The following is a 219,507-nucleotide window of genomic DNA, read 5'->3' on the forward strand; positions in this document are numbered from 1 at the left end:
ACCGCGACGCCTTCTTCATCGGGCTGGGCGACGCCGTGATGCCCACTGTGCTCGTCGCCAGCGCCGCCCACTTCTCGCCCGCGGCGCCGATCGACCTCGGGATCGACCTCGCAGTGAACCTCCCCGCGCTGACGGCGATGGTCGGGACCTTCCTCGGGCTGTTCGTCCTGCTCCGGATGGTGTTCGCGGGGCGCGCCCACGCGGGCCTGCCGCTGCTCAACGGCGGCGCCATCGGCGGCTACCTCGTTGGGTCGGTCGTCGCTGGCGTGCCGATCCTGACGGCGCTGGGGCTGTAACTGCCCCGGAAACCGGCTACCCTCCCGAACCCACGTACTCGTCGACGCCCTCGCGGACCATCACCGCCATCCCGGTCCGGAAGTCCTGCATCCCCCCCGCGGAGAGCTCCGCGCGGCCGACGCCCAGCAGTTCGCCGTCCTCGTGAACCACCAGCACCTCGTCGCCCGGCCGGATCTCCGGCCCGGAGCGGTCGACGAACTTCGCGAACGTGTTCTCGCCGTCGCGGACGAACGGCTCGGACTCGTCGCCGACGTAGACGCGGTAGGCGGGGGCGTCGAGGTGGTCGTGGAGGCGGCGCCCGCCCGCGAACCCGAGCGTGAACCGCCCGTCGGTGCCCATCGACGCCAGCCGGCCGTCGGGGGCGTGGATCTGGCTGGGGCGGCCGCCGGTGGAGTAGTCGATCTCGAGGTGGGCCTCCGCGGGGAACAGCGCGTCGCCGGCGCCGCGGCCGAACTGGTAGTCGGCCGTGGTCCGCAGGTCCGCACGCGAGGTCTTGGCCATACCTCCCGTAGCGCCCGCTCGGCGGAAAAGCGTCTCGAAGCCCGGGGGCGAGTCGGCTACACACAGCCACGGCGTGGGCTCCGCCGCCGCGAGCCGGAACTCGCGACAGGCCACTCGCCGTGGCTGGTCAGAGTAAGAACTCCTCCTCGCGCTCGGCCATGTCGTGGAACGCGTCGGCGGCGTCGATCAGCTCCTCGGCGGTCGAACTCTCGAAACAGAACACCTCGACGCGGACGCCCTCGTGGCGCAGGTGCGAGCAGAGCCGCGCGAAGTCGCCGTCGCCGGAGGCGAGCACAAGCGTGTCGACCTTCTCGGCCAGCGTCACCGCGTCGAGGACGATGCCCACGTCCCAGTCGGCCTTCTGGGAGCCGTCGCCGAAGGTCTTGATCTCCTTGATCTTGCGCTCGAAGCCGATGTCCTCCAGCGCCTCGAAGAAGGACTCCTCCTCGGGCGAGTCCGCGCGGATGACGTACGCCAGCGCCCGGACGAGTTCGCGGTCCATCACCGCCTTCTCCAGCAGCGCGGAGTAGTCGATGTTCCGGGAGTAGAGGCTCTGGGCCGTGTGGTAGAGGTTCTGCGCGTCGGCGAGCACCGCGACGCGCTGGCCCTCGTGGATCTCGGTCATTGGCCGTTCGTTTCCCGTCGTCGGTTAAAAAATGCCGTCTCCCCGCGGCGTCGACGGAGCAGAACCGTTATGGTCGTCGGACCCTCGGTCTCAGTCGTGACCCGAACGGCCGGACTCCGCGGCGCCGCTCCCCGCCGAGCCACGGCCGTCGTCTTCGCCCGCGGTAAACGCAGTAAACGCTGATTCTCCCGCTGCCGGCCGGTGTCGCGCCCGGTCGCCGGTGGACTCCAGACTGCATCGCGCAGCGACCGCCAACGCTCCGACCCACGACACACCGATGACGACACCGTTCAGCGGGGTCTACCCCGCCATGACCACTCCCTTCCGGGAGGACGAGAGTATCGCCCACGACCGACTCGCCGCCGACGCCCGGCGACTCGAAGCCGCCGGCGTCGACGGGCTCGTCCCCGTCGGCTCCACCGGCGAGTCCGCGACGCTGACCCACGACGAACACGCACAGGTCGTCGAGACGGTCGTCGACGCCGTCGACGACGTGCCGGTCATCGCCGGCGCGGGATCGAACGCGACCCACGAGGCCGTCAGCCTCGCCGAGGACGCCGAGGCCGCGGGCGCCGACGCCGTCCTGCTGATCTCGCCGTACTACAACAAGCCCGAGGCCGCGGGCTATCTGGAGCACTACCGTACGATCGCCGACGCCGTCGACCTGCCGGGGATCGTCTACAACGTGCCCTCGCGCACTGGCCGGAACGTCCCCGTCGACGTGGTCGCCGAACTCGCCGAGCACCAGAACATCCGGGGGTACAAGGCCGCCAGCGGCGATCTCGGCCGCGTCTCCGAGGTGATCGAGCGCACGAGCGACCAGCAGTTCTCCGTGCTCTCGGGCGACGACGGGCTCACGCTGCCCATCTGCTCGCTCGGCGGAACGGGAACGATCAGCGTCGTGGCCAACGTCGAACCCGAGCGCACGGGCGCGATGATCGGCGCCGTCGCCGAGGACGACATGGGCCGCGCCCGCGACCTGCACTACGAGCTCGCCCCGCTGATCCGCGAGCTGTTCGTCGAGACCAACCCCATCCCGGTGAAGGAGGCGATGGCGATCCGCGAGGACCACCCGCCGCACGTTCGCTCGCCGCTGACGCGCCTCTCCGCGGAGCGACGCGACGAACTCCGCGAGGCGCTCGACGACCTGGCCGACGAGCCCACGCCGGAGGTGACTGCCTGATGACGGGCGAGCCGACCCGGATCGTCGTCACCGGCGCCTCGGGGCGGATGGGCGAGGAACTGATCGACGCTGCCGGCGACCGCAGCGACGTGCTGATCGTCGCCGCCGTCTCCCGGACGCCCGGGTCCGTCACCGCCGAGGCGGCGGTCGGCACGCACCTCGACGCCACGCTCGCCGACGAGGACCACGTCGACGCCGTGGTCGACTTCACCGCGCCCGAGGCGACTGCCGAGTACGCCGCCATCGCCGCCGAGCACGGCGTCGCGTTCGTCACCGGGACGACCGGATTGGCGGGCCACGAGGCCGACCCCGTGACCGCACTCGACGCCGCCAGCGAGTCGGTTCCGGTTCTCCACGCCAGCAACTTCTCGCGGGGGATCGCCACACTCCGCGGGGCGATCCGCGAGGCCGCGGCCTCGCTCCCGGGCTACGACGTGGAGGTCACCGAGACCCACCACGACGGGAAGCGTGACGCCCCGAGCGGCACCGCGCTCACGCTCGCCGAGGATATCGAGGCCGAGCGCTCGGACCTGACCGAGCGCCAGCACGGCCGCGAGGGCGAGCAGCCCCGCGAACCTGAGGAGATCGGCGTCCACGCCCGCCGCGCCGGCGACGTGACCGGCGAGCACGAGGTGCTGTTCGCGGGCAACCGCGAGACGGTCTCGCTCTCCCACCGTGCGGGCGACCGCGGGGTGTTCGCCGAGGGCGCGCTGGACGCCGCCGTCGCCGTCGCCGACCGCGAGCCCGGCCGCTACGAGTTCGCCGACCTGCTCCGGGATTGATTGCCCCCCAACTCACTACCTATCACCAATGAGCCTCGAACCCGAGATTTCGGACCTGTGGAACCGCTACCAGGACGGACTTACCGCCGCCGACGCCGGCAGTAGTGAACTGGAGACACTCGACGCCTTCCTCGCCGCGCTGGAGGCCGGCGAGTACCGCGCCGCCGAACAGGTCGGCCCCGCGGAGTGGGAAGCCGTCGAGTGGGTCAAGCAGGGCGTCCTGCTCAACTTCGGCCTGCGCGAGACCCGGCCCCGCAGCTACGGTGGCGTCGACTACTACGACGTGCTCCCGCTGCGGTCGACCGACGACCTCGCGGAGCGCGGCACGCGGAACACGCCCGACGGCACCGTCCTCCGCCCGGGCTCCTACCTCGGGGAGGACGTGATCGCCATGTCGCCGAGTTTCGTCAACATCGGCGCCTACGTCGGCGACGGGGCGCTCGTGGACTCCAACGACGTGGTCGGCTCCTGTGCCCAGATCGGTGCGGGGGTCAAGCTCGGCGCGAACACGCTGATCGGCGGCGTGCTCGAACCGGTCGAGGAGGCGCCGGTGGTGATCGAGGACGGCGTCTCCCTCGGCGCCGGCTGCCGGGTCACCTCCGGCTTCGTCGTCGGCGAGAACGCCGTCGTCGCCGAGGACACGCTTTTGACGCCCCGGATCCCCGTCTACGACCTCGTGGATGACGAAGTCCACTACGGCCGGCTGCCGCCCGAGCGCCGGGCGTTCCAGCGCTACGTGGAGTCCTCAGTCTCCGAGGAGGAACTCATCCCGGGGAAGGCGTACAAGCCGGCCGTCGTCGCCACCGGTCTGGAACAGGAAACGCTCGAAGCGACCCAGCGCGAGGGCGCGCTCCGGGAATGAGCCACGAGGACCACAGCCCGACGGGCGTCGACGAGCGACCCGACGGCGGCCCCGCAGTCCGTCGACTCGCTGACTGGGACCGCGAGACCCTGGAAGAACTCGCCGCCGAGCACGGCACGCCGCTGTACGCGTTCGACCCCGCGCGAGTCCGGGAGAACTGCCGGCGCCTCCACGGCGCGTTCCCCGGGGCCGACATCCAGTACGCCGCGAAGGCCCACACCGCCCGCCGGACCCTCAAAGCCGTCCACGACGAGGGGCTGGGGATCGAGTCCGCCTCGGCGGGCGAAGTGCGGCGTGCGCTCGACGCCGGGATCCCGGGCGCGGACGTGACCTACACCGCGGTCAACCCGCCAGCCCAGGACCTGGACGCCGTCGTCGCGGCGTGGCGGAGCCACCCCGACCTGACGATCACCGCGGGAGCGGCGGACACGATCGACCGCCTCGCCGAGCGCGGGTTCGACGGCCGCCTGCGCCTGCGAGTGAACCCCGGCGTCGGCGCCGGCCATCACGAGAAGGTCGTGACCGGCGGCCACCCGAAGTTCGGCGTCGCGCTCGACCGCGCGCCCGACCTCGCCGCCCGGGCGGCCGAAGCGTTCGAGTTCGCCGGCATCCACGCCCACGCCGGGTCCGGGATCTCGGGCGAGGATCTCGCGGACCACCGCGAACTCGTCCGCCGGATGGGCGAGTTGGCGCGGGAGCTCGAAGCGGACGGCATCCCGGTCGAGACGGTCGACGTGGGCGGCGGATTCGGCGTCCCCTACCGCGAGGACGCACCGCCGCTCGATCTCGACGCCGTCGCCGAGGCGACCCGAGAGGCCCTGGGCGAGGTCGACGCGACGCTCGCGATCGAACCTGGACGCTACGTCGTCGCCGACGCCGGCGTCCTGCTGACGCGGGTGAACACCGTGAAGGAGGCCCTCGGGACGGTCGTCGCCGGCGTCGACGCCGGGATGACGACGCTGCTCCGGCCGGCGATGTACGACGCGTACCACGCGGTTCGGAACCTGGGGGGGGACACGAGCGGCCGCGAGCAGGTCGGCGTCACCGTCGCCGGCCCGGTCTGTGAGACCGCGGACCTGCTCTGTGAGAACCGCCCCCTCCCCCGTCCGGAGCGCGGGGACCTGCTCACGGTGGGGAACGCCGGCGCGTACGGCTACGAGATGGCGTCGACGTACAACTCCCGGCCCCGGCCCGCGGAAGTCACTGTCGACGGCGACCTCCTCCGCCGGCGCGAGACGCTCGCGGACGTGAGCCGGCTCGACGCGCCGGGGGAGTCAAGCCGCCGGAGCGACGAGAGGGAGCCATGAGCGTCCCGTTCGAGAAGTACGACGGCGCGGGCAACGACTTCGTGGTGGTGGACGCAGACGACGGCGCCGTCGAGGACCGCGCCGCGTTCGCCCGCGCTCACTGCGACCGGGAGACGGGCGTGGTCGACGGGGCGGGGGGGCGCCGCGGCGCCGACGGCGTCCTCTTCCTCTCACTCGATGGCGACACCGACCCAGCAACGGTGACGATGACCCTGGTCCAGCCGGACGGCTCCGTCGCCGAGATGTGCGGCAACGGCGCGCGCTGCGTGGCCGCGTGGGCGGCCGACCGATCGGGGGCGTCGACCGTCGCCATCGACACGCCAGCGGGCCGCCGGCGCGCGGTCGTCGAGGAGGAGGTCGCCGTGGAGATGGGGACGCCGACGTTCGATCCCGGGGCGGTCCCGCTCGCGGGCGACGACCCCGCGATCGACGCGACGCTCGACGAACTCGACGGAACGCCGGCGGCGGGGCTGTCGGTGACGGCGGTCAACACCGGCGTGCCCCACGCAGTCGTCTTCGTCGACGACGTGGAGGCGGTCGACATCGACGCCGTCGCGCCGCCGATCCGCCACGCCGACACGTTCCCCGAGGGCGCGAACGTCACGTTCGCGGCTCGGGAGGGGGACGGCTACCGCCAGCGCACCTTCGAGCGCGGCGTCGAGGGGGAGACCCGCGCCTGCGGCACCGGCGCCGTCGCCGTCGCCGCCGCCGCGGCGCGCCTCGGCCACCTGTCCGACGCCGGCGAGACGAACTGGGTCACCGTGACACCGCCGGGGGGCGAACTCGGTGTCGCGGTCCCCGACGACGGACCGGCGCGCCTGCGCGGCCCCGCCGAGAAGCGCTTCGAGGGGGAGCTTCCCGTTCCGGGGGGCGAACAGTGAGCTTCGACCCGATCGACTTTCTCGCGGACGCGGTGCGGGCGGACTCGACGACCGACGTGCGCGAGTCCCGCGATCTGTTGCTCGACGCGCTGCGGGACGACGAACACGACCCAGACGTCGACGCCGCCGGGAACGTCCGCGCGAGCCGCGGATCCGGGCGCCCGCACCTCGTCTTCAACACCCACCTCGACACCGTCTCGCCCCACGTTCCCTTCGAGCGCGACGGCGAGGTGATCCGCGGCCGGGGCGCCTGCGACGCGAAGGGCCCACTGGCCGCACTGCTCGCCGCGTTTCTCGAGGTAGAGATCGACGAGGGCACGCTTACGCTCGCGGTCACCCCGGACGAGGAGGCGCTCTCGACGGGCGCCCACGCGCTGATGACCGGCGAGGTGGCGCCCGGCGGTCCGGGCGAGGCGGGCGCGAGCGTCGATCCGCTCCCGGCAGTCCGCCCGGAGCCGGACGCGTTCGTCGTCGGCGAGCCGACCGGACTCGACGTCTGCACCGCCGCGCGCGGTCGGTTCGAGGGGACGATCGCGGTCGAGGGGACCGCCGCCCACGCCGCCAGCCCCGAGTCAGGCGTCAACGCCGTCTCGGCGGCGGGGCGACTGCTCGGCGCGCTGGCGGCGTTCGACGGCGTCGACGCTCACCCGCAGTTGGGCGAGGCGACGCTCGTCCCGACGGGGATCGACGGCGGGAAGTCGACGAACCAGGTACCCGCCGGCTGCGAGATCACCGTCGATCGTCGGAGCGTCCCGCCGGAGACCGCCGCGGGGTTCCGACGCGCGCTCGAAACCCACCTCGGGACGGCGGTCAGCGCCGACGCGTCGGTCTCGGTGTCGCTCACCGAGCGCGAGACGCCGTTCCTGGAGGCGTTCGCGACCGATCCCGAGGAGCCGGTCGTCGGCGAGCTCGCCGACGCCGCGGCGACCGCGAGCGAGGCGGCGGGACTGGGCGAGTGCGGGGCGGTTCGCCCGTTCGGCGCGGCTACCGAGGCCTCGTACTTCGCGCCGGTACCGACGGTCGTGTTCGGTCCCGGCCACCTCGCCGACGACGAAGGTGCGGTCGCCCACGCGGAACGGGAGTACGTCGAGATCCCGGCGGTGCGCGCGGCGGCGACCGCGGTTCGGACGGCGACCGAACGCCTGCTGGGTGTCGACGGGTCGTTGTCGGGCTGAGCGCCACACGCGGGTTTTTGGTCGCCGGCCGAGTTCGTCGCGACATGGCACCGTTCGTCGACGGCACGCGGCTGGGTCGCGTGCTCGCGCTGGTGGTCCTCTCGACGCTCGCGCTCACCGCGAGCTTCGTCGGGCTGGTCGGGCTGGCCGACGGCGCGGTCCGGCGGACGACCACCCGCCTGCCGATCTACGTGACCGCGACGGCGGCCGTCTTCCTCGGTGCGGTCGTGGTGTTCGAGGAGTCCCGCGGCGGGGTGCGTGCGCTCGTCGCCGCATTCGCCGCCGGCGTCGGCACGCTGTTCGTCGTCGGGTTCGGCGGGGAGGGGATCGTCTATGCGCTCGCCGAGCCCGGCGAAGTGTTCGACCTCCAGTTGCTCGGCTACCTGCTCTCCGCGGCGCTGATGGGGACCGGCGTCGGCTACTGGGCGTGGCGCAACTGGGCGTCGCTCCGGATCGGCGGGCTCGGGGACGCGCTGTGACGGATACCGGCTGAAACGCTCGAAATTGGCGGAATTTCTGGCCTATCTCCGGCGTGGAGGAATTACTGCGGGTCGCTTATGTGGATCCGGGATAGAGTGATGAGGTATGGGAGAGGATGGGACGGCACTCCGGAACGGGCGACCAGTGCTGGGGACACTGCTCGATCCCACCGGGGACACACAGGCACGGGAACTCTCCTTCGCACTGGCGCGGGAGGGGAACCGGCCCGTACGCCTCCTCTCGCCCGGGCGGACGCCCGACGCGCAGGGGTCGTCGACGGCGGCCCAAGCCGACGGGCCGCCGGTCCAGTTCGCCTGTACCGAGAACGCCGTCCGGACGGGCCGTTCGCCCGCCGCCGTCGTCGCGGAGGAGGCTGCCGAGGCGAGTGCCGCCGTGGTGACCGTCGAGCGCCCGGCGTCGGAGTCGCCCGGCCCGGGCCTCCGGCGGGAGACGACCGACCGCATCGTCGCGAACAGCCCGACCGATACCGTCGTCGCCAACGGCTGCGGGGAGTTGGACGATCTGGCGTCGATCCTCGTTCCGGTCGCGGGCGGCCCCCACACCGAACTCACGGTCCGGGTGGCGCGTGCGCTGGCCGAGCGCGAGAACGCGTGGGTCGAACTGTTCACCGTCGTGCCCGCGGACGCCGACGCCGACCGGCGCTCGGCAGCAGCAGGCCACCTCGCGGAGGCGCGGCAGTACCTCGGCGAGTTCGAGGAGTTCGACACCTGGCTCTACGAGGCGGACGATCCGGCCTCGGCGATCGCCGAACAGTCGGCGTACTACGACGCGATCGTGATGGGCGCGCCGACGAAGGGCCGCCTCAAGCGCGTGGTGTTCGGCTCGACGCCGGACAGCGTCGACGAGTGTGTCGACATCCCCGTGATCACGGCCACCTCGAAGTAGCTACCCGAGGAACAGGTCGACCATGTTCCCCGAACTCTGCCCCCGGTAGAGCTCCGAGTAGCCGCAGTTGGCGCAGGAGACCACGTCGAACTGCCGGTTCTGTACGTCGAACATCTTCGAGAGCCCGGTGCCGCTGGTGGCGATCTCGTCGATCTCGGTCTCGGTGTGGCCGCATTTCGGGCAGCCGTCCTCGCGATCCTGTCGTCCCAGGTCGTCGGTCGGAGGGCACATACGGCTGGCCGTATGGCCGAAGCGAGCAAAAAGCTACCCCCGTAACCACTTTTGGCTTCCCGCACCGTCTCGCCGCCATGCCCGCCGTTGGCGCGCTGTTCGCCCTCCTGGTCGTGCTCTCGATCGCGGGGACGATCGGCCTCTGGTACGCCATCGACGGCGAGACCGACGACACACGGATCATGAGCCGCGGCGACGCCGAGCGGGCGGCGCGGAAGGACACCGACGAGAACGGAGCCGATACGGGGGCGAACCGTGATAGGGGAGCAGACACGGCGTGGAGCGTCGACGACCGCGAGGGCGACGACGCCCGCTAGTCGAGTTCGTCGACGAGGTCGTCGGCGACGCCGGTGTAGCCGGCGGGCGTGAGCGCCCGCAGTTCCGTGCGCACGTCCTCCTCCACGTCGAGCTCGTCGAACAGCTCGCGGAAGTCAGCGAGCGTCACGCGCTGCCCCCGGGTCAGCTCCTTCACGCGCTCGTAGGCCTCGGTGTCGCCCTCGCGGCGGAGGATCGTCTGCACCGCCTCGCCGATGATCTCGGGCGTGGCCTCCAGTTCCTCACGCATCACCTGCTCGTTGGGGACGACTTTCCCCAGCCCGGTCGCCGTCTTGCGGTAGCCGATGAGGCAGTGGGCGAAGGCGGCGCCGACGTTGCGCTTGACCGTCGAGTCCGAGAGGTCCCGCTGAAGCCGCGAGGAGGTGACGTAGTCCCGGAGGAAGGTCAGGTCCGAGTTGGCCTTCGAGAGGTTCCCCTCGCTGTTCTCGAAGTCGATGGGATTGACCTTGTGGGGCATCGTCGACGACCCGGTCTCGCTCGACTCGCTCTCCTGGCCGAGGTAGCGGTCCGAGACGTAGCGCCACACGTCCCGATCGAGGTCGAGGAGGACGTTGTTCACGCCGGCGAGCGCGTCGAACAGCGCCGCGAGGTCGTCACAGGGGTTGATCTGGGTCGCGAGCGGGGTGTGCTCGAGGCCGAGGTCGTCGACGAACGCGGCCGAGAACGCCCGCCAGTCCACATCGGGGTAGGCGGCGACGTGGGCGGCGTAGGTGCCCGAGGCACCGGCGAGTTTCCCGGAGAGGGCCTCCACGGCCGCCCGCACCCGCGCCTCAGCGCGGCCGAGGCGGGCGGCGACGACGGCCATCTCCTTGCCGAACGTCGTCGGCGTCGCCGGCTGGCCGTGGGTGCGCGCGAGCATCGGCACGTCCCGGTACTCCCGGGCCATCCTGGTCAGCGCGTCACGGATCGCCTCGATGGCGGGCAGGAGGACCTCCTCGACGGCGCCCTTGGCGTTCAGGCGGTGCGCGAGGTTGTTCACGTCCTCGCTGGTGAGCCCGAAGTGGATCCAGGGGTGGAGGCGCTCGGGCGTCTCGGTCCGGAGGAAGTACTCGACGGCCTTCACGTCGTGGCGGGTGGCCGCGAACTCCTCGGTCCCCTCGGTCTCGATTCGTTTGACCAGCGCGGCGTCGTCGGCGTCGAACCCGTCGACGACCTCGCGGAGGTGGGCGCGCTCCTCGGGGGTGACTTCGCAGTCGACGGCCTCGGCGTCGGCGAGCGCGAGCAGGTACTCGACCTCGACGCGCAGGCGTGCCTCGATCAGCGCGGCCTCGCTGGCGTACGGCACCAAATCCGCGGTCTTGCCGGCGTACCGGCCGTCGAGCGGCGAGACGGCCGCGAGCGGCGACTCGCGGGGGAGATCGTTCATACCCGAGGCTCACCCGGGCAGTCACAAAACCCTGCCGGAGCCGCGGCGCCCGTGAGGCATCCACGTGTATACGTTCGTCGAGATATGCCCCGTTCTCCCCTCGATCTATCCTCGAACGTGCCTATCGGCCGGGTCCCGACCGCAACGCTCTTTGTCCGTTCGCCCGGGAACTCGACCATGAAGATCGCCGGTATCGCGGGCAACCGCGGCCGAAACCTTCTGCACATTGCGAACATTTCGCCCGGCGGCGCCGAGCTCTCGGTCGTCGTCGCGAACGGCGAGGACGCGCCGGTGCTCGACGACGCCGCGGAACGCGGGATCCCGAGCGTCGGTGTCGAGCGCGGGGACGACGAGTCACGCGAGTCCCACGAGGAACGGCTCCTCGACGCGCTCGGCGAGCACGAGTTCGACGTGGTCTGTCTGGACGGGTTCATGCGGGTCCTGAGTCCGGAATTTCTGGACAGCGTGGACACTGTGCTCAACGTCCACCCGTCGATCCTACCGGCGTTCCCCGGCGCCGACGCCCACGCGCAGGTCCTCGACGCGAACGTCCGGACGACGGGAGCGACGGTCCACATCGCCACCGAGGCCGTCGACGACGGGCCGATCGTCACCCAGGAGACCGTCCCGGTGTTCGAGGACGACGACGAGGCCTCGCTGAAGGAGCGCGTGCTCCACGAGGCGGAGTTCGAGGCCTACCCACGCGCAGTCCGGTGGTTCGCCGAGGGCGCCGTCGAGGTCGAACGTGACGACCAGGGGCGCCCGGTCGGCGTCGACCTCGCGACCGACGTTCGCGGCGACCTGCCCGCGCGCCGGACCGTCTCGAACCGCCGCGAGGACGACCTGCGCTACGGGGAGAACCCCCACCAGGACGCCGCGGTCTACGCCAGCGACGCGAGCGAGGAGCCCAGTGTGGTCCACGCGCCCCAGTTGAACGAGGGCGCGAAGGCGCTGTCGTACAACAACTACAACGACGCCGACGGCGCGCTGAACCTGATCAAGGAGTTCGAGGCGCCGGCGGCGGCGGTCATCAAGCACACCAACCCGGCCGGCTGTGCGACCGCCGACACGCTGGCGGACGCCTACCGCGACGCGCTCGCGACCGACGCCAAGTCCGCCTTCGGCGGCATCGTCGCGCTCAACCGCGAGTGCGACGCCGAGACCGCCGGGGAGATCGTCGACTCGTTCAAGGAGGTCGTCGTGGCGCCCGGCTACACCGACGACGCGCTGGACGTGCTCACCGGGAAGGACAACCTCCGCGTGCTCGACGTGGGCGACCGAACCGAGGACAACACGCTCGGCCCCGCGGACCGCACGGAGCGCTTCACGGAGAAGGCGCTCGTGGGCGGCCGGCTCGTGCAGGAGCGCGACCGCTCCACGATCACCCGCGAGGATCTGGAGGTCGCCACCGAGCGCGAACCCACCGAGGAACAGCTCGAGACGATGCTGTTCGCCTGGAAGGTGCTCAAACACGTCAAGTCCAACGGTATCCTGATCGCCGACGGCACTGAAACCGTCGGTGTCGGGATGGGGCAGGTCTCCCGCGTCGACGCCGTCGAACTGGCGGCGATGAAGGCCGAGAAGGACGCCGACGGGAAGTCCGCCGAGGGCGCCGTCGTCGCCTCGGACGCGTTCTTCCCGTTCCCGGACGCCGTCGAGGCGGCCGCCGACGCCGGCGTCGAGGCGGTGATCCAGCCCGGCGGCTCCGTGAACGACGACGACGTGATCGAGGCCGCCGACGAGCTGGGGCTGGCGATGGTGCTGACCGGGCAGCGCGCGTTCCGTCACGACTGAGGGGCTGCGACACCGTTTTCGACTGGTTTCCACGTTCGTGGATAGCTCTCGCCGGGTGACGGAGGATTTATGCCCTTCTGTGCAAGCCTTCCACCCGTTCCATGCGAGAACTACTCACGATGTGGCGCGACACGCGGATGGTAATGCTGGTGGCCGTCGTCGCGGCGGTGTACGCGGCGCTTCTGATACCGTTCAAGCTGTTCACCATCCTCCCGGGACTGACGAGCATTCGCCCGGCGAACGTCCTCCCCGTGTTCTTCGGGATCGCGTTCGGCCCGGCCGCCGCGTGGGGGTCGGCGATCGGGAACCTCATCGGCGACGTGTTCGGGGGGACGTTCGGTCCCGGCAGCGTCGGCGGGTTCGTCGGGAACTTCTTCTTCGGGCTGGTCGGCTACAAGCTCTGGGGGAACCTCGGCCCGCTCTCCAGCGGCGAGGAGCCGGACTTCCGCGACCAGCGGCTCCGACAGCTGATCGAGTACGTCGCCGTCGCCGTCGCCGCCGCCGCGGCGTGTGCGGCGATCATCGCCTGGGTCGTCGACGCGCTGGAGCTCGTCCCGTTCTCGGTGCTGGGGCCGATCATCCTCACGAACAACGCGGTGTCGGCCATCGTCCTCGGCCCGCCGCTGTTCTACCTCGCGTACCCGCGTGTCAAGGAGATGGGACTGCTCTACCCCGACGTGCTCCGGAACGAGGACCTCCCGGATAGAGCCAACTCGGCGGGCGCGTGGGCGATCCTCGTGGTCCCGCTCGTCTGGATCGGTATCGCGGTGTTCGTCCTCGGCGGCGCGCCCGGTTCCACCGCACAGATCGGGCTGGGTGCCGTCGGCTTCCTCGTCACCGCAGCCGCGGCGTACGTCGCGGGCGAGAACTTCTCGGCCGTCGTCCGGGACGCGTGAGAAGGGAAACGGCTTTCGGCGGCCGACACGCGTGTCCATCCGATGAGTGACAGCGAGGACGTCGCCGTCCGCCTCCGGGACGTGGTGTTCTCCTACGTCCGCAACGCGACGCTTCCCGAGCCAGAGGAGTTGACCGGGGAGGCCGACCCGGACGAGCGGGAAGGGCCGGTCCTCCGGGGTGTCGACGTGTCGGTGCCGGCCGACTCCTTCACCGTCGTGATGGGGGCCTCGGGGGGCGGCAAGTCGACGTTACTTCGCACGTTCAACGCCATCATCCCGGACTTCATCGACGGCTCGTTCCGGGGCGAGGTTGACGTGCTCGGCGTCGACGCGACCGAGACGCGGGTCAGCGAGATGGCCCGCGACGTGGGGATGGTGCTCCAGGACTACGAGTCACAGCTGTTCGGCACCAGCGTCGAGGCCGAGGTCGCCTTCGGCCCCGAGAACCTCGCGGTGCCAGCCGAGGAGATCGAGCCCCGCATCGAGCAGTCGCTCGACCTCGTGGGACTCGACGACCTCGAACCCCACCGGGAGCCGTCCGGCCTCTCGGGCGGCCAGAAACAGCGGTTGGTGTTCGCGGGCGTCGCGGCGACCCACCCGGAACTGCTCGTGCTCGACGAGCCGACGAGCGACCTCGACCCTAGGGGGACCCGCGACATCGTCGACGTGGTGAACACGCTCTCGGCCGGCGACGCGGCCGGCGGCGACTGGTCGGGGCCGGACACGATCGCGATGGTGACCCACAAGATCGAGGAAGCGCTGCTCGCGGACCACGCAGTGCTGCTGAAGGACGGCCGCCCGTTCCGCTCGGGGACGGTTCGGGAGGTGTTCACCGACACCGACGCGCTCACGGCCGCCCGGGTCGCCGTCCCACCGCTCGTCGAGGCGTTCGACGAACTCGGCTGGCCCGAGGACGACCTCCCGCTCCTGCCCGAGGAAGCCCGCGACCGGGTCGCGGCAGCCGACGCGGAGTACGAAGCGCCCGCCGAGCCGGGCGTCGCGCCGGGCGGCACCGGCGCGGAGCCGGGCGACCTGCTGTTCGAACTCTCCGACGTGACGTTCGCCTACGACACCGACCGCGGTCCGGTGACCGCCGTCGACGGCGTCGACCTGACGGTTCGCGAGGGCGAAGTGGTGGCGCTGGTCGGCCACAACGGCAGCGGCAAGACCACGCTGGCAAAACACTTCAACGGACTCCACGAGGCCGACGACGGGTCGGTCAGCTATCGGGGCCGACCCGTCCCCGAGTACGGGATGGGCGAGATCGGCCGCGAGGTCGGCTTCGTCTTCCAGAACCCCGACCACCAGATCTTCGCAGAGACCGTCAGGGAGGAGGTGGCATTCGGCCCGAAGAACTTCGGGCTGACGGGCGAGGAACTGGAGCGGCGGGTCGATCGCGCGCTCGAGACCGTCGAGCTCGACGGGCTCGACGACGCGGACCCGTTCGCGTTCTCGAAGGGGCAGCGCCAGCGCGTCGCCCTCGCGGGGATCCTGGCGACCGACCCCGAGGTCATCGTCTTCGACGAGCCGACGACGGGGCTGGACGCGACCCAGCAGCGACAGTTCATGGACCTCGTCGCGGAACTCAACCGCGAGGAGGGGGTGACCGTGGTGATGGTGACCCACGACATGGGCACCGTCGCACGCTACGCCCCGCGGACCGTCGTGATGCGGGACGGCGCCGTCGCCGACGACCTCCCGACCCGGGAGCTGTTCGGCGACGAGGCGACGCTCGCCGAGTACGACCTCGTGCCGCCGCATCCGGCGGCGTGTGCGAACGCCGTCCGGGGCGACGAGCCGACGGCGCTGACCGCCGAGGAGCTCGCGACGGCACTCGGCGGGACCGACGCGCTGGCTGACGCTGAGCCGGTCGGTGACGGGGCGTCGACCGCGACGGAGGGTGCGGACCGATGAGCAGTACCTCGCTCTACGTCGACGCCGACAGCTTCCTCCACCGGCTCGACCCGCGGGCGAAGCTGGCGCTCCTGGTGGCGATGGCCGTCCCGGCGTACACGTTCGGCCGGCCGGCGTTCATCGCGATCCCCTTCGTCGCGGCGCTGGTCGGGCTCTGGATCGGCCAGGGGCTGCGGAACCTCCGCCGGGTCTGGTTCATCATCGTCGCGCTGTTCGTCGTCGGCCTCGTCGTCTGGCCGGGGTTCGTCGAGCGCGGCGGCCCGGTCGTCGTCGACGTGGGCCCGCTGTACCTGACCGAGCGCCAGACGCTGTTCGCGCTCGGGCGCTCGCTGCGGATCACGTCGTTCATCCTCGGCGGGCTGGTGTACGTCTCGACCACGTCGAACGAGGAGATCGTCAGGGGGATGCGCGGGCTGGGACTGCCCTACGCGTTCTGTTTCGCGGTCGGCACCGCGCTCCGGCTGTTCCCGACGTTCCTCGACGCGGCGGGGACGGTCCGGCAGGCCCAGGAGGCCCGCGGGCTGGAGATCTCCTCGAGGAACCCGATCGAGCGGGCCCGCAGCTTCATCCCGCTGCTGATCCCGGTGTTCATGACCGCGTTCCGGAACATCGAGACGCAGTCGATGGCGCTCGAGGCCCGCGGGTTCGACACCCGGAGCGAACGAACGTTCTACCGCGACTCGGACTTCGCGTTCCGGGACTGGCTCGCGGTCGGGTTCACCGTCGCCGTCTCGGTCGCGTCGATCGCGCTGTCGACGATGGGTGTCGGGACGTTCTGAGAACGGCCCGAACAGGGCGCCCCCTCTCGCTCAGAACGCGCTGTCCTCGTGTCGCCAGTCCTCGGCGTACTGTTCCTGCGCCTCGGTGACGGCGTCGATGTCGATGTCGAGCGTGTCGAGCTTTCGCTCGGCAACGTCCCGGTCCAGTCGGTCCGGGATCGCGTACAGCCCCGGCCCGAGCCCGTGGTCGCGCGTCAGCAGGTCGTAGGCGGTCACGAACATCATCGCGTGGGTGGTGTCGATGATCTCCGCCGGGTGGCCCTCGCTGGCCGGCCCGGTGAGGTTCACGAGCCGCCCGTCGGCGAGCAGGTTGATGTGGCGACCGTCGGGGGTGGTGTACCGGGTGATCCCCTCCTTGGGTTCGGTGACCGATTCAGCGTACCCCTCGAGCGCGTCGAGGTCGATCTCCACGTCGAAGTGGCCGGCGTTGGCGAGTTGGGCGCCGTCCCCCATCCTTTCGAAGTGCTCCCGTCGGATCACGTCCCGGGTGCCCGTGCTGGTGATGAAGACGTCGCCGATCTCGGCGGCCTCGTCCATCGACATGACGCGGTGGCCGTCCATGTGCGCCTCAAGCGCCTTCCGCGGTTCGACCTCGGTGACGACGGTCTGGGCGCCCATGCCGCGGGCCTTGCGGGCGATGCCGCGGCCACAGTAGCCGTAGCCGGCGACGACGAGCCTCTGGCCCGTGATGACGGTGTTGGTCGTGATGGAGACGTTCACCAGCGCGGACTCGCCGGTGCCGTGGACGTTGTCGAAGTAGTGCTTCATCGGCGTGTCGTTGACGCCGTAGACGGGGAACTCGAGCACGCCCTCCTCGTCCATCGCCTCCGCGCGGGTGATCCCGGCGGTGGTCTGCTCGCCGCCGCCGAGGACGTTCTCGGCGACCTCGGGGTGGTCGGCGTGGCACTTCGAGATGAGCTCGCAGCCGTCGTCGAGCAGGAAATCCGGCTCCCGTTCGAGGAGTTCGTGCTGGGCCTCGTCGAACTCCTCGTCGGTCATCCCCTCCCAGACGTAGGCGGTGATGCCGGGCTGGTCGTCGAGGTACTCGACCACGTCGCCGTGGGTCGACTGGGGCTCGGAGGCGGTGAACAGCACCTCGGCGCCGGCCCGGTTGAGCGCCTCGACCAGACAGCCCGAGACGGCCTCCATGTGGGTCGCGAGGCCGATGGTGTAGCCGGCGAGCGGTTCCTCGTCCTCGTGTTCGTCGCCGAGGGACTGGAGTACGGGGGTGTACTCCCGCGCCCAGGCGAGCGGGTCGTCGGTGGTTGACACGGGTGGGTGATTCGGGCGCGGGGCGATAAAGCGACCGGAGGCGGTCAGCGTGGCTGGCGACCCGCGTCCGAAACGGCCAAACGCCCACCGGACACAACGTCGCCCATGCACTACCACGAGGCCGCGAACTTCCTGTTCGACCTCCGGCGGTTCGGCGTGGACCCCGGCGTCGAGGCGGTACAGGACTTGCTCGCGGCGGTCGATGTCGATCCGGGTTCCGGCGACGGCCCGGCCTACGTCCAAGTCGCCGGCACCAACGGGAAGGGCAGCACCGCGCGGATGGTCGAGTCGGCGCTGCGGGAGGCCGGCCGCTCGGTCGGGCTCTACACCTCGCCCCACCTCGAACACCTGACCGAGCGCGTCCGCGTCGACGGCCGGGAGCTGCCCCGCTCGGCGGTCGCGGCGTTCGTCGAGGAGGCGAAACCGTGGCTGGTCGACCGCGCCGTCGACGGCGCGCCGCTGACCTTCTTCGAGGTCGTCACCGGGCTGGGGATCTGGTGGTTCGAGCGCGCCGGCGTCGACGTGGCCGTCCTCGAGGTCGGCCTCGGCGGCGAACTCGACGCCACCTCCGCGGTCGATCCGATCGCGAGCGCGGTCACGAACGTCTCGCTGGAGCACACGAACGTCCTCGGCGACACGGTCGAGGAGATCGCGGAGACGAAGGCCCACGTCGCCCCCGAGGGCCGACCGCTCGTCACCGGGACCGAGGGCGCCGCGCTCTCGACGGTCCGGGAGGTTGCTGATCGCGTCGGCGCCAGCGGCGTGCTCACGGTCGGCGAGGACGACTGGCGCGGGGAGGGAGCCACGGCGGAGGACGAGCACCCGGACGTGACGGTGGCCTACGACGGCCGCGTCACCCACCAGCAGTCAGGGGTCAGCGTGGCCGGCGACGGCTGGGCGGTCGACGCGCGGCTCCCCCTGCTCGGCGAGCACCAGGCGATGAACGCCGGGATCGCCTGCATCCTCGCGCGGCAGGCCGGCGCGGAACTCGGCGTCGACGTGGGCCGCGGCGCGCTTGAGCGCGGGCTCGCGAAGGCGGACTGGCCCGGCCGGTTCGAGGTGATGGCGCGATCGCCGTTGACGGTGCTCGACGGCGCACACAACCCCGAGGCCTGCGAGACCGTGACCGAGACGCTCTCGACGTTCGACTACGACGACTGCCACCTCGTCGTCGCCGCGATGCACGACAAGGACACCGCCGGGATGGCGGCGGCGTTGCCCGACGGCGCGACGGTGACGACCTGCGAACCCGTCACCGACCGCGCGGAGGACTCAGAAGTGCTGGCGCGGACGTTCGAGACCGCCGGCTACGACGACGTGCGATCGACCGGCTCGGTCGCGAACGCGCTCTCGCTGGCCCGCGAGGACGCCGCCGACGGGGACGCGATCCTCGTGACCGGCTCGCTGTACGCCGTCGCCGAGGCGCGCGCGACGTGGACGCGACTCCAGGTTCCCAAGCAGGTGGACTCCATCGACGACGCCGAGACCGTGCTGCGGAACGCGCAGGTCTCCGAGCCCGGCATCTGGCGGATGCGCGGGAAGGCCGACCACCGCGTGCTCCACACCCGGGTCCAGCAGCGCCAGGCCGAGTACCTCAAACAGGAGATGCTCTCGCTGGACGGCGAGTGCTCGGCGTCGGCGCTGCGGTCCGGCGGCGAACTCCACGACGTGGTGCTCTCCGGGACGATGGCGCAGTTCAAGCGCCTCGCTGAGAAACTGCAGGGCCAGCCCTGGGGGCTCTCCGAACTGGGCGCGGAGATCCGCCGGCAGTTGGGGATCCAGCACAACGAGCCCCGGCGCGATCTACCGTGGCCCGAGGACGGGACGGCCGTCATGGGCGTGCTGAACGTCACGCCGGACTCGTTCCACGACGGCGGCGAGTACGAGCGGGTCGAGGACGCCGTCGCGCGCGCCGAGGCGATGGTCGACGCCGGCGCCGACCTGATCGACGTGGGCGGCGAGAGCACGCGGCCGGGCGCCGACCCAGTCGAGATCCAGGAGGAACTCGATCGCGTCCTCCCCGTCGTCGAGCGCCTCGCGGACCTCGAAGTGCCGGTCTCGGTCGATACACGCCGGCCCGAGGTGGCTCGAGCGGTCGTCGACGCCGGCGCCGGCGTGCTCAACGACGTGGCGGGGCTGCAGGACCCGGAGATGCGCCGCGTGGCCGCCGAGACGGGCGTCCCGGTCGTGCTGATGCACTCGATCGAGGCCCCCGTCGACCCCGAGACGGAGGTCCACTACGACGACGTGGTCGAGGAGACGATCCGGGAGCTCCGCGAGCGCCTGCTGGCCGCCGAGAAGGCCGGCGTCGACCGCGAGCAGGTGGTGATCGACCCCGGGATCGGCTTCGGGAAGACGGCGCGGGAGTCGTTCGAACTGCTCGACCGGCTGGGTGAGTTCGACGCGCTGGGCTGTCCGCTGCTGTTCGGGCACTCCCACAAGTCGATGTTCGAACTGACGGGCGAGGCGGCCGGCGACGCGCCGAACTCCACGGTCGCGGCCTCGGCGCTGGCAGCGGCGAACGGCGCCGACATCGTCCGCGTCCACGACGTGGCCGAGAACGTCGCCGCGGTGAACGTCGCCGACGCCGCCGACGATCCGGAGGGGTTCGAGCCGTGAGCGACGACGCGAGCGGCGACCGGGGTGCAGGGAGCGCGGGGAGTGACGCGGATTTCGGCCCGTACGAGGCGGTGTACGCCCATCCGGAGGGCGACGCCACGGTCGGCCGCCAGGTGAAGACCGCCGCGGAGTACGGCTTCGAGGGTGTGCTCGTCCGCACGGGCGGGGCGGAGTACGACCCCGGGACGCTGGCGGATCGCTACGGCGTCGACGTGGTCCGGGGCGTCGAGATCGACGCCGAGGACCCACAGGGCGCGAGCGGCGCCGTCGGGACCCACCGGAGCGAGTGCACGGTGGTGCTGGTCCGCGGCGGGACGGACGCGCTCAACCGCTTCGCGGTCGAGCAGGACCGCGTCGACGTGCTCGCACGTCCCTTCGACGGCGAGGGCGACGTGAACCACGTGCTCGTGAAGGCGGCGGTCGACCACGACGTGCGCATCGAGTTCGACCTCGGCGCCGTGCTGCGCGACGACGGCGGCACGCGGGTCCGCCGGCTCCGGAAGCTCCGGAAGCTCCGGGAACTGGTCGACTACTTCGACGCGCCGTACGTCGTGAGCGCGACGGCGGCGTCGCACCTCCGCCTGCGTGCGCCCCGCGACCTCGCGGCCGTGGGCGAACAGATCGGCTTCGGCGCCGACGCGGTCCGCGAGGGGCTTGCGGAGTGGGGTCGACTGGCCGCGCGCAACCGGGAGCGACTGTCCGAGTCGTTCATCTCCCCGGGGGTCCAACGTGGGAGGGACGACGAATGAAGCGATCCATCGACGAACACGCCGAGCGGTTCTCCGCGGTCGCCGCGGAGTACGACGAACAGCAGGACAGCGACGAGTACGCCGCCTGCGCGTCGATGGTGATCGACGCCGCCGACCCCGGCCCCGAGGAGACGGTACTCGACCTCGGAACCGGCACGGGCGCGATCGCCCTCGCACTCGCGTCCGACGCGGGGAGGGTGATCGGCCGGGACATCAGCGAGGGGATGCTCGCCGAGGCGCGCCGGAAGGCCGATGCGGCCGGCCACGAGAACGTGGCGTTCGGGGAGGGCCGGTTCCGCGAGCCGAACGTCGACGCCGCGGTCGACGTGGTGGTCTCGAACTTCGCGATGCACCACCTCGCGGACGACGAGAAGCGCGAGGCGATCGAGGTCATCGCCGACCTCGACCCGCGGCGGTTCGTGCTCGGCGACGTGATGCTCTCGGGCGAAATCCCCGAGGGCGAGGAGGCGTTCTCGCCCGAGGTCGACGACCCAGCGACGGTCGGCGTGCTGGTCGAGACGCTGACCGACGCGGGCTTCTCGGTGTCGTCGGCGACGCTCGTGAGCGACCAGTACGGGGTGCTCGTCGCCGACCGATGAAGCACCTCCCCAAACACCTCCAGCCGCGGTGGCGCTACCTCGCGGTGTCGATCGAGACGTGGCCCGACGCCGGGATCGGGCGCCGAGCGTTCCAGCGAGAGCTCTGGTACGCCGGCCAGAACCTGCTGGGCGACCCGGGCAGTGCCGACGCCGACCTGCGACTGATGCGGTTCGAGGTCGCGGGCGGGAGCGGCGGCGCGATCGTGCGAGTTCGCCGGGGTGAGGTCGACGCCGCGCGCGCGGCGATCGCCTGCGTCGACGAGGTGAACGGCCACCCCGTGGGGCTGCGAACCGCCGGCGTCTCGGGCAGCGTCGACGCCTGTTCGGAAAGCTATTTAGGCGATCCAGCCCCCAGTTCGACACAGAGAGAGGTCGCGTTCGACGGCGCCGATCGGCCGGCTCGACGCCGGGACGGCGCCGTCGACGTCGACGCCCAGACGGGGTGGGTCGGCGCGACCGTCCACGACACCGAGTAACCATGCAAGGACAACAACAGCAGGCCTACGACCGCGGTATCACCATCTTCTCGCCCGACGGGCGCCTCTACCAGGTCGAGTACGCTCGCGAGGCGGTCAAACGCGGTACGCCCAGCGTCGGCGTGCGAACCCCGGAGGGCGTCGTGCTCGCGGCGGACAAGCGCCGCCGTTCGAAGATGATCGAACCCGACTCGGTGGAGAAGCTCCACAAGGTCGACGACCACATCGGCATCGCCAGCGCCGGCCACGTCGCCGACGCGCGCAAGCTGATCGACGTGGCGCGGCGGGAGGCACAGACCAACCACCTGCGCTACGGCGAACCGATCGCCGTCGAGACGCTCGCGAAGACGGTGACCGACTTCATCCAGCAGTACACGCAGTACGGCGGCGCCCGCCCGTTCGGCGTCTCGCTGATCGTCGGCGGCGTCACCGAGGGCCGCCCGCGCCTGTTCGAGTGCGACCCGAGCGGCACGCCCTACGAGTGGCGCGCGCTCTCCGTCGGCGCCAACCGGGCCGACATCCGCGACCACCTCGAGGCCGAGTACGAGGAGGGGATGAACCTCGAGGACGGCGTCGACCTCGCGCTCTCGGCGCTCACGGTCCACGACGACGAGGAGATGGACCCCCACGGCGTCGACCTCGCGACGATCGACGTCGAGAGCGGGGAGTACGTCCACCTGCCGCCCGAGGAGGTCGAGACGCACCTGGCGAGACAGGACCTGCTCGCGACGGACGACGAGGAAGCCGACGGGGAGTAGTCCGACTCGATTCTCGATGCCGTACGAACTGCACGAGTCGCCGCCGACGGTCGACCGGTTTCTCGAACTCCGGGACGCCGCGGGGATGTCCGAGCGCTCCCGCGAGGCCGTCGAACGGGGGCTCCCGAACAGCGACTACGCCGTGACTGTCGTCGACGGCACGGGCGAGACGGTCGGAATGGCCCGGGTCGTGGGCGACGGCGGGTCGGTGTTCCACGTCTGCGACATGGTCGTGCACCCCGATCACCAGGGACAGGGGCTGGGAAGCCGGATGATGGACGCGCTGATGGACTGGATCGACGGGACCGCGCCGCCGAAGGCGTACGTGAACCTGCTGGCGGACGTGGACGGCTTCTACGAGCAGTGGGGGTTCGAACGGACGGCACCCGCCTCGAGGGGGATGTACTACCGCGTCGAGGAGTGAGTCGGTGCGGTCGTCGACGCCCCGTCGTGGGGCAGACACGATTACGGCGTTGGTTCCGTGGCCCCACGACGGAGCGTGCGGCAGGTTGCTCGCCGTGATTGGGTAGAACACGATCACGGCAACAAGCTCTCCGGCCGAGACGCGGGGGTCTCGGCTGGTCGCGAGCCGTGATCGGTCAGTACTCCTCGTAGGCGAGGTTCATCAACCACTGCGAGAAGGCGTCGGACTGGGCGTCGACCTCCTCCTCGCCGATGAAGGGAGTGAGCATGTCCCCGGCCATCAGCAGGGAGAAGTCGAGGTCGCGCGTCCGCGGTTTCAGCAGGTAGGTGTTGTGGCCGTTGTACACCGCTTCCTCGCGCTGGATCAGCTCCTGCTCGGCGAGTGACTCCGCGATCCGACTGCCCTTTCGCGAGGAGATGTCCAGCTCCTTCCAGAAGTCGCTCTGGTAGATGCCGCCGCTCTCGCGGATCAGCTCGAGGGCCTGCCGCTCGTCTTCGCTGAGGTCGTAGTCGGCCGCGCTCATGTTGTGCGACGGTTGACGGGCCGGAGGTTAAAGGCTACCGTCCCCGCGGCGCAACCGTTATCCGAACAAGCCACCTACCTCGTACCGACATGAGCTCCCAGAGCGAACTTACCGAGGAGGAAGTCCGCGAGCGGGTCGAGGAAGTTCTCGAAGAGAACGAAGTCGTCCTGTTCATGAAGGGCAACCGCCTGATGCCCCAGTGTGGCTACTCCCAGCGCGCGGTCCAGCTGATCTCGCAGTACCGCGCGGAGTTCGAGACCGTCGACGTGCTGCCGGCGCTCCCGCAGTACCGGTCCGTGCTCGAGGAGAAGTCCGACTGGGAGACGATCCCCCAGACGTACGTCGACGGCGAGTTCGTCGGCGGCAGCGACATCCTCGCGGAGCTCGACGAGCGCGACGAGCTCGCGGAGACGGTTCACGCCAGCGCCTGAACCACGGGCAACAACAGCTAAAAGGACAGACGGCCTAGAACCGGCGTACTCGTACGGTTATCGCCACTCGCCGCCCACCGAACTCCCACACCAATCCCATCCCACACCCACAAATGACTGGTCGCGTATTCCGACTCCATTCGACCCTCGAACTGCCACTCGAAGACCTCGAAGAGTTTCTGGAGGATCCGGATCTCCCGCCCGAACTCGACGACGTCGAACTCACCCGCCGGAACAACACCCTGATCCTGAAAGCCGTCGCGGAGGACGCCGACATCGGCAAGTACACCCCGACGGCTCAGCTCAAAGCGAGCGTCTCGGAGACCCGCGTCTACGAGGAGGAGCCGCCGAAGACCGCCCCGACCTGGGGCTCGGAGGAGGAAGAGGAGGAGATCCCCTCCGAACTCGTCGAGTTCGCCTGCTTCAAGGGCGACCGCGAGACGGTGCTCCAGAACAGCGCGCTGCGGTTCCCGATGTTCCTCGTGCTCCGCGAGCTGGCGCTGCTCTCAGAGAAGGGCACGCTGACCGCCGTTCTGGAGAAAGACGACGACCTGCAGGCGGTCCGCATCGTCGAAGGCGAGGAACGTCCCGCGAGCGTCGAAGTCGTCGAGAACCCCCGACAGGGCAACGGCGAGGACGGCGGCGTCAACTGGCGGGACAACGAGTTCATCTCGGAGTGACGCTGTAGAAGAACTCGACGTTTCGCTGGGGGACTGAGTTCACTCGCAGAATCGTCTCGGAAACGGCTGTGCAGTGCTTCTCCAGACTCCGTAGACCCGTCTCCACGGGCCGTAATCACCGAAACGAGAGCCCGCAACCACACTGCTGGTTCGCGTTCGGGTTGTCGATCCGGAATCCCGTCCCGTGGACCGACCGCGTGTGGTCGATCTCGGCGCCCTCGACGTACTCGACCGCCGCCGGATCGACGAACACGTTCACGCCGTCACGATCGCGGACGAGATCGTCCGTCTCCGGCGATCCGACCAGGTCGAACCGGTAGGAGAGGCCCGCGCACCCGCCGCGTTCGACAGCGACGCGGAGGCCGGCGGCGGTCGGGTCGAGCCCCTGTGAGCCAAGCAGCGACGCCAGCCGTTCGTCGGCGTCGGCCGTGAGCGAGAGCAATCGGTCCGCGGACTTGCGACCCATCGTTACTCGTGTCCCGAGGTGGCCGGCATAAACCTCGCGACTCCCCACGCGGCGCGCGGAGGAGCCCCTATCGGCGCCGCAAGCGGGAACCGAACCTTTCTCCCCCCGAGGACCCGACCCGCTCCCCATGTGCATCGCCCGCGACCCGCCCGGAACCGAACACGCCGTCGACCGCGTTCGCCACGGTGGACGCCGATGACCGACGAGGACAGTCCGGATGACCTCCCGGCGGGCGACGACCTCGACCACGCGCTGCCGGCAGCCGACCTGCAGTACCCGACCCTCGAGTTCGACGAGGGGTGCATCGACGACGACGGCTCGTTCGACCTCTCGGCGGAGGCCGACCGGGAGGCGATGAGCGAGGCGGCCGAGGGCGTCGCCGGTGCGCTGTCGAGCCACGACCTCGCGGTCGAGACCGAGGCGGGGTACACCGCGTTCGGCGTGGGCCCGAAGTCGGTCGAGGCGTCGTTCGACCCCGACGAGGGCGAACTGGCGGTGACGCTGCGCCTCTCGGCGAAGGCGATGGCCGTCGACGACGGCTCGGGGGAACGAGTCGGCTCCCGGGGCGACGCCGGATTCGTTCCGGAGTCGATGCTGACCGACGACGGCGACGACTACCGGTGCTACCGCTGGATCGACGATCCCGAGTCCCCCGAGTGATCGGCATCGGACCGGCGCGAGGCGGGTAACCGCCCGACTCGGTCGGTCGGCCCGCGAATCGAACACAAGACCTTTGATGATTCGTAATTACATCTAATTAGACGATGACCGAGTTCCCCGATTACCTGAACGTCGACTACACGGACGGCGAGGGCGAGTCCCCGGAGGACTACCCGAGCCTACAGCACAAGATCGAGAAGGCCATCGAGGTCACGCGGCAGGGACTCGAGGAGTACGAGAACCCCGCGATCATGTGGACCGGCGGGAAGGACTCCACCCTCACGCTCTACTTCGTGAAGGAGGTCGCCGAGAGGCACGACCTCGAGATGCCGCCGGCGGTGTTCCTGGATCACTACCAGCACTTCGACGAACTCATCGACTTCGTCGAGCGCTGGGCCGACGAGTGGGACCTCGACGTGATCTTCGCGCGCAACGAAGACGTGGGCGCGTACGTCGAGGAACACGACCTCACGCCGGGCGACGACATCGAGATCTCGGCGCTCAACGAACAGAACCGGCACCACATCCGGAACATCCTCGAGTACGAGGAGGACACGTTCCCGTTCCTGCTCGACACGTACGTCGGCAACCACCTGCTGAAGACGGTGCCGCTGAACAACGCCATCGAGGAGTACGACATCGACGGCATCGTCTCCGGCGTCCGCTGGGACGAGCAGGAGGCCCGCGCCGACGAGACGTTCTTCAGCCCGCGTCACGACCCCGACATCTATCCGCCCCACGACCGCATCCAGCCGATCCTGCAGTTCGACGAGCGTGCGGTCTGGGACGCGTTCTGGCACTACGTCGTGCCCGACACCGTCGAGGGGTTCCCGGAGGACGGCTACGTCCCCGACGACGCCGACGACCTGCCCAACGGCCTGACGCAGGACGACATCCCGGTCTCGCCGAAGTACTTCGCGGGCTTCCGCTCGCTCGGCTCGGAGGTCTCCACCGAGAAGAGCGAGGAGGAACCCGCGTGGCACCAGGACCTCGAGAACACCACCGAACGCGCCGGCCGCGCCCAGGACAAGGAGGACCTCATGGAGCGCCTCCGCGACCTGGGCTACATGTAACGCGCGGCGAACCGACCGCACGACCGCCGCGATCGCCGTCATAGCTGTTCGCCGTTTTACACATCAGTTTCATATAGGAATTTTAACGGTATATTTTTTACCACCTCAATTCAGGAACGGAACATGGAATCCAACAGTTCCAGCATGGCGGCGTACCTCGCGGAACACCCGAAGATGGTCGGCGTCCTGTTCACGATGCTGGTGGTGCTCTCGCAGGCCAGCGGTATCGTCGCGGCCGGCCAGGGGACTACTGTCGGTCCCTGAGCGTCGACAGATCGACCGAGTTCGTCCACCAGAGTTCGCCGTCGACGACGATGGGGATGCGGTGATCGCTCAGTCGCTCCACCAGCCGCTCGTAGGTGACGGTGAACGTCGCCATCTCGCCCACCGCGAGGTACTGCGTGCCGTTCTCCTCGATGTACGGGCGAGTCATCGAGCCGACGTTGTACGTCGCCGTCGGGTACTCGTGGTACGTGACGGTCACTCGCTCCGGCCCCCGCTCGTCGCAGGTGAGCAACAGCGGCGTCCCGGAGTCGGACTGTGAGATCGTGACGCGCCCGTCGCCGACGACCACGTAGTTCTGCCGCGAGATCCGGATACGGCGGATCACGTCCAGCGCCCCGTGGAAGTCGAAGCCGGCGTCGAGCAGGCGGGCCAGGTGCCGGCCGGTCGTGGTCGCTTTCGCGTTGCTCACGCTGGTGAGCGTCGCCACCCCGCCGAAGGCGCCGGCATCGACGAGCGCCTGGCCCTGCTCGTAGGAGCGACAGCCGTTGAGCAGGAACGCCTCCACGCCCGTCCCCGAGAGGGTCCCCAGGTCGAGGTAGCCGTCGGCGCACTGCACCCCCTCGTCCTCCACGTGACCGACGTAGTGGAGGAAGCTGGTCTCCGTTCGCAGCACCGACCGAAGTTCCCGCTTGGTCAGGTCGTTGTGGCGCCGCACCTCGAAGGTGAGCATGTCGAAGAAGCCGTACAGCTCCTCGTCGATCTCCTCGAGCATCGCCTCGTCGTTACAGACCAGCGTCACCGTCGTCGTGCTGTCGTCGGTCGGCTGGCGGCCGAGCCGTCGCCGGTAGGCGTCGACGGTCGGCTTCGAGGCGCCCATCGGGAACTGCTCGCCCACCCAGACGTGGCCGTACGTGTCCGTTTCGACCGGGGATCGAACCGACTCGGCTGTCGCGTGGGCGTTCTGTGTGGTCCGGCTCCCGCGGGGCGCCCCCCGCGCGTCGTCGGCCCGGAAGAACTCCTCGAGTTCGTCGGGTTCCGTCGTCGCCGTGGATCGCTCCGCGAGCGGCGTCGGCGACCGGACGATCGCGAGGTCGTCGGCGACGAACGGCAGGATCGCCGCGTTCCGGGCCGCCGGCTCCACGTCCGCGGTGAGGTGCCAGTCCAGCAGGTCCTCGGTGGCGTCCCGCGGCACCGACAGGTAGGCGGCGGTCCGGCGGTCGATCGGCATCTCGTACCACCGCTCGGGGTCGATCGCCGTTCTGTCGGCCAGCGCCGCCCGCTCCCGGAGCGACACCGGGTAGAGCCCTTCCGTCCGGGCGACACAGTCGAGGAGGAAGCAGTGTCTGAGCGTGTCGGCCGCTGCCTCACCCAACTCGCCACGCAGGGGGACCGTCTCGTCGCCGGCGACGAGTTCCGGCATCGCGGCGCCGGTCCGGACGGCGGCGCCGAGGTAGTACGACAGGGGTGCGACGCTGAACACGCTCGCGTAGTCGTCGGGGACCCGGATCTCGATGCCCGTGGCCGGCCGTTCGATGCCGTCGGCGTCGAACGCCTCGCCGAACTCGAGCATGGGCGGATGCCCGCGGAGCGTCGGGAACGAGCGCTCCGGCGACGTGGTCTTGAGCGCCGAGGCGAACAGCGAGACCCCGCGGGCCACGCCGGCGGGCGTCTTCGGCACCGTGACGGTGCCGGCGGGGCGTCGGTGGGGCGAGCGAGCGCCGACGAGGACCGTCGACGGGCCGTCGAAGCTGATCCGGGTGCCCGACCCGGCGGTGGCGACCGTCGCGAAGGGGTCGATCCGGAGGTAGAGCTTCATCGGCGTGTTCGTCGCCTCCACGAACGTCGTCGCCGTCACGGACTGTTCCGCGCCGGCCACCGCCCGGCGTCCGCTGCCGGCGGCGTCCCGGAGGTGGTAGTCGACCACCGTCGGCAGTGAGAGGCGGTCGGTCCGGATGTGGACCGCGGCGTCGATCGGGGCGGGGAACTGGTCGGTGGTCGCCGGCGCCGGCGAAACGCCGTCGGCGTTGACGACGTACTCGACCTCCTCGACCGTGTCGACGACCCGCAGGCCGCGCTCGGCGGTTTCGAACTCGATCACGGTTCACCGAGGGCGACCCAACTGGTGGTACCTCGCCCCGGGAGGTGCCAGCGTTGCTCGGGGTCCGTCGCGGCGGTCCGGAGCTCCAACCGGGCGTCGAACACGGAGTCGAGGTCGGCGACGGCGTCGGAGTCCGGCGCCCGCGGCAGGTGGTAGTGACCGACCCCGCGGACACGGCGGACCGCACCGGTCAGCCGAGCGGTGAGGGTCCGGACGGCTTCGACCCCGTGGGCCTCGAGCAGCGTCTCGAGCGAGTAGACGCCGGCCCGGAGCACGGCGGGCGACGGCGTCCCGTCGGGCTCCCACTCGCGGATCTGGGCGTCGATACGGCGGACGGTGTCGTCGGCGCGTCCCGGCTGGACGGGGCTATCGGCGACCGCGTCGCCGCGGAGATCTGGCTCGCCGATCAGCGCCACCTCGTCGTCCTCGGGCGCGTACTCGCCCGGGAGCCACGCGGCGTCGTCGACGCCGCTGTCGGTGAGTGCGAGCACTCGGTAGCGCTCCTCGTCGGGGTGGCCCAGCAGGCGACGCGTCGCTCGGCGGGAGACGGCTTCCGGCACGTCCCCGATGACGAGCACCTGCGCCCCGCGGCGCTTGAGCTCCTGGAGCGTCCTCCGGACGCTCCCGCCTCCGCGGCACGTCGCGACGGGCCGGCTCATGCTCGGAGGTGACTGCCCCCGCATGAAAAACGTCGTGATGGTCCGAGCTGGAACCGGTCCCGAACCGGAGACGGTATGGCCGCGGATCGACTGGTAACCGCCATGACCTGGGTGAGCCTCTTCTCGGGCGGGAAGGACTCCGCGTGGGCGCTCCATCGCGCCCGGCAGGAGGGACTGGACGTCGGCCGGCTGTTGACCGTCCACCCGGCGGGGGACTCGTACATGTACCACACGCCAGCGACCCACCTCGCGGGCCTCGCCGCCGAGAGCATCGGCCTCCCGCTCGTCGAGGTCGAACCCGAGGCGTTCGGCGCCGACGACGTCGTCGACGCCGGCGCGCAGGGCGACGCCGAACTCGAACCGCTGGAGGCTGCGCTCGAGCAGCTGGCCGACGAGCCGGGGTTCGATCTCACCGGCGTCACCGCCGGCGCCGTCGAGAGCGAGTTCCAGACCTCCCGGATCGAGGGACTCTGTGATCGCCTCGGCATCGACCTGTTCGCGCCGCTGTGGCAGCGCGACCCGGTGACGCTCGCCGAGGAGATGCTCGAGGCCGGCTTCGAGATCAAGATCGTGCAGGTCGCCGCCGCGGGCCTCGACGAGTCGTGGCTGGGGCGCACGCTCGACGCGGAGGCGTTGTCGGAGCTGCGTGCGCTCAACGAGGAGTACGGCGTCCACGTGCTGGGCGAGGGCGGGGAGTTCGAGACGTTCGTCGTCGACGGGCCCCACATGGCCCGCCGGATCGCGATGGAGCTGGGCACCGAGTGGGAAGGCACCCGCGGCCACGTCGTCGTCGAAGACGCACGGCTCGAGTGAGCGGAACTGGGTTGGGCTGACGGGACGTCGGTACCTGACGGGGATTTCGTCCGACGCGATCTCTCGCCACCGGTGGGTTTATATACACTTGCCCGGGAGGGACAAGCTGTCACGGGTTGAGGTAACACATGTCACAGCTACGAACCGAACCCGAGTACGCGGCCGTCGGGTATCGTTCCGCACACTACGGGGACCGCTCCCCGGCGTACGGCTCCGGGGGTGATCACGATGGTTGATCCCGGCGGGTTGGTAGTACCCCTGCAGAGTTCCGAGTTCGGGGCGATCTCGCTGTTGCCGCCGCTGCTGGCCATCTTCCTGGCGATGATCACTCGCCGGGCGATCCTCTCGTTGTTCCTCGGCGTCTGGTCCGGTGCGGTGATCTACACCGGGGGGCACGGGGTCGTCACGACGCTGACGTGGACAGCCCAGTCGATCGGCGAGAGCCTGTTCAACGCCAAGATCCTGATGATCGTGATGTTCCTCGGCGCGGGGGTCGCGATGATCTGGCGGTTGGGCGGGGCACTCGCCATCGCCAACGCCGCCACCTCCCGGCTCGACTCCCAGCGCAAGGTGGGGGTGGCGACGTGGGTCTTCGGAATGCTGTGGTTCTTCGGGGACTACTCCAACACCGCGATCGTCGGCACGACGATGCGGGACATGGCCGACGAGATGCGGATGTCCCGGGAGAAACTCTCCTACATCATCGACTCCACCGCCGCGCCGGTGGCGACGTTCGGCATCTCGAGTTGGGTGGTGTACCAGCTGAGTATGATCGACCAGGGGTACGAGTCCGCGGGGATCTCCGGGCAGGCGCCGGGCTCGTTCACGGTGTTCCTCCAGAGCATCCCGTTCAACATGTACTGCATCTTCGCGGTCGTGATGGTCGGGATCATCGTGCTGAGTCGGCGTGACTTCGGCGAGATGCTCGACGCCGAGCACCGCTCCTGGAAGGACGGGAAGGTGCTCCGCGACGATGCGACGCCGATGCAGAGCGCCGAGGAGAGCCTGGGCGACGTGGTGACCGACACGCCCAGCCTCCGGTTCTTCCTCATCCCGGTCGGCTCGCTGATCACGGTCGTCTTCGTCGGCGCCGCCTTCACCGGCGTCACCGGCGCGGGCGCAGGCGCTTCGTTCATCGAGATCGTCGACAACGCCGCGTTCGTCGACGCGCTGCTGTGGGGCTCGTTCACGATGGTCTCGATGGGGATCATCTCGGGCACCATCGCCGGCCTGATGGGTCTAGAGGAGGCGATGGAGACGGTGATCGACGGGTTCAGCATGATGCTGACGGCGGCGTCGATCCTGATCATGGCGTGGACCATCGGCGGCGTCACCACCACGCTCGAGACCGGGATCTACGTCACGAACGCCGCCCAGGCGTTCATCAGTCCCACGCTGCTGCCCGTGGTGATCCTGATCGCCTCCGCGATCATCGCGTTCTCCACCGGTACGTCGTGGGGGACGATGGCGATCGTGACGCCGATCGCGATCCCGCTGGCCTGGAACATCGGCGGCACGACGCCGGAGCTCCTGCCGGTCGCGGTCGGGACGGTGTTCAGCGGCGCCATCTTCGGCGACCACTGCTCGCCGATCTCGGACACGACGATCCTCTCGTCGACGTTCGCCGGCGCGGACCACATCGACCACGTGCGGACCCAGATCTACTACGCGATGACGGTGATCACCGTCGCGATCCTGATGCTGCTGGTCTGGGGCGTGACCCGGATCACGCCGCTGATCCTGCTGCCGATCGGCGTCGGCGTGCTGTACGCCGTCGTCTACGGGCTCTCGGAGTGGGACGCCGGAAGGAAGGGGGTCGATCCGAAGGCTGCGTCGACGGATCAGCGATCGACGCCGTCGGACGACTGACCCGCGGTGGCGGGCGGCCGCGGATCCGCGACGCCTCGATCGCGACGCCGTCGGCCCGACTTGGTTTTCGCTACTCCTCGCCCCGATACAGCGGCGAGTCCGTGTCGGTACAGCCGGGGCGCCCGCAGACGCCGGCCTCGTCGCCGGCGCGCTGGACGCCGGCGGCGAGTTCGGGGAGCTGCCACGTCGGCTCGTGGCCCGTCTCGGTGCGGTGGTCCTCGACGAACTCCCGAGCCGTCCCCAGCGAGTCGAACGTCTCGGACAGGTTACAGTCCGCGCAGGTGACCGTGACTCGTTTCTCGCTCATTACCGACCCTACCGGTGCCGGACACTTAGCCGTCGCGGACCCGGCTTCCCGCACCGACGGCGCAGGCGGCCGGCTGACGAACGTGTTCGACACAACGCGGAGGTCGACCGCGACGTGAGGGTCACGCATGCCGGCAACCAGCGTCGACGCCGAGCGAACGTACGACGACGAACAGTTCTCCGCGCGTGGGTTTTTCCAGACCGAGCGCTCCAAGACCGTCTGTGGCTACTTCGAGCCCGGGCAGTTCATCCCGGTCCACGCGCCCGACAGCGACGTGACCGTCGTCGTCCACTCGGGCCACGGCGTCGTCCGCGACGGCGGGCGGACCCACGAGGTCGGCCCCGGCTCCGTCGTGACGGTGCCCGCCGGCGAGAAGCGCGGGGTGAAAGCCGGCGAGGAGCGACTGGAGGCCGTGCTCGTGACGGCGCCGCCGCCGACCGACGCCGAGCACGAGCCGGTCCGGAGGGGACTCGAAAACGACGAGTTCGAGCCTTGAACTACCCTTCGTCGACCATCGCGAGCCGGCGGGTGTACCGCCGGACCAACGCGCCGTCCTCGTCCTGGAGCACGACGGTGAACCGCTTCTCCCCGGTGACGGTCTCCATCTCGCGCTCGTGGACGGTGAACTCGTAGGGCGGATCGTCGTCGACGAGCAGCCGGTCGTCGCCGCTCCGGACCTCGATGCTGTCGACACCGTCGGTCTCGCTCAGGTGGCAGTGGACCGCGGTCCCGTTCTCCGTCGTCGACTTCGTACAGAGCAGGTCCGGGCTCACGTCGGCGCCGCCGGACTCGAGCGCGCTCTGGAAGTCGACGACCATCGGTCCGGCCGGGAACGTCCCCAACACGACGACGGCGACCAGAAACAGGGCGAGCATGCCGTTGGGCAGTCGCTTCCCGAGGCGCTGACGGACGCCCGTCGCCCGCCGCCACCGGAACGCGAGCGGAAGCACCACGAGGTGGTGGATCGGCCCGTAGAGGATCAGCAGGAACCCGTACGCCATCGGGTACCGCAACAGCTCGAGCGAGGGGTTGTACGAGTACAGCAGGTTCGCGCCGGCCCAGAGGAAGAAGCCGAAGAACACCAGCCCGCCGGCTTTCAGTACCTGCCAGCTGGTCGAGTTGGCGTAGTAGACCGTCTTGAGCGAGCTCCAAGCGTTGCCGACGAGGTCGCGAACGCCGACCGACGGCTCCTGGGGGCTCGGCCCGTCCTCGCCGTCGACGGGAGCGTCACCCATCGTCACTCACCCTTCCCGGGCCGTTCGTACTCCCGGGCCATCCGGAGTCGGAACGCCGCCATCCCGGCGCTCAGCCGGTCGGTCACGGGGCGCCACTCCCCGCCGACCGACGACGGCACGCCGCGAAGCGACGGTCGTGCAGTCCACATCCCGACGAACAGGGCCGGCACCGCCGCCAGCGACAGGAGCTGACTCCACGGCGACAGTCCGGGGGCGACGCCGCCGACGCCCCAGGCCGCGAACAGGACGGCGAGGAACAGGTTCGAGGTGAAGAACGCGCGAACCGCCGCGCGTTCGGTGCCGGCTTCGAGGAACGGCCGGAACCCGACCACGAACAGCGCGCTCCCGAGGGCGGCGGTGACGGCGTACGGCGGGCCGGCGAACGGAACGACGGCGGCGACGGTCGCGACCGTCGACCAGACCGCGTAGCGGATCCCCCGCTGGACCCGGGCCGTCGAGACGACCACCGGGAGCGTCGGCACGTCGACCGACGCGAACTCGTCGCGGTACACGTACCCCAGCGCCCACGCGTGGGCGGGCGTCCACGCGAACACGACGAGGGCCATCAGGATCGGTTCGACCGTGAGCGGGCGGACGGCGGTCCAGCCCGCGAGCACGGGGAACGAGCCCGCGGAGCCCCCGAGGACGACCCCGAGCCAGTGGCGTCGCTTGAGCGCCACCGTGTAGAGACCGACGTAGGCGGCGAACCCGAGCAGCATGTACACGACCGCGCGCGCGGGCAGTAGGGCGAGGCCGACAGCGGTCCCGATCAGCAGTAGCGTCGCCGCGAACCCGGCGGCGACGCGGTGATCGAGCCGGCCGCTCGGGAGCGGCCTGTCGGCGGTTCGCTCCATGTGCCGGTCGAGGTGTCGGTCGTACCAGCAGTTCCACGCCGCCGCGCTGGCGGCGACGCAAGCGCCGGCGACGACGAACCCGGCCAGCGTCGCCACCGAGGCGCCGCCGGCTGCCAGCAGCGAGAACGCGCCGGTGACCGACAGCAGCGTCACGATGCGCGGTTTGACCAGCGACCAGAGGTGGGTAGGGAGTTCGGTATCCATGTGTCAGGGGCCGATCTGCCAGATCGTCGAGAGCAGGTACCAGTTCAGCGCCCAGAGCGTGACGAAGGCGCCGAGGAACACGAGACAGAGCGTGAACGTCCCGCGCATGCTGTAGGCGTGGGCGGCTTTCCCCTCGCCACCGTCGGCGGCCGTGCGTCGAACGTCGCCCACCGGGCCGCCCTCGAACGGTTCCCCGAACAGCAGCGAGGCGAGGGCGACGACGACGAACAGCGCGCCGCCGAGGATGGACAGGATCGCGGCGACGCCGAACACCACGAAGAACGGTTTGGCCGGCGAGAAGCTGAACGCCGTCCCGGGGATGTCCATCACCGAGGGGTGACGCCGGGGCACGCCGAACAGGATGCCCGTGTACATCATCATCAGGACGGTCAGCCCCATCGCGCCGCCGTAGAGGAACGGCTGGATCCTCGCGAGCGGGCCGAACGACCAGTCCCGGCCGAACACCAGCCTGAGGACGTAGTAGCCCAGCCCCATGAACGCGAGTGTCGTCCCGGTGGCGACGGTCGCGTGGAAGTGCCCGACCGTCGCGAGCGTGTTGTGCCAGGTCATGTTGAGCTGCATCTGGCCCATCATGACGCCGGTGATCCCGCCGAGGAAGCCGAAGAGGATGATGCTCAGGATCGTCGCGGAGAAGCCCGGATCGTCCCAGGGGCTGCTCCAGAGCCAGCCGAACAGGCCGCCGGCTTTCCCCTTCGCACGGCGACCGACCTCGAGGCCGGCCGGGATCGCGAAGGCGTGGATCATGCTCGCCACCACCGCCCCGTAGGCGGCGTAGGAGGTGTTCCACATCCGCCAGCCCGCGGAGACGACGGGGTCGGACATCAGGTGGTGGGCCGCCCCCATGTTGATGAAGAACAGGTAGAGCACGAACGCCGCCCGGGAGACCTTCTGGCTCGCGACGACGGCGCCGCCGACGACGTGGGTCAGGAAGTACCAGACGGTGATCATCGCCAGCAGGTTGATCTGCTGGCTCCCGTGGCCGATGATCCAGTACATCTGTCGGTAGAACGCCGGGTCGAGGCTCTCGAAGTAGCCCACGCGCCACAGCAGCGTCGGCACGTAGGTGATCAGCCCGCCCAGCAGCGCTTCGAGCGCGACGACGCTCGTGATGAACGCGCCGAAGGTGACCAGCGGGAGCGTCTCGCTCGGGTGCTCCTGCTGGTGGTTCCAGAGCGTCGCGAGGAACGGCACCGCGGCGACGATGGCGCCGAGGACGAACACGGTCGCGCCCAGGTAGAACTGCCAACTCGACGGCAGCGGGACGTACGACGTGAGCAGCGGCGCCTGGTTTGGGTACTCGGTCAGCAGGATGGCGGCGTTCACCAGCACCGCGCCCGCCGCCATGATCACCCACCCGACCTTCGCCACGCTGGGCAGCGAGAGTCGGCGGCCGAGCACGAACGGGCCGCCCACGTAGAGGATGGCGATCTCCATGAACACCATCCAGAAGATGAGCAGGTTCCAGGCGTGGACGCTCAGGTACGTGTAGAAGTCGCCCGCCGAGAGCAGGCCGACCAGCTCCCAGCGGGTCATCGCGACCGCCAGCGCGAAGACGCCCCCGATCGCGAGCGCGAGGATCGCGGTCAACCCGTACAGCTTCACCATGTCCTCGGCGGACTTGTGGATGGTGAGGCCGGTGACGTTACACTCGCGGAACCCGTCGTCGTCGTACTCGTAGGTGCTGAAGCCGAACATCTAGACCACCTCCACGACGCCCTTCATCCCCATGCCGAGATGGGGCTCGCAGTAGTACTTGTACACGCCGCCCGTCTCGAACGTGTGTTCGAAGCTGAACCCCTCGTTCTCGATCGACTCGTGGCCCGCCCAGTCGGCGCCGTCTGGCTGGGAGTCGACCAGCACGTTGTGGGTGTTCGACGCCCACTCGAACGTGACCGTCGTCCCCTGTGACACCGAGACGGCCGGCGGGTCGAAGGCGTACGGGCCGCCGTTGCCCTCGGCGCCGACGGTGACGGTGACCTGGTCGGAGCCGGTCTCGTCGACGGTCGTCCCGTCGTAGTTCCCGGTTGCGCCGCCGCTGGCGTCGCCGGTGAACCAGCCGCCGTAGTCGGCGTTCCCGCCGTCGCCACTTGATCCGTCGCCGCCCTCCGCCGGCGGCGAGACGGCGGACTCGTCGTAGTCCCGCACGAGGAACTTCCCGTGCATCGAGCGGTGGCCCTCGCCACAGAACTCGTTGCAGACCACGTGGTAGGTGCCCGGGTCGTCGAAGGACATCTCCAGCACCCACTCGTAGCCCGGCAGGATCTGCAGCGAGATCTGCTGGCTCAGGTTGTCCGCGTTGCGCACGGAGAACCCGTGTTGCACGTCGTAGGAGCCGAGGTGGAACCGGTAGGTCTCCCCCGGCTTGAGCACGGCCGGGAGTCCGTCCCAGCCCCACTGGAGCGCCCCGACGTACACGTCGTTCCCGGCGGGGACGAGCAGCTCCTCGCCGTCGACGGTCAGGGTGCCCGCCGACCGTTTGTACCCCTGGACCTTCTCCCGGAGGCGCTCGGTGGAGACCTGGTAGGTCTGGCCGGTCTGGTTCTGCTCGCCGAACTCGGTCCAGCCGAGCATCCAGCCGAACAGCGTCAGCGCCCACACGCCGCTGATGCCCAGCCAGATGGACTCACGGCGATTGATCTTCTCGCTCCACCAGTCGCCGTCGGGGGAGGTGAGTGGTGAGTCCATCGTGGATCACCCCAGCGGGACCGTCAGCACGTCAACGATTCCCCAGACGACGTACGCCAGCATCCAGAAGATGATGGCGGCGAGCGCGAGGAGCCAGACGCTGTCCAGCAACTGCTGTTGCCACGGTGGCGTCTCTCTGTCCGTCGACATACTCGATACAGGAAGGAACAGTACCCTGAACGTACTCCCGAACGTATTCGCCAGCGGCGTCGAGACTGCAGGGAGACTCGACTCGCGACTCGGACGGTCGTGGAGGAAAAGCGGTCGAAACGGCGTCCTACTCCTCCCGATCGGCGACCCGGGAGTGGGCGCCGACGAGCGCCCCCGAGAGGTCCAGCCCCTCGACGTGGCTCGACGTGTCGACGATCGACTCCCGGAGCGTGGAGTCGACCACCGTGGCGTCCTCGAAGACGATGCTCCGGTCGAGTTCGCTGTCCTCGACGGTCGCGCCGGACATCACGTGGACGTTCTCCCCCAGTTCGGCGTCGACGGTCGCGTCGTCGGCGATCAGGTTCTCGCCGTCGAGCTTCCACGCCACGGCTTCGAGGTAGCTCTCGGGCGTCCCGATGTCGAACCACGCGCCGTCGAAGGTGAAGGCGTGGACGGCTTCCCGGGACTGGAGCCACTGGATGAACCATCCGGGCTCGTCGGGGTTGTTCTCGCCGTCGAGGTAGGTGTCGAACTCCGGCAGCGTCTCCTGGGGGAACGCGTAGCAGGCGATCGAGACCAGCGTGCTCTTGGGCTCGTCGGGCTTCTCCTGGAAGTCGACGATGCGGTCGCCCTCCAGATCGACCAGCCCGTACGAGGAAGCGCGCTCCTTCGAGCCGACGTCGTAGGCCGCGATACAGGGCGTGCCTTTCCCCCGGAAGAAGTCGCCGAACTCCGCGAGGTCGAAGGAGATGAGGTTGTCGCCGGCGACGACGAGCAGGTCGTCGTCGATGCCCTCGCGGTCGATCAGCTGGGCCAGCGCGCCCACGACGCCGAACTTCTCGTCCTCGTCGACGGTCTCCTCGACGGAGACGACGGGTTTCTCGAACCCGCTGTCGTCGATGTACTCGTGGAAGTCGTCGGCGAAGCGCTCGTTGGTGGAGACGTACACCTCCTCGACCCGGTCGTCGGCCTCCAGATCCGCGAACACGTCGTCGATGACGGTCCCCTCGCCGACGGGGAGGAACATCTTCGGTCGATTGCGGGTGATCGGCCAGAGCCGCGTGGCGTACCCGCCCGCGAGGACGATTGCCTTCATGGCCCCTGGGTTAGCCGGGACCCGGTAAACCCTTTTTCCATCGACGTCGCACAACGGCGGGAAAGTGGTTTGTTCGAGCCGTTCGAACTGCCCGCATGGACGAGGCGACAACCCGCCAGCGAATCGTCGACGCCCTCCGGGAGGGGCCGGCGACGCCCCGCGATCTCTCGAAACGCCTCGGCGTGCCCACGAGCGTCGTCTACGATCACGCCCGCCACGTCGCGAAGTCGCTCGAGAACGACGACGAGCAACTGCTGGTCGCACCGCCGACGTGTACGGACTGTGGCTTCTCGCGGTTCGACGACCCGCTCGCGGCGCCGAGCCGGTGTCCGGAGTGCAAGTGCGAGCGGCTCACCGAACCGGAGTTGGTGGTCGAGTCGGCGTGAGCAGCCGTCGGCCGCCCCGCTTGCACCGGTCGACGGTAAGGCTTTCCCGCACTCACCCACAGCGGACGGTATGGTCACCCGGCTGGTGCTGGGCTGTGGCGCGGTCGGCTTCGACCTGCTCCAGCAGTTGCCCGACAGGGAGACGACGGTCGTCACCGACGACGAACCCCGCGCCGAGAGCCTCCGCGAGGCCAGCATCGCCGCCGTCGAGGGCGACCCGACCGACCCGCGGGCTCACGCGCCCGATGCCGACATCGTCCTCGTCGCCAGCGACGACCCCGAGCGAAACCTGACCGTCGCCGAGGCCGCCCGGGAGACGTTCCCCGACGCGATGCTGATCGCCTACGCCGGCGAGGGCGCACTCCCGGCGACCGTCGACGCCATCCGGGCGGTCGCCGACCGCGTCGTCGACCCCACGACGGAGCTCGCCGACCGCGTGCTCGACCGCACGGTCGGTTTCGAGAGCGACCGTGCGCGTGGCCTGCGTCGTGCGCTGCTCGACGCCGCGGAGCCGATCGCGGTCGTCACACACGACAACCCCGACCCCGACGCCATCGCGAGCGCCGTGGCACTCTGTCGGCTCGCCGACCGGATCGGCGTCGAGGCCGAGGCCTGCTACCACGGCGAGATCAGTCACCAGGAGAACCGCGCGCTCGTGAACCTGCTCGATCTGCCGCTGGTTCGGCTCGACCCCGGCGACATCGGGGAGTACGGCGGAATCGCGCTTGTCGACCACTCCCGCCCGGGCGTCAACGACAGCCTGCCCGAGGACACCGAGGTCGACATCGTCGTCGACCACCACCCGCCGCGAGGCCCCGTCGACGGTGCGTTCGTCGACCTGCGCAGCGGCGTCGGCGCCACGAGCACGCTGCTGACGGAGTACCTCGACCGGTTCGACGTGTCACTGGACACGGAGACCGCGACGGCGCTTCTGTACGGGATCCGGATCGACACCAAGGAGTTCACCCGCGAGGCGTCGAAGGCCGACTTCGCGGCCGCGGCGTCGCTGATCCCGGACGTGGACGCCGAGACGCTCTCGCGGATCGAATCGCCCAGCATCTCCCTCGAGACGGTGTCGGTGCTGGCGTCGGCCATCGAGAACCGGACCGTCCGGGACCACGCGCTGTCGACGTGTGTCGGGGAGATCCGGGACCGCGACGCGCTGGCACAGGCCGCCGAGCGCCTGCTGGACATGGAGGGCGTCCGGATCACGCTCGTCTACGGGTTCAAGGACGAGACGATCTACGTCTCCGGCCGTTCCCGCGGCTCCGACCTGGACCTGGGGGAGACGCTGCGGGACGCCTTCGGCGCCATCGGCGACGCCGGGGGGCACGCCGACATGGCCGGCGCGCAGATCCCGCTGGGGATCCTCGGCGCGGCCGGACCGGAGCGAACCGGTTCGCTGGCGGAGATCGTCCGGGAGGTCGTCGGCGAGCGCTTCTTCGACGCGCTCTCGGACGCCCCCGACGCCCCGGTGGCCGACGAGACGCTGGAGTACGACTACGCCCCCGAGGGCGCGGCGTCGATCGCGGTTCCCTCCGGGAACCACGACGCCGAAGCCGACGACGGTGCGAACGACGCAGGTACTGACGCGAACGGCAGCACGGAGGCCGACGCCGACACGGACGACCCGGTAGGTGGCGACGACACGGACGACGCCTGAGCCTGTCCCTTTTTCGTCGGGCGGCCCCAACCGGGGGTGATGAGTGCCAAAGCGCGGGTCAAGGAGTACATGACCCGGGACGTAGCGACGGTCGACGCCGACGACACGGTCGACGACGTGGCCCGACGGATCGCCGAGAGCGACCACAACGGGTTTCCGGTGACCGACGGCCGCGAGGTCGAGGGGTTCGTCTCCGCCCGGGACCTGCTGTTGGCCGACGAGGACGCGCCGATCTTCACCGTGATGGTCGAGGACATCGTGGTCGCCCACCCCGAGATGGACGTGATCGACGCCGCGCGGGTCATCCTCCGGTCGGGGATCCAGAAGCTCCCGGTCGTCGACGACGCGGGCAACCTCACGGGGATCATCTCCAACACCGACGTGGTTCGCAGCCAGATCGAGCGGGCCACCCCCGAGAAGGTGGGCGAACTGATGGAGACGCTCCAGCACATCCACGACGTCGACGTCCACGAGGAGCGCCGCCGGGTCCGCCTCGACGACCTCGTTCCCACGCAGGACCGGGTGTACGCCGACGAGCTCGAGGGCCGACGCTACGAGCTCGAACACGGGCTCGCCGAACCGCTGGTGATCATCGCCAACGCGACCGGCGAGAAGGAACTGCTCCTGCTGACCGACGGCCACCACCGCGCGCTCGCGGCGGACCGACTGGGGATCGAGGAGATGGACGCCTACGTCATCGTCGTCGCGGCCGAGGACCCCGTGACCCTGGGGATGGAGAACACCGCCCGGAACGAGGGGCTCTCCTCCATCGACGACGTGGCGGTCGTCGACTACGCGCGCCACCCGCTGATCGAGACCACCAAGCGCCTACAGTAAGTTCGTTCCACCGCCGCCAGCCTTATCTTCCCCGGCTATCTGCTGAGAACGAATGTCCACTCTCGGCCGCGACGTCGTCGAGCGAGTCAGCCAACCTGAGTACACGGGGTCGAACCGGTGTCTCCCCTGTACCGTAGTCAACGTCGCCGTCGCGCTGGCGCTCTCGGCCGTCGTCACCGTCCTCACGAGCCCGCTCGCGGGTACGGCCGCACTGGCGCTCGCGCTGGCGGCGATCTACCTGCGTGGCTACCTCGTCCCCGGAACGCCCGAACTCACGAAGCGGTACCTCCCGGACCGCGTGCGCCGCTGGTTCGGGAAGGCGCCCGACCTCCCGGAACCGGGGGAGACCGTCGACGTGGAGGCGTACCTGCTCGACGCCGGCGTGCTGGCGGACCCGCCGGAGGGGGACGACCTCGAACTCGTCGACTCGGTCGCCACCGAGTGGCACGAGCTGATCGAGTCGGTCCGCGGGGAGCCGGCGGCGGCCGCGGGCGACGTGCTCGACCTCGCCGACCCCGGCGTCGAGGTCCGCGACGGCGCGACGGTCGTGACCGACGGCGGGCTCGCGGTCGCCGACTGGCCCTCGCGGGCGGCGTTGCTCGCGGATCTCGCCGCGGTCGGGGTGCTGGCCGACCGCGACCCCGAGTGGGGAACCCGCGACCGCGAGGAGCAGGGCCGGATCCTCGCCGGCCTGCGCCTGTTCGTCGAACGCTGTCCGGACTGCGGCGCGACCCCGGAACTCGGCGAGGGGACCGTCGAGTCCTGCTGCCGCCGCGCGCAGGTGTACACCTACGCGTGTCCGGACTGTGACGCGCGCCTGATGGAGATCGAGCAGTAGTCGCCGGGAGCCGGCAGCTATTCCTCCCCGCCGCCGTACTCCCACGCATGACCGACTCCGAGACGTTCCGGCGTCGAGTCCGCGAGGCGAAACGGCGACTCCGCGAGCGCGGCGACGACGCGCTCGTGCTGTTCCCCAGTCGGAACCTCCAGTATCTCGCCGACTTCGCCGAGGAGCCGGGGGAACGCCACCTGCTGTTGTTCGTGCCCGCCGAGGGCGAGCCCGTCTTCTTCGCCCCGGAGCTGTACGGCGATCAGCTCCGGGAGGCGTCGTGGGTCGCCGACGTGCGCACGTGGGGCGACACCGAGGATCCAGTCCCGCGGATCGCCGACATCGCCGCCGAACTCGACCTCGGGACGGGGCGGGTGCTCGTCGACGACACGATGTGGGCGCTGTTCACGCAGGACCTCCGGACGGCGCTTCCCGAGGCGACGTTCGGACTCGCGAGGGAGGTGCTGAGCGACCTCCGGGTCCGGAAGGACGCGGCGGAACTCGACGCGATGGAGCGCGCGGCGGCCGTCGCTGACGAGACGGTTCGGGACCTGCGCGAACTGGGCGAGGACGCGATCGGCCTGACCGAGGCCGAACTCGCCGCCGAGATCGAGGACTCACTCGAACGGAACGGCGGCACGGGCGTCTCCTTCGACACGATCGTCGGCTCGGGCCCCGACGGCGCCAAACCGCACCACCACCACGGCGAGCGGGAGATCCGGCCGGGCGACCCGGTCGTGCTCGACTTCGGGACCCGCGTCGACGGCTACCCCTCCGACCAGACTCGGACGCTCGTCTTCGGTGGCGAGGCGAGCGAGCAGGTCCGCGAGGTCCACGACCTGGTTCGCGAGGCCCAACAGGCCGGCGTCGATGCGGTCGAACCCGGCGTCACCGCCGAATCCGTCGACGCCGCCGCCCGCGAGGTGATCGAGGCGGCTGGCTACGGCGAGCAGTTCATCCACCGGACGGGCCACGGTGTCGGCCTCGACGTGCACGAGGAGCCCTACATCGTCGGCGGGAACGAGCGGGAGCTCGAACCCGGGATGGTGTTCAGCGTCGAACCCGGGATCTACCACCCGGGGGAGTTCGGCGTCAGGATCGAGGATCTGGTGGTCGTCACCGAGGACGGCTGTGAGCGACTGAACGACACTGACCGCGGCTGGCGCTGCTGAGGCCGGTCAGATCAGGTCGTCCGGGTCGTGTTTGGCGGCCATGCGCTTCGCTTCGGCGGCGTACTGCTCGCGCTTTTCGTCGGTCTCGCCGAGGTTCCGCGGGTCGGCGTCGATGCCGGCGGTGGTGTCGCGGTGGTCGCCGAAGGAGGTGAGCGCCCGCTCCTTCCGGAGGTAGCGCTCGCCGTCGGGCGTCGCGTAGACGAGGATGACGATGTTCTGCTCGTCGTCGGAGTAGGTGCGTTCGACGAGCCAGACGCGGACGGTATCGTCGGTGGAGTCGGCCATGGTCGAAGGGAGGGCGTGCGCGGGGAAAACTGTGCAGGGCGGTCTCGGCGTGTGGGAACGCGAGCGACGGTCAGTCGTCGTCGATCGCCCGTCGCGGCACGATGGTCGGGCCCTCGGACCCGAAGCCCACCTCGGCCTCGACGCCGAACACCTCCGCGAGCAGGTCCGGCGTGATCACCTCGTCGGGCGGGCCCCACTCGTAGGGAGTCCCGTCCTCGAGCGCGATGAGGTTGTCCGCGAACCGGGCCGCCTGCCCGATGTCGTGGAGGACGACACAGACCGTGACGCCCCGCTCCCGGTTGAGCTCCCGGGCCGCGTCGAGCACCCGGAGCTGGTGGTGGAGGTCGAGATACGTCGTCGGCTCGTCGAGGAGGAGCGCGTCGGTCTCCTGGGCGAACACCATCGCGAGCCAGGCCAACTGCCGCTGGCCGCCCGAGAGGTCGCCGACGTTTCGGTCGGCGAGGTGGCCGATCCCGACGCGCCCGATCGCCCGGTCGATCGCCGCCTCGTCAGTCTCGCTCAGCCCCTCGAAGAAGCCGCGGTGTGGGTAGCGGCCGTAGGTGACCAGCTCCCGGACGGTCGTCGAGTCCGGGGCGGTGTTCTCCTGGGAGAGCAAGCCGAGCCGCGTGGCGAGCTCGCTCGTGCCGTACTCGTCGACGCGCCGGCCGTCGAACCGGACCGCCCCGCGGTCGGGGTTTAGTTCGGCGTCCATCGCCTTCAGCAGCGTCGACTTCCCGCTCCCGTTGGGGCCGACCAGCGCCGTCACCTCGCCCGCGGGGACGACCAGCTTGTCCGTCTCGACGACCGGATCGTCGTCGCCGTAGGACAGCGCCACGTCCTCGACGGTGAGGTCGGGCGGCTCGTCGCCGCCGTCGCTGGCCGTCGACGCCGCGGCGTTCGTCTCGTGATCCGATCCCGTGGCGCCGACGGCACCGATGCCGAACAGGCTCATAGTTCACCCAGCGCGCCCTGGCGGCGCATCAGGTAGAGGAAGTACGGCCCGCCGATGAGCCCGGTGAGGATCCCGACGGGAAGCTGTGCGGGCGAGAGCGCCAGCCGCGCGCCCACGTCGGCGAGCGCGACGAGCGCGGGCCCGGCGAAGGCGGAGCCGACGACCAGGCGCTTGTAGTCCGAGCCGACGAGCTGGCGGACCATGTGCGGGACGATGAGCCCGACGAAGCCGACGATGCCGGCGACGGCGATGGCGGTGCCCGCCGCCAGCACGGCGACGCCGGAGAGCGCGAAGCGGACGCGTTCGACGCTCATCCCCAGCGACCGCGCGGTGCGCTCGCCGAGCAGCAGCACGTTGAGTTGGCGCGCGCCGACCAGGGTCACCGGCACGGTCACCAGCGTCCACGGCAGGGCCATCCGGACCTGTTCCCAGTCGACGCCCGTGAGCGAGCCGGTCGTCCACGCGATGGCCGTCTGGACGACGCCGAGGTCGTCGGCGAAGAAGAACAGCGCCGTCTGGAGCGAGCCGAACACCGTGGAGACGATGACGCCCGCGAGGACCAGCCGAACCGGGGTGGTGCCGCCCTTCCAGGCGATGGCGTACACCAGCGCGAACGCGACCGCCCCGCCGCCGGCGGCGATCAACGGCAGCATGAACGCGAGTTCGGCGAAGACGATCAGCGTGAGCAGGATCGCCAGCCCGGCGCCTGAGGAGACGCCCAGGATGTACGGCGAGGCGAGCTCGTTCCGGGTCACCGCCTGGAAGACGGCGCCCGAGACCGCGAGGTTGGCGCCGACGAGGACGGCGACGACGACTCGCGGCATCCGGATCTGCCAGACGATCAGCGTCTCCTTCGGCAGATCGACCGGGGCTGTCGACAGCCCGAGCAGTCCTGCGGCTTCCGTGCCGAGCCCCTCGCCGAGGAACAGCCGCAGTAGCACCTGCGGGTTCGTCCACACGATCGGGTCGAAGACGGCCCCCCAGACCGCCGAGAGCGGCATCGTGAACGTGCCGAAGCTCACCTGGACGAGCCCCGCCGCGAGGACGACCGCCAGGCTCCCGACACAGACGGTCACCAGCGGCGTGTCGACCCACGACAGGGCGTCACGGAGTCCGAGCGACGCCTCCCCGGTCTCACTGGCCATCAGCGATCATTCGGTGATGATCGACGCCAGTTCGTCGCGGTCGAACAGTTCGCCGGCGAAGGTGTCCGGGAAGTAGCCGGTCGCGTACCGCTCGAGGAGGAACAGGTGGTGCAGCGGGCCGGGGTAGATCGGGCCGCCGCGGAACACCATGTCGTTCTGGACGGCGGTGAGCTCGCCCGCCACGTCGTCGTCCTTCATGAACGCCAGGACGGTGTCCTCGAACTCCTCGCGGCTCTTGTCCTCGTGGCCGCGCAGGAGGATCGAGTCCGGGTCGACCTCCATGATCGTCTCGTAGTCGATGGTGCCGCGGTCGGACTCCGAGAGCCCCTCGATACCCGTGCCGGAGAGGGCGTCGCCGATTCCGAGGTCACGGAACGCCTTCTTGTTGCTCCCCTTGTCGGTGAGCCGGTAGGGGTAGAACGATTCCGGCTCGTCGCCGCCCGCGAAGCAGAGGAGCGCGTTGGGGCGGTCGTCCGCCGCGGGGAGGTCGGTCTGGATCTCGGTGACGTACTCGTCGTGGAACGACCGCAGCGCCTCGAAGCGGTCGACCTCCCCGTGGACTTCGGCGACCTTCCGGAACGCGTCGTAGAGCGTGTAGTACCGGTAGTCGTGCCAGCCGTCCGTCCGCCGGAAGATCGCGTTCCCGAGGAAGGGCGCGACCTCCTCCTCGACCTCGGCGACGTCCTCCTCGCTCAGCTTGAACGCGCCGTTGTTGATCAGCCACTGGGGGTCGATCATGTGGAGGTCGCTGTCCAGTTCGTAGAACACCTCCCTGCTGATCCCGGCGTCGCCGACGAGGGGGGTCATCGACTCCTCGTCGACGCTCACGCCCTCGAGTTCGTCGTAGTGGTCGGTGTGGAACCGGGAGGGGAGCCCCATGCTGACGATGCTGTCGCCGTGACCGAGCGCGACCGCCATGTCGCCGTAGTCGGGGAAGTAGTGGGCGACCGTCTCCGGCGGCGAGTCGAGCGTCACCTCGCCGGTCGGCGCCATCGAGACCGTGTAGCTCGCGTCGCCGTCGGTGTCCGTCGCGTTCCCCGTCGGCGTCCCGTCGCCGCCGGTACAGCCCGCTAATCCGCCCGCCAGCGCCCCAGCAGTCAGTCCCAGGAATCGTCGTCGGTTTTGCGTCACATGTTTTGGGCAGCCTAAACAGACATAAGCGCTTCGAAATTTAGGTTAGCCGAAAACGTTGGCACCTGGGACCGTTCAACACGCTCACTCAGTCACGTCGACGACTTCGGCGTCGGCCACTTCACGGAGGCGCTCGGGCTCGATTTCCCACAGCGACGTGGGCGTCCCCGCGGCGGCGAAGACCGTCTCGTAGGTTAGCAGCGCGGGATCGAACAGCGTCCCCAGGTCGGTCTCGTGGCAGATCGGCGGGACGCCGCCGATGGCCCACCCCGTCGCCTCCCGAACCAGTTCGGGCGAGGCCATCGACACGTCGGCCTCGTCGATCCCCGCCCACGCAGCGAGCGCGGCCTCGCTCACGCGGTTCCCACCCGAAGTGAGACAGAGCACGGGATCGCCGCCCACGTCGAAGACGAGGCTGTTCACGATCTGGCCGATCTCGCAGCCGACCGCCTCGGCGGCGTCGGCGGCCGTCGGGGTTCCCTCCTCGGGGAACTCCACCGGGTCGATCGACAGTCCGTGACGCTCGGCCGCGAGGTCGGCGAACTCGGTAACGCGTGCGTGCATACCCGTGGCTGGATCCCGGGCGGTTTGGCTCTAACGGGGAGCGCGCCGACAGATTCATTACCGTGTGTATTGTTAACTCCTACCATGCCCCGATCGGCGGACAACACGACCGACCAGCGGCTGACCGCCCTCGAACACGCCTGTCGGGGCGTCGTCGGCGACCGACTGCGGAGCGTCAGCGTCGACGGCCCCGACCACAGCACTACGCTCTATCGCCGCAGCGACCTCTCGCCCGGCGCCGACGCGCCCGTCCACGAGGCCATGGCCGAGGGGGCGTCCTGCCAGTCGCCCGTGTTCGCGGACGGGGGACGGACCGTCTGCTCGTTCGAGAACGGCTACGTCACCCGGATCCGGGTCGGCGAGACCAGCGTCGTCGCCACCTCGGACGGGATCAAGATGGATCGCGATACGGAGCTCTCGGCGGCGGTTCGGGGTATCCTGCACGAGTAAAAGGAACGGTCGCCGGTCAGGCGAACAGCGCCGTCGCGGCCTGCTGTGCCGTCTCGATCACCGGCCCGAAGCCGGGAAGCAGCACGACCGTCCCGATCAGCGCGACCGCCAGCGCGGCGTACAGCGCCGTCGGCGCGCCGCTCAGGTCGTGGTCGCCCTCCTCGAACCACAGCGCCCGCACGACGCGGGAGTAGTAGAACAGGGAGAGCGAGCTGTTGATCACCGCGATCACGACCAGCCACCAGAGGCCGGCCTCGACGGCGCCCGCGAACAGGAACAGCTTCGAGAAGAAGCCGCCCAGCGGCGGGACGCCCGCCAGCGAGAACAGGAACGCCGTCATCGCCACCGCGGCGAAGGGCTTCTCGGCGCCCAGCCCGTTGTAGTCCTCGAACCGGCGGCCGACGCCCCAGTTCTCCGCCAGCGCCACGAACAGGAACGCGCCCGTGTTCATGAAGCCGTAGACGAACAGGTGGGCCATCGCGGCGCCCATCACGTCGCCGTTGGTGCTGGCCTCCGCGGAGAGCGCGGCGAGGCCGATCAGCACGTAGCCGGCGTGCCCGATCGAGGAGTACGCCAGCATGCGCTTGACCTCGTCCTGGGTGGCCGCGGCGAAGTTCCCCAGCACCATCGTCGCCACCGCGAGCACCTGGAACAGCAGCGCCCAGTCGATCCCGGCGCTCGCCGCGGGCCCGAGCGGGAAGCCGACCACGAACACGCGGAACGCGAGCGCGAAGCCGGCGGCCTTCGAGGCCGAGGAGAGGAACGCCGAGACGGGCGCGGGCGCGCCCTCGTACGCCTCGGGCGCCCAGAAGTGGAACGGCACCGCGGCGGCCTTGAACGCGACCCCGCCGGCGACCATCAGCACGCCGACGCCGGCGATGCCGACGCGGTCACCGAGCCCGGACTCGAACGCCGCCGCCACGTCGGGCAGCAGCAGCGAGCCCGTGGCGCCGTAGATCAGCGAGACGCCGAAGACGAAGATCGCCGAGGAGAGCGCGCCGATCAGGAAGTACTTCAGGCCGGCCTCGCTGCTCCCGCGATCGTTCTTCAGGAACGCGACCAGCGCGTAGGACGGCAGGCTGACCAGCTCCAGCGCGACGAAGGCGGTCGCCAGCGAGTTCGCACTCGCCATCAGCGACATCCCCGTCGCCGCCAGCAGCATCAGGCCGAACAGCTCGCCCTGGTTCTCCTTGCCCGCGAAGTAGTCGAACGACGCCAGCGACACAAGGATCGTCACCGCGGCGAACAGCGCGGTGAAGAACAGCGACATGCCGTCGACGACGACCGCGTCCGCGTACAGCGAGACGCCGTCGGTCGCCAGCCCGGTGCCGGCGGTGAGGAACCAGCCCGCGGCGGCCAGCGAGGCCAGCGAGCCGACGACGGAGATGCCCGTGAGGACGCTCCCGTCGGTCGAGTCGGGCCAGACGCTGTCGTAGGTCAACACCGCGAGCGCCGTGAGCCCCAGCAGGAAGGTCGGGGTGAGCGGCGGTGCCGTCACCATCAGGCACCACCTCCGACCAGCGGGGCGATCGCGTTCAGGATCATGTCGAGGAACAGGTCAGGGGCGACGCCGAGCGCGATGACTGCCAGCAGCAGCACCGCGAGCGGCGCCACGTCGTGGAACGGGGCGGGACCGACCTCGTAGTCGGCGTCGAGGTCGAACGGCCCGAACAGGGTCCGCTGCATCGCGAGCAGCAGGTAGCCCGCCACGATGACGATGCCGAACATCGCCGCCGCGGTGAACAGCGGCGCGCTCGGGATCACCGTCGAGTGGAACGAGCCGACGAAGATGAAGTACTCCCCGGCGAAGCCGGCCATCAGGGGCAGCCCCATGTAGCCGAACGCGCCGGCGACGAAGATGCCCACCGTGACGGGCATCCGGTCGGCCAGCCCGGACATGTCGCCCACCATCCGCGTGTGGGTCGTGTTGTAGATGACGCCGACGGCCATGAACATCAGCCCGGAGATCAGGCCGTGGGCGATCATCTGGAACGTCGCGCCCGCGACGCCGAACTCGGTGAAGGCGATCAGGCCCAGCAGCACGTAGCCCATCGACGACACCGACGAGTAGGCCACGATGCGCTTGAGGTCCTCCTGTGCCAGCGCGAGGATCGCGCCGTAGATCACCGAGAACGCGCCGAGTGCGGCGATCAGGATCGCGAGATCCGACGCGATATCGGGCAGCATCGTGAAGTTGAACCGCAGCATCGCGTACGTCCCCATCTTCAGCAGCACCCCCGCCAGCATCACCGACGCCGGCGTGGGCGCCTCGACGTGGGCGTCCGGCAGCCACGTGTGCAGCGGCGCGACGGGCACCTTCACCGCGAACCCGACGAACATCGCGAGGAACGCGACCAGTTTCAGCGTCCCGGGGGCGAGCCCCATGAACGAGCTCACGTTGCCGCCGGCGTCGAGCGCCATCGCGACCTCCGGCAGCGACAGCGTGTCGATGCTGTCACCGAGGCCGCCGAAGGTGAGCGCGACGAAGCCGACGAACATCAGCAGGCTCGCGACGTTCGTGTAGACGAAGAACTTGATCGCGGCGTACTTCCGGCGCGGGCCGCCCCACACGCCGATCAGGAAGTACATCGGCACCAGCGTCGCCTCCCAGAAGACGAACCAGACGAAGAAGTCCAGCGCGGTGAACATCCCCAGCAGGTTCGCCTCCATGAACAGCATCAGGCCGTAGAACTGCGACTGTCGGTCGTCGATCGGCGTCCACGCGCTCACGATCGCGAGCGTGGTGAGGAACGCCGTCAGCACCACCAGCGGCAGGCTGATGCCGTCGACGCCGGTGAACCACTGCACCTGATACCCCGACAGCGTCAGCAGGTCGAACTTCGTCTCGAAGGATAGCGTCCCGCCCGCGAGGGCGTTGCCGCTCCCGTCGAACTGTGCCCACATCCAGAGCGTCCCCACGAGGGGGACGAGGCTCAGCGCCGCGCCGACGCGGTTCGCGACCTCGTCCGGGACGAGGAGCGTGAGCAGCGCGGCGACGAACGTGAAGCCGATGAGCGTCTCGATGATCATCTCAGAACCACCCTCCGTAGATCGCAAAGCCGACGAGTAACACGGTCAGCCCGAGGGTGAGCATCGCGGCGTAGTGGGTCACGAGCCCGTCCTGGATCCGCTTGATCCGGGAACCGCCGAACAGGCTCACGCTGGAGACGCCGTTGACCACGCCGTCGACGACCGCCTGATCGAACACGTCGGCGGCCTTCGACAGCGGGAGCACGACGCCCTCGGCGAGCCAGACCTGGTACTCGTCCTGGTAGTAGTTGTTGTACAGCACGTCCTTGAGGACCCCCAGCTTGTCGGTGTAGGGGTCGGGGTCGGTACCGCCGTAGAGGACGTACGCCGCGCCGGCGCCGAAGAGTGCGAGCGCCAGCGAGAGCAGTCCCACGAGGTACGACGGCAGGGCCGCCGCCGTCATGCCGGCGCCGTAGTCGGCCACCAGCAGGTGGTGGTAGTTGTACCCGCTGGTGCCGAGCGCTTCGGCCCAGCCGGCACCCTCGGTCCCGTAGAGCCACTTGTGCAGGAAGTCGATCTCCGCGCCGGTCAGGTCCTTGACCGGGACCATGTTGACGAACCCGACGGTCGTCGCCAGGATCCCCAGGACCACGAGCGGGAGTTTGACGTTCCAACCCGGCTCGGTCGCCTCGCGAGCCGTCTCGGTGCGGGGCTCGCCGTGGAAGGTGAGCATCACCATCCGGAACGTGTAGAAGCCGGTGAACAGCACCGCGATCAGGCCCATGCCGTAGGCGACCAGCAGCGCGGTGCCGAGGCCGCTCGTCGTGCCGAGCCCGTGGACGAGCGCCTCGTAGAGCACCTCGTCCTTGGACCAGAAGCCGGCGAAGGGCACGATGCCCGCGAGCGCGAGCGAGCCCGCGAGGAACGTGTAGTAGGTCACGGGCATCCGGTCCTTCAGGCCGCCCATGTCCCACATGTCCTCGTTGTGGTGCATCGCGATGATGACCGAACCGGCGCCGAGGAACAGCAGCGCCTTGAAGAACGCGTGGGTGAGCAGGTGGAACGTGCCGGCGACGTAGCCGCCGGCGCCCAGCCCCAGCATGATGTAGCCGTACTGGGAGATGGTGGAGTACGCGAGCACCTGCTTGATCTCCCTCTTGACCAGCCCCATCGACGCCGCGAACAGGGCGGTGAACGCGCCGACGAGGGCGATGACCGCCATCGCGGTCGGCGAGAGCGCGTAGAACCCGTACATCCGGGCGACGAGGTAGACGCCGGCCGCCACCATCGTCGCCGCGTGGATCAGCGCCGAGACGGGGGTCGGACCCTCCATCGCGTCGGGCAGCCACGTGTGCAGCGGGAACTGGGCGGACTTGCCGATCACGCCGCCCAGCACCAGCAGGCCGACGACGGTGAACCACGCCGTCGGCTCGAGGCCGAGGAACGTGTTCACCGTCGCCTCGCCCTGGATCGCCTGTTCGGCCAGGTGCGGGAACGATTCCTCGCCCGCGAACGCCGCCGTCCCGAACGTCGCGAAGACGGCGACGACGCCGATCAGGAAGAAGTAGTCACCGAAGCGGGTGACCAGGAACGCCTTCTTCGCCGCGCTGGGCGGGCCGGACTGGCGGAACCAGAAGCCGATCAGCAGGTACGAGCAGAGCCCGACCAGCTCGAAGAACATGAACGCCATCAGGAGGTTGTCGGCGACGACGAACCCCAGCATCGAGGCGGTGAACAGGCCCAGCCCGGCGTAGTACCGGGGGAGGCCCGTCTCGCCCTCGTCGTTCATGTAGCCGAGCGAGAACACGTGGACCAGCAGCGCGACCAGCGAGACGATGAGCAGCATCATCGCCGACAGCGGGTCGAGCAGGAGCCCGAACGTGAGTTCGAGCGGCTGGCTCAGGCTGCCGGTGGCTTCCGCCCCCGCAGCCCACGTGTAGATCGTCTCGTTGTACGTCTCGCCGCCGCTGACGGTGAGGAACACCCATGCGGAGAGCAGCAGGGAGCCGGCGGTGGCCGCGATCCCCGGGAGGGCGCCGCCCTTGGGCAGCAGGTCCCGCCCGGAGAGGGCGACCCCGACCGCGAGACAGAACGAGAGGAACGGTAGCAGTACGATCGCCGGTGCGTAGTCGAATGCTCCTACCATCTTACCACCTCATCGACTGCGGGACAGTCACGTCGACGTCCTTGAAGTTGCGGTACAGTACGAGGATGATGCCGATGCCGACAGCGACTTCGGCGGCTGCCAGCCCCATCACGAACAGGCTCATCACCTGCCCGGTGAGGTTGCCCCACTGGAGGCTGAACGCGATGAAGTTGATGTTCGCCGCGTTGAGCATCAGCTCCACCGACATCAGGAACAGCAGCGCGTTCTCGCGGGTCAACAGCCCGAAGAGGCCGATGGAGAACACGGCCGCCGAGAGCACGAGGTAGTACTCGACGGGGACCATCAGTTCTCCACCTCCGTGTCGTCGGTCGTCGAGGAGCGTGGCTCCTCGCGCCCGCCGTCGGTGAGCGCCGTCGACAGCCCCGCGCTGTCACCCTGTCGGCGCGCCAGCGTCACGGCGGCGACGGTCGCGACCACCAGCACGAGGCCGATGATCTCGAACGACGCGAGGAACCCCTCGACGGAGACGGCCGCCGACGCCTGCAGGTCGATCAGCGCGTAGCCGATCCCCGCGACGAGCGAGGCGTCCTCGGGGAAGCCCGCCGACTCGCCGAAGTTCGCGGTCAGGAACACCGCTGCGAGGACGACGAACAGGACCGACGCCGCCAGTCCGTTGACGTAGTTCGTGTCCGTCTTGAGCTCTGGTCGACTGACCATCTAGCTGTACACCTCCGCTTTCTGCTTCTCGGTTCGCGTGAGCATGACGGCGAACGTGATGAGCACGAGCACGCCCCCGATGTAGACGAGGATCTGCATCGTCGCCGGGAACGTGGCCTGCAGCATCACGTAGTGCACCGCCAGGCTCGTCAGCGCGCCGCCGAGCAGGAGTGCGCTGTGCCAGGGGTCCTTCACGAGGACGACCCCGAGGGCACAGCCCACCGTCACGGCGGCGAACAGCGCGAACGTGATTGTCTCTGTGACCATTGTGTTACTGGTAGTCGACCTCGCCCGCGCCCTCGCCGACCCACGCGGATCGGTCGGGGTTCCGGGCTTCGAGGGGGTCGCTCCCCTTGTACCACGGGACGTTCTTCAGCTGTTCCTTGTTGTAGGCGAACTCGTCTTTCGTGTCCGCCGTGAACTCGAAGTTCTGGGTCAGGATGATGGCGTCGACGGGGCAGACCTCCTCACACAGTCGGCAGTAGATGCACTGCCCGACGTGGAGGTTGTACTCCTCCCCGTTGCGCTGCTCGTCCATCACGATCTGGATCGTGTCGTTCGGACAGACGTCCTCGCACTGTCGACACCAGATGCAGCGCTCCTGGCTGAACTTGTGGACCCCGCGGAACCGCGGGCTCACTTCGGGCGCGACCTCCGGGTACTTCACCGTGAAGGTGTTGCCGTCCAGTGCGTGCTTCATCGTCGTCGCCATTCCTTTCAGGATTCCGATCATGCTACCATCCCCACGATTACGGCCGTGAGCACCAGATTGAGGAAGGAGAGTTCGAGCATCCCCTTCCAGCCGATCTCGATCAGCTGGTCGATACGCAGCCGCGGTGCCGCCGAGCGCAGCCACTGCGTAAGCAGGAAGAACGCCCAGATCTTCACCACGAACCAGAGGAAGCCGATGCTCTCCGGGCCGGGGCCGGCCGCGCCGCCGAGGAACAGCACCGCGGTGATGGCGCCGCCGAGGAAGATGTGGAGGAACTCACCCAGGTACAGCAGCACGAAGTAGACCGAGGAGTACTCGGTCTGGAACCCGGCGACGATCTCCGTCGGCGCCTCCGGGATGTCGAAGGGGTTGCGCCCCACTTCGGCGACGTTCGCCGCCAGGAAGAGCACGAACGCGAACGGGTTGACGATCGCGAACCACGAGGGGATCGCGAGCCCGCCGACGCTGATCAGCGTCTCCTGCTGGGCGGCGACGATCTCGCTCATCCGGAGCGAGCCGGTGAAGAGCACCACCGAGACCCCAGTGACCACGAGCGGGATCTCGTAGGCGAGGTTCTGGGCGACCGCACGCAGCGCACCGAGCATCGAGTACTTGTTGTTCGACGCGTAGCCAGCCATCACCATGCCGAGGCTGGCGATGGAGGCGACTGCGAACACGTAGGCCAACCCTACTTCGGGGTCGGCCAGCTGGATGCCGCTCCCCATCGGGATGACCGCGAAGCCGAGCATCGCCGAGCCGGCAACGATCAGCGGCGCGATGTCCCACGCCGGGCGATCGGCGCCTTCGGGGACGATCAGTTCCTTCGAGAGCAATCGCAGCGCGTCGGCCGGGATCGTCCCGATACCGGCGGGGCCGATGCGGTCGGCCGCGATGCGGTCGGTGAACTTCGCGGTGATCTTCCGCTTGGCCCACGGGCCGGCGACGCCGGTCATCGCGAGCATCACGTTGCCGACGATGAAGGCCGCGAGCAGCGCGGCGACGAACTCGCCGGCGACACCGGATCCACTCAGTCCGAGCAGGTCCGCCAGCAGGTCGGGCAGCGGGCTCTCCGTTTGGAGGATCACCGGTCCACCTCCCCGAGCACGATGTCCAGGCTACCCAGCGCGGCGATCATGTCGGGGATGTACTCCCCGTTGCTCATCTCCGGCAGGGTCTGGAGGTTCGAGAAGCACGGGCTCCGGATCTTGAACCGGCCGGGCTTCTCGGTGCCGTCGGATCGGATGTAGACGCCGAGTTCGCCCTTCGCGCCCTCGACGGTGCGGTAGATCTCCTTGTCGTCCTCCGGGCGCAGCGTCCGCGGGACGTTGGCCTGGATGTTGCGCTCGTCCTCGGGCCAGTCCTCGAGCAGGTCGACACACTGCTCGATGATCTTCGCGGACTCCTCGACCTCTCGCAGGCGGACGAGCAGGCGGCTGAAGTTGTCACAGCCGTCCTCGACGGGGACCTCCCAGTCGAGCTCGTCGTAGTAGCCGTAGGGGTCGTCCCGGCGGATGTCGTAGTCGATGCCGGAGCCACGGGCGACCGGGCCGGTGGCGCCGTAGTTCTTGGCGACTTCCTCGGGCAGGATCCCCGTGCCGACCGTCCGCATCTGGAGGATCTCGTTGCCCGTGATGAGGTCGTGGTACTCCTCCAGCCGGTCGGGGAGCCCGTCGACGAACTCGCGGATGGACTCGAAGAACTCCTCGCGGGGCTCGGGCAGGTCCCAGACGACCCCGCCGAGTCGGAAGTAGTTGAACATCAGCCGCTGGCCGGTGAGGTCCTCGAGGATGTTCTGCACCTCCTCGCGGTCCCGGATGGCGTACATGAAGATCGCGGTGAAGTCGCCGTAGATGTCGAGCGCGAACGTCCCGACGGCGAGCATGTGGGCCGCGATCCGGCAGAGTTCCGCGCCCATGGTGCGGATGATCTGGGCGTACTCGGGCACCTCGATGTCCGCGAGGTCCTCCGCCGCGCGGGCGTAGGCCCACTCGTTGAGCAGCCCGGCCGAGATGTAGTCCCACCGGTCGGGGTAGGGCATGATCTGGTGGCGGTAGGTACCGTTCTGGGCCATCTGCTCCTCGTTGCGGTGGAGGTAGCCGATGTCCGGCTCCACGTCGACGACCTGCTCGCCGTCGAGCGTCGTCTCGAGGTGGAGCACGCCGTGAGTCGCCGGGTGGTGGGGACCGATGTTGACGAACATCGTGTCCGAGTCGGACTCGGCGCGCTGGTCCTCCTGCAGCGGGTTGGCGTTCTCACGCAGCGGCACCATCTGGGGCCGGTCCTGGTCGTAGTCCAGCCCCATCGGGTGGCCCTGCCACGTCTCGGGCAGGAGGATCCGGCGCAGGTCCGGGTGGTCGTCGTACTCGATGCCGACGAGGTCGTACGCCTCCCGTTCGTGCCAGTCGGCGGTCCGGAAGACCGGCTCCGCGGACTCGCTGACCGGGTTCTCCGAGTCGGTCGGGACGACGATGCTGACCTCGTCGGTCGGGTCGTCGAACTTCTTCAGGTGGTAGATCGACTCGAAGCGGTCCGGGTACTCCTCGGCAGTGACCAGCGAGAGGTGGTCGTAGCCGGCCTCCTCCTTGAGTCGGCCGAGGGTCTCCTGGACCGTGTCGGGCCGGATCACGAACGCCGGCGCGTTCATGTGGTCGTCGCGGTCGACGATCAGGTCGTCGAGCAGCGCCTCGAGTTCGGTCTCGCCGGACTCGATCTCCGGCGTCTCCGATTCTTCCTGCAGGCTCATGGCGAATCAGCCCAGTTGTAGCGCATCACGAGGTCCTCCTCGTCGATCTCGGACGCGAGTTCGTCGACGATCTCGTCGCGTTCGAGGTCGCCGAACTGTTCCAGCTCGTAGGGCTTGACCGTCACCGGCGACGACTCGCCGTTGGCGATCCGCTCCTGGAGCTTCGCGACGCCGTAGACCAGCGCCTCGGGGCGGGGCGGGCAGCCCGGGACGTGGATGTCGACCGGGATGACCTCCTCGGCGCCCTTGACCACGTTGTACCCCTCCTGGAACGGGCCGCCGGAGATGGTACAGGAGCCCATGCCGACGACGAACTTCGGCTCGGGCATCTGGTCGTAGACGCGCTTCATCCGCGGGGCGAACTTCGAGACGATCGTCCCCGGGACGATCATCACGTCGGCCTGCCGGGGCGAGGCCCGCGGGACGCCGGCGTGGAAGCGGTCGAGGTCGTGCTTGACCGCGTAGGTGTGCATCATCTCGATGCTGCAGCAGGCGATCCCGAACTGCAGCATGAACATCGACGAGCCCCGGACCCAGTTCATGAACTTGTCGAACTTCGTGAGGATGAACGGCGAGGAGCCGAACGCCTCGCGAAGTTTGGAGTTGAACCGGTCGCCCTGTCCGGTCATCCGCGCGTCGCGGGTCTCCGTCTGTACTAGTGAGTCGTCGGTTCGGAAGAGTTCTCGTTCGCTACTCATTGGTTTGCCTCCGTCTTCTCTTCGAGCGCACGCGGACTGGACACCCACTGCACGGCGCCCTGCCGCCACGCCCAGACGAGCCCGACGACCAGCACGCCGATGAACACGAGCATCGGCGCGAGCACCTCCGTCATGGAGGCGCCCCCTTCGAGGGCCGGTCGGTAGATGACCGTCCACGGAAAGATCAGGACGGTCTCGATGTCGAAGACGACGAACAGCAGCGCAACCATGTAGTACTGGATGTTGAACCGGATGCGCGTCGTCCCCGTCGGGATCTCGCCGCTCTCGTAGACGGCGCTTTTCCCCTGTTCGGGCACACTGGGACGCAGCAGCGACGACACCGCCATCATTGCGACGGGGATGCCGACGCTGACCACCGCCAGCGCGCCGATAGCTATCCATGGATTCATATCGGGTTCTCCGTAACGTTTCCGGGGTTCGACCCCACGGCTCTTAAGCGTTCATTTCCCCGCGCGGGCGAGCGTGCGGACCAGTACCGTGGAGCTCGGGGATCACTCCTCGCGTTCACGGAATCCACGGACCCCGAGATCGTGCAGGGAAGCCGACACGTCGCCGACGCCCTCGCGGCGCTCGTCGTGGAGGGCTTCGAGCCGATCGCGGACTTCGGGGTACTCTCGCGCCAGGATCTGGGCCGCAGAGAGCGCGGCGTTGTAGGACTTGCCGGCGTCGACGGCCGTGATCGGCGCGCCCGTGGGCATCCCGATGACGGAGTCGACGGACTTCTCCTGGACGGGGACGCCGATGACCGGCACCGGGAACGCGATGGAGGCAGTCATGTTCGGCAGGTCCGCCGACTTCCCGCCGGCGCCGGCGACGATCACGTCGAGGCCGCGCTCCGCGGCCGTCTCGGCGTAGGCGTACATGAGGTCCGGCGTCCGGTGGGCCGAGACGACGTAGGACTCGTAGCTGAACCGCCCCGCCGGCGGGTCGGCGTGGTCGGTCTGTTCGGCGAACCCCAGCGCGTCGAGCGCGTCGAACGCGCCCTGCATCGTGTCGAGGTCGGAGTCAGACCCCATGATGATCCCCACGTCGGGGGTTGCTTCGGCCGCCCGGTCGGCGGCGGCGTCCGATTCGAGTCGGTCGATCAGGTCGGTGACTGCGGGCATGATGTCGGTGGGAGTTACTCGGTGAAGGTCAGCGAGCCGCGGAGCGATTCGGCGGTTTCGAGCGCCGATCTGGCGTCGGCGGCGCCGGGGTCGGTGACGGTCAGGTGGCCCATCTTTCGGAGCGATCGGGCCTCCCGCTTCCCGTACCAGTGGAGGCTGGCGTCCGGCTCGGCCAGTACGGCGTCGACGCCCGAGAGCGTCGCCGGCTCCGGGGCGTCCACGTCGCCGAGGACGTTCGCCGAGGCCGTGGGCGCGACGCGCTCGACGGGGCCGAGCGGCCACCCCAGTACGGCCCGGACGTGCTGCTCGAACTGTGAGGTGGCGGCACCCTCGATCGTCCAGTGCCCGGAGTTGTGGGGTCGGGGCGCGATCTCGTTGACGAGGATCTCCCCGTCAACGTCGAACAGTTCGACGCCGAAGACGCCGCGGCCGTCGAGTTCGGCGAGTACCTGCTCCACAACGTCGCGGCCGCGCTCTCGCGTCTCGTCGTCGACGCGGGGCGGCGAGACCGTCCCGCGCAGGATCTCCTCGCGGTGGATGGTCTCGGTCACCGGGAACACGCGCGTCTCGTCGTCAGCCCCGCGGACGCCGATGGCGGCGAGTTCGCGGTCGAAGTCGAGCAGTTCCTCCGCGACCGCATCGCCGCCGACGGTTTCCAGCGTCCCCGCGGCGGCGTCGGCGTCGGTAACGGGCTCGTTCCCCCGGCCGTCGTAGCCGCCCTCGCGGGCTTTCAGCATCGTGCTGCCGAAGCGGTCGACCGCGGTCTCGGCCGCCGCGGGGGTGTCCGCGGGGGCGAACTCCGGAACCGGAATCCCCGCATCTGCGAGCATCTCCTTCTCCCGGAGCTTGTCGCCCGTGACCCCCAGCGTCTCCGGGTCGGGGTGGACGGGCGTCCCTGTCTCGGCCCGGACCTCAGCGAGCAGCTCCGGGTCGGCGGTCTCGATCTCGAACGTGAGCACGTCGGCGCGCTCGGCGAGTTCCCTGACCGCTTCGGGGTCGTCGAGGTCGCCCTCGATCTGGTCGGCGACCCGCGCGGCCGGGCAGTCGGGAGTCGCGTCCAGCACGACCACGTCGACGCCCAGCGGCGACGCGGCCTCCCCGAGCATCCGCCCGAGTTGGCCGCCGCCGACGACGCCGAGCGTGGGTCCGGGTAGCGTGACGCTCATGCGCGACGCTTCCGGACGAGCGTGGATAAGTATTGCTGGATCGAGTGCGAGATAGGCACGTTCGTGCTGGTCACGGCTCCGTCGAGCGGGCCAGCGCGTCCCGGTCGAGGAACACGACGACCTCCTCGCTCCAGAGTTTGAAGCGGTGTTCCCGGACGGCGTAGCCGTCGAGTTCGCCCTCGATCTCGTCCCGTGCGTCGTCGTGGGCGATCACGACCGGCGGCGGGTCGGCGAGCACCTCCTCGGGCGCCGACCCCGGGGCGCTGGAGGTCACGGTCGCGTCGGCGCGTTCGAGGTACCACGGGAGCGGGAGGCGTGAGTGCCACGAGGGGCCGCCCGGCGGCGGCTGATCGAGGCTGGACTCGTTCGCGACGTAGAACTGCGTCCCGCCGCCGGCGTCGGTGCCGTAGAACAGCACGTCGGTCCCCTCGTTCGCGTCGGCGACGGCCGCCACGTCGATCATCGTGTCCTGCAGGTCGTTCCCGGGCTGGGCCCACTGGAGCACCTGCCGGTCCTCCCGGTCCGCGCTGTTCCAGTAGTCGGCGTTCAAGCCGACGACGCCCACGGCGCCGGCGGTGAGCAGCAGCGCGGCGATCAGGACCGGGGCCGCGAAATCGAGCCCCAGTCGGGCGTTCTCGACCGTTCGCCGGAGCGCATCCGGGATCGACTCGTCCCCATTTGTCAGTTCCCGGTCGACGACGCCGACCAGCGCGGCGACGCCGACCGCGGCCGGCACGGTCAGCGGGAGGACGACGTGGGTCGCGGCCCACGGCGCCTGGATGTCGGTCGCGATCGGGTAGCCGACCACGCTTGCGGCGGCCCAGTAGAGCGTGAACGCGACGAGCGGCCGCCGGCCCGCGTCGCCGCCGACGCCGTAGCCGTCCGCGAGGGCGCCGATGGCCGCGAACCCGACGACGACCGGCGCGCCGAACGCCAGCGTCTCCAGCGTGTCGTGGAGGAAGGCGAGGTAGGAGCGCCCGCCGCCGCCGTCGCGGTCGAGCCAGGTGTCCACCAGCTCGGTCGCCGTGTCGACCAACGCGGCGTCGAGTACGGAAAGCAGGTTCCCGACCGAGGAGAGTGCGCCCCAGATCTCGGGTCGGGGGGCGTACATGAGCACGGTCACGGTGAGGAACGCCCCGAGTAGCGCCGCGAGTGCCCCGGCAGCCCGGACCGCGGCCGGGAGTCGCCCCGACCGCCGATCGAGCCAGCCCCTGAGTCCGGCGACGTCGCGTCGAACTCGCTGGCTGGCGCCGTCGCCGCCGGTCGCCGCGCGGACGAGTCGATGGTCGTAACAGACCGCCGCGGCGCCGCCGAAACAGGCGACGTAGAGGATCGCGTTCTCCTTGCTCGCGAAGGCCAACCCCAGGGCGGCGCTGCCGGCGATCGCGAAGCGGAGCCGACGGGTGTCGTACGCACGCACGAGCAGCGCGAACGCGACGAACGCGAACGCGCCCACGAGCATGTCCGAGCGCATGAACCGCGAGTAGTAGAGCAGCAGCGGCTGACCCGTCAGCAGCAGCCCGAGCGCGACGGTCTCGCGCTCGTCGAGGTGACGGCGGAACAGCCACGCGGCGAGGGGGAGCGTCGCGGTGACGACCGCGACGGGGGCCCGCGCCCAGAAGTCGGTTGCGGGGACGACGTGGAACAGCAGCGCGTCGACGTGCTGGATGAAGGGCCCGTGGATGATGGGTCGGTAGTGGAACTGCCCCGTCTCGTGGTAGCGCAGGATCCAGTAGCCGACCCGCCCCTCGTCCCAGTGGAAGACCCGGCCCCCGAGGGCGAACAAGCGGAGCAGCAGCGAGAGCATCGAGAGGCCGGCCAGCACACGGAGCGCCCGCGGGCCCGCCCGATCGGGCCGGTCCGCCCCCTGAGCCGCCGGTGACATGCGGGGGCGTTCCGAGTGGAGGTTTGAAGCTCTGTGGGTTTCAGTTCCGGCAGGCGGTTCAGTCACCGCCGACAGTGATCACGGGCACGTCCGCCGAGCGAACGACCTTCTCGGCGACGCTACCGAGCAGCACGCGATCGAGGCCGCTTCGCCCGGTCGCGCCCATGACGATCGCGTCCAGCCCCTCCTGCTCCACGCAGGCGAGAACCTCCTCGTCCGTGTCGCCGGTCTCGGTATGGGTCGTCACGTCGACGCCGCGGCGCTCGGCCGCCTCCGCGATCTCGTCGATGGCCGCCTGTGACGCGCTCTCGCCCTCGCCGACGGCGTCGCCGGCGCTCGCGAGCATCGAGTCCTCGGTGACCGTGATCACGTGGACGTCGGCGTCGAGTTCGGCCGCGAAGTCGAGCCCGTGTCTGGCGGCTCGGAGCGCGGTGTCGCTGCCGTCGGTGGGGAGCAGCATGCCGCCGTAGGGGAACTCGAACCCCTCCTCGTCGATCGGCGCGGTCAGGACCGGCATCGGTGCCAGCCTGACCACCTTTCCGGTGACGCTGCCGAGCAGGTATCGGGAGAGCCCCTCGCGACCGTGGGTCGGAATCGCGATCAGGTCGTGATCCTGTTTCTCGGCGTAGTCGACGATCGTCTCCGCGGGCGTCCCCTGTTCGACGCTTGTCGTGTACTCGACACCCAGCGAATCGAGCAGGCGGCTCGCTTCGTCGACCACCTTCTCCCCCTCGTCGACGAGGACGTCGATCACGTTGCCCTCGGAGACGGTGACGCTGTCGCGGTTCGTGTCGGCGACGAACAGGAGTTCGACGCGCGCGTCGTCCCAGTTGGCCAGTTCGGCGGCGTGATAGAGCAGGCTGCTCTCGGCTGCCGCCTCGTCGACCGGGAGAAGGATACTGTCGTACATGCCCCACTGTTGGGGCCGGGGGTAGGTAAGCGCTGTTGCGGTCGGTCAGCCGTGGCTCACGCCGTCACGGTCGTCGGCCTTCTTCCGTCGGATCGCCGCCTGGGCGTTGCTGGCGTCGTAGCCGAAGAAGACCTCGTCGGCGTAGCTCTCGGCGACTTCGGTCGCGTGGACGAGGTTGTCCACGTCAACGTCGACGGCGTAGAGTTCGATGGAGAACGGCGTGCCGGCCTCGGGGGTCTCGGGCGACCAGCCTAGCAGATCCTGGAAGCCCGAGGCGATGCTCTCCAGCCAGTACGTCGTGCTGTAGTGGGTGTCGTACAGCGGTACGACGAACTCGTCGACGTACGCCGAGAGCACCGAGAGGTCGAGGCCGGCGCGCTCGAACAGGTGCCCCGGGTACGGATCGGGGTAGAGAGTGAGGTACGTTTTCCCCGGGATGCGCTCGCTGGCCTCCGCGACGAACTCGGTGATCACGCTAGCGCGCCAGTCGAACCGATCGTCGTACTCGCTCTCGGCGAACAGTCGCTCACACCGGTCGCACCGGCAGTACTCGGCGCGTGGGAACCCCACGTCGTCGAGGCGCACGTCCTCGTTTGCGGCCGCGCAGTCGGAGATCGTCTCCAGCAACCCCTCGCGGTACCCCTCGTGGGTCGGGCACACGTACGCCCAGTCGAAGTAGGGCTGGTCGCGTGTCGCCCGGTTCCCCTCGTCGTCGACGGGCACCAGCTCCGGGCTGGACTCGCCGGCGGCGTTGTCGCCGAAGCAGGAGACCATGTTCACCGCGTTCGGCAGCGGCTCGGCGGCCCGGCCGGTCACGTCTTTCACCTCGTAGAACCCGCGGTCGAACGCCGGCCACTCGACCTCCTCCTCGTTGCGCGTGACGACCCCGTACATGGCCGGACGGAGTACGCCCCGGCGGGTAAGTTGTTCGCTCCCGACGGCGCTGCGGCTCGGGACCCTGTGAAGAAAGAACCGCGTTGGGTGGTTGCACACCTACGGCGTCGTCGCCGTTACCGCGCGACAGAGGCGCGATAGGGCGTGAGCCGCGAGTGGTTACACATCCACGGCGTCGTCACCGTTACCGCGCGACGGAGCGCGCGGTAGGGCGTGGGCCGTGAATGGGTTAGCTCTCCGATTCGACTTCCACTTCCACAGGCTCGGCCTCGCCGCCGACGAGGAAGTAGACGAGCGTGACGAACGCCAGCACCAGCAGCAGTTTTGCTTTCGTGGACATACGCGGTCGTTGGACCGACTGGCTCATAAAGCCGCCGAACCGACTGGCTCATAAAGCCGCCGACCCCGACTCAGAGCTTCCGCCGGACGTAGTCGTCGACGGGCAGCGCCTCGTCGGGATCGGTGGTGAAGAAGCCGTCCCAGACGCCGGTCTCGTCTTGGACCGCGAGCAGCGCGTAGGGGTCGGGCGCAGCCGGACCCGCAGCCTCGGGCGGGCGGTGGATCACGAACCACGAGTCGCGGTAGTCCGCCGAGTCGCCGGCGTGGACGCTGACGCCGAGTTCGGTCGCCCAGTCGGTGCCGCCGTCGTCGACGCCGTAGACGTGCGTTTCGACGTCGCTCGCACCCAGTTTTTCGTAGACGCGATGGGTCCCCTGCTCGTCGACGATCCGCGAGAGCCGCTGGAAGGAGGCGCGGTGCGTGCCGGCGTCCTGCTGCCACGCGGCGCGCTCGATGTGCCGGGAGACGGCGATCAGGAGGAGCTTCTCCTTGTGGGACTGGGGGTACCCACGGATCCGGAAGTTCACCCCCTCGAGTCCCTCGACGACGGCCGGGATGCTCGTCTCCTCGAGGGTGGTCGAACCCGTGACGAACGCGTCGGAGTTGGTGAACAGCAGCGACGACGACACCGCGTCGAGCGGCGACTCCGCGAGCACCTCGCCGGACTCGTCCAGCAGCAACACGGTGTCCTCGGTGACCCCTTCGACGTCGGCCTCGTCGACGGTCACCGGCTGCTCGGTGAACACCCCTGCGAGCATCGACCGGAGCTGTTCGGGTTGGCTTCGGTTCGCGAGCACCAGTCCCCGCTGGACCCCCTCGTGGTCCTCGACGAACCGTCTGAGCGACATTTCGTGGGGCGTTCTGCAGTCGACCACATATTCCCTTCGGCCTCGCAGTCACGACACCGGAACAACACCTTTGTCGGCGGTAGCCGAACCGCCCGGACATGGCCCTCCGGACGGACGAACTCGGTTCGGTGCTGTTCGGTCGCATCACGCTCGGCGTCTTCGTCGCCGCCGGCACACTGATCGCGCTTGCGGAGTGGAACGTGCTCCCCCGGGAAGCCCTCCTCGTCGGCGCGCCGGCGATCGCCGCCGCGCTCCTGCTCGACACGTTCCTGTACAACGAGTTCCTCGTCGCTGGCGGTCCCCCGTGGCTCTGGGTGGAGATCTACGCGTTCCTCTACGTCCAAGCCGTCGTCGTCGGCGCCGCGGCGTACACGCTCCGGCGCTACTGGGCCGAGGACGTAGTCGTCAAGGACTGAGTCTCGGCAAGATCCGGATCCTTGCGACCCTTTACCTCACTCCGGTCCTCCCGGGGCGTATGGACCAGACAACCGACGAGACCATCGAGGACCGGTTCGACGCGTATCTGGCGGACCTGACCGAACTGGTCGCGCAGCCGTCGATCAGCGCCACGGGGGAGGGGATCCGCGAGTGCGCGCGCCACGAGCGCGACCTCTGCTTGGAGTACGGCTTCGACGAGGCCGAGATCGTCGAGACCTCGGGCCACCCGTCCGTACTGGCCCGGGCCTACGTGGGCAACGACCCCGACAACGACGCCCCGACGGCACTGGTGTACGGGCACTACGACGTACAGCCCGTCGACCCCGAGCAGTGGACCAGCCCACCGTTCGAGCCGGAGATCCGCGTCGAGGACGGCGAGGAACTGCTGTACGGCCGCGGCACCGTCGACAACAAGGGCCAGCACTTCACCTACCCCTGCGCGGTCCGGACGCTCCGGGACACCACGGGCCTCCCCTGTAACGTCACCCTGATACTCGACGGCGAAGAGGAGAGCGGCAGTCCCAACCTCTTCGACGCCGTGGAAGCCCGTGAGGCCGACCTCGCGGCCGACGTGTCGATCAACTCCGACGGGCCCGTCGACGGCTCCGGGCGCCCGAGCGTGAGTTTCGGCAACCGGGGAATTCTCGTCGTCGGCCTCGACGTGAGCGGGCCCGAAAGTGACCTCCACTCCGGCCACTACGGCGGCGCGGTCCCAAGCCCAGCGTGGGAGCTGATCCGTCTCCTCGGCACGATGCGGGACGAACACGGCCGCATCGCCGTCGACGGGTTCTACGACGAGGTGGCGGGCGTTCCCGAACCGGACCGCGACCTGCTCGACGAGTTCGAGCCCGATCCCGACCAGCTCCAGGCTGACCTGGAGATCGGCGGCTTCCAGAACGGCCCCGGCGAGACCTTCCTCGAGAAGACGCTCTACTACCCGTCGCTCAACGTCAACGGGCTCGCCAGCGGCCACGGCGAGGCGGGGTTCAAAACCATCGTCCCGAGCGACGCCTCGGCGACGATCGACGTGCGCCTCGTGGTGGACCAGGATCCAGACCGCATCTTCGAGTTGTTCGAACAGCACGTCGAGGACCACGCCGACGACCGGTTGGGGACGACCGTCACCTACCACGCCAGCATGGACCCGATGCGGACGCCGATCGACACGCCGTACTTCGACCCCATCGTCGACGCGGTCACCGACGGCTGGGGCGAGGAACCGGTCGTGAAGCCGTCGACGGGCGGTTCGGCGCCGTACGCGCTGTTCACCGACTACCTCGGCCTCCCGCACGCGAGCATCCCGTACGGACAGAACGACAACAACCAGCACTCGCCCGACGAGCGGTTCGCCGTCGAGCACTTCCGGAAGGGGATCCGGACCAGCGCGCGCCTGCTGGACGCCGTCTCGACGGTCTGATCGGTCGCGCGATCAGTCTTCCCGCTCCAGCGCCGCCAGAATCGGTTCGAACTTCAACCCGACCTCCTCCCACTCGTCCGCCGGATCGCTGTCGGCGACGATGCCGTTGCCCGCGAACAGCGTCGCGCGGCGCCCGCCAGCGACGGCCGAGCGGATCCCGACCGCGAACTCGCCGTCGCCGTGGGCGTCGAACCAGCCGACGGGGGCGGCGTACCAGCCGCGCTCGAACGTCTCCGTCTCGCGGATGACGCGCTCGGCGGTCTCGGGCGGGAGGCCACCGACTGCGGGCGTCGGGTGGAGTGCGTCGACGAGGTCGAGCACGTGGGGATCGCCGTCGAGGTCGGCCTCGATGGGCGTGTGGAGGTGCTGGACCGTCGCGAGTTTCCGGACGCCCTGCTCGGCGACGGTCACCTCGCCCATCGGCGCGAGCCGCTCCTCGATCGCCTCGGCGACCAGCGCCTGCTCGTGCTGGAGCTTCTCGCTCTCGAGCAGCGAATCGGCCAGCGCGGCGTCCTCCTCGGGCGTGTCGCCGCGGGCGACCGTGCCGGCGAGCGCGTCCGTCCGCGCGTGATCGCCGTCGAGGTTGACCAGCCGTTCGGGCGGGACGCCGAAGAAGCCGGCCTCGTCTGTCGGCTGGATCAGGAAGCGGAAGCAGTCGGGGTAGGAGCGCCGCAGGCGTTCGAGCGCGTCAGAGATCGCGACCTCCGCCTCCAGCGTGACCGCGAGCGCGACCGCGAGCACGACCTTCCGGAGGTCGCCGGACTCGATTCGCTCGACCGCGGACTCGATCCCCGCGGCCCACGCCGCTTCGGTCGTGGTGCGACGGCTCGCGACGACGCCCGGTTGGTCGCCCACGGGGCGCATCGCCGGGAGCCGGGCGATCTCGTCGGCGACGGCCGCCAACTCGGCTTCGAGCGCGTCCGTGTCGCCGTCGACGCGGGTGACCGTGAGGCGGGTAGCGTCGTCGGTGCGGACCAACTGGATCCGCGGGAGCACGAACGTGGCCGGGGGGAACCCCTCCCACGGCGGCGCCGGCTCGTGGTCGTCGTGGAACGCCGCGCCGCCGAAGAACCGGGGTCTGGCTGGTCCGTCGGGCGTCGTCGCGCCCGCGAACGCCGTTTCGGCGGCGTCCCTGACCGTTTCGAACCGCTCGGCGCCGTCGCTCGTGAGTCGGACTGCCTCGCCGGCGCCGACCACTTCCAGCCCGTCCGGGGCGGCCCAGTGGACGCGTGGCGCGCCTCGCCCGGCGAGAAAGGCACGGAACGAGACGTCCGGCACCTCCCGGCTCCGGGAAACGAGCGTCGTCTCTGCCGGATCGACACCGGCCTGCCGCGATGACTCCATCTACTCCTCCTTTTCGGGGGTCGGCCCTAACTGTACCGCTCCTCGTTCCACGGGTTCGCGGAGTCGGAGTAGCCACGCTTCTCCCAGTAGCCGAGTTCGGACTCGGTGAGGAACTCGACGCCGCTCACCCACTTCGCGCCCTTGTAGGCGTACTTGTGTGGGGTAACGACCCGAAGCGGGCCGCCGTGTTCGGCGGGCAGGGGCTCGCCGTCGAACGCCCAGACGAACATGACCTCCCGGCGGTCACACTCCGCGAGCGTGAGGTCCGTCGTGTAACCGTCGTGGGCGTGGAACATGACGTGCTCGGCCTCGTCGTCGACGCCGACGGCCTCGGCGAGTTCCGGGAACGGGAGCCCCGTGAACTCGCAGTCGAACTTCGACCAGCCCGTGACGCAGTGGAAGTCCTGGATCTGGGTCTCGGGCGCCAGTTCACGGAACTCGTCGGCGCTGAACTCGCGTTCGTCGGCGACGGCGCCGGAGACGGTGAACGTCCAGTCGTCGTCGACGGCGGGCGTGTCGCCCTTCGAGAGGACGGGGAAGCTGTCGGTGCGTCGCTGCCCGGGCGGGAGGCGTTCGCCGCCGAACTCCTCGTACAGCGCCGTCACGTCCGTAGTCATACGGGATGGAAGTGGGTCGGCTCACCTATGGGTGTCGGATCCGGAACCGTCGAGGGAGTCCGAGCCGGGAATTCGTGCCGCCGAGGGATACGACGCGGGGAGACGCGGCAACGAGCTTAAATACCCGCTGCGATAAACTCCTCTGACAGATGCCGAAGGTCGATCTCACAGTCCCCGAGCACTTGGAAATGCAGATCGCACAGCTCGTCGAGCAGGGCGAGTTCGTGGACCGAAACGAGGCCGTCGAGGAACTCCTCTCCACCGGACTGAAAGCCTACAAGACCAGCGGCCCGATGGACGACGAGGAGCCCGAGTACGAGGACGAGGGCATGATGGGCCACGAGGACGAGTACGTCTTCTGAATCGGGTTTTCGTGCGGTTCGCCTGCTCCGTGAGTCGTGTCCGTCTCGCCCCTGATCGTGAGAGATTTCCCCAATAACGTTTAACCCCCGGAACCGCGTGGTTCGGGTATGCACAAGGACGAACTGCTCGAGCTCCACGAACAGATGGTGATCATCATGGAGAACTTCCGGGAGCGTGAGGACGTCGAACCCGGAACCTTCGACGAGTACGACGAACTCGACGTGGACCCCTCCCACGTCCACAAATCCAAGAGCGAACACAAACACGCCGTGTTCGTGCTGGGCAACGCGCTCGCGAGCGCGATGAGCGACGACGAGTTCTCCTCGGCCGGCCGGATCGGCAAGCGCATGCAGGAACTCGCTGAGGACGCCGAGAGCCGCCTGTAGATGGCTGAACCGGTCCGACTGACCCGTGCCCGCCGTGTCGCGGATCTCCTCGACGCCGCGTTCACGCTGCCCGTGGTCGGGAAAGTTGGGTTCGACGGGCTGATCGGGCTGCTGCCGGTGATCGGCGACTGGGCGATGGCGATCCCGTCGCTGTACGTCGTCTACCAGGGCTACCGGCTCGGCCTGCCGAAACGCACCGTCGCGTGGATGCTCCTGCTGCTCGTCGTCGAGGCCGTCGCCGGGAGCGTCCCGGTCGTCGGCGACGCCCTCGACATCGCGTGGAACGCCAACCAGCGCAACGTCGCCCGGATCGAGCGCCACGTGGGTGGGTAACCGACACGGCGGGGTTCCGCCGGAGCTTCCGTGCTCCGGTCACCAGTACTCCGCCGTGGTCGTGTCGTAACCCATACGCCGTGGTTCCGCCGGAGCCCCCGTGTTTCGGCTGCTGTTTCTCCGCCGACGCGAACCGACCCGTTTTTTGATGGAATCGGGCTCACCCGTCCCGCATGGCAGACGAGTCAGGCGAGATAAGCGACCAACTCCTCACGATCCTCGGCGTCGGCTCCGGCGTGATGCAGCTCGCGGTGTTCACCTGGGTCGGCGTGATGCTCTTCGACAACGCCGTCTACGGTGTCGCGGTGGGAGTGTTCTCCGGCGTCGGGGCGTTCCTCTTCGTCCCCTGGTTGCTGAGCTACTCAGCCGCTCAGGAGGCTGCGAGCCCCGAGCCGGCCGGCGAGCGCATCGCCCGCAGCACCGGGCCGGGGGTGTTCGGCTTGGGGCTGGAACTCGGCGCGATCACGATGCTCGCACTCGGGTTCGTGCAGGAGCCGCCCGCGCTGCTGTTGGGCGTCGCGAGCGCGCTCGTCGTCGGCGTCGGCGTCTACCTCCTCGGCTCGTTCGTACTGGAGGCGTAGCGCGGCGTCGACGCGACTGGCGTCCTCCTCAGAGCGTTCGGGACATCCGGTGGGCGGCCCCCATCGGGTTGACCGTCGAGAAGCCGGCGCGACTGTAGAACCGCTGGATCCCGCGCTTCCAGGACTCCACCGTGAGCCAGATGTACTCGACGCCCTGCTCCCGGGCGTGGCCCAGCCCGGCGGCCATGAGTTCGGTGCCGATCCCCGCGTGCTGGTACTCCTGGTGGACGAAGATCGCGAGTTCGTGGCGGTCGGTCCCGTCGGGAACGAAGCTGACGTGCCCCACGGGCTCGCCGTCGTGCAGCGCGACGACGTTCACTCCCTCGAGGAGTCCCTCGATCCACGTCCGGATCTCGTCGGCCTGAATCGGCGGCGTCCCCTGCGCCCGCTGTTCGGGGTCAAACGCGTCGTACATCTCGACAAGTCCCTCGACGTCCCCGTCGCGGAACGGACGGATCCGGATCTCCCGCTCCTCGCCGTCGACGACCGTCGACGGGGGGTCGGTCGGTCGGATCCGTGGGGGCCTGATCCGGGCCAGTAGCCCGCGAACGCCCCGGCGTGCCTTCTCGATCATTCGCGTTCCCTCGGTGTTCGGTCACACGTGACATGCCGAGCCACATAAACACCCGCCCGAGGTCGCGCGGCGGATCCGCTCCCCCGGAAGCTAAGCCCCGCCCGCGACAGGGGCGGGTATGGACGAGCGACTCGTCGCCGAGAAAGTCGAACAGGCCCGCGACGCCGTCGCCGACAGCGACGCCGACGCGTGGGTGATCTTCTGCCGGGAGACCGACGAGATCCACGAGCCGACCCTGCCGTACGTGCTGGGGTTCGACGTGGTCTGGCCGACCGCCGTCGTCGTCGGGGCGGAGGACTCGACGGTGATCCTGGGCCAGCACGACGCCCCGAGCGCCGAGGAACTGGGTGTTCACGAGGTCCGCCCGTACGACGAATCGATCCGGGAACAGCTCCGTGCGGCGCTGTCGCGGATCTCCGCCGACACGGTCGCCGTCAACTTCGATCGCGACGACAACGTCGCAGACGGGCTCACCCACGGGATGTACCTCCGACTCGACGATCTGTTGCCCGACCGGGAGTTCGTCGGCGCCGGCGACATCGTCGCCGACGTGCGCGGGCTCAAGTCCGAGACCGAACAGGAGCGCATCGACGCCGCCGCCGAGACGACGCTCGACCTCCTCCACGACGCCGCCGACGAGTGGACGCCCGACACCACCGAGGCCGAGGTCGCGGACTACCTCCACGGGCGAATGCGCGAGGCGGGCTACGAGGGCGCGTGGTCGTGGGAGTACTGCCCGACGGTCCACGCCGGCGGCGCCGCCGACGTTGGCCACACGCTCCCCGGCGACCGAACGGTCCCCGAGGGCGAACTCCTCCACGTCGACTTCGGCGTCGTGCAGGACGGGTACGCGGCCGACCTCCAGCGGCTCTGGGTCAACGGTGAACCGCCGGAGGGACTCGTCGAGGCGTTCGAGGACGTGCGCGCGGCCATCGAGGCGGGGTACGAGGAGCTCGAACCCGGCGCCGTCGGCCATCGCGTGGACGCTCGAGCGCGCGCGGAACTGGTCGCGCGGGACCGGGACCTGTTCGACCACGCGTTCGGCCACCAGGTCGGTCGCAGCGCCCACGACGGCGGCACGCTGCTCGGGCCGGAGTGGGAGCGCTACGGCGAGTCCGTGGAGGGCGAGGTCCGCCCCGGCGAGGTGTACACGATGGAACTCGGCCTCGACACCGAGTGGGGCTACGTCGGCCAGGAGGAGATGGTCCGGGTGACCGAGGACGGCACCGAGTACGTCGTCGACCCCCAGACGTCGCTCCGGCGACTCGACGAATAGTCCTGCCGGCGCATCCGCTGCACTCCGCCACGGCAGCCGAGCTTTCAAGTCCGGTGACGGCACTACTACGTCCATGTCCGTCTCGCCGGTCCTCCAGTTCGGGGGCGTGCCGTGGGCGCTCCTCCAACGCCTGTTCGTCGTCGGCGCACTGCTCGGCGGCGCCGCGCTCGCGCTCACTCTCGACGACGGTCGCCTCCTGACCCGCCTTCGCGAGCGGTTCGTCTTCGGCGTGCCGTGGGGGACCGTCGTCACCGTCCTGGGGATTCTCGGGGTGTACCTGTTCGTCCAAGGGGGCTACGGCCACTGGTACCGCCCTGTCGTGCTCCCGTTCCGCGCGTGGTCCTACTTCGAACCGCTGGGGATGCTCGTCGCCGGGTTCGCCCACGCCGGCCCGGGCCACCTCCTCGGGAACCTCTTCGGCGCGCTCACGCTCGCCCCCGTCGTCGAGTACGCGGTCGGGCACTACCCGCCGGAGCAACGCGACCCCGACGTGCCGGTGGCTGGCGTCGAACCGCCACCGGAGCCGTCGGCGTCCCGCGGTCGACTCGATGCGCTCCGTCGCAACCCGAAAGCGCGCGCGTTCCTCCTGTTCCCGCTCGCGGTCGCCGTCGTCGGCGTCGTACTCACGCTGTTCACCGTCGGCGCCGTGATCGGCTTCTCGGGGGTCGTGTTCGCGTTCGCCGGGTTCGCGCTGGCGCGCTACCCGCTCGCGGCGGTGCTGGCGCTGGTCGCGTCGGACCTGCTGAACCTCGTCTACAACGCGCTCCAGAACCCAACCGTCACTGCGTCGGGGCGCTCGCGGTTCGTCACGCCGTGGTGGGCCGACATCGCGATCCAGGGGCACGCGATCGGGCTGCTCGTCGGCGTCGTCCTGGCGGCCGTGCTGCTCCGTCGACGCGACGGGACGACGCCGTCGCCGACGCGGCTCTGGAGCGGTGGGGTGCTGCTCGCCGCCAGCCAGTCGCTTTGGGCGGTGTACTGGTACCGCGGCGGCACCGAGTACGTGCTCTACCGTGCGGCCGGCCTCGGCCTCGTCGCGCTGGCGGCGACCGTGATCGTCGTCGCCGTCGCCGGGCCGGACTGGTCGCCGTTCTCGCCTGGGAGCGGGGAAACGACGACTGACGGCGACGAATCCCGGCTCAGGGACCTCTCGGTGCGACAGCTCGGGCTCGTCGCCATCGTGATCACGGCCGCACTCTTCTCGGGCCCCGCGGTCGCGGTCAACCTCGTCTCGACCGAGGGCGATCTGCCGGGCGAGCCGGCGACCGTGCGGGGCTACGAGGTCACCTACGCCGAGGGCGTCGAGAACGAGATGGTGTCGGCGATCCCCGTCACCCTGTTCGGCGAGACGACCCAGGTCACCACTTCGGGGGTGATCGTCGCCAACCCCGACAGGAAGATCTGGCTCTCGGTCGTCCCCCGTGGGCGACTCGCGGCGAACGGCCGGGCGACGGTCGTCGTCGGCGGGATCGGGTGGCGGGACACCGTGACGGCAGTCCGGCGCGGGTGGACTGCCGTCGGCGGCGACACCGCCTACGCCGTCGCGCTCGACCACGACGCCCAGCGGCGGACGGTGTTCACCTCCGCCCCCGCGCAGGCCGAGCCACGGATCGCGCACCAGAACGTCTCCGTCGCCGCCGGGAACGACTCGTTCTACCTTCTCGTGAGCGAGGGGAACGAGACGGTCCGGCGGCCGCTCCCCGGCACGAACGAGTCGGTCACTGTGCGGAACGTGACGTTCTACGGGGAGGACGGCCGTGTCGTCGCCGTTCACAACGGAACCCGGGTGACGGTACTGCGCGAAGAGACGTACGACTGAGTCGGTCAGCGTCGACTCGGCCAGTCGCTATCTGTACGTCGCCGCAACGTCGTCGAGACGGTCGTGGCGTTCGACGGTGTGCGGCGCCGTCAGCGGCGAGACGCTGATCTGCCCGTCGACGACGGCACGTCGGTCCGTCCCGTTCTCGTCGGGGATGTCGCCGTTCTGCATCCGCTGCCAGACCCGGTCCTCGAGCCGGATCGTGTCCCCGTCGAAGTCGGCGGTCATGGCGTACAGCGGGGAGGGATCAGTGACGACCATCGGCGGCCGCTCCGGGGCGTCGTCGGGGGCGGGCGCGTTGACGTTGAGATAGTCGACCTGCTCGAACACGCCGGAATCCAGGGATTCCTCGACCAGGTACGCCGCGGCGTCGGCGGCGTCCGCGTAGGCCTCTTTGGGTGGAGCGATGTTCTCGAAATCCTCGTCGTCGGCGGTCGGGACGTACTGGGAGACGGCCATCGCGGGCACGTCGAAGAACGCCGCCTCGACGGCCGCCGAGACGGTCCCGGAGCGGCCCATCACGTAGGCGCCGAGGTTCGCGCCCTTGTTACAGCCCGCGACGACGATGTCCACGTCGGGACAGAGCGCTTCGATGCCGGCGATCACGCAGTCGACGGGCGTCCCTTCGACGGTGTAGCCGAGTTCGTACTCGTGGACCGTCGCCTCGAAGGAACGGGCGCGGCCGACCGCGCTCTGGTTCGAGTACGGCGCGACGGCGATGGGGTCCCCCACCTCGTCCAGGGCGTCGTAGAGCGCCCGGAACCCCGGGCTCTCGATCCCGTCGTCGTTGGTCACCAGAATGCGTGGCTCGCTCATGCTCGGCGATGGGACGGAATCGCGGTTAAGCGGTTCGACTCCGAGTCAGCGATCGCCGTCCAGTATCGGCCCGATGTCGGCGAGGGAGTCGACGACGAAATCAGGGGTGACCGGGGACCGCTCGATCCGTGACTCGCCGCGCACGCCCGACCGCACGAGCACGGTCGTCATCTCCCCGGCGCCCAGTGCGATATCGGTGTCGAGCCGGTCGCCGACGACCAGACAGTCCGCGGCCTCACAGTCCAGGCGATCCAGCGCCAACTCCCGCGTGATCCCGTGGGGCTTGCCGAGCACGGCCTCGGGTTCGCGCTCGACCGCGGCTGTGACGGACGCGATCATCGACCCCGATCCCGGCACGTCGCCGTCGGCGGCCGGGATGACGGCGTCGGGATCGGTCCCCACGACGGGGAGGTTTTCGCTCCGGATGGACCGGACGGCAGTTGTGAGCGTGTCGTAGTCGAACTCCCGATCGAGCGACACCACCGCCACGTCGGCGCCGCGCTCGGGGTTCCCGTGCCGACCCGCGACGACGACGTCGAACCCTGCACTCTCCAACTGTTCGCGCAGGCCGCGCTCGCCGACGAGATATACAGTGTCGCTGGGGTAGTGGCGACCGAGGTACGCGACCGTGCTCGCGCCGGCCGTGAGGATTTCGTCGGGGGCAGCGTCGACGCCAGCGCGCCGGAGTTTCTCGGCGTAGGCGGTCGGCGGTCGGGTCGGGTTGTTGGAGACGAACAGGCGCGGGATCGACCGCGTATCGAGCGCTGCCAACCCATCGGCGGCGCCGGGGAGTCGCTCCTCACCGCGCAACACCGTCCCGTCCACGTCGAGGATCGCCCCCTGGTACACCATATCACCCGGTACGCGGGCGAACACGAAAAACCGCCGGCTCGGTGTGACTACTCGACGGGTATCTCGACGACCGTTCGGTCGTCGTCGTCACCGCTCTTCTCGGGGAACAGATCGTCGACCGCCGCCTCCACGTTCCACGTGTTGGCCTTGAACACGGCGTCGAACACCGGGCCGACGACGGGGATCGATCCGCCGACGGCGTCGACGCTGATCCGGCCCAGCATACCCAGAAGCGTCGTAAAGGAGACGCCGAGCCGTGCCGACTCGATCACGATGTACAGCGAGATCCCCGCGCTGAGTGCGTCGCCGACCCCGGGGAGCATCGAGAGCAGCGGATCGACGCCGATCCGGTACTCGATCACCGGGATCTCGATCGACTCGTCGAGCACCATCGCGACGGTCCGCATCCGCTCGAGCGCCGCGCGGTCGACCGATTCTGGCACGTCTGCCGGGTCGATACCGTCGAACGCCGCCGCGACGTCGTCACCCATACGTCCACGTTGGGCGTTGACGGGGGTAAACGCTGTGGCGGGCCGGTGCCGCCGAGAGTTAAGCACTGTCGGCCCGAACGGTACGTATGAGCACGCTCGAGGTCGTCGACCGGTGGGATGGCGGCATCAGTTGGACGTTGGCGGACGAGGTCGACCGTATGCATCGGACCAGTCACGCGATCGAGACCGAAGCCGGCGTCTGGGTGATCGACCCCATCGACGCCCCGGGGCTCGACGACGAACTCGCGTCGCTGGGGGACGTGGTCGGGGTGACGCTGCTGCTGGACCGCCACAAGCGCGACGGCGCGGCGGTCGCCGAGCGCCACGACGTTCCCGTCTCCCTGCCCGAGACGCTCGCCGGCGTCGCCGACGAGCTCGAGTGCGAGACGACGGTGTACAGCCGGGCGCTCCCGGAGACGGATTTCCGGACGATTACCGTGGTCGACAACCGGTTCTGGCACGAGGTGGCGCTCTACGAACGCGAGCGCGATACGCTGATCGTCCCCGAGGCCGTCGGAACGGTCGAGTTCTTCAGGACCGACGGGGAGCGGCTCGGGGTCCACCCGGCGCTGCGGCTGTTCCCGCCGCGGAAAGCGCTCGGGACGCTCGGGCCCGACCGCGTGGTCGTCGGGCACGGGCCTGGCGTGTTCGACGACGCCGCCACCGCGCTCCGGGTCGCCCTGGCTCGGTCGCGCAAGAGCGCGCCGAAGTACTACGCCGGCCTGCTGCTGTCGCCGCTGCGGTAGGGGTTCCACACATTCGGGAATACCAAACTACAACTGCGCGACCCGCCCATCTCGGCCCGAGATGAGTCGGCTGCAGCTCACCCACATCCAGATCGACAACTACGGCCCGTGGACCGTCGAACCCGAACCCCGGCGCGAGATGGACCTTCAAACGCTCCAGTCCCGGCTGTTCGCGGACATCGCGCAGTTCGTCGGCTCCCGGGACGGCTACGCCTTCTTCACCCGGTTCGACAACATGGTCGCCGTCACCAACGGCCTCGACGGGGCGGATCACGAACTCCTCCAGGAGTCGATCGGGAACCGCTACCCGATCTCGGTCAGCCTCGGGACGGCCGTCGATTCCGTGCCGATCGAGGCCCTCGAAGGGGCGACTGAACGTGTTCAGGAGGCCGGCAGTGCCCAGGACCACGGTCGACGCGAGGTCCTCGCCGGCGAGTACCGCCCGCCGGAAGCCGACGACGTGGCGATCGCCCACTTCGACGTGAACGACGCGACCGGGAAGTACACAGACCGGCTGAACGAGTTCGACTCGTTCATCCGTATCGAGCAGGCCTACGCCAGCCTGATGCGACACATGCGCGAGGCCCACGGCGCGCTCTCCTTCTTCGTCGGCGGCGACAACGTCATCGCGGTCGTCCCGGGGATGAGCGAGGCCGAGTACGAGGCGGCCATCGACCACGTCAGCGAGGAGGCCGACGTGGAACTCAAGGTCGGCGTCGGCCACGGCCCCACGCCGCACGACGCCGGGATCGCCGCCAAGCACGCACTCGAAGACTGCCGGTACGACGGGACACGGGTCGAGTTCGCCGACGAGGCGCACTGAGACCGGGTTTGTCACTGCCGCCGGGACACGGCTCCCCGATTCCGTCCCGTCGCTGCTGTCACGCCGGCGTCGCTCCCTCGGGCGTTCGTCAAGGAGGTAGCCGACCAGCGTGAGCGAAAGCAGTAGCGCGGCGGGGGACCCCGCGAACGTTCGCTGACCGTCCTCAGGTCCCTCGCTCGCAAGGACGCGCACGATACCGGCGAGGCCGAGTACCACACCGACGACCCGCAACGGCCGTCACGGCTGTTCGCACTCCGGAGACGGCGCCGCTCTACGTGGCCGCCCTCCCGGTAACTCGGGACCGCATCCCCTTCCGCAACCGCTTTTTCCGTCGGGCCCCTCGTTCGGTCAATGACTGAGCCGGTACCCGTCGCAGTTCCCCGGAAGGGGCGGCCGCTGGAGGCGGTGCTGGAGCGGGTCGCCGCCGTCGCCGACACCGAGGACGCCGAGGCGACGGTCGATCAGGTGACCTCCGTGCTCCGCTACGAGAAGGCGATCACGAAGGGCGAACAGGCCGCCGAGAAGGGGAGCTACGAGCGACTCGCTGAGTACTCCGCGCCCGCCGACCCGACCGGGCCGGAGTTCACGCTCCTTCGGGACGACCGCGAGGGGAAACCACGGCGGATCGTCTTCGATAGCCTCACGGTCGCACTCGACGGGACGCCGGTGCATCTCGTGGGTCGCGAGGAGCCGTTCCGCGCGCTCCGAACTCACGAGTTCGCGCTCGGCTTCGACGCCGCCGACCTGGTGCTGGAGGAGGTCGTCTCGCTCGGCCCCGAGGGGGTGTCGAACCTCGCCGGCGTCAACGAGCGCATCGACCCGACGGAGTCCGACGTGCGCGTGGTCACCGGGCTCGGTGATACGGTCTATCACACCCTGCTCGGGACCCCAGAGATCGCCCCGTCCGGCACCGAACTCGACCGGGAGTTCCTCACCGAGTACGAGGGGCCGATGTGTATCTCGCCGCGCTACGAACGGCTGGTGGAGGCGGTCCTGGGGATGGACGCGCTCGAGGGGATCGAGTTCGTCTACCCCGAGAACGGGCAGGAGGAGGAGGCCGCCATCGCGGAGGCGGGCGTCGGCGTCTACCTCACCGTCACCGGGAACACCGCCCGCGATCACGGGCTCGTCCTGGGCGAGCAGCTGTTCCCAAGCGAGACCGTGTTGCTCGAGAACACCGCCGAGGTCGACGCCGGGATCGAGACCGTCCGGTCGATCATCACCGGCGGCCTCCGCGAGCAGACGGAGCTCTGGGCGTAGTTCCGCGGCCCCGCTTTCGGCCCGGAGTCGTCAGAGCTTACCCGACACGGCTCCACGCCCGGCTATGGATCTCGAAGCCACGTTCGGCCACAGCCAGCCCGTCATCGGGATGGTGCACCTCGACCCGTTACCGGGGGCGCCGAAGTTCGACGGCGACCGCGACGCCGTGATCGACCGAGCCCGCGCCGACGCCCGGGCGCTCGACGCCGGCGGCGTCGACGCCGTCATGGTGGAGAACTTCGGCGACGCGCCGTTCTACCCCGACGACGTCCCCAAACACGTCGTCGCCTCGATGACCCGCGCCGCGGGTGCGGTCGCCGACGAGGTGGACCTCCCGGTGGGCGTGAACGTGCTCCGGAACGACGCCGCCGCGGACCTGGCGGTCGCACAGGCCGTCGGCGCCGACTTCATGCGTGTCAACATTCACACCGGCGCCCGCGTGGCCGACCAGGGGATCATCGAGGGCAAGGCCTACGAGACGATGCGCGAACGCGACCGGCTCGGCGCCGACGTGGCGGTGCTCGCCGACCACGACGTGAAACACTCCGCACCGATCGCCGCGGAGGACTTCACCGCCGAGTCGTTCGCCGACAACGTCGAGCGCGGGCTGGCCGACGCCACGGTCGTCTCGGGGATGGGGACCGGCCACGCGGTCGACCGGGAGGAGCTCCGAGCGGCTGCCGACCGCCGGGAGGAGTTCGGGCTGGACGTGCCGCTGCTCGTCGGCAGCGGCGTCACCGCCGACACGGTCGGGGAGATCCTCTCGGTCGCCGACGGCGTCGTCGTCGGCACCGCGCTCAAGGCCGGCGACGCCTCCGGCGACCCCGTGAGCGAGGAGCGAACCCGGGAGCTGGTCGCGGCCGCCGACGAGGTCCGGGAGCCCTGACCGTCGCCGACGCGGTCGCTCACGGGGCTGGCGAACAGGCGACCGCCGCGATCACCCGAGGCGCGTGGTCGCACACCCGCTGACGCCCCGGGCCAGTTCTCAGCGCATCGACGGGCGTGGCCGCGCTCTCCCGCATAAACCCTCGGGTCAGTCGAGTAGATCGTCGAGCGTCTCGCGGATCCACGCCATCTCGTCGTCGTTCACCTGGTGACCCAGGTCGTCGTAGAGTCGCTCCGTCACGTCGGCGCCGCGCTCGCGGTAGGCAGCCGCCGACTCGTGGACCCGCGATTCGGGGATGTGCGGGTCGGTGTCGTCACAGCCGAAGAACGCGGGCGTCCCCTCGAGACTCGCGTCGGCGGCGTCGGGCCAGGTGGTACCGTCAGCGCCGATCAGGCCGCCGCTGAGTGCGGCCAGCCCGCCGTAGCGCTCGGGATTGCGGTAGACGTACTCGCTCGCGAGACAGGCCCCCTGCGAGAAGCCGCCGACGAGCACCTTCCCCAGCGGGATCCCGGCGTCGAGCGCGACGCCGACGGCGTCGTCGACGGCCCGGAGCGCCGAGTCGAGGTGGGACTGGTTCGCCTGGCGGTCGGCCATGAACGAGTTCGGATACCAGGTGTTGTGGTACGCCTCGGGGGCGACGTAGGCGACGCCGGAGCGCCCGAGTTCGTCCGCGAGGTCGAGCATGCTCCCCGGCCGCGCACCGCGACCGTGGAGCAACACGATCGCGGTTTCGGCCGCCCGCTTCGGCGCGCCGGCGGTCTCGATCGGCTGCCCGGCGTGGGGCCCGTCGCCGCCGACGGTGAGCCCGTCAGTCATCGGTTTCCCCCCGGTGCAGCAGGTCGATCCGTGTCGCTGTCTCCTGAATCATCGTCTCGGACTGGGTTGTCGAGTGGTGGTAGTTGTTCGCGCAGCATCGCCTCGTCCTCGCGGAGCCACGGCGGCAGGCGGAGGTCGCTACCGAGGTCTGCGATCGGTTCGTCGCGCGTGATGCCGGGCCCGTCGGTCGCCAGTTCGAACAGGACGCCGCCGGGGTCCCGGACGTAGACGGAGCGGAAGTAGTAGCGGTCCCTGGGCTGAGAGGGTCCGAGTCCGGCCTCGACCAGTCGATCGTGCCACGCGTCGAGCGCCGCCCGGTCCGGCACGCGGAGCGCGACGTGGTGGCCCGTACCCGCGCCCTCCTTCGCCCACGGCTCCTCGCGGGCGAAGAGGTCGACGCCGGTCCCGGGCGTCGGCGCTCGGGCGAGATCGGTGGTGTCGGCCTCGATCCCGTCGGTCTCGACGCCGTCGGCGCCCGCGACGTAGCGAACGCGCTCGGCCTCCTGGCCGACGAGGCCGAACCCGAACAGTTCCAGCACGCGCGCTGTGGCGTAGGGGTTGTTCGAGCGCAGCGTCGTCGAGTGCATCCCGCGGATCGCGTGCTCCGCCGGGACACGCTCGCCCCAGGGACTGACTGCGACGTTGTCGACGCCCAGCGTCCCGGCGTCGGCGCTCTCGACTAGGGCGAGGTCGAGGCCGTCGCGGTCAGTGAACCTGAGCGTCGGCTCGCCGAACCGCTCGCTCGCGTCGGCGTCGACGCCGTACTCGGCGAGTCGGTCGCGCCAGTACTCCCGGCTGCCGTCGGGGATCGCGAACGCGGTCCCGCTGGGCTGGCCTGCGCCGCGGCGCCCGCCCGGAGTGAGCGGGTAGGGAAAGGCCGTGAACGTCGTCCCGGGCGTCGCCTCGCGATCGCCGAAGTAGAGGTGGTGGACCGCCGGCTCGTCGTGGTTGACGGTCCGCTTGACGAGGCGCAGGCCGAGCACGTCCCGGTAGAACGTCACCGTCCCGTGTGGATCGCCGGAGACCACCGAGAGGTGGTGGATCCCGGGCGTGTCCGGGGCCTCCGCCGGGTCGCCGTCGGTATCGGCGTCGACGCCCGCCTCCGGGGCGAGGGTGTCGAGTTCGGGTTCCCGCTCGCTCACAGTCCCCCCGAGCCGGAGGCGGCCGTGCTCGGGATCTCGATCTCCTCGACGGGGATGCCGAGTTCCTCCAGCGCGGCGCGCATGTGCTCGTCCTTCACGTACTCGGCGCCGCTGTCGACGCGGTGGGCCTGTGCGTGGGCCAGCACTTCGCCCCGACGGTCGTCCGGGATCTCGAACTTGTCGGCCGCGAGTTCGATCGTGAGGCCGTTGTGGTCCCGGGTGTACAGCGAGTGGAAGGCGCCGCGGTCGAACTCGTTGTAGCCGTAGCCGTGGTCCTCGAGCCCCTGGGCGATCTCCGGCAGGCGTTCGCCGTCGACGCTGAAGGCCAGGTGGTGGACGCCGCCCATCCCGACGCGCTGGGGGCGGTTGTCCGAGTCCCGATCGTCGGTCACGAAGAACGTGATGATCCGGCCGTCGCCGGCGTCGAAGAAGAGGTGGGTCGCGTCGGGGTTGTCGAGGTTGGGCTGGCGCAGCACCAGCGGCATCCCGAGGATGTCGCGGTAGTACTCGACGGTGTCCTCCTCGTTACTCCCGATGAGGGTGATGTGGTCGACGCCGGAAGCCCCGACGGGGCTGTCGGGCGTCTCGGCGGTTACGGGGATGTCGCTCTCGTCCGCTTGGGTGGGTACGTCGGCCATAGTCGTCTCGTGGTACCGGATTGGCGGCCCACGGGTAAATCCGTTCCCGGACACCACCCTCACCCGGTGACGGCGGTGTTAGCGGCCGCTCAGATCCCGAGCCACTCGTCGCTCCGGACCTCGTACCCGGTGTTCCGGGTGATCTTCGCCCCCTGCCGGCGGACGTCGCGCGATTCCGGGAGTTTCCCCTTCTCCTCGATCTGCTCGATGATCCAGTCGGTGATCGCGCGAACCCCCTCGTCCTCGTCTAGGGTGTCGACCGCCTGGAGCGCCCGGATCGTCTTCTCGTAGGCGTCGCGCTGGCCCGACGAGAACTCCACGTTCGGAATCGTCTCGCTCGCCTCGACGATCCGCTTCATCGCCGACGCGACCGTCGGCCGCTGGATCCTGCTCCGGACCACTTCCGGGGCTTCGAACGTCTCGACCTCGGCCTCGGGAAGCAGTTCCTCGACGGCGTACGTCTTCTGGCCCGCCGTGACCCGGCGCTCGCCGACGGCGTCGACGATCTCGGCGCCCGTCGCGGGGAAGGAAACGGTCTCCAGTTCCGCCTCGAGCTCGTCGAGTTCGGCGTCTTCAATGGGTGGTTCGGCCTCGTCGTAGCGCTCCAGTTCGGCCTGGAGGGCGCGCTCGCGCTGGCGGCGGTCTGCGTCCTGTGCCTGCTTGTCTCGGCCTCGCTTGTCGTCTGCCATACCGTAATCTAATGGGCGAAGTGAGATAACCTTGTGGCCGGTTCGACGAACCTCGCGGGCTCAGTCCGCTCGCTCGGCGAGAAACGCGGAGACGGCCTCGCGGTCCGGCAGCCCCTCGCGAGCCCCCTCGGCGCGACAGTTGAGCGCCGCCGCGGCCGCCGCGAATCGCCCTGCTTCGTCGGCGTCGACGCCGCCGAGCAGCCAGCGCTCGGTCAGCGCCGCGGTGAACGCGTCGCCCGCCCCCGTCGTGTCGACCGCGTCCACGTCGAACGCCCGGATATCGGTCCGCTCGTCGGCCTCGAACAGCGTCGCGCCGTCGGTGCCGAACGTCACCGCGCCGCGACTGCAGCCACGGTCGCGGAGCGCGTCGACGGCCTCGTCGGCCGGGCGGTCGAGGTACGACTCGGCGGCGACTTCGGCGGTGACGAACAGGTCCGCCACCTCGACGGCGCGGTCGATCGTCGCCGGCTCCGTCCCGCGGTCCCGGAGCTCCTCGATCGGCCCCGACAGGTCGAACGCGAGCGCCGGCCCGTCCGGCTCGGCCGCGATCTCGACGATCTCGCCGGTCACCGAGTCTGGCACGTAGGCGGTCACGAACACGGCGTCGGCGGCTCGGACGGTAGGACGGGCCGAATCGTCGAGTCCGAGTCGGACCGTCGAGTCGCCCGCGGTGACGATCATCCGCTCGCCCTCGGGCCCGCGGAGGATCACGCAGTGAGTCGTCGTCCCGGGACCGCGCCGGATCAACGCCGTCGAGACGGGGCCGGCGTCGAGGTCGGCGAGGACGCGGTCGCCCAGGTCGTCGTCCCCCAGACGGGCGAGTAGGGCCGTGTCCCGGTCCAGATCGGCGAGCCCGGTCGCGACGTTGGCGCCGACGCCGCCGAAGCGCTCGGTCGCCTCGCGGGCGAACGCGCCGCCATCGGGAGCGGGGAGGTTCGTCACGTCGTAGAAGCGGTCGACCGTCGCCGCGCCGACGGCCACGAGGTCGGGGTTCGGGGCGGCGTCGGCTGCTGGAACGTCGTCGACGGCGTCGCTCATACCCGTGCTGTGTCGCGGCGGGGGATAAGTCCACGGCGGTCGAGGCGGGGTTTCGGCCGCGCGGATGAGCGAAGGCCTAAGTCCGTGTCGCTCGATCACGACGAGCGTGAACGACGACACGAACCGACGCGGAAGCGACCGTGGGCGACGGGGAGCGCGGCGATGACGGTCTCGCTGGACGACGTGCGCGAGGCTCGCGAGCGCATCAGGGGCGTCGAGCGGATACGCGAGACGCCGGTCAGACAGAGCGCCACACTCGGCGAGACGGTCGGCGCGGACGTGTGGCTCAAGCTCGAACACTTCCAGAAGACCGGCTCGTTCAAACCTCGCGGCGCGTACAACTGCATCAGCCGGATCGCCGACCGCGGCGACGCCGAGCGAGTCGTCGCCGCCAGCGCGGGCAACCACGCCCAGGGGGTCGCGTTCGCGGCCACCGAGTGCGGCCTCGACTCGCTGGTGTTCATGCCCGAAACGGCCCCGCAGACCAAGATCGACGCGACGCGTGGGTACGGCGCGACGGTCGAACTCCGGGGGGACACGTTCGCCGACGCGATGGCGGCGGCCCAGGAGCGCGCGGACGAGCCCGGGACCGCGTTCGTCCACGCCTACGACGACGCGGACGTGATCGCCGGGCAGGGGACGCTGGGGCTCGAACTGCTGGAACAGGTTCCCGACCCCGACACGGTGATCGTCCCGATCGGCGGCGGCGGCCTGATCTCCGGCGTCGCGACGGCGATGCGGGCCGCCGAGAGCGACGTGCGCGTCGTCGGCGTGCAGGCCGCAGCGGCGGCGACGGCCCCCCAGAGCCTGCAGAAGGGCGAACCCGTCGCGAACGAGGACCCCGACACGATCGCCGACGGGATCGCGACCGGGAGCCTCTCGGACCAGACCTTCGAGATCATCCGGGAGCGCGTCGACGAGGTGGTGACCGTCGACGACACCGAGATCGCGAACGCGACGCTGTGGCTGCTCGAGCGCACCAAGCAGATGGTCGAGGGCGCGGCGGCGGCCTCGGTCGCGCCGCTGCTTTCGGGTGACCTCGACGTGGGCGGGACGGTCGTCCCGCTGCTCTGTGGCGGCAACATCGACATCGCGACGCTGCAGGACGTGCTGACCCGCGCGCTGGTCGACCGGCGGCAGTTCGTCACGATCCGAATCAGGATCGACGACCGCCCCGGCGTGCTGGGGGAGCTCGCCTCCCTGATCGGCAACCACGACACCAACATCCGCGACGTGCGCCACGACCGCTCCGAACAGGGGCTCCCGGTGGGCGAGGCCGACATCGTCGCCCGGCTGACCACCCCCAGCGAAGCCGCCATCGAGCGGATCGTCGAGGACATCGAGGACGCGGGCTACACGGTGCGGGACGTGGGACCGCCGTAGCACCGAACCCGGCGAGTTCGACCGGTCACCCCTCGGCGTCGACGCGCTCCCACGCCGTCGACGACGAGAGCGCCGGCAGCGCCTCGCGGAACTCCGTCCGGATCGCGCCGTAGAACCGGCTCCGACCGACGGGGCTGCGCAGCCGGAGTACCAGCGTCTCCTCGGTGGCCTCGAACGCCGTCAGCGACCACCCGCCACCCGTTTGTCGCCACTCCCCGAGCGACCGCGCCCCATCGGCGATGCGACTGCCGAGTTTCCAGCTCTGGCGCGTGAGGTTCCGGAGGTCGAGCGGGACGGCGTCTGGCAGCGACGACGGTGAGGGGTCGTCGCGCGGTGCATGCGTCGCCATACCACGCCTCAGGTGGTGGAGCGCCAAAAGTCGCACCCTTCCGTCCGACAGGACTGGGACAACACTCCTCGAGGCGCCGACCGTCGTCGACGCCCGGTCACGAGCCGCGATCGGTCACAACACGACCACGGCAACAGGCTCGGCCCCGCCGGCACGGAGGCCGCCGCAGCTCGCGAGCCGTGATCGGTTACAACACGAACGGGCCGCGCTGCCGAATCGGATCCCCGTGGGGCGCGCCCGAGACCGCAACAAGTCGAAGCCCGTCGCCCTCGACCGTCACGCCGCCGGCGTCGGACGTGGGCAGCACGTCGCCCTTCTCGAACGCTTGGCTGTCGACCGTTCCCTCGCCCGCGACGCCGAAGAGGAACCCCGCCCAGCCGTCGGGGGCTGTCCACTCCCAGGCGCCGTCGACGCGCACGTCGTCGTACTCCATCGACGTGTGCGGGGAGAGGGACGAGCCCTCGCCGACGACGGTCGTGACGGTGGCGCCGTCGACGCTCTCGGTCGGGAGTTCCTCGGCGTCCACATCGGCGTAGTCCGGTTCGGCATCCTTCTTCTCGCTGGGGAGGTTCACCCAGAGCTGGAGGCCGTTGCAGGCGGCACCGTCCGCGGGCATCTCCGAGTGCTCGATGCCGGCGCCGGTGGTGATGTGCATCGCGTCGCCCGCGTGGGCGGTGTGGCTCACGCCCAGCGAGTCCTCGTGGTCCATGCCGCCCTCCAGCATGTAGGAGACGATCTCGAACCCGCGGTGGGGGTGGGTCGGGAACCCGTCGTCGGGCTCGATGTAGAACCGCTCGAACAGCACGAACGGGTCGAGGTTCCGCTGGAACCGGTCAGTGGGGAACGCGCGAGTCGAGTTCACGCCGGTTCCGTGCCGAACCGTCTGGCCGGGGATCGGCCCGTCGACGGCGTGGTCTGAAGACATAGTCCGATCCAGTCGGTCGGGACGGATAACCGCCACGGCGGCGGCACGACGGACCTTCCCGTCTGAATATGGTTCTCCGATAAACTCCCCCCAGCGTGGTTTAGAACCGGTCTTCCACCACTTTCGGACATATCGGACACTGAACTTGAATCCGTTTCAGCGAACGTTCATACCGCCCCGGCACGTAGGGGAGAGTGCATGAGCGATTACGAACTGCCGCCGCTTCCGTACGACTACGACGCGCTCGAACCCTCGATCAGCGAGCAGGTGCTGACGTGGCATCACGACACCCACCACCAGGGCTACGTCAACGGCTGGAACAGCGCCGAGGAGACGCTGGCCGAGAACCGCGAGAACGGCGAGTTCGGCTCGTCGCCGGGCGCGATCGGCGACGTGACCCACAACGGGTCGGGGCACATCCTCCACGACCTGTTCTGGCAGTCGATGAGCCCCGAGGGCGGCGACGAACCGTCCGGCGCCCTCCCAGACCGAATCGCCGAGGACTTCGGCTCCTACGACGCCTGGAAGGGCGAGTTCGAGGCCGCGGCCGGCGCCGCCGGCGGCTGGGCGCTGCTGGTGTACGACTCCTACAGCAACCAGCTCCGTAACGTGGTCGTCGACAAGCACGACCAGGGTGCACTCTGGGGCTCGCACCCCATCCTCGCGCTGGACGTGTGGGAGCACTCCTACTACTACGACTACGGTCCCGCCCGCGGGGACTTCGTCGACGCGTTCTTCGACGTGGTCGATTGGGGCGAGCCGTCGGCCCGCTACGAGCAGGCCGTCGAGCTGTTCGAGTAACCCAGCGACGGCAGCTCCCCAGCGCCGACGCCGGTCGGCGCGCCGGAGCGTGACGCCGTGGCTGTGTCGAAGCAGGTAGCGAGACCACGCCGCGGTCACTCCCTCTCCCCGCTGACGCCGCTCGTCGACGCCGGTCCCGACGGTTGGCACGCCGCCGGCGTCTCAGAACGAGAGGTGCGAGGTCGAACTCGGCCCCTCGTCGTCCTCCAGTCCCCCGTCGTGGAGGTAGGTGTACCCGTCGTCGACGAGGTACACCTCGCCGTCCCTGACTTCGATATCGACTGGTCGTAGCGACGAGCCCGCGGCCGGGCCGTTGCCACAGTCGCCTTCGCAGGCGTCGAACAGCGACCCGTGTTTGGGGCAGATGATCTCGCCGTCCCGGATCGCCGCCCCCCGGCCGGCGTCGAACCGCTGGTCCTCGTGGGGGCAGTTGTTGAGCCAGGCTTCGACGCCCGGGTCCGCCTCGCAGGGAACGAGGATCGCCTCCCGTTCGTTCGTGAACGGGTCCTCGACGCTGAACAGGTACGAGCCGTGCTCCGGGACCGCGTCGACGGCCGCGACGTGTGTCCCACGCATCAACGGCAGGTCGACGCGCCCTGCCAAAAGCATAGCGCCCGCCCCCTGAGCGACCGGTGGCGCTGTCGGGCAACGCTTTTAGCCGTGCCCACCCTGGGAATCACAGATGCAACGGGAGTCGGTGCTGCGCGTCGATCTCACGCGGGGGGTCGCCAGCCGCGAGACCGTTCCCGAGCGCTGGCGACGGCGCTACCTCGGGGGAAAGGGGCTCGGGGCACGCTACCTCTACGACGAGCTGTCGGCCGGCGCCGATCCGTTAGGGCCGGAGAACCGCCTCTGTTTCGCGCTCGGGCCGCTCTCGGGCTACCTCCCGGGCGAGACCCGCTACGCCGCGGTCACCAAGTCGCCGCTGACCGGCGGGTTCCTCGACTCCTACGCGGGCGGCCAGTTCCCGCTCGCGCTCGCCGGCGCGCTGCCGGACTGTCTGGCCGTGATCGTCCAGGGCGCCGCCGACGAACCGACGACGCTCGTCGTCGAGGACGGCGACGCCGAACTCGTCCCCGCCGAGAACTGGGGCGCGGACACCGTCGAAACCGCCGAGGCCTACCCCGACGCGAGCGTCGCCTGTATCGGGCCGGCGGGGGAGAACGAGGTGGCCTACGCCACCGTCGCCTCCGACGCCGGCGACCATCACGCCGGCCGCGGCGGCGTCGGCGCCGTGATGGGCGCCAAGCGACTGAAAGCCGTCGTGGCCCGCGGCGACCGGCCCGAGATTCCGCCCGCCATCCAGCAGTTGCGCGAGCGGACCGACGCCGAGTACGCCGACCACGCGACCGGTCGCTGGCAGGCCGCCAGCGGCACCCTCGAGTCGGTGGAGTTCGCCGACGAGGTGGGGGCGCTCGCGACCGAAGGCTGGCAGGCCGGCCGGTTCGAGGGGAGCGAGGGCGTCGGCATCGACGCGGCCCGCGAGGCCGCGGTCGAGCGCGAGCGCCCGGACGACCGCGTGCCCGGCGGCTTCCGCGTCGACACCGAGGAGGGGGAGATCGTCCCCCGCGGCGCGGCGCCGATCAGCCTCGGCGCCGGCCTCGGGATCGACGACTTCGACGCCGTCGCCGCGCTGGGCGCCGCCTGCGACCACCTCGGCGTCGACGTGATCGAGTCGGGCAGTGCCGTCTCGTGGACCGTGCTCGCGGCCGAGGCCGGCATCGTCGACGAGTCGGTCGAGTTCGGCGACGAGGCGGCCGCCCGCGACCTCGTGGAGCGCATCGCCGGCCGGGAGGACCCGCTGGCCGACGCGCTGGCAGACGGCGTGGCCGAGGCGGCCGCGTTCGTCGAACGCGAGGCCGGAGCTGACGACACCGCGGCGCCGGACGCCGACCTCTCCGGCGAGGAACTGGTGCCGACCGTGAAGGCGATGGCGCTGCCGGGGTACGACCCCCGCGGCGCAGAGGGGATGGCGCTGGCCTACGCGACCAGCGACCGCGGCGGCTGCCACCGGCGCGCTCGCCCCGTCGAGGAGGAAGTGTTCCACGAGCGGACCCGGGCGGAGACCGTTCGGGAGGTTGCGGAGGCCCAGACCGCCCGCTCGGTGCTCTGGAGCCTCGTCGCCGACGACTTCCTGGGCGACCTGCTGCGAGCGGATCTCGGCGCTGAGTGGCTCCAAGCGGTCGGTATCGACCACGACGCGGAGTCGCTTGCCCGGACGGGCGAGCGTATCTGGACGCTGATCCGCCTGTTCAACGCCCGCGAGGGGTTCGACCGCGCGGACGACGACCTGCCGGCCCGCCTCCGGCAGGCTCGCGCCGACGGCGCCGCCGTCGATCCGGAGGCGTTCCAGCGCACGCTCGAAGCGTACTACGAGTACCGGGGCTGGGGGCGTGACGGGCTCCCGACCCGTGAACTGGTCGGGGCGCTCGACCTCGACGGCGTCGTCGACGCGGCGACGCCGCTCTCGGCGGACGCCCCCGTCGCGTCGGCCGGCGACGCGACCCTATCCGACGACACCCAGACAGAATGACCGACAGGATCGATCTCGACGACGTCGAACAGCCCGACGAGGAGAACGAGGCCGACCAGCCCAACCCCGGTGACTGGCTCTGGCGCGGCGAAGGCTCGCCCGACGAGGAGCCCGACGCCCCCGAACGGAGCGTGGACATCGGCGCCGACGACTTCGGGGACGAGGACGTCGCGACGCCGCGGATCCCGCGGGAGAACGACGACCGACCGGTCGGCGTTCCCGTGGAGGGCGGCGGCGCCGGTGGGTCGGCAGCCGGGTCGGGCGGTAGCCCGACCGGCGGCGTCCCGCCGAGCGACGGCGAGGGGCGCGAGGACGCGACCACGAGCGAGGATCCCGCGAACACCGGCGACACGCCCAGCCGTGCGTGGGGCGAGGCTGCGCGGGAACAGGGTGCGTCAGCCGGGGCGAACGACCCCGGCGGCGCCCAGCCCGGGACGCCGTCGGACGGCGACGGCCCGACGCCGAGCGCGAGCCGGACCGCCGAGGGGCACTCCCGGGGCGAGGAGTGGGAGAACGCCCAGCCAGTCGAGCAGTCCGAGTCGACGCCGGGTGCGGCCTCCCACGGTTCGACGCCGACCCGGACCGCGGAGATGACGATGGCGTTCTCCTACCGGGCGATCCGGCGGTTCGAGAACGTCCACGCCGTCCTCGCCGACGCCGAGAACTGGACCGACTACCTCGGCATCGTCGGCGACGTGGACGCGACGGTGATCAACAAGTACCAGCGGGACAACGTGCTGGACCTCGACTTCTTCAACGGCTCCGGCACCGGGCCCGCCGAGCGACTCGCGGCCGTCGGGCCGAACTCGATGTTCCACGCCGAGCGCATGGTGCTCGTCGGCGTCGACGAGCGCGAGCAGGCGTGGGCCGAGGAGGCCGACTGGGAGTTCATGCCGCTTGAGACGGCGGCGGCGGAAGCCGACTGGGAGCTCGGCGAGAACTGATCGTCCGCCGACCCTGGGGTTTTTGACTCGACGGCTCAATGTGTGGCCCATGAGTCTGACAGACGCGTTCGAACGGTCCCGAATCCTGACGGTGGCGTTACTGGCCGCGATCGCGTGGTTGGTGTTCACCGCCGCCCGCGTCCTTGGCCAGTTCGACTTCTGGTCGCCCGAGCCGGTCGGCATGACTCCCGCCGCGGGCGTCGTCGGCCTGCTCGTGATGGCGGTGACGATCCTGTTCGCCGCCCTGGTGCTGAGCGCCTTCGAGAGCGACGAGCCCGCTCCCGAGGCGTGGCCGCCGGAGGACGTCGCCGAATAATGCAGTACGTCTGCACCGAGTGTGACTCCATGGCTCGGTTCGGCGCCGAGACCGGGCCCGTCGACACCGAGTGTCCGGTCTGTGAGCAGGTGACCCGCTGGGAGCCCGCTTTCGAGGCCGAGGCACAGGGGGTGTCGTTCTGATGGCGCTTTCGGTGCGTATCGGCGACCGGCTCGCCGACGCCGCCGCGGAGTGGGCCGACCAGCGCATGCTCGACGACGATGACGCGCTGGAACAGAAGCTCGAACAGGCGCTGCTGGAGGTCGAACACCTCGCCTCCGGGACGACGGAGATCGAGTTCGAACTCGACGGGCGGACGCTCCACTACGCGCCCAGCGACGAGCTCGAGGAACTGCTCGCCGAGCAGGCCGAGCGCGTCGACGCCGACCCGTCGGCGGTGCTCGAACTCCACCTCGAACTGTTCGCTCGCACGTTCCTCCCGGAAGACTCGGTCCAGCCGGGGGCCGGCCCGGGCGCGCCGGTCGACGACTGGTGAGGGAAAACGACTAAGCCCTGTCAGTCCAAGGCTTTCCCCATGGCTCACAAGGACAGTGGCTGGCGTCCGGAAGGTGCGATGGACGCGTTCGGCGACTACGAGGTCTGGGAGTACAACCTCGGCCCCCACGAGATCAACGAGGGCGAGGTCGACGGCGAGATCGACTTCGAGAAGTACGCCGACGAGGACGGCTTCGCCACGTCGGTCGACGACATCGACGACGAGTAACGCGCTCGCCCCTTCTTCCCGCAGTTAGTTGGATCGTGCCGCGCACAGTGGTCACGATCGACCACGGCGCCGAAACGACCCCGAAAAGCCGCTACAGCAGCTGCGCGACGATCTCGTCCTCGAAGGCCGCAGTTCCGGCGGCGACATGTGCGCCGGCGACGAACAGCGGCTCGTCCGTCTGGTCGACCAGGTGGTCCGTGAACTCCTCGAGCCACGTCAGCAGGTGCTCGTCGAGGAAGACGCGCTCGAAGCCGACCGTCTCGTCCTGACCGGCGCGCTGGCGCTCGATCAGGTTCCGCAGGAACGCGAACTCGACGGCGACGTGGTCGTTCTCCTCGCCGTACTCCTCCGGCGGGTTCCAGCCCGCGGCGCCGTAGCTCGCCTCCACGTCGGCCAGCCCCTCGCCGATGAACTCGGTGTCCTCCCGGTAGTACGTCTCGTGGGGGAGCACCTCCGGGCGCGGACCGACCATCAGGGCGGTGTACTCCCCGGCGAGTTCGTCGACGACCTCCGCCACGTCCCGGCCCTGGTTGGCGTCGACGAACTCCTCCAGCGCCGCGAAGCCGGCGTCGAGGTGCTCGTTCACCTCCTCGCCGGGCGTCTCGATCTCCCCCGCGAGGAGGCGCTCGACGAACGCCTCGTCGGGCGTGTCGTGGAACACTTCGATCACGAAGTCGACCAGTTCGATACGTGCGTCGTAAACGGCGTTATCGTCCATTGTTGGCCCCTTGGAAAACGACCTGCGCGCGGCACTCGTCGCAGTACTCGAAGATGCTGTGCTCGGTGTCGCCGGCGACGCCCTCGACGAGGTCGCCCACTTCGTCCCGAACCGACTCCATCGACCCGCGGCTGGTGAACGGCGTCCCACAGCGCACGCACTCGAGCATCTCGCCCTCGAAAACGGGCTCCCACTCCTCGCCGTCGCGGTTCTCCGGCAGCCGGGAGGGCTCCAGTCCGGGCTCGATCGTGATGGCGCCCTCCGGACAGCCGCTCTCACACACGCCGCAGTTCACGCAGTCGGCGTGGTTGAACTGGAGTTCGCCGTCGTTCGTGCGCTGGATGGCGTCGGTGGGACAGAGCGTCGAACACGTCGGCGTGAGGTTGCAGGCGTCCGAAACCTCCATCCGGCCGAACGTGTCCAGCCCGCGGATCACGTCGCGGTCCGGCTCGGTCTCCTCGATGATCCGGCGAACCGACTCCAGCGCCCAGTCGTGGGTGGTGAACGGCTCGCGGGGCGAGTCGGGCCGACCGGTGCCGGTCGCCTCGTGCTCGCCGGTCGGGACCGGGGACGACTCCAGCCCCTCGACGAACGCGTCGAGTTCGCCGGCGAAGGCGGCGGGATCGTCGCCCTCGGGTGCGAAGAAGGCGGTGCGCGCGCCGAGTTCGAGGTCGCCGGTCGCGACGTTCATCCGGTCGACCAGTTCGGCCTTCGGGTCCGGGCCGGAGTGGAGACACGCGTCGCCACAGCCGACGATGGCGACGCCGTCGGCGCCGGCCGCGAGCGCGTGGAGCACGTGAGCCTCGCCCACCGTGTCGGTGCAGTTCACGCGAACCGGGAGGATCGGCTGGTAGCCGGCGTCCTCGCCGCGGCCGGCGCGGCGCCCATAGCTCTCCAGGGCGTCGGCGGCCTGCTCCGAGCAGACGAACGCGACGACCGGCGACTCGATGCCGGCGTCGCCGCCGAAGAACTGGGAGACGCGGCCGCCCTCGTCGATGTCGAGCAGCGACTCGACCTCGCGCGCCAGTCGCTCGTTGGTCGGCTCGCGGAGTTCGACGGCGCCGGTCGGACAGGCGGAGGTGCAGGCGCCACAGTTCATGCAGGCCGTCTCGTCGAACGCCACCTCGTCGACCGCGGGCCGGGAAACTGCCTCGTGCGGGCACGCGTCCGTGCACCGCGTACAGCCCTCGACGCCCGAGTCGCCCGAGGCGCAGATGTCCATTTCGATGTCGAGGTGCTGGGGCTTGGTGATCCCGCCGAGCTGGCTCTCGACGGCGGCAGCGACGCCCCCGTCGAAGTGGGAGAAGTACCCGAGTTGGCCGCCGCGACTCTTCGTCGGGCCGCCGGGGTAGACCACCTGATCCGCCTCGAGCGTTCGCTCGACGCCCTCAGGCTCGATGGCGTCGACCGGGCAACACTCCAGATACTCGCCGTCGGGGGCGTCGGGCGCGATGTCGACGGGGTAGGAGGTGACGCCCTCGTCGGGCCCCTGCTCGACACACTTCATGCAGCCGATGCAGTCCTCGGTGACGCGGGCTTCGAGCGCCAGTTCGAACTCGCCGAAGGAACCTGAAACCTCACGCACGCGGCCGCGTTCGACGTCGACCTCGTCGAGGTCGTGTTCGGGATCGCCGAAGTCGCGGCCGTTCGCGATCAGCGTCACGTCGGCTCGCCCCGAGAGCGCCGACGCCGCGGCCGCGTCCCCGACGACGACGACGTGGTCGCCCGCCTCCTTCGAGACCGTCCGGGAGGGTGACTCCTCGCGCAGGCCGGCGACGGTCGCGTCGATGGTGCGGGCGGTCTTCTCCGTCGCCGCGGGTGTGTCGTGCACCCAGCCCGAGCCCTCGCGGTGGTCGACGAACGCCGTCGCGTCGGGGTGGAGCCCCTGGGCCTCGGCCATCTCACGGATCCGCCGCTGACAGCCGGCGTCGGGGGCGGTCGCCACCACGTGGTCCAGGTCGTACTCGTTGACGACGGCGGCGGCTTTCTCGAGGCCGTCGCCACAGAGGTGGCCCGCGCTCGCCACCACCTCCACGTCGTCGTCGCCGACGCCCTCCCTGACGCCCTCGGCGTCGATGGCATCGGGGGCGCCACAGTCGCAGACGAACGCGCCTACCTTCATCGTCCGAGCGGTTACCCACCGGCCGCATTAGGGCTTGCGACACGGGCAGTCTTTCTTTTGGTAGCCCGAAAATAGCTTGATAGTTCGTGATATACGTTTCGTGAGGTCCGATGCGGTGTCCGATGTTGGTGAATATCGTTTCACGGACGCCGGGGAAACAGGGGAAGAGGGGGCTGAAACCGCCGTACCTGCGTGCGATGGATTGAAGGTGGGTCCGTCCATGTATCCGCTAATTCGTACCAGCCAGTGACAGTTGGTACGACAGGATACAACAATGAGCTCAGAACCAGTCTCCCTCGACCTGGACCGCAGGTCGTTCCTGAAAGCCAGCGCGCTCGCGGGCGCGGTGGCGCTCGGGGGCGGCGGCGCGGGACAGGCGCTCGCACAAAGTGACGGGGAGGTCGACGGAACTGACGAAGAGGGCGAACTCACGAAGACGGTCTGTAACTTCTGTGCCGTCGGTTGTGGGTTCCGGGGCGAACGGCAGGGCAACGCCTTCGTCGGGCAGGAGCCTTGGCACGAGAACCCGATAAACAACGGATCGCTCTGCTCGAAGGGGGCCGCTATCTACGGCAGCGAGCACTCCGAACGGCGACTCAAGCATCCACTCATCAAGGAAGGTGACACCTCGTGGCGGAAGGCCGGCTGGGACGAGGCCCTCGAGAAGGTCGGAAACGAACTCAACCAGATCCGGGAGGAGCACGGTCCGGACTCCGTGATGTGGATGGGGTCGGCCCACTTCTCCAACGAGGAGTCCTACGCGTTCCGGAAGCTCTCGAGCATCTTTGGGACCAACAACGTGGACCACCAGGCTCGGATCTGTCACTCCACCACCGTCTCCGGCCTCGCGAACACGTGGGGCTACGGGGCGATGACGAACACGATCAACGACTACCGCAACTTCGACCTCAACCTCATCATCGGGCAGAACCCCGCCGAGGCCCACCCGATCGCGATGCAGCACATCCTCGAGGGCCAGCAGCGCGGCGGCGATATCGCCGTCGTCGACCCGCGGTTCACCAAGACCGCGGCCAAGGGCGACTACTACTACCGGATGCGGCCCGGGACCGACGTGGCCCTGATGATGGGCCTGATGAAGTACCTGCGCGACGAGCAGAACCTCGACCGGGAGATGCTCGAAGAGCGGGTCATGGGGTGGCCCGACGTGGAGGTCGAACTCGACCAGTACGACCTCGAGACCGTCGAGGACATCACGTGGGTCAGCCAGGAGCAGATCCGCGAACTCGGCGACCTGATCGCCGAGAACGCGCCGAAGGTCCAGATCGAGTGGGCGATGGGCGGGACCCAGCACAACAACGGGACCCAGAACATCCGCTCCTACGCGCTCACCTCGCTGTCCTCCGGGAGCGCCGCCCAGTCCGGCGGCGGCCTGCAGGTCATGCGTGGCCACGCGAACGTGCAGGGGGCAACCGACCTCGCAGTCGCGAGCCACATCCTGCCCGGTTACTACTCGGTCGGTTCGCCCGGTTCCTGGCAGTACTGGAGCGAGGTCTGGTCGAAGAGCCCCTTCACGAGCGGCGAGATCACCTTCGAGGAGCTCTACGACGAGTACGACCTGATGCCGGAGGACCGGTATCTGGAACAGTCCGACGGCGACGAGATCGACGACTCGTTCCCGAGCGAACGGTCGATGATGTTCCAGAAGGGGATGACCGTCGCGCGGTGGTTCGACGGCGGGCTTCCCCAGGAGGAGCGGCTCAACGAGACGCCGCTCTACCAGCCCGACGAGCTGAAGGCCGTCGTCATCTGGGGCCACTCGCTCAACTCCATCTCGGAGATGCAGAAGATGAAGGACGCGATGGACCGGATGGACCTCGTCGTCGTCGTCGACGTGTTCCCCTCGGTGGCGTCGGTGCTCTCGGACCAGGACAACGTCGTGATCCTCTCGGCGGCGTCCCAGTACGAGCACCACCGGTCGCTCACCAACTCCCACCGCTCGGTCCAGTGGTCCGAGCCGGTGCGGCCGCCGTCGCACAACACGAAGCCCGACCTCGAGATCATGCAGGAGCTCGCCGACCGCTTCGGCTTCGGCGACCACTTCGACTGGGGCTCGGGCTCCGGCCTCTACAACGGCAAGAGCACCTACGAGGAGGTGCTCCGGGAGGTCAACCTCGGCGTCCGGACGATCGGCTACCAGCAGGATCCCCAGCGCCTGCAGGAACAGCAGGAGTACGACTACGCGTTCTCCACGGACAACCTCCGGTGTGAGGAGGAGGGACTCCCCGTCTCCGGGGAGTTCTGGCAGCTCCCGTGGCCCTGCTGGGGCGAAGGTCACCCGGGAACGCCGATCATCTGGAACGACGACCTGGACCCGCGCAACGGCGGGCAGGACTTCCGCGCTCGGTGGGGCGTTCAGGCCCCGACACCCGAGGAGTGGGCGGACATGGACACGGACAAGGAGTACCCCATGCAGGAGACCTACGACCAGGGCGGCGAGGAGGCCCTGAACCTCCTGCGTGATCCGTACACGCCCGACTGGGAGTCCGACTTCGACAACGAAGTCCAGGGCGTCCCGCAGTACCCCGGCTTCGCGACGACGCTGCCGGAGGACTACAGCAACCCGGATCAGCTCTCGCTGCCCTACGCCTACGCGCTCGACCCCGACCAGTCCGTCTACGACACGGCGGTCGCGATGAACGAGCGCTACGGGGCCGACTTCGACGAGGACTTCTACGCCCAGTACGACTTCGCACAGCCGGACGCGCCGACCGGGCGTGGCCGGGCTCGTGCAGTCGTCTGGGGCTTCATGGACACCGTGCCGGTTCACCGCGAACCGGTTGAGAGTCCGCGCCCCGACCTGGTCGAGGAGTGGCCCGCCAACGGCCAGCAGACCAACTTCTACCGGCTCGACCAGAACAACGCGGCCGTCCAGGAGCGGGCGACCGCGGCGGCGAACGATCCCGGCGACGAGTCGGCGTTCAGCACGGTGATGACCACGGGCCGGCAGGTCGAGCACCAGGGCGGTGGGGCGGAGTCCCGCTCCAACGAGTACCTGGCCGACCTCCAGCCCCACATGTACGTGGAGATCCACCCGAACATGGCCGAGGAGATGGGGATCGACGGCGGCGACCTCGTCGTCGTCTCCACCACCGACCGCGGGTCGGTGCTGGTCAAGGCTCGCGTCACCCCGCGTCCCGGCCACGGCCCCGAGGAAGAGGAGATCTTCCTCCCGTTCCACTGGGGCGGTATCGCGAAGGGTGAGGACCTACTCGAGAAGTACCCCGACGGCAACGAGCCGTTCGCGATCGGGGACTCGGTGAACTTCATCACCTCCCGCGGCTACGACGTGGAGACCCAGATGCAGGAGACCAAGGCGGCGCAGGCGAAGGTCCGCCCGGCCACCCAGGAGCTCGTCGACGAGCTCAACATGGACGTGGACCTGGAGACGTTCACGTTCCCGCAGGACGAGGCCGGCTTCGGCCAGCAGAAGGACTTCGACACCCGCGACAACACGACGGTTCAGTAAAATGTCCACAAACGAATCAAAGACCGAGATGATGAGCCAGGGGGTGATGGGCACCGGCGACGACACGCGCATCTTCCCCGACGTGGCTGCGTGTATCGACTGTGGCGGCTGTGTAGTCGCCTGTAACCGAACGTGGGACATGCCCCGCGACGAACAGCGCATCAGCATCTCCACGATGCTGGAGGGCGAGGAAGGCGCCGAGGGACTCAACGCGAGCCCCTCCCAGGCGATCGGTCAGGGCGAGAATCCGGGCGAGACCAGCGTCCCGATGCAGTGTTACCACTGCGAGAACGCGCCCTGCGTGTCGGTCTGTCCGGTCGACGCCCTCGTCAAGAAGGACGACGGGTTCGTCGACGTGCGCGACGACGTCTGTATCGGCTGCCAGTACTGCCTGTCCGCCTGTCCGTTCGGCGCCCCGCAGTTCCCGGGCTCGAACGACGGCTCGGCGGAGATCTTCGGCACCGGCGGTACGATGGACAAGTGTACGATGTGTCAGGACCGACAGGAGGTCGGCAAGGGGCCGGCGTGTGCCGAGGAGTGCGCGACCGACGCCATCCTCGTGGGCACGACCGAGCAGATCGCTGACGAGCTCGACAAACGAGACTCCGGGACGTTCTTCAACGACGACGCGATGGAGATCGTCTTCGGTGCCGACGACGCGGAGGCGTTCGGCGTATGAGCAACTCTACCGCAGAGAACGGCGCCAGCAGCTACTCGGGGACCGTCGTCGCGGTCAACGCCGTGATCGCGGTGGCCGTCGCGCTTGGAGCTGTCTGGGTCGTCAACGGGTTCGACGTGTTCTACGAGCGACTGAACCGCGTCTCGCCGACTATCGAGGGCGGCGGGATCGGGACGGCGTTCGCACAGGGGAACGATATCGGGTGGCTCGTGTTCATAGTCGAGGCGATCCACGCGATCGACGTGCTGATGGGGCTGTTCATCCTCGTGATGGTGTTCGTCCACTGGGGCGCGTTCCGGCGCCTCGCCGGGCGGATGCGCCAGCCCGGAGAATCCCGCGCGATGCCGGACGGAGGCTCGCCGGCACAGGGAGCCGGCGCGGACGGCGGCGACACCGGCGCGGAGAACGGAGGTGACACCCGATGACGAACCTCGATCACGGGAAGTTCACGCGCATGACGACGGTGTTCCACTCGCTGCTCGCCATGGACGTGTTCTTCCTGTTCTTCACGGGGTACGCCATCATGTTCAACGACGAGCTCTGGTGGATGCTCACCCTCATGGGTGGCTCCGGCTCGGTCGCCGCGCTCCACCGCGTGTTCGGCGTCGGGCTGCTGGCGCTGATCACGTTCTGGGCGCTGATGATGGTGACCACGGACACCGGCCGCTCGAACTTCAGTGAGGTCATGCCCACGCCTGACGACGCGAAGGCGTTCGTGCAGGACATCCAGTTCGTGCTGGGCAACGCCGAGGAGCGCCACCCCAACGCCCGCCAGTTCGCGGGCGGCACCGCCGACGAGATCCCGCTGCTGAGCTACGTCGGCAAGGGCGTGATCTTCATCTTCGCGGTGGAGCTGGCGCTGCTGTCCATCTCGGGACTGCTCATCTGGAGCAAGACCGGGCTGATGCAGTACTTCGCCACCCAGACGGCGGCGATCGCGTTCGTCGTCTTCCACGGGCTGCTGGGCGTCATTATGCTGATGGGGGTCATGTTCCACATCTTCGAGCACGGCTTCCACCCGGCCTTCTTCCCGGTGGAAACGAAGGCGTTCATCCCGCGCTCGATGATCCCCGAGCACCACGAGGACGGCGACGAGGGGACCGGCATCGAGCGCCTCCAGCTCTCCTCGAGCTGGGCGAGTGCGTCCAACCTCGCCGGCGCGGCGACGGTGATCGGTATCGTCAGCGTACTGACCGCCAGCATCTACGACACCGGCTACCCGGTGTCGCTCGAACTGCTGGTCGGCGGCGGTCCGACGAACCTGCTGCTGACCGTCGGCGTCAACATCGGCATGCTCGTGCTGTTCTTCGGCATGGTGCTGTCGGTGTACGGGAACCTCGTCCGCATGCGCTGGGAACAGCAGATGGCGGAGGAGGAGGCCGACGGCGCCGAGGCCGAAGCCGCCGACTGAGGCGGTTTCTCCCCCTCTCGTTTTCACGGTCGCCAGCGGCGGCGCTGGCTCGTGAGCTCGCTCGGAGAAGGGACGGTCCGCGCTACGAGATCAGCTCCGCGCTCTCGGTGGAGAGCTCGACGGTCACGTCCTCGGTCGCGTGCTGCTGGATCTGGTCGATGTTCCGCGTGAGCACCTCGAGCACGTCCTCGGGCTCGGGGTAGACCAGCATGTTGCCGTCGTCGTCCTCCATCACCAGCTGGGTGTCGGAGAGTTGGATCTGGCCGTCCTCGATCGACGCGACGATCGCGGGGAGCGCCTCCGAGCCGCCGGGCTCACCTTCCTTCACTTTGGTGATGTAGAGGCTGTCCATCCCGATCAGGTCCTTGTACTCCCGGACCCGCTCGGCGGCGCTGACCATGTCTCGGGTCACCGCCGTCTTCTCGGGGTTCCCGTGTTCGCCCTCGTAGCAGTGTTTACAGACCCGCAGTTCCATCCGCATACACCGGCCTGGGGGATGGGGGCGGATATAGCTGTTCACCTCGGCCGATCGTTCGCGGTCCGGGGAATTATGGTGGATGGGCTGTAACGAGGAGTATGGCGAGTGAGTTAGTCAACATGGCCTACGCGTGGGCGGGCGTCGTCGTCGCCGTCGCCGGCGTGTTCGGCACGATGACGGTGACGGAGGGTCCCGAAGAGAACAACACGGCGTCTGGCGCGACGGCGATCGCCGTCGCAGTGTTCACCATCGCGCTGGTCGCGTCGCTGACGCTCTGAACCGGGGCGTCTTCTCTCGACTCCCTGTTCGGGAGCGGTTTCGCCGGCGTTAGGCCCACTCATACCCCGTGAACCGGCGCCTACTGCTGACAGTTCCACCGGCGGTCCGCGAGTCGATCAAGCCGATCGCGCACAGCCGCCTCGCCAGCGGTGACGACGGTCGTCTCTCGGTGTGCGCCGACGGTCGTGACCGTCGCCGTCACCGAAGTTCCCTCCTGTCGCTCCAGGAGCCACGCGTACGTCGCCGCCTGTAGCTCGTAGCGGTCCCGGAGGTCGGGCTCGGGCGGCCGTAGTCCGATCTTGAGTTCGTCGACGTGCCACTGGCCGTCCCGGTCGACGGAGACCACGTCGGCGCGACCGCCGACTTCGACGGCTAGCCCGGCCACGCGGACGACCGCGTCGAGTGGCTCCTCGACGTACCGCTGCCGGCTCGCCACCAATCGCTCGTACACCTCCGTCTCTGCCAACTGCGGGCAGAGTGTCCCTTCGACGTAGCGCCGTAACTGCTCGCGCTCGTCGGACGCGACCCCACGGGCGTGCTCGCGAACCGCGCGGTCCAGCGCAGCGGGCACTGGCCCCTCGCAGTTTCGGAGCGTCCCGGCGTCGACGCCCGCCGAGAGCGCGGCTGCGAACACGTCGTGGGCCACGTCGCCGACGACCTCCGGCCCCATCGTCTCGAAGGAGAGCGGCACGGTGACGCCGTCCTGTTCGGCGTGGAGCGCCTGCCCGCTCAGGTGGGCCAGCACGCCCGCCTCCGGCGCCGCCGAGAGCTCGTACACCGTGCTCGGGTTGACGAACCGCGGCGTCCAGCCCCGATCAGCGAGGGGATCGGGGCCGTCGACGGTCGCCGGCTCGCTCGCCGCCGCACCGGTCGGTTCGGGCGTCCCGCCCGCCGCGCGGTGAACGGCCACCGTCAACGGGTCGTGTTCGCCAGGGGTGGCGACGGTGTACTCGTCGGGTCGCTCGGCGTCGAACGCCAGCGCGTCCCGAAGCGTGTCGACCCAGCGGTCCCGCGGCGTCGGCGCCGAGCGCCGGCCGGGCAGCGGGAGCACGAGGTGGTCCCGCGCCCGCGAGAGCGCGACGTACAGCAGGCGCCAGCGCTCGGCGCGCGCGGCCGCGACCGGGCTGCGAAGCGGCGGTGCCCCGGCGAGGCGGGACGGGTCCGCCTCGACCCACTGCTCGCTCGCCCAGCGCAGTCCCGCGTCGCCGTCGCCCGGCGAGGCGTCGGGGTCGTACGGCCCGTCGGCGAGCACCGTCCCACCGAGATCGGGGTAGTCGTCGCCGAGGTCGATCTCCGGCGGCGCGAGCGCGACGTGGCGGCCGTGGGCGACGAACTGATCGAGATAGGCGCCGTAGCGACCGAGTCCGGTACCGAGATCCGCGACTGCGACCACGTCGTCCTCGTCGCCCTTCGCGCCGTGGATGGTGCGGAAGGTCACGTCGGCTTCGGCGGCGGTCGGGAGGCTCGGACCGCTCTTCGGGTTCCGCCGTGCGTGATCCAGCGCCGCCGCGAGTTCGGCCAGCGAGAACGTCCGGTCGCCCTCCCAGTCGGCGACGACGCCCACCAGTCGGTCGAGCACGGCCGCGTGGTCGGCCGCCGTCGCGCTCTGGTCCAGCGGGTCGGCCGCGAGCGAGAGCGTCTCGATCACGTCGCTCACCACGTCCGCGCCGGCGGCGGCGAGGTGGTCGGCGCGTCGGCGCGCGAGGTCGGCGAGTCCGTCGACGACCGCGGCGTTTCCGCCGCGCATCGACCCGGCGTCAGCGACCGCAGTGATCGACCAGTCCGCCCGCATAAGTTTGTCGACGAGCCCCGTGACCGGCAGGTCGTCGTCGTTGACTAGCCGCAGCGTCGCTTCCTGGGTCGTGGGGGCGCGGAGCCAGTCGACGACTGCACAGACCGCGCCGACGAGCGGGTGGTCGAACAACGCGCGGCTGGTGTCCCGGACCGAGAGTCCGGCGTCGGCGAAGGCGTCGACGTAGGCGTCCATGTGGGTGCGGCGGTGGAACAGCACCGTGACGCCCGGGTCCTCGCCGTCCTCGCGCTCGAAGCGGTCGGACGCCAGCCCCGTCGCGATGCAGTCGGCCAGCGCCTCGGCCTCACCGAGCCCCTCCTCGGGATCGACCCACGTCGGCGAGCCGGGGCGGCCGTGCTCGGGGAACGCGGCGACGTGGACGCTCGGCTCGGCCGTCGACCCGCGAACGGCCGAGAGGGGTTCGTACGGCCCGATCTCCCGCTCGTCGGCCGCGGCGTCGGCGGCCCCCCGGGTCGGATCGGTGAACACCGGCTCGAAGACGGTGTCGATCGCGGCTGCGATCGCCGGGCGAGGGCGGTACGTCCGGGTCGCGCTCCGGCGTTCGTGGGTCTCCCAGTCGATCCCGAAGTAGCGGCCGTCCGCCGCCGCGGCGTCGAACAGGCTCGGCTGTGCGTTGCGCCAGGCGTAGATGCACTGCTCGCGGTCGCCGACCAGCAGCACGCGAGTGTCGGCGTCGACCAGCGGCGCGAGCGCGTCGTGCTGGGCTCGCGAGACGTCCTGTGCCTCGTCGACGATCACCGTCGAGAGTCGACCGGTCCAGCGCTCCCGCAAGCGCTCGCGGAACGGGCTCTCGTACCCCCCGCTCTCGAAGAACGTCGCGATCCAGTGGGCGACGTCGACGTGGGCCAGCACACCGGACGCCCGGCAGGCCTCGTCGTAGGCGTCGAGGTAGGCCGGCAGCACCGTACAGAGCGCGTCGACGGCCTCGAACCAGCGGTCGTGGCAGTCGGCGTCCGCGTCGACGACCGTCCCCGCGTCGCCCGCCGGATCAGCGTCCAGTTCTCGTTCGACGGCCGCGCGTTCCTCGGCGCCGAAGAAGCGCTCGGTGTCACGCAGCACCGCCTCGAGCGACGCCGGCGGGCCGTCGGGGTAGGTGCCCGAGACCGCCGCTTCCAGTCGCTCGCGGAGGTCGGGGACCGAGAGCCGACGTTCGCGACAGGCGCTGCGAGCGGCCGCCAGCAGTCCGGCGGTGTCGGCGTCGTACCGCCCGCCGGGGTAGCCGTCGTCGAGCGTCGCGAGCGCCGCCGACAACGACGCGTCGCTCCGAACCGCGTCGAGCGCGTCGCCGTGGACCTGAGCGAGGGCGGCGCTGTCGCCGACTTCCGGTACCTCGTCGAACCCGACCTCGCCGGCCACCGCCTCGAAGACGGCGCCGAGCACGCTGTCGATGGTGCCGACGCGGTCGCTCCCGCGGAGCACGCTCCCCAGTTCGGACGCCGTCTCGTCGTCCAGTCCCACCGGTGCCTCCGGGTCCTCGGCGAACCCGCGGAGTGCCCGCTCCACGCCCGGGAGGATGCTCGCGGCGTCGTCCCGGGAGAACGAGGTGAGACAGAGCGTCTCCGTGGGGCTGTCGACGCCCGCCCGGGCCTTCCGTGCGAGGTCCTCCGCGGCGACGCTATCGGCGGTGACGGACTTGCCGGCCCCCGGACCGCAGTCGAGCACGAACAGCCCCGACTCGGCGGCGAAGAAGGCGTCGCGGATCTCGGCCTGGGCCCCTTCAAGTCGGCGGTAGCCGTCCCCATCCGGGCCGGCTCCGACCGACTCCTTATCGGTCATCGCGCAGCACCCCCGTCGGCGGCGAGGGCGTCCGGGAGCGTTCCCGTCGCAAGCAGCGACTGCGCCGCCGACTCGTCGACGCGCCGGGTCGGCACCTCCGCGAGTAGCGGCGAGCGCTCCCGCGTGGTCCCCTCACGGTCCCGGCGGTAGCGCGTGCAGGCCAGCGTCTCGGTCGCGGCGCCGAAGCCGCTGGCGAGGTGGTCCACCTCGCGGGCGGCGGTCCACCGGCCGGGGACCGCCAGCCGACAAGCGGCGGCGCTGTCGCCCGCGACGACTGCCTGCCGGAGCGCGTCCGGGAAGACGCTCTCCACGCGGCGCGGCCAGACGCCGTCGACCAACCCCACGGCGACGACGTGGGGCGCTTCGCGGAGCCACGCGTCCGTCGCGTCGATCACGTCGACGGCGGCGGCGTTCGCGTGCTCCCGGCGGCCGGGTCGGGTGGTGACCACGCGCTCGGCGAGGTCGGCGACGGCCAGCCACGACCGCGGCACGTCGCCCGCGTCCAGCCACTCCCGGTACTTCGCGCGGGTGTCGGTGAGGAGCTCCTCGATCCGCGAGAGCGCGCGCGCGTACCGCGAGGTGCGACCGAGATCGGCGGCGTCGGACGCGAACACGGTGGGCAGCGCGACCTCCCGGCCGGCCTCGACCAGCGGCTCGAACGTCCGGTGGAGTGCGGCGGGCTCGGGCGCCGCCGGCTGGTCGTCAGCCCAGTCGAGGAAGGTTCGGAGGGGGGCCGCCCCCGCCGGGGCGAGTTCGCCGTCCTCGACTGTATCAGCGAGTCGGTCGCGCCACCCGTCGAGACTGCGCGCGGGCAGGTCGCCCTCGGTTCCCGTCGACAGGGCGGCGCGCAGGTCGCCGACGGCGTCGGTGTCGAGTGGCCACGCCGTGGCGTCTTCGGCCGCGGCAGCTGGGGGAACCCAGTGGAACTCGACCGGGGCGAGCAGCTCGTCGAGCGTGAGCTCGTCTCGGCCGAGCACTGTACAGAGTGCCGCGAACTGCCGGTAGAGGATCGTTCGGTCGACCGGGAGCTGGGCCCAGACAGCGAGGTTCACGCCGTGCCGGTCCGCGGCGCGCCTGAGCGGTCGCTCGTACTCGCCGGCGTCGCGGGCGACGACCAGCACGTCGCTCGGCGACGCGCCGTTGCGGAGGCGGGCGGCGACGACGGCGGCCGCGAGCCGCGCTTCCGCCTCGGGGGTGTCGGCGACGAGTTCCGCGGCCGCGGGCATCGGCGGGACGGCTCGCCCGCCGTCGTCGGCGTCGAGTTCGATGTCGTCGCCGAGCCGGTTCGGCAGTCGCTCGACGATCGCCGGCCCGGTACCCGGGCGCAGCGAGAGCGTCACCCCGACGCCGCCCGTGGCCGCGGCGCCGAGCAGTTCCGAGAGCGGGGCGTCGACGACGCTCACGCCGGCGACGGCGAGGCGACGCGCTTCGGGGAACGCCTCGCGCCAGAGCCCAGGGTCCTCCCGGAGCGCGCCGGCGGCGGCCGGCAGCAGCGTCTCGCGGGAGTGGACCGCGCCGGCGCGGTCGATCAGCCCCCGCTCCAGCGCGCGGACGCCGGCGACGACGTCGTCGGTGTCCCGTCCCGCGACTGCGGGCAGGTCGTCGGCGACCGCCGCGAGCGCGTCAAGTCGCTGCTCGTCCCAGCCGGTCAGCTCGGCGACGCGGCTGTGCGCCGCCGCGATCGTCTCGGCACGCGCGGGGAGGTCGCTCCCGAACGCGGCACGGAGTCGCTCGTTCGCCGCCGTGTCGCGCCGGAGGAGTGCCTCCACGTGTTTGAGCCGGTCGATGCGGTCGATCGTCTCGCTCGGGCTCCCGGCGGCGTCGAGGAGTTGGGCCGCGATCGCGGTCGCGTCGGTGAGCCAGAGGCTGCTCCGCGGGCTGGCGCGCTCGGCCAGGCGTCGCTTCAGGTTCCGGCGGTGGAGTCGTTCGGGCGTGACGACGAACTCGGCGGGTTCGGGGGCTCGATCCGCCCGATCGAGCAGTTCGTCGGGGTCGCCGACGACCGCCCGAACTGAGCCCGGGGCGCTGGTCTCGGTCATGCGGGGGAGATAGCTCCGACGTGGCTCCCGACCGGTAAGAATCCGTGGGACAGGGGCGGAGCCGCCACGCACTCGCGACAATATTCACCGGAATCCTGCGGTGTATCGCTCGTCGGCGTGGGGCACGAGCATGGAGATCACGGTACTGAGCACCGGCGGCACCATCGCCAGCACCGGCAGCGACGACGGCAAGACGCCGACGAAGGCGGGCGAGGAGCTGATCGAGGCCGTCCCCGGCCTGGGGGACCTGGCGTCGTTCACGGTCGAACGGGTCGCGAGCGTCTCGGGGTTCGACGTGACGTGGGACCGCGCGGGCGGGCTCCGGCGGGCCGCCGAGCGCGCAGCCGACACGTCGGACGGGATCGTCGTCACCCACGGCACCGACACGATGGCGGAGTCGGCGTACCTGCTGGACCTGACGACCGAGCTCGACGTGCCGGTGGCGTTCACCGGCGCGCAGCGACCGTTCGACGAGGTCGGGACCGACGGTCCACCGAACCTGCTCGCGGCAGTCCGGACGGTCACCCACGAACGGGTCGATTCGGGGACGTACCTCGTGTTCGACGACGAGGTTCACGCCGCGCGCGACGTGGTGAAGTCCCACACCAGCGCGCTCTCGACGTTCCGCTCGCCCGCGCGCGGCCCGGTGGGCGAGTTCACGCCAGCGGGGCTCAGGCTGTTCCGGGAGCCCCGGAGCTACTCGGCGTCAGCACCGACGGTCGACGAGGTCACGGCCGAGATCCCCGTCCTCACGTCCGGGCTCGGCGTGAGCGGGGAGACGCTCCGCCGGGTCGTCGACCTCGACGACGGCCCGGCTGCCGACGGCGTCGTCGTCGCCGGGACGGGGCTGGGAAACACGACCGGCTCGCTCTGTGACGCGATCGCGGACGCCCGCGAAGCCGGGGTTCCGGTCGTGATCGCGTCCCGATGCCACGAGGGCGCGACGGCGCCGCTGTACGGCGGCGACGGCGGCGGCACCACGCTCGACGGGCTGGGGGTGCTGTGGGCGGGTGACCTCCCGGCGTGGAAGGCACGGATCAAACTCGCCGTCGCGCTGGCGGCCGGCGACGACGGCGTCGACGGGTCGTTCTTCGAGCGCGGCCTCCGGGAGCCGGGGCGCTGAGGACCGGAGCGGAGAAACGGTCCGTCAGTCGATGATCGGAATCAGGCCTCGGGCGCGGCGTCGATGGTCGGCACCTCGACCGAGTCGAGCACGTCCTCGATCACGCTCGCCTTCTCGATGCCGTCGACCTGTGCCTCGGGCGTGAGCACGAGTCGGTGCGCCAGGGCGGGCCCGGCGACGGCTTTCACGTCGTCGGGCGTGAGGAACTCTCGGGAGCGAAGCGTCGCGTGGGCGCGGCCGATCTCGAACAGTCGCTGGGTCCCGCGGGGGGAGACGCCGACCTCGACGCGTCGGTCCTGTCGGGTCGCCCGAGCGACGTCGGCGATGTACTCCAGGAGGTCCGGATCGGCGTGGACTGACTCGGGCACCTGCTGGAGCGTCTCGACCATCCCGTCCGCCAGGACGCGATCGACGGTGGGTACCTGTTCGGTGCGGCCCGCGCGGCGACGGAGCAGTTCGATCTCGCCGTCGCGCTCGGGGTAGCCCATCGAGTCCTTCACCGCGAAGCGGTCGACCTGCGCCTCCGGCAGCGGGAACGTCCCCTCGCTCTCGACGGGGTTCTGGGTCGCGATCACGATGAAGGGCTCCGGGAGCTCCCGGGTCTCACCCTCGACGGTGACCTGCCCCTCGGCCATGGCCTCGAGCAGCGCCGCCTGGGTCTTCGGCGGCGCGCGGTTGATCTCGTCCGCGAGGACCACGTTCGCGAACACGGGACCGGGCTGGAACTCGAAGTCGCCCTCGTTCTCGTGGAACACGTTCGTCCCGGTGATGTCCGCCGGCAGGAGGTCCGGCGTGAACTGGATGCGGGAGAAGGAGAGCCCCAGTGCCGTCGAGACGCTCTGGGCGGTCAGGGTCTTCCCCGTCCCGGGAACGTCCTCGAGCAGGACGTGGCCGCGGGCGAGAACCCCCACCAACACGGTTTCGAGGAACTCGCGGCGAACGATCACGGCTCCCTCGATGGCGTCGAGCACCGCCGCACAGCGCTCGCCCGCCTCCGAGGCGGAGGGCGTGTCAGTCGTCATTCACCCGTAGGTGACGCCGGGGGCTCAAAGTTCCTGCCCTCGACACCAACGTGAACAGTCCACACGACGGCGCGTTCACGAACCTGGGAGGGTCGACCGATCGAGAGCGTCCGGGATCGGTTCCGGCGGCGGTCAGTCCCCGCCCCTGCGGCCCTCGATGTCCGATGCGATGCTGTCGAGTTCTTGCATGATCTCGGTGTCCGACGGCATCCCCTCCCACGTCCGGCCGTAGGTCACGAGGTTCAGGCCGATCGCTGTCCCAACGACGAGGTCCGCGTCCGGCTGTCCCCACTCGGCGCCCATCACGTCGAAGTCCGTCGCGAACGCGCTGGTCATCACCCACGAGTTCCACGTGTCCCCGCAACCGTCGCCGAGCAACGCGACCGTGCGCCGGTCGGCGATCCACTCCGCAGCCCGATTCGGGGAGCGTTCCGTGTCCCCGGGAACCACGACGACGCCGGCGTCGGACGGCTCACTCCCCGTTGGTACCGCGTCCGGCGCCGAGAGATCGACGCCGTCGTCGAGATAGACGCGCTGCCGGTCGAGCGCGGCGAACGGCTGCTCCGTGGGGCTCTCACCGAGGCCGCTACAACCGGCCAGTGTTCCTGCCACCGATACCCCCGCGGCGAGCAGCGCCCGTCGACGGCCGGAGATCGACCAGTCTTCGCTGTCTCCGATTTCGAGTCGCATGACGGGCTCGTTGTACAGCCCTCGGTAAATCGTTCACTGAGGCACAGGTCCGCGTTTCACCCTCGGCGGCGGCATTTCATCAATCGAAATCCGGTTTACGGCCCTCGCGGAAGGCGTCGACACCCTCCTCGTGTGCGGCTGTGTCGTAGGCCATCGACTGGAGTTTGGCCTCCCGTCGGAGCCCGTCGCGCCACTGGGTCCCGAGGCTGTCGTGGATCGCCTCCTTCGCGAGGCCGACGTTCGCCGTCGGGCGGTTCCGGAGCGTCTCGAGCAGGTCGTCGACGCGCGAATCGAGCTCGTCGTCCGGCACGGTTTCGTTGACGAGCTCCATCGCCGCCGCCTCGTCGGCGTCGACGAGGTCGCCGGTGAACGCGAGCTCCTTCGTCTTCCGGAGGCCGATCAGGTGCGGGAGGATCGCCGTCGCGCCCATGTCGGGGATCAAACCGACGTTGACGAACGTCGCCCCGAATCGGGCCGACTCGGCGGCGTAGGCGAAATCGGAGACCGCAACCAGCGACAGGCCGGCGCCGACGGCGTCGCCGTTGACCTTCGCGACGATCGGAACCGGCGCCGACAGGGCGTTCTCGGCGACGCGCCCGAACGTGGCCCGAACGCGCTCGTACGCTTCCGCAGTCGTCCAGTCCCGTTCGGCCATCGCGTCGATGTCGCCGCCGGCGCAGAAGGCCGCCCCGGCGCCGGTGATCACGGCGGCGTCGTGGCTCTCGGGATCGAGATCCCCGAGCACGTCGGCGAGTTCGGCGGCGACGTCGGTGGTCATCGCGTTGCGAACGTCGGGGCGGTCGAACGTGATCCGGTAGATGGCTTCGTCGGAGACTCGCATGCCCGTACTCGAAGGGGCGAGGCCTTAGTTCCCGTCGACGCCGAACAACTGCGAGAACAGCGCGCCCTGACCCCGGTGGAGGCGCTCGAGGAACGCGGACTTGCTGATCCCGATCTCGTCGGCGACATCGGTGGCGGTGACCTGCCGGGGAACGGCGAAGTAGCCCATCCCGGCGGCGGTCCGGAGCGCCTCGCTCTGTGCCGGCGTGAGGTCCCACCGCTCGGCGACCGCGGCGTCGCCCTCGGGCCCGAGTGCGTACACCCGTTCCAGTTCGACGCCGACGGTTCCGCCGGCGGTCTCCATCACGGCTTGCAGGATCTCCTGCCCGACCACGGCGCCGGTGAGCAGGGCGTCGCCGCGCTGGTAGCGCAGCGACTCCACCATGAAGCCCGCGCTGACGAGTTCGTGAACGACGCTGCGCTGCAGGGAGAGACACCGGTAGCTGTACCGGCCGTCGACGACCGCCCGGTAGAGGTACCGGATTCGGTCGTCCTCGTCGAGCAGACGGGTCAGGTCGTCGCTGGCCGCCGAACTGAACCGAAGCAGTACGTTGCCGTCGTCGCGCAGCAGCGGCGGCGCCACGTCGAGGGTGGCGTCGGCGGCCCGGCTCGCGTCCGCGAGGGGGGACTCCTCGCCCCTGATGCGGAACTCCGCCATCAGGCACTCGTCGATCATCGGCGGTGAGAGGCGTCCTGATTATTTAAAACCCGTCTATGGGCTGCCGAACCGGTAAGGTCGGGCGTCGGCAACGATCGACCATGAACATCGAGGAGGTCAAAGCGCAGGCGGGCCCCCGCGAATTCAGCCCGCGGGACGATCTGCCCCGTGAGTACCGCGAGGCGGCGACGCGGATGCTCGAGTTCCATGCCAACAGCGAGATCATGGGCGCGTACCTGGAGCGCCCGTTCATCCGGAAGGCACCGAGCTTGGAGCGCAAGATGGCGTTCAGCGCCAAGACGCAGGACGAGATCGGCCACGGCCAGATGCTCTACCGGGCGGCCGAGTCGCTGGGCATCAAGACCCGCGACGAGATGCTCGACGACCTCGCCAACGGCGACGGCAAGTTCCTCAACTGCTTCCACTACCCGATGGAGAGTTACGTCGAGACGCCGATGATCGCCTTCTTCGTCGACGGCGCCGCGATGCGCCGGCAGGCGACGCTGAAGTCCTCGAGTTGGGAGCCGTACGCCCACGCGATGGACAAGATCTGCTTCGAGGAGGGGATGCACGTGAAACACGGCGAGTCCATCCTGCGGGAGCTGATGAGCGGCTCGAAGCGGGAACAGGAGATGACCCAGGAGGCGTTCGAGGAGTGGTGGCCGCGCATCCTCCAGTTCTTCGGCCCGACCGACGACCAGAGCACCCACCACGACTTCGCCAGCGAGGTCGGCCTGAAGACCAAGTCCAACGACGAACTCCGGAACGCGTTCCTCAACACGTACATGCCGAAGGCGGAGAGGTACGGGCTGGAGATCCCCGACGAGCCACGTATCCGAGACAACGGCGACGGCACCTACGAGGTCGTGGAGGACGACCTCGACTGGGAGGAGTTCTTCACGGTGTCGAAAAACGAGTACGAGGGCAGTAAACAGCAGATCAACGGCCGTGCGCGAGCCCAGGAAGCCGTCCAGTGGGTTCGGGACATGATGGACAGTCAGGCGACCACCGGCGACGGCCCCAACACGCCACAGGCGGCCGACTGACCATGATCTGGGAAGTGTTCCGACAGGAGGCGTCCGGCGAACCGCACGAGCACTGTGGCAACGTCCACGCACCCGACCGAGTGATGGCCAAGCAGTTCTCGGTGATCCAGCACGGCCGTCGCAAGCCGACCCAGTCGCTCTGGGTCGCCCCACAGGGGAAAGTCAGCGGCGTCTACGGCGACGAGGACGCGGGCCCCGTCGACGGCGAAGTGACGTGGGAGGTGTTCCGGCAGGACAGGGCGGGCGGCTACCACACCCACTGTGGCGACGTGACTGCCGGGAGCGTCGACGCCGCGAAGGCGACGGCTGACGAACAGTACGGCGCCGACGACCCACACAGCCTGTGGATCGTCCAGTCCAGCTACATCGGCGAAATCACCGCCGACGAGGTGGCGTTCGGCGGCACCACGAACAAGGCCTACCGGTTCGCCCAGACGTACAACGTCGATCCGGCGGCCGAGGAGGTGGCGGCCTCCGAGAGCGAGCAGGTGGCGGCCGAACAGCGAGGAGGGAAGAACTGATGGCGACGACACGAACAGACCTCGGGAGTCCGGAAGAACTGAGCGAACGGGAACAGCGCGCCGTCGAGGCCCAACTGTTCCGGCTCGCCGACGACGAGTACATCCAGGCCGAGCGGTACACGTTCTGGCAGGTCCGCGCCCCCACGCTGGAGTCGGACCTCGCCGTCGCGAACAACGCCCAGGACGAACTCGGTCACGCCCGCCTCTGGTACGACGCCATCCAGATGTTCGGCTACACCGAGGAGTCGCTCCTCTGGGAGAGCGAGCCGGACGACTTCCAGCACAGCACCCTCGTGGAGCTGCCGTTCTCGGAGGGCGACTGGGCCGACGCGATCGTCCGTGGCTACCTCTACGACGTGGCCGAGGACGTCCGCCTGGCCGCGCTCGAGGACTCCTCCTACGAGGTCATCCGCAACCGAACTAGCCGGATCCAGGGCGAGGAAGACTACCACGTCGAACTCGCCCGGAGCTGGCTGGAGCGGATGGCCACCGACGAGGAAGCGAGCGAGCGCGTGCAGGCCGCACTCGATCGGCTCTACCCTTACGCACTCACGCTGTTCGAGCCTGTCGGCGACGTCGAAGCGGACATCGAGGAGCTGGGCATCCGCACCGCCAGCCTCGACGAGATGCGCGGGGAGTGGGAGGAGCGAATCACGGCGTTCCTCACCGACCTCGGCTTCGAGGTGCCGACCGACGCCGAGCCGGCGACGCCGACGGGGCGGGATAACCAGCACACCGACCACTGGCACGACCTCCACGAGGAGATGGTGTCGGCGTACCGCAACCTCGGTCGCCACGAGGCGACCAAACTCATGGACGATGAGTAGCGAGCCCGACGGCCCCGAGGAGTACGACCGCCCCCGGGCGGACGCCGAGGCCGCGCCGTGTGGCTATACTGACTACGAGACCAAAGAGCGGACCGCGGAGGAGGTGCCCGCCACGGGCGAGGGTGCCGAGGGCCTCGAACGAGAGGTCTGGGCGGCGCTCTACGAGGTGGAGGACCCGGAGATGCCCGTCAGCGTCGTCGACCTCGGGCTGATCTACGGGCTCGAACTCGACGACGGGAAAGCGACGATCGACATGACCCTGACCTACAGCGGCTGTCCGGCCCGGGAGATCATCCTCGAGGAGGTCGAGGAAGCGGCCGCGGGCGTCGACGGCGTCGACGACGCCGAAGTCCGGCTCGTCTGGGCGCCGGACTGGTCGCTCGATCTCGTCACTGAACAGGGGAAGGAAGCCCTGCGGGAGTTCGGAATCAGCGTGGAACGATGACGGAACGGGACCCAAGCGTCACGACAAGCGGCGAGACGACTGGCGCGGAGTGTCCCTACTGCGGCTCGGAGAACACCGAGCGCGAGCACCCGCGGGGGCCCTCGCGGTGTCAGTCGATCCACTACTGCAACGACTGCCTCCAGCAGTTCAAGAAGTTCGAGTAAGTCGTGGACGGTGGAGTGGCGGGCTACGCTGCGTTCTCGTCCGCGCCCTTCCGCTTGATCAGGAACTTCATGTCGCCCTCGAGGACGACCGTACCTTCCTGGTTCTCCATCACGCAGTCGAGCACGACCAGCCCGGCGTCCTCGCGGCTGAGCTCCTTCTTCTCGGAGACCTCCATCTCCAACTGGAGCGTGTCGCCGATGGTGACGGGGTTCGGGAGGTCCATGTAGTTCATCCCGAGGAACGCGACGGCGGTGCGCTCGACGATGCCGGTCCGGTAGACGAAGCCGGTCGCCTGCACGAACGTCATCGGCCCGTGGGCGATGCGCTCGCCGAACTCCTGGTCCTCGGCGTACTCCTTGTTGGTGTGCAGTTCGGTCCAGTCGCCGCTGAGCGCGGAGTGCATCACGAAGTCGGACTCCGTCACGGTTCGGCCGACGCTGATGAACTCCTCGCCGACCTCGAAGTCCTCGAAGTGGTGGGGCTCGTAACTGTACGCCATACCCCGGCTTCGGCCAGTCGCGGTATATAGCTCCCGGACGGCGGCGCCCGTGGGGGATCGTCGCCGTGGGCGTCGACGCCCACACGACCAGCAGTCCGTTGGGCTCGCTCGCGGAACTGGCCGCCATGACCGAGGTTCCCGAGGAGACACGCGAGCAGGTGGCGTCGGACCCGTTCTGTGCGACGCTCGGCATCGAGGTCGTCGACCTCTCGCCCGGCCGTGCCCGCGCGGAACTGCGCGTGACCGAGGACCTGCTGAACTTCCACGGCACGCCCCACGGCGGCGCGATCTACTCGCTGGCCGACGCCGCCTTCGCCGCGGCGTCGAACTCGCGGGGGGAGACGGCGCTGGCGCTCGAGACGAACATCTCCTACCTCGACGCCGACGGCGTCGGCGAGACGCTGACCGCGACGGCCGAGGAGACCCACCTCGCCGGCAAAACCGCCGAGTACGAGGTCGACGTCGTCGACGGGAACGGGGACCGCGTCGCGACGTTCCGCGGGCGAGTGTACCGCCCCGAGTAGGCGAGGCGCCGATCGCGGTCGGCGGCGTCGGCGCTAGCTACGGTGGTCGTAGACGCGCTGGACCTTCCCGACCTCGGTGCGGGCGATCCCGCCGGGCTCGACGATCGAGAGCTCGTCGGGGGTGAAGCTGAGCACGTTCGCCAGCCGTTCGAGGATCTCCTCTCGCAGCTCGGCGTGGCCCCGGTCCGTACCTTCGGCGCGCTCGACGGTGAGCTCCATCACGTCGAGGTTCTCCTCGCGGTCGAGGTCGATCCGGTAGTGCGGGGCGACGCCGTCGACGTCCAGAACCGCGTGCTCGATCTCGCTGGGGTAGAGGTTCACCCCGCGAACGATCAGCAGGTCGTCGGCGCGTCCGGTGACGTTGTCCATCCGGACCATCGTCCGCCCGCACTCACACTCGTCGTAGGTCAGCGTCGTCAGGTCGCCCGTCCGGTAGCGCAGCACCGGCAGCGCCTCCTTGGTGAGCGTCGTGAGCACGAGTTCGCCCTCCTCGCCCTCCTCGACGGGTTCGCCCGTCCGCGGGTCGACGACCTCGGGGTAGAAGTGGTCCTCCCAGACGTGCAGGCCGTCCTGGGCCTCGTGGCACTCGTTGGAGACGCCGGGGCCGATGATCTCCGAGAGCCCGTAGATGTCGATCCCGGTGACGCCGAGTCGCTCCTCGATCTCCTCGCGCATCGGGTCCGTGCAGGGCTCGGCGCCGAAGATGACCGTCGAGATGGGGAGATCGCGGGGGTCGTGGCCCATCTCCTCGGCGGTCTCGGCGAGGTAGAGCGCGTAGGAGGGCGTGCAGGTGAACACGTCGCTCTCCAGGTCCGCCATCAGTTCGATCTGGCGCTGGGTCTGCCCGCCGCCGATCGGGATGACCGTCGCGCCCAGTTCCTCGACGCCGTAGTGGAGGCCGAGTCCGCCCGTAAAGAGACCGTACCCGTAGGCGTTCTGGACGGTGTCGCCGGCTTCGACGCCCGACGCCGCGAGCGATCGGGCGACGACCTCGCTCCACACGTCGACGTCGGCGTCGGTGTAGCCGACGATCTTGGGCTTCCCGGTCGTCCCCGAGGAGGCGTGGATCCGCGTCAGTTCGTCGTCGTCGACGGCGAACAACCCGTCGGGGTACTCGTCCCGGAAGTCCTCCTTGGTCGTCATCGGGAGCGCCGTCACGTCCTCGACGCCCCGGATGTCGGCGGGCGCGACGCCGGCCTCGTCGAGCTTCTCGCGGTAGAAGGGGACGTTCTCGTAGGCCCGTTCGACGGTTTCACGGAGGCGTTCGGCCTGGTGGTCCCGGATCTCCGATCGGTCGGCGGACTCTATGGGCTTGTGTACCATTCGGCACTCGATAGCGGGGCGACGAGCGTGAAAAATCATGAGGGTGCGGCAAGCCACGCGCTCGCCGTCACGGGAAGCCTTTTCGCGGAACCGCCGGAACGAACCACCATGCGGGACGCCTACATCATCGGCGCGGGGCAGACGAGTTTCGGCGCCATGCCCGGCGAGAGCTACCGGTCGCTGTTCACCGAGGCGGTTGACCACGCCCTCGAGAGCGTGCCGGCCGGCATCGACGCCGACGCCGTCGACGAGGCGGTCGTCGGGTCGCTCGGCGTCGGCGGGCGACAGATCGGGCTCTCCGGGCCCGCGGTCACCGAGCACGCCGGGCTCCACGGTGTCCCAAGCGCCCGAATCGAGAACGCGTGTGCCGCCTCGGGCTACGCCGTCAGGCAGGCGATCCAGGCGGTCAGAAGCGGGATGGCCGACGTGGCCCTCGCGGGCGGCGTCGAAGTGATGACGGACATGAGCGGCGACGCCGCGAAGTACTGGCTGGGCGTCTCCGGCGAGACCGAGTGGGAGCGCCTGACCGGCACCACCTTCGCCGGCGTCTACGCCCAGATGGCCAGCGCGTACTTCGACCGGTACGAGGCGACGCCGGAGCACCTCTCCCGGATCGCGGTCAAGAACCACGCGAACGGGGCCAAGAACCCGAACGCCCACCTCGGCTTCGAGTGCTCGCTTGAGGACGCAACGAGCGCGCCGGCGGTCGCCGATCCGCTGAACCTCTATCACTGCTGTCCGACCTCGGACGGCGCCGCTGCGGTCCTCGTGGCCGGCGAGGAGGTGGTCGGGGAGTACACCGACGAGCCGATCCGCGTCGCCGGCGTCGGCGCCGCCAGCGAGCGCGTGGGGCTGTTCCAGCGGGACACCTACACCGGGATCGACTCCTCGGCAGTGGCCGCCGCCGAGGCGTACGACAGCGCCGGGATCGATCCCGAGGACCTCGACTTCGCGGAGGTCCACGACTGCTTCGCCATCGCGGAGCTCCTGGCCTACGAGGATCTGGGGTTCTGCGAGCGCGGGGCGGCCCACGAACTCGTCGAGTCCGGCGCGACGGAACTGGACGGCGCCCTCCCGGTCAACGCCTCGGGCGGCCTGAAGTCGAAGGGCCACCCCATCGGCGCGACCGGCGCCGGCCAGATCGCGGAAGCGTACAAACAGCTCCGGGGTGAGGCGGGCGACCGCCAGATCCCGGACGCGGAGGTCGGACTCACCCACAACGTCGGCGGCAGCGGCGGCGCGGCGGTGGTTCACGTCCTCGAACGGGAGGTGGCGCGATGAGCGACGACCCAACCAGCGAGCCCGGAGTCGCCGCGATCGGCGCGTACACCCCGCGGCTCCGCGTCGACGCCGAGGCGTTCGAGGAGGCGTGGGGGCGCTTCGACGTCGCGGGCGTCGAGGAGAAGGCGGTCCCGGAGGCCGACGAGGACGCGCTCACGATGGGCGTCGCGGCGGCCGGGCGCGCCCTCGACGCCGCGGGCCGGGACGGCGACGAAATCGCCCACCTCGCGTTCGCGACCACGACGCCGCCGATGGCCGAGGAGGAGCTCACGCCCCGGCTCGCCAGCGTGCTCGGGGCGCCCGCGGACGCGGCGACGCGCACGCTCACGGGCAGCACCCGCGCCGGCGCGCAGGCGCTGGCTGGGGCGCTCGACGCCGGACCGTGGGGCAACTCCGACGCGGGGGACGCCGACGGCATCGGCCTCGTCGTCGCCGCCGACTGCCGGCGCGGCGCGCCCGACAGCGGGATCGAACACGCCGCGGGCGCCGGCGCGGCCGCCCTCGTGCTCGCCGCGGACGCCCCTGGAACGGTCGTCGACCGCGCCGCACACGTCGCGTCCTACCCCGGAACGCGGTTCCGGGGGGCCGGCGACGACGAGACGACCGGACTCGGCGTCACCCAGTACGACCGCGAGGCGTTCACCGCGGCGCTCGGCGGCGCCGCCGACGGCCTCGACGCGGACCCGTCGGGCGTCGACGCGGCGGCGGTCCAGTCGCCGGACGGCAAACTCCCGTACCGCGCCGCCGGCGCGCTCGGCGTCGACACCGAGACCATCGCGGCCGGGGAGACCGTCAGTCACCTGGGCGACACGGGCGCGGCGAGCACGTTCCTCGGCGCCGCGTCGGCGTTCGACGACGGTTCGGGCCAAGTGCTAATTGCCGCGTACGGGAGCGGCGCGGGCGCGAACCTGTTCGTGATCGACGGTTCGGTGCCGGTGAACGCCGCGTTCTCGGGGGCGACCGACGTCTCCTACGCCGAGTACCTCCGCCGGCGCGGTGAGATCACGAGCGGCGAGCCGGAGGGCGGCGGCGCCTACGTCAGCGTTCCCTCGTGGCAGCGCACCACCCCACAGCGCCACCGACTCGTCGCGGGTCGGTGTCCGAACTGCGGCGCGCTGAACTTCCCGCCCGGGGGCGCCTGTCGGGCCTGCGGGGGTCGCCCCGATTCCTACGAGCAGGTCGAACTCCCCGGAGAGGGAACCGTCGAGGCGGTGACCACCATCGCGCAGGGCGGCGCGCCGCCGGAGTTCGTCGAACAGCAGTCCCGGAGCGGGCCGTTCCTGAGCGCGATCGTCGCGCTCGACGGTCCCGAGGGTGGCAACGTGAGCGTCCCCTCGCAGGTCGTCGGCGACGCCGACGGCGTCGAAATCGGGACTCGCGTCGAGGCGACGACCCGTCGAATCTACACGCAGGAGGGCGTGATCCGGTACGGTTTCAAGATGCAGCCAGTCGACCGCCGGCGGTAGGCGGCCGATCGCGGGGGCGTGGTCGACTGCTGGGCTGTCGCCGACCGGCGGGCGCGCCGTCGGCGGCCCGACGGTCGCGTGACAGGCGGTTTTTTCTCCGCGGCGTCCCCTCGTTCCCGCATGCACGTAGCCGTACTCGGCGCGGGGACGATGGGCCACGGGATCGCCCAGGTGTCGGCCATGGCCGGCCACGACGTGGCGATCCGGGACGTCGAACGGGAGTTCGTCGACGACGGCCTCGCGGCCATCGAGGAGAACCTCCAGGGCGGCGTCGAGCGTGACAAGGTGACCGCCGAGGAGAAGGCGGCGACGCTCGACCGCATCGCCGGCACGACGTCGCTCGAGGAGGCCGTCGCCGACGCCGACATCGTCATCGAGGCCGTCCCCGAGCGGATGGAGCTCAAACGGGAGACGTTCGCGGACGTGGAGGAACACGTCGACGACGGGGCGATCGTCGCCTCGAACACCTCCTCGCTCCCGCTCACCGAGATCGCGAGCGCGCTGGACCGTCCGGACCGCGCGGTCGGTCTGCACTTCTTCAACCCCGTGCACATCATGGAGTTGGTTGAAATTGTGGTCGCCGAGCAGACGAGCGACGCGACGCTCGACGCCGCCCGGGAGTTCGTCGAAAGCATCGACCGGACGCCCGTGGAAGTGACGGACTCGCCGGGGTTCGCCTCCTCCCGGCTCGGCGTCGCGCTGGGCGTCGAAGCCATGCGCATGGTGCAGGAGGGCGTCGCCTCGCCCGAGGACATCGACGCCGCGATGGAACTGGGGTACAACCACCCGCAGGGTCCCATCGCGCTCGGCGACGTGGTCGGCCTGGACGTGCGGCTTGACATTCTCGAACACCTCCGCGAGGAACTGGGCGAGCGGTTCCGCCCGCCCCAGATCCTGAAGCGGAAGGTCCGGGCCGGGAAGCTCGGGAAGAAGACGGGCGAGGGGTTCTACGTCTGGGAGGACGGCGAGATCGTCGGCACCAGCGGCGATTGGGGTGAGGACCGGTGATCGAGGACGTCGCCGCCGACTGCGAGACCGTCGACGCCGAGGTCGGTGATCGGGGCGAGGACGTTGCGACGGTCACGCTCCGGCGGCCGGACGCGCGAAACGCCCTGAACGCGCAACTGCGCGAGGAGCTCACCGCGGTCATCGAGGCCATCCCCGAGAGCGACGTGCGCGTGGTCGTGCTCACCGGCGCCGAGGAGGCCGGCGCGTTCGCCGCCGGCGCTGACGTGACCGAGCTCCGCGAGCGCGACGCGCTGGAGCAGCGCGAGGCGAGCGAGCGCCCGCGGGTGTACGAGCACGTCGCCGACTGCCCGTTTCCGGTGATTGCCCGGATCAACGGCCACGCGCTCGGCGGCGGCTGCGAACTGATCCAGGCCTGCGACGTGCGCATCGCCCACGAGGACGCCAAGATCGGCCAGCCCGAGATCAACCTGGGGATCATGCCCGGCGGCGGCGGCACCCAGCGGTTGCCCCGACTCGTCGGCGAGGGGCAGGCGATGCGGCTGATCCTCTCGGGCGACCTCATCGACGCCGCGGAGGCACGGGAGATCGGACTCGTCGACGAGGTCCACGGCGACGACCTCGACGACGCGGTCGACGACCTCGCGGCGTCGATGGCGTCGAACGGCCCGGTCGCCCTGGAGTTCGCCAAGCAGTCGGTTCAAGCCGCGTCGCAGTTGGGGCTGGAGGACGGCCTCGACTACGAAGCCGAACTGTTCGCTCAACTGTTCGCGACCGCCGACAAGGACGAGGGGATCGACGCGTTCCTCGAGGACCGCGAGCCCGAGTGGCGCGGCGAGTAGCCCGGTACCGGCAGTATACTTTTGGCCGACTGGCAGAACGGCCCACCATGGACGTCGAGGCGTTCTTCGAGGAGATGCCGTTCGCCGACCTGCTCGGCATCGAACTGACCGAGATCGGCGAGGGCCACGCCGAGGGGCGGGTGGAACTGCGCGAGGAGCTCTCCTGGGACGAGGACCGGGCGGTCGCCCACGGCGGCGTCACGTTCTCGCTGGCGGACACCGTCGGCGGTGCCGCGCTCGTCTCGCTGGTCGAACAGCCGGTGCCGACGATCGACATGCGCGTCGACTTCCTCGAGGCCGGGACGGGCGATCTGACTGCCGAGGCCGAGGTGGTCCGACTGGGCGAGGACGTCGGCGTCGTCGAGGTGGGCGTGTTCACCGAGGACACCCACGTCGCCGACGCTCGCGGGGTGTACAAGACGGGGTAAGCAGCGCTCCCTGGACATAAACCAATCACCACGATACAGAAAGTCTCGAAAGCGGTAGTTGCGGCTGGCCGACTCAACGAATCTGAAGTGCCTGGGGCGGTAGAGGGATCGCGGTGGATCAACCGCTCCGTAGGTTGCTTATCGACTGCGACCGGACGTTCGAAAGCTGATAGGCTTGGCTCTCGTGATTCGTGGGGACGCGCTTCCGGCCTGTGGATCCGCCATCGCTTGGTCCCGATGCCTCGGTATCGCAACATAACGCCTTTTGTATGAACCAACCAAATCCGGACCAATGAAGGACAGTACGGCACCCGTAGAAGCTGACGAGGTGACTGCGTGGTATCGGACGCTCGTCGAGGAAGTGAACGATCTCACGACAGTAATCGACACTGACGGGACGATAACGTACGTTAGCCCCGCTGTTACACGGATACTCGGCTACGACCCTGACGAATTGATCGGCCACGAGGGGTACGAGTTCGTTCACCCTGACGATCGGGAACGAAACGCGGAGGCGGTGGAGACCGTGCTATCGGACAGCGCCGAATCCGAGACTGTCGAAGTCAGGTTCAAGCACGCTGACGGGTCGTGGCGGTGGATCGAGGCCACGATGCGGAATCGACTTGACAACGACGTTATCGACGGCATCCTCCTCAGCAGTCGAGATATCACCGACCGAAAGGCGTACGAGCTCGAAGCGCAGGAACTCGCTGACGAGTACGAGGCCCTGTTGAACAACGTCGAGGACGCGATCTTCCTCGTCAACGTCGGGGAAGGGGAGGACGGTATCAGATTCGAATTTGAACGCCTCAGCCCTTCTTACGAGCGACAAACCGGTCTCACGACCGAAGAAGTCCGAGGCGGAACTCCTCGGGACGTGTTCGGTGAGGAACAGGGACGGGGGCTCGAAGCAAACTACCACCGCTGTGTCAACGCCGGTACGTCGATCTCCTACCAGGAAGAACTACAGGTCGACGACGGGGCACGATTCTGGCACACGAAGCTGGCCCCAGTCGTCAGGGAGGGTGAGATTACTCGCCTCGTCGGAATCACCCGGAACGTGACAGATCGCGTCGAACGCGAGCGGCAACTCCGGCAGCAGAACCAACGCCTCGACGAGTTCGCAAGTGTTATCTCACACGACTTGCGCAACCCGCTCAACGTCGCACAGGGTCGCGCGACGCTCCTCGCCGAAGACGCAGAGAGCGACCATCTCGAGCCACTCCTCAACGCGCTTGACCGGATGGAGGCGATCGTCGAGGACACGCTGACGCTCGCTCGGGAAGGTAACACGATAACCGATACGGAGCAGATCAGTTTGACTGACCTCGTCGGGAAGTGCTGGGCGACAGTCGACACCGCCGACGCGACAATCGAAATCGTCGACGAAGTGACGTTCCAGGGCGACCCCGACCGATTACGCCACGTGTTCGAGAACCTGTTCCGGAACGCCGTTGAACACGGGGGGTCCGACGTGAACGTCCGTGTCGGCTCGCACGGCGAACGCGGAATTTACGTCGAGGACGATGGGCCAGGAGTACCCGTGGACGAGCGCGAAGCGGTGTTCGAAGTGGGGTACTCGTCGGCGACGGATGGGACTGGTTTCGGGCTGACCATTATCAAACGGATCGTGGAAGCCCACGGCTGGGAGTTGTCCGTGACCGACGGAGTAGAGGGCGGTGCACGCTTCGAGATCGACATGTCCGGGGACGGCGAACTACCGTAAGTACTCGGGCGCTGCTGCCACGGTGCATCGAGCCGCCCGAATCGACTACTCTGCTCCTCTGGGCGACGCCGAGTCAGTCGTTACGCCACGATCCAGGGCTTCTCGTCGGGGTCGTACTCGCTCATCGCGCCGGAGTGACTCCGCGTCTCGGGGGCGAGGACGCCGACGTGTTTGAGCTGCTGGACGAAGTTGAACAGGACGTTGTTCCGGATCACGTCCCGCCACACCGACGGGTCGGCGTACAGGCGCCGCGTCTCGCCCGCCTCGATCAGCCGCCGGGCACGGTCGGCGCCCCGATCCGTACAGAACGCGCCGAGGAACACGTTCGGGTACTGGTGGACGAGCCGCTCGACGAGGTCGAGGAAGTTGACTCGGGGCCCCTCCTCCCGGAGCGCGTCGAGCAGCAGGCCGAACTCCGGGTGGCGGGTGAACGCGTTCCGAAGCAGGATCGCCAGCGGGCGGTGGACTTCGTCGACCGTCGAGCCGCGGGTCTCCTCCTTCACGAGCCGGAGGTCGTCCAGCGCTTCGATCCCGTAGCCACGGAGCACCGTCGCGGAGAGTTCGCCCTGTTCGGTGAGGCCGTGCGGTCGCTCCCGGGTGAGCAGGCCGAGCGTCCGGGCGCTCGCGATCGCGGCGTCGCCGGCGCCGAAGCCGTACTCGTCGGCGAGGGCGTCGACGAGTTCGTCGCGGGCGAGGGGGCCGTGGCGGTCAACGGCGACGACCGGCGCGAGGTAGTTCAGCGGCTGGGCGAGGCTCAGCGTCGTCACGTCGCCGCCGAACTCGTTTCCGCGGAGTCGCACCGAGAGTCGGCCTTCCACGTCGGCGACTTCAGTGTCGGATTCGGCGCTCGGGGGCCGGCGCCAGGTGTCGAGTCCGCCGTCGTCGACGCCGATGACGCCGACGCCTTTCGCCCGCAGGAGCTCCGTGTGCTGGGCGACGGCGTCGGCGTCGCCGGCGAGGTACGAGACGTGGGCGCCCTGTTGGTAGGTCAGTGCTTGGCCCATCCCGCGCAGGAGGTTCGTCGCGCCTTTCACCTCGATCGCGAACACGCGGTTGGCGTTCGTGAAGCCGATCACGTCCGGGTAGCGCCCGCGGATCGTGATCTCGTGGCGCTCGCACCGATCGAGAACGTCGGCGTACGCATCGTCGTGCGCCGCCGGCACGTGGACCAGCGGCTCGTAGCTCCGGGCAGCGAGTTCGTCGACGACGTGGTCGAACACCGCCGGCTCGTCCATACCCCGTGCTGGGGGAGCTGCCTAATAAACGTCCCCGACCGCCGGTCCGAGATACCCTCACGCCTGCAAGCGGTCGCCGTCGGTCCAGCGCCCGCCGACGTCGTCGCGGTAGTAGCGGCTCGGGACGACGATCCCGTCGACGCACTCGTGACACCGTTCACGGGCCCCGGTCACGACGATGGGCACCCCGCTCTCGCTGGCGATCGTGTGGTACGTGACCGGTTGGCGAACACGTAAGGCGTCCCACGCCGACGCTCACGCATGACCGAGGCAGCCATCGTGACGGGTGCGGCGAGCGGTATCGGGCGGGCGACCGTTGACCTGTTCCGGGAGCGGTACGACCTCGTGGCCGGCATCGACGTCGACGACGCCATGCGCGAGGTCGCCGCCGGGTTCGACGGCGTGGCGGGCTACGTCGCCGACGTCCGCGACCACGAGCGCGTCCACGAGATCGTCGCCGACGTGGAGGACCGGGCCGACGTGGTCGCACTCGTCAACAACGCCGCCGTCTCTCGCTACGAGTGGATCGGCGAGTTGGGCCCGGAGGAGTGGCAGGAGGTGCTGGACGTGAACCTCACCGGGCAGTACAACCTCGTCCACGCGGCCGCCCCGCGGATGTACGAGCGCGAGCGCGGCGCCGTCGTGAACGTCTCCTCGGGCGCCGGGAAGAGCGGCTCCGCGAGCGGCGGCGTCCACTACTCCGCCTCGAAGGCCGGCGTCTTCGGCCTCACCAAGGGCCTGGCCAAACAGCTCGGCCCCCACGTCAGGGTGAACTGCATCGTCCCGGGGCTGATGGACACGCCGCTGACCACCGACTCGGGGCTCTGGACCGAGGAGGGGATCGAGGAGTTCACCGACGGCGTCCCGCTGCGTCGCCTCGGCCAGCCCGAGGAGGCCGCGGAGCTGATCGACTTCCTCTGCTCGGAGCGGGCGAGCTACATGACCGGCGCCGTCGTCGACGTCGACGGCGGCGCCGGGCTGGTCTGAGACGGGCGACCGCCGGCGCTACTGGCGTTCGACGAACGCCTCGGCCGCCTCCTGCGCGTTCCGGAGTCGGTGGCGCAGCCGCGTGACCTCGCGGGTGAGCGTGGTCGCCGCGAAGCGCTCCTCGCGCCGGGTCCCGTCGACGCCCGCCGCGCGGCGGAGTTTCGGTAGCGGCTCGTGGGGGAGGGCGGGCTCCTGGTCGTAGTCGCGGACGCTGTTGTACAGCGCCGGCACCAGTTCGTTGCCAAGCGCGACCTGCAGGTCCTCGGCGGCCGCCGCGGTGCCGGAGCCGACGGCGTCGATATCGTCGATCACGCTGTAGGCCGCCGCGAGCGCGTCCGCCAGCGCGTCGAGGTCGTCGTGTACCCCGGTGAACTCCCGATCGGCTTCGGCCTCGATCCCGGCGACCTGCTCGCGAACGTCCGCGACGGTCGCCCGGAAGTCGTGGGGGAGCGCCGGCGAGTCACAGATCCGGCTGGCCAGCGCGACCGCGATCCGGGTTTCCTCGGCCAGCAGGTCGACGTCGACCTTGTCACGGGTGTCCTCGGGCGTGTGCCACCACCAGCCGCCGCCGACGGGGCCGCCCTCCTCGCCGGGTTCGAGCCGCGCGCCCGAGAGCAGCGAGGTGAGCCCGGCGCCCCAGAACGACTGGTCGGAGTTGCGTGCCGGGCGTCCCGACCCGAGGAACCCGCCGTCGCCACCGCCCTCGAGCAGCGGGAGGTCGCCCGCGGCCGCCAGCACGTCGGCGTGCTCCTCGCCGAGCTCGGCCATCTCCTGGTGCCAGAGTCCGTCGGCGCCATCGAGGCCGTTGAGGTCGAGGTGGCAGTAGGCGACGCCGTTCTCCCGGAGGTCCAGCCACTCCCGATCGGCCCACCACGCGCTCCCGGCGTAGCGGCCGGTCGAGTGAGCGGGCCAGAAGCCGAAGACGAGCCCCCGTGCTGGCGGGTCCGCGGCGAAGACCCGGGCGAGTTCGAGCGTCGCCGCCATCGCCGTCGCGTTGTCAGTGATCCCCTCGTACCACGAGTCGACGTGGTTGCCGACGACCATGTAGCGGTCGCTCTCGGTTCCCTCGATCCGCCCGACGGGGCAGGGGAGCGTCGTGAGTTCGGTCGTGACCTCGGTCGTCACCGTCGCCTCGACCGGTCCCTCCTCGCAGCGGTCGCGGAGCCAGTCGCCGGCATCGTGGGTGACCTGTGCCACGGCCAACTCGGGGATCCCCCCGGCGTCGTCGAGCCCGGGCGTCCCCCAGATCGGCGTGACGATCATCTCGTGGAGCTGGTCGGGGGTGACGGACTGGTAGATCACCGCCCCGGCGCCCGCGGCTTCGAGGAGCTGGATCGGCTCGGGGGTCGGGAGCCCCGTGGTGAACGCGATTTTCCCCTCGAGATCGGCGGCAGTGACGGCCCCCTCGGTCACCTCATCGACGCGGACTACCTCGCCCGAGACGCCGCCTGGCGGCGTACTCGCGCCGAAGGAGGCGGTGATGGCCTCGTCGAACGTCTCCCGCGTGGGCGCGGTCACGTCGACTCGGGCGTCCTCGGGGACGCTGATGTACCCCTCGAACTCGTGGAGTTCGGCCTCGCAGCCGTACTCCCGGAGGGTCTCGACGACGTACTCGCTGGCTTCCCACTCGTCGTCGGTCCCCGAGATCCGCTCCGTGCCGTCGAAGGCGTCGACGTGTCGTTCCAGTTCGTCCGGGTCGACTCGGTCCCCGAGCCGTGTCTCCGTCTCCCTGTCGATCGGGTCGAGCATGTGGGTGTGGTTGGGTAACGTGAGTATAGTCCTTCGTGTGCCGGCTATCGGTCGAGCGGTCGGTCGACGGGGTCGCCGTCAGGGCCGGGCTACTCCCTTGCCGATCACGTCACGGTTTCCGATGGCGGCGGGGTTCTCGGCTACCTGGTCGAGCGGGAGGACGCGGCCGATCCGCGGTTCGAGTTCGCCGTCGGCGACAAGCGAGCGCGCGTCTCGGAAGTTCTGGCGATTCCCCATCGGCGCCGCGCGGGTCCGTCGGTGGTGCTGGTAGCGCGACCGGATGTCGGTCTCCGGATCTCGGCCGGAGGTGGCGCCACGGACAACGATCCGGCCGCCGATCGCGAGCGGGTCGATCGACCGCTGCCACGTGGGCCGTCTGACGGTGTCGGCCACGTGGTCGACCCCGCGGCCGTCGGTCGGGTTCAGCACCGCACCGACGGCCACGCGCACCCCGGCCGGACCGGGCGCCTGGGCCGCCACATCGACGACCGAGGGCGCCTCGTCGGTGGGTCCCGGATCGGGTGATGTGTACGGCCGGCGCGCTCGCTGCTCGGGCGAGTCTCGGCGAGAAGCCGCGGGTCGGAACCGCCGACGGGTTTTTTGCCCGTTAGGTGATAATGTCCCCTATGAAGGAACGCATTCAGCACGCGATCCGACGCGCACAGTTCGCAGCCGCGGGCGCCGCCATCGGCGGCGGGCTCGGCGGGTTGGTCGGGCGGAACGCCGCGAGCACCGGCGCCGGCTTCGGCGCGCTGATCGGTGCGACGGTCGCGGAGAAGGTCGGACCGGCGGACGAACTCAAAAAGCGGTTCGAGGGAGCGGACGACGAGGCCGCCGAATAGCGACCTCGGCGCTTTTCTTCAGTCGTCGCCGGCTGCTCGCGTCGGCGACATCCTCAGTCGTCGGCGGGGGCCGAGCCGCCGGCGGAGACGCCGGTGCCCGGACCCATGTCGATGCCGAGGTCGTCGAGCTTCTCGTCGGGGACGACGCCGTCGACCCAGCCGCGGTGCTCGTAGTACTCCTCCTTCATCGCGTCGAGTTCGCAGAGCTCGCCCTCGATCCCGCCGCCGGCGGGCACGGCGTCCTCGGCGCCCTCGACGAAGCGGTCCGGCAGCGAGTCGTCGTCGCCGTCGAAGCCGGCGAGGTTGTTGTAGTAGCGTTCGAGGTTGTAGACGCGCTCGCCGGCCTCCATCAGCTCCTCCTCGCCCACGGAGCGGCCGGTCATCCCGTTGTACTGGTCGATGTACTCCTCGATCCCTTCGGCGAAGGCGTTGAACTTGCAGATGTCGAAGGAGTCCGAGATGGCGTGGAGGTCCTGGAACGTCGCCGTGAGTTCGCCCTTCCCCTCCCACTCGGTGGGGTCGACCTTCTCCGGGATGCCCAGGATCTCCGCCGCGGGCGTGTAGCCGCGCAGGTGGCAGGCGCCGCGGTTGGAGGTCGCGTAGCCGATCCCCATGCCCTTCAGGCCGCGCGGGTCGTAGGCGGCGATGGCCTGCCCCTTCACGTCGAGGCGGCAGTCGTGGGCGCCGAGCGCTTCGGCGGCCCGCTTCTGGCCCTCCGCGAGCGTGTCCGCGAGGTCACCCTCGCGCTTGCCGATCTTCTCGATCATCTCGGTCATCGCGTCCACGTCGCCCCACTCGATGCCCTCGTCGATGTAGCCCTTCTCGGTGGCCTCCATCGCGAACGCGAGGATGTTCCCGGTCTCGATGCTGTCGATCCCGAGGTCGTTGCACTGGTCCATCATGACCGCGATCATGTCGCGGTCGTCGTTCATCGAGTTCGGGCCGAGCGCCCACGCGGGCTCGTACTCGTAGGACTCCATGCGGACGTTGAGGTCCTGGCCCTTGTGGTGGACGTCGACCTCGACCTCCTTCTTGCAGGCGACCGGACAGGAGTGACAGGTCGGGTCGTCGACGAGGATGTTCTCCTCGACGTTCTCCCCGGACACCTTCTCGGAGTCGATGTTGGGTTCGTCGGGCTCCTCGTCGGCCTCCATGCTGGTGGAGGTGAAGCGGCCGTTCCGCGTCGGGAGGCCGTCCATCTCCTCGGTGAGGTTCATCAGGACGTTCGTCCCGTACACCGAGAGCCCGCCCTCGTTGGGCGCGGTCACGTCGGACTCCTGGATGGCCTGCATCGCGGCCTTGTGGCCCTCCATGAACGTCTCGCGGTCGGCCGGCTTCGGCATCTCCGTCCCAGACTTGACGACGACGGCCTTGAGGTTCTTCGAGCCCATCACCGCGCCGGTACCCCCGCGGCCCGAGGCGCGGTCGTCCTCGTTGATGATGCAGGCGTAGCGGACCTGGTTCTCGGCGCCGGGGCCGATGGCCATCGTCGAGAGGTTCTTGCCGTAGGACCCGTCGACCTCCTCCTCGAGGGTGTCGATCGCGTCGTGGATGCCGTCGCCCCAGATGTGGCTGGCGTCACGGAGTTCGACCTCGCCGTCCTCGACGACGGCGTAGACGGGCTCGTCGGCCTTCCCTTCGAACAGGAGGCCGTCGAAGCCGGCCCACTTCAGGCGGGCGCCGCTCCACCCGCCGTGGTGGGAGTCGGTCACCGTCCCCGTCAGCGGGGACTTGGTGACGACGGCGATCCGGCCGCTCATCGGCGTCTGCGTGCCCGTGAGCGGGCCGTTCATGAAGGCGAGGAGGTTCTCCTCGCCCAGCGGTTCGACGTCGGTCCCGTTGTCGAACACGTATTTCACGCCGAGGCCGCGCCCGCCGATGTACTGGCGCGCGTCCTCGTCGTCGATGCTCTCGTAGTCGACGTCCCCCGCACTGAGGTCGATGCGGGCGACGTTGTCGTGGAATCCTCCGAGGTCAGTCATAAGTAATGCTCGTTCCTTTCGTAGGGCCTGTCGGCTGTTAGGCGTTCTCACATAATCGTAACTGCTTTCAGTTACTTCCGCCCGCACGGGCCCGTATCGCCCGGCGGGAATCCGGCTTCCGTATTGCGGTTTCCTCCGTCGGGAGGTTTATCCGCGTCGCCGCCCCACTGGCGCCCATGGAGACGGTCTCACTCGGCGCTCCGGAACCGATCCTCGATTCCCTGCCCGACGACGACGACGCGCGAATGGACATGCGCGAGGCGGTCGCCGGCTGGGAGCGCCGCATCAACGACGCCATCGAGGCCGCGGACGACGACGGCGAGGCGGTCGGCTACGTCCTCGACGCGGTCGAGCGGATCGAGTCCCGGATGGAGCGGTTCGACGAGTTCGTCCCGGAACTCCGCGCGTGGGGACAGTCGCCGATCTACGCCATCTCGTGGCGGAACCTCTACGCCGAACTGATCGCCCAACTGTACGACCACGACGAGCTCGGCGAGGCGTTGGACCGCGAGCGCAACCAGCGCCTCGTCGAGGACGGTATCCGCTTCGGGGACCGATGAACGTCGAACTCCGGTTCTTCGCGACGTTCCGCCAGGCGGTCGGACGGAAGGTCGTCGAGCGGGAGTTCCCCGAGGGGACCACCATCGGCGAGGTGCTGTACGAGCTGGAAGAGGAGTACGACGACCTCTCGGGCCAACTGATCGAGGACGGCGAGCTGCGCCCGCACATCAACGTGCTCAAGAGCGGCCGCGAGGCGCTGCACCTCGACGGAATGGAGACCGTCCTGGAGGACGGCGACCGCCTCAGCATCTTCCCCCCGGTCGCCGGCGGATGATGCGCCGGGAGAAGGAGTTCCGGGGGATCTCGGTCCGCCTCGCACGGAACTACCTCGAGAACCTCGGCGGGACGGCCGTCGACGACACGACCGTCGAAGCCGACGAGTGGCGCGTCGACCTCTCGGCGGAGAAAGTCGCGATCGGCCCCTCGATCGAACTGACCGAGATCACCGTCGCCTTCGAGGCCGACGACGGGTTCGGCGAGGAGAACTTCGAGCAGTTGATCGCGGACTTCTCCCGGAAAGCGATGCGGGCCGGCGGCTGATCAGACCGTCTCGAGGCTGTCGAGCACGCGCTGGGAGAACTCCACCTCGGTCATCTCGCCGGCCTCGAGCGCGTCGAACCAGTCGGCGTCCGCGCGCCACGCGCCTAGTTCCTCGTCAGCGAGGTCGGTGACCGTCGCCTCCACGTCCCGGACCGGCCAGTCGCGTCGATCGAACAGTTTTCGGAAGTCGTTGACCACGTCGCCCACCTGCTGGTGGGGGATCTCCCCGTGCTCATCGGCGGCGGTGGACTGGTAGGTCAGCTGGTAGGTGTCACCGTCGACGGCGACTGATTGGAGGTAGCAGCCGTGGTTCGTGAGGCGGGATTCGAGTGCGAACGTGCGGTCGTCGTCCATCATCGAGGGGAGGACGCCGCCGGGCATAGGCGTTGTCCCCGCGGCCCGGGAACCTTTAAGACGACTGAAGGATACCTTCGTCGCATGTCCCCCGACGCCGCCAGCGTCCGCGAGGACTTCCCGGTCCTCGACCGGGAGGTGAAGGGCGAACCGCTCACGTACCTCGACAACGCCGCGACCACCCAGACCCCGCGACAGGTGTACGATGTCTTCGAGGAGTTCTACGCCGGCTACAACGCGAACGTCCACCGCGGCATCCACGAACTCAGCCACGAGGCGTCGCTGGCCTACGAGGCCGCTCACGACCGCCTCGCCGAGTTCGTCGGCGCCGCCGGCGGCCGCGAGGAGATGATCTTCACCCGCAACACCACCGAGAGCATCAACCTCGTCGCTCACGGCCTCGCGCTCCCGGAGTTCGGCCCCGGCGACGCCGTCGTAACCACCGAGATGGAACACCACGCCTCGCTGGTCACCTGGCAGCAGGTCGCCAAGCGCACGGGCGCGGACCTGCGGTTCGTCCGGGTCACCGACGACGGCCACGTCGACGTGGAGCACGCCAAGTCGCTGATCGACGACGACGTGGAACTGGTGTCGGTCCCGCACGTGTCGAACGTGCTGGGGACGGTCACCCCCGTTTCCACGTTCGCCGAGTTGGCCCACGACGCCGGCGCGGTGCTGGTCGTCGACGGCGCCCAGTCCGCACCGACCCGTCCCGTCGACGTGGAGGAAATGGGCGCGGACTTCTTCGCGTTCTCGGGGCACAAGATGGCCGGGCCGACCGGGATCGGCGGGCTCTACGGCCGGAAGGACCTGCTCGAGGAGATGGAGCCGTTCCTCTACGGCGGCGAGATGATCCAGCACGTCACGTTCGACCGCTCGACGTGGAACGGCCTCCCCTGGAAGTTCGAGGCCGGGACGCCGCCGATCGCGGAGGGGATCGCGCTCGCGGCCGCCGCCGACTACCTCGACGACCTCGGGATGGAGTGGGTGCGCGACCACGAGAACCGGCTCGCGCAGTACGCCCTCGAGCGCCTGAACGCGCGCGACGACGTCGAGACGTACGGCCCGGGTCCGGGTGAGGAACGCACGGGACTGGTCGCGTTCAACGTCGACGGCGTCCACGGCCACGACCTCTCCTCGCTGCTGAACGACCGGGGGATCGCCGTCCGCGCGGGGGATCACTGTACCCAGCCGCTCCACGACCGCCTCGACGTGCCGGGATCGGTCCGGGCGTCGTTCTACGTCTACAACACCACCGAGGAGATCGACCGGCTGCTCGACGCCATCGACGACGCCGAGGCGAAGCTCGACGCCTACCTGCGCTCGGACCGCTACGCCGACCGGCTCTACGAGCACCACCGCAACCCGCACAACAGCGGCGGGCTGGCCGACCCGTCGCTGGTGAAGTCGTCCGAGGAGACCGCCTGTGGCGACGACGGCGAGTTCCACGTCGACATCGCGCCGGACGGCACGATCGAGCGGCTGGCCTTCGAGAGCGAGAGCTGTGCCGTGAGCCGGGCGGTGGCCAGCCTCGTCACCGAGTACCTGGAGGGTCGGACCGTCGCCGAGGCCGCCGAGATGAAGGGCGAGGTGGCGGCGATGCTCGACGGCCAGTTCCCCGACCTCCGACGGGACTGCGTGGTGGGGCCGGAGGAGGTGATCAGGGAGGCGGCCCAGGAGTATCTGGCGAGGGGGCGAGCCGTCGAAGACACCACCTCGGCGACGTAGACGACCTCTCGGCGCGCGACACCGCCTCGTACGTCGGACCACACGGTTATCCCTCGCCCGTGGATATCGCGATCAGACGAGGCTCTACCGATGCAGACATCTCCCGACACGGTCCGCGCACTCCACGTGGACCCGGACTCGTCGTTCGTGGACGCCGCCGCGACGCGTCTCGAGCGCGAGGACGATCGACTCGACGTGACGACGACGACCGACGCCGACGAGGCCCTGGCACTGCTCGAAAACGACGCGTTCGACTGCGTGATCGCCGACTACGACCTGCCGGAGACGACCGGCATCGAGCTCTTCCAGTCCGTCCGCGACCGCGACTCGGAGCTCCCGTTCCTCCTGTTCACCGGAGCGGGCTCGGAGGCGATCGCCAGCGACGCCCTCTCCGCGGGCGTGACCGACTACCTCCGGAAGGGGCGGGTGGACGACCAGTACGCGGAGCTGGCCGACCGCACTCTCGACGCCGTCAGGAGTGCTCGCCGGGACAGCGAGCCCGGGGGGGCCTGCAGCGACGGGACTCCCGGGTTCCTCCAACACGTCGTCGAGGCCGTCGGCGTCGGCGTCGCCGCCTACCGGGCGGACGGGACGTTCGCGTACGTCAACGAGACGTTCGCGTCGAACCTCGACGCCGACAGGAACACGTTCGACGACGTTCACGTGTGGGAGATCGCGCCCGAACTCGACCGCGAGGACTTCGACCGGTACTGGGCGTCGTTCTCCGTCGGGGACACCAAGACGACCGAGACAACCCACGCGTTCCGGGGCACCGAGGTGGCCGTGGAGACGGTGACGACCTGTACCGTCGTCGACGGGACGACGTACCACGTCGGGACGGCGCGGGACATCACCGAACGCAAGGAACGCGAGGAGCGGTTCCAAGCGTTCGTCGAACAGTCCAACGACATCCTCACCGTGCTCGACGGGAACGGGGTGTACAAGTACCAGAGCCCCTCGGCCAAGCGCATCCTCGGCTACGAACCCGGCGAACTCGTCGGCGAGAGCGCGTTCGAGCGTGTCCACCCGGACGACCGTGCGGACGTGGTCACCACGTTCCAGCAGGTGATGTCGAACCCGGGCCAGGATCTGAGCGTGGAGTATCGGTTCCGCCACGCCGACGGCTCGTGGCGCTGGCTGGAGTCCCGCGGAGTCAACGCCCCCGAAACCTCCGCCATCGACGGGTTCCTGATCAACAGCCGGGACGTGACCGAGCGCAAGGAACACGAGCGGCAGATCGGCGACCTCCACGACGCCACCCGGCAGATGGTGCAGGCGAGCGACGAGCGGGACGTGTGTGCGGTCGCCGTCGAGACGGCCGAGGAGGTGCTCGGACACTCGATCGCCGGGGTCTGGCTCCGCGACGAGACCGGGGACCGGCTCGAACCGGCCGCGACGACTGCGGGTGCCGAGGAGCGATTCGACGAGCTCCCGGTGTACACCGAGGGCAACAGCCTCTCGTGGGAGGCCTACGAGACCGGCGAGGCGAGGGTCGTCGACGATCTCGCGACCGAGTCCGGGCTGTACAACCCCGACAGCGAGGTTCGGAGCGAGATCATCGTCCCGCTGGGGGAGTACGGTGTGTTGAACGTCGGGTCCCCCGTGGACGACGCGTTCACCGACAACGAGGTGACGCTGGCGAAACTGCTGGCCGCGAACGCACAGGTCGCACTCGGCCGCAGCGAACGCGAGCGCCTGCTTGAACGCCAGACCGAGCAGATGGAGTTCTTCAACTCGATCCTCCGGCACGACGTGCTCAACGCGGTCACGGTGATCCGTGCCCGCGCCGAGTTCCTCGCGGACGAACTCGACGGCGAGCAGTTGCAGGACGCCGAGACGATCGTTCGGTGGAGCGACGACGTGACCGAGATCGTCCAGCGCGTCCGGACCGTGGTGGAGACGCTTGCCGGGGAGGGCGACCCGGAGCTCGAACCGGTCGACCTCGCCGCGGAGCTCCGGGCGGAAGTCGACCGCGTCCGGTCGACGTACCCCGAAGTCGACTTCGAGACGGGGATCCCCGAGGCGCAACCGGTGCTGGCGAACGACCTGCTGGGTGACGCGTTGGGCAACATCGTCACCAACGCCATCGAGCACAACGACACCGACGGGCTCCGAGTCTCGGTGAGCGTCGAACGAAACGACGGCGACGTGGTCGTCCGCATCGCGGACAACGGGACCGGCGTCCCGCCGGAGCGCAAGGACGCCATCTTCCGACGGGGGGAGACCGGCCACGCCAAGTCCACCGGTTCCGGCTTCGGCCTCTTCTTCGCCGACGCGATGGTCGAGGAGTACGGCGGCGACATCCGGGTCGAGGACAACGACGCCGGCGGTGCAACGTTCGAGGTTCGGCTCTCGGCGGTCGATCACGGGCCGTCGCCGTGACCCTCGCGGGCCGACAGGGTTCGAGGGCCACCTATATGCACGTGGCGGGGGCAGCAACCACTATGAGCGATACTGGTCCGCCCGTCGTGCTCGTCGTCGAGGACGAGCCCGACGTGGCCGAGACCTACCGCCGCTGGCTGCGTTCGACGTACGACGTTCGCGTTGCCGCCGACGGCCCGACGGCGATGGCGGAACTCGACGCCTCGGTCGACGTGGTCCTGCTGGATCGGATGATGCCCGAAATGGCCGGCGAGGAGGTGCTTCGGGAGATCCGCGACCGGGAGATGACCTGCCGGGTCGCGATGGTGACGGCGGTCGACCCGGACTTCGACGTCGTGGAGATGGGGTTCGACGCCTACGTCACCAAACCACCCGAACGCGACGAACTGATGGAGACGATCGAGCGGCTGCTGGATCGAGCCGAGGTCGACGACGACCTACAGCAGTACTACTCGTTGGTCGCGCGCCGGAGCACGCTCGAGGCCGAGAAAACCGAGGCGGAGCTGAACGACAGCCCGGAGTACGCGAACCTGGTCGACCGGATCGAGCGGCAACGCGAGGAGGTCGACGAGGAACTGGGAGACATGTCCACGGACACGGATTTCGTCGGCGCCGTCCGCGAGATCATGAACGACGAGGGGGAGCAGACAGAATGAGCACGCCGTACGACATCGACGAGGTGCTCCCGGCGGGGACGATCGAGACGTTGCCGGCGGGAACGAACGTCCTGATAACCGGGCCGGCGATGGTCGGGAAACGGGAGTTGGCGTTCCGACTGCTGGCGACGGGCCACGAGAAGGGTGAGGGCGTGCTGTGTGTGACAACCAGCGCCTCGGCGTCGAGCATGCTCGACGAGTTCGAGCGACGGGTGCCCACGCTCGATCGCGACCGTGTCGCGATCGTCGACTGCTCCGGGAGCGACAGTCAGCAGGCGATCCGGGAGATCGCGACCGAACGCGTCTCGTCGCCGGGCGATCTGACCGGGATCAGCATCGGCACCGCGAAACTCCTCCAGCGCTTCTCCAAGCAGAACGTCTCCGACGTCCGCCACGGGTTGGTGTCGATATCGACGCTGATCCAGTACCTCGACCTCAACACGGTGTTCAAGTTCCTCCACATCTACACCTCCCGGATCGAGGACACCGGCGGCCTCGGCGTGTTCACGCTCGAGGACGTTTCACACGACGCCAAGACCGTCAACACCATCACCAGCGAGTTCGACTGCGTGATCGAGCTCCGTGAGGGAGCGGACGGCCGAGAGGTCCGGGTGAAGGGGCTCCCGGGCGCCTCGCGCTCGTGGCGCGCGTTCGACTGAGTCGGCGAAGTCGGTCAGCGTCGAAGTCAGTCCGCTGGGGTCGCCTCGGCTGATCCCTGCCGCCGCTTCTCGTACCCATCTCGGAGTCCGAGTGCGACCGCGCCCAGCCCCAGTACCACCGCGACCAACTCGGCGATGCCGCCGACGACCGGGATCAGTCCCAGGAGCAGGAACCCGATCACCCCGACGAGGAGGGCGAACCAGCGGTGCTCCAGTCCGGCCAGCGAGAGCAGCCACGAGCCGACGGCGTACTTCCCGTAGACGCTCGCGATCCAGAGCGCGATCCCGTACGCGGCGAACCCGGCCAGCGAGAACGGGAGTCCGATGATCGTGACCGCCACGAGCACGAGGAGGACGGGGATACCGATCAACGCTAACAGGCCGGCGGCGGCGGTGACTGCCGGTGAGCTCCCCACCCGCGACGCGACGCCAGCCGAGAACCGGGGTGAGACGAGCAGGAGAACCGCGCCGAGTACCACGCTCGTCACGAACCCGAACGCGGTATCGAACCACGACGGGATCGAGAACCCACCGAAGCGGACCGTGTCGCCGCGGATGCTGTCGTCCTCGATCACGCCGCCGGCGACCGTCGCGCCGTCGCTCCGCGTGAACTGCTCGGCGTCGTAGCGGAACTCCCCGCCCACGTCGGCGTTCGGACCGAGGGTTACGGTGTCGCCCCCCGCCCGGACGTTGCCGCCGACCGTGCCGGCGACGGTGACGCTGCCGGCGCCCACGTCGAGGTTGCCGCGGATCGCACCGGTCTCCGTGAGGTCGAACGAGCCGGCGCCGACCTGGACGTCGCCCTCGACCGTCCCGGCGACGACGACGCTCCCGGCGGCACCCTGCACGTCGCCGGTGACTGTGCCGGACTCGGTGATCAGGATCGTCCCCGCGGTACCCGAGAGGTCGCCGTCGACGGTACCGCGAACCACGATGGTACCGGCGACGCCCTCGATGCCGTCGACTGTCTCGCCGGCGTCGATGACGATCGTCCCGCCGACCTGTCCGGTGGACTGCGCGGTGGCGATGCCGCTCGCGAGCGGGAGGAGGACGACGAGGACCGCCGTGAGGGCCACGATGCGACGACTCCGGCCGCTGTCAGGGGGGAGCATTCACCACGAGATGTGCGTTCCGACACATTAGTTCTTTGTAACTAACTGCTACCGTCGACTCAGCGGCGGAGGATACCGACGGGCAGCGAGGTGGACTCCCCGAATCGGGAGGCCGTCGCGTGCGTGCTCGAGCCATGTTCGGTGTGGCAGCGTGGGGTGCGAAGCGGGGGCCGGGACCACCGACACACTAATTGACCGATGCGACAGATAACGAGGTATGAACAACGCGTGTCAGGGTGAGAGCGATGGCCAGTAACGCCGACGAACCGGTGAAGACGATCTGTCCGTACTGCGGCGTGGGCTGTGGCATCCGCGTCCGCGAGGGCGAGGAGCGCGGCGATATGAACTTCATGCCCTGGGGCGACGCCCCGGTCAACGAGGGCAGCGTCTGCATCAAGGGCGGCGCGGCGACGCAGGTCGTCGACCACGAGGACCGCCTGACGGACCCCCTGATCAAGGAGGACGGCGAGTTCCGGGAGGCGACGTGGGACGAAGCTCTCAGTCGTGTCGTCGACGAGATGGAGTCGATCCGCGAGGAACACGGCCCCGACGGGATGGGCTTTTTCGGTTCCTCGAAGACGTTCAACGAGGAGAACTACCTGATCCAGAAGCTCGCGCGCCGGTACGGCACGAACCAGGTTGACAACTGCACCCGGATGTGCCACGCGTCGACGGTCTGGGCGCTGCGGACGAGCCTCGGCATGGGCGCGATGACCAACAGCATGGCCGACTTGGAGGACTCGGCGGACGTGCTGTGGATCCAGGGCGCGAACCCCGGCGAGCAGCACCCCATCGCCAACAGCCAGTACTTCCGGCAGGCGGTGCTGGAGGGCGCGACGGTGATCCAGGTCGACCCCCACGCCAACAAGACGACCGAGTCCTTCGACATCGAGGGGACCGACCGGCACATGCACCTCCAGTTGGAGCCGGGGACGGACATCCCGCTCCTGAACGTCGTGTTGAAGACGATCCTCGAGCGCCACGAGGCCGAGCCCGGCGCCGGCTGGATCGACGAGGAGTTCGTCGACGATCGCACGAAGGGGTTCGACCACCTGACGGAGACGCTCGAAGACTTCGACAAGCAGGCCGCCGCCGAGGAGTGTGGCGTCCCGCTCGAGGACATCGAACTCGCGGCCGAGAAGTACGCGAGGGCCAACGACGCCGCCATCTTCACCGGGATGGGGATGTCCCAGCACACCTGCGGCGTCGACAACGTCCAGAACGAGATCAACCTCGCGCTGATCACCGGGAACCTCGGCAAGCCCGGCGCCGGCGTGAACCCGCTGCGCGGCCAGAACAACGTCCAGGGCACCTGCGACGTGGGCGCGATGCCGAACGTCCTCCCGGGCTACCAGCTCGTCGACGACGACGAGGCCCGCGAGTCCGTCGAGGAGGTGTGGGGGTTCGAGATCCCGGCCGAGCCCGGCCTGACGAACGTCGAGATCTCCCACGCCATCGGCGACACGGTCCACGGCCTGTACGTGATGGGGGAGAACCCGATCATGAGCGAGCCCGACGGCAACCGGACCGAGCGGCGGTTCCGCGAGGACCTCGGCTTCCTCGTCGTCCAGGACATCTTCATGACCGAGACGGCCGAACTCGCCGACGTGGTGCTGCCGGCGACGACGTGGGCGGAGCGCGGCGGCACGGTCACCAACACCGACCGCCGCGTCCAGCGGATGCGCGGGGTCCACAAAGTCCACGAGAACACGCGCCACGACCTCGACATCCTCTGTGAGGTCGGGACGCGGCTGTTCGACGAGGGGTTCGACTTCGACGGCCCCGAGGACGTGTTCGAGGAGCTCCGCGAGGTCTGCCCCATCATGCACGGGATGACCTACGACGCGCTGGGGGAGGAGGGGATCCACTGGCCCTGCTACGAGGAGGGCGACGAGGGCGACTCCTACCTCTACGAGGAGTCGTTCGAGACGGAGGACGGCCTCGGCCGGATCGAGGGCGTCGTCCACCAGGAACCGAAGGAGACCCCCGACGAGGAGTACCCGCTCGTGCTCACCACCGCGCGGCTGGAGGAACACTACAACACCGGGACGATGAGTCGGCGCTCGCCGACGCTCTCCCGCCAGGAGCCGGAGAACTTCGTCGACGTGCATCCCAACGACGCCGAGCGCTACGGCATCGAGGACGGCGACGAGGTCGTGCTGCGCTCGCGCCGCGGGGAGATCACCGTCCGCGCGGACGTGACCGAGGACATCAAGGAGGGCGTCGTCTGGACGACGCCGCACTTCGCGTCGGCCTCGGCGAACCGGCTCACGAACGACGTGCTCGACGAACGGGCGAAGATCCCGGAGTACAAGGCGGCCGCCGCGGAGATCGAGGTCGACATCGAGCCCGCCGACGGCGGCGCCTCGGCGGACGACTGACCGCTCGCGGGGAGGCGATCGGAGCCGGCGGCGCCGTCTCAGGCCGCGGCGCCGACGTACGACCCGACCGACTCGACGATGTCGTCGGCGTCGTACTCGTCGTCGTCGACGTCGAACACCTGCTCGCCGTCGACGCGGACCTCGAACACGCCGCCGTCGCCCGTCACTAACGCGACGCGGTCGACCTGCTGGCCGTATTTCTCGAGGATCGCCGCTTCGAGTTCCTGTGCTCGCGAGAGGTGACCGCACGGGACGCAGTACTCGATTTCGACGGATACCATACCAGGTAGTGATAGCGGTTGGTTCGTGTTAAACCCCTTCATGGGGTGGGCCTCACAGATCCGGGACCGTCACGGTCTCGTTCCGCAACGGGTCCAGAGAGCGGACCGTTGACAGAGGAGATAGTGACGAGCAACGAGACCGGCTGGGCGTCCGTCTCGGCCGACTCAGGGGTCCTGTGTGCTACCACGAAGTAGGCGACCACCCGGCCAGTTCGTGTTCGACGACGTTGACGGCTCGGTGATGTTCACTGTGAATCCGACAACGTGAGACGAAGCACAGCATCAGTGGGGCTCTTGGACAGCGGGCGACTCCAGTATCGCCTTCCTCGAGGGACTGTTCGACTGAGCAACTCCAACCGCAGATGCGGCAACAACTCCGAACGGATCGCGTGGGCCTTGACGGTCCTGGCGTTCTCAGCGGCGTAACGGTGATGAGCGGCTTTGTGGTCGCCGCTGCATTCGTGCTCGGCATCCTCTCACCGTTCTACGGCAGCCGGTACGGTTTCCGGCTCTAGGAACAGCAGAACGGCGGGAAGCCATCGGGGCGTTTCGACCTGACCGCTCAACGACAGGGACCGAGATGACTGGGGGCGAAAGTAGACGACTGAACTGCTCTCGCTCCCGATCGGATTCTGTCTGTTCGCCCAGTTCTCCTCGCGTGGCGACGTGGCGGTCGGGTCGTTCTGCCTGGTCCGGAACGGATCGGCGTTTCTGATCGGCGTGTTCCCCATCATTCAGGGAGTACGGCCGCTCGTGATCCTTGATGGGGTGGTCATCGTCGAGGCCGTCTTCTCCGAGGGCAGACACGCGACGGACCTCGACGGGGTCACCAGCCTTCGAAAGAGGGTCGCCGGGTGATCCGACAGCGGATCGCTGCTAAACTCCGAAACAGAGAGACGGAACCACCAACACGATGACTGAGGTCGGGGGTGACCAGATCCGGTTTGACATCCCGCACACGGTTAGCAGGGACTGTGTCTCAACCTCGACGACGAGTTCGAGACTGTCGATCTCGGCGGTTCTGTGGGGATCTTGGATCGTGATAGGCATAGTGGGAGCCAATTAATACAGGTCTCCGATCCGTCGAACATTCGAGACAGTCCCCCAAGGACTTATTTGATAGTATAGTTATCTGATGGCGTGGACATCTCCTCATCGTCGCTCTCACGGTGGGAGTTCCTGGCGGTTGCCTGTATCCTTGGAGGTCTCTGTGTTGGTCTTGCCGTACTCCTTCCATCCCGATTGTTCGTCATCGTTCTTGCGATCACGAGTATGGTCCTCGTCTTCTACCTGAGTTCCGTGCTTATTCTTCACTACAGTGAGGCTCTTCCCGGCTGGATGGAATCAGTTCCAGTCTGGACGACGTTCTTCTTACCGCTCACTATCGTATACGTTCTCCTGACTCAACTCGAGATCGAGGTTCCTGTTGATACGCTCGTCTTGCTGTTCGGACTCATTCTCATTTTCTTCTACTACTGGCTCATTGTTCCACTCGCGCTCTACCAGCGACTTCGGGAACAATCTCGGGACGTCAATGTCGAAGAATGGCCCGAACTGAGTGTGCTGATTCCGGCATATAACGAAGCAGGATACATCGGCGACACACTGGAGTCGTTCCTCGCGGCTGATTATCCGCTCCCCAAATTGGACATCATTGTCATTGATGACGGGAGCACGGACTCCACGTACGAGGAAGCACAAGCGTACGCCGCAAGTGGTGTTACTGTTCTGCGGAAAGAGAACGGCGGGAAGCACTCCGCTCTCAACTACGGACTAAATCGGACTGACAGCCCGCTCGTGCTCACTGTCGACGCTGATTCAGTCATTGCGCCGGATGCCATCAAGAGTATCGTGCGGTCGTTCGAAGCGAACCCCGATGTCGGTGCCGTCGCCGGAAACGTGAAAGTCTCGAACCGTGGCAGCCTTATCACGGATCTCCAGGCACTCGAATATATCCTCGGAATCAATACGTTTCGACGCGTCTTCGATCTACTTGGCGTCGTCACGGTGGTTCCCGGGTGTCTCGGACTCTTCAGACGTGACGCTATTGAGACCGTCGGTCAGTACTCATCCGACACGCTCACCGAGGACTTTGACCTCACCATCGAGATTTTGAAGCGTGGTTTCAAAATCCATCACAGTAACGCAGTTGTCCAAACAGAAGCACCGGACACTTGGACGGACCTCTACCAGCAGCGTATCCGATGGTTCCGGGGAAACCTCCAGACGGTTTTGAAACACGGGCAGATATTTGTCCTCCCGGAGTTCGGAGTACTCCACCGCGTCGGCGCACCCTATCTTCTCTTCTCGATGTCGATCATTCCCGCCCTTGGCGTCATCGTCTTCGGCCTCGTTATCTGGTTCGTCATCCAAGGTGCGATCATGGAATTCCTCGGAATCACTGTCCTCTTCATGCTTCTCCAAGTTCTCCTCTCCTTGCTTGCAATCCACATCGAGGACGAGGACCTTTGGCTGGCTCGCTATGCGCCACTTTCGATCCTTGGCTATAAACAATTCCTCGATGGCGTCCTCCTGAAAAGCATCATTGACATCTTCAGATACGACGACGTTTCGTGGACGAGTCCTGAACGTATCCGGCAACGCGACGACTACGACGACTACGATGACTGAACTCCGTGCTACGATAAGAAACGGTTCCGGAGATCGGCGAAGTTAATCTGCTCTACGATGATATATAAATAATCAAGTGGGTCGGATAGGCTTCCAGTAGAACCTTGAAGGTCGGTATACTCTATATTTGTCTAATTGATGTTCTTCTAGGGTCAATTGACCGTTGGCTTCGTCTCAGGGGTGGCTCAAATCCTGCAGCGGTGATAAGAACACCTGTGTCGTGATCCAGAACCACTAGGAGGTGTAGATCGGGGGAATCCAGTCAAAGGACGTCGGTAATTTCGTGCATCGACGAAAGACGATAGGTCGGCGCCGGATCCGGTACCGTCGATGGATAACCCATGGGTACCCAAGCGGTTTGCACCCCGGCACGATGGGGACCAACGACGTCACCGTCGTGCCGATTACCCACGTAGATAGCCCGTTCAGGGGCGATCCCGAGTTCGTCGATCGCCATTTCGAAAGGTTCCGGACGGGGGCTTCGATTCGATCCCGGTCCCATGCCCACAACAGACCACAACCTCAAAACAATCTGCAATACCAAGCGTGGCTAATTTCGGTAGCTGAGTCTTTTCGGTCCCAGCGGTAATGAGTCCGACGGCGTATTGCTCCCGAACGTACTCTAACGCCTCCTTTGCCCATCCCGGAACGATACGGCGGTTGGATCAAGTACCTCGACCGTCGCTTTGGCAAGCTCCGGCGGGCAACTTGGATCGGCACCGACGTTCTCTGCAATAGCCCGGTATACGTTCTCGTGATGTTCTCTATCCGAGCTGGCATCGGGAAGTGCACTGTAGTCGACAGCGGATAGGTCGTTCAGATCGAAAAATTCTGGAACGTCCACCCGATCGAATATTGCTTCGTGTATCTCCTCGTCGGACTGGTCGGCAACACAAAGCGTTCCATCGAGGTCGAAACAGACAGCCTCAACGTCGACCATCCCGTGAACGTTTTCTCGATATGTTATCTAAACCTACTGTCTCTTCGACGGACTGCTTTTAGACCATCTGGCCGGTCGACTCGGGGGCGTGATTGGCGTGTCCCGGTCGCATCCCTCCGTAGCCAAGCAGAGGCCCGGACTCGGACCGTAGCCTGATTGAGAATCACGTTTCTAGACTCCGATACGGAGTCCCGGGATAACCCACGAGCAACAGCTACGACGAGGTCAGGACCCCCGACGGAACAGAGACCGCGACGGCCGCGGGAACCTCCTGAAGGAGCGCATCAGCGATGATGTAGTCCGCGAGCGGAAGAGCGGCGAAGCGGTGCTCAGGGGCTTCGACCACTGGCAGGGACTGATCCCCACCCCGAATTGGAAGCGCCGGCCGGCGGGTTCGGCGGGACTCGTTGCGGCCTCTCGGACAAGGACCACGGCTGGCTTGACCGCTACGGCCTCGCGTGGGACGCTCGTGCTCGTGAGGACCCACGCCATCGCTGGCAGAATCGGCCCGAGGACGTCGACTGGGGGTCGAAGTCGACGACACCAGCGTGAAAATAGGTAATAATAACAGAAAACGCACATACATCTGAAGAGTAGGCACAGATGACGGCCGACATCACGATTCACGACGCGTTCGTTCTCACAGTCGACCATCGGAATCGACTCTATGAACGAGGAACAGTGCTCATCGAGGACGGCGAGATCACTGAGGTGCGGTCGTCTCGGGACGATGATGCAGACATCACGGCCACCCACGTCATCGACGGTGATGGCACGCTCGTGATGCCGGGGCTGGTCAACGCCCACACCCATCTCGAACTGACGCCGCTGTTCGGCGCGTTCAGCGACCTCGACCTCGTGGAAATGATGGGCGGGATGACCGCAATTTTCGGACACATCGCCGAGGGGGAGTTCAATTACCTCACTGAGGCGGGGTACGAACTGGCGGCACTGAACTTCCTCACCGGCGGCGTCACCACGGTCAACTCGATGGACGTCCGCCCGAGAGCGGGCGCGGAGACGTTCGGCGAGGCGGGGCTCCGTGGGTTCTTCGGAACGGCGCTGTCTGATCTCTTCTGGGATGTGCCCGCCGACGAACAGTTCGCCCGCGCCCGTGCGTTCATTGAGGAGTATCACGACACGTACAACGGGCGGATTCGGGCGACGATAACCCCCCACGACGACTGGTCGTGTACACGCGAGCTGTGGGAACGGACTGCCGATCTCGCCGCCGAGTACCCCGACTTGCTCGTCCATACTCATCTGCTCGAACTCGAGGAGAGCAACACGATGGCGCGGTCGAACGGCGCGGCGGACTCGCTCGATCTGCTCGACGACGTCGGCCTCCTTGACGATAGACTGGTGGCTGCGCACTTCCGGCTCGCCGATGATGAGGATATCCGGCGCACGGCCGAGGCGGATGCATCGGTCGCGCATTGCCCGTCGATCTTCTGTCACTGGAACCCGGATGGAGACGTGCAGTGGACGCCGGTTCCGGAACTCCGAGCGGCCGACGTCGACGTCGGTCTTGGCATCGACGACCACTACTGGCACGACTCCTACAGTCTGTTCGGGGAGGCGCGACAGGCTCGGCTCGCAGCGAACCTCAAGCGTTCTACGGGCCAGTACGGCTCGATGGAACTGGTACGGATGCTCACCATCGAGGGCGCGAAGGCGCTCGGCATCGGTGACGAGATCGGCAGCATCGAACCCGGCAAGCGCGCCGACGTCATCCTCCTCGATGTCGAGAAGCCGAAGTTCACGCCACTGACCAACATTCCGGCGCAGGTCGCAAACAACGCGGCGCCCGCTGACGTGGAGACGGTCATCGTCGACGGCAACGTGCTGATGCGGGATAACGAAGTGAGGACGATGGACGCTACCGCGGTGCGCGCCCGCACCGAGACCGCGGTCGACCGTTTCGAGGACGAGACTGGTTGGGAACTCGGGATCGGTGAGAGCGAGCCGCCGAAGATGACGGACCTCGCTCGTGACCTCCCGAAGCGAGGCCCCAGCCAGTTGCTCGGACGCCTCGCGTTTCAGTCGGTCAAAGACGGATTCCCCGACCTCTGAAGTTGACCTCCTCGGAGCGCGTTTCGCGATCTATACGGCCGGGATGGGGGGGACACTCGTCCATCCGTACGTTCAGTGGGACGGTCTCTCGTGGTGCCGATGGACGACCTCCGTTCCTGTCACCAATGCGGTGCTGAATATAGCGGACATATTTATCACCGTGAGTTTTTAACACGTCATAGAGTTCCAGCGATGAGTCTTCTCGAATTCGTCGATGAAACCGAGGGGAGGGAACTGTCGCTTGCCGTGGTTAACAGGCAAGCACCGCGTCCGCTTCAGCAAATGTTGGAACGGATGTTCGTCGGCCAGGAGGTCGATGTTCGAGATATCGAAATCGAGGAGGAGGTACAGGACATGGTGTACCTCCTCGACGGGGAGGATATCGTTGCAAAATCCCCGTTGGCTGCGGTACAAGAATCGATCCTGTTGGTCAATTCTGACCTCTACGTAACGGGCGCACGGGAACTCGACGCGGTCGACTTGCCTGCCGTTATCGAAGGGTTGGAAAACGTCCCGTTCCGGCTGCGAGGCTATCCCGAATCGAACAAAGAGAAACTCCTCCTCATTACGGTATCACGGTATATCGAACGGTTAGCGCTGGAGAACGATGGCGGAACTCACCGGGCCTCGTTTCAGCGCCTCTCACGCATCAACGACGAACAGGGAACCAGAGCCGTGTATGAGCGGTTAGCCCAAACCGACACGGACACCCACGTCTACGGAATGCCCGACTGGACACCCCCACCGGAATTCGAAGTGACGATGCACGGCGGCTGGGACGGCGACTTTCGAGATTCGTGGTTCGTCGTCCACGTTCCGGAGGATGACTCGCTCCCCCACGCGGCGCTCGTCGCTATCGAAGTCGAGTCACGCACCTGGAAGGGGCTCTGGACGTACGATATAGACACGGTTCGAGAGATCAATCGACATATCGAACGAGAACTGTAGGCTGTTGGCCCAACAGTGATGGATACCTACACCTGTTCACCGGCTGTTTCACTCCAGATTCGAGGGTGAGAACTGCCCCGATGTGGTGAGCACCGTCGGTGAGGACGAGGGACTCACCGCCGATCTCGGGCGCTAATTGGCCGACATGCATCGTCGACAACGTGGGAGATATCGCTCATCTATTCACCAGCGAACTCAACGCCCGTGATCTCGAAGCGTGCACCCCCGTCGGAGCCTTCAGTCACGTTGATCTCCCAGTCATGGGCTTCGACGATCTGCTCGACAATACTCAACCCGAAGCCAGTCCCCTCTTCGTTTGTCGAGTATCCCATATCGAAGACCTCCTCGCGCTCACTCTCGGGGATCCCCGCGCCGTCGTCTTCAATGTAGAAACCGTCGTCCAATTCACCGACGATCACCGTCACGTCGTCGTCGCCGTGTTCGACCGCGTTGCGGATGAGGTTCTCAAACACTTGCTTCAGGCGGCTCTCGTCAGCGTAGACCGCTCGATTAACCTGTGTTGCAAGCGTCGCCTCCGTCGTCTCGACGTTCGTCCAACACCGTTCGGCTATCGTCGTGAGATCGACGGGTTCGAGGTCAGTGACGGTCTCGCCTTCACGTGATAGTGTCAGGAGATCGTCGATCAAGGCATCCATCCGATCCAGCGCGCGGGCTACGGGTTCTAAGTGCTCGCTGTCGTACTCCTCCCGGGCTAGTTCCAGCCGGCCCTCAGCCACGTTCAACGGGTTCCGGAGATCGTGGGAAACGATACTGGCGAACTGGTCAAGCCGGTCCTTCTGTGCCTCTAAGCGTCGCGTGCGGTCCCGGAGGGTTGCCTCTCGGTCGTTCCGATCGAGAACCGCAGTCACGATCGTCGCGAAGATCTCGATGAGGGCGACGTCGCCCTCGTCAAACGCGTGGGGGTTCGGCGAGGACGTAATGAACAGTCCGTGGTCGCCAAGCGGCTGGATGATCCCGCTCCGACTGGGTGTTTTCACCCCGGGGATCCCGTCGGCATCGTGCGTGTCCTCGATCACGACTGTCTCGCCCGCTTCGAAGATCTCCCAGTTGACGGCGTCAGCCGATCGTTCCGGGTCCGTCCGCTCGTAGGCCGGCGCTTCCCCGAGGTGTTCGCGGACCTCGTCGGTTACGGCGGTTGGTTCGAGCACGGTTCGCTCGTCGTCGGCGAGATGAACCCCACTGAGCGATAGCCCGAGGACGTCGTGTGCGGTAGTAACGGCGATGTCCGCTATCTCCTTCCGGGTGGACGCGCGAATCAGCTCTTCCGTCCGGTGTTGGAGCTCACGAAGCGTCTGTTCACGCCGTTTCCGTTCCGTGACATCCCGTGAGAACCCGATCACGTGATCAGTCCCGGTCGCGGTCTCGAACGGCGTTAATCGGAGTTCGATCACACCGAGGTCGCCCGGAACGTCGGGCGTCAACTCGATACTCACTTCGTCCGTCTCACCGCGAACGATCGCCTCTATCCCCTCCTCGATCGTCGCCACTTCCTCCCCGGTGAGCGTGCCGATCTCAGTGTACATCGAGACGTGTTCGCCCACCCAATCCGCCTGTGGGACCCCGGAGATGTCGGCAATACGTTGGTTCACGAACTCGATGGTCCCGTCGGCGGTGAAGATGGAGATCCCGTCCTCGGTGTTCTCGACGATCGCCTCGTAGCGTTCGAGATCGCGTTCGCGCGTTTTTCGTTCGGAGATGTTCCGACTGATCACGACGAACCGGGTCTCCCCGTCCAGGGAGAGCCGTCTGAGGTTAACTTCGACGGGGAACGTCGAGCCATCACGACGCTGATAGACGCCCTCGAACTTCCGTTGATTCCCGGTCTCCATCTCCCTCCAGAGCGAGCGTGCCTCGTCGGGATCGATTGCCTGGTCGAGATTCCACACCTTCGTCCCGGTGAGTTCTTCCCTGTCGTACCCCGTCTCCTCGCACAAGCGCGAATTTGGGTCGATGATGTTTCCCTTCGCGTCGTGAACGTTGATCATATCGGGGGAATGTTCGAAGAGGGCCTGGAGTCGGGCCGTGGTGTGTTCGAGGCGATTCTCGCGTTTTTCGCGCTCGGTGATGTCACGGCCGGAGATCAGCAGGGAGACTACCTCGCCAGTGTCGTTTCTCACAGGCCGGAAGACGCCGCTGATGACGAGATGATCACCGACTGCTTCGGAGAGGTCAATCTCGAACTCGACGTACTCGCCAGCAGCCGCCTGATCGACCCACTCGCGGACCTCTCGTTGGAGCCTTTCGTCGCCGGTAAACCACGGGGTCTCCCAGAACAGCCGGTCCGTCACAGCTTCCAACTCGGCGTCAATATATCCCACTGCGGTCTCGTTGATGTCGATAATCCCCCCGTCAGTATCGATCAAGCCGACGAGGATATTCGGGTCGTTAAACATCGCTTCGAACCGGCGTTCAGCGCGTCGGAGCTCTCGTTCGCGCTCTTTCCGTTCCGTGATGTCACGGACAACACCGACGGCTCCTTCAACCGACCCATCGACAGTGAGCGGGGTCATCCGGAACTCTACCTGGGCGTATCCGTGATCGGGAAACCGGGCGTCGATTTCCCCTGATAGTTGGTCTCGCTGGCCGTCGAGAAGCGCTTGATAGGGGTCCCCGTCTTCGATTTGCTCTCGAATGGCGGCGATGAGACCGCTTTCTTCGCCCTCGAGTGCTTCACGAGACGTGTCGTACCAGTCGGCCAGATACTCGTTGACGGTCCTGAATCGGCCATCCTCGTCGTAGATACAGGCGGCCTCTTGCATCGAGTTGACCATGTGTTTGTACCGGCGGAGCTCGTTGTTCCGCTCAGCCAGCCTCTGCTGTGATCGGTACGATTCGACGACGTTGGTGATGCGGTTGGCTAGGACCGTGTATTGGTCAGTTCCACTCTCCTTCTCGAGGTAATCAGTAACGCCAGCGGAGATCGCCTCGGAGGCGACCTCCTCTGACCCCTTGCCGGTGTAGAGGATAAACGGGAGATCCGGATACTCGGCCCGAACGACTTCTAAAAATTCGATGCCGTTCTGGCCAGGCATATCGTAGTCAGAAACGATACAATCCACGTCGTACTCAGCCAGCATCTCCCGCCCGACCTCGGCGTTCGTCGCGGTTCGAACTGTGATCCGACCGTCCTCCCGTTCCAGAAAGGTTGCGGCCATGTCGGTCAGGTTCGGATCGTCATCGACATGGAGAACGCAGATCGAGTCACTCATCCCGCTCATACACAGTCGAATACGAGAACGGCGGGGGTAAGTAGCTATGTGTCAATTAAGCCCCCCTGAACGACTGTATCATACTGCGTGCTGATTCAGCGGCGTCGCGTACCCGTAAACAAGATCTGCCAAGACGTTCAGTGATACGTTGGAACGCCTACTGAGCGGGTTGTTCAGTCGAACACCGCTGAATCCCCCCTCGTGAGGACGTTTCCGTGGCACGCCCGGAGTGAACAGCCACTTTGATTGAGAGAGGGGGCTACCTACTACCTAGAACCGTGGAGCAAATCAGCGTTCTGGCGGTCACGGCTGACAGGGAATTCACCGCCGCCTGTGAGCGCGTGCTTCCGGAGCACGGCGATATCCGGGTCGTCTCCGCAACGTCGGTCGGGGAGGCGATCGACGTGTTGGACAGAGAGACGCAGGTCGATTGCGTTATCAGCGATCACGACCTCCCGGACACGGACGGCGTCGCGTTCCTTGAAGCCGTGCGTGCACAAGCTCCGACACTTCCGTTCATCCTCTTCACGAGCGAGGGGGGCGAAGGGGTCGCCAGTCGCGCCATCTCCGCCGGGGTCACCGACTATCTCATCAAGGAACGCCACGAGAACCAGTGGGGTCGCCTTGCGACGCTCATCACCGACGCAGTCAGATACTACCGCGACCAGCGTGACATCGTCGACACGGAAACACGAGCGAAAACACTCCTCAACGCCGCACACGACATCGTTGGGATCGTTCGCGACGGTGAGATAGCGTATCTCAACGATACTGGTGTTACCGAAATTTACGACGGCGACCGGAGCCGGATAGCGAACGACTCCGTAGCGGACGTTCTCCTCTCGGACGACGGCACTCCGATCAGAGATCTCCTTGACGCGGTACAGTCAGGCTCTCGGACGCTCGACCACCGTAACGGGAACCTCATCGCTGCGAACGGGATACGTACCCCGGTTGAGATTACCGCGGCCAAGGTGACGTGGACCGAAATCCCGGCGGTCATTCTCGTTCTCCGGGATGTTAGCGACCGTCGAGAACGAAAGCGGAAACTGCGCCTCACGAATCGGGCCATCGACGAAGCGCCCGTCGGCATCACGATAGCTGACGCCACCGAACCGGACAATCCGCTCATCTACGCGAACGACAAGTTCTCTGAATTGACTGGCTATCGGCAGGAAGAGACACTCGAACGGAACTGTCGATTCCTCCAAGGTGAGAACACCGACCCTCGCCCAGTCGCCGAGATGCGTGAGGCCATCGACGCCGAAGAACCCGTAACCGTCGAACTGCGGAACTACCGCAAGGACGGCACGGAGTTCTGGAACCGCGTGACGATCGCTCCGGTTACCGACCATATGGGTGAGGTCACGCACTACGTCGGGTTCCAAGAGGACGTGACCGAACGCGTCGAGTACCAGCAGATGCTCCGTCGGTTCCAGCGAGCGGTCGAATCGGCCGGCCACGCGATCTACATGACTGATCAGGACGGGACCATCACGTACGTAAATCCGGCCTTCGAACGGGTGACCGGCTACGACAGCGACGAGGTCGTCGGCCAGACGCCGCACGTTCTCCACTCCGGCGAGATGTCCGACGAGTACTACGACCGGTTGTGGGCGACCATCTCCAGCGGAAACGTTTGGGAGGAAGAGATCCAGGACCGGCGGAAATCAGGTGACGTGTACTATGCCCACCAGACGATCGCCCCATTGACTGACGACGACGGAGAAATCGAAGCGTACGTCGCCATCCAGCAGGACATCACTGACCGCAAGGAGCGGGAGTTCCGGCTCCGACAGTACGAATCCGCGGTTGAAGGTGCCAAGGAGTTAATCGCCGCGATAGACGAAGAAAAGCACTACCTCTTTGCCAACGAGGCATACCGCGACTTCCACGGCCTCGATACCGAGTCGCTGACCGAGCTGATGCTCGACGACGGCATCGGTTCGGATACCTACGAAACGGTCGAACCATACCTGGAGCGAGCGTTCGACGGCGAGACAGTCCAGTACCGGATGACGCGATCACGGCCGGAACGAGCGGACCGCACGTTCGACATCCGATATTACCCGCTCGAAGACGACACTGGCCACGTCGAGGGGATCGTCGCGACGATGCGTGATCTGACCGAACAGATCGAGCGGGAACAACACATTGCGTCCCTCGATCGGATGCTACGGCATACCCTTCACAACGAACTGAACGTGATCCTGGGTCACGCGGAGATGCTTCAAGCTCAGGGGTCGGATGAGGTGGTCGAGGTAGGCACGACGATCGAAAGAGTGGCCGGTCGCATCCTCGAACAGACGGATAAGCAGCACGAGATCGTTGAACTCCTCTCAAACCAGTCGGATCCAACACACCTCAACCTCGCCGACGTTGTGGATACCGCTGTCGAACGTGTGACGACGGAGCATCCGGACGCAGAGATCACGGTCGAAGTGCCGGCGGACGTACAGCTGCTGTCGATTCCGGAGCTACAACGGGCCATCGAAGAACTCGTCGAGAACGCGATCGCGCATACCGGCGACGGGCCAGCGAAAGTGGGGGTGACGGCAACGAAACACGGGACGGTGGTTGAACTCCACGTTACAGATAACGGGCCGGGGATCCCACCGGAAGAACGAAGCGTGATTTCGGGAGATGCAGACATCGACTCGTTGACACACAGTAGCGGGATGGGGCTGTGGCTCGTCAAACGGATCGTGTCCCGAACGGATGGCGATATCCGATTCGACGACGCTGAACCCACCGGGAGTGTCGTTACGCTTCAACTACCATTCAATACGTAGAACCGAGATCGAGTCACAGTCAGCTGAGTCCTCTGGAGGGGTATGGACCAACTACTCCCCAAAAATCCTCTGAGCGTTTAGCGGCACCACATCGAAGGCAGACTCGTAGTTCTTCGCTAGAGCAAAACGTCTCAATCCCCATGTACCGCTGGTTCGACGCCCAATTTTACGGATGGTAGATGATCGAGCCGGTGGGAATATCACGACGAAATCACGAGAGTGGCGCATGGTTACCGTTGAACCCCGTTATTGTCACCAATGTGGGAGCGAACTGGTTACCCGAGAAGTTCACGGTCGAACGAGGAAAGTTTGCCCGGAGTGCGGCTTTCGGCACTTCTTGAACGCCGTGCCTGCGGTCGATGTCGTCGTTCTGGATGGCGATTCAGTGCTACTAATGAACCCCGTCTCGAAGGCTGACTGGGAGTTTCCCGGGGGGAACCCGGAAGCTGACGAAGAGCCGATAGACGCCGCAGTATGTGAACTGGCGGAGGAAACCGGAATTGAGGCTGACGCATCCGACGTCGAGCTACTCACCGTCACGCACTCCGAACACCTTGATCGCCACTACAACCTGATCACGTATCTCCTCGAATACGAAAGGGCGGGTGGAACATTAACGGCTGGTGTGGAAGCCGAGGAGCTCGAATTCTGGACGATCGACCGAATCCTTTCCTCACCCACCGAGACGAGACAAGTCGACCGTGACGTGTTGCGGTCCACGATCAACGAGTAACCACCCTCCTTGCCGGCTGTTTCACACCCACTTAGTCGGTGAGAACTCGACGTGATGAGTGGTTCCGTAAGTACAGAAGGAGCAAGTACCAAATGGCAGGTGAGACACACACCGTCCAGTACAGTTAGTAAACGGCGTGGTTGGACAGATCGTCCGGCGGAAGTGGGACCTCTGTCGGATACAGTTATGACGGAGAGGTGAAAACCAGACGGACGGACACCGATGCTGCGTGAACAGGTCGATCAGAATCCCCTTCTGACGTTCTTCGTCGTCACATTTGGGTGGACGTGGGGGTGGGACGCTCTATATTTCACCTTCGGGTGGTGGGATACGGTTCCGACGACGTTCCCACGGCAGTGGGGCGTTCCGATTGGTGCGATAGTCGTCGTCTGGGCAAGTGAAGTCTCACTGCAGTCTTGGCTCCGGAACGTTCTCGATTGGCGGGTTCGCCCCTCCCTGTATCTCGTCGCCTTGCTCGTTCCCTTCGCGATTACGAACGTACGGGAAGTGTTTCGGGCACTGGGTGGCGGGTCACTGGCTTACGCTCCCCCGGGAGCGCTGTACCTCATCCTGCTCTTCCTTTTCGCCAACACACTCCTTTTCGGCGGGGTCGAGGAGATCGGCTGGCGCGGGTTTCTCCAACCGAGACTGCAAGAACACACGTCAGTCCTGACTGCGGGGATCGGGATCGGGGTGGTTTGGTGGGCGTGGCATCTCCCGTTGTTCCTCGGACACCGCAACTTCGTTCTCGAGCCGGTGCCCCTCCTAGCGTACACGGTATTCGTGATCGGCGCGTCAGTCGCGTTCGGTGCGTTCGTCAACGTCACGGGCGGCAGCGTCCTCCCGGTGATGGTGATGCACGCGTCGACGAACGTTGGTGCACTTCTAGAGGGGTCCGGGGGCACGCTGGACAGTTCGGCGCTGCTCACCCTCGTCGTCGGATCAGGGTCGTGGTGGTTGATAGTCTTCGCGCTCGTCGTCCTATTCGGGCGGTCCTTGACACCGGAATTCAGGTCCCACAGCGGTCCTCGTGTCGACCCGTAATGGGTTCTTTCTACTGTAACGATTTGCCTCACGAAGGGTCGTCTGAAACGCAGGACGGCGCCGTTAGCGCGTGCTGCGGCCGTCGCTTCGATCCCCCACTGCAGCACGGTCGGGTTCGACCACCGAGATGGCTACTCGTGCGATCAGGGCTGTTCGTACTCGACACCGCTGATCACGAAGCGAGCACCACCGGCAGAGCCCTCTTCCACACGTATGTCCCATCCGTGAACTTCGACAGCCCGCTCGACGATACTCAGTCCGAGTCCGGTCCCATCGGAATCCGACGAGTGGCCTTCCTCGAATACGGTCGACCGGTCCGACACTGGAATCCCGGGACCGGTGTCCTCGACGTAGAAACCGTCGTCCCGGTTCCCGACGGTCACGGAGACGCCATCGCCGCCGTGTTCATACGCGTTGCCAAACAGGTTCTCGAAGACCTGTTTGAGACGGGTCTCGTCGGCGCGTATCGTCCCTTCCAGGCGGTTGGTGAACGTCGCGTCGGCCGTGTCGACGCTGCCCCAACAGTTGTTCACGATCGTCGCGAGGTCGATCAGTTCGCGCTCTTCGACGGCCGTTTCGGATTGTGACAGGGAGAGCACGTCCTCGATGAGCGTTTCAATACGACCGAGGGCAGATTCGACGTGGTCGAGGTGGTCCCACTCTCCCGATTCTCGAGCGAGAGTGAGTCGGCCCTGTGCCACGTTTAGCGGGTTCCTGAGGTCGTGGCTGACCATGCTGGCGAACCGCTCGCGTTCCCTGCGATTGGTGACGTTCTGGGTCATCGCTATCCCTGCGTAGACCGCACCGTCGGTGTCCTCGACGGGAACGGTCTGTACCTGGTAGGTTCGATTCATGAAGGGGAGTTCCTTCCGCTGGGACTCCCCGTCGAGTGCAGCCTGGCACATCTCGATGAAGGGCGACGGGATCTCGCCGTCGAGCGCTTCCCGGACGTGTAGCCCTTCGAGACCCGCAGGATCGAGGCCGGCGTCTTCGAGTCCCTTGCCAGCGGCGACCTGAAACCGCATGTCGGAATCGAACAGGAAGACGCCACCGTTGGGGAAATTCTCGGCAACGATGCGATAGCGTTCCTGGGTCTGTTCGAGTTCACGTTTGCGTGCTTTCTCCTCGCTCACGTCTGTTGTGACCGCGATCAGTCCGGTAACCGAATCGGCCTCACCTCGCAACGGTGCCGCGGAGATTCGCAGATCGACGGTCGTGTCGTCGCCCGTCTGGCGCTGGACCTCGAGGTTACGGATAGTCTCCCCTGCCAGGACGCGTTCGAGGCGTTCTTCGAAGTCGGAAGCCTGGGAAGGGTTAAACAGGTCGAGGGAGTGGATTCGCTCACCGAGAACGGCCTCCGCCTCGAACTCGAACACCTCCGCGGCCGCGTTATTCCACAGTTGGATGGCTCCAGTGGCATCGAGTGCCAGTATCGGCTCGGGGGAAAGGTTGACCATGGTTTCGAGCCGGTTCGCCGTCGCCTGGAGGACTCGTTCGCGTTCCTTGCGCTCGCTTATGTCGCGGCTGACGATGAGATGCTGGCCGGGGACGATGTCGGTTTTGGCCGTGTACTCGATGGGGCTGACCCCGCCGTCGGGACTGACGATGTCCAGTTCGTCGCGTTTCATCTTGCTGGACTGGATCTCCCCCCATTCTGCCTCGAAGTCGAACTCACTGGGGAGGAACTCCTGCATCGACCGTCCGAGCAACGCCTGTCGGTCCTCGCCATAGATGCGGGCGGCTTCCGCGTTGACAGCCAGAATCCGCGCCGAATCGTCAGTGATCGTCATGCCGTCACCTGCCTCCTCGAAGCTCGCTTTGTACTGGTCGCGCGCGCGACTGAGTTCGGTCAGTTGGTCGTCATTGCTGCCCATCGGCCCCCGTGGTACGGTGATCGTCAACGTCGTTCCGTCGTCAGTGATTGCCGGAGTGATCGTCCCATCGTTACTACTGACGATCCAGTGCGCCAGCCACAGACCCAGTCCAGAACCGTGTTTCAGCGGGGTCTCCTCACCGGTCTCGAGCACGTCGGCTTCGTCGCGGGACAGCCCCGGCCCGTCGTCTGTTATCCGGATTTCGACCGCCTTCGGAACGGTCTCTACGGTGACGGTGACGGTCGGGGAATCACTACCGTGCTTGGCGGCGTTTTCGATGAGTTCCTCGACCGCCCGCCCGAAACTCGTCAGTATCGACGCCTGCGCCTCTTGTTCGGCCGCTATCGTAACGTTCGCGTTCGGGTACGACTGTTCGACGGAGTTCACGCAATCACGCACGAGTGAAACGATGTCGGCGGGCTCCCGCTCCTGGTCAACGGCAATAACAGAGCTCAACTGGCGGGCTTTCTCACTCAATTCGAGGATCGAATCGATCTTCTGGAGGGCCATTTGCCTCATGGTATCGTTGTCCCGTTTGCCGCCCACGAGCTGGGTGTACCCACGGATGACGGTCATCCCGTTGCGGAGGTTGTGTCGAAGCACCCTGTTGAGCACGACGGCGAGGTTGGTCTGTTGGTGGAGTTGTGCCTCGTGTCGCTCCCGTTCGAGTTCGCGTTCGAGCATCTGGGCAATGAGTTCGGCAAACATCGTCTCATCCTCACTGAACTGCTCTTTCCGGGGGTTCTCAGCGACGAAGCAGACCGTTCCGTACGGCTTCCCGTCGAGGATGAGCTTCGTCCCGTGATAGCAGTGCAGTCCGTGCTGCTGGAACGCTGGATCGTCAGCCCAGCCCTGGTTCGGGGCCTCACTGACTGCGATCGGGGCGTCCGCCTCGATCGTTCGCCGACAGTACGTTGTGCCGAGGTCTAGTTCGAGCCCCGGCGGGAAGTCGCCACCCGGTCCGTCGGTACTGACTATCGCCTCCCAGTGCCCGGTCTGCTGGTCGATCTGCGTGAGATGTCCGTTGTCCGCATCGAGATACCGTCTGCCGAGTTCGAGAGCCCCTCGTGCTTTCTGTTCGAAGGTGTTCTCGCTCCGTAGCAACTCGTAGAGGTCGCGTCTCGCTTGCTGTCCGGACTCGCTCATCGCAGTGGCCGGGGTGGGAAACCTTTCGCGAATCCCGTTCTCGAGCGCCGACAACTCGGAGGAGTTCCCGCCATCACACCGCTTGCGGGGACCCTGTCGCTGTGGGTGATCTCCATCGTGTACCCTACTCGCTCGTCCGACGGATGCCGATTCGGCTTGGTCTACCAAGATGAATAACATGCCACCGAACCGTTCGGTGATCCCAGGTGCCAAGCGCGGCGCTGTTGGCCTGCCGGAAGCGCCAGCGGCTCGGGTCACGTCGCGGTTGACGAGACCGTGATCCGGCTCGACGACGAACGGTTCTGGCTGTATGCGGCGGTCGATTCCGACACGAACCGCTTGCTCCACGTCAAGCTCTCTCCGACCAGCAATCAAACGATTACCGAGATGTTCGTCGCTGAACTCCGCGACAAACGTCTCGTCGATGATGCACTCTTTCTCGTCGATTCTGCACCGTGGCTGCAAGCAGCTCTCCACCGGCACGACCTCGATTGCAGATACGAGAAACACGGTAATCGGAACCGCGTCGAACGTGTCTCTCGAGAGCTAAAACGCCGAACCGACCGGTTCTCAAACTGTTTCAGCCATGCCGACGCAAACACCGTCGAAAATTGGCTTCAATCGTTCGCCTTCGCATGGAACCAGCTTGTCTGAACACTCCCCCCAACAGAGCGGAAAGAGTTATTTCGGGACGTGAACCCGGGAGTTCGAATGATGTTTCGATCACCAATTGTGTTGGTTGACAACGCCACGGCCGTATTGTCGCATCGCACGTAACAGTGGTCGTGCAGACACGCGTCGGAGTATCGATTTCTTCGGAGGTGTACTGCCGGCGAGTGACGTTTCCCAGCCAGTACGGGTCTGCAGGCGTTCCCGTTCTCGCGTGGCGGCTGTGCGAACGCGCTCGACGTCCATCGATCGGACCGCCCGTTCCTCCATCAGGACCTCACCGTCAACGACGACCGTCTCGACATCCCCCGCAGTGACCGAGTTCGTCAGCACCGACGGGAGATTGCTGTATGGCTGGTGGCGGGGGGTATCGACATCGATTATGGCCAAGTCGGCGCGTTTCCCCGGTTCGAGGCTCCCGATCTGGTCGTCGAGACCAAGCGCACGTGCGGCGTCGATGGTAAGCATTTCGAGGAGGTCGTACGAGGACCATTGCTGGGCTCCGTATTGGAAGTTCGACAACATTCGGGCGTGTTTGGCTTCCTGGATGAGGTCCCAGGAATCGAACCAGAACGGATCGTCCAGGCCGATGACGACGTTCGCGTCGAACTCTCGAAGCGCCGGGAGCGGGAACCAGGTTCGATTCCCGGCCTGAAAGTAACTGTACACCGTCGGACAGTGAAGCACGTGCGCGCCGGCGTCGGCGATCCGTCGCGCGTCGTCCCGGTTTGCGTGCAGTAGGTGAGTGAGCAGCGTTCGCTCATCGAGGAGGCCGTATCGGTCGAGCAGGTCGAGCGGGTCGTCGGCACCGCTTCCCGCCGCCATGGTGTCGGCCTCAGCCGAGTCGTACAGGTGAGTGTGGAGACGCAAGTCGGGGTAGTCGGCTCGCAGTTCAGCCACACCCTCCCAGAGTTCCCGCGAACAGCCGGCTTCACCGCCCGGTGCGATACTTGCGGTGACACGCCCCTCGTAGCTGTCGTGGTAGGTATCGATGAACCGACGGGCGTCCGCGAGTTGTTCGGACGCGGAGGCGGGGTTGACGAAGTCTGCAAGCTCCGGGCCGATCACACCGCGTACCCCGGATTCACCGACGGCTTCCGCCCCGAGCTCCGGCGTGAAGTCCATCGCGTTGACCGTCGTGACGCCGTGTGTGAGTTGCCGCAGGCAGGCGAGTTCCCACGCGGCTTCGAAGAACGATTCGCCCAGGGTCGGTTCGGCGGTGTGGTACAACGCGAAGGCCTCTTTGAGCAGTTCACTGCCGTCGAGCTCGCTGAACAACCCCTGGACGAGCGTGAAATCGGTGTGGCGGTGGGCGTCAATGAGGCCAGGAATCACGATCTTGCCGCTGGCGTCGATCACATGCTCTGCAGTTGAGTCCCGATCCGCGGGGTCAGTCGGTTCGACTGACGAAATAGTTCCGTCCGTCACCCGAATAGAGCCGTTCTTCAGTATCTGATTCTCTCGATTCACCGTGACGACGGTCGCATCGTGAATCAGGAGATCAGTCATTAGCCGATGTGTTCGTCGGCTCACCTCAATAACATATTGGCACGTCTCTGCTGAATGTGCGTCCTATACTCACCAACCTGGGCTAACGATCAACGAGATCTGGCGGGGTCACTGTCGATCAGTTCGCAGGTTCGTTCTGACGGTTGATTCATTTGATCCAGGGTGAAATCAAACCCTGGCGAATAGTTCTTTGACACCCTCTCATCGAGTAAGAGCGTCGAATACCCGCTCCTCGATCTTTCGCAGGTGCTCCCCCGCGGTGGTGGGCGCAATCCCGATGCGCTCAGCTACGTCGCGTTGCGTTGCTTCCCGAGGTGCATTATAGAAACCAACGTCAACAGCGGCTTCAAGCACCTCCTGCTGGCGTGTCGTCAATACCCGACGGAGGGAATCTGTATCTGGATCGTAGCTCCCGGTTTCAACAATTTCGAACGAGAGCGAAAGTTCCTCATCGACACGGTGAAAGACGTCTTGAAACGCCGAGTCGCTCCCCACAAAGGTGACTCGAACCGACCCATCAGCATTGATTGGAACTGGAGTCTCGATGACAACATGTGACCCACGCTCGAGTTCGAGCAAGCGCCGTGTCTCGGTTGAGGGTTCGAACTGGTTCACTGCCATCCACCGGTCGACTCCAGAGACGAGATACTCGTCGACGAGCGAGGACTCGGACATGATTGCTTCGTACCGGTCGGAGTCACCACTCCCCTCAGCGAAGACCAACACTGTCTCGTCCGCGAGTAGTTCGATGTGGTGAATTGCTTCCCGGGTAATCGCCGGTTCCTCCCGTAACTTTGCCCCGACAGGATGGAATCCTCCGTCGTCACCAGGAGTCATCTCGACACTGAGATACCGCATCGACAGGAGAGTATCTGCAATTCCAATAAAAAAGACCGTGTTTGACCGGCAGGCACGTCTCCACCATCGGGGCCGTATTATCACCTATGGAACACACCGCTGACTCGAACGACATCGCAATTATCGGTGGCGGCATCTGTGGGCTTACGACCGCCATCGCTCTTGAACAGCGAGGACTGTCGCCGACAGTCTACGAAGCGGCATCTGAATACCGTCCGGTGGGTGCTGGAATCCTCCTCCAGACGAATGCGTTATTGGTGTTTGAACGTTTGGGAATCGCAGACCGGATCCAGTCCGCGGGGGTGGTACTTGACGATACTCGTATCCTCTCACCGAGCGGGCGAGTGCTGCAACGATTTGACCTCGACGACGTCGAACGAACGTACTTCGACTATGGCTACGTTGCAATCCACCGTGGCGATCTCCAACGGATACTCCTTGACGAACTCGACGTAGAGGTCCGTACGGGCAAGGCCTGTACGGCCGTCGACGACACGGACTCGCCAACCGTTCGATTCGAAGACGGGACCCGTATCCACCCTGACATAATCATCGGCGCGGACGGTATCAACTCGAACGTTCGCGACGCGGTCGCACCAGAAACCGAAATACAAGCGCGTGATACTGCGGTTTATCGAGCTGTCACGACCTGTGATTTGCCCGGGCAGTACCAATCAACGGGATTGGAGGTCTGGGGGCACGGCACCTACACTGGTGGTGCTCCTATCGGTTCGGACCGGTTTTACTGGTTCGCTACGGTTCCGAACCGGTTTGAACCCGCGACCAGTAACCGCCAGAATCGTACGGATTGGGTGCGCGAATATTACAGCAACTTCCCAGAGCCAATCCCCACTGCGATCGAATCGTTCGGTTCCGACGACATCATCACGACTGGTCTCACAGACGTACCAAAACTCGAACAGTGGTATCGCGGGTCCGTTGTTCTCGCCGGTGACGCAGCCCACGGGATGCTACCCTTCGCCGGGCAAGGTGCAGCACAGGCGATCGAGGACGCTGTCGCGTTAGCTACCGCACTCACCACACGAGCTGATCCCACGGCAGCTTTCGAAACATACGAACGAGAGCGAAAACAGCGTGCTGGCCGTATCCGCACCGAATCTCGCTGGCTCGGATCGCTCGGGACTACTCAGTCGTATTTCGCATACCGAGCACGGAACGTTGGGGTCAATTTGCTGCCCGATAGCGTCGTTCGTTACGTTCGTCGTAATCGAATAACGAATACCTCACTCTCAGAGAAACCAATCGGGGACTCGACAAGTGTCCCATGGTCGGGGTAAGGGATGGCTGGTTCGGGCTTCAGCGGTATCTAGCCGAATGAGATTCTGGACGGGGAACGGATCGTTCTCACCCTCACGTTTTCTTCGTCAACGTAGTGCTAAACGCGCCCGTCGACAACACTTGTCGATGCCGCTGAATCCGGTTCCGGATCAGCTCCCCAGGCGCCGAGACGTCGGCGTCGCGTGCGCTGTCAAGTCCGCATCGACGGCGGCCTGGACGCGCTCGAAGAGGTCGGGATGCTGATCCTGATAGCGGCCGAGGTGGTAGCCGCAGTACGCGATGTCGCCGCCAACGCTGTGCCACGGAACGCGGTAGACGGCGTCCTCGTCACAGGCTCTCTCCCCACACGAAGTGGAAGGGTCGACGGGGCCGACCTCTGCCTCGAGGAAGGACTTGCGGCGGCGTTGAACCGCGAGAAGACTTGCCCGCAGCTCATGGCTGATACCTGCCGTCGGCGAGCGCGGGGCAGTCCTGGTGGTCTTCGGTGATCGGGAGTCCACAAAACTCGCAGATGAGCGGCTCTCCGTCGGAGAGCGAACTCGTACGCACCACCTCGTCCCCCGTCGCGCGGAAGCAGAGGGCGTCGACCCGCCCTCCTCCGGGGAGGTTAATCGCTCCGGGAAAGGGAAGTTACGGAAACTCTGAATGCCGATAATCCGCACGTAGAAACGCGTAGCGTTGAAACTGGGAACTCTTGATGCGGCAGTAAGGTTCGAGTGGACTCGCGGGGATTTGAACCCCGGGCCTTCCCCGTGCCAGGGGGATGATCTACCACTGATCTACGAGCCCGCGAACGCATCCAACCGTACCCCGGTTTCGTTATTAAGGGCTTCGATGCCCGACGGCGTGTGCGGCGGCGCCACATCGACACCGTCGCGGATGGAAAGCCATTAAGCCCCTCGCCGGCCACTCACCCATGGGAACAGCACGGCCGCAAATCTGACTCGCCCGGGCGACCGGGCTTGGGATTGCGGAAGTGTACCGACGTGTAGTCGGTCTTTTCGCGGTCAGTGCCGTTCCAACTCAGACAATGGCACGAATGCACACACGCCGCCGCGGGTCGTCCGGTTCGGACGCCCCCGTGGCAGACGAGCCGCCGGAGTGGAGCGACGTCGACGCGGAGGAGATCGAATCCCGCGTCGTCGAACTCGCAGAGCAGGGCCACGATCCCAGTCAGATCGGCCTGAAACTGCGCGACGAGGGTGTGAAGGGCACGCCCATCCCGGACGTCAAGCTGGCGACCGGGAAGAAGGTCACCGAGATCCTCGAGGAGAACGACGCCGACCCGGACCTCCCCGAGGACCTGCGGAACCTGATGGAGCGGGCAGTCGGCCTGCGCAAGCACATGGACCGGAACCCGCAGGACGCCCAGAACAAGCGCGCCCTGCAGAACACCGAGTCCAAGATCCGTCGCCTGGTCGACTACTACCAGGGCGACGAGCTCGACGCGGAGTTCGAGTACGACTACGAGACCGCCGAAGAGATCCTCGAAGGATAGATGTCGAGCGCGCGCCCAGTCGAGGAGCCACTCGCCGACACCCTGTCGACGGCCCCGTTCGTTCGGGTCGCCGCCGCCAGCGACGGCGACAGCCTCGCGGCTGCCGGCCTCCTCGCCCGGGCGTGTGCCGAGACCGCCACCCCGTTCCAACTCCGCCTCGACGACGAGGCGGCCGCCGGAACCGAGGACGCCGTCACCGTCGCCGTCGGGCCGACCGCGGTCGACGGTGACGCATCCCTCGACCGCCCGGCGAGCCCGACCGCGTTCGAGTTGGCTCGCCGGCTCGGCGCCGATCCGGATCCCGTACTCGCCCTCGCCGGCACGATCGCCGCTGGCGAGACGGTCCGGGCCGCCGACGCGGCACTCGACGCCGCACAGGCGACTGACCGACTCGATCGCGGGCCCGGAATCGCGATTCCGACCGACGGGATCCCGGCCGGGCTCGCGGCGTCGACGCTGCTGCACGGCCCGTTCTCGGGCGACGAGGACGCGGCGGCCGCGCTGGTCGCCGAACTCGGGACGGACGCCGAGTCCGGCGACGCCGACGCGGCCGACGCACACGCTGCGGGCGTCGGCAGCGGCGAGGAGTTCGACCGTCGACTCGCCTCGCTGGTCACCGTCGACACGGTGACCGCGGCGGGGGCGACCGAGCGCGCTGCTCGGAACATCGAGCGTGCGCTCCGCCCCTACCGCACCCCGGACGCGCCGTTCCGTACGCTCGGCGGCTACGCCGACGTACTGGACGCCGCCGCCCGCACCGCCCCCGCCGCCGGCATCTCGCTGGCGCTGGGCGAGCGGGCGGCCGGGACCGAGGACGTGCGCGATGCCGCACTCGCGGCCTGGCGGAAGTACGGGACGGCCGTCCACGAGGCGCTGCACGCGGCGACGACCGCCCGGCACCACGGCGTGTGGGTCCTCGACTGTGGGGACGCCGACGCCGCGATCCTGCCGGCGGTCGCCCGCCTCGCGCGGGAGTTCCGGTCGCCGGAACCGGTCGCGCTGGCCGTGGCCGACGGGGCCGCGGCCGCCGCGGGCGAGTCGGGGATCGGCGACGCCGTCGCGACCGCCGCGAGCGCGGTCGACGGGACGGGGCACGGCACGGACGACGCCGGCTGGGCGCGCTTCGACGTCGACACCGAACAGTTCACGGACGCGTTCCGGGAGGCGCTATGAGCGAGGCGACCCACGAGGCGACGCTCGCCACCACCCACGACGATCCGCGGGTCGTGGCCGCCGCGCTCGCTCCCGACAACACCGATGCGATGACGACGGCCGTCGACGGCGACGCGGTCCGGACCACCATCGTCCGCGAGGACGCTGGCGGGCTGGCCGCCTCCGTCGACGACTACCTCGTCAACCTGACCGTCGCGGACGCCGTCTGCGAGACGGCACGCGACACCCACAACCCATGAGCGAGACATCCAACAAAGTCGAAGGCAAACGATGGTACACCGTGCTCGCGCCCGAGCAGTTCGACCGGGCCGAGATCGGTGAGACCGTCGCGGAGGAACCGAACCAGGTCGTCGGCCGAACCATCGAGACCACGCAGGGCGAGATGGAGGGCGACCAGGGACAGAACAACAGCAAGCTGACGTTCAAGATCAACGACGTGGGCAGCGACGCCGCCTACACCGAGTTCATCCAGTACGAACTCACGCGGGACTACCTGCGCTCGCTGGTCCGACGCGGCGCCTCGAAGGTCGCCGCCACGGTCACGCTGCTGACCACGGACGACTACCGCGTCAAGATCCAGCCCGTCGCGCTGACGACCCAGAAGGCCGACCGCTCTCAGGAGCAGGCGATCCGCTCGGTGATGGTCGACATCGTCGAGGACGCCGCCGAGGAGCGCACCTTCGAGCAGCTGGTCGACAGCGTCGTCGAGGGCCGGGTCTCCTCGGCCATCTACGGCGAGGCCAAGGAGATCTACCCGCTGCGCCGCGTCGAGGTCCAGAAGCTGTCTCTCGAGGCCCGACCCGAGGAGGTCGAGGCCGAGGAGGAGGCTTCGGTCGACGTGGACGAGGAGGACGCCGACCTCGAGTAATCGACGACTGCCGGCCGACGGCGGCCGGACGACGGCTGATTCACGCGCTTTTCGCTTTTCCGCGGCTCGTGAGCGGCGGCGTCGCTCACGCGGGCGACGCCTACTCCGGCGGCGTCGGCGTGCGGTCCTCGACGATCACGGTGCCCATCATCCCGCCGCTCTCGTGGGGAATGCAGAAGTACTCGTACTCGCCGGGGATCTCGAACGTGTGCGCGAACTGGTCGCCGTTGCTCAGCGCCCCGCCGGCGCCGTTGGCCCAGGCGTCCCGGGCCGCCACCTCGTCCTCGTAGTCGCCGGAGGCGAAGAACTCGGCGCCGTCGGGCAGCGACGCCTCGTAGGCGGTGACGGTGTGGTCGCGGGTGCCCGTGTTCTCCCAGACGACCTCCTCCCCCCGGGCGACGGTGATCGTCGGCGGGTCGAACGCGGTGGGGCGCATCCCCACGTCGAAGTCGGTGTTCTCCCCCCGAGTCAGACCGAGACAGCCCCCGAGACTCACCGCGGCGGCGGTTCCGGCGGTGACGAGATATCGTCGGCGGTCCATACGCGGCGTTGGACCCCGAGCGATTTAGGCGCCGTGATTCGGGCCCGGGCCGGACGACGAGCGAGTCGCCACCCGGCCGTCGTCCGGATGTAAACACGTAAACCGGGGCCGGTCGACGGGCCGGACATGCGCTCGCGGTTCCTCGGCCGCCTCGGGCCAGCCGACGCCGTCACCGTCGGGAACGCCGCGCTGGGCTTCCTCGCGGTCGTCGCCGTGACCGTCGACATCGGCCTCGCGGCCCGGCTCGTGCTGCTCGGGGCTATCGCCGACGGCCTCGACGGCGTCGTCGCCCGGAAGTACGGCGGCACCGAGGCCGGCCCCTACCTCGACTCGCTCGCGGACGTGGCCACCTTCGGCGTCGCGCCCGCGTTCCTCGTCGCCGTCGTCTCCCTGCGGGAGTGGGGAACCCCCGCGTCGCTGCTCTCCGGACTTTCCGCGGACGGCCTCCTCGCGCTCGCCGGCGTCGCCGTCCCCGCACTGTACGTCGCCGCCGCGGTCACGCGACTCGGACTGTACACCGCCTACGACAGCGACAGCGACGAGACCGTCGGCGTTCCGACGACGCTCGCGGCGACCATCTTCGGCGCCATCGTGCTCACCGGCTACCGGAGCAGCGAGACGGTGCTCGTGGGGTTTCACGACGCGGGGTTCCTCCTGGCACTCGCGGCCGTACTGACGCCGCTGATGCTCTGTGACGTGGTCTACCCCGACCTCCACGCCCAGGACGCGCTGGTGATGGGGGTCGTCCAGGCCGGCGCGATCCTGTTGCCCGGGCTCTACGGCCGCGGGTTCGCGTTCGGGCTGCTCTACCTCGCGCTGGCGTACCTCGTGCTCGGGCCGGTGCTCTACTGGCGGCGCTGAGGGTCCGCCAGCACCGTCTCACACTCCGCGACGAACTGGGAGAGGTTCCGTGCCACGTCGCTGTCGAGCGTGAGCACGATCCCGGACTCGGTCTCGGGCTCGTCGAACTGGACCAGAACCGCGTTCTCGTGGAGGAACACCGACGCCCGCTGCTCGCCGAGCCCGGGGTAGTCCCGGTTTCGAACGAGCGGTTCCTGGGACCGCGCCCGCTCGGCGAGCGACGGGACGGCCGACTGGAGGTCGTCGGTCGCGAGATCGGTTCGGACGTACAGGGCGGTCCAGTCGTCGGCGTCGTAGCAGAAGGCCGACCGCAAGTTCCGGCCCGCCTGCTCTTTGACCAGCTGGACCAACTGCTGGTAGTGCTCGTTCACACCTGCTGTGTGCGAGTGGCACACTTAATTCCACAGCTTCGAGCGCAACAGTGACGACCGGGCGCGCCGATTAGGCTTCGACGGCCGCGGCCTCTTCCTCGAGCGCCTCGCGGGCCTTCTCGGCCTCCGCCTGCAGGGTGTACTCCCGGGCGTCCTCGTACTCCGCGGCGGCCTCGAGCGCCTCGCGGGTCCCGATCTGGCGGAGCGCCCACGCCGCAGCGGTGCGGACCGTGCGCTCCTCGTCTTCCTCGATGGTCTCGACCAGCGGCTGGATCGCTCGCGTGTCGCCGATCAGGCCCAGCGCGCGGGCGGCGATGGGGCGGACGTTGTCGTCGTCCATCTCCAGCTTGTTCGCGAGCGCCTGCGTCGCCTCCTCGCTGCCGATCTCGCCCAGCGCCCGGAACGTGACCTTCTGGAGCTGCGGGTCGGAGTCCTCGTCGACGTACTCGAGCAGCGTGTCGACGGCCTCCTCGGCGCCGGCGCCCATCTTCCCGAGCGCCTCGATCCCGGGCTTGTCCCGCTTCTGGGCGCGGGCGTGCATCTCCTCGAACGCGGCCGGATCGCCCATCCGGGTCAGCGCCTCCATGCAGTGGCGCTCCATGAAGTCGGAGTCCAGCGCGTCGAGCGCGCGGAGCACCTGGTCGACGTTGCCCTGCTGCTCGTGCTCCTTCAGCGCGGCCCACTCGACGGGGTAGTCCTTGTAGTGGCCGAGCACGTCGTAGAACCCCTCCGCGCGGAGCTGTTCGTTGGTCTGGAGGTCGTCCCACTCCTCGGCCTCGTCCAGCCCGGTCTCCAGTTCCTCGGTCGCCCCGACCAGCGCGGCGACGGTGTCGGCGTCCGCGTCGGGGTCGAGGTCGGCGTCCTCGATCGCCTCGGCGACGCGGTCGAGTTCCGCCGCCAGCGCCTCGGGGTCCTCGTCCGCGGCGTCGCCGAACTCGGTGTCGAGCGCGTCGCCCGCGGCGTCCAGGTACGCGTCGACGGCCTCGCGGGTCGCCGGCGTGCCGTTGGCGGTCCAGCGCGTCTCGGTGAGCTGGGTTCGGAACGCCTCGATCTCCTCGAGCACGTCCTCGGCGTAGGGGCCGCGCTTTTCCTCGATCCCCTCGCGGAGCTCGTCGATGCGGCTCTGGATCTCCTCGCCCGGGGACTCCTCCTCGTCCTCGGGGAAGTCGGCCGTCTCCAGCGCCTCGGCCACGCGGCCGACGGTGGCCTCGACGTCGTCGAGGTCGGCCTCGGTCTCGGCGGCCTCGAGCGCCTCGCTCGCCTCCTCGAGGCGGGACTCCATCTCCTCGGCGGAGAGCTGAAGCGCCTCCTCCTCGGTCTCGGTCGCCTCCTCCTCGTCAGTCATACGTGTGACTGGGTCCGAAACTGATTAAGGCGTTTCCCTTCCGAGCGCTACCGCTCCCGGCGCAGCGCGGGGTTGGTGACGGCGCCGTCGGCGGCCGACCCGAACTGTGCGCCGTACTTGCCGAGCACCCCGCCGGTGTACTCCTGCTCGGGCGGATCACGATCGTCGAGCCGTCGCTCGATCTCCGCGTCCGAGAGCGCCACGTCGAGGCTGCGGTCGGGGATGTCGACGGTGACGTGGTCGCCGTCCTCCAGCGCGCCGAGGGGGCCGCCGGCGAACGACTCCGGGGCGACGTGGCCGATCATCGGCCCCCGGGTCGCCCCCGAGAACCGTCCGTCGGTGACCATCGCCACGTCGTCCTCGTGGCCCTGGCCGACGACGGCGGCCGTGACGCCGAGCATCTCGCGCATCCCCGGGCCGCCGCGCGGGCCTTCGTTGCGAATCACGATCACGTCGCCGGACTCGATGCCGCCCTCCTGGACGTACTGCATCGCGTCCTCCTCGCTCTCGAAGACCCGGGCGGGCCCCTCGTGGTGGAACTGGTCCTCGCCCGTGACTTTGAGGACGGCGCCGTCCGGCGCGAGGTTGCCCTTCAGGACCTTGATCGCGCCCTCCTCGTGGAACGGGTCCTCGACGGGCCGGAGGAAGTCTGTGTCGTCGAGCGTGCTGTCGGCCGGCAGGTCCAGTTCGTCGAGTTCCTCTGCGATCGTGCGGCCCGTGACGGTCTTCGCGTCGCCGTCGAACAGGCCAGCCTCGACCAGTCGCCGGATCACGACCGGGACGCCGCCGGCGTCGTGGAGGTCCTTCATCACCCGCGAGCCGCCGGGCTGGAGGTTGGCGATCTTCGGCGTCCGGCGGGCGATCTCGTCGAAGTCGTCGATCGAGAGGTCGATCCCGGCCTCGGCGGCCAGCGCGAGCAGGTGGAGCACCGCGTTGGTCGAGCCGCCCATCGCGACCTGCACCGCGATGGCGTTCTCGAAGGATTCGCGGGAGAGGATGTCCGACGGCCGGCGGTCGTTCTCGACGGCGTCGAGCGCGAGTTCCCCCGCGCGCTCGGCGACGCGAGTGCGCCCCTCGGTCTCCGCTGGTGGGGAGGCGCTCCCCAGCGGCGCGAGCCCGAGCGCCTCGCTGATCGAGGCCATCGTGTTCGCGGTGAACATCCCGCCACAGGAGCCCGCGCCCGGGCAGGCGTTGCGCTCCAGTTCGTCCAGTTCCTCGCGGCTCATCTCCCCCTGCGCGTACGTGCCGACGCCCTCGAAGACGTGCTGGACGGTCACGTCCCGGCCCTCGTGCTGGCCGGGAAGGATCGAGCCGCCGTAGAGGAAGACGCTCGGCAGGTCCGTCCGGATCGCGGCCATCAGCATCCCGGGGAGGTTCTTGTCGCAGCCGGCGACGGTGACCAGCGCGTCGAGGCGCTCGCCGAAGGCGACAAGTTCGACGGAGTCGGCGATGACCTCCCGCGAGATCAGCGACGCGCGCATCCCCTCCGTCCCCATCGAGATGGCGTCGGAGATCGTGATGGTGCCGAACTCGATGGGCATCCCGCCGGCGTCGTCGACGCCCGCGATCGCGCCGTCGGCCACGTCGTCGAGGTGGACGTTACACGGCGTCACGTCGGCCGCGGGGTTGGCGACGCCGATCATCGGCGAGGAGAGGTCCTCGTCGTCGAACCCCATCGCGCGGAACATCGCGCGGTGTGGCGCGCGGTCGGCCCCCTCGGTCACTTCGCTGCTCCGCAGATCCGGGGGTTTCCCCCCGTCGTCGTCCTGTGTGGCTTGCCGACTCATACCACCACACACCCCTGCGGGCACTTAACTCCGTCCCGGGCGTGGGGTCCGTGCCCACTCTAAGTGGAGTTCATCCCTATTAACCGTGATGGATACCGGCGACAGGTTTATGCCACGGCACGGAATAGCGTGGGACGCAATGTCTCACGATATCGAGGGAGCGTCGGAATCCCCGGCGGATCGAGTTCTCCCAGGGCACGCTGAGAACTGATCCCGAGTTCGCCAAAGCTCGGATCTTCGACACCACCCTGCGAGACGGTGAACAGTCGCCCCGTACGTCGTTCTCCTACGAGGACAAACGCGAGATAGCCGCCGCGCTGGATAGCGCCGGCGTCGACGTGATCGAGGCGGGCTTCCCCGTGAACTCCGACGCGGAGTTCGCGGCGGTCCGCGACGTGACTTCGGCCGCCGACACGACGGTCTGTGGGCTGGCTCGCGTCGTCGAGGACGACGTCGAGGCCGCGATCGACGCCGGCGTCGACATGGTCCACACGTTCGCGTCGACCAGCGACGTGCAGATCGAGGACTCGATGCACGCCAGCCGCGAGGCCGTGCTCGAACGCTCGGTCGCGAGCGTCGAACGCGCCGCCGAGTCCGGGGCCGAAGTGATGTTCTCCCCCATGGACGCCACCCGGACCGACCCGGACTACCTGTTCGAGGTGGTCGAGGCGGTCTCGGCGGCCGGCGCGGACTGGATCAACGTCCCGGACACCTGCGGGGTCGCGACCCCCGACCGGTTCGCGGACCTGATCCGGACGATCCGGGAGCACACGGACGCGCGGATCGACGTCCACACCCACGACGACTTCGGCCTCGCGAGCGCGAACGCGCTGGCGGGCTTCGAGGCCGGCGCCGACCAGGCGCAGGTCTCCGTCGGCGGCATCGGCGAGCGCGCCGGCAACGCCGCCCTCGAGCAGGTCGTCATGGCCGCCGAGAGCGTCTACGGCGCCGACACCGGGATCGACACCACCCGGATCACCGAACTGGCCCGCATGGTCGAGGAGCGCAGCGGCGTCGACCAACCGGCCAACGCGCCGGTGATCGGCGACAACGCGTTCGCCCACGAGTCCGGCATCCACGCCGCGGGCGTCATCGAGAACGCCGCGACGTTCGAGCCCGGCGTGATGACGCCGGAGATGGTCGGCGCCGAGCGCGAACTGGTGCTGGGCAAACACACCGGCACCCACTCCGTCCGCGAACGCCTGCGCGACGCGGGCTACGACCCGAGCGACGAGCAGGTGCGCGCGGTCACCCGCGAGGTGAAGGAGCGCGGCGCCGACGGCGACGAGATCACCGACGACACGCTCGAAGCCATCGCGGAAGCCAACGACGTGGGTCGGGAACCCCAGCGAGTCACGGAGGGCCCGACCTGATGACCGCCCCCGAGAGCGCGCCGCGACAGCCGCGGCGCTCCCGACCGTGTCAGGGGTCGGCATGGCGTGGAAAGAGTTATCACGGACGGTCACATCGGACCACCCATGACGCGTCGACGCCACACGGGTTCGGCCGGCGTCAGCGTCTCGCTCGTGATTATTGTAGGGGCTGCCTGACCCCTACACTCCACTCTCCTCACCCGATTGTCGCATTACCGTCCAACCGAGCCTGCAGTCACAGATCCACATGAGCGAGCGAGCACGCGCCGCGGCCAGACCTCCCGAGGAGGAGGGGAACCCAACGCGCGACAACGACAGCACGGAATCGAGCGAGAACCAGACTGAGGCGACCCCAGCTGCGAGTGCCGGGTGCTCGCCGACGACCGGCGCCGACGCCGCGATCGCCGCCCTCGACGCGGCGGGCGTCGAACACGTCTTCGGCGTGCAGGGCGGCGCGATCATGCCCGTCTACGACGCGCTCGCCGAGGCCGACTCCGCGCCGACTCACGTCACGATGGCCCACGAGCAGGCGGCGGCCCACGCCGCCGACGCCTACGGGCAGGTGACGGGCGAGCCGGGCGTCTGTATGGCCACCTCCGGCCCGGGCGCGACGAACCTCGTCACCGGGATCGCCGACGCCGACATGGACTCCGATCCCCTCGTCGCGCTGACGGGGCAGGTGCCGACGGAGTTCCTGGGCAACGACGCGTTCCAGGAGACCGACACCGTCGGCGTCACCCGGCCGATCACGAAGGAGAACTACGTCGCGGGCGAGGCCGACGCGGTCGGCCCCTCCGTCGGCGAGGCGGTCGAACTCGCGGGCGCCGGCCGCCCGGGGCCGACGCTGGTCGACCTGCCGAAGGACGCCAGCACGGCCGAGATGACGACCGACGCCGACCCCGACGCCGGCCTGCCCGAGTACTACGAGGCCCCCGAGCGTGCCGACGGACCCGCGGTCGACGCGGCCGCCGACGCGCTCGCCCGAGCCGAGCGCCCCGTGGTGCTCGCGGGCGGCGGCGTCGTGAAAGCCGACGCCAGCGAGGAGCTGCGGGCGTTCGTCGAGCGCTTCGACGTGCCCGTGGTGACGACGATGCCCGGCATCGGTACGGTCCCGGAGGACGACGAGCGCTGTCTCTCCTTCGCCGGCATGCACGGCACCGGCGCCGCGAACATGGCGGTCTCACACACCGACTGCCTGTTCGCGATCGGGACGCGCTTCGACGACCGCCTCACCGGCGGCATCGAGACGTTCGCCCCCGAGGCCGAGGTGATCCACGCCGACATCGACGCCGCCGAGATCTCGAAGAACGTCGAGGCGGACCACCCGCTGGTCGGCGACGCCGCGGCGGTGATCGAGCAGGTTCACGACGCGCTCGAGGCGCGATCCGACGCCGACGGCCACGCCGCGTGGCGGGAGCAGTGCCGCGAGTGGGAGGAGACCTATCCCATGACCTACGCGGCGCCGGAGGAGGAGCCGCTGAAGCCGCAGTTCGTCGTCGAGGCCGCCGACGCGGCGACCGACGACGACGCGATCGTCACCACCGGCGTCGGCCAGCACCAGATGTGGGCCGCGCAGTACTGGACGTACTGCGACCCGCGCGCCTGGGTCTCCAGCCACGGGCTGGGGACGATGGGGTACGGCCTGCCCGCCGCCATCGGCGCCAAGGTCGCCGCGCCCGACCGGGAGGTCGTCTGCTTCGAGGGCGACGGCTCCTTCATGATGACGCTGCAGGAGCTCTCGGTCGCCGCCCGGGAGAACCTCGACGTGACCGTGATCGTCCTCAACAACGAGGCGATCGGGATGGTGCGCCAGTGGCAGGACGCCTTCTTCGAGGGCCGACACACGGCCTCGGAGTACGGCTGGATGCCCGAGTTCGCACCCATCGCCGAGGCGTTCGGCGCGCGCGGGTTCACGCTCGAGGACTACGACGAGGTCGCCGACACGCTCGAAGCGGCGTTCACCCACGACGGCCCCTCGGTCGTCGACGCCCGGATCGACCCGGCGGAGAACGTCTACCCGATGGTGAAAAGCGGCGGCGACAACAGCGGCTTCGCACTGTCGGAGGCCCAGCTATGAGCCGGGAGCGAGCCGAAGCCAACTCCGCGGATCAGGACGCTGAACGGGATGGATTGACGGGGCCCGGCCCAGACGAGCGCGAGCGACCCAGCGGCCGACGCTCGAAGGAGGGCGTCCGAGTCGACCCCGACGCCGAGGCCAGCCATCCGGAGCGTCGAACCACCATCTCGGCGCTGGTGAAACACGAACCGGGCGTGCTGGCGGAGGTCGCCGGGCTGGTGAGTCGCCGACGGTTCGACATCGACTCGCTGACCGTCGGCCAGACGACCAACCCCGAGACCGCCCGGGTGACGCTGACCATCGAGGAGCCGGAGCCGGGCGTCCGGCAGGTCGAGAAGCAGTTGGCGAAGCTGGTGCCGGTGATCTCGGTCCGCGAACTGGGCCGGGACGCGGTCCGGCGCGAGCTGGCGGTGCTGAAAGTCCACGACGATCGGCCCGCGGCCGTCGAGTCCGTCGCGGAGATGTTCGACGCTCGGACCCTCGACGCCGAGCCCGGCACGGTGACCGTCGAGGTGACGGGCAGTTCCGCGGAGGTCGACCGGGCGATCGAGGCGTTCCAGCGCTTCGGCGTCCGGGAGCTGACTCGCACGGGCACGGCCGCGCTGGCCCGCGGGACCGAGTGGACCACCGACGCGGAGGCAGAGCGCTACGAGCGCACGCGGCTCCGGCCCGAAACGGCGTCGACGGATCGAGCGACCGAGAACCGCGGTGCGGCGACGGCGCCGGAGGCGCCGACGAACGATGACTGAGAACACGATCTACCACGACGACGACGCGACGCACAGCTACATCGAGGAGAAGACGGTCGCGGTGCTCGGCTACGGCAGCCAGGGGCACGCCCACGCCCAGAACCTCGCGGAGAGCGGGGTGGACGTGATCGTCGGCCTGCGAGAGGGGTCGGCCTCACGGACGGCGGCCCGCGAGGACGGGCTCACCGTCGCGACGCCGACCGAGGCCGCGGCGGCCGCGGACGTGGTGTCGATGCTCGTCCCGGACAACGTCCAGCCCGACGTGTACGCGGCGATCGAGGCGGAACTCGACGCCGGCGACACGCTCCAGTTCGCCCACGGGTTCAACGTCCACTACGACCAGATCGAGCCGCCCGAGGACGTGGACGTGACGATGGTCGCGCCGAAGGGGCCCGGCCACATCGTCCGCCGGCAGTACGCCGACGGCGAGGGAACGCCCGGGCTGCTCGCGGTGTACCGCGACGCGACCGGCGAGGCCAAACAGGAGGCGCTGGCCTACGCCGACGCCATCGGCTGCACCCGGGCGGGGGTCATCGAGACCACGTTCCGTGAGGAGACCGAGACCGACCTGTTCGGCGAGCAGGCGGTGCTCTGTGGCGGCGTCACCGAACTCGTGAAGGCGGGCTACGAGACGCTGACCGACGCCGGCTACAGCGAGGAGATGGCCTACTTCGAGTGTCTGAACGAGCTCAAACTCATCGTCGACCTGCTGTACGAGGGCGGGATGAGCGAGATGTGGGACTCCGTCTCCGACACCGCGGAGTACGGCGGGCTCACCCGCGGCGAGGTGGTCGTCGACGACCACACGCGCGAGCGGATGGAGACCGTCCTCGAGGAGGTCCAGAACGGGGAGTTCGCCCGCGAGTGGATCGCCGAGAACCAGGCCGGCCGGCCGTCCTACGGCCAGCGTCGCCGCGCCGAGAAGGCCCACGACATCGAGGACGTGGGCGAGGAACTCCGCGCGCTGTTCGCCTGGAGCGAGGAAGAGAACCGAGAGAAAGCCAACGCGCCCGCGGACGACTGACAATGCCACGACACACCGACACCGACGACCGATCGGACCGACGAGCAACCACCACCGACCAGCGGACCATGGCCGAAGTGAGCCACACCAACCCCGAGACCGGGGAGACGTTCGGCGACTCGCAGGTGTTCGAGCGCGGGAAGGTCGCCGTCGTCGACGGCGGCCAAGCCGACACCGGACCGGAGGACGACGACCGGGAGGACGACCCGATGGGCGATGTCGACCACACGCCCAGACACGACGCCCCCGACGCGAGCGAGGTGTACGACCGCGGCGTCGAGCGGGTCGACGATGAGGGGGACGATGACGAGGCCGAAGCGGCCCACGACGCGAAGTCGGAACCCGAGGCCGACGTATGAGCGAGGGGACGCTGTACGACGCGGTCTGGGACCGCCACCGCGTCCGACGGCTCCCCAGCGGCCAGGACCAGCTGTTCGTCGGCCTCCACCTGATCCACGAGGTCACCAGCCCGCAGGCGTTCGGGATGCTGGAGGAACGTGACCTCGAGGTCGCCTACCCCGAGCGCACCCACGCGACGGTCGACCACATCGTCCCCACCGACGACCGCGAGCGCCCCTACGACGACGACGCCGCGGAGTCGATGATGGCGAAACTGGAGGAGAACGTCGCCGACGCCGGCCTGACGTTCGACCACCCCGACACCGGCCGGCAGGGGATCGTCCACGTCATCGGCCCGGAGCAGGGGCTGACCCAGCCCGGGATGACCGTCGTCTGCGGCGACTCCCACACCGCGACCCACGGCGCCTTCGGCGCGCTGGCGTTCGGCATCGGCACCTCCCAGATCCGGGACGTGTTCGCCACCGGCACCGTCGCGATGGAGAAGCAGGCGGTCCGCCGGATCGAGGTCACGGGTGAGCTCGGCGACGGCGTCACCGCGAAGGACCTCATCCTGACGATCATCGGCGAGCTCGGCACCGACGGCGGCGTCGGCTACGTGTACGAGTACGGCGGCCCGGCCGTCGAGTCGCTGTCGATGCCGGGGCGGATGACCGTCTGCAACATGTCGATCGAGGGCGGCGCCCGCGCGGGCTACGTCAACCCCGACGAGACCACCTACGAGTGGCTATCCGAGACCGACGCGTTCGAGGCCTCGCCCGGGAAGTTCGCCGACCGAAAGGGGTACTGGGAGTCGATCCGCTCGGGCGACGACGCGACCTACGACGACGTGGTCACCATCGACGCCGCCGAGATCGAGCCGACGGTGACGTGGGGCACGACGCCAGGCCAGACCGTCGGCGTCTCCGAACCAGTCCCGGCGCCCGAGACCCTCCCGTCCGACGACCGCGCGGTCGCCGAGCGCGCACAGGACCACATGGGCGTCGAGCCGGGCGAGCCGATGGCCGGCTTCCCTGTCGACGTGGCGTTCCTCGGCTCCTGTACGAACGCGCGGCTCCCGGACCTGCGTGCGGCCGCCGAGATCGTCGAGGGCCACGAGGTCGCCGACGACGTTCGGGGGCTGGTCGTCCCCGGCAGCCAGCGCGTGAAAGCCGCCGCCGAGCGGGAGGGGCTGGACGAGGCCTTCCGCGCCGCGGGCTTCGAGTGGCGCGGCGCGGGCTGCTCGATGTGTCTCGGGATGAACGACGACCAGCTGGAGGGCGACGAGGTCTGTGCGTCCTCCTCGAACCGGAACTTCGTCGGGCGCCAGGGCAGCGCCGACGGCCGGACGATCCTGATGAGCCCGGAGATGGTCGCCGCCGCCGCCGTAACGGGGGAAGTGACCGACGTGCGCGAACTGGCAGCGGCGCCGGAGGTGGCGCGATGAGCGCTCCCGACGGCGACGATGCCGTCGACGCGCCGGCGGTCGAACGCGTCACGGGCACGGGCGTCCCCGTCCGCGGGAACGACATCGACACCGACCAGATCATCCCGTCGCGGTTCCTGAAGGTGCTCACCTTCGAGGGGCTCGGGGAGTTCGCCTTCTTCGACCAGCGCTACGAGAACACCGGGCCGGACGCCGACGGCGGCGAGACGGCCGAGAGCCCTACCGACCACCCGTTCAACGAGGAGGGCTTTCAGGACGCGAACGTGCTGGTCGTCAACGCCAACTTCGGCTGTGGCTCCTCCCGGGAGCACGCGCCCCAAGCCCTCCAGCGCTGGGGTATCGACGCCGTCGTCGGCGAGTCCTTCGCCGAAATCTTCGCCGGGAACTGTCTCGCGCTGGGGATCCCGACGGTAACTGCCGAGACCGAGGAGATCGAGGCGCTACAGGACCACGTCGAGACACACCCCGACACCGAGATCACCGTCGACGTGGCCGACGAGCGCGTGAGCTACGCCGACCGCGAGATCGACGCCGCGGTCGATCCGGCCCAGCATCAGTCGCTCGTGGCCGGCGAGTGGGACACGACGGCGCTGCTGGGCTCGAACCCCGAGCAGGTCGCCGAGACGGCCGCCTCGCTGCCCTACACCGACCGATGACCGACGAGATCGCGGTCGTCCCGGGCGACGGGATCGGGGGGGAGGTAGTCCCCGCGGCAGTCCGCGTGCTCGAAGCAGTCGATCCCGACTTCTCGTTCGTCAAGGCCGAGGCCGGCGACGCGGTCGCCGAGGCGCGGGGGACGCCGCTGCCCGACTCGACCGTCGAGACCGTCGAGGGCGCCGACGCGACGCTGTTCGGCGCCGCGGGCGAGACGGCCGCGGACGTGATCCTCCCGCTCCGGGAGGCGGTCGGGAGCTTCGCGAACGTCCGGCCCGCGCGGGCCTACCCGGGCGTCGACGCGCTCCGCCCCGAGACGGACCTGGTGTTCGTCCGGGAGAACACCGAGGGCGTCTACGCGGGCCACGAGAGCGATCTCGGGCAGGGGGTGACGACGCTCACCCGCGTGGTCACCGAGTCCGCATCGCGGCGGATCGCCGAGTTCGGGTTCGAGTACGCCGCCGAGCGCGGCGCCGACGTGACCGTCGCGCACAAGGCGAACGTGATGCGCACCACGGACGGCCGGTTCCTCGATTCGGTCGACGCCGTGGCCGACGAGCGCGGCGCGGAGTACGACACGGAACTGATGGACGCGCTGGCGACGAAGCTTGCGCTCGATCCGAGTCAGTACGACGTGATCGTCTGTCCGAACCTCGCGGGCGACGTGCTCTCCGACCTCGCGGCGGGGCTGGTCGGCGGGCTCGGCCTCCTGCCCTCCGCCAACGTCGGCGCCGAGAACGGCCTGTTCGAGCCGGTCCACGGCACCGCGCCGGACATCGCCGGCGAGGGCGTCGCTAACCCCGCGGCGGCGATCCTGAGCGCGGCGATGCTGCTCTCGAATCTGGATCACGAGGCCGAGGCGGCGCGCGTGCGCTCGGCAGTCGAACGCGTACTCGAAGACGGCCCCAGAACGCCGGATCTCGGCGGCTCGGCCACGACCGGCGAGGTCGCCGACGCCGTGATCCAACGGCTCTAGCGGTCGGGTTCCCCGAGCGGTTCCAGCTTCTTCACCCGGGTCGACAGGGTCAGAAACGTCGCCGTGAGCGTGAGCACGACAGCGCCCGCGGCCGCGAGGAGGTGGATCTCCGACGGGTGTGTGAGGAACCCGTCGGCGCCCACGATCTGTCCGGGGATCAGGGTGTGATGCGGCGTGCCGAGCAGCGGAACGAAGTAGTCGACGAGGTCGTTCAGGCCGTACCACAGCACGGCGACGGCGACGGCCCGGACCGGGAAGTCGGAGATCCGGTGGAGGACGAACGCCTGCAGCACCATCGCGAGGTGGCTGAACAGGAGGAAGAGGTACATCGGGAGGGGGTTGACCGCCCGGAACCCGTCGGCGAAGACGAGCAGGACGTACGGCGTCCAGAGGCCGAGCTTCCAGCAGCCGAAGAAGGCCAACGAGTTCAGGTACTCGCTGTTGCGGTTCAGCGCCCACGCGCCGAACGCGAGGGCGATGAACAGCGTCGCCACCGGGCTGTCGGGCACCAGCGGCCACAGCAGCGCCGGCTCCGCGGCGAACTGCCCGGTGATCAGCGGGTCCGAGAGCGGCAGCGGGTGGAAGCCGTAGTACCAGAAGCCGAAGGCGGTGCCGACGAGGTTGGTGACGACGACGAGCCACACCGCCCGGAGGCCGAGGTCCTCGACGGCCCGCGGAACGGGGGCGAGCCAACGCGGGAGCGCGTCGCGATCGGGCAGGCGTGAGCGTGGGAGCAGGCCCGGCAGGGTCATGGGTTCCCGGCCGGGCGGGGGCGGCAAAGGGCTGCCGGTGCCGGTGCGGGCAGACCGGGAGCGACGAAGGGTTGCCGGTACTGGTGCGGGCAGACCGGGAGCGACGAAGGGCCGCCGGTACTGGTGCGGGCAGACCGGGAGCGACGAAGGGCTACCAGTGGGAGTGCGTGCAGCTTGTCGCCGACGGCGGGGGCGTGCCGCGAGCGGTGACGCCGACTCCCGGCCGAACGGGCCGAAGCCACCCCCCTTAAGTCCCGTCCGCCGTAAGGACGTGTATGGACGAAGTGGACGACATCGAGGAGCTCAAACGGGGCACCGACCTCGTGAAGCGCGGCTTCGCGAAGATGCAGAAGGGCGGCGTCATCATGGACGTCGTCAACCGCGAGCAGGCCCGGATCGCCGAGGACGCCGGCGCCGTCGCGGTGATGCACCTGGAGGCAGTCCCCGCGGACATCCGCAAGCGCGGCGGCGTCGCCCGCATGGCTAACCCCGCCGACATCGCCGAGATCACCGACGAGGTCTCGATCCCCGTGATGGGGAAGGTCCGGATCGGCCACCGGAAGGAGGCCGAGATCATGGAGGCCGCGGGCGCCGACATGGTCGACGAGAGCGAGGTCCTGACCCCCGCCGAGGAGAAGTACCACATCGACAAGCGCGACTTCACCGCCCCGTTCGTCTGCGGCGCGCGCAACCTGGGCGAGGCGCTCCGACGTATCGACGAGGGCGCGGCGATGATCCGCACCAAGGGCGAGGCCGGCACCGGCGACGTGAACCAGGCCGTCCACCACCAACGCAACATCAAGAGCGCGATCCGCAAGCTGGAGGGGATGAACTACGAGGAACGCGAGATGTGGGCCCGCGAGAACGAGGCGCCACGCGATCTCGTCCACGAGACGGCCGACCTCGGCCGGCTCCCGGTCGTCAACTTCGCGGCCGGCGGGATCGCGACCCCCGCCGACGCCGCGCTGATGATGTACCACGGCTGCGACGGCATCTTCGTCGGCTCGGGGATCTTCGGCGCGGAGGACCCCGAGATGATGGGCTCGGCCATCGTCGAGGCCGTCAACAACTGGGACGACCCCGAGGCGCTGTTCGAGATCGCCTCCGACGCGGGGAGCGGCATGCGCGGCGACGCCAACGTCGACCTCCCTGAGGAGGAGAAGCTGCAGAACCGCGGGAACTGAACGGCGACCCTTCTTTCTCGGCCGTCGACACCGACGCGGCACGCTGTGAAGCGTTCACAAATTCTGGAAGTTTTGAGAGTTCCGAAAGTCGTCGACGCCTCGAAACCCGATCACTGTCGGATTCGTGGCTATCAGGGAGGCCGCGACAGCCCCGCCGAGGGGCGAGAACCAGTCCGGATGGGTGGCGTCGGGGACGCTGAGGGTCGAACCCTCAGAGTTCGACGCCCGGCGGAATCAGGCTCCGCTCGCGGAGGAACTCGCCGTCGGCGTCGTAGACGAGGAACGTGTCCTTCTCGTACTCGACCATCTCCTCGCCGTCGATCGAGACGATCACGCGGTAGCCGTCGGCCTCCTCGGCCTCGGTGTAGGCTCGGGCGGCCTCGATGAACGCCAGCACGTCCTCGGCCTGTTCGTTGAGTTCGAGAACGTACTCACCGGTCACGCGGTTGGTGACAGCGACGACTCCCGGCACGGAGTCCTCCTCGCCGAGTTCCTCCTGGAGGCGGAACGCGACGTCGACGTCCTCGCCGGCGAGCAGGTCGCCGTCGGTGTCACTGAGGCGCTCCCGAAGGCTGTCCCCGGGGCCGCTGAAGTCGATCTCGACCAGCGGCTGGGCGGGTGCTGCACCCTCCGCGGCCCAGTCGACGTTCGTCACGTCAAGTTCGAAGTAGTCGCGCCTCATTCGATACCGGGTGGTTAGCGATGGGTACCTAAAACCGTGACGCCCGTGTGCGACCGCCCCGGCAGTTCGTGATCCGGGGCGGGACTTGCGAGCGGCGCGACGGGAACCAGTTCGTGCGGGACCCGACTCCGCAGTGCGTACAGTTTTAAGTCCGCCCCTCCGGTAGCCCACACGACTACGGTATGTCGGGTGACCGAATCGACGGGTCGGAGACCGGTGGCACGCTGTCGGGGCTCAAGCGTCGGATCAGCCGAACGCTCGAGCTCATCCGAGGAGCAGAGCTCGAGACCCGGCCGTTCCGCCCCGGCGAGGACGGGCCGCTGGCGTCGTTCGACGTGCCCGAGGGCCAGGAGGAGGTCGACCGTTACTGGGTCAACGCGCCGTACGCCTACGTGGTGATCACACACGATCCGTCGGCGAGCGAACACCAGTACCACGCCGTCGAGCCCATCCTCGACGAGTTCGAGACCCTCGTGCTTCGCCGCGTCGTTGAGGACATCCGCGACCCGCTCCTCTACCGTGCGGCCGACACCGACGCCGACAGGGAACTGCTGAGCGAGGAACTCGCGACCCTGCTCGACCAGTACGGCGTCGACGCCGACATGGGGACGTTCCACTCGCTCCTGTACTACCTCATGCGTGACTTCCGGGGGTACGGGAAGGTGGATCCCCTCCTGAACGACACCCACATCGAGGACATCTCGTGTGACGGCTACGACCTTCCGATCTTCGTCTACCACGACGAGTACACCGACATCGAGACGAACATCGCCTTCGAGGCTGACGCGCTGGACAACTACGTCATCAGGCTGGCCCAGCAGTCCGGCCGGCACATCTCCGTCGGCGACCCCATCGTCGAGACGACGCTGCCCGACGGCTCCCGCGCCGAACTCGCGCTGGGCGAGGAGGTCACTCCCCGCGGCTCGGCGTTCACCATCCGGCAGTACGCGGAGGAGCCGTTCACGCCGATCGACCTGATCGACAACGACACGTTCACCATCAGCGAGATGGCGTACTTCTGGCTCTGCATCGAGCACAACAAGTCGCTCATCTTCGCCGGGGGGACGGCGTCGGGAAAGACCACGTCGATGAACGCGGTGTCGATGTTTATCCCGCCGCGGGCGAAGGTGCTCACCATCGAGGACACCCGGGAGCTCTCGCTGTACCACGACAACTGGCTCTCCTCCATCACTCGCGAACGACTGGACGAGGGGACGGACATCGACATGTACGACCTGCTGCGCTCGGCGCTGCGCCACCGCCCGGAGTACATCATCGTCGGCGAGGTTCGCGGGGCGGAGGCAGTCACGCTGTTCCAGGCGATGAACACCGGCCACACGACGTTCTCGACGATGCACGCCGACTCCATCGAGACCGTCATCAACCGGCTCGAGAACGAGCCGATCAACGTGCCGCGCGCGATGGTCCAGAGCCTCGACATGATCTCGATCCAGGTGCTCACCCGGAAGGGCGAGGAGCGCGTCCGCCGGACCAAGACCGTCGGCGAGATCGGCAGCATCGACCAGCGGACTGGCGAACTCGACTACTCCGCGGCGTTCGAGTGGGACGCCGAGACGGACTCAGTTCAGCGACGCGACTCCGCGCTGATCGAGGAGATCCAGGACGATCGAGGGTGGAGCCGCTCGGAACTGCTCCAGGAGATGCGCGACCGGGAGCGGTTCCTCGAGTTCCTGCAGAAGCGCCGCATCACCGACTACCGGGCGTTCACGGCGCTGGTCAACGAGTACTACGCCCACCCCGACCGCGTGATGGACCGGGTCGAACAGGCGGACGTGGAGCTGTCGGCGGGAGACGGGCTCGCCGACGCGGTGGAGTGAGATGCTCCGGGCGCTGCCGCTCGTCGTCGCCGTACTCCTCCTGCTCCCGCTTCTGGCCGAACGGGTCGCCCGGCCGGTGAAGCTGCTCGTCTCCCGGGTCGCGATCTCGCTGTTCGGCGACTACGTCGCCGACGAGAGTCCCCGCAAACGTGACCAGCAGTCCCGCCTCCGGGCGGCCCACGTCCGGGCCACCCATCGCGTCTACGCGGCCCGGACGCTGCTTTACAGTCTCCTGTTGGGCGTCAGCGGCAGTATCCTCGGCGTCTACGGCGCCGCGGCGCTGCTCTGGACGCTCCGGATCAGCGGCGACGCCGTGCGGGCGGCCCTCCCGGCCGCGCTGGGCTTCCTCGCCGACCTGACCCACGTCACCGACCTGCCGCTCACGGACCTGTTCGTGCTCGTGTTCGTCTCCAGCGCGACGGTCGGCACGGCGCTCGCGTTCGGGACCTACTACCTGCGGTGGGCGATACTCGACGAGCGCGCGAGCGTACGAGCGAGCGAGATCGAGGCGACGCTCCCGCGGACCATCGCCTTCGTCTACGCGCTCTCGCGCTCCGGGATGGCGTTCCCCGCGATCCTCGACACGCTGACCCAGAACCGGGACGTGTACGGCGAGGCGGCGGTGGAGATCGGCGTCGCCGTCCGCGACATGAACACGTTCGGGACCGACGTGCTGACCGCGCTCGATCGCATGGCCGACCGCACGCCCAGCGAGAACCTCGAGGAGTTCGGGGAGAACCTCGCCTCGATACTCGGGTCGGGGCAGTCGCTCTCGAACTTCCTCAAGGGGCAGTACGAGCGCTACCAGGAGGAGGCCGAGGCCCAGCAGCGCCAGTACCTCGACCTGCTGTCGACGTTCGCCGAGGCGTACGTGACCGTGCTCGTCGCCGGCCCGCTGTTCCTGATCACCATCCTCGTCGTCGTCGGACTCGTGCTCCAGGACACGCTCGACCTGTTACGCGTGGTGGTGTACCTCGCGATCCCGGTGGCGAGTCTGGGCTTCATCGCCTACATCGACAGTTCGACCAAGACGATCAGCAGCACGCTCGGCGACACGCGCTCGGAGATCCCGCCGGTCCAGATCAGCGGCATCACCGACGCGGAGACGACGGTCGCGCTCACCGACGGCGGGAGCGCCGCCGACGGCTGGCGGGCAAGCCGCGAACGACTCGAACTGTATGAGACCTTCGAGTCGGTGCTCGGGTGGCTGCGAAGCCCCGGTCAGACCCTGCTTCGCAACCCCGGCTACAGCTTCCTCGGCACCGTCCCGATCGGGCTCTGGTGGGTCGCGATCCGGGCGGGGTCGCTCCCGCTCGCCCCGCTGGCGGCGCTCCGGACGATCGACAGCCCGGTCGTCGAGGCGACCCTGTTCGTCACGGGCGTGTTCGCGCTGCTGTACGAGATCGACAAACGCCGGATGCGGTCGATCGAGCGGGTGATCCCGGACTTCCTCGACCGCTTTGCGAGCATCAACGACGCCGGGGTGAGCGTCGTCCAGAGCACGGAGCGACTCACGCGGTCGGACCTCGACGCGCTGAGCCCGGAGCTCCAGCGGGCGTGGGAGGACGTGCGCTGGGGCGCCGACGTGCGGGCGGCGTTCCGCCGGATGGAGCGCCGGATCGACTCGCCGATGATGACCCGGGCGACGGTGCTGATCACCAACGCGATGACCGCCAGCGGCGAGATCGCGCCCGTCCTGGAGATCGCCGCCGACGAGGCCCGCGCCAGCCGCCGACTCCAGCGCGAGCGCCGCCAGGAGATGGTGACCTACCTCCTGGTCATCTACATCGCCTTCTTCGTGTTCATCGGTATCGTGTTCGCGCTCTCGACCTCGTTCATCCCGGCGATCGAGGGCGCGGATCTGGGCGGGGCCAGCGGCGGCGGGCTCCCGAGCGGGGTCTCCGCGGGCGTCTTCGGCGGCCTCGGCACTGTCGACACCACCGCCTACACGCTGCTGTTCTACCACGCCGCGGTGATGCAGGCGACCTTCTCGGGACTGATCGCCGGCCAGCTCGGCGAGGGGTCGCTCGCCGACGGCGCGAAACACGTCGTGATCCTGCTCACGCTGACCGTCATCGCCTTCGCCCTCATCTGACGATGCCCGACGACCCCGCACACGCCGGCCACACCTACGACCGCATCGCCGCCCACTTCTCGGAGACCCGTGAGTACCCCTGGCCCGAGATCGAGTCGTTCCTCGACGGGCGCTCGGGCGCCGTCGGTCTCGACCTCGGCTGCGGGAACGGCCGCCACGCCGAGGTGCTTGCCGCCCACGCCGACCGCGTCGTCGCCGTCGACGCCAGCACGGGACTGCTCGCCGAGGCGGCCGAGCGCGCCGCCGAGCACGGGTTCGAGACCGATCTGGTCGCCGGCGACGCCGCGGCGATCCCGCTGGGGGCCGGCACCGTCGATCTCGCGGTCTACGTCGCGACCCTCCACCACCTCCGACCGCGGGCGCGCCGGATCGGGAGCCTGAACGAACTGGCTCGCGTGCTCGCGCCGGGCGGGCGGGCGCTCGTGAGCGCCTGGAGCACCGTCCACGACCGCTTCGCCGACGAGGGGACCGACGGCTCGGGGCTGGACACGGAGGTCGACTGGACGCTCCCGGGCGGCGAAACCGTGGGGCGGTTCTACCACGTCTACGACCCCGCGGAGTTCGAGGCGGATCTGAAAGCGAGCGAGCTGGCCCTGCTGGAGTGGGAGCTCTCGAGCGGGAACTGCTACGCCGTGGTCGGACCGTCGGAGTGAGTCAGCCGGCTACCCACCGCCGTCGCGCTTTTCCCCGGGTCGCGCCTACCACCGACAGATGGACGCCGCAATCGTCACCGTCGGCGACGAACTACTCACCGGCGACACCGAGAACACGAACGCCACCTGGCTCTGTGCCCGGCTCGACGACCGTGGCGTCGACGTCGAGCGCGTGACGACCGTGCCGGACCGCGTGGCGGACATCGCCCGCGTGGTCAACGAGTACCACGCCGAGTACGACGCCGTGCTCGTCACCGGCGGCCTCGGGCCAACCCACGACGACGTGACCATGGAGGGCGTCGCCGCGGCGTTCGGGCGCGAGGTGGAACTCGACGACGCGGCCGCCGAGTGGCTCCAGGAGGAGGGGTACGCCAGCGAGGACCTCGTTACCGGCACCGCCGAGCTCCCGGCCGGCGCGCGGCCGCTGCACAACACCGAGGGCGTCGCCCCGGGTGCAGTCGTGGAGTCCTGTTACGTGTTCCCCGGCGTGCCCGCGGAGATGCAGGCGATGTTCGCGAGCGTCGCCGACGAGTTCGACGGCGAGCAGACGTACATCGAGCGCGTCGAGGCCGCCGAGCCCGAGAGCGCGCTCCTCGACCGGCTCGCCGAGGTACAGGACCGGTTCGGCGTGACGGTCGGGTCCTACCCCGGCGAGACGGTGACGCTGAAGGTCACCGCGACCGATCCCGAAGCAGCCCGCGAAGCGGCGGCGTGGCTGACCGATCACGTCCAGCAGGTCGACGAGAGCGCCGAGTAGTTACCGGTAGAACGCGAGCGTCCACGCCGCCGTCACCACGATCCCGAGCGCGAGCGCGACGGCGCCGGTCACCGCCGGATCGAGCGAGACCCCCTCGACTGCCGTAGCCTGAAGCATACCCCCGCGTTCGACCGTCCGGCGCTTAGCTCTGGTGGTCTCCGGCGTCGACGTTGCCGACAGGGTCGCACCCGTCGCCGCGTCCGCGGCCGTTTTCCCGCTCCCCGCCGAAGGGAGCCCATGCACGTTGGCTTCGTCCTCAACCCCATCGCCGGCATGGGTGGCCGCGTCGGGCTGAAGGGGACCGACGGGAAGGTCGCGGAGGCCCGCGCCCGGGGCGCGGAACCGCGCGCGCCCCAACGCGCCGAGCGCGCGCTGGCGGAACTCGCCGACCGCCTGCCGGACGCCCGGGTTTCGACCTGGGGCGAGCCGATGGGAGAACGGGAAGTCCGGGAAGCCGGCTACGAGCCCGAGGTCCTGGGGGAGCCGGCCGGCGGCGAAACCGGCTCCGACGACACCCGCGAGGCAGTCGCGGCGTTCGTCGACGCCGGCGTCGACCTCGTCCTCTTCGTCGGCGGCGACGGCACCGCAGCGGACGTGGCCGAGACGCTCGAGGGAACCGACACGCCGATGCTCGGCGTCCCCGCCGGCGTCAAAGTCTACTCCTCGGTGTTCGCGGTCTCCCCCGAGGACGCCGCCTACATCGTCGCGAGCTACGAGCGCACCGAGCGCCGGGAGGTGATGGACATCGACGAGGACGAGTACCGCGAGGGCGAGGTCAACCCCGAACTCCGGGCGGTCGCCCGGGTGCCGGTCGCCGAAGCGATGCAGTCCTCGAAGCAGTTGGGCGGGGGGACCGTCGAGGCGCTCGCGGAGGGCGTCGCCGACGACATCCGGGCCGAACCGTCGCGGACGTACGTGCTCGGCCCCGGATCGACCGTCGGGACGATCAAGGACGAACTCGGCTTCGAGGGCTCGCCCATCGGCGTCGACGTGTGGCGCGACGGGGAGGTGATCGTGAGAGACGCCAGCGAGCAACAGATCCTCGACGCGCTGGGGGAGGAGAACGTCATCGTCGTCTCCCCCATCGGCGGGCAGGGGTTCGTGTTCGGCCGCGGGAACCCACAGCTCTCCCCCGACGTGATCCGGCAGTGTGACGTGACAATCGTCGCCTCGCGGGCCAAACTCGACGGCGTGAGCGTGCTGCGCGCCGACACGGACGACCCCGAACTCGACGAGGAGCTCCGTGGCTGGTGGAAGGTCCGGGTCGGGAAGTTCGAGACCCGGATGGTGAAGCTGGTCTGAGCCGGCGATAGTGGTTTACCGTTGACGGGAGTGGAGGCCAGCAATGGCCGACTGCCCTCCCCGGTGGTGTCGACGATGAACCGGCAGGCGCTGGCGACGGTGTTCGTCGCCGTCTCGATGGTTCTGGCGGGCTGTGGCGGGTTCGCTGGCGGGCCGTCGTCGACCGCGACGCCGGAGACGCCGTCGACGACGAGCGAACCGTCGGCGACACCGACGACCACGCCGGACAGCCGCGTCTCAGTGTACGGGGACCTCCCCGTGAACGCGACGCTCGTCTGGGAGCGCGTCGAGGCGATGTTCGGGGAGACGTACGAGCCGCCGACCGTCACGGTTCTGGACGGGCGACCTCCCGGACGCGTCAGCTCGTTCCCGGCACAGCTCGGGCTCGGGGAGGGGAGGATCTCGTCGGATGGCGGAGTCAACGGTCGGTACGTGTTTCGGAACGACAGGGTTCAGGTGATCCCGCGGAACGGCTCACCCAGCGAAATCGAGCGGATCCTCGCCCACGAGTACGTCCACGCGATACAGTACCGGACTGACTTCGTGGACCGGGCACGGGAATCCGGCATCTGGAGAGTGATGACCGAGGGAAGCGCCGTCTACGTCGAAGACGTCTACACGCGGGCGTTCCTCGGCTTCTCGACGATCGAGCGACGGTGCGAGGGCTACCGGACCGGAACGCCGTACGAGCGCTACGCGGCACAGCCCTACTGCTTCGGCGGCCAGTACTTCGCCGAAACGCTGGACTCGCCAACCGAGTTGCTGTCACCCAACACGACCCTCCCGACCACGACCGAACAGGTGCTCCACCCCGGAACGGCCGAGGGACCGACGAACCTCTCCGTCGTCGACGGGACGCCGAGTGGCTGGTACACGCCGGCCTCGATGGACCGGCAGGGCGAACTGTTCGTCCGGACCGTGCTCGGCGTCGAACTCTCCGAAACGCGAGCAAGCGAGGCCGCCGAAGGCTGGGGGAACGACCGACTGCTCACAGTCACGGGGGATATGGAGGGCTACGTCTGGGTGCTGCGCTGGGACACCGTCGACGACGCCGACGAGTTCGAGACGGCGTTCGTGGACTACCTCGACGCCCGCGGGAACGAGACCGCCGACGGCTGGCGCGTCGACGACCACCGCTACCGGCTCACGACCGTCGACGACCGAACGGTCGCAGTGGTGACGGGGAACGGGACGTTCGTCGACGCCGTTTCGGTCGGCGGGGAAGGGGGGAACGTGACGGTGTCGAGCGAGTCCTAGAACAGCGCCTCGCTCTCAGCCAGCACCTCGGCCGGGCCGCCGACCTCCCAGACCTCCGTCTCGACGCCCGTCTCGGCCACCTTCTTTTCCACAACGTCGGCGTAGTCCGCCGTCGTGTTCACGTACACCGACGCGCCGGTGTCCGTCGAGAAGTACACGGGGACGCCCGTCTCGCGGAGCTCCCGCACGGCGTTGAACACGGCGATGGTCTCGGGCTTCCAGTACACCCACCCCGACGGGCCGGTCATCGTCGTCGCCGTCAGCGACAGGGAGTCGTGCTCGGCGGTGCCGAAGATGCGGTGGAAGTCGCCCTCCCGCAGCGCGTCGCGCATCTCGACCAACTGGTCCTGGACGTGCGCCAGTCGCGCGTCGAACATGTGGCTCGCCTCGGCCTCCTCGTGGGCCTCCTCGGTCTCCTTGTAGGCGGGAACGAGCGCGGTGACGATCCGGAGGTCCTCTTCGGGGTCGAACCCGTCCTCGCCCGTGCCGATTGAGAGTCGGTGCGAGCGGCAGTCCTCGTCGTTCAACCCCGCGGAGAGGTCCGAGAAGGCACCCGTGACCGCGCGAGCTGCCGACGACGACCCGCGGCGCGCGATCGTCGAGATCTCGGGGCGGGTCAGGTCCATCCCCGCCGCCTCGCTGGCGGCCATCGCTAGCGCCGCGAAGCCGGAGGACGAGGAGCCGAAGCCGACGTTCGAGGGGAAGGAGTTCTCGCTCTCCATCCGGGCCGCGTGGTCGATGCCCGCGAGGTCGCGGACGTGATCGAGCACGTTGCGGATGCGCTCGGCGCCGCGGCCGTCGACGCCCTCGCCGTCGATGATGTACGTGTCGTCGCCGGCGTCGGGCAGGAACTCGACGGTGGTGGTGGTGTTCGACGGCGCGGTACAGACGCTGATCGAGTCGTGGTACGGGAGACGCAGGTCCGTGTCGCGCATCCCGTGGTACTTCACGAGCCCCTGGATCGGGTGGGCCCGCGCGGTGGCCTTGAGCGGCATCTCTGTCGGAGTTCCTCGGCGCCTCGGGTTAGACGTGTCGGTGCCGGTCGGGGCGCCGCCGGCTTCATTACCGCCCGCCCGGGAGGGGAGCCATGGTCGACCTGTTACTCGCCGCCGGCGTCGTGGCCACAGTCGCGCTGCTCGCCTGCAGCGCCTTCTTCTCCAGCTCCGAGACGGCGATCTTCTCGCTGCCGACGGGCGCCGACGCGATCACGGACGCGACTGCCGGCGACGATCCGCGAAACCGGACGCTGGCCGCGCTCCGCGATGACCCCCACCGGCTACTCGTGACGCTGCTCGTCGGGAACAACGTGGTGAACGTCGCGATCTCGAGCATCGTCACCGTGCTGGTCGCGCGCTCGCTCGATCCCGGACCCGCGGTCGTCGCCGCCACGGTGGTCACGAGCGTGCTGGTGCTCGTCTTCGGCGAGATCGTGCCGAAGGCGTACGGGCTGGGCAACGCTGCCGAGTGGTCGCTCCGGGTCGCGCCGGTGATCTCACTCGTCGAACGGGGGCTCTCGCCGGTGATCTCCGCGTTCGACTGGGTGACCAGCGCGATCACGCGCTGGGTCGAGGGTGAGACCGACATCGAGCGCCCGTACGTGGACTGATCGGGCAGCGAGCGAGACGGGGAGTGCGGTGGCTTAGAACAGGCCGACGTTCAGCGCCAGCGGCCAGTCGACGCCGCCGAGCGCGAGGAAGGCCAGCGAGCCGCCGAGCAGCGCGGCGTTCTTGAGGAAGTGCGTCATCTCGCCCTGCGTGTCCTCGGCGTTCCAGAAGTCGTGCATCGTCGGCGTCGACACGACGAAGAACGTCACGAGCGCGCCGGCCGCGAGCACGGGGTAGGCACCGGCGGCGATGCCGAGGCCGCCCACCAGCAGCATGACGCCGGAGGCGACGACGCCGAACTCGGGGGCCGGGACGCCCTTCGCGCCAGCGTAGCCGGCCATCCCCTCGACGTCCATGAAGTGGTTCAGGCCCATGAACCCGAGGACCAGTCCGAAGACGACCCGCGCCAGCAGGAAGAGGGTCCCGGCGGCGCCATCGAGCGCGGCGACCTGCAGTAGGCTCATCGCGTCACCTCCGTGGACGAGTCAGTTGCAAGCGGTGCCGTTGTGGTGAGTGGTTGCGCCACGCTACCAGCTACGGGTGCGAACCACTTGAGCGCTCGCGAACCCCGCCGTCACCCGGTTACAGCGGTGTTACCGCCGTGTCTCGTCTGAAAGAATCACGGCCGTTCCCCCCGGCCGGACGCTACCGCCACGGCACCGAGAGGTGGACGTGGAACAGGCGCTCACAGTCCTCCTCGCCGCAGACGGGACAGCCGTCCGCGTTGTCGGTGCCCGCGTCCGGTTGCGGAGCGTCGTCGACGCTCGTCGTCGGCCCGGGGACCACGCCCGCGGCGGCGACGACGCGGCTGCCCGCCTCGCGGAGCGCGTAGCCGCCGTCCTCCTCCCGGACGAAGTACTCGCGGAGCTTCGAGAGGTGGTAGTTGAACCGTCCGGGGTCGCGAACGTCCGCCCGCCGCCGGAGTTCCGAGAACGGCAACGGCTCCTCGGCCTCCGCGAGCGCCCGGAGGATGGCGATCCGCGTCTCGTCGCCCAGCACCGCCAGCGCGTCCGTGGGGTCCGCTTCCTGCACGCGCAGGCGTTGCGACCGGACCGGCTTGAAACTACGGCCGAGAGCTATCACCCACACGACAGAACCGCGCTTCTCCGAGCGTTCAACTACCACCCGGCCGACCCGGCGGTCGTGCCCGTCAGCGACGCCCTCCCTCGACAGTTCTCGCTCCCACAGGACCCGTCCTTCCGCCGGATGTTGGCGGGGCGGGCGACGAGTTTCCTCGGCGACGGGCTGTACACCGTCGCCGCGATGTGGCTGGTGTTCGAACTCACCGGATCGACGACGTACACCGGGCTCGCGGGGTTCCTGCTCCGTGGGCCGAACGCGCTGAAGGTGCTGGCCGGTCCGCTGGTCGACCGTGCGCGACTCGAGCGCGTGCTCGCCGGGTCGGAAGCAGTTGGCGCCGTGCTCTCGCTTATCGTCCCGCTAGCGGCGCTCTCCGGCAACCTCTCGGTCTGGATCGTGCTCGCGGTGCTCCCGTGCATGGCGCTGACCGAACTGTTCGCGGCGCCGGCCCAGACCGCCGCACTCCCCAGAATCGTCGCCAAGGAGTCGCTGGTCCGGGCGAACAGCGCGTTCTCCATCGTCACCAGCGCCGTCGACGCCGGGGCGAAGGCGGCGGGCGGGGCGCTCGTCGCGGCGATCGGCGCCGTCGCGCTGTACGGCGTCGACGCCGCCACCTACGCCGTCGCCGCGCTGCTGTTCCTGGGTCTCTCGATACCCGAAGCCGGCTCCGACGACCCCGGGGAAAACGAGGGCGGGGGAACGTCGCTCGACTTCGCCGCCTACCGCCGCGAACTCCGGGAAGGGATAGCCGTACTCACGGGGTCGGTGCTCGGCGCCATGCTGCTCGCGAGCCTCGTCGCCAACTTCCTCACGAGCGCGGCGTTCGCGGTGCTGCCGGCCTACGCGGCCGCGCTCTCGGGGGCAGCGGGGTACGGCCTCCTGCTCGCCGCGACCACCGCCGGCGTCGTCGCCGGCTCCCTGCTCGCGCCGCTCGTCGAGGACCGATCGCTGGGCGCCACGAACGCCGTCGGCCTCTCCCTGGCGGGAGCGGCCTGGGTCGCGGGGGTCGAACTCGGCGGCGTGGCGCTGACCGCGGCGCTGTTCGGCCTCTCCCGCGTCCCGGTCGGCGTCTACAACGTCGGCGTCCAGGCGACGATGCAGACCGGCGTGCCCGACGATCGACTCGGCCGGGTGACGGCGACGGTCAGCAGCCTGAGCAACGTCGTCGGACCGCTGGGGCTGCTGCTCGGGGGCGCCGCCGGCGCGGCGGTCGGCGCGCGGGCGGTGCTGCTTGCGGGCGGCGTCGGCATCGCGCTCACCGGGGCGTTCTGGGCGGCCGTTCCCCCGCTGCGGCGGTTCGGGGCGCCGACTGCGGTGCGTCCGGGGGCGTTCGGCTGAATCCCGTCGCTGCGGCGACGAACCCCGGCGCTTAAACCGAGTGACCCGCTACGCCACCGGTAATGAAGTTCTGCGACGAGTGCGGCTCAATGATGAAGGCGGAGGGCGACGAGTGGGTCTGTGGCAGTTGTGGTGCCACTGAAGCCCGGAACGAGGCCGAGGAGTCCGGGATGACTACCCAGCAGGACCAGGAGGAGAGCGACATCGTCGACATGTCCGACGTGGGCGAGGAGGCGATGGGCCCGACCACGGAGACCCGCTGTCCCGAGTGTGGTCACGACCGCGCGAGCTACGAGATGAAGCAGATCCGCTCGGCCGACGAGTCCGAGACGCGCTTTTTCACCTGTACGGAGTGCGGCCACAAGTGGCGCGAGGACGACCACTGAGAACGGAGCGGGAGCCGCACCGAGCGCCGAAAAACGGAGTACTGGACGTTATTCCTTTCTCGCGAACGTCAGGTAGCCGGTGTGACCCACGCCGGCCGTCGACGGCCGCGTCCCGCGCTCGCTGACGTCCATCCGGCGCTGGATCGTCTCGAACGTCCGGACGTCGGTGAGGTCGCCGCCGGCGGCCTCGATGGTCTTCCGGATCGACTCAACGAACGGCGAGTAGACGGTGACGAAGCCGCCGGTCGTCAACAGCTCCGGCGCCCGCTCGACGACGGCCGCCGAGTCGCCGGTGTCCAGGGTGAGCACGTCGAACGAGTCCGCTCCGACCAGTTCGTCGAGGTGCTCGGTCACGTCGCCGGTGCGCACGTCGACGCGGTCGTCGACGCCGCCGAGTATCATGTTCTCGCGGGCGACGTCGGCGAACGCCGGATCGGTCTCGTAGGTCGTCACCTCGGCGCCGGCACGGGCGAGGTAGGCCGCGAGCACGCCCGTCCCGGTGCCGGCGTCGAGCACGCGGTCGCCGCCGCCGGCGCCGGTGTGGCCCATCACGAGCCCGGCGTCGCGGGGCATCATCGGTGCGCCGGTCCGCTCGAAGTGCTCGAACAGGTCCGGGCCGCGGAGTCGTCGGGCGACGAAGGGCTCGCCCAAGTGGGTCTCCAGTTCGTCGCCGTGGCTCACGTCTTCCGGCACGTCGAGCACGCCGAGGTCGGTCTGGAGCTCCTCACCCGGGTGACGTACGTACTCACGGTCGCCGTGAACCAGTAGAACGGCCTCCACCGGACTACTCCAGCTGCGAGACGGCCGCCGCGAGGTCGCCGTCGTTCTCCTCGAGAACCTCCCGGGCTGTGGACTCCGTGACGCCGGCGCGCTGGGCGACGATCTCCACGTCGGCGTCGGGGATGCCGCCGTCGTCGGATCCGTCGTCAGCGTCTTCGAGCGCTTCGGCCTCGTCGGCGCCCGTCTTGCGGACGCTGGGCTCGCCGACGATCTGGTAGGTCTCCTGGCCCTGGGCGTCCATCTTGGTGACTTCCGCGCCGTCGAAGTAGAGTTCCTCGTCGGCGGTCCGGATGATCACTTCCTCGGCGTCGAGCTCCTCGACGTCAATACCCATCTGCTTCATCATCTGCTGCATCTTGCGCGGATTGAGTCCGCCGCCTCCGAACATGGCTACGAGTCGGTGGGCAGGCGTCAAAAGCGTGGCGAAGGGGTCGGAACACCGGGAATCGCTACGTCGACGAACCGCCCTGCCACCCGCCGCTGTCGATCACGCCGAACAGCTTCCCCCAGTTCTCCTCGTCCTCGCTCTCGGGGAGCGCGTCGCGGAGCTGTCGCAGGTCCGACGGCGGCACCTGCGACGCCACGAGGTCCATGACGACCTGGGCGTGGTAGGCTGCGTCCTGTCGCTCCAGGTTCTCGACCTCGCTGACCCGCGAGACGAACTCGGCCCAGTCGAACCGCTGGCCGTGCTCGTGGACGGCGCCCGTCATGTACCACTTGATCTCCATCGGGAGCGACGCCGCGAGGTCCTCGGCGTTGCCTTCGGGGATCCGTTGGCCGAGCGCCATCAGCGTCGCCCGTGTTGCACGAACCGCCTCGCCGGTCCCCGGTAGTTCGAGTCGGTGCTGTATCTCGCCCGTGAACTCGTCGAAGTTCATCGGTCGTCGGTACGGACCAGCCGCGGTTAAAGTTATGCAGAGGTAATAGTTCCGCGGGCGGGTGTGCCCACCGCGGCGTTCGGCGGGTCACGCTCGGGAGGCTTTAGGTGCCGGGGCCCCGGCGAGTATCCATGTACCTCGCCGACCAAACGTGGCCGGACGTCGCCACCGCCGACGTCGGACCCGTCGCGTTCGTCCCGCTCGGCTCGACCGAACAGCACGGCCCGCACCTGCCGCTCTCGACCGATCACGTGATCGCCGAGGGGCTCGCCCGCGCGGCCGCCGAGCGAACCGGGTTCCTCTGTACGCCGACGGTGACCGTCGGCGTCAGCGACCACCACCGCCACTTCCACGGCACGATGTGGGTGTCGCCGTCGTCGTTCCGGGACTACGTCGAGGACCTGACCCGGAACCTGACCTCCCACGGGATCGACCGCGTGGTGTTCGTCAACGCCCACGGCGGCAACGAGCAGCACCTCCAGGAGGTCGGCCGCCGACTGCGCGCCGACGAAACCGCCTTCGCGACGCCGTGGATGTGGGACGAGTCGATTCCCGACCTCGTCGACGAGGTCTTCGAGACCAACGGCCCCCACGCCGGTCCGAAGGAGACCTCGATGCTGCTGCATCTCGACCCAGAGACGGTGAAGGAGGGGGAGTTCGGGAGCGCCCGCGACAACGGGCTCACCGACCTCGCGAGTTCGGGTCACAGCCGCCACGGCGCCCGGGTCCACTACGACACGATCGAGAACTCCGCCAACGGCGCCTTCGGCGATCCGACCGACGCCAGCGCGGCGAAGGGCGAGTGCATCTTCGAGGCGGCCTGCGACGAACTGGTCCACCTCGCGGAGTGGCTGGCCGACCAGCGCTTCGGGGACCTGATGCCCCGGGAGCACGTCGACCCGCAGCCGGACAGCCGGAGCGAGCAGGTCTGACGCTGCGGCGGCCCGTTCGTGCGCTGCAGCCGTCGTGCGTGGTCTCGAACGCGCTCAGGCCGCCACAAGGCCCTTACGGGCAACGGTGGAACGTCCGATGATTCATGGCTCCGACAGTTGCCGTCGCGCACTACCCCGAGGGTGCGGGACACGCGACTCGGATGCTGGCCGTCGCCGACGCCGTCGAGGAACGCGGCGGGACGGTCCGCATGGCCGGCGGCGGCGCCGGCACCCAGTTCGTCGCGTTGAACGGGTACGACGAGTTCGAACCCACGAACGTCGACTTCATCGACACCTACCAGGGCGGCTCGACGTGGGCGACGCTGAGTCGGAGCCTCCCGGCAAGCCTGAGCCGCATCGCGGAGTATCAGGCCTGGCTGACCGCCACCCAGCCGGACGCGCTGGTCACCGACGACATGTTCGCCGCGATGGCGGCCAGCCGGTGTGACGTGCCGCTGTACGTGCTGAAACACGACATGCCGAGCCTCTACCACGACCGGATTGAGCGCGCCGGCGCGGGGTTCCACACGCTGTTCCAGCTCTCGGCGGCCCGTGAGTTCTTCTACCCCGTGGTCTGGCCGGAGTCAGGCGGCGACCCCGAGGCGGCGACCCGCATCCCGCCGGTGGCGCTCGACGGCGATGAGGTCGTCGACGACGCGCCCGACGTGGTGGTCGTCCCGAGCCACTACTCCTCGCTGTCGCGCATCGCCGACCACCTACGCCGGCAGGGGTACGACGTGCTGGACGTGGCCGACGACGAGTGGGACCCCGTCCCGTCGCTGCTGCCGTACGTCCGCGGCGCCGACGTGGTTGTCTGTTCGGGCTACTCGACGATCATGGACGCCGCCGTCGCGGGCACGCCCTGCGTGGTCCACCCGGAGACGGACGAACAGCGGGCGGTCGCCGACTGGCTGGAGCGGTTCGACGTGGACGGGTTCGCCGTCGCCGACCGTCCCATCGACGTGCTCGACGCCGTCGCCGATCCGCCCGCCGAGCCCGCGTTCGAGAACGGTGCCGAGGTCATCGCGACGCGAGTACTGACCGACCTCCGCGACCCCGATCCGTACGCCGAGTCCGAGGACGCCACCGTGTCGGCGGACGAGCCGGTGACGACCGCCGGGGGCCTGCGCTCGCTGGTCGCCGTGCCCACGCTGGCCGCGGTGGCGGCGACGACGGCCGCGACCACCGTCGCTCCCGCCCGGATCGGTCGCGGGATCGGGGAGCGACTGGCTCGACTCGCCAGCCTCGCGGGCGGCGTCGGTGGGCGGCTGGGTAGCGCTGGGGCTCGGGCGGGCGCAGGGCTCCGCCACGGCAGCAGCGCGGCTGGCCGACGAGTCCAGCAGGTTGCGACCGAGTCGAGCCACGTCGCCACTGTGGCGGGTTGGACCGCCGCGGACGCCGCGACGAGCACGTGTTCGACCGTCGCCGGCGGCACTCGGAAGCTGGGCAGCGGCATCCGTCGCGCCCTCGACGGCGCGGCGGGCGCGCTCGAGTCGGCTGGGCGTGGGCTGGCCGAGCGGGTCCGTGTGCCCTCGGTTTCCGGCGTGCGGCAGTGACCTGAACGCGAACGGCCTGCAGCCGGATCAGTTTCCCCGCGACGTGACCCGGGTACTCAGACAGAGCCCCGAGCCGACTGGCAGAACGAACGACTCGAACGCCGGGTCCGCGCGGACGTGTTCGACGTAGTTCGCGATCCCCTCGGTGCCGTCGCTGGCGCCGTCAGGCAGCGGCTCGTCGCCGGCGAAGTACGCCGTCAGCGCGTCGAGGTCGATCGGCCCGCGGGTCATGTTGTCGGCGGCGATCACGCCGCCCTCCGGCACCTTCTCCCGTGCCTGATCGAACCCCTGGGCGTAGCGCGGTTTGTCGTGGTCGATCAGCACCACGTCGAACGGGCCGCCGTACGCCTCGACGAGTTCCAGCGCGTCGCCGTGTTCGAACCGTGCCCGGTCGGCGACGCCGGCGCTGGCGAGGAACTCCCGCGCCATGTCGAGTTCGTCCTCGTCGATCTCGGTGAGCACCACCTCGTCGGCGCCGCCGGCGAGGAACCACGAGGCGCTGTAGCCGTAGCCGGAACCGAACTCGAAGACGCGATCGGCGTCGGTCAGGCGCGCGAGCATTCGCAGCACCGCGCCCGCGTCGGGGCCGATGATCGGGAAGTCGTTCTCGTCGGCGTACTCGGCCATCTCCGCCTGAACGTCGCTGTGGTCGGCGCCGGTGGCACGCACGTATCGCTCGACGGTCTCCAGGTCCATGCCCGTCGGTTCGCCGGCGGAGAAGTAAGCGTTTGGCCGGGTAGTCGCCGATCAGGCCAGCGGCTGGGCGAGGTAGCCGGCGATCAGCAGCAGCACGACCGAGAACGTCGCGGCGGCCTTGACGAACGTCCCCGTCTCGCGGCCCGCGGTCTGGATCCGGCCGTCGCCGAGGTGGGACTGCATCTTCCCGATCGACATCTCCAGCAGCCCGGTGACGACCAGCCAGAGCGCGAGCATCCCGAGTACGGCGTGGCCCATCGGGTCGCTGAACAGGCGGCCGTCCCCGTAGCCCGTCGCCGCCATGTGGCCGCCGGTGACGACGAACACCACGGCGCCGATCCGGGTCAACCAGCGGAGGCCGGTAGTGATAGCGATCGCCGAGGTGGCGTCGATGTCCCCCTCGGAGAGCAGCGGGTGGATCCGCCACGCGTAGAAGACGGTCGTTCCGGCCCAGACCCCGGCGAACAGCACGTGCAGCATACTGAACGCAGTGTCGATGAGTGCCATGTGCCGGGTCTTGATCGCGGACCCGATAAAGGCGGGTGACACCGGAGCCTCGTCGTCGTGATCGCCGGTCTGCGACGCCGTCGGTGGCGGGGATCGTGGCCGCCGCCGTCTCCCCATGCTTAAGTCCGAACCGGTCCCAGTTCGACCCATGTTCGACGAGGCGGACCTCGCGGAGATCCGTGAGGGGAAGGAACGATGGGAGGAGGAGACCTACGGCCCGACCGTCGACCGGTTCGGCGAGCGCCGGGAGTCCTTCGAGACCGACACCGGCGGGCAGGCGGTCGACCCGCTGTACACGCCCGACGACGTTGCCGACCTCGACTACGAGGAGGACCTCGGGTTCCCGGGCGAGGAGCCCTACACCCGCGGCGTCTACTCGACGATGCACCGCGGCCGGCTCTGGACGATGCGGCAGTACGCCGGGATGGGCACCGCGTCGGAGACCAACGAGCGGTTCCACTACCTGCTCGATCAGGGGCAGACCGGACTCTCGATGGCGTTCGACCTGCCGACCCAGATGGGCCACGACTCCGACGCCGACATGGCCACCGGCGAGGTCGGGCGCTCGGGCGTCGCCATCGACTCCATCGAGGACATGAAGACCGTCTTCGAGGGGATCCCGCTGGACGAGGTGTCCACGTCGATGACGATCAACGCGCCCGCGAGCGTGCTGCTGGCGCTGTACATCGCCGTCGGCGACGAGCAGGGCGTCGACCGCGAGGAGCTGCGGGGCACCATCCAGAACGACATCCTGAAGGAGTACGCCGCGCGGAACACGTACATCTACCCGCCGGAGTCGTCGATGCGGCTCATCACGGACATCTTCGAGTTCTGTGCGGAGGAGGTGCCGAACTTCAACACCATCTCCATCTCGGGCTACCACATCCGCGAAGCCGGCTCGACGGCGGCCCAGGAGGTCGCGTTCACGCTCGGCAACGGGATCGAGTACGTCGAGGCCGCCATCGAGGCCGGCCTGGACGTGGACGAGTTCGCGCCCCAGCTCAGTTTCTTCTTCAACGCCCACAACAACATCTTCGAGGAGGCCGCGAAGTTCCGGGCCGCCCGGCGGATGTGGGCGAAGATCATGGAGGAGCGTTTCGACGCCGAGAACCCCAAGTCGAAACAGCTCAAGTTCCACACCCAGACCGGCGGCTCGACGCTCACGGCCCAGCAGATCGAGAACAACGTCGTCCGCGTCGCCTACCAGGCGCTCTCGGCTGTCCTCGGCGGGACCCAGAGCCTCCACACCAACGGGAAGGACGAGGCGCTCGCGCTGCCGACCGAGAAGTCGGTCCGGACCGCCCTGCGCACCCAGCAGATCCTCGCCCACGAGTCCGGCGCCGCCGACACCATCGACCCCCTCGCCGGGAGCTACTACGTCGAGAGCCTCACCGACGACATCGAGGACGAGGCGTTCGAGATCATCGACGAGGTCGACGAGCGCGGCGGGATGCGCGGCGCGATCGAGGACCAGTGGGTCCAGCGGCAGATCCAGGACGTCGCCTTCGAGCGCCAGGAGGAGATCGAGGAGGGCGAGCGGGTCATCGTCGGCGTCAACGAGTTCGAGGTCGAGGACTCCGAGCCGGAGATGGACCTGGAGTCGGTCGACGAGGAGGACGAGCAGCGACAGATCGACCGCCTCGACGAACTGCGTGAGGAGCGCGACGACGACGCCGTCGAGGCGGCGCTCGACGACCTCCGCACGGCGGCCGCGGGCGACGAGAACGTGATGCCGTACATCGTCGACGCCGTGAAGGCGAAGGCGACGGTCGGCGAGGTCTCGAACGTGTTCCGCGACGTGTTCGGCGAGTACCAGCAGGGCGTCTCGGTCTGAGCGGTCGCTTACTCCAACTGCACCGCCGTCCCGTAGGCCAGCATCTCCGCGCCCGTCCCCGCGATCTCGGCGGTCTCGAAGCGCATCTCGACCACCGCGTCGGCGCCCTTCGCTTTGGCCTCCGCGAGCATACGCTCCTCGGCCTGCTCGCGGGAGTCCGACAGCAGTTCCGTGTACGCCTTCATCTCGCCGCCGACGAGGTTGCGCAGGCTCTGGGTGAAGTCCCGGCCGACGTTCCGGGCCCGGACCGTGTTGCCCCGGACGGTGCCGAGCGTCTCCGCGATCTCCGCGCCGGCGATCGTGTCGGTGGTGGCGGTCTGCATGGTCGCGAGTGTGCCCGAGTTGACCATGATCGTGTCGGCGATGGGACCTCGCATGAACGACCCACGCTTTTGGTTCGCCGGCGCCGAGTGGCGCCCATGGAGTTCGACCACGCGGGCGTCGCAACCGACGACGCCGCCGAGACCGCCGCGCTGTTTTCCGACCTACTGGGTGCCGAGAACGTCCACGAGGAGACCGACGAGGCCCGCGGGATGCGCTTCGTCTTCCTCGACCTGGGCGACGGCTACGTCGAGGTGATCGAACCGCTCGACGACGGGAGCACCATCGCCGACTACGTCGCCGAGAACGGCTCGGGCCTCCACCACGTCGCCTTCGCGACCGACGACGCCGCGGCGGCGCTGGATCGCGCCCGGGACCTCGGGGTCGAGACGATCGACGACGAGCCGCGCCCCGGGGCGTGGGACCACGACATCGCCTTCCTCCACCCGCGGGACACCGCGGGCGTGCTGGTCGAGTTCGTGGAACACTGACGGACCGTTTGGCGGCTCCGTCGCTCGCGGTCCGTTTTTTGCGTGACGGCGAGCCTATCGCCGAGCCGAACGGTTAAGGGAGATTACTCGTAAGCGCGGGGCATGCTGCGGAGACTCTTCACGCTCGCTCTCGTCGGGGGTCTGCTGTTCGCGGCCGTCGGTGGTGGGTGGCTGGTCGCCGGCGGACCGATGCGAGGGACCGCCGAGGCGCCGCTGACCGTCGACGCCGGCACCGCCGCCGAACACGGGTTCGGCGAGCCGAGCGTCGAGCGCGTGCAGTTCCAGGAACGATTGCGCGTCGCCGGCGTCGAAAAGGGATTCGACCTCTCGGCGTACGTGATGACGACGACCCACGAGGGGACGGGGGCCGCGGTGGTGACGGTGAGCCTCCCCGGCTGGACCATCGGCGGCGTCTCGCTGAACCCGCTGACGTACGCGCCGCTGAAGCAAGCCGTCACTCGCGTGCTGCCGTACCTCCCGACGGAGACGCCCGAGGTGACGTGGGCGGGCGAGACGACCGTCGAACTCGCAGGTGAGGACGTGACTGCCGGCGAGTACGAGGTCGAGGGCGACGCCCCGCGTCTCGTCGTCGCCCGGGAGACGATGGGCGGCGACACGGTGTTCGCGGTCGGCGTCTACTCCGCGGAGCGCTCGGGGAGTCGCGACGCCGTCGACGCGCTGTTCGCCGCGCTGGATCACGGCTAACCGGTCGCCGGCGACGTGTGCCAAGAGGGAAGTACCAGTAGTCCCGTGGAGGGAGATATGTACGACTGGCTGGCCCACCGGGTACGGAGTACGCCCGACCGGGAGGCCCTCGTCAACGCGAGCTCCGGCAACGCCTGGACGTACGCGACGCTCGACGAAACCGTCGAGGAGATGGGGAGCCGGCTCTCGGCGCTCGGCGTCACCGAGGGCGATCACGTCGCCGCCGCACTGGAGACGGGCGTCGAGGCTGTCTGCCTGATCCACGCCACGATGCGACTGGGCGCCGTGCTGGTGCCGCTGGCGCCGGAGTTCACGCCGCCGGAGCTGGCCGATCGCGTCGACCGGGCGGACGTGGACACCGTCGTCTGTGACGGAACCACCGAGTCGCAGGTCCGGGCGGCCGCCGAGCGCCTCGAGCGGTCGGTCTCGGCGGTGACCATCGGCGACTCGGACCGCGACGACGTGACGCCGCTCTCGGCGGCCGAACCCGACACGCTCACGCCGACGGCGTGGGAGCGCGAGGACACGCAACTGCTCCTCTTCACCTCCGGCACCACCGGCGACCCGAAGGCCGTCCGCCTCACGATGGGGAACCTGCTCGCGAGTGCGATTGCCAGCGCGTTCCGCCTGGGCGTCGACCCCGAGGACCGCTGGCTGGTGCCGCTCTCGCTGCACCACATGGGCGGGATCGCCCCCGTTCTGCGGTCGGCGCTGTACGGGACGACCGTGATCGTCCGCGAGTCGTTCGATCCGGGCGGCACCGTCGACGACGTCCGGGAGTACGAAGCCACCTGCGTCTCGCTGGTGCCGACGATGCTGCGCCGGATGCTCTCGGCGCGGGGCACCCTCCCCGACTGCCTGCGGTTCGCGCTGGTCGGCGGCGCCCCCACCCCGGCCGAACTCGTCGAGCGGTGCCGGGACTACTCGGTGCCGATCTGTCCGACCTACGGGATGACCGAGACGGCGTCACAGATCGCCACCGCTCGCCACTCCGAGGCGTACGAGCACCCCGAGACCGTGGGGAGCCCGCTGCTCTGGACCGAGGCGACGGTCGTCGACGACGACGGGGCGCCGGTCGAGGCGGGTGAGTCGGGCGAACTGGTCGTGCGCGGGCCGACCGTAACCCCCGGCTACTACGAGGATCCCGCGGCGACGGGCGAGGCGTTCGGCCCCCACGGGCTCCACACCGGGGACGTGGGCTACCGCGACGAGGACGGCCGGCTCTACGTGCTGAACCGGCTCGACGACCGGATCCTGACCGGCGGAGAGAACGTCGACCCGGGCGAGGTCGTCGACGCTCTCCGTGCCCACGGGTCGGTCGACGACGCCGCAGTCGTCGGGATCGACGACGAGGAGTGGGGGGAGCAGGTCGCCGCGCTACTGGTGCCGAGCGACGAGGGAGTCGACGTGGCCGCCCTCGAGAGCCACCTCCGCGAGCGCCTCGCGGGGTTCAAACTCCCGCGGACGATCGGCACGATCGAAGAACTCCCGCGGACCGTGTCGGGCACGGTTGAGCGCGATGCCGTCCGCGAGCACATTCGCGAGGGCGACACGGTGACTCTCGAGCGGAGCCAGCCCAGCGGCCGCGCCGCGAGCGACGCCGAAAGCGTCCGTGCGGTCGCTCACGAGGAGTCGGAGGGCGAAGGGGAACCGTCACCCGACCACCCCGGCGAGGACGCGCCGGCCGAGGCGGCGTTGGAGGCCGCGACGGACACCGACGCAACCGAGTTGCCCGCGGAAGACACCGCGGCCTACACCGGCGACAGCGACGGGGGCGTCGACGCCGTGAGCAACCCGGCAGCGGAACCGGAACTGACTGAACCCGACACCGACCGCCGGGGCGGTGCCGCGCTCTCGTCGTCGGAGGAGCCGGCCGAACAGGGGGAGAGCGATCGGCTCACGGGCATCGGCGGGTCGGAGACCGACGGCGAGACCGGTGGATCGAACGACGACGGTGATTCCCCGGCGGACGACGACGTGAGCGGGACGGAAGCGGACGAGTCGGACGTGGAGGAGTCGGGCGCGGACGAGCGCTGACCGGAAACGCGGGACCACGGAGCCGCAGTTCTGGGTGCCTTTTTGCGTGCTGGCCGCCATCAGCCCGTATGGACCTACTCGACGAGGGGCCCGTCCCCGAGCACGCACGCGAGGCGAAAGCCGAGGCCAGAGCGTTCGCCGAGGCGGAGATCGAACCCGTCGCGGCCGAGAAGTTCTCGTCGGGCGAGTACCCGTGGGACGTGCTGGAGGCGGCGATGGACGCCGGCCTCGTCGCCGCCGACCTGCCCGAGGAACTGGGCGGGCGGGGGTTCGACGTCGAACAGATCCTCGCGATCGGCGAGGAGTTCTTCCGCGCCGACGCCGGCATCGGGCTGACGCTGATGCTGGCCTCCTTCGGCTGTGAACTGGTCGAACAGTACGGCACCGAGGAGCAACACGAGCAGTACCTCCGCCCGGTCGCCCAGAACGACCAGATCTCGGGGCTCGCGGTCTCGGAGCCCGACACCGGCTCCGACCTCGCGGGGATGACCACCAGCGCGGAGAAGGACGGCGACGAGTGGGTGCTCAACGGCGAGAAGTACTGGGTCGGCAACGCCGTCGAGGCCGACTGGCTCACCGTCTACGCGAAGACCGGCGACCGCGACGACCGCTACGGCAACTACTCGCTGTTCATCGTCGAGACCGACTCCGAGGGGTACGAGGCCGAGCACATCCCCGAGAAGATGGGGATGCGCGCGTCGAAGCAGGGTCACATCGTCTTCGACGACTGCCGGGTCCCCGAGGCGAACCTCGTCGGCACGGAGGGCGGCGGGTTCTACGCACTGGCGGACTTCTTCAACCACGGCCGCGTCGTCGTCGGCGGCCACGGGCTCGGGCTCGCGGCCGCCGCCATCGAGGAGGCCGAGGCGTTCGTCCACGAGCGTGAGGGGTTCGGCCGGACGATCAACGAGTTCCAGGCGGTCCAGCACATCCTCGCGGACATGCAGACGGAGTTCCAGGCCGCCCGCACGCTGAACTGGCGCGCGGCGCGGCAGGTGAAGGAACACGACAACCCCGGCTACTGGGCGGCGATGGCCAAGACGAAGTCGACCGAGACGGCCGTCGACGCCGCCGAGCGTTCGATGCAGCTCCACGGCGGCCGGTCGATCTTCGCGGACCGCCGTATCTCCCGGGTGTACCGCGACGTGCGCATCCCGGTGATCTACGAGGGCGCGAACGAGATCCAGCGCAACCTGATCTACCGGCAGACGCCGCGCTAACCAGCCACGGCTGGCGACCGCCGACGACCTCCGTGTCGTCGGCCCGGAGCGGACGCCGTGGCTGTGTGTAGCCAAGACGGCTGGCAATCGCCGGATCCTCCGCCGAACACGTCGCCAACGAGGCAGTTTTTGCGCCGTTACGCGGGTATTCTCCGCCGTATCAGTTACTAAATTTATCAAACTTTCACAAGGCTCGGAGGTCGGTATGTTGACGATGCCTGCGCATCGGAACGCGCTCGACTCGGCGTCGGCCGCCGCGAGTCGCATCGTCGACGTGGCAACAACCGTCGCGATCGCCGTGGGGTTGGTCGTCTGGACGCTGTTCTGGTCGAACCTCGCGAGGCTCCACTACGCCCACGGTGATCTCCCCTCGGCGCTGTTCACCGCCGGGGCCTTCGTCGCGCCGGGGGTCGCCGCGCTCGTCTGGTACGTCGGTGAGGGCGTCGGCGCCGACATGCCCACGCCGAGTGTCGGCCCGAGCATCTCGAGTAACTGAGTCGCGCGGGCGCCACGCCGAGCCCCTTAGCCCTCCGTCGCGACCCCGTTCTCCACCGGCGACAGCGTGCGCTCGAACGTCAGTAGCCCCAGACCCAGCACCACACAGACCCCGATCAGCGACGGCCAGAGCCACGCTGCCAACCCGTAGTCGAAGAACACGCCGCCGACGAAGGAGCCGATACCGAACCCGGCACGCTTGGCGACCTCGAGCATCGACAACTGCGCCCCGCGCTCGCCGTCGCTCCCGAGCGCGCTCATCAGCGACGTGGAGATCGGCGAGTGCAACACCTCGCCGATGGTTCGGGCCACGAGATGGAGGCCGACCAGTACGACGCCGGCAGCCAGCAGCGGATGCCGACCCGCCGCGGCCGGACCCAGATCCAGCAGGTAGACCAGCCAGACCACGAACATCGACGCCGCCCAGAAGCCGACCGAGAACAGCAGCCCACGAGTGCGCCGCCAGTCCGAGACGGCGTCGACGAGCGGTATCTGGAGCAGCACCAGCGTCAGCGGGTTGAGGACGAACAGCGTCCCGATCTCCGAGGACGACAGCCCCAACTCCGCCTCGGCGACGACGGGGACGGTGGTCTGCATCTGGGCGTACAGCACCGCGAAGCAGAGGTTCAGCGCCGCCAGGCCGAGCACGCGGCGCTTGGTGATCGCCGACCCCCAGTCGCCCACCGAGTCCCGGAGCGCAACGTCTCGCTGGCCGGCGTGGATCCGCGGCACCAGCGCGAACAGCACGACGGCGACGACCGCCGAGGTCGCGCCGTCGGCGAGGAACACGGTCACCTCCGCCCACTCGTAGAGCAGGCCGCCGACGACGAAGCCCGTCCCGAAGCCGACGTTGTTGCCGACTTTCAACAGCGAGTAGGCGCGGTCGCGTTCGGCGCCGTCGGTGAGGTCGGCGATGTACGCCTGACCGGCCGGGGTGTAGAGCCCGTTCGTCGCGCCCGCGAGCGCGGAGACGCCGATGAACGCCCCCGCCGGGTCGAGCGGTCCGACCGCGGCGGCGATCGCGGGGACGAACGCGTAGCCCGCCAGCGTGACGGCGTTGCCGGCCATCGCCGCCACCATCACCGGCTTGCGGCCGATCCGGTCGGCGAGGTAGCCGCCGACGGTTGTCGCGACGGCGGTGCTGACGTTCTTCACGAGCAGTCCCAACCCGACGAGCGAGAGCGCGATGCCGATCTCCAGGTGGAAGTGGATGGTCGCGAATGGATAGACCAGCCCGGAGCCGAACACGTTCAGCAACTGGCCGGCGGCGACGACGTACACCGCGCGGTCGAAGCCTCGCACGGCGTCGAGCGAGAACCGGGGCACGGCGGACCCAGAACGAGACGGGATTTATCGGTGGGGGTTCCGGCGAAGCCGATCGTGTCGGATGGAGTGTGGTTCGTCCCCCGGTGCCGGGACGTTCAAACCCGTCGGGGACGGAGAAAACGCATGGCTCTGGACTTCGCGACGCTGTTTCCCAACGGCGTCCTGCACTACCTACTCGGCGGCCTCCTGATCGGCCTCGCGACGGTCGCCATCTACCTCGGGACGGGGATCGCGGCGGGCGCGAGCACGTTCCTCGAGTCGACGCTCTCGTACGTCTCCGACCGCGAGCGCTTCCAGCAGTTCCGGTTCGTCCAGTCGCGCGACTGGCGACTCGTCTTCACGGCCGGGATCGTGCTGGGCGCCACCGCCTACACCGCACTCTCGGGCGACGACTGGTTCGTCACCGAGGTCTCGGCGACGCGGCTGTTCGTCGGCGGCGTTCTCGTCGGCGTCGGCACCCGGGTCGGGAAAGGGTGTACCTCCGGACACGGCATCTGCGGCGTCGGATCGCTCTCGGACGCGTCGCTGTTGAACGTCGCGACGTTCGTGCTCGTCGCCGCGGGCACCTCCCAACTGCTGCTGGCGATGGGGGTCCGACCATGAGCGGGAACGGGCACGCAGACGACGGCGGCGGCCGGCACCCACTGTTCATGCCGCTGGTGTTCGTCGGCGGCCTCGTCTTCGGCGCCGGCCTCGCCGTCTCGCGGATGGCCCGCCCCGAGGTCGTGCTCGACTTCCTCCAGTTCGAGGACTTCGGCCTGCTGTTCGTGATGGGCGGGGCGGCGCTGGTGGCCGGGCCCGTCTTCCACCTCGCGACCCGGAGCGGGAAGCGTGCGCCGCTGACCGAGCGTGTGTACGAACTGCGGCGAAAAACGTTGGACAGCAACGTGCTACTGGGCGGGGTCGTCTTCGGCGTCGGCTGGGGGATCTCGGGGATCTGTCCCGGCGCCGCCTACGCCAGCGTCGGGATCGGGAACTGGCCCATCCTCGCGGGGATCGCGGGCATGTTCGTCGGCGCCTACGGACAGGGGATCGCCCGGGACCGGTTCAGCGACTGACTACTCCGGGAGTACGTCCTGCACGATCTCGATCCCGTCCTCGACGGCCGCCATCGTCACGTCCTCGTCGCGCTCGACCGAGAACAGACAGCCCCGCTTGGGACCGTCGGCGACCCGGACGACCCACGAGCGCTCGAACGTGCGGACGACGGCCTCGAGACTGCCCAGCTCGAACGACTCCTCGACGGTCGGCGCGTCGAGCTGGTGGACGATGCTGTTGTCCACGAACGACCTGACCGCCTCCTCGGTGTACTGGTCCGCAACGTCCGCCCGGAGGGAGTGGTCGATCCCCGTGCCGTCGTAGACGATCACCCCCCGGAGCGCGGTGCCGAGCCGGTCCGCGAGCGCGGTGTGGATCGGCTCGGCGTCGAGTTCGCTCATGGGGGACCACTCCAGCGCGGGCCGCAAAAAACTGCGGTCGGAGAAAGAACTACGGTGGTTCACGCGTCCCGTAAGACGTATGAACAGACTGACTGGTGGCGAGGCCGTCGTCGCACAGCTCGAGCGCGAGGGCGTCGACGTGGCCTTCGGCATCCCGGGCGTGCACACGCTGGAGATCTACGACGCGCTGCTCGACAGCGGGATCGACCACGTCACGACCCGACACGAGCAGGGGGCGGGGTTCGCGGCCGACGGCTACGCCCGGGCGACCGGCCGGGTCGGCGTCTGCCTCGTGATCACGGGACCGGGGCTGACGAACGTCGCGACAGCGGTGGGCCAGGCCTACTCCGACTCCTCGCCGATGCTGGTGATCTCGACGACGAACGCGACGAACGAGGCGGGCCGGGGGAAGGGCCACCTCCACGAACTCAAGGACCAGCAGGGCGTGATGGCCTCCGTCGCCGCCGAGAGCTACCACGTCGACCGCGTCGCCGACGTGCCCGGAACGATCGCCGACGCGTTCGAGCACCTGCAGACTGACCGTCCTCGCCCCGTCCACGTCCAGATCCCGACTGACGTGCTCGAGCGCGCGGAACCGGTCGAACTGATCGACGGGGAGGCCGCCGCCCCACCGGGGCCGGACACCGAGCGCGTCGAGGAGGCGGTCGGGATGCTCGCCGACGCGGAGCGACCCCTGCTCGTCGTCGGCGGCGGAACCGTCGACGCCGCAGAGACGGTGCGATCGTTCGTCGACGAGACGGAGATCCCGGTGATCACGACCGCGGCCGGCAAGGGCGTCGTCCCCGCCGGCCACGACTGCTGTGTCGCGACGGCGCTCGGCCACGACCCGGCCGACGAATTCGTCGCCACACGCGACCTCGTGCTCGCGGCCGGGACCGAACTCAGCGCACAGGACAGCGCCGACACGCCGTTCCCCGACGAGTTGATCCACGTCGACATCGACCCAACGAACTTCGGAAACAACCACGAGACAGCACTGGGGATCGTCGGCGACGCGGGAACGACGCTGGCTGCGATCCACGAGCGCGCGAGCGAGCGGGGGTTGCGCTTCGACGGGCCGAGGGAGGCCGCCGACGCCGGGCCCGAACCGCTCTCGGTCGACGCGGCCGACGACCGACATCACCTGCTCGCGGTGCTCCGGGAGGCGCTCGACGACGACGCGGTGGTGGTCAACGACATGACGAAGGTCAGCTACGCCGCGCGGACGCGGTTCCCGACCGGCGCGCCGCGGTCGTTCCTCTTCCCCCGTGGGTTCGGCACGCTGGGGTTCAGCCCGCCCGTCGCCTTCGGGGCCGCGATCGGGAGCGATCGACAGGTGGTCTCGCTGGTCGGCGACGGCGGGTTCCTGTTCACGGTCGGCGACCTCGCGACCGCCGTACAGTACGACCTCGGCGTGCCGATCGTCCTCTGCAACGACGACTCCTACGACATCCTGGAGGACGTGCAGCGCCGGGACTACGGTCGGACGATGGCCACCGACATCGAGAACCCCGACTTCGTCGAGTTGGCCGAGAGCTTCGGGGCGGCCGCGCGCCGGATCGAGTTCGGGGCCGTCGCCGACGAACTGCCCGGCGCGCTGTCGGCGGCGTTCGACCGCGACCGACCGACGCTGATCGAGATCCCCGTCGAGTTCTGACAACGCTCAAGAGCCCCCGGCCACACCACCACCCATGCGACTGCAGGAGTACTGGGGCGTCGGCCCGAAGACGGCCGACCTGCTCGAAGCCGAACTGGGCGTCGAGCGCGCCGTGCGCGCCGTCGAGTCCGCCGACGTTGGGACGCTGGTCGACGCCGGCCTCTCGCGGGGGCGGGCGACCCGGATCCTCCGGCGGGCCACGGGCGCGGCCGGGCTGGACACGCTGGGCACCGGCGACGCCCGGGACGTGTACGGCGACCTGTTGGAACTGGCCGCACGGGACGCGCTGACCGACGGCGCCGCCGACCGGATCCGCGTGCTCACGCCGCTGTCGAGCCGGTCGGCCGCCGCGGACCGGCTCGACCGCATCCACGCCGCCCGCGAGGTCTGGTCTGGGCTGGACGACGACGGCCGTGAGTCCGTCGTCGCGACGTTCGAGCGCTACGACGAGGCCGGCGCGGGTCGCCGCGCGGCGGTGGACGCGGCACTCGACCTCCGCGAGGTGGGGGCGAGCGATGGCGGCCCGTTCGAGCGCCTCGCCGACCTCGACGCCGACGCGCTCGAGGACGCCGTCGACGCGCTGGGCGCCGTGCAGGGCGAGTTCGGCGCCGGGGGCGACGACGAACCGCTCTCGGTCGGTGAGGGCGCCGACGACCAGCTCGACCGACTCCGGACTCAACTCACAGCCGCCCGGCGGCTCGACGACGCCGCGCTGGACGTGCTGGAGACCGTCCGCGGGCAGGGCGTGCGCTCGCTGGAGGAGTTCCAGAGCGCCGTGATCTCCTACGTCGCCGAGGAGACCGGCGTCACCCCCAGCGAGGTCAGGGCGGTCGCGCCCGACGAGGCCCGCGACGAGACTGACTTCGTCTCGGCGACGCTGCGTGCGCTGGTGGCGGACCTGGAGGGCCAGGTCGCCGACCGCGAGGCCGTCGTCGCCGGCGAACTTCGGGAGACGCTCGACACCGCGGGCGGGGAGATCGAGGCCGCCGTCGACGCGGTCGACGAACTCGCCTTCGATCTCTCGCTCGCCCGGTTCGCGGCGAAACACGACCTCACCCGGCCGACGCTCGTCCCGGACGGGCTGGCGGTCCGCGAGGCGCGGAACCTCTTCATCGACGGCGAGACCCAGCCGGTCAGCTACGGCGTCGGCGACCACTCGGTGTCGGGTGGCGCCCGCGCCGCCGACCCGCCCTCGGGCGACCGCGTGGCAGTTCTGACAGGTGCGAACTCCGGCGGGAAGACGACGCTGCTGGAGACGCTCTGTGGGGTCGCGCTGTTGGCGTCGATGGGGCTGCCAGTCCCGGCCGAGGAGGCCCAGGTCGGCCGGTTCGACGCGATCGTGTTTCACCGCCGCCACGCCTCGTTCAACGCGGGCGTGCTGGAGTCGACGCTGCGCTCGGTCGTCCCGCCCCTCACCGGCGAGGGGCGCGCGCTGATGCTCGTCGACGAGTTCGAGGCGATCACGGAACCGGGGCGGGCCGCCGACCTGCTGAACGGGTTGGTGGACCTGACCGTCGACCGCGGCGCGCTGGGCGTGTTCGTCACCCACCTCGCCGAGGACCTCGCGCCCCTGCCCGACACCGCCCGCATCGACGGCATCTTCGCCGAGGGGCTGACCGACGATCTCGACCTGCGCGTCGACTACCAGCCACGGTTCGGGACGGTCGGGCGCTCGACCCCGGAGTTCATCGTCTCGCGGCTGGTCGCGAACGCGAGCGACCGCGACGAGCGCGCGGCGTTCCGCTCGATCGCGGCCGCAGTGGGGGAGGAGGCGGTGCAGCGGACGCTCTCGGACGCCGAGTGGCAGGGCTGACGTTTCGAGATTCGAAACCCCGCCCCGTTCTGGCCGCATCGACGTGGATACTGCCCGAGGTCCCCGAGCCGAGAGATTCAAGGTCGTGCCCATCGCTCTCTCGACTGATGCGTCAGGACCACCTCGTCGCCGCGGGCCAACTCTCGCGGGCGGACGTCGAGCGGGTGCTCGACCGCGCCGCCGAGTTCGACGCCGCGCTGGCAACGGGCGACCCGCTCCCGGCCCGGTACCCCGAGACGGTGCTCGCGCTGTGTTTCTACGAACCGAGCACGCGAACCAAGATGTCCTTCGAGACCGCGATGAAGCGCCTCGGCGGCGACGTCGTCGACATGGGCGGCGTCGACGCCTCCTCGGTGAAGAAGGGCGAGAGCCTCGCCGACACCGTCCGGGTGATCCAGGGGTACGCCGACGGGATCGTGCTCCGCCACCCTCGGGAGGGCGCCGCCCGGATGGCCTCGGAGTTCGTCGACGTGCCCGTCGTCAACGCGGGCGACGGCGCGGGCCAGCACCCGAGTCAGACCCTGCTCGACCTCTACACCATCCGCGAGGCCGCGGGGCTGGACGATCTCACCATCGGCATCGTCGGCGACCTGAAGTACGGCCGGACGGTCCACTCGCTGGCGACCGCCCTGACGGAGTTCGACGCCCACATGCACTTCGTCAGCCCCGAGTCGCTCCGCCTGCCGCGCTCGGTCCGGTTCGACCTCCACGAGGCCGGCGCGCAGGTGCGGGAGCACACCGAACTCGACGAGGTGCTCCCCGAACTCGACGTGCTCTACGTCACCCGGATCCAGCGCGAGCGCTTCCCCGACGAGGACGAGTACGAGAAAGTCGCCGGACAGTTCCAGATCGACGCCGAGACGCTCGCGGCCGCCGGCGACGACCTGACGGTGATGCACCCGCTGCCCCGCGTCGACGAGATCGACCCGGAGATCGACGACACCGACGACGCGAACTACTTCGAGCAGGCCCACAACGGCGTCCCGGTCCGGATGGCGCTGCTCGACCTCCTGCTCTCGAACCATGAGTGACCACGAACTCCGCGTTTCGAAGATCCGCAACGGCACCGTACTCGACCACATCACCGGCGGCAGCGCGCTCCACGTGCTCGCCCTCCTAGGGATCGACGGCAGCGAGGGAACCGGCGTCAGCGTCGCGATGAACGTTCCCTCCGACCGCCTCGGCACGAAGGACGTGGTGAAAGTCGAGGAGCGCGAACTCTCCCAGGCCGAGGTCGACGTGCTCTCGCTGATCGCCCCGCGGGCGACGGTGAACATCGTCCAGGAGTACGAGGTCGTCGAGAAGAAACGCGTCGAGCGCCCGGGGTCGGTCGCGGGCGTGCTCGCCTGCCCCAACAGCAGCTGCATCACCAACGCCGACGAGCCGGTGACCACCCGCTTCGACGTGCTCGACGACGGGCTCCGGTGTCGCTACTGCGAGGAGATCATCCGCGAGGGGATCGCCGATCACCTCGCCGTCAGCTGATCGGGCCGCCCGCTACCGGAACGACGGTCGCCACGACAGCAACGCGATCGTGACGAGAAACACCGCCGTCGACACGTCGTAGGCGTAGGTCGTCGTCGCCACCGCGACGAACGAGCCGCCGCCGAAGGCCGCCGCCCCGACCGACGCCAGGATCGGCCACGAGCAGGAGACACAGGAGAGCAGCCCCAGCAGCCCGGATACAGCCGACTTGGACACGTCCAGCACCGTGACGAAGACGAGGTACGTGAGCGCGAGGTAGCCGACCATCTTCGCGGGCATCAGGATGAGCCGGACGACCTCGCTTTTGAACGTGACCGCGGGCCCCCAGCCCGGGGGGAGCCAGAGCACCGAGAACCCGGCGGTGTAGTCGAACGTCGCCGGGATCCCGGGGGCGACGACGCCGCCGGTGTACGCGAGCACCGCGAGGTAGCCGAGCGCGAGTACGGCCGCGCGACGGACCGCGGTCGTGCTCGCGTCGGGCACGTCGGTCCGGTAGAACGCCCACAGCGAGACGTTGATCCAGAGCAGCCCGTACAGCGCGAAACGGGGGCTCGTGACCGCGGCGGTGTCGCCGAACAGCCAGTAGCCGGTCAGCGCCATCACCTCGACGTAGAGGACGGCGGTCCAGAGTAGGACCGTCCGCGGTTCGGGGAGGTCGTCGATCCGCGGGGTGTCGAAGGCCTGCATCCTCAGACGAGGAGCGTGTCGAGCACGACGGCGAGCAGCACGCCGCCGAGATAGGCGTTCGAGGCGTGGAACGCGCGGAACGCCGCTTCCTCGGTGCGCTCGAAGTGGAGGCGAACGACCGTCCAGAGGAACAGCCCCGCGAGCGCGATCCCGAACGCGACGAACAGCCAGTCGAGCCGGGCCGCGAGCGCCAGCGCCGCCGTCGCCGCGAGCGTCGCGCCGAGGTACCAGACGATGTGTCGCCGCGTCGTCGTCTCGCCGCGGACGACGGGCATCATCGGGAAGCCGCCGGCCGCGTAGTCGTCCTTGTAGGCGAGCGCGAGGTTGTAGAAGTGTGCGGGCGTCCAGAGGAACACGATCGCCGCCAGTCCGAGACCGCCCCAGCCCACCTCGCCGGTGACCGCGGCCCAGCCGATCAGGGCGGGGAGCGCGCCGGCGGCGCCGCCGATGACGGTGTTCTGGACGGTGTTGGGCTTGAGGATCAGCGTGTACACCACGCTGTAGAACGCGATGGCGGTCAGCCCCAGCACCGCCGCGAGCAGGTTGATCGAGGCGAACAGGCCGACCGAGATCGCCGCGAGTGCGAGGCCGAACGTGACGGCGTTCCGGACCGGCACCAGATCGACCGCGAGCGGGCGGTCGCTGGTGCGCTGCATCCGGCGGTCGACGTCGCGTTCGAGCACGTGGTTGAACGTCCCGGAGGCGCCGATCGCGAGCGCGCCGCCCGCGAGCGTCTTGGCGACGACCGGGACGGTGAAGTTGGGGCCGCCGGCCAGCGCCATCGCCGCCGAGGCGACGAGACAGAGCAGCCACATCAGGCGGGGCTTGGTCAGGCGGGCGTAGGCAGCCAGCTTCGCCTTCGTCCGGGGCCAGCCGGGTGCCGGGAGGTCGGGCGACGGGGAGTCGTCGACGGGACCCGGGCCGTCCGCCAAGGGGTCGGTCGGTTCGTCGTCGGGGTCGCCGGTGGCCGCCTCGAGCGCCCACGCGAGCGCCGCGAGCACGCCGCCGAAGATGACGACGCCGATCGCGAGGTGGACGGTCGAGACGGCCGCGGTCGCCGTCACGCTGGTCGTGGCGATCACGGCGCCCAGCCCCGACTGGAGCGGGAACAGGACGAGCGCGAACAGCAGCGACGCCTTCACGCGCCGGGACTCGTCGCGACGCCACGCGATGGCGGCGGTGCCCAGGAGGAGCAAGCCGACGGCGAAGGCGGCGACGCGGTGGCCGAGGGCGAACCAGCCGTCAGCGGTGGTCGGGACGCCGAAGCCGGCCCCGCAGGCGGGCCAGCCGCGACACGCCGTGGCGGCGTCGGTTACCGCCGTGGTCGCACCGATGGCGACGAGGAGGTACACCCCCATCGCGGTCGCCGCGAGCAAGCCGGCGAACTGGCGGTCGGAACTCACTACGCGAAGTTGCGCCCGCCGATACTTATCCGCTTCGCGTTTGCCTCGAACGCGGGAACCGGCCGTGGGTCGGAGGGATCGCTTACCCTCGGCGCTCCAGGACGCGGTCGACGATCTTCCCCGTCGAGAGCAACTCCTCCTCGTACTTCGGGTCGCGCGGGCCCGCACGGTCGATCTCGCAATCGATCCCGCGGTCCGCGAGCGCGGCAGAAAGCGCCGCCTCGTCGTGGTGCTGGTCGTAGCCCAGCACGATCACGTCCGGGTCGATGCGCTCGATGGGGACGAAGATGTCCGACTCGTGGCCCAGGTGGGCCTCGTCGACGGCGTCGATGGCGCCGACCACGTCCCGGCGCTGGCGTGCGGAGAGCACTGGGTCCGCCTTGTGCGACACGTTCGAACTCCGGGCGACGATGACGTGGAGTTCGTTGGCCGTCGCCGCGGCCTCCCGGAGGTAGTGGACGTGCCCTGGGTGGATCAGGTCGAAGGTGCCCTGTGCGACCGCTCGCCGCTTCCCGTCCGACTCCCCGCTCATGGCTCGTCACCGTCGATGCCCAGTTCGGCGTCGATGTCCGCCTGCGTGAAGTCGAAGAAGTCCTCCGGGTCGTCGAGTTCCACGTCGTACACCGGGAGGCTGCGGCGCTTCCCCTCGCGGTCCAGCGCGACCCAGTCGTCGCGGCCGTAGGGGTGGCCCACGATGATGTGGACCTGACCCTTGCCGAACGTCGCGAGGTCGGCCTGCGAGGGTTCGAGCACGCCGTTGGGGTGGGAGTGGATCGAGCCGACCGAGGAGAAGTCGTTTGGGACCATGCTGGTCTTGACCGTCGCGCTCACTGGGTTAGACTCCGTGCCGGGGATGATGAGCACGTCAGTCACGAGCAGGCCGTCGTGGTCGACGTCGAACTCGCGGGCGGGTTCCCCGCGCAGCAGCCCCATGTACTCGTCGGGGTGGCTCTCGCGGGACGCTTCGAGCGCGAACGTGAGGGCGTCGTCGGCGATGCCGACAACGTCGCCCGACCGGGACAGTCCCATTTCCCCGAACTGGGGGACGACGCCAACTAAGGATTCCGGGACGGAGCCGTCGGCGCCGAGCGGGCGGTTCGGCGGGTGCAGGCGGTCCGAACTGGAAGACTTAACACCGGCGACCGCCGAGTTTTCCGTATGACTAACGACTCCGCCGGCGAGGACGCCGGCACCGCCGAGGGCGGTTCGCCCTCGGCCCGTCGGGATGTTCCCGACGACGCGACCGTGGTTTACGATCTCGACGACGACTGTACGATCGACGACGTGGCGGAGGGCGCGCGCTACCTCGTGACCGTCAACGGCGTCGTCGACTACGGCGTCTTCGTCGACGTGTCGGACAACGTCTCGGGGCTGGTCCACGAGTCCGGCCTCGACGGCGAGTACGCGGTCGGCGACGAGCTGGTCGTCGGCCTGACCGAGATCCGGGAGAACGGCGACCTCGCGTTCGAGGAGGTCGACCCCGCCGACAACCGGGTCGTCAGCGTCGAACACGAGCCGGAGATCACCGTCGTCGACGACCTCAGCCGGGGCGAGACGGTGACCGTCGAGGGCGAACTCACTCAGATCAAACAGACGGGCGGCCCGACGATCTTCCACGTCGGCGACGAGACGGGGATCGTCGCCGCCGCCGCGTTCGAGGAGGCGGGCGTACGCGCCTACCCCGAAGCCGAAATCGGTGACGTTGCCCGCGTCACCGGCGAGGTCGGCCTCCACGAC

General features: G+C 68.7%; 226 protein-coding genes, 1 tRNA gene and 1 pseudogene (2 of these 228 running past the window's edge). 130 read left to right on the forward strand and 98 right to left on the reverse strand.

Annotated features, from left to right (window positions below):
- Positions 1–296, forward strand: the 3' portion of a protein-coding gene (locus tag BMZ83_RS02925) for a presenilin family intramembrane aspartyl protease PSH (RefSeq protein WP_074875462.1). 712 nt of this gene lie to the left of the window's left edge; 296 of the gene's 1,008 nt are visible here — the last part of the coding sequence; its start codon lies beyond the left edge, outside the window; the stop codon is at positions 294–296.
- A 16-nt stretch (positions 297–312) separates the two neighbouring features.
- Here BMZ83_RS02925 and BMZ83_RS02930 read toward each other — a convergent pair whose 3' ends face one another.
- Positions 313–798, reverse strand: a complete 486-nt coding sequence (locus BMZ83_RS02930; RefSeq protein ID WP_074875463.1) for a PUA domain-containing protein — start codon at positions 796–798, stop codon at positions 313–315.
- Between the two features lie 127 nt (positions 799–925).
- Positions 926–1,423 carry a LabA-like NYN domain-containing protein gene (locus BMZ83_RS02935; protein WP_049980296.1) on the reverse strand — a complete coding sequence of 166 codons (498 nt, stop codon included), beginning with the start codon at positions 1,421–1,423 and terminating at the stop codon, positions 926–928.
- A gap of 277 nt (positions 1,424–1,700) precedes the next feature.
- Here BMZ83_RS02935 and dapA point away from each other — a divergent pair, with 277 nt between their 5' ends.
- From dapA to BMZ83_RS02975, 8 genes are all read left to right on the forward strand, one after another.
- On the forward strand, positions 1,701–2,606 hold the full coding sequence (gene dapA, locus BMZ83_RS02940; protein ID WP_074875465.1) for a 4-hydroxy-tetrahydrodipicolinate synthase: 906 nt from the start codon (positions 1,701–1,703) through the stop codon (positions 2,604–2,606).
- Positions 2,606–3,388 (forward strand): 4-hydroxy-tetrahydrodipicolinate reductase, encoded by a 783-nt coding sequence (gene dapB, locus BMZ83_RS02945; protein ID WP_074875467.1) that lies wholly within the window; start codon positions 2,606–2,608, stop codon positions 3,386–3,388. The genes dapA and dapB overlap by 1 nt, the downstream gene beginning before the upstream one ends.
- 28 nt (positions 3,389–3,416) lie before the next feature.
- Entirely contained in the window at positions 3,417–4,250 is an 834-nt protein-coding gene (locus tag BMZ83_RS02950) for a 2,3,4,5-tetrahydropyridine-2,6-dicarboxylate N-succinyltransferase (RefSeq protein WP_074875469.1), read from the forward strand.
- The gene (lysA, locus tag BMZ83_RS02955) at positions 4,247–5,557 is read left to right on the forward strand and encodes a diaminopimelate decarboxylase (RefSeq protein ID WP_074875471.1); all 1,311 of its coding nucleotides are present in this window, start codon (positions 4,247–4,249) and stop codon (positions 5,555–5,557) included. Before BMZ83_RS02950 ends, lysA begins: the two co-directional genes overlap by 4 nt.
- Positions 5,554–6,438 (forward strand): diaminopimelate epimerase, encoded by an 885-nt coding sequence (dapF, locus tag BMZ83_RS02960; RefSeq protein WP_074875473.1) that lies wholly within the window; start codon positions 5,554–5,556, stop codon positions 6,436–6,438. Before lysA ends, dapF begins: the two co-directional genes overlap by 4 nt.
- Positions 6,435–7,613 (forward strand): M20/M25/M40 family metallo-hydrolase, encoded by a 1,179-nt coding sequence (locus BMZ83_RS02965; protein ID WP_074875475.1) that lies wholly within the window; start codon positions 6,435–6,437, stop codon positions 7,611–7,613. Before dapF ends, BMZ83_RS02965 begins: the two co-directional genes overlap by 4 nt.
- A gap of 44 nt (positions 7,614–7,657) precedes the next feature.
- Positions 7,658–8,092 carry a hypothetical protein gene (locus BMZ83_RS02970; RefSeq protein WP_074875477.1) on the forward strand — a complete coding sequence of 145 codons (435 nt, stop codon included), beginning with the start codon at positions 7,658–7,660 and terminating at the stop codon, positions 8,090–8,092.
- A 106-nt stretch (positions 8,093–8,198) separates the two neighbouring features.
- Entirely contained in the window at positions 8,199–8,999 is an 801-nt protein-coding gene (locus tag BMZ83_RS02975) for a universal stress protein (protein WP_074875479.1), read from the forward strand.
- On the opposite strand, the gene BMZ83_RS02980 is transcribed toward BMZ83_RS02975, so the two are convergent.
- Entirely contained in the window at positions 9,000–9,230 is a 231-nt protein-coding gene (locus tag BMZ83_RS02980) for a zinc ribbon domain-containing protein (RefSeq protein WP_074875481.1), read from the reverse strand.
- A 77-nt stretch (positions 9,231–9,307) separates the two neighbouring features.
- Here BMZ83_RS02980 and BMZ83_RS02985 point away from each other — a divergent pair, with 77 nt between their 5' ends.
- Positions 9,308–9,547: a hypothetical protein gene (locus BMZ83_RS02985; RefSeq protein WP_074875483.1), complete on the forward strand. Its 240-nt coding sequence runs from the start codon at positions 9,308–9,310 to the stop codon at positions 9,545–9,547.
- On the opposite strand, the gene purB is transcribed toward BMZ83_RS02985, so the two are convergent.
- Complete coding sequence (gene purB, locus BMZ83_RS02990) at positions 9,544–10,932, reverse strand: adenylosuccinate lyase (RefSeq protein WP_074875485.1); 1,389 nt, start codon at positions 10,930–10,932, stop codon at positions 9,544–9,546. The genes BMZ83_RS02985 and purB overlap by 4 nt on opposite strands.
- A gap of 177 nt (positions 10,933–11,109) precedes the next feature.
- On the opposite strand from purB, the gene purH reads away from it, so the two are divergent.
- The 4 genes from purH to BMZ83_RS03010 all read left to right on the forward strand — a co-directional run bounded on the left by purH (position 11,110) and on the right by BMZ83_RS03010 (position 16,315).
- A complete protein-coding gene (gene purH / locus BMZ83_RS02995) occupies positions 11,110–12,726 on the forward strand; it encodes a bifunctional phosphoribosylaminoimidazolecarboxamide formyltransferase/IMP cyclohydrolase (RefSeq protein WP_074875487.1) in 1,617 nt (538 codons plus the stop codon).
- A gap of 101 nt (positions 12,727–12,827) precedes the next feature.
- Positions 12,828–13,622, forward strand: a complete 795-nt coding sequence (locus BMZ83_RS03000; protein WP_206674342.1) for a QueT transporter family protein — start codon at positions 12,828–12,830, stop codon at positions 13,620–13,622.
- A 42-nt stretch (positions 13,623–13,664) separates the two neighbouring features.
- On the forward strand, positions 13,665–15,536 hold the full coding sequence (locus BMZ83_RS03005) for an ABC transporter ATP-binding protein (protein WP_079990096.1): 1,872 nt from the start codon (positions 13,665–13,667) through the stop codon (positions 15,534–15,536).
- On the forward strand, positions 15,533–16,315 hold the full coding sequence (locus tag BMZ83_RS03010; protein WP_074875489.1) for an energy-coupling factor transporter transmembrane component T family protein: 783 nt from the start codon (positions 15,533–15,535) through the stop codon (positions 16,313–16,315). Before BMZ83_RS03005 ends, BMZ83_RS03010 begins: the two co-directional genes overlap by 4 nt.
- A gap of 30 nt (positions 16,316–16,345) precedes the next feature.
- Here the strand turns inward: BMZ83_RS03010 and BMZ83_RS03015 are convergent, their stop codons facing one another.
- Positions 16,346–17,587 (reverse strand): adenosylhomocysteinase, encoded by a 1,242-nt coding sequence (locus BMZ83_RS03015; RefSeq protein WP_074875491.1) that lies wholly within the window; start codon positions 17,585–17,587, stop codon positions 16,346–16,348.
- A gap of 105 nt (positions 17,588–17,692) precedes the next feature.
- Here BMZ83_RS03015 and folP point away from each other — a divergent pair, with 105 nt between their 5' ends.
- The 6 genes from folP (at position 17,693) to BMZ83_RS03045 (ending at position 23,212) form a co-directional block, all read left to right on the forward strand.
- Positions 17,693–20,206 (forward strand): dihydropteroate synthase, encoded by a 2,514-nt coding sequence (gene folP / locus BMZ83_RS03020; RefSeq protein ID WP_074875493.1) that lies wholly within the window; start codon positions 17,693–17,695, stop codon positions 20,204–20,206.
- A gap of 71 nt (positions 20,207–20,277) precedes the next feature.
- Complete coding sequence (locus tag BMZ83_RS03025) at positions 20,278–20,955, forward strand: RNase P subunit p30 family protein (protein ID WP_074876142.1); 678 nt, start codon at positions 20,278–20,280, stop codon at positions 20,953–20,955.
- The gene (locus BMZ83_RS03030; protein WP_074875495.1) at positions 20,952–21,554 is read left to right on the forward strand and encodes a class I SAM-dependent methyltransferase; all 603 of its coding nucleotides are present in this window, start codon (positions 20,952–20,954) and stop codon (positions 21,552–21,554) included. The genes BMZ83_RS03025 and BMZ83_RS03030 overlap by 4 nt, the downstream gene beginning before the upstream one ends.
- A complete protein-coding gene (locus BMZ83_RS03035; RefSeq protein ID WP_074875497.1) occupies positions 21,551–22,030 on the forward strand; it encodes an Rpp14/Pop5 family protein in 480 nt (159 codons plus the stop codon). Before BMZ83_RS03030 ends, BMZ83_RS03035 begins: the two co-directional genes overlap by 4 nt.
- Before the next feature lie 2 nt (positions 22,031–22,032).
- Entirely contained in the window at positions 22,033–22,788 is a 756-nt protein-coding gene (gene psmA / locus BMZ83_RS03040; RefSeq protein ID WP_074875498.1) for an archaeal proteasome endopeptidase complex subunit alpha, read from the forward strand.
- A gap of 16 nt (positions 22,789–22,804) precedes the next feature.
- Positions 22,805–23,212, forward strand: coding sequence for a GNAT family N-acetyltransferase (locus tag BMZ83_RS03045; protein WP_074875500.1), 408 nt, complete (start codon positions 22,805–22,807; stop codon positions 23,210–23,212).
- A 175-nt stretch (positions 23,213–23,387) separates the two neighbouring features.
- Here the strand turns inward: BMZ83_RS03045 and BMZ83_RS03050 are convergent, their stop codons facing one another.
- Positions 23,388–23,735, reverse strand: a complete 348-nt coding sequence (locus BMZ83_RS03050) for a helix-turn-helix transcriptional regulator (protein ID WP_074875502.1) — start codon at positions 23,733–23,735, stop codon at positions 23,388–23,390.
- An 89-nt stretch (positions 23,736–23,824) separates the two neighbouring features.
- On the opposite strand from BMZ83_RS03050, the gene BMZ83_RS03055 reads away from it, so the two are divergent.
- Positions 23,825–24,166, forward strand: coding sequence for a glutaredoxin family protein (locus BMZ83_RS03055; RefSeq protein WP_074875504.1), 342 nt, complete (start codon positions 23,825–23,827; stop codon positions 24,164–24,166).
- A gap of 113 nt (positions 24,167–24,279) precedes the next feature.
- Positions 24,280–24,846 carry a DUF7110 family protein gene (locus BMZ83_RS03060; protein WP_074875506.1) on the forward strand — a complete coding sequence of 189 codons (567 nt, stop codon included), beginning with the start codon at positions 24,280–24,282 and terminating at the stop codon, positions 24,844–24,846.
- A 115-nt stretch (positions 24,847–24,961) separates the two neighbouring features.
- On the opposite strand, the gene BMZ83_RS03065 is transcribed toward BMZ83_RS03060, so the two are convergent.
- Entirely contained in the window at positions 24,962–25,312 is a 351-nt protein-coding gene (locus tag BMZ83_RS03065; RefSeq protein WP_074875508.1) for a HesB/IscA family protein, read from the reverse strand.
- Between the two features lie 195 nt (positions 25,313–25,507).
- Between BMZ83_RS03065 and BMZ83_RS03070 the strand changes: the two genes are divergently transcribed.
- From BMZ83_RS03070 to BMZ83_RS16710, 3 genes are all read left to right on the forward strand, one after another.
- Positions 25,508–25,972 carry a hypothetical protein gene (locus BMZ83_RS03070; RefSeq protein ID WP_074875510.1) on the forward strand — a complete coding sequence of 155 codons (465 nt, stop codon included), beginning with the start codon at positions 25,508–25,510 and terminating at the stop codon, positions 25,970–25,972.
- Between the two features lie 104 nt (positions 25,973–26,076).
- On the forward strand, positions 26,077–27,045 hold the full coding sequence (locus BMZ83_RS03075) for a phosphoadenosine phosphosulfate reductase family protein (protein WP_074875513.1): 969 nt from the start codon (positions 26,077–26,079) through the stop codon (positions 27,043–27,045).
- A gap of 123 nt (positions 27,046–27,168) precedes the next feature.
- Entirely contained in the window at positions 27,169–27,309 is a 141-nt protein-coding gene (locus BMZ83_RS16710) for a DUF7503 family protein (protein ID WP_166623246.1), read from the forward strand.
- Here the strand turns inward: BMZ83_RS16710 and BMZ83_RS03080 are convergent.
- Positions 27,293–29,368 carry a hypothetical protein gene (locus BMZ83_RS03080; protein ID WP_074875515.1) on the reverse strand — a complete coding sequence of 692 codons (2,076 nt, stop codon included), beginning with the start codon at positions 29,366–29,368 and terminating at the stop codon, positions 27,293–27,295. The two genes, BMZ83_RS16710 and BMZ83_RS03080, sit on opposite strands and share 17 nt — an antisense overlap.
- Positions 29,365–30,027, reverse strand: coding sequence for a DUF7504 family protein (locus BMZ83_RS03085; protein ID WP_074875517.1), 663 nt, complete (start codon positions 30,025–30,027; stop codon positions 29,365–29,367). The genes BMZ83_RS03080 and BMZ83_RS03085 overlap by 4 nt, the downstream gene beginning before the upstream one ends.
- Before the next feature lie 75 nt (positions 30,028–30,102).
- Here BMZ83_RS03085 and BMZ83_RS03090 point away from each other — a divergent pair, with 75 nt between their 5' ends.
- Both BMZ83_RS03090 and BMZ83_RS03095 read left to right on the forward strand, forming a co-directional pair.
- The gene (locus BMZ83_RS03090) at positions 30,103–30,840 is read left to right on the forward strand and encodes a diphthine--ammonia ligase (RefSeq protein WP_394327182.1); all 738 of its coding nucleotides are present in this window, start codon (positions 30,103–30,105) and stop codon (positions 30,838–30,840) included.
- Between the two features lie 228 nt (positions 30,841–31,068).
- Positions 31,069–32,709, forward strand: a complete 1,641-nt coding sequence (locus tag BMZ83_RS03095; protein ID WP_074875523.1) for a Na+/H+ antiporter NhaC family protein — start codon at positions 31,069–31,071, stop codon at positions 32,707–32,709.
- 70 nt (positions 32,710–32,779) lie between these two features.
- On the opposite strand, the gene BMZ83_RS03100 is transcribed toward BMZ83_RS03095, so the two are convergent.
- The gene (locus BMZ83_RS03100) at positions 32,780–33,016 is read right to left on the reverse strand and encodes a DUF7542 family protein (protein ID WP_074875525.1); all 237 of its coding nucleotides are present in this window, start codon (positions 33,014–33,016) and stop codon (positions 32,780–32,782) included.
- Positions 33,017–33,143: 127 nt separating this feature from the next.
- Here BMZ83_RS03100 and BMZ83_RS03105 point away from each other — a divergent pair, with 127 nt between their 5' ends.
- Positions 33,144–33,512: a cupin domain-containing protein gene (locus tag BMZ83_RS03105; protein WP_074875527.1), complete on the forward strand. Its 369-nt coding sequence runs from the start codon at positions 33,144–33,146 to the stop codon at positions 33,510–33,512.
- Position 33,513: 1 nt separating this feature from the next.
- Here the strand turns inward: BMZ83_RS03105 and BMZ83_RS03110 are convergent, their stop codons facing one another.
- The 6 genes from BMZ83_RS03110 to BMZ83_RS03130 form a co-directional block, all read right to left on the reverse strand.
- Entirely contained in the window at positions 33,514–34,251 is a 738-nt protein-coding gene (locus tag BMZ83_RS03110) for a hypothetical protein (RefSeq protein ID WP_074875529.1), read from the reverse strand.
- A 2-nt stretch (positions 34,252–34,253) separates the two neighbouring features.
- Positions 34,254–35,309, reverse strand: coding sequence for a protoheme IX farnesyltransferase (locus tag BMZ83_RS03115; RefSeq protein WP_074875531.1), 1,056 nt, complete (start codon positions 35,307–35,309; stop codon positions 34,254–34,256).
- A gap of 3 nt (positions 35,310–35,312) precedes the next feature.
- The gene (locus tag BMZ83_RS03120; RefSeq protein ID WP_074875533.1) at positions 35,313–37,025 is read right to left on the reverse strand and encodes a cytochrome c oxidase subunit I; all 1,713 of its coding nucleotides are present in this window, start codon (positions 37,023–37,025) and stop codon (positions 35,313–35,315) included.
- Complete coding sequence (locus tag BMZ83_RS17185; protein WP_074875535.1) at positions 37,026–38,015, reverse strand: halocyanin domain-containing protein; 990 nt, start codon at positions 38,013–38,015, stop codon at positions 37,026–37,028.
- 6 nt (positions 38,016–38,021) lie between these two features.
- A complete protein-coding gene (locus BMZ83_RS16725; protein WP_166623247.1) occupies positions 38,022–38,165 on the reverse strand; it encodes a hypothetical protein in 144 nt (47 codons plus the stop codon).
- A gap of 127 nt (positions 38,166–38,292) precedes the next feature.
- Positions 38,293–39,261 carry a nucleotidyltransferase family protein gene (locus tag BMZ83_RS03130; RefSeq protein ID WP_074875537.1) on the reverse strand — a complete coding sequence of 323 codons (969 nt, stop codon included), beginning with the start codon at positions 39,259–39,261 and terminating at the stop codon, positions 38,293–38,295.
- Positions 39,262–39,356: 95 nt separating this feature from the next.
- Between BMZ83_RS03130 and BMZ83_RS03135 the strand changes: the two genes are divergently transcribed.
- The 5 genes from BMZ83_RS03135 (at position 39,357) to BMZ83_RS03155 (ending at position 44,148) form a co-directional block, all read left to right on the forward strand.
- On the forward strand, positions 39,357–39,647 hold the full coding sequence (locus tag BMZ83_RS03135; protein WP_074875539.1) for a transcriptional regulator: 291 nt from the start codon (positions 39,357–39,359) through the stop codon (positions 39,645–39,647).
- Positions 39,648–39,717: 70 nt separating this feature from the next.
- Positions 39,718–41,310 carry a DHH family phosphoesterase gene (locus BMZ83_RS03140; RefSeq protein ID WP_074875541.1) on the forward strand — a complete coding sequence of 531 codons (1,593 nt, stop codon included), beginning with the start codon at positions 39,718–39,720 and terminating at the stop codon, positions 41,308–41,310.
- A 39-nt stretch (positions 41,311–41,349) separates the two neighbouring features.
- Positions 41,350–42,147: a CBS domain-containing protein gene (locus BMZ83_RS03145; protein WP_074875543.1), complete on the forward strand. Its 798-nt coding sequence runs from the start codon at positions 41,350–41,352 to the stop codon at positions 42,145–42,147.
- A gap of 52 nt (positions 42,148–42,199) precedes the next feature.
- Positions 42,200–42,985, forward strand: coding sequence for a hypothetical protein (locus tag BMZ83_RS03150; RefSeq protein WP_074875545.1), 786 nt, complete (start codon positions 42,200–42,202; stop codon positions 42,983–42,985).
- Between the two features lie 47 nt (positions 42,986–43,032).
- A complete protein-coding gene (locus BMZ83_RS03155) occupies positions 43,033–44,148 on the forward strand; it encodes a M24 family metallopeptidase (RefSeq protein ID WP_074875547.1) in 1,116 nt (371 codons plus the stop codon).
- Between the two features lie 6 nt (positions 44,149–44,154).
- Here the strand turns inward: BMZ83_RS03155 and BMZ83_RS03160 are convergent, their stop codons facing one another.
- From BMZ83_RS03160 to BMZ83_RS03180, 5 genes are all read right to left on the reverse strand, one after another.
- Positions 44,155–44,433: a hypothetical protein gene (locus BMZ83_RS03160; RefSeq protein WP_074875549.1), complete on the reverse strand. Its 279-nt coding sequence runs from the start codon at positions 44,431–44,433 to the stop codon at positions 44,155–44,157.
- Between the two features lie 70 nt (positions 44,434–44,503).
- Positions 44,504–45,385 carry an ABC transporter ATP-binding protein gene (locus tag BMZ83_RS03165; protein ID WP_074875551.1) on the reverse strand — a complete coding sequence of 294 codons (882 nt, stop codon included), beginning with the start codon at positions 45,383–45,385 and terminating at the stop codon, positions 44,504–44,506.
- Entirely contained in the window at positions 45,382–46,530 is a 1,149-nt protein-coding gene (locus tag BMZ83_RS03170; RefSeq protein WP_074875553.1) for a FecCD family ABC transporter permease, read from the reverse strand. The genes BMZ83_RS03165 and BMZ83_RS03170 overlap by 4 nt, the downstream gene beginning before the upstream one ends.
- Before the next feature lie 6 nt (positions 46,531–46,536).
- The gene (locus tag BMZ83_RS03175; RefSeq protein ID WP_074875554.1) at positions 46,537–47,661 is read right to left on the reverse strand and encodes an ABC transporter substrate-binding protein; all 1,125 of its coding nucleotides are present in this window, start codon (positions 47,659–47,661) and stop codon (positions 46,537–46,539) included.
- A gap of 84 nt (positions 47,662–47,745) precedes the next feature.
- Entirely contained in the window at positions 47,746–48,225 is a 480-nt protein-coding gene (locus BMZ83_RS03180; RefSeq protein ID WP_074875557.1) for a YbaK/EbsC family protein, read from the reverse strand.
- Positions 48,226–48,309: 84 nt separating this feature from the next.
- On the opposite strand from BMZ83_RS03180, the gene BMZ83_RS03185 reads away from it, so the two are divergent.
- Complete coding sequence (locus BMZ83_RS03185; protein WP_074875559.1) at positions 48,310–48,675, forward strand: DUF7522 family protein; 366 nt, start codon at positions 48,310–48,312, stop codon at positions 48,673–48,675.
- 16 nt (positions 48,676–48,691) lie between these two features.
- Here BMZ83_RS03185 and BMZ83_RS03190 read toward each other — a convergent pair whose 3' ends face one another.
- From BMZ83_RS03190 to BMZ83_RS03270, 17 genes are all read right to left on the reverse strand, one after another.
- A complete protein-coding gene (locus tag BMZ83_RS03190; RefSeq protein WP_074875561.1) occupies positions 48,692–50,176 on the reverse strand; it encodes an NADH-quinone oxidoreductase subunit N in 1,485 nt (494 codons plus the stop codon).
- On the reverse strand, positions 50,176–51,705 hold the full coding sequence (locus BMZ83_RS03195) for a complex I subunit 4 family protein (RefSeq protein WP_074875563.1): 1,530 nt from the start codon (positions 51,703–51,705) through the stop codon (positions 50,176–50,178). The genes BMZ83_RS03190 and BMZ83_RS03195 overlap by 1 nt, the downstream gene beginning before the upstream one ends.
- A gap of 1 nt (position 51,706) precedes the next feature.
- Positions 51,707–53,791: an NADH-quinone oxidoreductase subunit L gene (gene nuoL, locus BMZ83_RS03200; RefSeq protein WP_074875565.1), complete on the reverse strand. Its 2,085-nt coding sequence runs from the start codon at positions 53,789–53,791 to the stop codon at positions 51,707–51,709.
- A gap of 1 nt (position 53,792) precedes the next feature.
- Complete coding sequence (gene nuoK, locus BMZ83_RS03205) at positions 53,793–54,095, reverse strand: NADH-quinone oxidoreductase subunit NuoK (RefSeq protein ID WP_074875567.1); 303 nt, start codon at positions 54,093–54,095, stop codon at positions 53,793–53,795.
- The gene (locus BMZ83_RS03210) at positions 54,095–54,469 is read right to left on the reverse strand and encodes a hypothetical protein (protein ID WP_074875569.1); all 375 of its coding nucleotides are present in this window, start codon (positions 54,467–54,469) and stop codon (positions 54,095–54,097) included. Before BMZ83_RS03210 ends, nuoK begins: the two co-directional genes overlap by 1 nt.
- Complete coding sequence (locus BMZ83_RS03215; RefSeq protein WP_074875571.1) at positions 54,470–54,736, reverse strand: NADH-quinone oxidoreductase subunit J; 267 nt, start codon at positions 54,734–54,736, stop codon at positions 54,470–54,472.
- A gap of 4 nt (positions 54,737–54,740) precedes the next feature.
- Complete coding sequence (locus tag BMZ83_RS03220; RefSeq protein WP_074875573.1) at positions 54,741–55,202, reverse strand: NuoI/complex I 23 kDa subunit family protein; 462 nt, start codon at positions 55,200–55,202, stop codon at positions 54,741–54,743.
- Complete coding sequence (locus BMZ83_RS03225; protein ID WP_074875575.1) at positions 55,199–56,266, reverse strand: complex I subunit 1/NuoH family protein; 1,068 nt, start codon at positions 56,264–56,266, stop codon at positions 55,199–55,201. The genes BMZ83_RS03220 and BMZ83_RS03225 overlap by 4 nt, the downstream gene beginning before the upstream one ends.
- Positions 56,263–57,924 carry an NADH-quinone oxidoreductase subunit D gene (locus BMZ83_RS03230; protein WP_074875577.1) on the reverse strand — a complete coding sequence of 554 codons (1,662 nt, stop codon included), beginning with the start codon at positions 57,922–57,924 and terminating at the stop codon, positions 56,263–56,265. Before BMZ83_RS03230 ends, BMZ83_RS03225 begins: the two co-directional genes overlap by 4 nt.
- Positions 57,921–58,622, reverse strand: coding sequence for an NADH-quinone oxidoreductase subunit B (locus tag BMZ83_RS03235; RefSeq protein ID WP_074875579.1), 702 nt, complete (start codon positions 58,620–58,622; stop codon positions 57,921–57,923). The genes BMZ83_RS03230 and BMZ83_RS03235 overlap by 4 nt, the downstream gene beginning before the upstream one ends.
- Complete coding sequence (locus tag BMZ83_RS03240; protein WP_074875581.1) at positions 58,619–59,032, reverse strand: NADH-quinone oxidoreductase subunit A; 414 nt, start codon at positions 59,030–59,032, stop codon at positions 58,619–58,621. The genes BMZ83_RS03235 and BMZ83_RS03240 overlap by 4 nt, the downstream gene beginning before the upstream one ends.
- Before the next feature lie 102 nt (positions 59,033–59,134).
- Entirely contained in the window at positions 59,135–59,749 is a 615-nt protein-coding gene (purE, locus tag BMZ83_RS03245; protein WP_074875584.1) for a 5-(carboxyamino)imidazole ribonucleotide mutase, read from the reverse strand.
- Between the two features lie 14 nt (positions 59,750–59,763).
- A complete protein-coding gene (locus BMZ83_RS03250; RefSeq protein WP_074875586.1) occupies positions 59,764–60,915 on the reverse strand; it encodes a 5-(carboxyamino)imidazole ribonucleotide synthase in 1,152 nt (383 codons plus the stop codon).
- A 70-nt stretch (positions 60,916–60,985) separates the two neighbouring features.
- Positions 60,986–62,800, reverse strand: coding sequence for a flippase activity-associated protein Agl23 (locus tag BMZ83_RS03255; protein ID WP_074875588.1), 1,815 nt, complete (start codon positions 62,798–62,800; stop codon positions 60,986–60,988).
- Positions 62,801–62,858: 58 nt separating this feature from the next.
- Entirely contained in the window at positions 62,859–63,710 is an 852-nt protein-coding gene (locus BMZ83_RS03260; RefSeq protein WP_074875590.1) for a universal stress protein, read from the reverse strand.
- A gap of 45 nt (positions 63,711–63,755) precedes the next feature.
- The gene (locus BMZ83_RS03265) at positions 63,756–64,604 is read right to left on the reverse strand and encodes a hypothetical protein (RefSeq protein WP_074875592.1); all 849 of its coding nucleotides are present in this window, start codon (positions 64,602–64,604) and stop codon (positions 63,756–63,758) included.
- Between the two features lie 410 nt (positions 64,605–65,014).
- Positions 65,015–65,791 (reverse strand): DICT sensory domain-containing protein, encoded by a 777-nt coding sequence (locus tag BMZ83_RS03270; RefSeq protein WP_074875594.1) that lies wholly within the window; start codon positions 65,789–65,791, stop codon positions 65,015–65,017.
- Positions 65,792–65,889: 98 nt separating this feature from the next.
- Here BMZ83_RS03270 and BMZ83_RS03275 point away from each other — a divergent pair, with 98 nt between their 5' ends.
- Positions 65,890–66,207 (forward strand): hypothetical protein, encoded by a 318-nt coding sequence (locus BMZ83_RS03275; RefSeq protein WP_074875596.1) that lies wholly within the window; start codon positions 65,890–65,892, stop codon positions 66,205–66,207.
- A gap of 59 nt (positions 66,208–66,266) precedes the next feature.
- Positions 66,267–67,646 (forward strand): M20/M25/M40 family metallo-hydrolase, encoded by a 1,380-nt coding sequence (locus tag BMZ83_RS03280; RefSeq protein ID WP_074875598.1) that lies wholly within the window; start codon positions 66,267–66,269, stop codon positions 67,644–67,646.
- A 12-nt stretch (positions 67,647–67,658) separates the two neighbouring features.
- Here BMZ83_RS03280 and BMZ83_RS03285 read toward each other — a convergent pair whose 3' ends face one another.
- Together BMZ83_RS03285 and BMZ83_RS03290 are read right to left on the reverse strand one after the other, a co-directional pair.
- Positions 67,659–68,990: an isochorismate synthase gene (locus tag BMZ83_RS03285; RefSeq protein WP_074875600.1), complete on the reverse strand. Its 1,332-nt coding sequence runs from the start codon at positions 68,988–68,990 to the stop codon at positions 67,659–67,661.
- Between the two features lie 26 nt (positions 68,991–69,016).
- On the reverse strand, positions 69,017–69,607 hold the full coding sequence (locus BMZ83_RS03290; RefSeq protein ID WP_074875603.1) for a sulfite oxidase-like oxidoreductase: 591 nt from the start codon (positions 69,605–69,607) through the stop codon (positions 69,017–69,019).
- Positions 69,608–69,756: 149 nt separating this feature from the next.
- Between BMZ83_RS03290 and BMZ83_RS03295 the strand changes: the two genes are divergently transcribed.
- The 4 genes from BMZ83_RS03295 (at position 69,757) to BMZ83_RS03310 (ending at position 71,270) form a co-directional block, all read left to right on the forward strand.
- Positions 69,757–69,969, forward strand: coding sequence for a DUF7120 family protein (locus tag BMZ83_RS03295; RefSeq protein ID WP_049981868.1), 213 nt, complete (start codon positions 69,757–69,759; stop codon positions 69,967–69,969).
- A gap of 108 nt (positions 69,970–70,077) precedes the next feature.
- A complete protein-coding gene (locus tag BMZ83_RS03300; protein ID WP_074875605.1) occupies positions 70,078–70,356 on the forward strand; it encodes a UPF0058 family protein in 279 nt (92 codons plus the stop codon).
- Positions 70,357–70,689, forward strand: a complete 333-nt coding sequence (locus BMZ83_RS03305) for a DUF4112 domain-containing protein (protein WP_074875607.1) — start codon at positions 70,357–70,359, stop codon at positions 70,687–70,689.
- Positions 70,690–70,862: 173 nt separating this feature from the next.
- On the forward strand, positions 70,863–71,270 hold the full coding sequence (locus tag BMZ83_RS03310) for a hypothetical protein (protein ID WP_074875609.1): 408 nt from the start codon (positions 70,863–70,865) through the stop codon (positions 71,268–71,270).
- Between the two features lie 28 nt (positions 71,271–71,298).
- Here the strand turns inward: BMZ83_RS03310 and BMZ83_RS03315 are convergent, their stop codons facing one another.
- Positions 71,299–71,844 (reverse strand): GNAT family N-acetyltransferase, encoded by a 546-nt coding sequence (locus tag BMZ83_RS03315; protein ID WP_074875612.1) that lies wholly within the window; start codon positions 71,842–71,844, stop codon positions 71,299–71,301.
- A gap of 118 nt (positions 71,845–71,962) precedes the next feature.
- Here BMZ83_RS03315 and BMZ83_RS03320 point away from each other — a divergent pair, with 118 nt between their 5' ends.
- Together BMZ83_RS03320 and BMZ83_RS03325 are read left to right on the forward strand one after the other, a co-directional pair.
- On the forward strand, positions 71,963–73,120 hold the full coding sequence (locus BMZ83_RS03320; RefSeq protein ID WP_074875613.1) for a M24 family metallopeptidase: 1,158 nt from the start codon (positions 71,963–71,965) through the stop codon (positions 73,118–73,120).
- 73 nt (positions 73,121–73,193) lie between these two features.
- Complete coding sequence (locus BMZ83_RS03325; protein ID WP_074875615.1) at positions 73,194–74,939, forward strand: rhomboid family intramembrane serine protease; 1,746 nt, start codon at positions 73,194–73,196, stop codon at positions 74,937–74,939.
- A gap of 27 nt (positions 74,940–74,966) precedes the next feature.
- Here BMZ83_RS03325 and surE read toward each other — a convergent pair whose 3' ends face one another.
- Genes surE through BMZ83_RS03340 form a run of 3 tightly spaced genes read right to left on the reverse strand, consistent with a single transcriptional unit; the run spans position 74,967 to position 77,098 of the window.
- Positions 74,967–75,755 (reverse strand): 5'/3'-nucleotidase SurE, encoded by a 789-nt coding sequence (gene surE / locus BMZ83_RS03330; protein WP_074875618.1) that lies wholly within the window; start codon positions 75,753–75,755, stop codon positions 74,967–74,969.
- A 45-nt stretch (positions 75,756–75,800) separates the two neighbouring features.
- Positions 75,801–76,607, reverse strand: a complete 807-nt coding sequence (locus tag BMZ83_RS03335; RefSeq protein ID WP_074875620.1) for an HAD-IIA family hydrolase — start codon at positions 76,605–76,607, stop codon at positions 75,801–75,803.
- A 47-nt stretch (positions 76,608–76,654) separates the two neighbouring features.
- The gene (locus tag BMZ83_RS03340; protein WP_074875622.1) at positions 76,655–77,098 is read right to left on the reverse strand and encodes a DUF4112 domain-containing protein; all 444 of its coding nucleotides are present in this window, start codon (positions 77,096–77,098) and stop codon (positions 76,655–76,657) included.
- 86 nt (positions 77,099–77,184) lie between these two features.
- On the opposite strand from BMZ83_RS03340, the gene BMZ83_RS03345 reads away from it, so the two are divergent.
- From BMZ83_RS03345 to BMZ83_RS03360, 4 genes are all read left to right on the forward strand, one after another.
- Positions 77,185–77,844 (forward strand): hypothetical protein, encoded by a 660-nt coding sequence (locus tag BMZ83_RS03345; protein ID WP_074875624.1) that lies wholly within the window; start codon positions 77,185–77,187, stop codon positions 77,842–77,844.
- Positions 77,845–77,905: 61 nt separating this feature from the next.
- Positions 77,906–78,667 (forward strand): GTP cyclohydrolase III, encoded by a 762-nt coding sequence (locus BMZ83_RS03350; protein ID WP_074875626.1) that lies wholly within the window; start codon positions 77,906–77,908, stop codon positions 78,665–78,667.
- 351 nt (positions 78,668–79,018) lie between these two features.
- Entirely contained in the window at positions 79,019–79,927 is a 909-nt protein-coding gene (locus tag BMZ83_RS03355) for a hypothetical protein (protein ID WP_074875628.1), read from the forward strand.
- 64 nt (positions 79,928–79,991) lie between these two features.
- Positions 79,992–80,813: a BtpA/SgcQ family protein gene (locus tag BMZ83_RS03360; protein ID WP_074875630.1), complete on the forward strand. Its 822-nt coding sequence runs from the start codon at positions 79,992–79,994 to the stop codon at positions 80,811–80,813.
- Between the two features lie 147 nt (positions 80,814–80,960).
- Here BMZ83_RS03360 and BMZ83_RS03365 read toward each other — a convergent pair whose 3' ends face one another.
- The 5 genes from BMZ83_RS03365 to BMZ83_RS03385 all read right to left on the reverse strand — a co-directional run bounded on the left by BMZ83_RS03365 (position 80,961) and on the right by BMZ83_RS03385 (position 85,136).
- A complete protein-coding gene (locus tag BMZ83_RS03365) occupies positions 80,961–81,629 on the reverse strand; it encodes an alpha/beta hydrolase (RefSeq protein WP_074875632.1) in 669 nt (222 codons plus the stop codon).
- Positions 81,626–82,771, reverse strand: coding sequence for a VOC family protein (locus BMZ83_RS03370; RefSeq protein WP_079990098.1), 1,146 nt, complete (start codon positions 82,769–82,771; stop codon positions 81,626–81,628). Before BMZ83_RS03370 ends, BMZ83_RS03365 begins: the two co-directional genes overlap by 4 nt.
- On the reverse strand, positions 82,768–83,409 hold the full coding sequence (locus BMZ83_RS03375) for a VOC family protein (protein ID WP_074875633.1): 642 nt from the start codon (positions 83,407–83,409) through the stop codon (positions 82,768–82,770). The genes BMZ83_RS03370 and BMZ83_RS03375 overlap by 4 nt, the downstream gene beginning before the upstream one ends.
- An 89-nt stretch (positions 83,410–83,498) precedes the next feature.
- Positions 83,499–84,098 (reverse strand): DUF5789 family protein, encoded by a 600-nt coding sequence (locus BMZ83_RS03380; RefSeq protein ID WP_074875634.1) that lies wholly within the window; start codon positions 84,096–84,098, stop codon positions 83,499–83,501.
- 60 nt (positions 84,099–84,158) lie between these two features.
- Complete coding sequence (locus BMZ83_RS03385) at positions 84,159–85,136, reverse strand: carbohydrate kinase family protein (protein WP_074875636.1); 978 nt, start codon at positions 85,134–85,136, stop codon at positions 84,159–84,161.
- Positions 85,137–85,298: 162 nt separating this feature from the next.
- On the opposite strand from BMZ83_RS03385, the gene ilvA reads away from it, so the two are divergent.
- Positions 85,299–86,519, forward strand: coding sequence for a threonine ammonia-lyase (gene ilvA / locus BMZ83_RS03390; RefSeq protein WP_074876146.1), 1,221 nt, complete (start codon positions 85,299–85,301; stop codon positions 86,517–86,519).
- A gap of 25 nt (positions 86,520–86,544) precedes the next feature.
- Here the strand turns inward: ilvA and BMZ83_RS03395 are convergent, their stop codons facing one another.
- Both BMZ83_RS03395 and BMZ83_RS03400 read right to left on the reverse strand, forming a co-directional pair.
- Positions 86,545–86,868, reverse strand: a complete 324-nt coding sequence (locus BMZ83_RS03395) for a hypothetical protein (RefSeq protein WP_074875638.1) — start codon at positions 86,866–86,868, stop codon at positions 86,545–86,547.
- A gap of 187 nt (positions 86,869–87,055) precedes the next feature.
- Positions 87,056–87,793, reverse strand: coding sequence for a pirin family protein (locus BMZ83_RS03400; RefSeq protein WP_074875640.1), 738 nt, complete (start codon positions 87,791–87,793; stop codon positions 87,056–87,058).
- Positions 87,794–87,991: 198 nt separating this feature from the next.
- On the opposite strand from BMZ83_RS03400, the gene sod reads away from it, so the two are divergent.
- Positions 87,992–88,594 carry a superoxide dismutase gene (gene sod / locus BMZ83_RS03405; protein ID WP_074875642.1) on the forward strand — a complete coding sequence of 201 codons (603 nt, stop codon included), beginning with the start codon at positions 87,992–87,994 and terminating at the stop codon, positions 88,592–88,594.
- 162 nt (positions 88,595–88,756) lie between these two features.
- Here the strand turns inward: sod and BMZ83_RS03410 are convergent, their stop codons facing one another.
- Positions 88,757–89,170, reverse strand: coding sequence for a Rieske (2Fe-2S) protein (locus BMZ83_RS03410; RefSeq protein WP_394327183.1), 414 nt, complete (start codon positions 89,168–89,170; stop codon positions 88,757–88,759).
- Positions 89,171–89,276: 106 nt separating this feature from the next.
- On the opposite strand from BMZ83_RS03410, the gene BMZ83_RS03415 reads away from it, so the two are divergent.
- Genes BMZ83_RS03415 through BMZ83_RS03435 form a run of 6 tightly spaced genes read left to right on the forward strand, consistent with a single transcriptional unit; the run spans position 89,277 to position 93,111 of the window.
- Entirely contained in the window at positions 89,277–91,127 is a 1,851-nt protein-coding gene (locus BMZ83_RS03415) for an aldehyde ferredoxin oxidoreductase family protein (RefSeq protein ID WP_074875646.1), read from the forward strand.
- Positions 91,124–92,071 carry a DUF7124 domain-containing protein gene (locus BMZ83_RS03420; protein ID WP_074875648.1) on the forward strand — a complete coding sequence of 316 codons (948 nt, stop codon included), beginning with the start codon at positions 91,124–91,126 and terminating at the stop codon, positions 92,069–92,071. Before BMZ83_RS03415 ends, BMZ83_RS03420 begins: the two co-directional genes overlap by 4 nt.
- Before the next feature lie 49 nt (positions 92,072–92,120).
- Complete coding sequence (locus BMZ83_RS03425) at positions 92,121–92,387, forward strand: hypothetical protein (protein WP_074875650.1); 267 nt, start codon at positions 92,121–92,123, stop codon at positions 92,385–92,387.
- Complete coding sequence (locus tag BMZ83_RS16730) at positions 92,387–92,530, forward strand: hypothetical protein (protein WP_166623249.1); 144 nt, start codon at positions 92,387–92,389, stop codon at positions 92,528–92,530. Before BMZ83_RS03425 ends, BMZ83_RS16730 begins: the two co-directional genes overlap by 1 nt.
- Positions 92,530–92,883: a hypothetical protein gene (locus BMZ83_RS03430; protein ID WP_074875652.1), complete on the forward strand. Its 354-nt coding sequence runs from the start codon at positions 92,530–92,532 to the stop codon at positions 92,881–92,883. The genes BMZ83_RS16730 and BMZ83_RS03430 overlap by 1 nt, the downstream gene beginning before the upstream one ends.
- 39 nt (positions 92,884–92,922) lie before the next feature.
- On the forward strand, positions 92,923–93,111 hold the full coding sequence (locus BMZ83_RS03435; RefSeq protein WP_074875654.1) for a hypothetical protein: 189 nt from the start codon (positions 92,923–92,925) through the stop codon (positions 93,109–93,111).
- A 91-nt stretch (positions 93,112–93,202) separates the two neighbouring features.
- Here the strand turns inward: BMZ83_RS03435 and BMZ83_RS03440 are convergent, their stop codons facing one another.
- Both BMZ83_RS03440 and BMZ83_RS03445 read right to left on the reverse strand, forming a co-directional pair.
- The gene (locus tag BMZ83_RS03440; protein WP_074875656.1) at positions 93,203–93,829 is read right to left on the reverse strand and encodes a TorD/DmsD family molecular chaperone; all 627 of its coding nucleotides are present in this window, start codon (positions 93,827–93,829) and stop codon (positions 93,203–93,205) included.
- The gene (locus BMZ83_RS03445; protein WP_074875658.1) at positions 93,819–95,951 is read right to left on the reverse strand and encodes a hydrogenase iron-sulfur subunit; all 2,133 of its coding nucleotides are present in this window, start codon (positions 95,949–95,951) and stop codon (positions 93,819–93,821) included. The genes BMZ83_RS03440 and BMZ83_RS03445 overlap by 11 nt, the downstream gene beginning before the upstream one ends.
- A 274-nt stretch (positions 95,952–96,225) precedes the next feature.
- Here BMZ83_RS03445 and BMZ83_RS03450 point away from each other — a divergent pair, with 274 nt between their 5' ends.
- Genes BMZ83_RS03450 through BMZ83_RS03465 form a run of 4 tightly spaced genes read left to right on the forward strand, consistent with a single transcriptional unit; the run spans position 96,226 to position 101,528 of the window.
- The gene (locus tag BMZ83_RS03450; RefSeq protein ID WP_074875668.1) at positions 96,226–99,438 is read left to right on the forward strand and encodes a formate dehydrogenase subunit alpha; all 3,213 of its coding nucleotides are present in this window, start codon (positions 96,226–96,228) and stop codon (positions 99,436–99,438) included.
- A gap of 1 nt (position 99,439) precedes the next feature.
- Entirely contained in the window at positions 99,440–100,117 is a 678-nt protein-coding gene (locus BMZ83_RS03455) for a 4Fe-4S dicluster domain-containing protein (RefSeq protein WP_074875670.1), read from the forward strand.
- Positions 100,114–100,542, forward strand: coding sequence for a hypothetical protein (locus BMZ83_RS03460; RefSeq protein WP_074875672.1), 429 nt, complete (start codon positions 100,114–100,116; stop codon positions 100,540–100,542). Before BMZ83_RS03455 ends, BMZ83_RS03460 begins: the two co-directional genes overlap by 4 nt.
- Positions 100,539–101,528 (forward strand): cytochrome b/b6 domain-containing protein, encoded by a 990-nt coding sequence (locus BMZ83_RS03465; RefSeq protein WP_074875674.1) that lies wholly within the window; start codon positions 100,539–100,541, stop codon positions 101,526–101,528. Before BMZ83_RS03460 ends, BMZ83_RS03465 begins: the two co-directional genes overlap by 4 nt.
- Positions 101,529–101,610: 82 nt before the next feature.
- Here BMZ83_RS03465 and BMZ83_RS03470 read toward each other — a convergent pair whose 3' ends face one another.
- Complete coding sequence (locus tag BMZ83_RS03470; RefSeq protein WP_049981331.1) at positions 101,611–102,009, reverse strand: hypothetical protein; 399 nt, start codon at positions 102,007–102,009, stop codon at positions 101,611–101,613.
- Between the two features lie 95 nt (positions 102,010–102,104).
- On the opposite strand from BMZ83_RS03470, the gene BMZ83_RS03475 reads away from it, so the two are divergent.
- A complete protein-coding gene (locus BMZ83_RS03475) occupies positions 102,105–102,284 on the forward strand; it encodes a hypothetical protein (protein WP_074875676.1) in 180 nt (59 codons plus the stop codon).
- Between the two features lie 80 nt (positions 102,285–102,364).
- On the opposite strand, the gene BMZ83_RS03480 is transcribed toward BMZ83_RS03475, so the two are convergent.
- Positions 102,365–105,874, reverse strand: coding sequence for a UvrD-helicase domain-containing protein (locus BMZ83_RS03480; RefSeq protein WP_074875678.1), 3,510 nt, complete (start codon positions 105,872–105,874; stop codon positions 102,365–102,367).
- Positions 105,871–107,913: a PD-(D/E)XK nuclease family protein gene (locus BMZ83_RS03485; protein WP_074875680.1), complete on the reverse strand. Its 2,043-nt coding sequence runs from the start codon at positions 107,911–107,913 to the stop codon at positions 105,871–105,873. Before BMZ83_RS03485 ends, BMZ83_RS03480 begins: the two co-directional genes overlap by 4 nt.
- A 130-nt stretch (positions 107,914–108,043) precedes the next feature.
- On the opposite strand from BMZ83_RS03485, the gene BMZ83_RS03490 reads away from it, so the two are divergent.
- Entirely contained in the window at positions 108,044–109,036 is a 993-nt protein-coding gene (locus BMZ83_RS03490; protein ID WP_074875682.1) for an asparaginase, read from the forward strand.
- A 41-nt stretch (positions 109,037–109,077) separates the two neighbouring features.
- Here BMZ83_RS03490 and BMZ83_RS03495 read toward each other — a convergent pair whose 3' ends face one another.
- The 4 genes from BMZ83_RS03495 to BMZ83_RS03510 all read right to left on the reverse strand — a co-directional run bounded on the left by BMZ83_RS03495 (position 109,078) and on the right by BMZ83_RS03510 (position 112,246).
- Complete coding sequence (locus BMZ83_RS03495; protein ID WP_074875684.1) at positions 109,078–110,058, reverse strand: AAA family ATPase; 981 nt, start codon at positions 110,056–110,058, stop codon at positions 109,078–109,080.
- 132 nt (positions 110,059–110,190) lie between these two features.
- Positions 110,191–110,748 carry a hypothetical protein gene (locus BMZ83_RS03500; protein ID WP_074875686.1) on the reverse strand — a complete coding sequence of 186 codons (558 nt, stop codon included), beginning with the start codon at positions 110,746–110,748 and terminating at the stop codon, positions 110,191–110,193.
- Positions 110,749–110,827: 79 nt separating this feature from the next.
- Complete coding sequence (locus BMZ83_RS03505) at positions 110,828–111,589, reverse strand: enoyl-CoA hydratase/isomerase family protein (protein ID WP_074875688.1); 762 nt, start codon at positions 111,587–111,589, stop codon at positions 110,828–110,830.
- Positions 111,590–111,613: 24 nt separating this feature from the next.
- On the reverse strand, positions 111,614–112,246 hold the full coding sequence (locus BMZ83_RS03510; protein WP_174955747.1) for a helix-turn-helix domain-containing protein: 633 nt from the start codon (positions 112,244–112,246) through the stop codon (positions 111,614–111,616).
- A gap of 101 nt (positions 112,247–112,347) precedes the next feature.
- Between BMZ83_RS03510 and BMZ83_RS03515 the strand changes: the two genes are divergently transcribed.
- Genes BMZ83_RS03515 through paaE form a run of 5 tightly spaced genes read left to right on the forward strand, consistent with a single transcriptional unit; the run spans position 112,348 to position 115,249 of the window.
- On the forward strand, positions 112,348–113,292 hold the full coding sequence (locus BMZ83_RS03515; RefSeq protein ID WP_074875692.1) for a Phenylacetic acid catabolic protein: 945 nt from the start codon (positions 112,348–112,350) through the stop codon (positions 113,290–113,292).
- Positions 113,293–113,294: 2 nt separating this feature from the next.
- Positions 113,295–113,813 carry a PacF protein gene (locus tag BMZ83_RS03520; RefSeq protein ID WP_074875693.1) on the forward strand — a complete coding sequence of 173 codons (519 nt, stop codon included), beginning with the start codon at positions 113,295–113,297 and terminating at the stop codon, positions 113,811–113,813.
- Positions 113,813–114,640, forward strand: coding sequence for a 1,2-phenylacetyl-CoA epoxidase subunit PaaC (paaC, locus tag BMZ83_RS03525; RefSeq protein WP_074875695.1), 828 nt, complete (start codon positions 113,813–113,815; stop codon positions 114,638–114,640). The genes BMZ83_RS03520 and paaC overlap by 1 nt, the downstream gene beginning before the upstream one ends.
- The gene (gene paaD / locus BMZ83_RS03530) at positions 114,633–115,085 is read left to right on the forward strand and encodes a 1,2-phenylacetyl-CoA epoxidase subunit PaaD (RefSeq protein ID WP_074875698.1); all 453 of its coding nucleotides are present in this window, start codon (positions 114,633–114,635) and stop codon (positions 115,083–115,085) included. Before paaC ends, paaD begins: the two co-directional genes overlap by 8 nt.
- Complete coding sequence (gene paaE / locus BMZ83_RS16735; RefSeq protein WP_166623250.1) at positions 115,082–115,249, forward strand: 1,2-phenylacetyl-CoA epoxidase subunit PaaE; 168 nt, start codon at positions 115,082–115,084, stop codon at positions 115,247–115,249. The genes paaD and paaE overlap by 4 nt, the downstream gene beginning before the upstream one ends.
- A gap of 23 nt (positions 115,250–115,272) precedes the next feature.
- Here paaE and BMZ83_RS03535 read toward each other — a convergent pair whose 3' ends face one another.
- Complete coding sequence (locus BMZ83_RS03535) at positions 115,273–115,749, reverse strand: MaoC family dehydratase (RefSeq protein ID WP_074875700.1); 477 nt, start codon at positions 115,747–115,749, stop codon at positions 115,273–115,275.
- A gap of 125 nt (positions 115,750–115,874) precedes the next feature.
- Here BMZ83_RS03535 and paaI point away from each other — a divergent pair, with 125 nt between their 5' ends.
- A complete protein-coding gene (gene paaI / locus BMZ83_RS03540; protein ID WP_074876148.1) occupies positions 115,875–116,273 on the forward strand; it encodes a hydroxyphenylacetyl-CoA thioesterase PaaI in 399 nt (132 codons plus the stop codon).
- Positions 116,274–116,306: 33 nt separating this feature from the next.
- Here paaI and paaK read toward each other — a convergent pair whose 3' ends face one another.
- A complete protein-coding gene (paaK, locus tag BMZ83_RS03545; RefSeq protein ID WP_074875702.1) occupies positions 116,307–117,596 on the reverse strand; it encodes a phenylacetate--CoA ligase PaaK in 1,290 nt (429 codons plus the stop codon).
- Between the two features lie 108 nt (positions 117,597–117,704).
- Between paaK and BMZ83_RS03550 the strand changes: the two genes are divergently transcribed.
- The 6 genes from BMZ83_RS03550 to BMZ83_RS03575 all read left to right on the forward strand — a co-directional run bounded on the left by BMZ83_RS03550 (position 117,705) and on the right by BMZ83_RS03575 (position 124,305).
- Positions 117,705–118,877, forward strand: a complete 1,173-nt coding sequence (locus BMZ83_RS03550) for a thiolase domain-containing protein (RefSeq protein ID WP_074875704.1) — start codon at positions 117,705–117,707, stop codon at positions 118,875–118,877.
- Positions 118,874–120,343: an OB-fold domain-containing protein gene (locus tag BMZ83_RS03555; RefSeq protein ID WP_074875706.1), complete on the forward strand. Its 1,470-nt coding sequence runs from the start codon at positions 118,874–118,876 to the stop codon at positions 120,341–120,343. Before BMZ83_RS03550 ends, BMZ83_RS03555 begins: the two co-directional genes overlap by 4 nt.
- 120 nt (positions 120,344–120,463) lie before the next feature.
- Positions 120,464–121,351, forward strand: coding sequence for a 3-hydroxyacyl-CoA dehydrogenase family protein (locus tag BMZ83_RS03560; RefSeq protein ID WP_074875708.1), 888 nt, complete (start codon positions 120,464–120,466; stop codon positions 121,349–121,351).
- Positions 121,348–122,151 carry an enoyl-CoA hydratase/isomerase family protein gene (locus BMZ83_RS03565; RefSeq protein WP_074875710.1) on the forward strand — a complete coding sequence of 268 codons (804 nt, stop codon included), beginning with the start codon at positions 121,348–121,350 and terminating at the stop codon, positions 122,149–122,151. The genes BMZ83_RS03560 and BMZ83_RS03565 overlap by 4 nt, the downstream gene beginning before the upstream one ends.
- Before the next feature lie 47 nt (positions 122,152–122,198).
- Positions 122,199–122,579 carry a PaaI family thioesterase gene (locus BMZ83_RS03570; protein ID WP_074875712.1) on the forward strand — a complete coding sequence of 127 codons (381 nt, stop codon included), beginning with the start codon at positions 122,199–122,201 and terminating at the stop codon, positions 122,577–122,579.
- Between the two features lie 292 nt (positions 122,580–122,871).
- Entirely contained in the window at positions 122,872–124,305 is a 1,434-nt protein-coding gene (locus tag BMZ83_RS03575) for a PAS domain S-box protein (RefSeq protein WP_074875714.1), read from the forward strand.
- Positions 124,306–124,385: 80 nt separating this feature from the next.
- Here BMZ83_RS03575 and BMZ83_RS03580 read toward each other — a convergent pair whose 3' ends face one another.
- Entirely contained in the window at positions 124,386–125,540 is a 1,155-nt protein-coding gene (locus BMZ83_RS03580) for a hypothetical protein (protein ID WP_074875716.1), read from the reverse strand.
- Positions 125,541–125,801: 261 nt separating this feature from the next.
- Between BMZ83_RS03580 and BMZ83_RS03585 the strand changes: the two genes are divergently transcribed.
- Positions 125,802–126,527 (forward strand): SDR family NAD(P)-dependent oxidoreductase, encoded by a 726-nt coding sequence (locus BMZ83_RS03585; protein WP_074875718.1) that lies wholly within the window; start codon positions 125,802–125,804, stop codon positions 126,525–126,527.
- A gap of 18 nt (positions 126,528–126,545) precedes the next feature.
- On the opposite strand, the gene BMZ83_RS03590 is transcribed toward BMZ83_RS03585, so the two are convergent.
- Together BMZ83_RS03590 and BMZ83_RS03595 are read right to left on the reverse strand one after the other, a co-directional pair.
- Positions 126,546–128,276, reverse strand: coding sequence for a M28 family peptidase (locus BMZ83_RS03590; RefSeq protein WP_074875720.1), 1,731 nt, complete (start codon positions 128,274–128,276; stop codon positions 126,546–126,548).
- Between the two features lie 78 nt (positions 128,277–128,354).
- Positions 128,355–128,720: a zinc-binding dehydrogenase gene (locus BMZ83_RS03595; RefSeq protein WP_245748682.1), complete on the reverse strand. Its 366-nt coding sequence runs from the start codon at positions 128,718–128,720 to the stop codon at positions 128,355–128,357.
- A 182-nt stretch (positions 128,721–128,902) separates the two neighbouring features.
- Here BMZ83_RS03595 and BMZ83_RS03600 point away from each other — a divergent pair, with 182 nt between their 5' ends.
- Positions 128,903–129,118 carry a hypothetical protein gene (locus BMZ83_RS03600; RefSeq protein ID WP_074875725.1) on the forward strand — a complete coding sequence of 72 codons (216 nt, stop codon included), beginning with the start codon at positions 128,903–128,905 and terminating at the stop codon, positions 129,116–129,118.
- Between the two features lie 53 nt (positions 129,119–129,171).
- Here the strand turns inward: BMZ83_RS03600 and BMZ83_RS03605 are convergent, their stop codons facing one another.
- Positions 129,172–131,100: an aldehyde ferredoxin oxidoreductase family protein gene (locus BMZ83_RS03605; protein ID WP_074875727.1), complete on the reverse strand. Its 1,929-nt coding sequence runs from the start codon at positions 131,098–131,100 to the stop codon at positions 129,172–129,174.
- Between the two features lie 176 nt (positions 131,101–131,276).
- Here BMZ83_RS03605 and BMZ83_RS03610 point away from each other — a divergent pair, with 176 nt between their 5' ends.
- The 3 genes from BMZ83_RS03610 to BMZ83_RS03620 are packed head-to-tail and all read left to right on the forward strand — an operon-like array spanning position 131,277 to position 132,201.
- Positions 131,277–131,660: a hypothetical protein gene (locus BMZ83_RS03610; protein WP_074875729.1), complete on the forward strand. Its 384-nt coding sequence runs from the start codon at positions 131,277–131,279 to the stop codon at positions 131,658–131,660.
- Positions 131,657–131,935 (forward strand): ubiquitin-like small modifier protein 1, encoded by a 279-nt coding sequence (locus tag BMZ83_RS03615; RefSeq protein ID WP_074875731.1) that lies wholly within the window; start codon positions 131,657–131,659, stop codon positions 131,933–131,935. Before BMZ83_RS03610 ends, BMZ83_RS03615 begins: the two co-directional genes overlap by 4 nt.
- On the forward strand, positions 131,935–132,201 hold the full coding sequence (locus tag BMZ83_RS03620) for a hypothetical protein (protein ID WP_074875733.1): 267 nt from the start codon (positions 131,935–131,937) through the stop codon (positions 132,199–132,201). The genes BMZ83_RS03615 and BMZ83_RS03620 overlap by 1 nt, the downstream gene beginning before the upstream one ends.
- Here the strand turns inward: BMZ83_RS03620 and BMZ83_RS03625 are convergent, their stop codons facing one another.
- Positions 132,202–132,555, reverse strand: a complete 354-nt coding sequence (locus BMZ83_RS03625) for a hypothetical protein (RefSeq protein WP_206674345.1) — start codon at positions 132,553–132,555, stop codon at positions 132,202–132,204.
- Positions 132,556–132,639: 84 nt separating this feature from the next.
- On the opposite strand from BMZ83_RS03625, the gene BMZ83_RS03630 reads away from it, so the two are divergent.
- The 4 genes from BMZ83_RS03630 (at position 132,640) to BMZ83_RS03645 (ending at position 137,980) form a co-directional block, all read left to right on the forward strand.
- Entirely contained in the window at positions 132,640–134,283 is a 1,644-nt protein-coding gene (locus BMZ83_RS03630) for a SufS family cysteine desulfurase (protein ID WP_074875735.1), read from the forward strand.
- A gap of 90 nt (positions 134,284–134,373) precedes the next feature.
- On the forward strand, positions 134,374–136,665 hold the full coding sequence (locus BMZ83_RS03635) for a PAS domain S-box protein (protein WP_074875737.1): 2,292 nt from the start codon (positions 134,374–134,376) through the stop codon (positions 136,663–136,665).
- 62 nt (positions 136,666–136,727) lie between these two features.
- The gene (locus BMZ83_RS03640; protein WP_074875739.1) at positions 136,728–137,321 is read left to right on the forward strand and encodes a response regulator; all 594 of its coding nucleotides are present in this window, start codon (positions 136,728–136,730) and stop codon (positions 137,319–137,321) included.
- Positions 137,318–137,980, forward strand: a complete 663-nt coding sequence (locus BMZ83_RS03645) for an RAD55 family ATPase (RefSeq protein ID WP_074875741.1) — start codon at positions 137,318–137,320, stop codon at positions 137,978–137,980. Before BMZ83_RS03640 ends, BMZ83_RS03645 begins: the two co-directional genes overlap by 4 nt.
- A gap of 26 nt (positions 137,981–138,006) precedes the next feature.
- On the opposite strand, the gene BMZ83_RS03650 is transcribed toward BMZ83_RS03645, so the two are convergent.
- Positions 138,007–139,092, reverse strand: a complete 1,086-nt coding sequence (locus BMZ83_RS03650) for a bactofilin family protein (protein WP_074875743.1) — start codon at positions 139,090–139,092, stop codon at positions 138,007–138,009.
- A 245-nt stretch (positions 139,093–139,337) separates the two neighbouring features.
- On the opposite strand from BMZ83_RS03650, the gene fdhF reads away from it, so the two are divergent.
- Entirely contained in the window at positions 139,338–141,473 is a 2,136-nt protein-coding gene (gene fdhF, locus BMZ83_RS03655; RefSeq protein WP_074875745.1) for a formate dehydrogenase subunit alpha, read from the forward strand.
- Positions 141,474–141,511: 38 nt separating this feature from the next.
- Here the strand turns inward: fdhF and BMZ83_RS03660 are convergent, their stop codons facing one another.
- Positions 141,512–141,754 carry a SelT/SelW/SelH family protein gene (locus tag BMZ83_RS03660; RefSeq protein WP_074875747.1) on the reverse strand — a complete coding sequence of 81 codons (243 nt, stop codon included), beginning with the start codon at positions 141,752–141,754 and terminating at the stop codon, positions 141,512–141,514.
- A 666-nt stretch (positions 141,755–142,420) separates the two neighbouring features.
- Between BMZ83_RS03660 and BMZ83_RS03665 the strand changes: the two genes are divergently transcribed.
- Positions 142,421–142,612, forward strand: a complete 192-nt coding sequence (locus BMZ83_RS03665; protein WP_074875749.1) for a hypothetical protein — start codon at positions 142,421–142,423, stop codon at positions 142,610–142,612.
- A 282-nt stretch (positions 142,613–142,894) separates the two neighbouring features.
- On the forward strand, positions 142,895–144,385 hold the full coding sequence (locus BMZ83_RS03670; protein WP_143076879.1) for a glycosyltransferase family 2 protein: 1,491 nt from the start codon (positions 142,895–142,897) through the stop codon (positions 144,383–144,385).
- A 262-nt stretch (positions 144,386–144,647) separates the two neighbouring features.
- On the opposite strand, the gene BMZ83_RS17440 is transcribed toward BMZ83_RS03670, so the two are convergent.
- Together BMZ83_RS17440 and BMZ83_RS16050 are read right to left on the reverse strand one after the other, a co-directional pair.
- Positions 144,648–144,887 (reverse strand): HAD family hydrolase, encoded by a 240-nt coding sequence (locus BMZ83_RS17440; protein WP_079990100.1) that lies wholly within the window; start codon positions 144,885–144,887, stop codon positions 144,648–144,650.
- A 120-nt stretch (positions 144,888–145,007) separates the two neighbouring features.
- Positions 145,008–145,325 (reverse strand): HAD family hydrolase, encoded by a 318-nt coding sequence (locus BMZ83_RS16050; RefSeq protein WP_079990101.1) that lies wholly within the window; start codon positions 145,323–145,325, stop codon positions 145,008–145,010.
- Between the two features lie 603 nt (positions 145,326–145,928).
- Here BMZ83_RS16050 and BMZ83_RS03680 point away from each other — a divergent pair.
- On the forward strand, positions 145,929–147,398 hold the full coding sequence (locus tag BMZ83_RS03680) for an amidohydrolase family protein (RefSeq protein ID WP_074875753.1): 1,470 nt from the start codon (positions 145,929–145,931) through the stop codon (positions 147,396–147,398).
- A 192-nt stretch (positions 147,399–147,590) separates the two neighbouring features.
- A complete protein-coding gene (locus BMZ83_RS03685; RefSeq protein WP_074875757.1) occupies positions 147,591–148,346 on the forward strand; it encodes a DICT sensory domain-containing protein in 756 nt (251 codons plus the stop codon).
- A gap of 179 nt (positions 148,347–148,525) precedes the next feature.
- On the opposite strand, the gene BMZ83_RS03690 is transcribed toward BMZ83_RS03685, so the two are convergent.
- Positions 148,526–151,585, reverse strand: a complete 3,060-nt coding sequence (locus tag BMZ83_RS03690) for a hybrid sensor histidine kinase/response regulator (protein WP_074875759.1) — start codon at positions 151,583–151,585, stop codon at positions 148,526–148,528.
- Positions 151,586–151,854: 269 nt separating this feature from the next.
- Here BMZ83_RS03690 and BMZ83_RS03695 point away from each other — a divergent pair, with 269 nt between their 5' ends.
- The 3 genes from BMZ83_RS03695 to BMZ83_RS03705 all read left to right on the forward strand — a co-directional run bounded on the left by BMZ83_RS03695 (position 151,855) and on the right by BMZ83_RS03705 (position 156,145).
- Positions 151,855–154,368: a sensor histidine kinase gene (locus BMZ83_RS03695; protein WP_074875761.1), complete on the forward strand. Its 2,514-nt coding sequence runs from the start codon at positions 151,855–151,857 to the stop codon at positions 154,366–154,368.
- Between the two features lie 346 nt (positions 154,369–154,714).
- Positions 154,715–155,101 (forward strand): NUDIX domain-containing protein, encoded by a 387-nt coding sequence (locus BMZ83_RS03700; RefSeq protein WP_074875764.1) that lies wholly within the window; start codon positions 154,715–154,717, stop codon positions 155,099–155,101.
- A 222-nt stretch (positions 155,102–155,323) separates the two neighbouring features.
- The gene (locus tag BMZ83_RS03705) at positions 155,324–156,145 is read left to right on the forward strand and encodes a CPBP family intramembrane glutamic endopeptidase (RefSeq protein ID WP_074875766.1); all 822 of its coding nucleotides are present in this window, start codon (positions 155,324–155,326) and stop codon (positions 156,143–156,145) included.
- 143 nt (positions 156,146–156,288) lie between these two features.
- Here the strand turns inward: BMZ83_RS03705 and BMZ83_RS16055 are convergent, their stop codons facing one another.
- Entirely contained in the window at positions 156,289–159,165 is a 2,877-nt protein-coding gene (locus BMZ83_RS16055; protein WP_166623253.1) for a PAS domain-containing protein, read from the reverse strand.
- A 255-nt stretch (positions 159,166–159,420) separates the two neighbouring features.
- Here BMZ83_RS16055 and BMZ83_RS03735 point away from each other — a divergent pair.
- Positions 159,421–159,819, forward strand: a pseudogene (locus BMZ83_RS03735) (IS6 family transposase); the annotation flags it as partial.
- Positions 159,820–159,888: 69 nt separating this feature from the next.
- Here BMZ83_RS03735 and BMZ83_RS03740 read toward each other — a convergent pair.
- Positions 159,889–161,343, reverse strand: a complete 1,455-nt coding sequence (locus tag BMZ83_RS03740) for an amidohydrolase family protein (RefSeq protein WP_074875771.1) — start codon at positions 161,341–161,343, stop codon at positions 159,889–159,891.
- Between the two features lie 201 nt (positions 161,344–161,544).
- On the reverse strand, positions 161,545–162,201 hold the full coding sequence (locus tag BMZ83_RS03745) for a helix-turn-helix domain-containing protein (RefSeq protein WP_074875773.1): 657 nt from the start codon (positions 162,199–162,201) through the stop codon (positions 161,545–161,547).
- 86 nt (positions 162,202–162,287) lie between these two features.
- Here BMZ83_RS03745 and BMZ83_RS03750 point away from each other — a divergent pair, with 86 nt between their 5' ends.
- Together BMZ83_RS03750 and BMZ83_RS16195 are read left to right on the forward strand one after the other, a co-directional pair.
- Positions 162,288–163,499: an FAD-dependent oxidoreductase gene (locus BMZ83_RS03750; protein ID WP_074875775.1), complete on the forward strand. Its 1,212-nt coding sequence runs from the start codon at positions 162,288–162,290 to the stop codon at positions 163,497–163,499.
- A 183-nt stretch (positions 163,500–163,682) separates the two neighbouring features.
- A complete protein-coding gene (locus BMZ83_RS16195) occupies positions 163,683–163,988 on the forward strand; it encodes a hypothetical protein (protein ID WP_143076881.1) in 306 nt (101 codons plus the stop codon).
- Between the two features lie 229 nt (positions 163,989–164,217).
- Here the strand turns inward: BMZ83_RS16195 and BMZ83_RS03760 are convergent.
- Positions 164,218–164,289, reverse strand: a tRNA-Ala gene (locus BMZ83_RS03760).
- A 241-nt stretch (positions 164,290–164,530) separates the two neighbouring features.
- On the opposite strand from BMZ83_RS03760, the gene BMZ83_RS03765 reads away from it, so the two are divergent.
- From BMZ83_RS03765 to BMZ83_RS03780, 4 genes are read left to right on the forward strand one after another with little or no spacing between them, the layout of a single operon-like run.
- Positions 164,531–164,998, forward strand: a complete 468-nt coding sequence (locus tag BMZ83_RS03765; protein ID WP_074875780.1) for a 30S ribosomal protein S15 — start codon at positions 164,531–164,533, stop codon at positions 164,996–164,998.
- Positions 164,999–166,171, forward strand: a complete 1,173-nt coding sequence (locus BMZ83_RS03770) for a hypothetical protein (RefSeq protein ID WP_074875783.1) — start codon at positions 164,999–165,001, stop codon at positions 166,169–166,171.
- Positions 166,168–166,410: a KEOPS complex subunit Pcc1 gene (locus tag BMZ83_RS03775; protein WP_074875785.1), complete on the forward strand. Its 243-nt coding sequence runs from the start codon at positions 166,168–166,170 to the stop codon at positions 166,408–166,410. Before BMZ83_RS03770 ends, BMZ83_RS03775 begins: the two co-directional genes overlap by 4 nt.
- Positions 166,407–167,039, forward strand: a complete 633-nt coding sequence (locus BMZ83_RS03780) for a 30S ribosomal protein S3ae (RefSeq protein WP_074875787.1) — start codon at positions 166,407–166,409, stop codon at positions 167,037–167,039. Before BMZ83_RS03775 ends, BMZ83_RS03780 begins: the two co-directional genes overlap by 4 nt.
- Positions 167,040–167,139: 100 nt before the next feature.
- On the opposite strand, the gene BMZ83_RS03785 is transcribed toward BMZ83_RS03780, so the two are convergent.
- Positions 167,140–167,580 (reverse strand): cupredoxin domain-containing protein, encoded by a 441-nt coding sequence (locus tag BMZ83_RS03785; RefSeq protein ID WP_074875789.1) that lies wholly within the window; start codon positions 167,578–167,580, stop codon positions 167,140–167,142.
- 126 nt (positions 167,581–167,706) lie between these two features.
- Here BMZ83_RS03785 and BMZ83_RS03790 point away from each other — a divergent pair, with 126 nt between their 5' ends.
- Positions 167,707–168,441 carry a protein sorting system archaetidylserine synthase gene (locus BMZ83_RS03790; RefSeq protein ID WP_074875791.1) on the forward strand — a complete coding sequence of 245 codons (735 nt, stop codon included), beginning with the start codon at positions 167,707–167,709 and terminating at the stop codon, positions 168,439–168,441.
- Here BMZ83_RS03790 and BMZ83_RS03795 read toward each other — a convergent pair.
- The 3 genes from BMZ83_RS03795 to ilvD form a co-directional block, all read right to left on the reverse strand.
- On the reverse strand, positions 168,426–168,812 hold the full coding sequence (locus BMZ83_RS03795; protein WP_074875794.1) for a DUF7522 family protein: 387 nt from the start codon (positions 168,810–168,812) through the stop codon (positions 168,426–168,428). The two genes, BMZ83_RS03790 and BMZ83_RS03795, sit on opposite strands and share 16 nt — an antisense overlap.
- A 70-nt stretch (positions 168,813–168,882) precedes the next feature.
- A complete protein-coding gene (locus BMZ83_RS03800) occupies positions 168,883–170,157 on the reverse strand; it encodes a HEAT repeat domain-containing protein (RefSeq protein ID WP_074875797.1) in 1,275 nt (424 codons plus the stop codon).
- A gap of 47 nt (positions 170,158–170,204) precedes the next feature.
- Entirely contained in the window at positions 170,205–171,944 is a 1,740-nt protein-coding gene (ilvD, locus tag BMZ83_RS03805; RefSeq protein ID WP_074875799.1) for a dihydroxy-acid dehydratase, read from the reverse strand.
- Positions 171,945–172,093: 149 nt separating this feature from the next.
- On the opposite strand from ilvD, the gene BMZ83_RS03810 reads away from it, so the two are divergent.
- The 8 genes from BMZ83_RS03810 to BMZ83_RS03845 all read left to right on the forward strand — a co-directional run bounded on the left by BMZ83_RS03810 (position 172,094) and on the right by BMZ83_RS03845 (position 180,580).
- Positions 172,094–173,317: a LeuA family protein gene (locus tag BMZ83_RS03810; RefSeq protein WP_074875802.1), complete on the forward strand. Its 1,224-nt coding sequence runs from the start codon at positions 172,094–172,096 to the stop codon at positions 173,315–173,317.
- Between the two features lie 247 nt (positions 173,318–173,564).
- Complete coding sequence (gene ilvB / locus BMZ83_RS03815; RefSeq protein WP_074875804.1) at positions 173,565–175,394, forward strand: biosynthetic-type acetolactate synthase large subunit; 1,830 nt, start codon at positions 173,565–173,567, stop codon at positions 175,392–175,394.
- Positions 175,391–176,143 carry an acetolactate synthase small subunit gene (gene ilvN / locus BMZ83_RS03820; protein WP_074875806.1) on the forward strand — a complete coding sequence of 251 codons (753 nt, stop codon included), beginning with the start codon at positions 175,391–175,393 and terminating at the stop codon, positions 176,141–176,143. The genes ilvB and ilvN overlap by 4 nt, the downstream gene beginning before the upstream one ends.
- On the forward strand, positions 176,136–177,167 hold the full coding sequence (gene ilvC, locus BMZ83_RS03825) for a ketol-acid reductoisomerase (protein ID WP_074875808.1): 1,032 nt from the start codon (positions 176,136–176,138) through the stop codon (positions 177,165–177,167). The genes ilvN and ilvC overlap by 8 nt, the downstream gene beginning before the upstream one ends.
- A gap of 2 nt (positions 177,168–177,169) precedes the next feature.
- A complete protein-coding gene (locus BMZ83_RS03830; protein WP_241729544.1) occupies positions 177,170–177,526 on the forward strand; it encodes a hypothetical protein in 357 nt (118 codons plus the stop codon).
- Entirely contained in the window at positions 177,523–178,950 is a 1,428-nt protein-coding gene (gene leuC / locus BMZ83_RS03835; RefSeq protein ID WP_074875810.1) for a 3-isopropylmalate dehydratase large subunit, read from the forward strand. Before BMZ83_RS03830 ends, leuC begins: the two co-directional genes overlap by 4 nt.
- Positions 178,947–179,606: a 3-isopropylmalate dehydratase small subunit gene (leuD, locus tag BMZ83_RS03840; protein WP_074875812.1), complete on the forward strand. Its 660-nt coding sequence runs from the start codon at positions 178,947–178,949 to the stop codon at positions 179,604–179,606. The genes leuC and leuD overlap by 4 nt, the downstream gene beginning before the upstream one ends.
- On the forward strand, positions 179,603–180,580 hold the full coding sequence (locus BMZ83_RS03845; protein WP_074875814.1) for an isocitrate/isopropylmalate dehydrogenase family protein: 978 nt from the start codon (positions 179,603–179,605) through the stop codon (positions 180,578–180,580). Before leuD ends, BMZ83_RS03845 begins: the two co-directional genes overlap by 4 nt.
- On the opposite strand, the gene BMZ83_RS03850 is transcribed toward BMZ83_RS03845, so the two are convergent.
- Positions 180,577–181,332: a DUF1405 domain-containing protein gene (locus BMZ83_RS03850; protein WP_074875816.1), complete on the reverse strand. Its 756-nt coding sequence runs from the start codon at positions 181,330–181,332 to the stop codon at positions 180,577–180,579. The genes BMZ83_RS03845 and BMZ83_RS03850 overlap by 4 nt on opposite strands.
- Positions 181,333–181,607: 275 nt before the next feature.
- Between BMZ83_RS03850 and pdxS the strand changes: the two genes are divergently transcribed.
- The gene (gene pdxS / locus BMZ83_RS03855; RefSeq protein ID WP_074875818.1) at positions 181,608–182,516 is read left to right on the forward strand and encodes a pyridoxal 5'-phosphate synthase lyase subunit PdxS; all 909 of its coding nucleotides are present in this window, start codon (positions 181,608–181,610) and stop codon (positions 182,514–182,516) included.
- A gap of 211 nt (positions 182,517–182,727) precedes the next feature.
- Here pdxS and BMZ83_RS03860 read toward each other — a convergent pair whose 3' ends face one another.
- Positions 182,728–183,198 carry a DUF5793 family protein gene (locus BMZ83_RS03860; RefSeq protein ID WP_074875820.1) on the reverse strand — a complete coding sequence of 157 codons (471 nt, stop codon included), beginning with the start codon at positions 183,196–183,198 and terminating at the stop codon, positions 182,728–182,730.
- Between the two features lie 182 nt (positions 183,199–183,380).
- Here BMZ83_RS03860 and BMZ83_RS03865 point away from each other — a divergent pair, with 182 nt between their 5' ends.
- The 6 genes from BMZ83_RS03865 to BMZ83_RS03890 all read left to right on the forward strand — a co-directional run bounded on the left by BMZ83_RS03865 (position 183,381) and on the right by BMZ83_RS03890 (position 191,100).
- Complete coding sequence (locus BMZ83_RS03865; protein WP_074875823.1) at positions 183,381–185,036, forward strand: type II/IV secretion system ATPase subunit; 1,656 nt, start codon at positions 183,381–183,383, stop codon at positions 185,034–185,036.
- A 1-nt stretch (position 185,037) separates the two neighbouring features.
- Positions 185,038–187,131, forward strand: a complete 2,094-nt coding sequence (locus BMZ83_RS03870) for a type II secretion system F family protein (RefSeq protein ID WP_074875825.1) — start codon at positions 185,038–185,040, stop codon at positions 187,129–187,131.
- Positions 187,132–187,133: 2 nt separating this feature from the next.
- Entirely contained in the window at positions 187,134–187,784 is a 651-nt protein-coding gene (locus BMZ83_RS03875; RefSeq protein ID WP_074875827.1) for a class I SAM-dependent methyltransferase, read from the forward strand.
- Positions 187,785–187,842: 58 nt separating this feature from the next.
- Positions 187,843–188,541, forward strand: coding sequence for a competence/damage-inducible protein A (locus BMZ83_RS03880; protein ID WP_074875829.1), 699 nt, complete (start codon positions 187,843–187,845; stop codon positions 188,539–188,541).
- Between the two features lie 237 nt (positions 188,542–188,778).
- Complete coding sequence (locus BMZ83_RS03885) at positions 188,779–189,843, forward strand: ATP-NAD kinase family protein (RefSeq protein ID WP_074875831.1); 1,065 nt, start codon at positions 188,779–188,781, stop codon at positions 189,841–189,843.
- A gap of 75 nt (positions 189,844–189,918) precedes the next feature.
- Positions 189,919–191,100: a hypothetical protein gene (locus BMZ83_RS03890; RefSeq protein WP_143076882.1), complete on the forward strand. Its 1,182-nt coding sequence runs from the start codon at positions 189,919–189,921 to the stop codon at positions 191,098–191,100.
- Here BMZ83_RS03890 and mvaD read toward each other — a convergent pair.
- A complete protein-coding gene (gene mvaD, locus BMZ83_RS03895) occupies positions 191,097–192,095 on the reverse strand; it encodes a phosphomevalonate decarboxylase MvaD (RefSeq protein WP_074875835.1) in 999 nt (332 codons plus the stop codon). The genes BMZ83_RS03890 and mvaD overlap by 4 nt on opposite strands.
- 92 nt (positions 192,096–192,187) lie before the next feature.
- Between mvaD and BMZ83_RS03900 the strand changes: the two genes are divergently transcribed.
- A complete protein-coding gene (locus tag BMZ83_RS03900) occupies positions 192,188–192,706 on the forward strand; it encodes a DUF21 domain-containing protein (protein WP_074875837.1) in 519 nt (172 codons plus the stop codon).
- A 33-nt stretch (positions 192,707–192,739) separates the two neighbouring features.
- Here the strand turns inward: BMZ83_RS03900 and BMZ83_RS03905 are convergent, their stop codons facing one another.
- On the reverse strand, positions 192,740–193,168 hold the full coding sequence (locus BMZ83_RS03905; protein ID WP_074875840.1) for a DoxX family protein: 429 nt from the start codon (positions 193,166–193,168) through the stop codon (positions 192,740–192,742).
- A 181-nt stretch (positions 193,169–193,349) separates the two neighbouring features.
- A complete protein-coding gene (locus tag BMZ83_RS03910) occupies positions 193,350–193,736 on the reverse strand; it encodes a winged helix-turn-helix domain-containing protein (protein WP_206674346.1) in 387 nt (128 codons plus the stop codon).
- Positions 193,737–193,847: 111 nt separating this feature from the next.
- Between BMZ83_RS03910 and BMZ83_RS03915 the strand changes: the two genes are divergently transcribed.
- Positions 193,848–195,122, forward strand: a complete 1,275-nt coding sequence (locus BMZ83_RS03915) for an MFS transporter (RefSeq protein ID WP_079990104.1) — start codon at positions 193,848–193,850, stop codon at positions 195,120–195,122.
- 62 nt (positions 195,123–195,184) lie between these two features.
- A complete protein-coding gene (locus BMZ83_RS03920) occupies positions 195,185–195,508 on the forward strand; it encodes a transcription factor S (RefSeq protein ID WP_074875842.1) in 324 nt (107 codons plus the stop codon).
- A gap of 48 nt (positions 195,509–195,556) precedes the next feature.
- On the opposite strand, the gene BMZ83_RS03925 is transcribed toward BMZ83_RS03920, so the two are convergent.
- From BMZ83_RS03925 to BMZ83_RS03935, 3 genes are all read right to left on the reverse strand, one after another.
- Positions 195,557–196,288 carry a tRNA (adenine-N1)-methyltransferase gene (locus BMZ83_RS03925; protein WP_074875844.1) on the reverse strand — a complete coding sequence of 244 codons (732 nt, stop codon included), beginning with the start codon at positions 196,286–196,288 and terminating at the stop codon, positions 195,557–195,559.
- Between the two features lie 4 nt (positions 196,289–196,292).
- A complete protein-coding gene (locus BMZ83_RS03930; RefSeq protein ID WP_074875846.1) occupies positions 196,293–196,676 on the reverse strand; it encodes a nascent polypeptide-associated complex protein in 384 nt (127 codons plus the stop codon).
- 61 nt (positions 196,677–196,737) lie between these two features.
- Positions 196,738–197,166: a DUF2267 domain-containing protein gene (locus BMZ83_RS03935; protein ID WP_074875848.1), complete on the reverse strand. Its 429-nt coding sequence runs from the start codon at positions 197,164–197,166 to the stop codon at positions 196,738–196,740.
- Between the two features lie 131 nt (positions 197,167–197,297).
- Between BMZ83_RS03935 and BMZ83_RS03940 the strand changes: the two genes are divergently transcribed.
- Positions 197,298–198,098 (forward strand): creatininase family protein, encoded by an 801-nt coding sequence (locus BMZ83_RS03940; protein WP_074875850.1) that lies wholly within the window; start codon positions 197,298–197,300, stop codon positions 198,096–198,098.
- A 104-nt stretch (positions 198,099–198,202) separates the two neighbouring features.
- Positions 198,203–199,654 carry a glycosyltransferase gene (locus BMZ83_RS16740; RefSeq protein ID WP_074875852.1) on the forward strand — a complete coding sequence of 484 codons (1,452 nt, stop codon included), beginning with the start codon at positions 198,203–198,205 and terminating at the stop codon, positions 199,652–199,654.
- Between the two features lie 27 nt (positions 199,655–199,681).
- On the opposite strand, the gene BMZ83_RS03950 is transcribed toward BMZ83_RS16740, so the two are convergent.
- Both BMZ83_RS03950 and BMZ83_RS03955 read right to left on the reverse strand, forming a co-directional pair.
- Positions 199,682–200,350, reverse strand: a complete 669-nt coding sequence (locus BMZ83_RS03950) for an O-methyltransferase (RefSeq protein WP_074875854.1) — start codon at positions 200,348–200,350, stop codon at positions 199,682–199,684.
- A gap of 51 nt (positions 200,351–200,401) precedes the next feature.
- Positions 200,402–200,857, reverse strand: a complete 456-nt coding sequence (locus BMZ83_RS03955; protein WP_074875856.1) for a hypothetical protein — start codon at positions 200,855–200,857, stop codon at positions 200,402–200,404.
- A gap of 148 nt (positions 200,858–201,005) precedes the next feature.
- Between BMZ83_RS03955 and BMZ83_RS03960 the strand changes: the two genes are divergently transcribed.
- Entirely contained in the window at positions 201,006–202,691 is a 1,686-nt protein-coding gene (locus BMZ83_RS03960) for an acyl-CoA mutase large subunit family protein (RefSeq protein ID WP_074875858.1), read from the forward strand.
- 8 nt (positions 202,692–202,699) lie between these two features.
- Here the strand turns inward: BMZ83_RS03960 and BMZ83_RS03965 are convergent, their stop codons facing one another.
- Positions 202,700–203,014 (reverse strand): YbjQ family protein, encoded by a 315-nt coding sequence (locus tag BMZ83_RS03965; protein WP_074876160.1) that lies wholly within the window; start codon positions 203,012–203,014, stop codon positions 202,700–202,702.
- A gap of 96 nt (positions 203,015–203,110) precedes the next feature.
- On the opposite strand from BMZ83_RS03965, the gene mce reads away from it, so the two are divergent.
- The 5 genes from mce (at position 203,111) to BMZ83_RS03990 (ending at position 207,961) form a co-directional block, all read left to right on the forward strand.
- Complete coding sequence (gene mce, locus BMZ83_RS03970; protein WP_074875860.1) at positions 203,111–203,503, forward strand: methylmalonyl-CoA epimerase; 393 nt, start codon at positions 203,111–203,113, stop codon at positions 203,501–203,503.
- 102 nt (positions 203,504–203,605) lie between these two features.
- On the forward strand, positions 203,606–204,208 hold the full coding sequence (locus BMZ83_RS03975) for a DUF6517 family protein (RefSeq protein ID WP_074875862.1): 603 nt from the start codon (positions 203,606–203,608) through the stop codon (positions 204,206–204,208).
- 57 nt (positions 204,209–204,265) lie between these two features.
- Positions 204,266–206,245 carry a class I adenylate-forming enzyme family protein gene (locus BMZ83_RS03980; RefSeq protein WP_074875864.1) on the forward strand — a complete coding sequence of 660 codons (1,980 nt, stop codon included), beginning with the start codon at positions 204,266–204,268 and terminating at the stop codon, positions 206,243–206,245.
- Between the two features lie 68 nt (positions 206,246–206,313).
- Positions 206,314–207,465, forward strand: coding sequence for an acyl-CoA dehydrogenase family protein (locus BMZ83_RS03985; RefSeq protein WP_074875867.1), 1,152 nt, complete (start codon positions 206,314–206,316; stop codon positions 207,463–207,465).
- Positions 207,466–207,679: 214 nt separating this feature from the next.
- Positions 207,680–207,961: a hypothetical protein gene (locus BMZ83_RS03990; RefSeq protein ID WP_143076883.1), complete on the forward strand. Its 282-nt coding sequence runs from the start codon at positions 207,680–207,682 to the stop codon at positions 207,959–207,961.
- Positions 207,962–207,987: 26 nt separating this feature from the next.
- On the opposite strand, the gene BMZ83_RS03995 is transcribed toward BMZ83_RS03990, so the two are convergent.
- Positions 207,988–209,286 (reverse strand): MFS transporter, encoded by a 1,299-nt coding sequence (locus tag BMZ83_RS03995; protein WP_074875871.1) that lies wholly within the window; start codon positions 209,284–209,286, stop codon positions 207,988–207,990.
- Positions 209,287–209,352: 66 nt separating this feature from the next.
- Between BMZ83_RS03995 and BMZ83_RS04000 the strand changes: the two genes are divergently transcribed.
- Positions 209,353–209,889 (forward strand): YeeE/YedE family protein, encoded by a 537-nt coding sequence (locus BMZ83_RS04000; RefSeq protein WP_074876162.1) that lies wholly within the window; start codon positions 209,353–209,355, stop codon positions 209,887–209,889.
- Positions 209,886–210,344, forward strand: a complete 459-nt coding sequence (locus tag BMZ83_RS04005) for a DUF6691 family protein (RefSeq protein WP_074875873.1) — start codon at positions 209,886–209,888, stop codon at positions 210,342–210,344. Before BMZ83_RS04000 ends, BMZ83_RS04005 begins: the two co-directional genes overlap by 4 nt.
- Here BMZ83_RS04005 and BMZ83_RS04010 read toward each other — a convergent pair whose 3' ends face one another.
- On the reverse strand, positions 210,345–210,725 hold the full coding sequence (locus tag BMZ83_RS04010; RefSeq protein ID WP_074875875.1) for a hypothetical protein: 381 nt from the start codon (positions 210,723–210,725) through the stop codon (positions 210,345–210,347).
- Positions 210,726–210,804: 79 nt separating this feature from the next.
- On the opposite strand from BMZ83_RS04010, the gene BMZ83_RS04015 reads away from it, so the two are divergent.
- From BMZ83_RS04015 to pyrI, 4 genes are all read left to right on the forward strand, one after another.
- Positions 210,805–212,382: a thiamine pyrophosphate-binding protein gene (locus tag BMZ83_RS04015; RefSeq protein WP_074875877.1), complete on the forward strand. Its 1,578-nt coding sequence runs from the start codon at positions 210,805–210,807 to the stop codon at positions 212,380–212,382.
- 34 nt (positions 212,383–212,416) lie between these two features.
- Entirely contained in the window at positions 212,417–214,195 is a 1,779-nt protein-coding gene (locus BMZ83_RS04020; protein ID WP_074875879.1) for a DNA mismatch repair protein, read from the forward strand.
- 107 nt (positions 214,196–214,302) lie between these two features.
- A complete protein-coding gene (gene pyrB / locus BMZ83_RS04025) occupies positions 214,303–215,226 on the forward strand; it encodes an aspartate carbamoyltransferase (protein WP_074875881.1) in 924 nt (307 codons plus the stop codon).
- Positions 215,219–215,680 (forward strand): aspartate carbamoyltransferase regulatory subunit, encoded by a 462-nt coding sequence (pyrI, locus tag BMZ83_RS04030; protein WP_074875882.1) that lies wholly within the window; start codon positions 215,219–215,221, stop codon positions 215,678–215,680. Before pyrB ends, pyrI begins: the two co-directional genes overlap by 8 nt.
- A 12-nt stretch (positions 215,681–215,692) precedes the next feature.
- Here pyrI and BMZ83_RS04035 read toward each other — a convergent pair whose 3' ends face one another.
- From BMZ83_RS04035 to BMZ83_RS04050, 4 genes are all read right to left on the reverse strand, one after another.
- On the reverse strand, positions 215,693–216,367 hold the full coding sequence (locus BMZ83_RS04035; protein ID WP_074875885.1) for a DUF7546 family protein: 675 nt from the start codon (positions 216,365–216,367) through the stop codon (positions 215,693–215,695).
- Positions 216,368–216,369: 2 nt separating this feature from the next.
- Complete coding sequence (locus BMZ83_RS04040; protein WP_074875886.1) at positions 216,370–217,770, reverse strand: heme o synthase; 1,401 nt, start codon at positions 217,768–217,770, stop codon at positions 216,370–216,372.
- Positions 217,771–217,852: 82 nt separating this feature from the next.
- Complete coding sequence (locus tag BMZ83_RS04045) at positions 217,853–218,302, reverse strand: adenylyltransferase/cytidyltransferase family protein (protein ID WP_074875888.1); 450 nt, start codon at positions 218,300–218,302, stop codon at positions 217,853–217,855.
- The gene (locus BMZ83_RS04050) at positions 218,299–218,799 is read right to left on the reverse strand and encodes a Mov34/MPN/PAD-1 family protein (RefSeq protein ID WP_074875891.1); all 501 of its coding nucleotides are present in this window, start codon (positions 218,797–218,799) and stop codon (positions 218,299–218,301) included. Before BMZ83_RS04050 ends, BMZ83_RS04045 begins: the two co-directional genes overlap by 4 nt.
- 129 nt (positions 218,800–218,928) lie before the next feature.
- Here BMZ83_RS04050 and BMZ83_RS04055 point away from each other — a divergent pair, with 129 nt between their 5' ends.
- A protein-coding gene (locus BMZ83_RS04055; protein WP_074875893.1) for a DHH family phosphoesterase crosses the window boundary here: on the forward strand, positions 218,929–219,507 show its 5' end (the start). 1,362 nt of this gene lie beyond the right edge of the window; only the first 579 of its 1,941 coding nucleotides appear in the window; the start codon lies at positions 218,929–218,931; the stop codon falls past the right edge of the window.

This window comes from Halolamina pelagica (assembly GCF_900115675.1).
Classification (GTDB): Archaea; Halobacteriota; Halobacteria; order Halobacteriales; family Haloferacaceae; genus Halolamina; species Halolamina pelagica.

What these genes read in the sequence shown, in the direction of transcription:
- BMZ83_RS02930 (WP_074875463.1), bottom strand. Translation starts at nt 798, where the DNA reads ATGGCCAAGACCTCGCGTGCGGACCTGCGGACCACGGCCGACTACCAG.
- BMZ83_RS02935 (WP_049980296.1), bottom strand. Translation starts at nt 1,423, where the DNA reads ATGACCGAGATCCACGAGGGCCAGCGCGTCGCGGTGCTCGCCGACGCG.
- dapA (WP_074875465.1), top strand. Translation starts at nt 1,701, where the DNA reads ATGACGACACCGTTCAGCGGGGTCTACCCCGCCATGACCACTCCCTTC.
- dapB (WP_074875467.1), top strand. Translation starts at nt 2,606, where the DNA reads ATGACGGGCGAGCCGACCCGGATCGTCGTCACCGGCGCCTCGGGGCGG.
- BMZ83_RS02950 (WP_074875469.1), top strand. Translation starts at nt 3,417, where the DNA reads ATGAGCCTCGAACCCGAGATTTCGGACCTGTGGAACCGCTACCAGGAC.
- lysA (WP_074875471.1), top strand. Translation starts at nt 4,247, where the DNA reads ATGAGCCACGAGGACCACAGCCCGACGGGCGTCGACGAGCGACCCGAC.
- dapF (WP_074875473.1), top strand. Translation starts at nt 5,554, where the DNA reads ATGAGCGTCCCGTTCGAGAAGTACGACGGCGCGGGCAACGACTTCGTG.
- BMZ83_RS02970 (WP_074875477.1), top strand. Translation starts at nt 7,658, where the DNA reads ATGGCACCGTTCGTCGACGGCACGCGGCTGGGTCGCGTGCTCGCGCTG.
- BMZ83_RS02975 (WP_074875479.1), top strand. Translation starts at nt 8,199, where the DNA reads ATGGGAGAGGATGGGACGGCACTCCGGAACGGGCGACCAGTGCTGGGG.
- BMZ83_RS02980 (WP_074875481.1), bottom strand. Translation starts at nt 9,230, where the DNA reads ATGTGCCCTCCGACCGACGACCTGGGACGACAGGATCGCGAGGACGGC.
- BMZ83_RS02985 (WP_074875483.1), top strand. Translation starts at nt 9,308, where the DNA reads ATGCCCGCCGTTGGCGCGCTGTTCGCCCTCCTGGTCGTGCTCTCGATC.
- purB (WP_074875485.1), bottom strand. Translation starts at nt 10,932, where the DNA reads ATGAACGATCTCCCCCGCGAGTCGCCGCTCGCGGCCGTCTCGCCGCTC.
- purH (WP_074875487.1), top strand. Translation starts at nt 11,110, where the DNA reads ATGAAGATCGCCGGTATCGCGGGCAACCGCGGCCGAAACCTTCTGCAC.
- BMZ83_RS03000 (WP_206674342.1), top strand. Translation starts at nt 12,828, where the DNA reads ATGCGAGAACTACTCACGATGTGGCGCGACACGCGGATGGTAATGCTG.
- BMZ83_RS03005 (WP_079990096.1), top strand. Translation starts at nt 13,665, where the DNA reads ATGAGTGACAGCGAGGACGTCGCCGTCCGCCTCCGGGACGTGGTGTTC.
- BMZ83_RS03010 (WP_074875489.1), top strand. Translation starts at nt 15,533, where the DNA reads ATGAGCAGTACCTCGCTCTACGTCGACGCCGACAGCTTCCTCCACCGG.
- folP (WP_074875493.1), top strand. Translation starts at nt 17,693, where the DNA reads ATGCACTACCACGAGGCCGCGAACTTCCTGTTCGACCTCCGGCGGTTC.
- BMZ83_RS03030 (WP_074875495.1), top strand. Translation starts at nt 20,952, where the DNA reads ATGAAGCGATCCATCGACGAACACGCCGAGCGGTTCTCCGCGGTCGCC.
- BMZ83_RS03035 (WP_074875497.1), top strand. Translation starts at nt 21,551, where the DNA reads ATGAAGCACCTCCCCAAACACCTCCAGCCGCGGTGGCGCTACCTCGCG.
- psmA (WP_074875498.1), top strand. Translation starts at nt 22,033, where the DNA reads ATGCAAGGACAACAACAGCAGGCCTACGACCGCGGTATCACCATCTTC.
- BMZ83_RS03045 (WP_074875500.1), top strand. Translation starts at nt 22,805, where the DNA reads ATGCCGTACGAACTGCACGAGTCGCCGCCGACGGTCGACCGGTTTCTC.
- BMZ83_RS03050 (WP_074875502.1), bottom strand. Translation starts at nt 23,735, where the DNA reads ATGAGCGCGGCCGACTACGACCTCAGCGAAGACGAGCGGCAGGCCCTC.
- BMZ83_RS03055 (WP_074875504.1), top strand. Translation starts at nt 23,825, where the DNA reads ATGAGCTCCCAGAGCGAACTTACCGAGGAGGAAGTCCGCGAGCGGGTC.
- BMZ83_RS03060 (WP_074875506.1), top strand. Translation starts at nt 24,280, where the DNA reads ATGACTGGTCGCGTATTCCGACTCCATTCGACCCTCGAACTGCCACTC.
- BMZ83_RS03065 (WP_074875508.1), bottom strand. Translation starts at nt 25,312, where the DNA reads ATGGGTCGCAAGTCCGCGGACCGATTGCTCTCGCTCACGGCCGACGCC.
- BMZ83_RS03070 (WP_074875510.1), top strand. Translation starts at nt 25,508, where the DNA reads ATGACCGACGAGGACAGTCCGGATGACCTCCCGGCGGGCGACGACCTC.
- BMZ83_RS03075 (WP_074875513.1), top strand. Translation starts at nt 26,077, where the DNA reads ATGACCGAGTTCCCCGATTACCTGAACGTCGACTACACGGACGGCGAG.
- BMZ83_RS16710 (WP_166623246.1), top strand. Translation starts at nt 27,169, where the DNA reads ATGGAATCCAACAGTTCCAGCATGGCGGCGTACCTCGCGGAACACCCG.
- BMZ83_RS03085 (WP_074875517.1), bottom strand. Translation starts at nt 30,027, where the DNA reads ATGAGCCGGCCCGTCGCGACGTGCCGCGGAGGCGGGAGCGTCCGGAGG.
- BMZ83_RS03090 (WP_394327182.1), top strand. Translation starts at nt 30,103, where the DNA reads ATGGCCGCGGATCGACTGGTAACCGCCATGACCTGGGTGAGCCTCTTC.
- BMZ83_RS03095 (WP_074875523.1), top strand. Translation starts at nt 31,069, where the DNA reads ATGGTTGATCCCGGCGGGTTGGTAGTACCCCTGCAGAGTTCCGAGTTC.
- BMZ83_RS03100 (WP_074875525.1), bottom strand. Translation starts at nt 33,016, where the DNA reads ATGAGCGAGAAACGAGTCACGGTCACCTGCGCGGACTGTAACCTGTCC.
- BMZ83_RS03105 (WP_074875527.1), top strand. Translation starts at nt 33,144, where the DNA reads ATGCCGGCAACCAGCGTCGACGCCGAGCGAACGTACGACGACGAACAG.
- BMZ83_RS03110 (WP_074875529.1), bottom strand. Translation starts at nt 34,251, where the DNA reads ATGGGTGACGCTCCCGTCGACGGCGAGGACGGGCCGAGCCCCCAGGAG.
- BMZ83_RS03115 (WP_074875531.1), bottom strand. Translation starts at nt 35,309, where the DNA reads ATGGATACCGAACTCCCTACCCACCTCTGGTCGCTGGTCAAACCGCGC.
- BMZ83_RS03120 (WP_074875533.1), bottom strand. Translation starts at nt 37,025, where the DNA reads ATGTTCGGCTTCAGCACCTACGAGTACGACGACGACGGGTTCCGCGAG.
- BMZ83_RS17185 (WP_074875535.1), bottom strand. Translation starts at nt 38,015, where the DNA reads ATGGACTCACCACTCACCTCCCCCGACGGCGACTGGTGGAGCGAGAAG.
- BMZ83_RS16725 (WP_166623247.1), bottom strand. Translation starts at nt 38,165, where the DNA reads ATGTCGACGGACAGAGAGACGCCACCGTGGCAACAGCAGTTGCTGGAC.
- BMZ83_RS03130 (WP_074875537.1), bottom strand. Translation starts at nt 39,261, where the DNA reads ATGAAGGCAATCGTCCTCGCGGGCGGGTACGCCACGCGGCTCTGGCCG.
- BMZ83_RS03135 (WP_074875539.1), top strand. Translation starts at nt 39,357, where the DNA reads ATGGACGAGGCGACAACCCGCCAGCGAATCGTCGACGCCCTCCGGGAG.
- BMZ83_RS03140 (WP_074875541.1), top strand. Translation starts at nt 39,718, where the DNA reads ATGGTCACCCGGCTGGTGCTGGGCTGTGGCGCGGTCGGCTTCGACCTG.
- BMZ83_RS03145 (WP_074875543.1), top strand. Translation starts at nt 41,350, where the DNA reads ATGAGTGCCAAAGCGCGGGTCAAGGAGTACATGACCCGGGACGTAGCG.
- BMZ83_RS03150 (WP_074875545.1), top strand. Translation starts at nt 42,200, where the DNA reads ATGTCCACTCTCGGCCGCGACGTCGTCGAGCGAGTCAGCCAACCTGAG.
- BMZ83_RS03155 (WP_074875547.1), top strand. Translation starts at nt 43,033, where the DNA reads ATGACCGACTCCGAGACGTTCCGGCGTCGAGTCCGCGAGGCGAAACGG.
- BMZ83_RS03160 (WP_074875549.1), bottom strand. Translation starts at nt 44,433, where the DNA reads ATGGCCGACTCCACCGACGATACCGTCCGCGTCTGGCTCGTCGAACGC.
- BMZ83_RS03165 (WP_074875551.1), bottom strand. Translation starts at nt 45,385, where the DNA reads ATGAGCCTGTTCGGCATCGGTGCCGTCGGCGCCACGGGATCGGATCAC.
- BMZ83_RS03170 (WP_074875553.1), bottom strand. Translation starts at nt 46,530, where the DNA reads ATGGCCAGTGAGACCGGGGAGGCGTCGCTCGGACTCCGTGACGCCCTG.
- BMZ83_RS03180 (WP_074875557.1), bottom strand. Translation starts at nt 48,225, where the DNA reads ATGCACGCACGCGTTACCGAGTTCGCCGACCTCGCGGCCGAGCGTCAC.
- BMZ83_RS03185 (WP_074875559.1), top strand. Translation starts at nt 48,310, where the DNA reads ATGCCCCGATCGGCGGACAACACGACCGACCAGCGGCTGACCGCCCTC.
- BMZ83_RS03190 (WP_074875561.1), bottom strand. Translation starts at nt 50,176, where the DNA reads ATGGTGACGGCACCGCCGCTCACCCCGACCTTCCTGCTGGGGCTCACG.
- BMZ83_RS03195 (WP_074875563.1), bottom strand. Translation starts at nt 51,705, where the DNA reads ATGATCATCGAGACGCTCATCGGCTTCACGTTCGTCGCCGCGCTGCTC.
- nuoL (WP_074875565.1), bottom strand. Translation starts at nt 53,791, where the DNA reads ATGGTAGGAGCATTCGACTACGCACCGGCGATCGTACTGCTACCGTTC.
- nuoK (WP_074875567.1), bottom strand. Translation starts at nt 54,095, where the DNA reads ATGGTCCCCGTCGAGTACTACCTCGTGCTCTCGGCGGCCGTGTTCTCC.
- BMZ83_RS03210 (WP_074875569.1), bottom strand. Translation starts at nt 54,469, where the DNA reads ATGGTCAGTCGACCAGAGCTCAAGACGGACACGAACTACGTCAACGGA.
- BMZ83_RS03215 (WP_074875571.1), bottom strand. Translation starts at nt 54,736, where the DNA reads ATGGTCACAGAGACAATCACGTTCGCGCTGTTCGCCGCCGTGACGGTG.
- BMZ83_RS03220 (WP_074875573.1), bottom strand. Translation starts at nt 55,202, where the DNA reads ATGATCGGAATCCTGAAAGGAATGGCGACGACGATGAAGCACGCACTG.
- BMZ83_RS03230 (WP_074875577.1), bottom strand. Translation starts at nt 57,924, where the DNA reads ATGAGCCTGCAGGAAGAATCGGAGACGCCGGAGATCGAGTCCGGCGAG.
- BMZ83_RS03235 (WP_074875579.1), bottom strand. Translation starts at nt 58,622, where the DNA reads ATGAGTAGCGAACGAGAACTCTTCCGAACCGACGACTCACTAGTACAG.
- BMZ83_RS03240 (WP_074875581.1), bottom strand. Translation starts at nt 59,032, where the DNA reads ATGAATCCATGGATAGCTATCGGCGCGCTGGCGGTGGTCAGCGTCGGC.
- purE (WP_074875584.1), bottom strand. Translation starts at nt 59,749, where the DNA reads ATGCCCGCAGTCACCGACCTGATCGACCGACTCGAATCGGACGCCGCC.
- BMZ83_RS03250 (WP_074875586.1), bottom strand. Translation starts at nt 60,915, where the DNA reads ATGAGCGTCACGCTACCCGGACCCACGCTCGGCGTCGTCGGCGGCGGC.
- BMZ83_RS03255 (WP_074875588.1), bottom strand. Translation starts at nt 62,800, where the DNA reads ATGTCACCGGCGGCTCAGGGGGCGGACCGGCCCGATCGGGCGGGCCCG.
- BMZ83_RS03260 (WP_074875590.1), bottom strand. Translation starts at nt 63,710, where the DNA reads ATGTACGACAGTATCCTTCTCCCGGTCGACGAGGCGGCAGCCGAGAGC.
- BMZ83_RS03265 (WP_074875592.1), bottom strand. Translation starts at nt 64,604, where the DNA reads ATGTACGGGGTCGTCACGCGCAACGAGGAGGAGGTCGAGTGGCCGGCG.
- BMZ83_RS03270 (WP_074875594.1), bottom strand. Translation starts at nt 65,791, where the DNA reads ATGTCGCTCAGACGGTTCGTCGAGGACCACGAGGGGGTCCAGCGGGGA.
- BMZ83_RS03275 (WP_074875596.1), top strand. Translation starts at nt 65,890, where the DNA reads ATGGCCCTCCGGACGGACGAACTCGGTTCGGTGCTGTTCGGTCGCATC.
- BMZ83_RS03280 (WP_074875598.1), top strand. Translation starts at nt 66,267, where the DNA reads ATGGACCAGACAACCGACGAGACCATCGAGGACCGGTTCGACGCGTAT.
- BMZ83_RS03285 (WP_074875600.1), bottom strand. Translation starts at nt 68,990, where the DNA reads ATGGAGTCATCGCGGCAGGCCGGTGTCGATCCGGCAGAGACGACGCTC.
- BMZ83_RS03290 (WP_074875603.1), bottom strand. Translation starts at nt 69,607, where the DNA reads ATGACTACGGACGTGACGGCGCTGTACGAGGAGTTCGGCGGCGAACGC.
- BMZ83_RS03295 (WP_049981868.1), top strand. Translation starts at nt 69,757, where the DNA reads ATGCCGAAGGTCGATCTCACAGTCCCCGAGCACTTGGAAATGCAGATC.
- BMZ83_RS03300 (WP_074875605.1), top strand. Translation starts at nt 70,078, where the DNA reads ATGCACAAGGACGAACTGCTCGAGCTCCACGAACAGATGGTGATCATC.
- BMZ83_RS03305 (WP_074875607.1), top strand. Translation starts at nt 70,357, where the DNA reads ATGGCTGAACCGGTCCGACTGACCCGTGCCCGCCGTGTCGCGGATCTC.
- BMZ83_RS03310 (WP_074875609.1), top strand. Translation starts at nt 70,863, where the DNA reads ATGGCAGACGAGTCAGGCGAGATAAGCGACCAACTCCTCACGATCCTC.
- BMZ83_RS03315 (WP_074875612.1), bottom strand. Translation starts at nt 71,844, where the DNA reads ATGATCGAGAAGGCACGCCGGGGCGTTCGCGGGCTACTGGCCCGGATC.
- BMZ83_RS03320 (WP_074875613.1), top strand. Translation starts at nt 71,963, where the DNA reads ATGGACGAGCGACTCGTCGCCGAGAAAGTCGAACAGGCCCGCGACGCC.
- BMZ83_RS03325 (WP_074875615.1), top strand. Translation starts at nt 73,194, where the DNA reads ATGTCCGTCTCGCCGGTCCTCCAGTTCGGGGGCGTGCCGTGGGCGCTC.
- surE (WP_074875618.1), bottom strand. Translation starts at nt 75,755, where the DNA reads ATGAGCGAGCCACGCATTCTGGTGACCAACGACGACGGGATCGAGAGC.
- BMZ83_RS03335 (WP_074875620.1), bottom strand. Translation starts at nt 76,607, where the DNA reads ATGGTGTACCAGGGGGCGATCCTCGACGTGGACGGGACGGTGTTGCGC.
- BMZ83_RS03340 (WP_074875622.1), bottom strand. Translation starts at nt 77,098, where the DNA reads ATGGGTGACGACGTCGCGGCGGCGTTCGACGGTATCGACCCGGCAGAC.
- BMZ83_RS03345 (WP_074875624.1), top strand. Translation starts at nt 77,185, where the DNA reads ATGAGCACGCTCGAGGTCGTCGACCGGTGGGATGGCGGCATCAGTTGG.
- BMZ83_RS03350 (WP_074875626.1), top strand. Translation starts at nt 77,906, where the DNA reads ATGAGTCGGCTGCAGCTCACCCACATCCAGATCGACAACTACGGCCCG.
- BMZ83_RS03355 (WP_074875628.1), top strand. Translation starts at nt 79,019, where the DNA reads ATGACTGAGCCGGTACCCGTCGCAGTTCCCCGGAAGGGGCGGCCGCTG.
- BMZ83_RS03360 (WP_074875630.1), top strand. Translation starts at nt 79,992, where the DNA reads ATGGATCTCGAAGCCACGTTCGGCCACAGCCAGCCCGTCATCGGGATG.
- BMZ83_RS03365 (WP_074875632.1), bottom strand. Translation starts at nt 81,629, where the DNA reads ATGACTGACGGGCTCACCGTCGGCGGCGACGGGCCCCACGCCGGGCAG.
- BMZ83_RS03375 (WP_074875633.1), bottom strand. Translation starts at nt 83,409, where the DNA reads ATGGCCGACGTACCCACCCAAGCGGACGAGAGCGACATCCCCGTAACC.
- BMZ83_RS03380 (WP_074875634.1), bottom strand. Translation starts at nt 84,098, where the DNA reads ATGGCAGACGACAAGCGAGGCCGAGACAAGCAGGCACAGGACGCAGAC.
- BMZ83_RS03385 (WP_074875636.1), bottom strand. Translation starts at nt 85,136, where the DNA reads ATGAGCGACGCCGTCGACGACGTTCCAGCAGCCGACGCCGCCCCGAAC.
- ilvA (WP_074876146.1), top strand. Translation starts at nt 85,299, where the DNA reads ATGACGGTCTCGCTGGACGACGTGCGCGAGGCTCGCGAGCGCATCAGG.
- BMZ83_RS03395 (WP_074875638.1), bottom strand. Translation starts at nt 86,868, where the DNA reads ATGGCGACGCATGCACCGCGCGACGACCCCTCACCGTCGTCGCTGCCA.
- BMZ83_RS03400 (WP_074875640.1), bottom strand. Translation starts at nt 87,793, where the DNA reads ATGTCTTCAGACCACGCCGTCGACGGGCCGATCCCCGGCCAGACGGTT.
- sod (WP_074875642.1), top strand. Translation starts at nt 87,992, where the DNA reads ATGAGCGATTACGAACTGCCGCCGCTTCCGTACGACTACGACGCGCTC.
- BMZ83_RS03410 (WP_394327183.1), bottom strand. Translation starts at nt 89,170, where the DNA reads ATGCGTGGGACACACGTCGCGGCCGTCGACGCGGTCCCGGAGCACGGC.
- BMZ83_RS03415 (WP_074875646.1), top strand. Translation starts at nt 89,277, where the DNA reads ATGCAACGGGAGTCGGTGCTGCGCGTCGATCTCACGCGGGGGGTCGCC.
- BMZ83_RS03420 (WP_074875648.1), top strand. Translation starts at nt 91,124, where the DNA reads ATGACCGACAGGATCGATCTCGACGACGTCGAACAGCCCGACGAGGAG.
- BMZ83_RS03425 (WP_074875650.1), top strand. Translation starts at nt 92,121, where the DNA reads ATGAGTCTGACAGACGCGTTCGAACGGTCCCGAATCCTGACGGTGGCG.
- BMZ83_RS16730 (WP_166623249.1), top strand. Translation starts at nt 92,387, where the DNA reads ATGCAGTACGTCTGCACCGAGTGTGACTCCATGGCTCGGTTCGGCGCC.
- BMZ83_RS03430 (WP_074875652.1), top strand. Translation starts at nt 92,530, where the DNA reads ATGGCGCTTTCGGTGCGTATCGGCGACCGGCTCGCCGACGCCGCCGCG.
- BMZ83_RS03435 (WP_074875654.1), top strand. Translation starts at nt 92,923, where the DNA reads ATGGCTCACAAGGACAGTGGCTGGCGTCCGGAAGGTGCGATGGACGCG.
- BMZ83_RS03440 (WP_074875656.1), bottom strand. Translation starts at nt 93,829, where the DNA reads ATGGACGATAACGCCGTTTACGACGCACGTATCGAACTGGTCGACTTC.
- BMZ83_RS03445 (WP_074875658.1), bottom strand. Translation starts at nt 95,951, where the DNA reads ATGAAGGTAGGCGCGTTCGTCTGCGACTGTGGCGCCCCCGATGCCATC.
- BMZ83_RS03450 (WP_074875668.1), top strand. Translation starts at nt 96,226, where the DNA reads ATGAGCTCAGAACCAGTCTCCCTCGACCTGGACCGCAGGTCGTTCCTG.
- BMZ83_RS03455 (WP_074875670.1), top strand. Translation starts at nt 99,440, where the DNA reads ATGTCCACAAACGAATCAAAGACCGAGATGATGAGCCAGGGGGTGATG.
- BMZ83_RS03460 (WP_074875672.1), top strand. Translation starts at nt 100,114, where the DNA reads ATGAGCAACTCTACCGCAGAGAACGGCGCCAGCAGCTACTCGGGGACC.
- BMZ83_RS03465 (WP_074875674.1), top strand. Translation starts at nt 100,539, where the DNA reads ATGACGAACCTCGATCACGGGAAGTTCACGCGCATGACGACGGTGTTC.
- BMZ83_RS03470 (WP_049981331.1), bottom strand. Translation starts at nt 102,009, where the DNA reads ATGCGGATGGAACTGCGGGTCTGTAAACACTGCTACGAGGGCGAACAC.
- BMZ83_RS03475 (WP_074875676.1), top strand. Translation starts at nt 102,105, where the DNA reads ATGGCGAGTGAGTTAGTCAACATGGCCTACGCGTGGGCGGGCGTCGTC.
- BMZ83_RS03480 (WP_074875678.1), bottom strand. Translation starts at nt 105,874, where the DNA reads ATGACCGATAAGGAGTCGGTCGGAGCCGGCCCGGATGGGGACGGCTAC.
- BMZ83_RS03485 (WP_074875680.1), bottom strand. Translation starts at nt 107,913, where the DNA reads ATGACCGAGACCAGCGCCCCGGGCTCAGTTCGGGCGGTCGTCGGCGAC.
- BMZ83_RS03490 (WP_074875682.1), top strand. Translation starts at nt 108,044, where the DNA reads ATGGAGATCACGGTACTGAGCACCGGCGGCACCATCGCCAGCACCGGC.
- BMZ83_RS03495 (WP_074875684.1), bottom strand. Translation starts at nt 110,058, where the DNA reads ATGACGACTGACACGCCCTCCGCCTCGGAGGCGGGCGAGCGCTGTGCG.
- BMZ83_RS03500 (WP_074875686.1), bottom strand. Translation starts at nt 110,748, where the DNA reads ATGCGACTCGAAATCGGAGACAGCGAAGACTGGTCGATCTCCGGCCGT.
- BMZ83_RS03505 (WP_074875688.1), bottom strand. Translation starts at nt 111,589, where the DNA reads ATGCGAGTCTCCGACGAAGCCATCTACCGGATCACGTTCGACCGCCCC.
- BMZ83_RS03510 (WP_174955747.1), bottom strand. Translation starts at nt 112,246, where the DNA reads ATGGCGGAGTTCCGCATCAGGGGCGAGGAGTCCCCCCTCGCGGACGCG.
- BMZ83_RS03515 (WP_074875692.1), top strand. Translation starts at nt 112,348, where the DNA reads ATGAACATCGAGGAGGTCAAAGCGCAGGCGGGCCCCCGCGAATTCAGC.
- BMZ83_RS03520 (WP_074875693.1), top strand. Translation starts at nt 113,295, where the DNA reads ATGATCTGGGAAGTGTTCCGACAGGAGGCGTCCGGCGAACCGCACGAG.
- paaC (WP_074875695.1), top strand. Translation starts at nt 113,813, where the DNA reads ATGGCGACGACACGAACAGACCTCGGGAGTCCGGAAGAACTGAGCGAA.
- paaD (WP_074875698.1), top strand. Translation starts at nt 114,633, where the DNA reads ATGAGTAGCGAGCCCGACGGCCCCGAGGAGTACGACCGCCCCCGGGCG.
- paaE (WP_166623250.1), top strand. Translation starts at nt 115,082, where the DNA reads ATGACGGAACGGGACCCAAGCGTCACGACAAGCGGCGAGACGACTGGC.
- BMZ83_RS03535 (WP_074875700.1), bottom strand. Translation starts at nt 115,749, where the DNA reads ATGGCGTACAGTTACGAGCCCCACCACTTCGAGGACTTCGAGGTCGGC.
- paaI (WP_074876148.1), top strand. Translation starts at nt 115,875, where the DNA reads ATGACCGAGGTTCCCGAGGAGACACGCGAGCAGGTGGCGTCGGACCCG.
- paaK (WP_074875702.1), bottom strand. Translation starts at nt 117,596, where the DNA reads ATGGTACACAAGCCCATAGAGTCCGCCGACCGATCGGAGATCCGGGAC.
- BMZ83_RS03550 (WP_074875704.1), top strand. Translation starts at nt 117,705, where the DNA reads ATGCGGGACGCCTACATCATCGGCGCGGGGCAGACGAGTTTCGGCGCC.
- BMZ83_RS03555 (WP_074875706.1), top strand. Translation starts at nt 118,874, where the DNA reads ATGAGCGACGACCCAACCAGCGAGCCCGGAGTCGCCGCGATCGGCGCG.
- BMZ83_RS03560 (WP_074875708.1), top strand. Translation starts at nt 120,464, where the DNA reads ATGCACGTAGCCGTACTCGGCGCGGGGACGATGGGCCACGGGATCGCC.
- BMZ83_RS03570 (WP_074875712.1), top strand. Translation starts at nt 122,199, where the DNA reads ATGGACGTCGAGGCGTTCTTCGAGGAGATGCCGTTCGCCGACCTGCTC.
- BMZ83_RS03575 (WP_074875714.1), top strand. Translation starts at nt 122,872, where the DNA reads ATGAAGGACAGTACGGCACCCGTAGAAGCTGACGAGGTGACTGCGTGG.
- BMZ83_RS03580 (WP_074875716.1), bottom strand. Translation starts at nt 125,540, where the DNA reads ATGGACGAGCCGGCGGTGTTCGACCACGTCGTCGACGAACTCGCTGCC.
- BMZ83_RS03585 (WP_074875718.1), top strand. Translation starts at nt 125,802, where the DNA reads ATGACCGAGGCAGCCATCGTGACGGGTGCGGCGAGCGGTATCGGGCGG.
- BMZ83_RS03590 (WP_074875720.1), bottom strand. Translation starts at nt 128,276, where the DNA reads ATGCTCGACCCGATCGACAGGGAGACGGAGACACGGCTCGGGGACCGA.
- BMZ83_RS03600 (WP_074875725.1), top strand. Translation starts at nt 128,903, where the DNA reads ATGAAGGAACGCATTCAGCACGCGATCCGACGCGCACAGTTCGCAGCC.
- BMZ83_RS03605 (WP_074875727.1), bottom strand. Translation starts at nt 131,100, where the DNA reads ATGACTGACCTCGGAGGATTCCACGACAACGTCGCCCGCATCGACCTC.
- BMZ83_RS03610 (WP_074875729.1), top strand. Translation starts at nt 131,277, where the DNA reads ATGGAGACGGTCTCACTCGGCGCTCCGGAACCGATCCTCGATTCCCTG.
- BMZ83_RS03615 (WP_074875731.1), top strand. Translation starts at nt 131,657, where the DNA reads ATGAACGTCGAACTCCGGTTCTTCGCGACGTTCCGCCAGGCGGTCGGA.
- BMZ83_RS03620 (WP_074875733.1), top strand. Translation starts at nt 131,935, where the DNA reads ATGCGCCGGGAGAAGGAGTTCCGGGGGATCTCGGTCCGCCTCGCACGG.
- BMZ83_RS03625 (WP_206674345.1), bottom strand. Translation starts at nt 132,555, where the DNA reads ATGGACGACGACCGCACGTTCGCACTCGAATCCCGCCTCACGAACCAC.
- BMZ83_RS03630 (WP_074875735.1), top strand. Translation starts at nt 132,640, where the DNA reads ATGTCCCCCGACGCCGCCAGCGTCCGCGAGGACTTCCCGGTCCTCGAC.
- BMZ83_RS03635 (WP_074875737.1), top strand. Translation starts at nt 134,374, where the DNA reads ATGCAGACATCTCCCGACACGGTCCGCGCACTCCACGTGGACCCGGAC.
- BMZ83_RS03640 (WP_074875739.1), top strand. Translation starts at nt 136,728, where the DNA reads ATGAGCGATACTGGTCCGCCCGTCGTGCTCGTCGTCGAGGACGAGCCC.
- BMZ83_RS03645 (WP_074875741.1), top strand. Translation starts at nt 137,318, where the DNA reads ATGAGCACGCCGTACGACATCGACGAGGTGCTCCCGGCGGGGACGATC.
- BMZ83_RS03650 (WP_074875743.1), bottom strand. Translation starts at nt 139,092, where the DNA reads ATGCTCCCCCCTGACAGCGGCCGGAGTCGTCGCATCGTGGCCCTCACG.
- fdhF (WP_074875745.1), top strand. Translation starts at nt 139,338, where the DNA reads ATGGCCAGTAACGCCGACGAACCGGTGAAGACGATCTGTCCGTACTGC.
- BMZ83_RS03660 (WP_074875747.1), bottom strand. Translation starts at nt 141,754, where the DNA reads ATGGTATCCGTCGAAATCGAGTACTGCGTCCCGTGCGGTCACCTCTCG.
- BMZ83_RS17440 (WP_079990100.1), bottom strand. Translation starts at nt 144,887, where the DNA reads ATGGGACCGGGATCGAATCGAAGCCCCCGTCCGGAACCTTTCGAAATG.
- BMZ83_RS16050 (WP_079990101.1), bottom strand. Translation starts at nt 145,325, where the DNA reads ATGGTCGACGTTGAGGCTGTCTGTTTCGACCTCGATGGAACGCTTTGT.
- BMZ83_RS03680 (WP_074875753.1), top strand. Translation starts at nt 145,929, where the DNA reads ATGACGGCCGACATCACGATTCACGACGCGTTCGTTCTCACAGTCGAC.
- BMZ83_RS03685 (WP_074875757.1), top strand. Translation starts at nt 147,591, where the DNA reads ATGAGTCTTCTCGAATTCGTCGATGAAACCGAGGGGAGGGAACTGTCG.
- BMZ83_RS03690 (WP_074875759.1), bottom strand. Translation starts at nt 151,585, where the DNA reads ATGAGCGGGATGAGTGACTCGATCTGCGTTCTCCATGTCGATGACGAT.
- BMZ83_RS03705 (WP_074875766.1), top strand. Translation starts at nt 155,324, where the DNA reads ATGCTGCGTGAACAGGTCGATCAGAATCCCCTTCTGACGTTCTTCGTC.
- BMZ83_RS16055 (WP_166623253.1), bottom strand. Translation starts at nt 159,165, where the DNA reads ATGAGCGAGTCCGGACAGCAAGCGAGACGCGACCTCTACGAGTTGCTA.
- BMZ83_RS03740 (WP_074875771.1), bottom strand. Translation starts at nt 161,343, where the DNA reads ATGACTGATCTCCTGATTCACGATGCGACCGTCGTCACGGTGAATCGA.
- BMZ83_RS03745 (WP_074875773.1), bottom strand. Translation starts at nt 162,201, where the DNA reads ATGCGGTATCTCAGTGTCGAGATGACTCCTGGTGACGACGGAGGATTC.
- BMZ83_RS03750 (WP_074875775.1), top strand. Translation starts at nt 162,288, where the DNA reads ATGGAACACACCGCTGACTCGAACGACATCGCAATTATCGGTGGCGGC.
- BMZ83_RS03765 (WP_074875780.1), top strand. Translation starts at nt 164,531, where the DNA reads ATGGCACGAATGCACACACGCCGCCGCGGGTCGTCCGGTTCGGACGCC.
- BMZ83_RS03770 (WP_074875783.1), top strand. Translation starts at nt 164,999, where the DNA reads ATGTCGAGCGCGCGCCCAGTCGAGGAGCCACTCGCCGACACCCTGTCG.
- BMZ83_RS03775 (WP_074875785.1), top strand. Translation starts at nt 166,168, where the DNA reads ATGAGCGAGGCGACCCACGAGGCGACGCTCGCCACCACCCACGACGAT.
- BMZ83_RS03780 (WP_074875787.1), top strand. Translation starts at nt 166,407, where the DNA reads ATGAGCGAGACATCCAACAAAGTCGAAGGCAAACGATGGTACACCGTG.
- BMZ83_RS03785 (WP_074875789.1), bottom strand. Translation starts at nt 167,580, where the DNA reads ATGGACCGCCGACGATATCTCGTCACCGCCGGAACCGCCGCCGCGGTG.
- BMZ83_RS03790 (WP_074875791.1), top strand. Translation starts at nt 167,707, where the DNA reads ATGCGCTCGCGGTTCCTCGGCCGCCTCGGGCCAGCCGACGCCGTCACC.
- BMZ83_RS03800 (WP_074875797.1), bottom strand. Translation starts at nt 170,157, where the DNA reads ATGACTGACGAGGAGGAGGCGACCGAGACCGAGGAGGAGGCGCTTCAG.
- ilvD (WP_074875799.1), bottom strand. Translation starts at nt 171,944, where the DNA reads ATGAGTCGGCAAGCCACACAGGACGACGACGGGGGGAAACCCCCGGAT.
- ilvB (WP_074875804.1), top strand. Translation starts at nt 173,565, where the DNA reads ATGAGCGAGCGAGCACGCGCCGCGGCCAGACCTCCCGAGGAGGAGGGG.
- ilvN (WP_074875806.1), top strand. Translation starts at nt 175,391, where the DNA reads ATGAGCCGGGAGCGAGCCGAAGCCAACTCCGCGGATCAGGACGCTGAA.
- ilvC (WP_074875808.1), top strand. Translation starts at nt 176,136, where the DNA reads ATGACTGAGAACACGATCTACCACGACGACGACGCGACGCACAGCTAC.
- BMZ83_RS03830 (WP_241729544.1), top strand. Translation starts at nt 177,170, where the DNA reads ATGCCACGACACACCGACACCGACGACCGATCGGACCGACGAGCAACC.
- leuC (WP_074875810.1), top strand. Translation starts at nt 177,523, where the DNA reads ATGAGCGAGGGGACGCTGTACGACGCGGTCTGGGACCGCCACCGCGTC.
- leuD (WP_074875812.1), top strand. Translation starts at nt 178,947, where the DNA reads ATGAGCGCTCCCGACGGCGACGATGCCGTCGACGCGCCGGCGGTCGAA.
- BMZ83_RS03845 (WP_074875814.1), top strand. Translation starts at nt 179,603, where the DNA reads ATGACCGACGAGATCGCGGTCGTCCCGGGCGACGGGATCGGGGGGGAG.
- BMZ83_RS03850 (WP_074875816.1), bottom strand. Translation starts at nt 181,332, where the DNA reads ATGACCCTGCCGGGCCTGCTCCCACGCTCACGCCTGCCCGATCGCGAC.
- pdxS (WP_074875818.1), top strand. Translation starts at nt 181,608, where the DNA reads ATGGACGAAGTGGACGACATCGAGGAGCTCAAACGGGGCACCGACCTC.
- BMZ83_RS03860 (WP_074875820.1), bottom strand. Translation starts at nt 183,198, where the DNA reads ATGAGGCGCGACTACTTCGAACTTGACGTGACGAACGTCGACTGGGCC.
- BMZ83_RS03865 (WP_074875823.1), top strand. Translation starts at nt 183,381, where the DNA reads ATGTCGGGTGACCGAATCGACGGGTCGGAGACCGGTGGCACGCTGTCG.
- BMZ83_RS03870 (WP_074875825.1), top strand. Translation starts at nt 185,038, where the DNA reads ATGCTCCGGGCGCTGCCGCTCGTCGTCGCCGTACTCCTCCTGCTCCCG.
- BMZ83_RS03875 (WP_074875827.1), top strand. Translation starts at nt 187,134, where the DNA reads ATGCCCGACGACCCCGCACACGCCGGCCACACCTACGACCGCATCGCC.
- BMZ83_RS03880 (WP_074875829.1), top strand. Translation starts at nt 187,843, where the DNA reads ATGGACGCCGCAATCGTCACCGTCGGCGACGAACTACTCACCGGCGAC.
- BMZ83_RS03885 (WP_074875831.1), top strand. Translation starts at nt 188,779, where the DNA reads ATGCACGTTGGCTTCGTCCTCAACCCCATCGCCGGCATGGGTGGCCGC.
- BMZ83_RS03890 (WP_143076882.1), top strand. Translation starts at nt 189,919, where the DNA reads ATGAACCGGCAGGCGCTGGCGACGGTGTTCGTCGCCGTCTCGATGGTT.
- mvaD (WP_074875835.1), bottom strand. Translation starts at nt 192,095, where the DNA reads ATGCCGCTCAAGGCCACCGCGCGGGCCCACCCGATCCAGGGGCTCGTG.
- BMZ83_RS03900 (WP_074875837.1), top strand. Translation starts at nt 192,188, where the DNA reads ATGGTCGACCTGTTACTCGCCGCCGGCGTCGTGGCCACAGTCGCGCTG.
- BMZ83_RS03905 (WP_074875840.1), bottom strand. Translation starts at nt 193,168, where the DNA reads ATGAGCCTACTGCAGGTCGCCGCGCTCGATGGCGCCGCCGGGACCCTC.
- BMZ83_RS03920 (WP_074875842.1), top strand. Translation starts at nt 195,185, where the DNA reads ATGAAGTTCTGCGACGAGTGCGGCTCAATGATGAAGGCGGAGGGCGAC.
- BMZ83_RS03930 (WP_074875846.1), bottom strand. Translation starts at nt 196,676, where the DNA reads ATGTTCGGAGGCGGCGGACTCAATCCGCGCAAGATGCAGCAGATGATG.
- BMZ83_RS03935 (WP_074875848.1), bottom strand. Translation starts at nt 197,166, where the DNA reads ATGAACTTCGACGAGTTCACGGGCGAGATACAGCACCGACTCGAACTA.
- BMZ83_RS03940 (WP_074875850.1), top strand. Translation starts at nt 197,298, where the DNA reads ATGTACCTCGCCGACCAAACGTGGCCGGACGTCGCCACCGCCGACGTC.
- BMZ83_RS16740 (WP_074875852.1), top strand. Translation starts at nt 198,203, where the DNA reads ATGGCTCCGACAGTTGCCGTCGCGCACTACCCCGAGGGTGCGGGACAC.
- BMZ83_RS03950 (WP_074875854.1), bottom strand. Translation starts at nt 200,350, where the DNA reads ATGGACCTGGAGACCGTCGAGCGATACGTGCGTGCCACCGGCGCCGAC.
- BMZ83_RS03955 (WP_074875856.1), bottom strand. Translation starts at nt 200,857, where the DNA reads ATGGCACTCATCGACACTGCGTTCAGTATGCTGCACGTGCTGTTCGCC.
- BMZ83_RS03960 (WP_074875858.1), top strand. Translation starts at nt 201,006, where the DNA reads ATGTTCGACGAGGCGGACCTCGCGGAGATCCGTGAGGGGAAGGAACGA.
- BMZ83_RS03965 (WP_074876160.1), bottom strand. Translation starts at nt 203,014, where the DNA reads ATGCAGACCGCCACCACCGACACGATCGCCGGCGCGGAGATCGCGGAG.
- mce (WP_074875860.1), top strand. Translation starts at nt 203,111, where the DNA reads ATGGAGTTCGACCACGCGGGCGTCGCAACCGACGACGCCGCCGAGACC.
- BMZ83_RS03975 (WP_074875862.1), top strand. Translation starts at nt 203,606, where the DNA reads ATGCTGCGGAGACTCTTCACGCTCGCTCTCGTCGGGGGTCTGCTGTTC.
- BMZ83_RS03980 (WP_074875864.1), top strand. Translation starts at nt 204,266, where the DNA reads ATGTACGACTGGCTGGCCCACCGGGTACGGAGTACGCCCGACCGGGAG.
- BMZ83_RS03985 (WP_074875867.1), top strand. Translation starts at nt 206,314, where the DNA reads ATGGACCTACTCGACGAGGGGCCCGTCCCCGAGCACGCACGCGAGGCG.
- BMZ83_RS03990 (WP_143076883.1), top strand. Translation starts at nt 207,680, where the DNA reads ATGCCTGCGCATCGGAACGCGCTCGACTCGGCGTCGGCCGCCGCGAGT.
- BMZ83_RS04005 (WP_074875873.1), top strand. Translation starts at nt 209,886, where the DNA reads ATGAGCGGGAACGGGCACGCAGACGACGGCGGCGGCCGGCACCCACTG.
- BMZ83_RS04010 (WP_074875875.1), bottom strand. Translation starts at nt 210,725, where the DNA reads ATGAGCGAACTCGACGCCGAGCCGATCCACACCGCGCTCGCGGACCGG.
- BMZ83_RS04015 (WP_074875877.1), top strand. Translation starts at nt 210,805, where the DNA reads ATGAACAGACTGACTGGTGGCGAGGCCGTCGTCGCACAGCTCGAGCGC.
- BMZ83_RS04020 (WP_074875879.1), top strand. Translation starts at nt 212,417, where the DNA reads ATGCGACTGCAGGAGTACTGGGGCGTCGGCCCGAAGACGGCCGACCTG.
- pyrB (WP_074875881.1), top strand. Translation starts at nt 214,303, where the DNA reads ATGCGTCAGGACCACCTCGTCGCCGCGGGCCAACTCTCGCGGGCGGAC.
- pyrI (WP_074875882.1), top strand. Translation starts at nt 215,219, where the DNA reads ATGAGTGACCACGAACTCCGCGTTTCGAAGATCCGCAACGGCACCGTA.
- BMZ83_RS04035 (WP_074875885.1), bottom strand. Translation starts at nt 216,367, where the DNA reads ATGCAGGCCTTCGACACCCCGCGGATCGACGACCTCCCCGAACCGCGG.
- BMZ83_RS04045 (WP_074875888.1), bottom strand. Translation starts at nt 218,302, where the DNA reads ATGAGCGGGGAGTCGGACGGGAAGCGGCGAGCGGTCGCACAGGGCACC.
- BMZ83_RS04050 (WP_074875891.1), bottom strand. Translation starts at nt 218,799, where the DNA reads ATGGGACTGTCCCGGTCGGGCGACGTTGTCGGCATCGCCGACGACGCC.